Genomic DNA, 180,128 nt, shown 5'->3' with positions numbered 1-180,128 from the left:
CATATCTGACTTCGACCTCATCGGTCCACGCCATGGCTCAAGTGTCGTCCCAACCGACACGAAATCCGGAAACCGACACGGCACCGACACGAAATCTGGAAACCGACACGGAATCGTGGAACCTACAAGAGACGCTGTATCGGGTTCTGTTGCAATAGATAGTGATGTCTAGGACACGCACTAGATCACCGCATATATCCCGATTCTCCTTGTTACCTTCGAGCGCATGGATCCCGTCCGCAACCCGTATGCCCCCGGTGCCGGTCAGCGCCCGCCCGAGTTGGCCGGCCGGACCAAGCAGATCGATGCCTTCGACGTCGTGCTCGAACGCATCGCGCGCGGCCGTCCCGAACGCAGCGTGATGCTGACGGGCCTGCGCGGTGTCGGCAAGACGGTTCTGCTCAATCAGCTGAGGTCGGCAGCCATTTCCCGCAACTGGGGTGCGGGCAAGATCGAGGCTCGTCCCGACCAGGATCTACGCCGTCCGCTGTCGTCCGCCCTGCACATGGCGGTGCGCGAGATCGCTCCTTCGCACCGCGACCCCGAGCGAGTCGAGGAATTCCTCGGTGTCCTCAAGTCGTTCGCGCTGCGGGCCACGGCGGACAAGGGCATGCGTGAGCGCTGGCAGCCGGGGATCGACGCCCCCGCGAAGAAGGGGCGTGCCGATTCGGGTGACATCGAGATCGACCTGGTCGAGTTGCTTCTCGACGCATCTTCGCTGGCCAGGGACGTCGGCGTCGGTATCGCCATCTTCATCGACGAGATGCAGGATCTGGGACCGGCGGACGTCTCTGCGATCTGCGGTGCCTGCCACGAACTGAGTCAGGACGCCGCACCCCTGATCGTCGTCGGTGCCGGTCTGCCGCATCTTCCGGCCGTTCTTTCCGCGTCGAAGAGTTACTCCGAGCGGCTGTTCAGCTATCACCGCATCGACCGACTCGAACGTACGGCTGCCGACCTGGCCCTGATGGCTCCGGCGGAGCGAGAAGACGTGAAGTTCACGGACGAGGCGCTCGACGCGTTGTATTCGGCCGCAGACGGCTATCCGTACTTCGTGCAGGCTTACGGCAAGGCCACGTGGGATGTGGCGGCGGTCAGTCCGATCACCGCGGAGGACGTCCGCGTCGGATCGCCGACCGCGGAAGAGGAGCTGGCGGTGGGCTTCTTCGGCTCCCGCTACGAGCGGGCCACACCCGCCGAGCGCGAGTACATGCGGGCCATGGCGGATCTGTCGGGTGACGACGGGCCGGTGGCTACCTCGTCGATCGCGACCGAGCTCGCGCGTAAGCCCGCATCGTTGTCGCCTGCCCGTGACGGGCTCATCAAGAAGGGCCTCATCTACTCGGCCGAGCGCGGGTCGATCGGATTCACCGTTCCGCATTTCGGCCGGTACCTGCGCAGTCAGCACGACTGACCGAACTCCTAGCGCAATCTAAGCCATTCTATGAATGACTCTAGAGTCTTTTAGATTGAGTAATGGACCGTCCTGGCGCATGCTGGGGTACGGCCCCACACGGGCTGTGAGGCGCCCCCGGAAGGGGCGGGTTTACAGAATCGAGGATGGCCATGCCGCACACGGTTGCCCACAAGCTCATCGAATCGCACCTGCTGTCCGGGCGAATGGAGCCCGGAGAAGAGATCGCGATCCGAATCGACCAGACGCTCACTCAGGACGCCACCGGAACTCTGGTGATGCAAGAGCTGGAAGCGCTGAATCTCGATCGGATCAAAACCGAGCTGAGTGTGCAGTACGTCGATCACAACCTCTTGCAGACGGACGAGAAGAATGCGGAGGATCACGAGTTTCTCCGCACCGCCGCGGAGCGTTACGGGCTGTGGTTCTCGAAGCCGGGTAATGGGGTGTCGCATCCGACTCACATGCAGCGCTTCGGGATTCCGGGTAAGACGATGGTGGGATCCGACTCGCACACCCCGGCATCGGGTTCGCTTGGCATGTTGGCGATCGGAGTCGGTGGCCTCGAGGTGGCCATGGCGATCGCTGGTCAACCGCTCAACCTTCGGATGCCGCAGATATGGGGCGTCGAGCTCACTGGTGAACTGCCCGAGTGGTGTTCGGCGAAGGATGTCATCCTCGAACTACTGCGCAGGCACGGCGTCAAGGGCGGTCTCGATCGCATCATCGAGTATCACGGCCCGGGACTCGCGACGTTGACGGCGATGGATCGCCACGTGATCGCGAACATGGGGGCCGAGCTGGGCGCGACGACGTCTGTGTTCCCGGCCGATGACGCCGTGCGTGAGTTCCTCGAATTCGAGGGACGCGGTGGCGATTACGTCGAGCTGGTGGCTGACGAGGATGCCGTGTACGACGTGCAGGAGACCATCGATCTTTCGACGATCGAGCCGCTCGTCGCCAAACCTTCGTCGCCGGGGAACGTGGTCCCGGTGCGCGAGGTGGCGGGCGAGAGCATCAGTCAGGTCGTCATCGGATCGTCGGCGAATCCCGGGCTCCGCGATTTCGCGATCGCTGCCGCGATGGTGGCCGGCCGGCAGACCGTGCCCGACGTGAGCTTCGACGTCAACCCGACCTCGCGCGAGATCTTCTCCGATCTGACCCGGATGGGGTCGACCCTCGAGCTGATCACGGCAGGGGCCCGTATCCACCAGGCCGGCTGTATGGGATGTATCGGGATGGGTCAGGCTCCGGCGACCGGGCGAAACTCGTTGCGGACCATGCCCCGTAACTTCCCCGGCCGTTCGGGGACGAGGGAGGACTCGGTCTGGTTGTGCTCGCCGGAGACTGCTGCGGCGTCCGCGCTCACCGGCGTGATCACCGACCCCCGAGACTGGGCAGCCGACGTCGGAATGAGTTATCCGACTCTCGATCTCCCCGCGGTGGCGGCGGTCAATACGGCGATGCTCGTCGCGCCGCTTCCCGAGAACGAGGCCCGGGCGGTGGAATTGGTGAAGGGGCCGAACATTTCGTCGCTTCCCGAATTCCCCGAGCTACCGGATCGAATGGAAGCGCCGCTGCTCCTGAAGGTGGGGGACAACATCTCCACCGACGAGATCTCACCCGCCGGTGCACGTGCACTGCCGTTTCGCTCGAACATTCCCAAGCTCGCGCAGTTCACCTTCACGCAGGTGGACGAAACATACCCGGCGCGAGCAGAGGAAACAGTCGACAGCACAGGACATTTCATCATCGGAGGCGACAACTACGGTCAGGGCTCGTCACGTGAACACGCCGCGATCACCCCGCGCTACCTCGGTTTGCGTGCCGTGATCGCGAAGTCGTTCGCCCGCATCCACTGGCAGAATCTGGCGAACTTCGGGGTACTCGCTCTCGAATTCGAGAATCCGGACGACTTCGATCGGGTGGAGCAAGGCGACACATTGCTTCTCGACGGGGTTCGGGAGGGGATTCGGTCCGGCACTCGCCTCACGCTCGTGGATTCGACGCGCGGTGTCGAAATCCCGGTGGTGCACAGATTGTCTTCGCGTCAGGTGGACGACGTTCTGGCGGGCGGGCTGATACCGAAGCTGGCGCAGCGGCAGTGACACCGCGTCCGCGCCGTACACTCGGCGCGGATGAACGAGACGAGCGTGGCAGCAGACGAAATCGCGTCGACGTGGGAGCGCATGAGCGCGATCAGTCCGGCGCCCAGCGCTGCGACGGTGTGGATCGCGGCGCTGGCCGCTCTCGTCGTGGTGCTCGAGCCGCACGTGTGGCGGGTGGCTCGCAATGTCGTGACCATCGTCCACGAGGGCGCGCACCTGCTGGTCGCGTTTTTCGTGGGCCGCCGGTTGCAGAGCGTGCGTCTGCATTCGGACACCTCGGGTGTCGCGGTGTCGTCGGGAAAGCCGACGGGGCTCGGCGTGGTGCTGATGACCTTCGCCGGCTACGTCGGCCCAGCGGTTCTCGGGCTCGGCGCCGCCTGGGTTCTGGGAACGGGTCACGCGGTGGCGGTGCTGTGGATCGGTGTCGTCTCGATCGCCTTGATGCTGCTGTTCGTGCGGAATCTTTACGGCCTGCTGTCGTTGACCGCAGTCGGTGCGCTCCTGTTCGTTCTCGTCTGGTTCGGCACGCAGGAGCAGCAGGTGTTCGCGGCGTACTTCGTCACCCTGTTCATGTTGATCGCGGCACCGCGGCCGGTGATCGAGTTGCAGCGAGCGAGATGGGCGCGACGGGCGCCTGATTCGGACGCCGATCAGCTCGCCCGGTTGACCCGGGTTCCGGCGCTGTTCTGGGTCGCGCTGTCGTTCGCGCTGACGGTGACCTGCCTCGTGCTCGGCGGCTGGTGGATCATCGAACCGGCACTCGTCAGGCATTTCTAATCGTTTCTAGTGTGGAAGCTAGAATCTCGTAGATTTACCTGTCGACCGCATTCTCGCCGGTCACGCCACCTCGTCTTCGCCGCCGGCAGTCACTTTCCGGAGGCCGCGGTACGCGCCCTCTGCGGTCTGCCTGCCCGCGACCACTGCTTCGACCTCGGCTGCGATCGGCATGTCCACGTTGTGATCACGCGCCAACTCCATCACCGTCGGCGCGGTCTTCACCCCCTCGGCGACCTGCCCGAGTTCGGCGACTGCCTGGTCGACGGAAAGTCCACGTGCGAGTGCCTCGCCGACGCGCCGGTTACGCGAGCTGGGGCTGGTGCACGTCGCGATCAGATCGCCCATCCCGGTGAGGCCGGCGAAGGTGCGCGGATTCGCGCCCATCGCTTCACCGAGTCGCGTCATCTCGGCCAGACCGCGCGCCAACACCATCGCGCGCGTGTTGTCGCCGACGCCGAGGCCGTCCGCCATGCCCGAGGCGATGGCCACGATGTTCTTGAGAATCCCGCCCAGTTCGCAGCCGAGTACATCGGTATTGCGATAGACCCGGAACACGGGGGAGGCGAACAGCGGTTGTAGAGCGGCGGCCACCCGGTCGTCCTGCGTTGCGACCACAGAGGCCGCCGCGAGCCCGTCCGCGATCTCCCGTGCGATGTTGGGTCCCGCCAGCAACCCGACCGGGTGCCCGGGCAGGCATTCCGCGATGACCTCGGTCGGTCGGGCCCGGGTTCCGGGCTCGAGGCCCTTCGACAACGAGAGGACGGGTACCCATGCCCGCACCTCGTTGCTGATCTCACCCAACGTGGCCCGTACGGCGTCGGACGGCACCCCCACGACGAGTACGTCGGCTTCGCGTGCCGCTTCGACCAAATCGGAAGTGGCGCGCATGGATTCAGGCAAGGCCCGGTCGCCCAGATACCTCGAGTTGCGGTGCTGGGTATTGATCTCGTCCCTGGTCTCCGAGGTACGCGCCCACAAGAGGGTCGGAGTGTTCCGAGCTGCGAGGCCGGCGACGGTGGTTCCCCAGGAACCCGCGCCGAGTACCACGACCCGCACCGGGCGGGACATTACCGATCACCTCTGTTGCTGTGATCCTGTCGCGAAGTCATGCTCCGACTCTGGCACTGATTGCCCCGGTGCGGGGCCGAAACGGACACGCGAGACCGCAGGGATCACCAGCGATACCCGAGCAGGCCGAGAACGTACTCGAGCCAATCGGGAAGTCCGGGATCTACGAACACGACGACGCCTCCTTCGTAGGTGTGGAGGTGGGCTGGCCTCCTGTACCGACAACACCCGATGTCATAGTGTCCAACAGGCAGGTCTCCGGTGGCGAGTCTCTCGCCCAAGACGAGTGGAGGAAGTTGCACGATGCGTTCCCATGATTCGGTGGTGTGGCACTGGAACGTCAGCTTTCGGGCGCGGGCGATCTTTCGGTTCGTACGCCTGTTCGTGAAACCGCTGTTCACGGTGTGGCCGGTGACGACGAAGGGCATCGAACTGCTGGCGTGGCTCGACCGGATCGTCGGTCGACTCCCAGTCCCCAAGGGCCTGGACGTCGACAAATTCACGCTGGGTGGCGTGCCGAGTGAGCGGATCACGCATCCACACGTGGCGAGCGGCTCCCTCGCGGGGGCGACGGTGCTCTACCTCCACGGCGGCGGATTCGTGTTCTGCGGCTTGGCGACGCACCGGCCGATGTGTGGACTGTTGGCAGCTCAGGCGGGTGTTCCGGTCGTCTCCGTCGAGTACCGGCAGCTGCCAGAGGGGCCGATCGGGGTCTCGCTGTCGGATGCGATGGCGGCATACAAGGAGTTGCTCGAGACGTGTGAGAACCCCGAGAAGATCATCGTCGCGGGGGATTCGGCCGGTGGCTACCTTGCGATGAAGATCGCGGAGATCACGGCGCTGACCGGAATGACGCCGCCTGCTGCGGTGATCGGCTTCTCGCCGCTGCTCAACCTCGACATGGAAGACCACGACCCCGATTTCATGAAGCTCGACGCGTATCTCCCGATGTCGCAGGTAGCCAAGCTGAAGGATCGCTGGCTGGAAGGCGCCGAGTCGATCGTCGGAGCGCAGTCGCCGGTTCGTGCGGACCCGAAACTTTTCCCGCCCGTGTTCCTCTCCGCCGCCGAGTACGAGATCATGCGCCCGGATGTCGAGATCACCACGGAGAATTTCGACAGGGTGGGTCAGCCGATCGAAACGCACATCTGGAGCGGTCAGATCCATGCCTTCCCCGTGATCGGAAAGTCGCTGCGGGAGAGTCGCGAGATCATCCGAGCGGCGATCGACTTCGCGGAGCGTTCCCTCGATACCCAGATGCGTCGTTCGGCCTGAACACGAGACACAGAACGGTGCCCCGCACGCATCTCGCGTGCGGGGCACCGTTCTGTGAAACGTAGACCTCAGGGCCTGCGGACCAACGGAGACGCTGTGATGGCCAAGCCCACCAAGGCCACACCGGTGACCAGGGCGAGTCCGGAATGGAACTGGTGGAACCCGGTCGTGATCGCTCCTTCCGCGGAATGCGAGCCCGCCGTGACGAGCGCCGTGGTCAATGCCAGCACCAGTGCGGCGCCGACCTGCGCCGACGTCTGCACCAGTCCGGAGGCGAGACCCTGTTCCGAGTCGTCGACGCCGGCTGTCGCCTGGGCCATGATCGACGTGAACCCGAGTGCAAATCCCACGCCGAGCAGGATCACGCTCGGCAGGATCGCCGTCGTGTACGAGGGTGTGTCGCTGCCGACGAACAGGAACCACAGGTAGCCGATGCTCAGCGAGGTGAGGGCCGCGATGATGATTCGAGAGGTGCCGAAGCGGTCGATGAGACGTCCGACGAACGGGGACCCGATCGCAACGATCAGTCCGGCGGGCAACAGTGCCATCGCCATCTTCAGCGGTGACCAGCCGAGTACGGACTGCAGGAAAATCGTCATCATGAACTGGAAGCTCAGGTAGCTGCCGAACAGGGCGACGATGCTGAGATTGGCGCGCACGATCGAGCCGACGCGGAGCAGGCCGAGACGGACGAGTGGGTGCGCGATCCGTTGTTCGGTGAAGAAGAAAGCGACGAGCAGGGCGGCTGCCACCGCGAACGATACGAGAGTGACCGGGTCGGTCCACCCGCGAGCCGGTGCAGACACCACCGTGTAGACCGTCAGCATCATTCCGCCGACGAGAGTGACGCCGCCGACGAGATCGTGTCCGCCGGAATCTGCCGGGCGGTCGCGCGGGATCAAGAAGACGCCGGCGATCAGTGCGAGCACCGCGAAGGGCACCGGCATCAGGAACGTCCAGCGCCATCCTGCGCTTGTGAGCAGTCCGCCCAGAATCAGACCGGACGAGTACCCGCTGGCCCCGAACACCGAGAAGATGGACAGCGCTCGGTTGCGCGCCGGTCCTTCCCGGAAGGTCGTGGTCAGGATGGACATTGCAGTGGGCGCGGTGAAGGCGGCCGCGAGGCCCTTCACGAAACGGCTGGCAATGAGCAGAGTGCTGTTGTCGACCAACCCTCCGACCAGCGAGGCGAGCGCGAACACGCTGAGGGCGATGAGGAAGACACGTCTGCGGCCGAGTAGGTCGGCGGTGCGTCCACCGAGCAGAAGCAGTCCGCCGAAGCCGAGGACGTAGCCGTTGATGATCCATTGCAGCGAGGTGGTGGACAGGCCGAGTTCGGAACCGATCGAGGGGAGCGCTACGCCCACCATCGAGACGTCGAGTCCGTCGAGAAACATCACGAGGCAGAGCACGGCAAGGAGACCCCAGAGTCGGGGCGTCCAGACCTGAACGGTGGGTGGGGTGAGTTCCGGTGTGGTGGCGAGCTTCGGTGCGCTCTCACTGATAGTCACAAGGATGAATGTAAGTGCATGTGCAATCAATGCGCAAGCACTAATTCCGTTTGCATTTAATTCGCTTGCATGTATCGCCGGTCGAGGCTAAGGTGCGGGTCATGAGCTCAGAGGCGGAACTTCGTGCCGAGTGGCGGGGGCTGCTGGTCCGCTACAACACCGTCGCCTGTGAGTTGGACCGTGAGATGCAACACGCACACGGGTTGAGCATGAGCGACTTCGAGGCGCTCGATCGGCTGATCGACGCGACCTGCGAGCGTGCCCGGATGCAGGACTTGGCCTCCGAGATGTACTTGAGTCCGAGCGCGCTGTCACGCACGGTGGCCCGCCTCGAGAAGGCGGGGCTGGTGGTGCGCGCGATGTGCGAGGCCGACCGGCGAGGTGTGTTCGTGGACGTCACCGAGCGCGGGCATGCGGTGCACGCAGAAGCCAAGAAAATTCAGATCGAGGTGCTCGCCGAGCACCTCGCGTCCGAGCCCCCAGTGTCGGTCGACTGACTCAGTCGCCGATGCGAGGGCCCAGCCAGTCGACGAGATCGTCGAGGACGCGCTGCTGCTCCGGCTCGTTGAAGATCTCGTGGAAGAAGCCCTCGTAGATCTTCACGGTCAGGTCCGATGAACCCGCCATCTCGGCAATCATCCTGGTGCCGTTCACGTTCGCGAGTGCGTCGTCACTGCCGTGCTGGAGCAGAAGAGGAAGGGTCAACGACGGCAGCCGCTTCGGCAAGCTCTCCGCGTTGACGATGATCCCGCGTGCGATTCCCGCGGGGACCTTGCCGTGATGAACCAGTGGATCGTTCTGATATCTGGCCACCACTTCGGGGTCCCGCGAAATATTGGTCGAGTCGAGGGTTTCCACCGGAACGTCCGGCAGGAACCGGCCCACGAGCTTGCCCAACTCGACCACGACCTTCGGCGTGCCCGAGGTGACGTCCACCGCCGGCCCGGACAGCATCAGCGCCTTCAAATCCTGTTGGTGGTCGATCGCATACGACAACGCGATGGCGCCACCCATACTGTGCCCCAGCAGGAACTTGTCGAGCCCGGGCCGCTCCTGAGACACGAGACCGAACAGCTGATGCAGGTCGTCCGTGAACTCGTTCCACTCGCGCAGGTGAACTCGCTTGCCCCCGGACCGGCCGTGGCCACGATGATCCGGCGTGTACACGGCCAGTCCGAGATCGACCAACCGAGACACGACGTGGTCGTAGCGGCGGGCGTGCTCGCCCAAGCCGTGGCACAGCACAAGCACCCCACGAGGACACTCGTCCGGCGTCCACACGTCGTACACGATGCGGGTGCCGGCGACGCCGGAGAAGCTCGACTCTTCGTGCTGCATGGCAGGCCACCTCTGATCCGGTTGCAGTGCGCCCAGATCATTGCACGCGGCAGGGACTCACGCCGAAGGTTCGCCGATCACGTTCGGCCCCGCCGCTGCGCGTATTGAAGGGGGCTATCCCACGACGTTGACGTCGAGGTCCAGATTGAAGATGAGACCACCGAGAGTGATGATCGTGTTCGCGAGGCCCAGCGTGACTCCGCTGTTCAAAGCGCTGTTCAGACCGAAAAGCACACTTTCCATGACTGTCCCCTTGTAAAGGCTGGAATCCCGACTATGGACCCTGAACTCATGGGCGGCTTACACCGTCACACCGATAGATTAGGTCAAGTTCGACCAATCCGATGCTGATACAACAAATCTCGGGCAGACTGATCTCGACGTCCCTCTTCGAGGTCACGTAGGGTCCGTGATGTGAAAGCACCAGAGGTCGTAGAGGTCGCATCGGGTACCTACCTGGTGACGGGTCGAGACACGAACTGGACCCTCGTCGAGGACTCCGGATCCGTCACTCTGATCGACGCGGGGTATCCGGGAAGCCGCGCGGCACTGGAACACTCACTGGCCGAGATCGGTCGTCGCCCGGAGGACATCGCCGCCGCCCTGGTCACCCATGCCCACGTCGACCACATCGGAACGTTGCCCGAACTGTGCGCACAGTACGGCTTTCCGGTCTACACCTCCGAAGAAGAGACCCGCCACGCCCACCGCGACTACCTCCAACAGGTGTCGATACCGGAGGTCACCGCCAATTCGTGGCGCCCGGGCGTGCTGCCGTGGAGCCTGCGGATAATGCGATTGGGTGGGACCAAGCACGTGTCCGTTCCCCAAGCCCAGCCGTTCCCGGTCGACGGTCCGCTCGACCTTCCGGGTGGTCCGGTCCCCGTGCCGCTGCCCGGTCACACCAGTGGCCACTGCGGCTACTACCTGCCCTCGGTCGGCGCCGTCCTCACGGGTGACGCGCTCGTCACCGGGCACGGCACTTCGACGATCACCGGGCCGCACGTACTGTTGTCGATGTACCACCACGACCGGGCCGAAACACTGAGATCGCTCGATGCAATCGCCGGTCTGGATGCAGACCTGGTGCTCCCAGGTCACGGCCCCCTGCACCGTGGTGACGTGGGCGCGGCGGTGGACCTGGCCCGCGAGCGCACCCACCTATGATTCTGCTGTGTCGAAGAAACCTGCCATGTCACCGTCCGGCGAGTCCGTCGACGATCTGATCGAGGCCCTGCCCGAGTCGCGGCGCGGCGACGCGCAACAGCTCCGCGCGATGATGCAGGAGCTCACCGGCGAGGAGGCCGTCGTGTGGGCATCCCGGATCATCGGGTTCGGCGAGTATCGGTACCGCTACGCGACCGGCTGGGAAGGCACGGCGCCGCTGATCGGGTTCGCAACCAGCGGCCGTCAACACACCATCTACATGGTTGCGGACTTCGGCGAACAGCACGAGGAGCTCCTCGGCCGGCTCGGCAAAGTGAAGCTCGGCAAGGGCTGTGTGTACGTGAACAAGCTCGCCGACATCGATCTCGGCGTCCTGCGCGAACTGGCCGACCGCAGCGTCCAGGTGTACCGGGGTGTGGACGCACAGTACGAGCGTGGGGAGTCCGCTCAGTAGCGGCTGCGGGCGAGGACTTCCGTCAACTGCGTGGTCGCACGCCTGCGAAGCCACCCCAACGGTCCGCGCTGCCGAAGTGCGGCCCGCGCCGCGTTCAATCCGCAGACGCCGTGAACACCGCCGCCGGGGTGCGCCGATGCGCTGCCGAGGAACAACCCGTCGATCGGGGTCTCACTGCGTCCCAGTCCCGGGCCCGGACGAAACACGAGCTGCTGATGAAGTTGGGCAGTGCCGCCGTTGACCGCGCCGCCCACCAAGTTCGCATTGGCAGCTTCGAGATCGGACGGCCGCTGCACCTGACGTCCGACAACCGAGTCGGTGAAGCCCGGCGCATGCGCCTCCAACAGTTGGTCCACCCGCTCGGCGACGATTCGAGCCGAGTCGTCGTCGGTGACACCGCGCGGTAGATGGGTGTACGCCCAAGCACTTTCGGTTCCCTCGGGCGATCGTGTCGGATCGGCGGTGGTCATCTGTCCGAACAGTAGAAACGGTGAGGCGGGCAATCGTCCGGTCGTCAGGTCGGCCATCCAGTGGACCAGGCCGTCGTCGTCCGCTCCCAAATGAACCGTTCCCGCTCCGGACAGGCTCGTGGAGCGCCATGGAATCTTGTGCTCCAGTGCGTAATTGACCTTCACGACAGGTGTGTCCCACTCGAACCTGTCTACATCTCGACGTACGCCCGACGAAACATGTTCCGGTGCAAGGAGATCTTGGAACAGTGATGGGGCCGATACGTCCGCGATCACTGCGTGCCGTGCCTCGAATCGGGCCCCCGACGCGGTGGTGACCCCTCTTGCTCGGCCATGCCTCACGTCTACGGACACCACCGTGTCTCCGCAGTGCAGATGCCCGCCGGCGTCGGTCACCCGGCGAACCATTGCGGCGGAGAGGGCGCCCGAACCGCCCACCGGGACCGGATATCCGCTGGACTGCGCGAGCATGGTCAGAATGAACCCCATGACGCCGCTGCCCGGGGCGTCCGGGGGTGCATCGGCATGCATGGCGTTGCCGAGTAGCAGGACGCGCGCGGCATCGCCCCCGAACAATTCGTGAGCCATTCGGCGAGCCGGTAGGGCCAGAAAGCGGGCCAGTCGCAGGGCGTCACCGGCGCCCAAGGCACGTACCAGGCCGGCTGGGCCCTTGATCGGCGGGAACGGGCCGAAGAGCGACTGCAGGAAAGGCCGCTCGACGGTGCGCCACTGCTCTACGAGATCCAGCCAGGCGCGCCCGTCGCCCCGGTGTCGCGCATCCAGGTCGGCGGCGGTGTCCTCCGGGGCGGGGTGGACCACCGGCGCATCGTCGTCCTGAGGGCTGCGGGCGTGCCCGACTGCGTAGGGTGCGTGGCTCCACTCGAGTCCGTGCTCGTCGAGGTTCATGGCGGCGAGGGCAGGAGAGACAGCGGCAAGGGGGTAGAACGCACTGAAGAGATCGGTGACGAACCCGGGAAATACCTCGGCACTACGGATCGCGCCGCCTGGAGTGGGCTGGGCCTCGACGACGGCCACATCCCAGCCGGCATCGGCCAGTACCGCCGCGGCGACCAGGCCGTTCGGGCCGGAACCGATGACGACTGCGTCGACGGAACTCATGTCTCCAGACTGGCAGAAAAAGCTGTGGCCCGCAGCCGGCGAATCGAATCACCGTGGCTGCGGGCCACTTTCGTAGCGGGGACAGGATTTGAACCTGCGACCTCTGGGTTATGAGCCCAGCGAGCTACCGAGCTGCTCCACCCCGCGTCGTGTTTTCCACTGTACACATCCGGCCGGGGAGAATGAAAACGAGTTGTTGTCTCACTCGTCACAGCAGCTTGAACTGCACCATTTCGATCGCGTTCTCGATGGTCTCCGCCAGAACGCGGATGCGCTCGTCCGCGCCCGGTGCTGCCAGCAATGCGAGGGTGTCGGCGTCCCCCATCGGAACGTGCGCTGCGATGTCGTACAGGCGGTCGCCGAGTGGTCCTTGGAATGCGGCAAGGACAGGTGGCGTGGGCGTCGGGTCGCCTATCTGGGCCGTCAGCTTCCCCAGCAAGCCGTAGAGCAGGTCGATTCGTTCACCAAGGGTGCTGTACTCGTACTCGGTGACCGGTGCGCCCTCGTTCTCGTCGGCCCACTCCCGCACCTTCGCGCGCGGATACGGATCGTCCTCGAGCCAGTCGACTACCTGGATGCGTTCTGTTGTGCGGCAGAGTAGTTCGAATCGACCGTCGCCGATCGCGGCGTGTGTGTCGATGGTCGCGATGGTTCCGACGTCGTGCCGGACGTCGCCGCCGCCCACCTCGTGTCCACGCGCGATCAGTACGACGCCGAAGCGGGGTTCGGGAGCGGCAAGACAATCGTGAACCAGATCCCGGAAGCGGGGTTCGAACACATGCAGTGGGAGCTTCTGGCCGGGTAGAACCGCGGTGCTCAACGGAAACATCGGAAGTTCGAACGTGTCGTCCGCTGCCATCAGGGCATCCTCAACCTGGGGATGGGAACAGCGGAAAGGTCTGTTCCTCTGTCTATTTCGACGATCAGATGGCGTGCCCACATCATGAGTCCGGAGACGTCCAGAAGGTGTGGCGGCTCTTCTTCGTAATGCCGGATTCGGTCGTGCCCACGCTGGAGCAGAGTGGCTGCGCCACTGCTGTTTCCGCGCATCAAGTGTGTGAGGCCGACGGCCAACTGGGCGAGGCCCTGCCACAGCTCGCGTTCGTCCTCGGAAGCGATCTTCCAGGTGCCCTCGAAGATCTCGTGGGCATGAAACGGCATGTTGTGATCGAGAAGTCGTTGAGCCTCGGTGATGGACTCGTCAGGGGGAAGTTGCACGTCGTCAGGGATTCGAGGAACCCCTTCGGCGCCGCGTGGCAACGGCCTGCCCAGTTCGTCGCGTGGGCGAGCGTTGAGTGGTTTGCCCGTGCTGTCCCTCTCCCGTTCGGCCATGGGTTCACACTAGCGGTGACACACGCTCCATTGAAGGACCCGCGGCGAGCTTCTCGAATCGCTCCTCGAACGCGCTGCGGAGATCGGCGAGGGTAACCGCTCGGAGGCGGACCTGGTGGTCGATGGAGTGCAGGTAGCGGCCGTCGTTTGCGACGTCGAACCATGTCATCTCGTCGATCAGTGCTTCGTCGAGGCCGCGGCGCGGTCCCAGCAGACACACGTACCCCTCGGCGGTGTGCGCCCTGGTGAGAAGGCGCCGGATGCGGTCTCCGTCGGGCACCGCGATGTCGTGGAGTACCGCAGTCGATCCGGCCTTCCGGCGCTCCAGGCCCTCCGGCGGACTGGACAGCGACCGGATGCTGCCGGGCGGGGTGTCGGGAATGCCGGTCGTGAGGCGCTTGGCCAACCACCGCCGGTTCTCTGCATCCGTGCCGTGATTGACCGAGACGGAGATACCGCCGCGACCTATGGCGCCTGGTGCTTGCTCGACAACCACGGCGATCCGGCCCCGCACACATCCACGTCGTCGGATCGGGTTCGCTTCGGTCACGTCGGCTTCGTCCGGCACGAACACCGTGACCGAATAGTCGGGGTGGCGCAGAGCCTGGATGCAGGCGCTCAGCTTCCGGTCGTCGAGAGACTCATGCCAGTCACGGAGATGGCGGTCGACGATGGCACGCTCGTCCATGGTGGTGGCAGACGAGCGATGCCGCAGCGGGTAGGGCAACCGATCGAGATCGGTTGCCTCCCACAGTGTCATGAACTGGTCGGAGCTGAGCTCCCAGGTCATGCGCCGATCACCGGCGGGGCCACTGGGTCGATGGGGCCGATCAGGTCGTTGCCGTTGTCGACATTGACGAGGTAGCTGGGGGTCTTGTGTTCCTTGTCGTCATCGCCGCCTGCACCGGCTCCGCGCGGCGCCATCATCCCGCCGCCGCCCATGCCCATACCGGGGCGAGCGAGGCTGGTCTGGGATGCGGCGCCGACGGCTGCACCTGCGCCGGCCCCGGCTCCTGCGCCGAGTGCTGCGGCTCCGGGTGGGACACCGGGCATCATGCCTACCGCGCCACCGGACTGGCTTTCGTCTCGCTTGCGGTCGCTGCCGCGGCGAGAGCCTGCGCCACCACCGGCGCCGAAAGCACCGGCTGCGCCACCATGGGCGGCGCCACTTGCGCCCGATCCGCTGCCTGATCCCGATCCCGTTCCGGGGCCGACCAATCCGTCACGGCCCTGGCCGTTTCCGAGATGTCCCTGCGTTCCGCTGGCATTGGGATTCATGGTTGCGGCCGCGCCCGTGTTGGCCGGGCCGCTCGTGCCAGGCTGTCCGTTGGCGGGCTGCTGCGCGGCGGGGTCGGTGCCTGCCGGGTTCTCCGCTCCGGGCTGGCCGCCTGGTGCGTTCTCGCCGCTACCGGGCGCGCCGCCACCGCCACCGGAACCGTCGCCCTGACCACCGAACGAGCCCGGTCCTCCGGTGGGACCGAAGCCGCCGCCACCGGAACCGTCGTCGCCCTGAACCACGCGCGGTGCCGGCAGGACGGGCACTCCGGTTCCTGCGTTCGTGTAGCCGGGGGAGTAGATGGTCTGGAGTGCCGCAATCGCTTCGCGGCGGGCGTTCTCTTCTTCGATCTCGGCTTTTGCCAGGTCTGCCGCGCCGGTGCCCATGGAGAGCATCGTGAGCGGTGTTCCGAACTGGCGGTTCGGAATCTTCACGCGGATCAGACTTGCCGTGCTGGAGACGGATTCGAGCCGCGTACCGATGTCGGTGATTCCCGTGCACAGTTCGGTGGTGGAGCCGGTCAGTGCGGTTACAGCGCCCGCCGCAGCGGTCGCGGCCGTGCCGGTCCACTTGGTGCCGATCACGTTGTGCAGGTCTTGGAAGTCCGCATCGAGACCCATGTCTGCGATGCCCTTGCAGGCTTCGGCAGGAATCGAGATACCGGCCGGCAACATTTCCTGGACTTTGGCCGCCAGCGCGTTGTACGAGGCAGCGCCCTCGAAGTCTTCGTGGCCGTTGATGTACACGGGGTCGACGATCTCGTTGTGCGCGATCGAGTCGCTGACCTTTTCGGTGAGCTCGCTCGCCTTCTGCTTGATTGACTCAAGGTCTGGTGTCAGGCCGAGGAGAGTTTCGAACGGGTTGTCCGACTGGGCTTGCGAATTGGAAGTGGAGGGAATCGCCGCTGTCGTCACGGGAGAAGTCGTGCTCGTGAACGGGAAGGGGAGTGACGGAGCCGAGCTTTCATCCGCCGGGTGCGTCTGAACCCCGAATGGCAGCGTCACCGACTGGTCGGCGGACGGTTGCGGTGGTGTCGGTCCCATATCTATTTCCCCCTCGGTGTCGAACGTGGTGCTTCAACTGAACTTTCGCGCGGCCCCACCACTAGCCCTTCGGGAGGAGCGGTTCGATCTGGCGGACAGTGTCTTCCAGGCCGGCGCACCATTCTTCCTGTGGTGCCCGCCCTATGTAATCGTGGTTGAGGCTGCGGAGAACGATCAGAATTCCGTACTTGGTTTCAAGGGAGTACGAGCATGCGTCAGGAACGTCGTCCTCCCGCGTCAGCAATCCGTTTCGCCCGTTGATTTGGAGGGGTTTCGCGTCGGGGGCGGTCTTCGCGGCTTCTTCCGCGAAGGTGACATTGCCGGACAGAAGAGTCAGCGTGTACTGCCGCACGGGTGTCTTGAAGCTGCAGCCCAAGAAGGTGTAGTCGCCGGCGCTCGGGATGTCTTCGGTAACTTTGGTGGTCGGATCGTATCCAGCTTTTTCCGCGGTGGCGTCGGGCACGTCCAAGCAAGGGTCGAATGCCACTAGCGGACGGTCCGAGGTGTCTGTCTGACGAGGTGCTCTGGTTGGTGTGGCATCGGCACCTTCGCCAGCGGCGGGAGAGCTGTCGGTAGATCCACACCCAGCAAGTACCGCGGCAAAAATTGCCGCCGCGCAGAGCGCTGTCAGGCGCCTCATAGTTGCTGTGCCGTTGTAATCGACTGCAACGCCCGGTAGAAATCGCTTTCGGTGTCTTCGAAGCCCCTGCCGTTTGCGGCAAACGTTGCTTTCATCGACTTTACCGCGTCCTGGTGCTGCAACAGTCGGTTACGGACCGATGCGGGGGAGTGGACCAGTTTGTCTTCGAAGGCCTTCTGTAGCTGCTGCGCTGAATCGAATCCGCCGAAGCCGGAGGTCCGTTCGAAGATGACGCACTTTTTGATTGCCTCGTCGAACTTCTCGATGATGCGGTCGCAGATTGCGACGCACTGCGCGGCGGCATCGTCGTCCAAGTACAACGGTTCCGTCATGAATCCCCCCGAGTCGGTGCTGTTGGCGCCATTCGTGGCGCGATGTTACCGCACCGCGACTATGGGGCCTGGTGTGCGCCGACCATCCGGGCAGCGAGGTCTGCGTACAGGTCGCCGACGGCTTGCGGGTCGGTGTAGGCGCCGGCGGGGAACCACCTGCACACGTCCACGCACAGTGACATCAAGGCCAGGGTGACGCCTTCGGCGTCCGGAACGGTGAATGTTCCCGATTCGATTCCGGCGTCCACGACGGACCGGACGATCGCCGTGGTTTCGCGTCGCATCCGCACCAAGGTGCGGTAGTGATCGCGGGTGAGGGCCGTGAGTTCGTACTGAATCACTCGGGCCTGCGCGTGGTGCAGCGCCTGCCAACCGGCGAACGCGGACACCACGGCGCGGAGCCGTTCGAGGGGGGTCGCGTTTTCGGGGTCTGCGGTCGCGACGAACTCGTGTGCCAGCTGGTGGCCTTCGTAGCTGATCGCGAAGAGCAGGTCTTCCTTCGATCGATAGTGCGGGTACATCGCGGCCGGGCTGAGGTCCAACCGCGCCGCGATGTCGCGCGTGGTGGTGCCGCCATAACCGCCTGCAGCGAACGCGTCGATTGCGGCAGCGCGAATCCGGGCGGCGGCCTTGGACGCAGTGATGACGACGTCCGACGTCTCGCTCATCAAGTCACCGCCTTCCCTTGCATCGGATGTTGACATTATCGGCTGCGCCTACGAGTATAAGCGGGCGCTTAGAAAATAAGCGAACGCTTAGAATCTGAAATGGAGCGGTGATGCGACGCACCCTGTACGGACCCGACCACGAGGCTTTCCGCGATTCGGTTCGCGAGTTCGTCAATCGCAACATCACGCCTGTCGCGGACAAGCTCATCGAGCAGCGGTTCATCGATCGTGAGATCTGGCTCGAGGCGGGACGCAACGGCTACCTCGGACTCGAGGTGCCCGAGCAGTACGGCGGTAGCGAAGCCGGCGACTACCGGTTCAACGCGATCCTCGGCGAGGAACTGTCACGGGCAAGTGCCGCGGTCGCTTCGAGCTTCGGAATTCACGCGGACATCGTTGCGCCCTACATGGTTCAGCTGACCACCGACGAGCAGAAGGAGCGCTGGCTCCCCAAGTTCTGCACCGGTGAACTTCTCACGGGCATCGGAATGACCGAGCCCTCCGGTGGATCGGACCTCGCCGCTCTCAAGACGACTGCGGTGCGCGACGGTGACGACTGGATCATCAACGGCTCCAAGACGTTCATCACGAACGGCTACAACGCGGACCTCATCATCGTCGCGGCACGGACCAGCCCCGAGAAGAAGGCGAAGGGCATCACGCTGTTCGCCGTCGAGACCGGGATGGAAGGGTTCGAGCGCGGGCGCAAGCTCGACAAGGTGGGCCAGCACGAGTCGGACACCGCCGAACTGTTCTTCGAGAACGTTCGGGTGCCGTCGACCAACATGATCGGCGAACTAGACCGCGGGTTCATCCACATGATGGAGATGCTGCCGCAGGAGCGAGTCGGCGCGGCGGTTTCCAACCTCGCGCACGTTGCCGCCATTCTCGAAGAGACACTGCAGTATGCGAAGGACCGCAAGGCTTTCGGGCAGCCGATCGGCTCACTGCAGTGGAACAAATTCTTGCTTGCAGATCTCGTGACCCGAGTGGAGGTCACGCAGGCCTACGTCGACAATTGTGTTGCGGCGCATGCTGCCGGTGAGCTCACTGCCATCGACGCGGCCAAGGCCAAGTGGTGGACCGCGCAGGTTCAGAACGAGGTTCTCGATCATTGCGTGCAGTTGCACGGTGGCTACGGTTTCATGACCGAGTACCGCGCTGCGCGTGCTTGGATGGACGCGCGTGTCACCAAGATCTGGGCAGGGTCCAACGAGATCATGAAGGAACTCATCGGCCGCGACCTGGGCCTCTAGCGACTCGGCCGATCGAGTCTCGACGACGAAAAAGGAGTGCACATGTCCGTTCTCGACAAGTTCACGTTGAAGGACAAGGTTGTGGTTGTGACCGGCGCGTCGTCGGGGTTGGGAGTCGCCTTCGCCAAGGGCGCTGCCGAGGCCGGCGCCGACGTGGTGCTGGCCGCCAGGCGCACCGACAAGCTCGAGAACACCGCCGAGCTGGTCCGCGCAGCAGGACGGGAGGCGCTGACGGTAGCCACCGACATCGCCGATCCGGATCAGGCTCAGCGCATGATCGATGCCGCCATGGAGAAGTTCGGCAAGGTCGACGTGTTGATCAACAATGCCGGCATCGGCACTGCCTTTCCTGCCACCAGAGAAAGCCCCGACCAGTTCCGTCAGGTGATCGACGTCAACCTGAACGGTTCGTACTGGGCAGCGCAAGCTGCGGGCCGGGTGATGAAGCCGGGCAGCGCCATCGTGAACATCTCGAGCGTGCTCGGGTTGACCACCGCGGGACTTCCGCAGGCGGCGTACGCGGCGAGCAAGGCCGGCATCATCGGCCTCACGCGCGATCTCGCGCAGCAGTGGGGAACGCGAAAGGGTATCCGCGTCAATGCGATTGCGCCCGGATTCTTCGCTACCGAGATGACCGAGCAGTACCACGAGGGCTACCTGGAGAGCATGAAGCCGCGCCTTCTGCTGGGACGGCTGGGCGATCCGGACGAACTGGCTGCGACCGTGGTCTGGCTGGCTTCGGATGCCGCGGCCTACGTGACCGGCCAGACCATTCCGGTCGACGGCGGCATCACGGTCACCTAGAGCTGCTCGAGGTTTCTCCGCAGTCTGTTCTCGGTGCCGGTGATGGCCGACTCGATGATCGGCTCGACGAGGTGGCCGAGTGCGCGGCCTGCCAGTCCGCCGGGAAGTGAGTAGGCGAAGTCGACGTCGAGTTCGGTGTGCTCGTCGTCCCTCGCGGTGAATCGCCACGTGGACGAGTTGGCGATCCCGTCGAGGGAGGAGATCGTGATGACGTCGTTTTCGACCCATTCGGTGATCTCGACCCGTGATCGCAGGTTCTTGGGGCCGATTTGCATGATCGTGTCGAAAGTGGCGCCCAGACCCTGGGTGAACTCGCTGGTGGGTGTGAACTGCGAGATGCCGAACATCCACTTGGGGACGTTCTCGTAGTTGTCGAGGTAGGCGAACGCGACGTCGATCGGTACCCGAGCAATCCCGGCGTGCCGTATGTGAATCATGGTCGGTGACCCGCCTTCGTCTCGGAGACCGTTCCGGGACGACTGTAATGGACAGCGTGAAATGGGCTCGTCCGCCGTGGCGTGCAGTTATACGGTGAACGCCATGAAGATGGAGCACGGAGGCTGGCGACACTACCCGGACCAGGGGCTGTCGAAAGTGCTGTCCGCTGCCCTTTCGGCTTTCGTCGAACGCGGCTACGACGGTGCGTCGATCCGGGAGATCGCGGCTCGTGCCGAACTGTCGGTGCCGGGCGTGTATCACCACTACCCGTCGAAGCAGGCGTTGCTAGTGGGGCTGACCAACGCGGTCATGGTCGAACTGCTCGAACGCAGCGGTGCGGCCCTTGCCGATGCGGGGCCGACGGCAGGCGAGCGTTTCGATGCCGTCGTCGAGTCGTTGCTGCTGTTCCATATGCACAGGCGTGAGCAAGCTTTCGTCGCCTCGAGGGAGACGCGGAGTATGGAACCGGACGCGCGCAGTGCGTATATCGGTTTGCGGGACGAGCAGCAGAAGATGCTCGACGACATAGTTCGTGACGGCGTCGAGTCCGGGGAGTTCGGCACCAGGTTTCCGGAGGATGCCAGTCGGGCGGTGACCACCATGTGCGTGGCGGTATCGACGTGGTACCGCGCGGACGGACCGCTGACTCCGCAGGAACTGGTCGAACGGTATCTCTCCATCGCGCGGAGCGCGGTCGACGCCTGACTCCTGACCTCTCTGCGATCAAGGGCCGGAAATGCGCGGTGTGACCTCAGTCCTCGTCGTCGTCCTTCGCCTCGCCGCGCTTCCTGAAGAACTTGAAACCGGGCACGCCCTGGATCGCCTGCCGTACGTCCTTGACGACCTCGAGTAGTTCGTGAATCTCGGGCGACACGGTGTCGAGAGTTGCCAGGACCGGCATGAGCGAGGTCAAGCGATCGGCGAGCTCGGGGAGGTTGTTCACCAGCCGGATCGCGGCGTGGATCTCCTCGCCGCTCAGTTCGTCCAGGAACGTGCGCGCGAGCGGGGCTGCGTGCAATGCCATCGGCTCGTATACGGCGAGGAGGTTCTGTGCGGCCTCCGAAGTCTGTCCGGCAGCGGCGACCACGGTTCCGGCGCCGTCCGCCACCGCATCGGCCTTGGCTGCGGCGAGAGCGGCACCTTCGGTGACCTGCTCTACGCGGGCTATCAACAGCTCGGCCCGAACGAGAAGAGCGTCCAGTCTCGCAGGTAGACCGACCACGAACACGGCAGTGCCTACCGACCAGCGTGCGACACCCGCGGTGGTGCGGACGATGTCGCGTGGCGCGATGGGCAAGAGTTCCATGCGTTCCATCATTACGGAATTTCCCCTGCCGAGCGCGATTCTCCCGTGGGGACGTGAGGAGGCTCATGGACTGGATGGAGTGGGACCTCACATTGTCGCGACCCTCGGCGTCTACTTCACAGCGAGGCAACGTGCCTGGCTTCTCGAGTGGAAGGATGGGAACAGTGAACGTCGAGACAGTTACCCACCGGGTGATCGACTCTCCGATCGGCCCGTTGACCCTGGTCGATCGAGACGGGGCTCTCGGTGGCATCTACATGGCGGAGCACCGACACCGCCCCGATCCGGCTACCTTCGGAACTCGATCGACGCAGGGCTCGGAGGCTGTGGTCGCGCAGCTCGACGAATACTTCTGTGGCTCGCGAACCGAGTTCTCGGTTTCGCTGGCCCCACTGGGAACGCCGTTTCAGATCCGCGTGTGGAAAATGCTGCGGACCATTCCGTACGGGCAGACCTGGACTTATCGTGAGTTGGCGGAAGCGGTGGGACAGCCGACGGCCGTGCGGGCGGTGGCTGCGGCCAACGGCAAGAATCCGCTCAGCATCATCGTCCCGTGTCACCGCGTGGTCGGTTCGGACGGCTCACTCACCGGTTACGCGGGTGGGCTGGAGCGTAAGCAGTTCCTCCTCGACCGGGAGCGGCTGCCTGCATGATCGTCCGGTTGCCGTACCGCCCGCCCTTCACGCACGCGCCATTGTGGAATTCGCTGGCAGCCCACGCAGTTCCAGGGCTGGAAGAGCGGGATCCGGACTCCGGGGGCCATACCCGCGTGGTACCCGGGCGGAGTGGTCCGGCAATGGTCACCGTGCGGGTACGGCCGGATGGTGACCATGTCGAGGCCGACATCGATCCGGCGGCCGAGGAAGACACGGACGACGTGATCGAGACGATCAGGCGGTGGCTCGACCTCGACGCCGATCCGGTAGTGGTCGATACCGCACTGAGCCAGGACCCGACTCTGGCGCCGCTCGTGGCCGAGCGGCCCGGTTTGCGCCGACTCGGCTCGGTGGACGGATTCGAGACGGCGGTTCTCACCGTGCTGGGGCAGCAAGTGTCCGTTGCCGCCGCTCGCACTTTCGGGTCGCGTCTCGTCACGGCATACGGTGTCGATCACGGCCGTATGCGACTGTTCCCGAACCCTGCCGTTCTCGCGACCGAGCCCACCGAACGCCTTCGTTCCACCATCGGTCTGACGAATGCTCGCGCCCGCACCGTCACCGCGTTGGCAGCGGCAGCGTGCGACGGACTGTCCCTCTCTCATGATGCGGATCCGGCCGCCTTTCGTGCCGATCTCCTGGCATTGCCGGGGATCGGGCCGTGGACGGTCGACTACCTCGCTGTCAGGGTTCTGAGCGACCCCGATGCGTTCACTCCAAGCGATCTGGTTCTCCAACGCGCTTTGAAGGTCGACGATGCCCGGCAGGCCGCCGAAGTCGCGGAGGCCTGGCGACCCTGGCGCGCCTACGCGCTGTTTCACCTCTGGACGGACGAGGTCTACGGGTAGCTGCGGTAGTTGTTGTCTCCCCCTTCACCAGCGTGCAATGGTGTCCTGGGCCACGATGCGTGGTCGTGGACACCGGAGGGTACGGATGAAGCTGGTCGCAGGGGTGCTGGGTGCGGTTGTTCTGGCGGGAGTGACGTTGGTGCCGGTGGCTTCGGCCGCACCGGCTGCACCGGCCGGCCAGGAGTGCGCCCCGCCCGCCGCGGGCGAAGATTTCGATCGCGCTGCTCCCGAAAGCGTCGGCGTGAATCCCGAGGCTCTGCACGAAGCCATCGAGTACGCGAGCGGACGGTCGCGATTGTCGGTCCAGGTTCATCGCGACAATTGCCTGATCGGGGAGGGCCCCTACAACGCGACGACGGCCGGCCAGCCGTGGGAGCTGTTCAGCGCCACGAAGAGCATCGTGTCGCTCGTTGCCGGGGTCGCACGAGATCAGGGAAAGCTCGACCTGGACGCGCCTATCGGCACCTACCTTCCGGAGGGCTTGGGCGACGACGCGCATCGTGCGATCACGGTGAACCAACTACTGACCCAGACGTCCGGCCTCCTCGAATCGCTACCCATGGAGGGCGTCACCGCGGGGAACGATCCTGACGTGGCGCGTCAGGCCATGTCGCTACCCATCGTCCGCGAGCCCGGAACCGACTTCCAGTACAGCCAGCGCACACCGGACCTGCTGGCGTACGTCGTCGGTCAGGCAGTGGGTGAGGACATCCAGTCGTTTGCCCAGCGCGAGCTGTTCGATCCGATAGGTATCGCGTCCGGCTCGTACAACTGGCTGCGAGATCGTGCCGGAAACACCTACGGCTACGCCCACATGTTCATGCGCCCCAACGATTTCGCGAAGCTCGGAACACTTCTGGTCGATGACGGTGAGTGGAACGGGCAGCGCGTCCTGTCGTCCGACTACATCGCGAAACTGCGCGAACCGTCTCCGCAGAACCCCTGCTACAGCCTGCTGTTCTGGACGAACGAGGGTGAAACCTGCGTCGGCCCGGCGTATCCGAGCGAGGACGTGGTCGGGCATCGGATGATTCCCAGTGCGCCAACCGATCTGTTTTCGATAAACGGTGCCCTGAACCAGAACGTCTTCGTGATCCCGAGCTTGGGAATGACGGTGACGTGGACGGGTGTCGAAGCTTCCCAGGCCGGCGGATCGAACCCCGCCGACTCGGAGCTCTACCACGAGTTCTTCCGCATTCTCATGCGTGGTGTCGAGGGCGCGGACGTGGCCGATCCCGGGGCGTTCGAGAAGGGCCCGATTCTCTCCAGCGAGCGTGGAGACGCGTTGGACCGGCGAGTGCTCGAGAGTGGTCTGGCTCCTCGATAGATCGGTCAGTCGTTCGCCCTTGCGAGGGCGGACGGCCACCAGATCTTCTTGCCGATGTCGTGTGACAGGGCAGGAACCAGGATGCTGCGCACGATGATCGTGTCGAGGAGAACGCCGAACGACACGGCGAATCCGACCTCGGCGAGGAACACCAGTGGCAGCACGCCGAGCACCGCGAAGGTTGCGGCGAGGACGATGCCCGCAGAGGTGATGACTCCACCGGTCACGGCGAGGCCGCGGAGCACCCCCGACCTCGTCCCGTGTTCTTCGGTCTCCTCACGCACTCGCGTCATGAGGAAGATGTTGTAGTCGATACCCAACGCGACGAGGAACACGAACGCGTACAGGGGGAATGCCGGATCGGCGTTCGCGAAGTGGAACACGTGTGTGAAGAACAGCCCGCACACCCCGAGTGTCGCGGCGAACGACAACACCACGGTGGCGATCAGGATGATCGGTGCGAGGAGCGCGCGTAGCAGTACTGCGAGCACGATGAAGATGACCACGAGAACGATGGGGATGATGAGGTTTCGGTCGTGCACCGATGCCTGCTGCACGTCGAGAGTCGTGGCCGTGGTTCCGCCGACGAGGGCGTCGGCGCCGGGAACCGCGTGAGCGGTGTCGCGCAGTCTTTGCACGGTATCGAGGGCCGCGGGGGAGTCGTAGGAATCCGCGAGGGTGACGTTCAGGACGGTGCGACCGTCGATAGGTGCAACGTCGAGAGAATCTGGTGCACAGCCGGATCCGGACGCGGCAGCGACCGCCTCGGGATTGGACTTGACCAGCTCGGCGAGCTTCGCGACATCGACCTGGGGGCAGACGGCTCCGGCATCCGGTGAGACACCCTCGACACCCTTGACCGCTTCCGTGACCGCATCGAGTGAATCTGCGTTGGTGACGATCACCGCCGGCGCACCGGCGCCGGGGTCGAACTTCGAGTCGTACAGTTCCTGGCCTGCAACGGCATCGGGCTTGTTGGTGAAGTTCTCGGTGGACGACAACCCGTCCGTCTTCAGGCTGCCGAAACCGACCAGGAAGAGCGCCGCGAGCAGCACGGTCGCGCCGATCCAGAACGGGCGGTCCTTGTTGCCGACGGCCGACGCGATCTTGCCCCACATTCCGTGGGTGACCAGGTCTGCTTCGTGATCCACCTTCGGCTTACGCGGCCAGAACACCCAACGGCCGGCGACGGCCAGCGCCACCGGCAGGAACGTCATCATCACGAGATAGGTGCAGGCGATGCCGATGGCGGCGACCGGGCCGAGGCTCTTGTTCGAGTTGAGTTCGGAGAACATCAGGCACAGCAGGCCGAGGATCACGGTGACTGCCGATGCGGTGATCGCGGGCGCGGATTCGCGCCAGGCCGTGATCATCGCGTCGAATCGGTTCTCGTGGAAGTGGAGTTCTTCCCGATATCGGGCGATCAACAACAGCGCATAGTCCGTCCCGGCGCCGATCACGAGAACGAACAGGATGCCCTGACTCTGTCCGGTCAGGGTGAGCAGTTCCGCCTTCGCGAGTAGATAGATCACCATCGAGGCGAGGCCCAGTGCGAGAAGCGCAGAGAACAGCGGGAAGAACCACAGCACGGGTGAGCGGTAGACGACGAGCAGGATCAGCACGACTACCAGCAGCGCCGCACCCAGCAGCGCGCCGTCGAGACCCGCGAACGCGTCGATGAAAGCGACGAGCAATCCGCCCGGACCGGCAGGGAGCACCTCGAGATCGGTGACGGCACCTTTCGCCGCGTCGAGAACGTTCTCTTCTGTCTTTGCCATCACATCGCCGGCAACGGCCTCGCCGTCGGTCTGCGATACGAGGGGCACGTAGATCGAGGCGGTGGTGCCGTCTGTGGAGAACTCAGGGGCAGTCACGGCCGTGGCGTCGACGCCCGACACTCCCGCGATGGCCTCACGTGCGCCGCCGATCGAGGCCTTGTCCTCGTCGGTGAGGGGCGTGTCGCGGTGGAAGAGAACGAAACCCGGGATGGTTTCGACCTGGATGAACTGCGCGGATTCGTTGGTGACCACCGTCGATTCTGCGGAATCCGAGAGGTACGCGGCGTTGTCGTTCTTCTGAACCTCGGTGAGCTTGCCCTGGAAGGTTCCGCCCACGCCACCTGCGAAGAAGGCGATTATCGCCACCGCGACGATCGTGAAGACGGGCCAACCGCGGCGCGCACGGGTGGGGGGTTCGTTCTTTTCGGGCGACACCACCGTGCTCATGGGTTCTCCTTCGACGTGCGACGCCGAACCCATCTCGGTCGCCGATGGGCCCACCAACGGCGTCCAGTACATCACGGTGGGGTAGCTACGACACCCTGATTCCGGCAGGTTCGATCGGCCCGTAAGACCTGGAGTACGAGGTCGGCGTTGATGTTGCCGAGTTCTTCTGCCGTGAATTCGCCGTCGGGGCTGTACCAGCGGCAGATGTCGATTCCCAGCGACATGATGGTGAGCACGCCGATGCGAGGGTCGTCGATGGTGAAGGCTCCCAGTTCGATGCCGTTGTCGATCTCTGCGCGGACGGTGCTGCGAATCCGGCTGCGGATCTCGCCGACTTCACTGCGGTGTTCGGTGGTGAGGTGCCGACTCTCGTACTGCGCGATTCTGGCCAGGCGGTAACTCGTGGCGTGCACAGTGCTGAAGGCGTAGACGAGTGCGCGTACCCGCGTGACCGGGTCGGTATGTGGAGCAACGGAATCCGCGAGCAGTCGAAGCGTGGACTCGTGGGCGTCCCGAACCAGCCGGAACAGCAGATCCTCCTTGGAGGGGAAGTGCACGTACATCGCGGCGGGGCTCAGACCGGCGATGCGGGAGATCTCACGTGTCTTGGTGGCTTGAAAGCCGAGGTCGGAGAAGAGCTCGACGGCAGCGTCCAAGAGGCGACGTTCGGAGGTGATTGACATCACATCTACATCGTCGCACACTAAGCGGGCGCTCACTCACTTGAAGTTGGCGTCAAGTTCTGAAACGAGTGATTCCCCCAGGTCCGTGAACGAACGCAAGGAGCAGTCCATGACGACATCGGCAGTGGAGCCGAACGGGAACGTCGCTGAGGACACCATGTCCCGAGGCAAGAAACGTGCGCACCGCAAGCTGCTCGCGGCAGGTCTGATCGGCAGCTCGATCGAGTGGTACGACTTCTTCCTCTACGGCACGGCCGCGGCGCTGGTATTCCCGCACGTGTTCTTCCCCGATGCGTCGGCGCTCATGGGGACGCTGCTCTCGTTCAGCACGTTCTGGGCCGGTTTCGTGGCCCGCCCGCTCGGCGGGCTGATCGCCGGTCACTACGGCGACAAGTACGGGCGTAAGCCGGCCGTGGTCACGTGCCTCATGCTGATGGGTGCGGCGACGTTCCTGATCGGCTGCCTGCCCAGTACGGCGTCGATAGGTGTGGCGGCGCCGATCCTGCTCGTGACGTTGCGGTTCCTGCAGGGTGCGGCGTGCGGCGGCCAGTGGGGCGGCATCGTCTTGTTGCTGACCGAATCGGCGGGCCCGAAGAAACGCGGGTTGTCCGGCACCTTCGGGCAGATGGGCGTGCCGTTCGGTGTTCTGCTCGGAAACATCGTGTTCCTCGGGGCGACCGCGGCGATCTCGAACGATGCGTTTCTGACCTGGGGCTGGCGCATCCCCTTCTTTGCCAGCGCGCTGCTGTTCCCCGTCGTCTACTACATCCAGACCAAGGTCGAGGACACCCCGGAGTTCCGCGACCTGCAGGCCGAGGCCGCAAAGAAGTCGCCGTCGGAGAAGGTCGTTCAGGCCCCGCTCGCGCAGGCACTGAAAGAGCATTGGCGGAAGATCCTGCTGGGGTGCGGCCTTCTCGCGGCAACCAACAGCCTCTTCTACATCTCGATCGCCGGCGTGCTGAGTTACGGCACCGCGGAGCTCGGTATGAATCGCAACGACCTGCTGATCATGTCGATGATCAGCTCGTTCTTCGGTATCGGAGTGATCCTGTGGTCCGGAAAGATGTCCGACAAGTGGGGACGTCGACCGCTGATCCTGATCGGCGGCGCGATGATCGTCCTCTGGGCCTTCCCGTACTTCTGGCTCGTGAACACCGCCAACCTCGCGCTGTTCTTCATCGCTGTGGTGGTGGGCAGCGTGTTCCAGTCGATGACCTATGGTCCGCTCGCGGCATACCTCGGCGAATTGTTCGCGCCGAACGTGCGCTACTCGGGTGCTTCGCTGGCATACCAACTGGCAGCGATCACGGTGAGCGGCGGCACCCCGTTCATCATGACCGCGCTGATCGCGAAGACGGGAAGCACCACGCTGGTGTCCGGGTTCGTGGCCTTGATGGGTCTGATCACCTTCCTGTCCGCGTGGAAGCTGCGTGAGACCAATCCCGAATGGGTTCGCCGAGATCCGAAGGCTGTTCCGGGTGCGCACCTGCACTGATTCTCGCTGGTGGCAGCGCGGCGATTCTCGTGGTGGACGACGGGTCACGTATAAATAGCCCATGTCTGCTTCTGTCCCACGAGAGGCGAGCGAGGATCCGCCGTCGATGGCGGATACCTCGCTGCTGCGCGATCTGCCGACCACCGGCCGCGGTCTGCGGACCAGGTCTGCGCTGGTCTCGGCGGCCCGCACCGTGTTCGAGAAGTCCGGCTACCTCGACTCCCGACTGATCGACATCACCACGGAAGCGCACTGCTCGGCCGGCACGTTCTACACGTACTTCGCGAGCAAGGAAGAGATCTTCGCGGCGGTGCTCGAAACCGCTCAAGAGGACATGATGCATCCAGGGATGCCGCACGTCGCCGCGGACGATGATCCGGTGGCCGTCATCGAAGCGAGCAACCGCGCCTACTTTGCGGCATACCAGCGCAACGCCAAGTTGATGGGCCTGCTCGAGCAGGTCGCGAACATCGATCCCCAGTTCCGGCGGCTGCGCCAGAATCGCGGAGACGCGTTCGTCCGACGGAACGCGCGCAGTATCGCGGAGCTGCAACGCAGCGGTCTCGCGGATGAGCAGCTCGATCCGCTCCTTGCGTCGAGAGCGCTGTCCGGCATGATCAGCCGTCTCGGATTCTCGTACTTCGTCACCGAGCCGAGCGTTCGAGACGGCGATGAGCCCAGTTCGTTCGACGATCTGGTATTCACTGCCACCCGCCTGTGGGCCAACGCCCTCCGCCTCCCCCTGTGAGTGGCTAGCGAGTCCAGAGACTCCTCAGCCGAACACGGGGTATTGACGTTGAATTCAAGTTCAGGTTTGATCGGAAGTATGACGTCGACAGCCGTTCTTGTGGACTTCGGTGGTGTGCTGACCAGCAGCGTGCACACCGCCTTCGAGGCATTCGCCGTGTCGATCGGTGCGGATCCGGGGCTACCGATCCGGCTGTTGCGCGAGGACGAACTCGCCAAGAGGCTTCTCTCCGACCACGAATCGGGACGCATCGACGAAGACGAGTTCTCGCACGGGTTCGCCGAGCGACTCGGGATTCACGGCGCGACCGCCACACCGGAGGGGCTGGTGTCACGCATGATGGCCGGGTTGACTCCGGACCAGGACTCCCTCGACCTCATTGCCGACGTACGCGCACAGGGTGTTCCGGTGGCGTTGGTGTCCAACGCATTCGGACGCGATTGCTACTCGGGGTTCGACCTACCGTCACTTGCGGACGTAGTCGTGATCTCCTCCGAGGTGAAGGTGCGCAAGCCTTCCCGGAAGATCTACCAGATTGCTTGCGATCTGCTGGAGGTCCCCACCGGGCAGGCGGTGATGATCGACGACCTGCAACAGAATCTGGACGGCGCCGCACGCCTCGGCATCGGTGGGATTCTGCACACCGATGCCGAGAACACGCGTCGTCAGTTGGCGGAGCGGTACGGAATCGGCGCGGCGATCCGTAAGTGATTCAGGCCGACTCGTCGTTCATCTGCAGTACGAGCTTGCCCGTGTTGGCTCCGTCGAACAGCATCGTCAACGTCTCTCCGAAGGCTTCGACGCCACCGGTCTCGACCTGTTCGCGTGCCACGATCAATCCGCGGCGAATCCACTCCGACATGGCGGCCATGCCCTCGGGGAAGCGGTCGAGGTAGTCGAATACGATGAAGCCGTTCATCGACGAACGGGTGACGAGCAGTGACAGGTAGCGTGACGGCCCCGGCTGTGGGTCGGTGGCGTTGTATCCAGAGATCGCGCCGCACAGCACGACCCGCGCTCCCTTGCGCAGGAAGGCCAAGGCGGAGTTGAGGATCTCGCCGCCGACGTTGTCGAAGTAGATGTCGATGCCATCCGGGGCGGCTTGACGCAACGAGCGTCCCACCGATTCCGATTTGTAGTCGATCGCTACGTCGAATCCGAGCTCGGTGAGCCAGGCGCACTTCTCGGGCCCACCGGCGATGCCGATGACGCGGCAGCCGTGCAGTTTGGCGATCTGCCCGACGAGGCTGCCGACCGCGCCGGCCGCACCCGATACGACCACGGTGTCACCCGCGCGCATCCGGCCGACGTCGAGAAGACCGAAGTATGCGGTCATCCCGGGAAAGCCGAGGGCACCGAGCCAAGTGGGCGCCGGGGCAACGGTTTCGTCGACTTCGAGCACTCCGCGTCCGTCGGACACTGCGTAGTCGGTGATGCCGAACTGACCGGACACCACCTGGCCGACAGGATGTTTCGGATTGTTCGATGCGTGTACCCGACCGACTCCGTGCGAGCGCATCACCTCGCCGATCTGGACGGGCGGGACATACGACTTCACGTCGTTCAGCCACCCGCGCATCGCGGGATCGAGCGAGGTGTAGTCGACTCGCACCACGAACTCGTTGTCGCCGGGTTCGGGGATCGCTTCGCTGGTGATCTCCCAGGTGTTCTCGTCCGGTCGCCCCACGGGGCGCTGCGCCAGCCGGACCTGTCGATTCTCCGATGTCATGTGTGTACCTTTCCTGATTTCGTGTTCTCGGCAAGGAGTTCTCGGCGATCGATCGAGCGCTTCAGAATCTTGCCGGTAGAGCCTTTGGGAAGTGCATCGACGAACTTGACGATGCGGGGAATCTTGTATGCGGACAGACGGTCTCGGGCCCAGAATTCGACGTCGGCGGCGGTGACGCTCGCGCCGGGCCGGATCGATACCACGGCGGCGACTTCCTCGCCGTAGTGATCGTCGGGCACGCCCACGACCGCGGCTTCGACGATGTCGGGGTGGGCGTAGAGCACCTCCTCGACCTCGCCGGGATACACGTTGTACCCGCCTCGGATGATGAGGTCCTTCAGCCGGTCGACGATGCGAAGATCGCCGTCTTCGTCCACCGTGCCGAGATCTCCGGTCCGGAACCAGCCGTCATGTGCGAGGACAGCCGAGGTATCGGTCGGACGCTTCCAGTAGCCCTTCATCACGGTGTCGCCCTTGATGTGGATCTCGCCGACTTCGCCGACCCCGCACTTGTTGCCGTCCGGATCTCTCACCTCGACGTGTGTGCGGCTCACCGCCTTCCCGGTGTACCCGATCTTGCCGCCTCGGTCGAGATCGTTGAAGGTTCCGAATGCCGTGGTCTCGGTGAGCCCGTATCCCTCCAGAATGGTGCAGCCGAAGCGGGCTTCGAATTCTCGGGCAATCTCACCCGGCAGTGAGGCGCCGCCGGAGATGGCTACCCGGAGGTCGGCGAAGTCGGCCGGTGACGCGTCACCGGCCGCGTGGAGCATCGCATTCCACATGGTCGGCACACCGGCCATGACGGTGAGGCGGTCGCGGCGGAGCATCTCGAGCATGGCGACCGGATCGAATCTGGCGAGCAGCGACAACGAGCCTCCCCCGGTGAACGTTGCCATCATCACCGCCGCCTGTCCGAACACGTGGAACAGCGGCAGACCCGTGCCCGTTCGATCGGACTTCGTGCCGCGACTGCTGTTCACGCCGATCTCGCCGCCCGCGAGGAGGTTTCCGACGGTGAGTTGCGCGCCCTTCGGCCTGCCGGTGGTTCCGGAGGTGTAGAGAATGGCGGCGGTCTCTTCGGGTGCGATGTCCAGAACAGGAGCCGAGGCCGTATGGGAGCCGGGCTCCTGCACTCCAAGATTCCAGAACGGAATGCCTGCGCCGGCTGCGGCTTCGTCTACTGCCGAGCATGATTCGTGCCACCCGAGCGCAATCGAGCATTCGGCGTCGGCGAGGACGTACTCGATCTCCACCCGGGTCGACATCGTGTTCACGGGTACGACCACGGCCCCGATGGATTGAGTACCGAGGTACGCGACGACGAACTCGGGCACCGACGGTGCAAGGAGAAGCACCCTGTCTCCCCGCGAAATACACGCTCTGGTCAGAGCTTCCGCGAATTCCGATGCGGCACGTCGGAGTTGATCGTAGGTCCAGGCGGAGCGCTCGCCGCGGAGGGCGATGCTGTCGGGGTCGGATTCAGCGTGTCGACAGACCGGATCGAGAACATTTGGCATGAGGTGGTCCTCCGGGGTGAAAACGTGTGTTCCGGGTCTCGTTCGACAGTACACTTGAATCCGGCGTCAACATTGAAAACGGGCGAGAGTCCGCTGTCGAAAGGGTGGTGTACGTGCAGAAGGAGACGTGGGTCGCCGAGACCGCAACGCAGCCCGCAACCGAACGCGGCGCGCGAACGAGGGCCGCGTTGATCGCGGCAGCCCGGGTCGTGTTCGAGCGCGATGGCTACCTCGACGCGCGGCTCGTGGACATAGCCCGCGAAGCCGGTTGTGCGACAGGGTCGTTCTACACGTACTTCGACGGCAAGGAGCAGGTGTTCGCGGCCGTCCTCGAGGGCGCGCAAGAGGACATGATGCACCCGGGGGTGGGGCGAGTGGAGAGTACGGACGATCCGTATGCGGTGCTCGAGGCGAGCAATCGGGCGTACCTCGAATCGTATCGGCGCAATGCCGAGTTGATGGGGCTCATGGAGCAGGTGGCGCACATCGACCCCGACTTTCGGAAGTTCCGCAATCGGAGGGCCGAAGCGTTCGTTCAGCGCAACGCTCGTGGCATCGCCGAATTGCAGAAGAGTGGTGTCGCGGACACGGATCTCGACCCGCTGCTGGCATCGCGTGCGTTGTCGTCGATGGTGTCCAGGCTCGCCTACGGTGCGTTCACTCTCCATGACGCCGGCGAGTCGGAAGACTTCGAAGCGTTGGTGGCTATTGCCACCGACCTCTGGGCGAATGCCCTGAGGTTTCCGGGCCGGCGGTGAGCGCCGGCCCGGAAAATGCTCGAGGTCAGGAGGGTTCGACCACCCGCGCCAACGACTCGGCCACCATCACGGGCTTCTCCGCGCCTTCGCATTCGATCACCTGCGACATCGTCACCTGAATGCCGCCGGGCAACTTTTCGGCCGAGACGAGGGTCGACCGCAGGCGAATGCGCGAGCCGACCGGGACGGGCGCGGGAAAGCGGACCTTCCCGTATCCGTAGTTGAGGCTGTGGGCGAATCCGTCGAATCGGAGAAGTTGGGCGGACAACGCAGGTGTGAGCGACAGGCTGTAGAGCCCGTGGGCGATGGTTCCGCCGAGATCGGTGGTCGCCGCTCGCTCCGGATCGACGTGAATCCACTGGTGGTCGCCGGTTGCATCGGCAAATGCGTCCACGCGCTGCTGGGTCACGTCGTGCCATTCGGTGGGGCCGAGTTCCTCGCCGATCAGTGCTTGGAGGTCGTCGTACGTCGCGGGGGCGACGGGGCTGTTGTCGGTCATGGTTCTCCTCTGGAGGGGAGCGGATGAGACGATGTATTGAATCTGACGCCGGATTCAACTATACATAGTGTGAGACCTGGATCACCACCGAGAGGAACTTCGTGAAGGTTGAAGGAAAGGTCGCCGTGGTCACCGGCGGGGGCGGCGGAATCGGCGGGGCGATTGCCCAGCGTCTCGCGGAGAACGGTGCCAAGGTCGTGGTCACGGACCTCGACGCGGAGACGGTCGAAGCAGTCGCGGCCCGAATCGAGGCCGCGCATCCAGGTTCTGCGGTGGCGGCGAGCGGGGACGCTTCGAGTTCCGAACACATCCGGGCAGCGGTCGAACTGGCCGAGTCGAAATTCGGACCCGTCGACCTGTACTTCGCGAACGCCGGAATTGGTGGGAAGCCAGGACTCGATGCAGACGAGGCCGCGTGGGATCTGTCGATCGACGTGAATCTGCGCGCCCATATCCGAGCTGCGCAGCTACTGGTGCCGCAGTGGGAAGAACGCGGCGAGGGCTACTTCGTGAGCACCGCATCGGCCGCCGGCCTCCTCACTCAGATCGGCTCGGCAACGTATGCCACCACCAAGCATGCCGCCGTGGGCTTCGCAGAATGGCTGTCCGTCACATACGGCGATCGGGGTATCCGGGTCAGTTGCCTGTGTCCCATGGGCGTCGAGACCAAGCTCCTGTACGAAGGTCGTGACTCGGGTGATGCCCTCGGTGCCGCGGCCACGCGAGCGGTGACCTCCGCAGGTGACGTACTCCAACCGGAAGAGGTCGCCGAAGTCGTGTTGGCGGCGATGGATGCGGAAGAGTTCTTGATCCTGCCGCACCCACACGTGCTGGAGATGTACCGGCAGAAGGGTTCCGACTACGACCGCTGGATCAGAGGCATGCGGCGATACCAGGCGTCGTTGATGGCCGGCGCCTGACGCCCACCACCCTTTTCACCACTACTCACCAGGAGTAACGATGTCTCAGTTCGAATTCTCCGATCGTGCATTGCAGTACCAGGAAGACCTGTTGGATTTCATGGACGCGCACGTCTACCCGGCCGAGTCCGTGTACGACGAGCAGATGCGTGAATCCGGGGACCCGCACTTTCAGCCTCCGATCCTCGAGGAGCTCAAGACCGAGGCACGCCGACGTGGACTGTGGAATCTCTTTCACCCCCACAAGGAATGGGGGCCGGGCCTGAGCAACCTCGACTACGCGCCGCTTGCCGAGATCATGGGTCGCAGCTTCATTGCGCCCGAGGCCTGCAACTGCAATGCCCCGGACACCGGAAACATGGAGGTGCTGACACTGTTCGGCACCGACGAACACAAGAAGAAGTACCTCGAACCACTACTCGACGGCACCATGGCCTCCGCGTTCGCGATGACCGAACCAGCAGTGGCCAGCTCGGATGCCACGAACATCGAACTCCGTATGGTCCCTGACGGCGACGACTACGTGCTCAACGGCCGCAAGTGGTTCGCCTCCAACGCTTTGCACAAGAACTGCAAGGTCCTCATCGTTATGGGCAAGACCGATCCGGAGGCCGCACCACACCGACAGCAGTCGATGATGGTGGTGCCGATCGACGCTCCCGGCGTCACGATCATTCGCAACCTCCCGGTCTTCGGGTACGCCGATCGCGAGGGCCACGCCGAGATCACCTTCGAGGACGTACGCGTTCCTTCCAAGGATGTGCTGGCAGGCGAGGGCGAAGGCTTCGCGATCAGTCAGGCGCGTCTCGGACCCGGCCGAATTCACCATTGCATGCGCATCATCGGCATGGCGGAGCGGGCGCTCGAACTGATGTGTCGTCGGGCGAGCTCACGTGTGACCTTCGGTCAGCCACTCAGCGAGCGTGCGAACATCCAGGATTGGATTGCAGAGGCGCGCATCGACATCGAGATGGTCCGTCTGCTGACGCTGAAGGCTGCGCACATGATGGACACCGTCGGAAACAAGGAAGCGCGCGCCGAGATCGCGGCCATCAAGATTGCCGCTCCGAACATCGCGCTGAAGATCATCGACCGGGCCATCCAGGTACACGGGGCCGCCGGCGTCACCGACGACTTCCCGTTGGCGATGGCTTATGCACACATCCGGACGCTGCGGCTGGCCGACGGACCTGACGAGGTGCACAAGCGCGCCCTAGCTCGTCAGGAGTTGCGCAAGTACCGAGACGATTCGAAGGCGCGGAGCAACGGGCAGAAAGCTGCGGTGAAGTGAGATGACTGCTTCCGATCTCACCGGCCGGACCGCCGTCGTCACGGGGGCTTCGCGCGGCATCGGACTCGCGACCGCTAAGGCGCTGTCCGCTGCGGGTGCGAACGTCGTGCTCACATCGCGCTCGGCCGAGTCTGCTGAGGCCGCAGCGGCCGAAGTGGGCGGTACTGCAGTCGGTTACGGCGCCCATGCCGTCGACGAGGACGCCGCGAAGGCGTGCGTGGAGTTCGCGATCGACAAGTTCGGCGGGCTGGACATCCTCGTGAACAACGCCGGCACCAACCCGGCCTACGGACCCGTCACCGAGCAGGATCACAGTCGGTTCGCCAAGACGTTCGACGTCAACGTATGGGCCCCGATCCTGTGGTCGGGCCTGGCAGCGCGCGCGTGGATGAGCGAGCACGGCGGCGCGATCGTCAACACGGCGTCGATCGGTGGCATGGGCTTCGAGGCCGGCCTCGGCGTGTACAACGCATCGAAGGCGGCGATCATCCACCTCACCAAGCAGCTTGCTCTGGAACTCTCACCGAATATCCGAGTCAACGCGGTTGCGCCCGGCGTCGTCCGCACGAAGCTGGCCGAGGCGCTGTGGAAGGACCACGAGAAGGCGGTCGCTTCCGCAACTGCGCTGGCTCGAATCGGGGAACCCGACGACGTGGCTGGCGCCATCGCCTTCCTCGTGTCCGACGCGGCGAAGTGGATGACCGGCGAGGTCATGGTCGTGGACGGTGGCCAGCGCCTCGGTGACGCACAAGGTTTCAGGCAGGGAGTCGGCGGTGGTGTCTGACGCTGGCCTGGCCACCCCGGTAGGCCTCGACCCCACCGCTGTCACGACGTGGATTCGAGGGCTCGGGGTGCCTGTCGTAGGCGAGCTGACTTTCGAGCGCATCGGCCTCGGGCAGTCGAACCTGACCTATCGGGTGGCGGACGAGAACGGGAACGCATGGGTGCTCCGTCGCCCACCCCTCGGGCATCTGCTGGCGTCCGCACACGACGTGGTTCGGGAGGCACGCATCCTTTCTGCACTGGCGGACACCGCTGTGCCGGTGCCCCGAATCTTCGGCGTGTGCCAAGACGAATCGGTGTCGGATGTTCCTCTGGTCCTGATGGAGCATGTGGATGGTCAGGTCGTGGACCGGATGTCCGTCGCAGAAGCGCTGACACCGGACCGCCGTCGCAGGATCGGTGTGTCGCTGGTGCACACGCTCACGAAGGTTCACGCCGTCGACCTCGAATCGGTGGGTCTCGAGGATCTGGCGTCCCACAAGCCGTATGCCCAGCGTCAGCTCAAGCGGTGGGGCGGGCAGTGGGAACTCTCGAAGACACGGGAACTTCCGGAGCTCGACGACCTCACCGAACGTCTTTCGACGTCCGTACCGCAGCAGTGCGAGGTCACCCTCGTGCACGGCGACTTTCATCTCCGAAACGTGATCACGTCGTACGAGGACGGGTCGGTGATCGCGGCGCTCGACTGGGAGCTGTCCACTCTCGGTGACCCCTTGGCCGACATGGGAAGCACGCTCGCCTACTGGACCGAGCCCGGTGAGGATGCCGGCAACGACTTCACGGCGTCCGCGCTGCCCGGTTCCCCGGATCGGGCTGAACTCGCCGACATCTACCTGCACGAGACGGGGCGCGACGCGCAGGCCTTGAAGTACTGGCACGCGTTGGGCCTGTGGAAGATCGCCGTGATCGCCGAAGGCGTGATGCGCCGGGCCATGGACGAGCCGCAGAACAAGGCGGCAGCGGGAACGCCGACCGTAGACCGGATCGATGCGCTCGTTCGCAAGGCACGAGAGATAGCCGACGAAGCCGGCATCTAGACCTACCACCGCACATCATTCATCTCAGGAGGACATGTGAGTCAGGAACGTAGAACCGCAATCGTGACCGGATCGGCCCGTGGCATCGGTGCGGCAGTCGCGAAACGCTTTGCCGCCGACGGATACGCCGTCGCCGTACTGGACCTCGACGAGGGTGCGTGCGCTGCAACCGTGGACGCGATCACCTCGGCCGGTGGCGCGGCCATCGCGGTCGGCGCCGACGTCGCCGACGAAGCGTCGGTCAGCGCAGCGGTCGAACGTGTCGCGGCGGAGCTCGGCGGCCCGACGATTCTGGTCAACAATGCCGGAATCCTGCGCGACAACCTGTTGTTCAAGATGTCTGTCGACGACTGGGATCAGGTGCTCGGTGTGCATCTGCGCGGCGCGTTCCTCATGTCTCGAGCAGTGCAAAAATACATGGTGGAAGCGAAGTTCGGGCGCATCGTCAACATGTCGAGCACCTCCGCGCTCGGCAACCGCGGACAGGTCAACTACGCGGCTGCGAAAGCCGGAATGCAGGGATTCACCAAGACCCTGGCATTCGAGCTCGGCAAGTTCGGCGTGACCGCGAATGCCATCGCACCGGGTTTCATCGAGACCGAGATGACCGCGGCAACAGCCGAGCGCGTCGGAGCGAAATTCGAAGACTTCAAGGCGATGGCCGCTTCCCAGATTCCGGTGAACCGAATCGGACAGCCCGAGGACATCGCGCACACCGCGTCGTTCTTCGCGAGTGAAGGAGCGGGCTTCGTGTCCGGTCAGGTCGTGTATGTCGCAGGCGGACCGAAGGACTGATGACGGTGACCGAAGACAGCGCCGTGGCGGATGTGGAAGGGCGAGTGCAGGCTCTCCTGTCGGACCACGATCCGAAAACTACCGAGCCAGAGCGGTTTCTGGGGGCACGATTCGATGCCGGTCTCGCCTGGGTGCACTTCCCGGAAGGGCATGGCGGACTCGGGCTGCCGCAGACGATGCAACCCGTGGTGGACGGGGCGCTCGCAGCGGCCGGTGCTCCCGGCCCGGCGACCGACCGAAACGGTATCGGTCTCGGGATGGCGGCACCGACGATCGCTGCCTTCGGGACGCAGGAACAGAAGACGCAGCACCTCCGCTCGATCTACACAGGTGACTACATCTATTGCCAGCTGTTCAGTGAGCCCGGCGCCGGATCGGACCTCGCTGCCGTGGCAACGCGTGCTGTGCGAGACGGTGACGACTGGGTGGTCAACGGCCAGAAGGTGTGGACATCGGGAGCGCAGAACGCGCACTGGGCGATCCTGGTGGCGCGTACCGATCCGTCGGCGTTCAAACATGCCGGCCTCACCTACTTCCTGTGTGACATGAGCGACCCCGGGATCGAGGTCCGTCCGTTGCGTCAGATCACGGGAGAAGCAGAGTTCAACGAAGTCTTCCTCACCGACGTCCGGATTCCGGATTCCGACCGACTCGGCGCCGAAGGCGAGGGGTGGAAGGTCGCGACCACCACGCTCAACAACGAGCGGGTTGCCATCGGGTCCGGTGCGCCTCGCGAAGGCGGAATGATCGGCAAGGTGGCGGCTGCGTGGCGGGCGAACCCCGAACTGCGCACGCCCGCGATGCACGATGAACTGATGCGCTTGTGGGTCGAGTCCGAAGTCGCACGCCTCACCGGTGAACGTCTTCGTCAACAGCTGGCGTCCGGGCAGCCGGGCCCCGAGGGCTCCGGTATGAAGCTGGCGTTCGCGCGGCTGGCGCAAGAGATTTCGGGGTTCGACATCGAACTGCACGGTGAACAGGGGCTGCGATACGACGACTGGACCATGCGCAGGCCGGATCATGTCGACTTCACGGGACGCGAACCTGGGTACCGGTATCTGCGGGCCAAGGGCAACTCGATCGAAGGTGGCACCTCCGAGGTTCTGCGCAACGTCATCGCCGAACGGGTTCTGGGTCTGCCGCCCGAGCATCGGGTGGACAAAGGCATCGCTTGGAAGGATCTGGTCCGATGAGTTCCAAGAATCTGCAGTACACCGACACCGAGGAAGCGCTGCGTTCCGGCGTCCGTCGGCTGTTCACCGAACGCTGCCCCGCGGAATCGGTGGTTGCGCTCTACGATTCGGGCGCGCCGGACTTCGGCCCTGTGTGGAAGACGTTGGGGGCCGAGCTGGGTCTCGCCGGTCTGCTGGTGCCCGAGGAGTTCGGTGGCGCCGGCGCCACCGCCCGTGAGGCCGCCGTGGTGATGGAAGAGATCGGTCGTGCGGTCGCGCCGGTCCCGTTCCTGTCCAGCGCGGTGCTTGCCACTGTCGCACTGAGTACGGCGGGGGACACGAATACCGTGCGGGCATTGGCGGAGGCCACGTCCACGGCAGTGCTCACGGTGCCGCTGTCGACGATGCCCGGTTCGTTCGGCTCCGCCGTGTGGACGGACGGAACCAGCATCAGTGGGCGCGTCACGAGCGTGGCAGACGCCGCGCTTGCCGATGTTCTGATCGTTCCGGTCGTCGGCGCGGACGGGCCCGAGTTGCACACGGTCGATGCGCACGCCACGGGCGTGACGGTGACGCCGGTTCTGTCCCTGGACATGACACGTCAACTCGCCGATGTGGAGTTTTCCGGTGCGGCGTCGAATCGAGTCGACCACGGCAACGCGGAGGATGCCGTCCGCGACGCGCTGCTCTGTGGTGCAGCGCTGTTGTCCTCGGAGCAATTCGGTGTCGCTCAGTGGTGTTTCGACACGACCCTCGCCTACGTCAAGGAGCGTAAGCAGTTCGGGCGTGCGATCGGCTCGTTCCAGGCGATCAAGCATCGGCTGGCCGATCTTTGGCTGGACGTGAGTGCCGCGGGCGCCGCGGGCGCCGCGGCCAGGTACGCAGCGGACACGTGGGCACGTGGCGACGACGATGCCGAGCTCGCAGCGACGGTGGCCCAGGCGTACTGCAGTGATGTCGCGGTGCGAGCAGCCGAGGAATGCGTGCAGTTGCACGGCGGCCTCGGCATGACGTGGGAGTACCCCGCGCATCTCTACTTGAAGAGGGCGAAGGCCGACCAGTTGGCGTTCGGTACCGCCTACGGGCACCGTTCGCATCTGGCCGATCTGGTCGACCTTCCGGTCGCATGACCGGTACCGAGCAACGAAGTCAGGAGATTCAGTGAAAGCATGGCGCGTCAACGAACTCGGTGAACCTCGCACCGTTCTGAGTGTGGAGGAGATTCCGGATCCGACTCCCGCAGCAGGCCAGATCTTGGTGAAGGTGTTGGCTACCCCAGCGAACTTCCCGGACGTTCTGCTCTGCAGGGGTGAATACCAGATCAAGCCGCCGCTGCCGTTCACTCCGGGGGTGGAGCTGTGCGGCGAAGTGGTCGAGGTCGGTGAAGGAATCACCCGATTCACGTTGGGCGACAGAGTGATCGGCAACCCGAATCTCCCACTGGGAGGATTCGCCGAAATGACGGTGATGGACGAGGAGAACGCCTTCCATGCGCCCACGTCGCTGGACGACGCGGAGGCCTCGACGCTGAGTATCGGATATCAGACGAGCTGGTTCGCGCTGCACCGTCGGACGAAACTGCTGCCGGGTGAGACTTTGCTGGTCCATGCCGCTGCGGGCGGGGTGGGAAGCTCGGCAGTTCAGCTCGGCAAGGCTGCCGGCGCGAAGGTGATCGGTGTGGTCGGTGGCCCGGAGAAGGTCGAGTACTGCAAGCGGCTCGGTGCGGATCTGGTGATCGATCGTCACAGCGAGGACTTCGTTCCGATCGTCAAGGAGTTCACCGACGGTCGCGGTGCCGACGTGATCTACGACCCGGTGGGCGGCGACGCCTACGCGAAGTCGACCAAGTGCGTCGCTTTCGAGGGCCGCATCCTGGTGATCGGCTTCGCCGGCGGCACCATTCCGACACCCGGGCTCAACCACGCGCTGATCAAGAACTATTCGATCATCGGTCTCCACTGGGGTCTGTACAAGCAGTACAACCAGCAGGCCATTCACGACTGCCACGCCGAGTTGACCAGGCTCGCCGATGCCGGAGCGCTGAAGCCGCTGGTGAGCGAGCGGTTGGCCTTCTCGGATCTGGCAGACGGTGTGGGCCGACTTGGCGACGGTTCGACGGTGGGTCGCGTGGTTTTCCAACCCTGAGCGCACGTCGCGGCCAGAATGGGCCGAGATCGGCGACAATCCGACATTCGCGAAAACAGCAAGGCAACCAGGAGGAAGACCGTGGGAGATTCGAGCGAGAACGACGTGACCTTCGTGGAGCGCCGAGGCAACATCGCCATCATCACGCTCAACCGGCCCCAGGCGATGAACGCGATGAACTCGGACCTGGCGACAGCTCTCGGCACTCGTCTGGACGAATGCGACCAGGACCCGGAGGTACGCGCCATCGTCCTCACCGGTAGCGGTCGCGGATTCTGCGCGGGTGCCGATCTCAAGGCGATCGCCTCGGGGCAGGACATCAACCCGGTGGGGCATCCGGAATGGGGCTTCGGCGGGATGGTGCGCCACTACATCGACACCCCGGTCATCGCCGCTGTCAACGGATTCGCGCTCGGCGGCGGGACCGAATTGGTGCTCGCCAGCGACCTCGTGGTGATCGACGAGAACGCCAAGCTCGGGCTTCCCGAAGTCAAGCGTGGATTGTTCGCGGCGGCGGGCGGAGTCATGCGCCTGCCACGCCAGATCCCGCTCAAGATCGCATTGGAGGTGGCGCTCACCGGCGAACACATGTCGGCCGAGACCGCGTTGCAGTGGGGCTTGGTCAACCGCGTCGCACCCTCCGGAACGTCCGTGGACGTCGCTGTCGCGCTGGCGGAGACCATCGCTGCGAATGCGCCGCTGTCGGTGCAGCAGAGCAAGCGGGTGATTCACCGCTCGGCCGCCTACGGATCCGAGTGGGACGCACCGATCTGGGAAGAGCTCAACAAGTCCGCTCTCGGCATCGTGTTCGGCAGCCAGGACGCAATCGAAGGACCCACCGCATTCGCGGAGAAGCGAGAACCGAAATGGACCGGTCGCTGAATCTGGAACAGACCATCAAGGAGACCGCGCTGGCCGATGTCCGGCGCAGGCACGATGCGGCCTGGCCACCGCAGGTCCCGCGGGAGGTTGCCTACCCGATCGATTCGTTCGGGCTCGTCGACCACCTGCGGCACTGGGCGCAGGTGCGCGCCGATACGGCCGCAATCGTCTTCTACGGACGAGTGGTCACCTACGCCGAGTTGGACGAACTCTCGGACCGATTCGCCGGCTGGCTCGTCGAATCGGGTGCGGTCGCCGGTGACCGAATCGGCGTCCATCTTGCGAACTGTCCGCAGTTCCACATCGCCCTTCTCGGGATTCTGAAGATCGGCGCCGTGCACGTGCCGATCAATCCGCTGTTCAGGGAACACGAACTGCGCCACGAACTTCTCGACGCCGGCGTCTCGATCGTCCTCACTCAGGATACGTTCGTGCCTCTCGTCGAATCGGTCGCGGGCGACACCGGTGTTCGCCGCATCGCCGTGACGGCATTGTCCGACATGCTGACCGACGGTGCGGTGTCCACTCCATTCGAGATCACGACGACCGAGACGGACTGGCCCGCGATTCTTCGCTCGGATCGTGCGCCGTCGATCCCCACCGACCCGGATGCGCTCGCAGCACTCAACTACACGGGCGGCACCACGGGAATGCCGAAGGGCTGTGAGCACACACAGCGCCACATGGTCTACACCGCCGCAACGGCCACTGTCGCCAACGGGCTGAAGGTCGGGGCGGACGGGATGGTGGTTCTGAACTTCCTCCCCGTGTTCTGGATAGCGGGTGAAGATTTCGGGATTCTCCTGCCACTCGTGAACGGTGGCACCGTCGTGCTGTGTACCAGGTGGGACGCAGGAGTAGTGCTGTCCTCGATCGAGCGGCACCGCGTCATGTCGATGGTGGGCACGGTGGACAACTACATCGAGCTCATGGACCACCCGGGCTTCGCCGACGCGGACCTGTCCGCACTCGAGAACCCGACCGCGGTCTCCTTCGTGACGAAGCTCAACCCTGCTATTCGTGGGCGGTGGCGCGCGGCAAAGGGATCGACGTTGCGCGAGGCCAGCTACGGAATGACCGAGACACACACGGCAGACACCATCACTCTCGGATTTCAGGACGACGACTACGACCTGAAGAGTGACCCGGTGTTCTGTGGTCTCCCGGTGCCGGGAACGGACATCTTGATCGTGGACGATTCGGGTGCCCCGATGGCAATCGGTGAACCCGGCGAGATCATCGTGCGTAGTCCCTCGCTTCTCACCGCGTACTTCCGGAACGAGGAAGCCACCGTCGAGGCATTGAGGGACGGTTGGTTGTACACCGGGGATGTCGGCAAGCTCGACGACCGTGGGGCGCTTCAGTATCTGGCGCGCAACAAAGAAATGATCAAAACGAACGGTATGAGTGTCTTTCCATCCGAGGTGGAATCTCTACTGTTGTTGCACCCCGAGATTCGTTCGGCTGCCGTCGTGCCCAAATCTGATCGAGCCAAGGGTCAGGTCCCGTTCGCATTCGTTGTGACCACCGATGGCAGCACCCTTTCCGGTGCCGAGATCGGCAGGTGGGCGGGCGAGAACATGGCCGTGTACAAGGTGCCGGTCGTCGAGATCTTGGACGAGTTGCCGATGACCGCAACCGGAAAGGTGCGCAAAGGTGACCTGTTCCGACTCACCGAGGAGAGCAAGTGAAGCTGTTGGTGGCCAACAGAGGCGAAATCGCGCTGCGGGTCGTTCGGGCGGCTCGGGACCTGTCGATACCGACGACTGCGGTGTACGCCGAGGACGACGTCGACAGTCCGCACGTCGACGCTGCCGATCGCGCCGTGGCATTGGCAGGCCGCGGCCCGGCCGCCTATCTGGACGGTACGGCGATCGTGAAAGCGGCCTTGGGATCCGGCGCCGACATGATTCATCCAGGGTACGGCTTTCTCAGCGAGAATGCGCAGTTCGCACGCGAATGCGCCGATATGGGACTGACTTTCGTCGGGCCGCCGCCGTCGGTGCTCGAGGTACTCGGTGACAAGACGACTGCTCGCGCGGCCGCCGTGGCGGCGGAGGTTCCTGTCCTACCCGCAACAGAAGGCGCGGCGACACGGGAGGAAGTGCATCAGTTCTTCGCCCAGGAGCCGCACGGAATCATGATCAAGGCACTGTCGGGTGGCGGTGGCCGAGGCATTCGTACGGTGCGTGATGCGGGTTCCGTCGACGAGGCCTACACGCAGTGTGCTGCGGAGGCGCTGAACGGTTTCGGCGATTCGAAGGTATTCGCAGAGGCCCTGTTCGAAGGTGCTCGGCACATCGAGGTGCAGGTGGTCTGTGCCCTCGACGGCGAAGCGGTTCGCGCAGTTGCGGTCGGTGACCGTGACTGCAGTGTGCAACGTCGACATCAGAAGTTGATCGAGATTGCGCCGGCACAGAATCTGAGCGCGAGTGTGCGTCGCAATCTGCATCTGTGCGCAGTGAAGCTGTGTGTCGATATCGGCTACCTCGGGCTCGCGACGGTCGAATTTCTGGTTCGCGGCGACGAATTCGTCTTTCTGGAAGTGAATCCCCGCATTCAGGTCGAGCACACCGTGACCGAGGAGGTCGTCGGCCTCGACCTGGTCGCTACTCAGATCGCCATTGCGGGCGGCAGCGGTGTCGACGCACTCGAGCTTCCCGACGGAATCGGCTACCGGGACGGGCAATTCACCGGTGAGCCGCTGAGTGGCCGAGGTATCGCAATCCAGGCGCGGGTGAACATGGAAACCATGGACTCCACCGGCGGGGTGGTTCCGGAGTCCGGGACACTGTCCGCATTCACGGTGCCTTCCGGTCCGGGTGTGCGTGTGGACACCCACGGCCGACCGGGCTTCTCGCCCAGCCCGCTCTACGATTCACTTCTCGCGAAGGTGATCGTGCATTCTCGGAGCGGCGATCTCGCGGTAGCGGCGCGCAAGGCCGGCGTGGCATTGGATGATCTCGTCGTGCAGGGCGTACCCACCAACACGGAGTTTCTGCGTGCCGTGCTGGCGGACGAAGAGTTCGTGCACGGCGTGGTGACAACCTCGTACGTCGGCGACCGGATTGCAGCGTTGGCTGCGGCAGCGGGCCTCACCGCGCCCGCGGAGTCGCTTGGCCTGGCAGAGGTGGACGAACACGCTCTCCGGGCGCAGCTGACCGGAGTCGTTGTCGAGGTTCCGCCGGTCGGCACCGTGGTCGCGGCCGGTCAGCCCGTTGTCGTTCTGGAAGCGATGAAGATGCAGCACGTGGTCGCTGCGCAGGGACCGGTGGAAGTTGTTCGTACTCTGGTGACCCAGGGCCAAGCGGTCCGTGTCGGCCAGACCCTCGCACTCGTCGAACCGTTGGACGACGACGGACGGCAGACGAGTATCGCTGTCGCCGACCTCGATCGAGTCCGCGAGGACCTGGCCGAAGTCCGCTCACGACACGAAGTGACGAGCGATGCTGCCCGCCCGGACGCGGTGAACAGACGTCACCGTGGCGGTAGGCGTACCGCCCGCGAGAACATCGACGATCTGGTGGACGGCGAGAGCTTCGTCGAGTACGGCGCGCTGACGATCGCAGCGCAGCGCAGTCGACGCTCGGAAGAAGACTTGATCGCGAACACTCCGGCCGATGGTCTGGTCGGCGGGGTTGCCACAGTGAACAGCGGAGTTGCGGCCAGGAATGCCGAGGTGGTCGTGATCTCCTACGACTACACGGTGCTGGCGGGTACGCAGGGAATGCGGAACCACGCCAAGACGGACCGGCTCATCGAACTCGCCGAGCGTCGACTGCTCCCCCTCGTCCTGTTCGCGGAAGGGGGTGGAGGCCGGCCCGGTGACACGGATGCGGCCACCGTCGCCGGCCTGGACGTGCCCACTTTTCGATCACTGGCAAGACTGAACGGGCAGGTTCCGCTCGTCTCGATCGTGTCCGGCCGGTGCTTTGCCGGAAACGCAGCACTCGCGGGGGTGTGCGACGTTCTGATCGCCACCCCGGAGGCGAACATCGGGATGGGCGGACCCGCGATGGTCGAAGGCGGTGGTCTCGGCACGTTCCGCCCAGAGGAAATCGGCCCGATCGACATCCAACGCAGCAACGGAGTGGTCGATCTCGTGGCCGACGACGAGGCTCACGCGGTGTCGTTGGCGAGGCGCTATCTGTCGTACTTCCAGGGTGACGCCGAGCACTGGACGGCTCCGGATACTCGGGCTTCGCGACACGTCGTGCCCGAGAATCGATTGCGCGCCTACGACGTGCGTACCGCGATCGAGTCCATCGCGGACGTCGATTCCGTATTGGAACTGCGGCCGGATTACGGCGCCGGAGTCGTCACCGCACTCGTTCGTGTCGAAGGGGTCGCCTACGGGATGTTGGCGAACAGCAGCCACCACCTGGGCGGGGCGATCGACGCGGTGGCATCGGACAAGGCTGCGCGCTTCCTGGAACTGTGTCAGTCCTTCGCTCTACCGGTGGTATCGCTGTGTGACACACCAGGGTTCATGGTCGGCCCGGATTCGGAGACAGAGGCGACCGTGCGCAGGTTCGGGAACCTCTTCGTTGCAGGCGCCCGCCTCACCGTACCCTTCGGGACGATCATCCTGCGGAAGGGGTACGGCCTCGGTGCCATGGCGATGGCAGGTGGTTCGATGCGTGCTCCCGATTTCACCGTAGCGTGGCCGACCGGGGAGATCGGGGCGATGGGTCTGGAAGGTGCTGTGCGGTTGGGCTTTCGGAAGGAACTCGAGGCGATCCAAGATCCGGTGGAACGTGATCGGGTGTTCGGACAGTTCGTCGACGCGGCCTACCGCCACGGCAAGGCGATCAACGCAGCCACCGCGTTCGAGCTGGACGACGTCATCGACCCGGCTGAATCCCGTTCGTGGATCAGGACGTTGGCGTCGCAGCGTCAGCGGTGACCGGTTCGGCGTAGCACTCACGGATTGCAGTCTCCATCGGAAAGTGAACCCGCGTGTCTCCGAACAACAACCGCGTCGCAGACTCGGCGGCGTGGGCAATGTGCGCGGCGGCCGTATCCGGTGTCCGGGTATGAACAACCACCTCGTCGTGCTGGAAGAAGACGAGTTCACTGTCTTCCTCGGTTGCGAGCCTGCGGCGTAGGTCGGCAAGGAGACAACCGGCCCACTCGGACGCGGTCGCCTGTACGACGAAGTTTCGAGTGAAGCGGCCGCGTGCCCGCGTATCGCCGTGAGACGACCACGAATCATCGACCGGCGGACAGGCTCGGCCCAGCCACGAGTGGACCACCTCGCCCTGCTCGCCGGCCGTCGCTGCCTGCTCTACGTACTGCACTGCTTGCGGGAACCTGCGTCGCAGCAGAGTCAGGAGCTGTCGGGCATCACCGGAGGTGGCCCCGTACAGCACACCGAGAATGGCTACCTTGGCCTTCGCTCTGTCACCGCCGAACGCCTCGGCCGCGACCGGCGCATACAGATCTTCGCCGCCCGCGGCAGCCACCATGCGCGGGTCACCGGACATCGCGGCAAGAATGCGTGGCTCGAGCTGACCGGCATCCGCGATCACGAACGTATGGCCCGGGTCGGCAACCACGCTCTTACGTAGCGACTTCGGGATCTGCAGAGCCCCGCCCCCGCGGCTCGCCCACCGTCCGGACACGACACCACCCGGTACGTAGACGGGCCGAAATCGGTTGTCGTGTACCCAATCGTCCAGCCAGTTCCAGCCGTTGGTGCTGTACAGCTTCGACAGGTCTCGGTGTTCGAGCAGCAAAGGAACTGCAGGATGGTCGATCTCGCGAAGAACGTGAGCGCGAGTCGACTCGAGTTCGATACCTGCCCGCCGGAAGGCGTCGATGATTTCCGGGTGAGACGACGGGTTGATGGGACGCCCGAACGCCGCGCCGATCTTGGCGACGACGCTTTGGATCCGAGTGGGGAGTTCGTACCCGGCGGGGCGGTTACCCAACGTCTCCGCGAGGAAGGTGAGGTGCGCTGCCGACGAGAACGGGAGACCGTCGTGACTCATCTCTGCGGCAGCCAGGCTTCCCGCAGATTCTGCGGCGACCAGCAGTTCGAGACGGCGTCGTTCGGAATCGGGGAGGGCGTTCATCGTTCGGCGTTGCGCCGCGAACTCGGACACCACATCCTCGGGCCGCTCGGCGGGAGTGGTGTCGAACAGGCCCGGTCGGTGGTCGACGTGCTCGGTGACGGCTTCGGTGATGACACCGTTGCGCATGTTCAGGATCGCGCGGGTCGAGGCGAGATCGTGACACCGCAGAACGCGAACGCCCTGTTGCAGCAGCTTCGGGTAGACCGATCCGGTCGACGACCACACCCAGCGCGGGCTCTCTGCGGATTCCCACTCTCGTACGGTGGCGGCCAGGTCGGGATGGCCCATCGGAGGTTCGACCGGGGTGCCGTCGTCGTCGCAGCGGATGGTCACCGCCTCGGCGGCATCTCCGTGGGCGGACGACGGCACCACGACGATTCTCACGTGTCGGCAGGTTCCTTGGTCATGATCCGGCGATGCAGGCCGCGACGGTCGTACACCCAGGTGGTGATGCCGCCGAAGAGCAGGCCGATCAACAAGCCCGCCAGCGTCACCCACACAGCATGGAGCAGACCGGCGTCACCCTGTGCGCCGAAGAACAGGATCGCGCGGGCACCGATGTAGACCTGATGCATCGGCTCGAACTCCGCGAGGAAGCCGAACAGGGGTGGTGACGCCTCGATGGGAATGGTTCCACCGGACGACGGCAGACCCAGGACGATGAATATCAACAGGTTTATGAGCAGGCCGAGATTGCCGAACACTGCCATCACGGAGATCGAGGTGACGCCCACGGCCGTGATCGCGAGAGCACCGAACTCCCACAGGGCGAGCGGATTGCTCACCGGCATACCGAGAGCTGTGCCGATCCAGAGGTATAGCGCGGACACGACATGCGCCATTATGGCGATGATGGCCCACTTGATCAGCAGGGTCTGGAACCGCGAGTAGTCGGCGCGCTCCCGGTGAATATAGAGCGGCCCCACTTCCGTGGGCAGGAACCCGAGCATCCCGTCCACCAGCACGTTGACGATCGTCGCGCCGGTGAACCCGGCGAGAATGATGAGAAGTGCGTAGTAGAAGGCGGACAGTCCGAATCCGGTCCCGTCCGGTAAGGGCGCGTACTGCACTGTGCGCACGTCGATCGGGTTCTCGAACAGGATGCTTGTCGCACCCGAGAGCTTCAAATCGGGCGCTGTGGCCGCAAGTTCGTCCGTCACCATCTTGGTGAGCTTCTCGCCCATAGTCGTGTTGACCTGGCCGAGCGCTCGCTCGCCGACTTGATCGACGATGTTGGCTGCCACGGTGCCGGCACGCGGATTGGTCTGCACGGTGATGATGGGTTGCTCGATGTCGCCGGGGATCACGCCGCCCTGAGCGAGGATCATCGTGCGTTTGGTGAAGTCGCTGGGGATGACGATCGACCCGTACAGCGTGCCTTTGCCGAGCTCCGACTGGGCCTCGGCGATGCCGATCTGCCTGACGTCGAACTGCTCTGGGTCCAGCCCCTCGAGCAGGCCCGCCTCGATCTCGTCGCCGAAGTTCTGGTGTTCGGGAGGATCCGAGTTGGGAAGGGTGTCGCCGACGTCCTGATTGATCAGCGCGATCGGGAACTTGTTCAGGTTCTTGACCGGATCGAGCATTCCGCCCAGGTACAGGCCGGCCAGGAGCGACATGATGAAGCCGACCGCGATGATCGGGGCTATCCAGAAGAGCGGACTGCGCAGTGAATACCGCCGAGGTAGTTGTGCGTCGGCCATGCGCGGCGACCGCCTTTCAGTCGAGGTGTCGAGAACCCGGTGTCGACACAGGGACAGCGTAGGCGGTCGCCGGCGTGTGGAACTGTCAACCGGGCACGATAGTGGTGCCCGTCATGACATTGCGTTCATTCCTGGGGGGAGATCAGTCCTGCGGGACGTTGTTCGCCGCCTCGGACAGCTGCGGGGTGAGCTGCTCGAGCATCCACGGGATGTTCAGAACGTTCGGCGAGCTCGATGCGAACACCAGCGGGGGATCGGTCAGTCCGATGTAGGAATTGGACCGCACGGCCTTCATCTCCTTGAACAGTGGGCTGCCCTCCACATCGCGCTGCATGTCCGGGGAGAGGTACCAGGCGAGGAGCACGTCGGGTTGGTAGGTCGGCAGGAGTTCCATGCTGACCGGCCCCGCGAACTTCGTGGGGTCACCGGCTTCACGCAACTGCTGCGCGAGCGGGTCCATGGTGAAACCGAGGCTGGCGAGCAGCTTCATGCGCGGGTCGGTGTCGAAGTAGAAGTTGAACGAACCGGCCTCGGTCGCACTGCCGAAGGCGACGGTCTTGCCCGCGAACTCGGGGTGCTCTTCCTTCGTCTTCGCGATCGTCGCGTTGGTCGAGGCGATGAGCTCCTCGGCCTTCTCCGAGCGGCCGAGCGCCTCGCCGGCGACCGTGATCTGGTCTTCCCAGCTCGTTGCCCAGCGGCGCTCGGGGTACGCCACGGTGGGCGCGATCTCGTCGAGCTTGTCGTACTGCTCCTGTGTCAGCCCCGAGTGCGTGGCCAAGACGAGGTCCGGCGCCAGCTCGGCGATCTGCTCGAACGGGATCTCTTTGCTCGATGCCTTCAGGAGAGTCGGCTCGGCCTCGGGATCGATCTTTTCGAGGGTCTCGCGGCTCCACGGCAGCAGGCCGTCGTCGCTTCCGGAGTCCGAGGACATGTCCTGAACGGCGATCGGAACCACGCCCAGGGCGAGTGCTGCATCCTCCGCACCCCACCCGAGAGTCACCACGCGCTGCGGTTCCTCCGGGATCTCCGCCGTGCCCAGGGCTGACGGAATGCTGACCGGAAAGGCGCCGTTCTCGGAAGCGGAGCCGGCGGCGGTGTCCGCATTCTCTGTTCCGCTGTCACTGCTGCACGCACCGGCGACCAGGGCCGTAGCCGTGATCAGTGCCAATCCTGCAGTTCGCAAGTAGGCCGTCCTGGACACTTTCATTCGCGCTCCTGTGGTGAACTTCGACGTGACGAATCGGACATTAGGGGTCAGGGTAGCCTAACTAGTGGGGGGTCGGGGAAGGCAGGTCGGCCCGCGGAAAGGTCGAGCTGGGCCAGTAGAGTACGTGGTGCGGTGCACCCCGCGAACCCCATCGACCAGGAGTGACTCTTGACCGAGCTGTTGTTGGTGCTTTTGATCATCGTCGTCGTCGCGGGAATCGTGGTGTATGCCCTCAAGGGGCGCTCTACGGACAAGAAGAAGAGGCCCGCGCGAGTCGATCCCCTCGCCGACTACCCCGAGGTGTACGACCCGCACAAGATCGGAGTGGGCGACATCATCACCTACGCCGGCATCGACCACGTCGTGCGCGGCACCATCAAGCTCGACGAAGAGGGTTACGTCTGGCACGAACATCTGCTGGACGGATCCACCGGGCGCCGCTGGCTCACCGTCGAAGACGACGAGGGTGAACTGGAGATGACGCTCTGGATGCGTCGCGAGGGCACCGGCCTCGAGCCCGGCGGCGACGTGATTCTCGACGACAAGGTCCACCGTCAGATCGAGCGGGGCACTGCCAAGTTCACCGCAGAGGGTACGACGGGTACCGCGCCGACGGGAACAGTCGACTATGCGGACTACGCAACGGCCGACAAGACGGGCCTGTTGGCCTTCGAGCGCTGGGCGCGCACCCAGTCGTGGGAGGTCTCGACCGGGCGAGCCGTGACACGAGGTGAGTTGTCGGTCATTCATTCCGGGCCGCCCGAATGAGTGTCCACGTACTCGATGTCTCCCCGCGAGACGTCGAGGCCGGATCGCTCGGACTCGTGATCGATGCCGAGGTTCCGCCCGCTCTCGTCGAGCTGTGCATCGAAGACGGCACTGCCGGTGTACGTCTCGGTGTCTTGGGTGCGTCGCACGTCGTGAGCGCGTACGCCGAGGGCGGATCAGTTTCCGAACAGGTGTCCTGTGACGCAATAGGTTTCGGTGGCTGCCCGCTCCCAGCGCAGGAGAGCGTCGGAAACTACCGATTCGAGTCCGAGACCGTCCGTGCCGGACGCCTGGAGTTCGACCGGTGTGCAGAGTGGCTCCGTTCGAGCTCAACCGACGACGACGCCTGGATCTGCGGCGAATTTCCCGGAATGCGAACAGCACTGACCGCATTGACCGCAGAGCGCAGTTCTCGCGGGTGGGCCTGGCGGACCTGGCATCTGTATCCGAACGACGACGGCGGGGAAATCGTGACTACACGAAGCAGGTGGCAGCCGTGATCCGTCGACCGGCCCGGGCACTGGCAGTAGGTCTACTGGCCACACTCGTCCTCGCCTTCTCCGCCGCGTGCGGAAATGCGGTGCGTGACTACATCGGTGACAACTACCACCTCGAGCGAACCGAGGGAAACACCAAGATCTACAAATCCAAAGATCCGGTAGGAACCACGGCGACGAACATCGCGGCAGCGAAGTCGCCGGCCGCACGACAGGCCGACGGTGGCAGCGAGTATCTGCGCTACAACGACGACATCGTCATCGTCTCTGCGGCCTCCGGCGGCGGAAGCACGGTTCGAGTCGAGGATATCGACGGCGGCTACCGCGGCGGTGCCTTCGTCTTCCTCGGGCCCGGATTCAATCCCGGATCTCCGGCCGGCGGCGCCGGCGGCAGCGGCGGATCCGGGAGCGCCAAATGACAATCGACCTGACGCCACCCGGCCGACCTCGAACGGAGAACGACTCGTGAGCATCATCGTTTCGGCAGCAGACACCGAGATCGGGAGGATCGATCCGGCCCTTCTCGTCGGCGGGGTCCTCGGCACACTCGCCTACTTCGTCGTCGGCGCAGCGGTGTTGGGGATCGGATTCCTGGCCCTCGACGCGCTCACGCCCGGAAATCTGCGTCACCAGGTGTACGTCGACAAGAACCCGAATGCCGCCATCCTGGCTGGTGCGAACCACATTTCGCTTGCCATCATCGTTGTCACTGCGATCCTGACCAGTGCCGACGGTGTCGCTCAGGGGCTTGCCGATTCTGCGGTACACGGACTGTTCGGTGTCCTGCTGCAGGCGGCGGCGCTGAGTCTCATGAATCTCGTTCTCCCCGGTCATCTCGTCGCGCTCGTGAAGGAGCCGAAGATGTGCGGTGCGGGCTGGGCGCTCGGCGCCAGCCTGTTCGCGATCGGCCTCGTCAACGCGGCCGCACTCTCCTGACGTTCGTGAGTACTGCTGTCGGAGAAACGCCCTCGATTTCGGCGTCGCCGCTGGGAAGCCGCGCCCGTACTCTGCTGCTCGTAGCTGTCGCTGCGTGTGCCGCGTGCGGTCTGATCTACGAACTGGCGCTGCTCACGCTGTCCGTGAGTCTCACCGGCGGCGGAATCACACAGACGTCGCTGATCGTCGCGGGCTTCGTTGCCGCGCTGGGTGTGGGCGCTCTGGCAGCGAAGCCACTGCTCTCCCATGCCGCCGTGTCGTTCGTCGTCGTGGAGATCCTGCTCGGGTTGATCGGCGGTTTCAGCGCCGTGACCCTGTACGTCTCCTTCACCTTTCTCGGCTCGAGCGGTGCCATCCTGGTGGCCGCGACTGCCCTGATCGGCATCCTCGTGGGCGCAGAAGTGCCGCTGCTGATGACGCTGTTGCAGTCGGGACGATCCGACAACGATGCGCAGCACACCGGCAAGGTGCTGGCCAACCTGAACGCAGCCGACTATGCGGGCGCCCTCATCGGAGGTCTGCTGTGGCCGTTCGTGCTGCTCCCCGCGGTCGGCATGATCCGGGGTGCGGCTGTGACGGGCATGATCAATCTTGTCGCCGCGGCCGTCGTGGCGCTCGTGTTGCTGAGATTCCAATTGACACTGCGTGTTCGGCTCGTCGCGGTGGTGGCGCTTCTTCTGGCAGCTGCCCTCATCGGGGTCCTGCTGGTGCGGGCATCCGATATCGAGACCACGGCGAGGCAGCGCCTCTACACGGACCCGGTCGTCGCAGCCGAGCGCTCGCAGTATCAAGAAATCGTGGTCACCGAGCGTAAAGGTGACACCAGGCTCTTTCTGGACGGCGACCTGCAGTTCTCCAGTATCGACGAACATCGCTACACCGAATCGCTCGTGTATCCGGCGGTTGCCGACGATCCCGAACGTGTGCTGATTCTCGGCGGCGGCGACGGACTGGCCGCGCGAGAGGTGCTTCGTCTGCCCAGCGTTCGTGACGTGGTTCAGGTCGAGCTCGATCCGGCTGTTGTCGACCTGGCGAATTCGCGGTTGGTCGGGCTCAACCAGGGCGCTCTGATGGACTCGCGGGTCCACGTCGTACTCGACGACGCCTTCAAGTGGATGCGTGAGCACCGCGGCGAAGCGTTCGACTCCGTGATCGTCGATCTGCCCGACCCCGACACACCTGCCCTCGGCCGGCTGTACTCCAGTGAGTTCTACGGGCTCGCCAACTCACTGCTCGACGAGGACGGAAAGATCGTCGTCCAGGCGGGGAGTCCCTATTCGACACCGGACGCCTTCTGGCGGACGGTGTCCACCGTGGATGCCTCGGGTCTGAGCGTGACGCCGTATCACGTGTTGGTGCCCAGTTTCGGGGACTGGGGTTACGTCCTCGGGCAGAAGAGCGAAACCCCGCCCGAGTTGCGGCTACCGCGAGATGTTCCACCGCTGCGTTTTCTGGACGAGCCGACCTTGGCTGCGGCCGGTCATTTTCCGAGAGATCGACCCCGTCTGTGGCTCGAGCCCTCTACCCTCGACCGCCCGCACATAGTCGACGACATGCGAAAAGGCTACGAACGCTGACCTCACGCGCAGTTCGGTGACTAGGCTGGATGTGCAGTCGGCGCCCGAGTCCGGCGTCGGATCGTCCACCTTCGAGGAGGCCGGTCGTGGCCTATTACCGGCGTTGTGGATCGGTGCCGCCCAAGCGGCACACCCAGCATCGTGACGATGACGGGCGGCTGTACTACGAGGAATTGATGGGCGAAGAGGGCTTCTCGTCCGATTCGTCGCTCCTCTATCACCGCACTGTTCCCTCGGCGATCGTCGATTCGACGGAGTGGGTTCTGCCCGATCAGCGGACCCAGCCCAATCACCCACTCCGGCCCCGGCATCTGCGGTTGTACGACCAGTTTTCCGGCGACGATGCGCAGAACACCGATGTTGTGACGGGACGTCGGCTTCTGCTCGGAAATACCGACGTCCGAATCTCGTATGCGGCTGCGTCGCTGCCCTCTCCGCTGTACCGCAATTCGACGGGAGACGAGATCGTCTACATCGAGTCGGGATCGGCCACCGTGGAAACCGTTTTCGGGCCCCTCGAGGTCGGACCGGGTGATTATGTCTACCTACCGACTTCGGCGACACACAGGTGGCTGCCGGCGGGCGACGAACCGTTGCGGGCGTATGTGATCGAGGCCGAAGGGCACATACGTACGCCGCGGCGGTATCTCTCGCAGTTCGGTCAGTTCCTCGAAACCTCGCCGTACTGCGAGCGCGACCTCCGCGCACCCACCGAGCCCCGCGATTGCAACGGCACCGACGTGCCGGTCCTTGTGAAGCACAGAACGTCCCACGGCCCGGTCGGAACACAACTTGTGTATGCGCACCACCCGTTCGACGTCGTCGGCTGGGACGGTTGCGTGTATCCGTACGTCCTGAACATCGCGGATTTCGAGCCAGTCACCGGCCGCATTCACCAGCCGCCACCCGTCCACCAGGTCTTCGAAGGGGACAAGTTCGTGGTGTGCAACTTCGTTCCGCGCAAGGTCGACTATCACCCACTGTCGATACCTGTTCCGTACTACCACTCCAACGTCGATTCGGACGAAGTCATGTTCTACTGCGGCGGAGACTACGAGGGACGCAAGGGCTCCGGTATCGGGATCGGGTCGGTGTCGGTTCATCCCGGCGGATTCGCGCACGGTCCGCAGCCCGACGCCTACGAGGCGGCCATCGGAGTGGAGCGGTTCGACGAACTGGCGGTCATGGTGGATACGTTCCGTCCGCTCGGTCTGGGTGAAGGTGCTGTGGCAGTGGATGATCCAGGGTACGCGTGGACCTGGTCAGGGAGAGGACCCCGAACATGACTGCAATCCCGCTACTGTTCCGAGAATTCTGTGACGACGCGTCGATGTTTCCGCCGCGCGGAGCGCAGCCGAGAGCAGCTCTGTCCGCGTACGTCGAGCGACGCAACACCCCGGGATCGGATCTTGTAGGCCCGCTGGTCGTACCGGCTGATCGGTACAGCGACGTCGCGCAGTCGGCGGCACGGCAGGCTTCGTCCGAAAGCGTTCCGGTGGCCGTCACGTTTCCGAACGGTCCGGGTGAGGCGGCCGGGCTTCCGGCGAAGTTCTCGAAGTCGGCGCATACCGAGGTGGTGGCTGTGGAGTTCGCCCATCCAGACGACCTGTCCGTGCCCGAGTTCTTCGGCGCTCTCGAGAAGCTGGACCTTCCTCCGGGAGCGGACGTCTACGTCGAAATTCCTCGAGCAACACACCATGTCGAGTTTCTGGCCGCGGTGACCGGGACCGACTACCGCGCGAAGATCCGTACGGGCGGCCCGTCTGCGGATGCCTGGCCTTCCGATCGCGAGCTGGCGGAAACCATTCTTGCCCTGGTCGCCTCGGGCGTGCAGTTCAAGGCGACAGGTGGATTGCACGGCGTGATTCGGCACACTGATCCGAAAGTGGAGCGGCACGGGTTCCTCAACATTCTCGCCGCCACTCATCGCGCGCTCGACGGCGCGACGGCAAGACCGATCGCCGAAGCCCTGGGGGAGCGCGAAGCGGATCCCGTGGTAGCAGAACTGCGCGAGCTGAACCCGGACCACATCGCGCGGCTACGTGGAACGTTCCACTCGTTCGGCACGTGCAGCGTCGACGAACCGCTCGAGGATCTGCTCGATCTCGGACTGGTGCCGAGTGCGGTGAAGCCCAGGTGACGGGGTTCGGGATCGGCAACCTCCCGTACGGAATCTTCTCGACTGACGACGCCCCACCGAGGGTCGGGATGCGGTGGGGCGACCGGGTGCTCGACCTGCATGCAGTTCTGCACGACGACGTCTTCTCGGAGCCGAGCCTCAATGCGTTCATGGAACAGGGGCGAGGCCGGTGGGACGAGGTTCGCGAGAAACTCGTATCGATACTCGCGGACGGCGAGGTTCCGGAGTCCGTGTCTCGCCCCGTCGAAACGGTGCAGATGCATCTACCGTTCGAGGTTGCGGACTTCGTCGACTTCTATGCCTCCGAACACCACGCGTCCAACCTCGGCAGGCTCTTCCGCCCTGATGCACCGCCACTCCTGCCCAATTGGAAGTGCCTCCCCGTGGGATATCACGGGAGGTCGAGCACAGTGGTGGTGTCGGGGACCGACATCGTGCGTCCGTGTGGCCAGCGAAAGCGGGTCGAAGACCAGGCTCCCTCCTTCGGGCCCACCCGCACGCTCGACATCGAGGCCGAGTTGGGTTTCGTGGTCGGCGTCCCCACCGAGCAGGGGCAACGAGTCGCACCGGACGACTTCGCGGACCACGTGTTCGGTGCCGTCGTTCTGAACGACTGGTCGGCGCGCGATATTCAGGCATGGGAGTACGTTCCGCTCGGCCCCTTCCTCGGGAAGTCGTTCGCCACGTCGATTTCTCCGTGGGTGGTGCCGCTCGCCGCGCTCGAGCCGGCTCGAAGGAAGGGGCCCGTGCAGGCCCCGGAACCACTTCCTTACCTGTGTGGGGCCCAGGAATGGGGTCTGAACGTGGAGATGAAGGTGTCGTGGAACGGGCAGGAAGTGTCGAGGCCCAGCTACTCGGACATGTATTGGAGTCCGGCGCAGATGCTCGCGCACCTGACTGCGAACGGAGCGTCTCTGCGCGTGGGGGATCTGTTCGGATCGGGGACGGTGTCCGGTCCGAACCGCGACACCTGGGGCGCCCTCGTAGAGATCAGCGACGGAGGTACTCGAACTATCGAGATCGGCGGGAGCGCAAGGACTTTCCTGGAGGATGGCGACGAGGTGACTATTTCGGCGGTGGCGCGGGGGCCGAGCGGGACCGATATCGATTTCGGAGAGGTTCGTGGTCGCATAGTGCCGGCTCGACTCTGACGACATAGTGCCGTCCCGGCTCTGACGAGAGAGTCGGGACGGGCTGGTGGAGCGGCTCAGGGTGTTGCGAAGAACTGTTCGACGGCAGGCTGTGCGTTGGGATTGCCGTAGCCGATTCCGGCGACGGCACCGACACCCGCACCGATCACCGAGCCCAGAATGCAGCCGGCGATGAAGTTGGGGAAGATCGAGACGCATCCGATGGCCATGCCCACATTGGAGCCGATCATGACGCCCTGAACGCCTGCGGCGTTCCAGCCCGTGTTGATCTCGTTGGTCATCGTGTCGAACGCGGCTTGTTTGGGAGTGTTCTCGGGGAACATGTTCTGCGCCACCTGACTACTGCTTCCGTCCGGTAGTGGCGTGAGCAGTGGAGCCGTCAGGTCCACCGGCTGTGGTCCGGGGTCGGCGTATGCGGTACCGGACGTCACGGCCATCGCAGTAACTACGAGCAACGACAGTGTCAACGCTTTGATCACCTTCATGGGACTTCCCGCCGAGTAGTTGGGGGAACGGGCCCCGTTTTCGCCGCTGGGGCCCGATCTGTATCGAATGGCTACCCGGGGGGAGGTGGGCGTAAACGCGTGGCGGCTCGAAGTCGCCACGCGTTCGAGACGTGCCGTGCACCAGGGATATATCGATCTAGGGGGATCCGATGAACTCGAAGATCGCCGGTGTCACCGCCGGGTTGGCGTTGTTGATTCCGACAACCGCACCGATAGCTCCGCCGATTCCGGCTCCCGGGATGCAGCCGACGAACAGGAAGAAGATGCAGCCCACCACGGCACCGATGCCCGCCCCGACTCCGGCCGATGTCGCGCCGCCATTGACCCAGCCGATCTCGATCTGATTGATCATGTTGGTGTACGCGGAATTTCGATCGACGTTCTGCAGGTTCAGCGCCCCTGCCACCGGGGTGGCGGTAGGAGTCAGGGTGAGTTGCTTACCGTTGTCGGTGATCAGCGAGTCGATCGAGAACTCCGCACCCGCCAGCGAGTAGCGAAGGGGAACGGAACCGACCCACGCGCCCGCGTCGTTCATGATGTCGACGGCCTGCCCGTTCACGGCGAAAGTGCCCGAGTCGAGGGCGGTGTTCACAGATCGACCGTCGGCACCGACCGACGTCGTCGATACGACCGTCTGGTTCACGGTCTGCGTCGGGGCGGCGTACGCGGTGCCGAATCCGACGCACAATGTTGCGATCAGTAGCGCGGCTAGCGCTGTCACTCTGTTCAATTTCATTGCGATTCCTGTGCGTAGAAGTTGGACAACGATCAACGGGTTCGACCTGGCGCCCCACAGTGACCCCCGTACCGAAAAAGCGTCCGTAACCTGCCTACTTCTCTCAATCATCCTCCACCGCGCATCAGCAATTTCGTCGTTTGCTCGAGAATGTGTGAAGTCTGCGCGACAATGAACGGTTGGGCTGGTTACAGAAGAGGGCGGAAGTTGCCTCAGTGATTCCTGTGATCGGCGATCGCCGTCCGCGGCCCGAATCGCGGCTTCGTCGCGGCTCCGCTGACCATGAGGAGTTGCACGGCGCGGTAGCGGTGTGGCCGCAACGGTTCGAGGTACGCGACCATCTCTTCGTCGTCGATGGGACGGCCGAGGAGCGTCCACCCGACCATGCCCGCGAGGTGATAGTCGCCGACGGAGAGCGCGTCGGCGTCGCCCAGCGCTCGCTGCGCGACTTCCGCTGCGGTCCACACACCCACTCCCGGTATCGACGTGAGACGCCGGATCGCGGCCGCCGGGTCGAGGTCCACGACCTTCTCCAGGCGGTCCGCGACTTGGGCGCTGCGGACGATCGTTCGGGACCTGTTCGGATCCACACCTGCGCGGTGGTACTCCCAAGACGGAATGGTGCGCCACACGTCTGCCGGCGGCGGCACGCGCATGCCTGCGGGTGCCGGGCCGGGAGCGGATGTCCCGTATCGGAGGACGAGTCGACGCCACGAAGCGAATGCGGCGACGCCGTGAACCCGTTGTTCGAGGACGGCCGGCACGAGCGCTTCGAACACCCGGTCCGTTCGTCCGATGCGGAGATTCGGGAACCGCCTGTGGGCCTCCACGAGAACCGGGTGAGTGGGCGCGAACCCGGATGCGTCGTCGTGGTCACCGACCAGCGCTGGTAGATGTTGCGCCCACTCCGATGCGCCCGGACCCCAGGCCTGTCCGTCGGCGGTGAACCTGTCCGGTTGGGTGAGGCGCCACGTGACGGGGCCGCTCGGCATGAACGACGTACGCCAGATCGCGCCGTCGGGAGTCTGGCGATGGCACGGGTCGCCGCGGCCACGGCGAAGTGGGGCGAGCGTCGTACCGATGTTCAGGGGACGCTCCGACTTCACCGTGGCCGCGACTGTTTCGAGTGCGCCGGTCATCGTGACCAGCGTATCCGTCAGATCCTGGCGGCGGTGGCCCGGCCGAGACCGTCCAGGGCCTCGGCCCATCCGTCGTACACGTGATCGTCGCCGGGGTGGGCGTCGATGCCCGTGCAGGTGAACGTCATGTGAGTTCCGCCGCCGAGCGGTTCCAGCCGAACGGCCAGGCGCGCGGCCGACTCCACCGGGTCCTCGGGCACACCCCAGGTGCACACGAGGAGTGACGGTGGGTCCAGTTCGAGGTACTGCCCGCCGGTCGGGTATTCCGTTTCGGTCTCGTCGTGGACCATCGTGTAGGCGTACTTCCCGCCGACCCGGACGTCGGAAGTCACCGACTCACCGGCAGTACGGACTCCCTCGGGATGCATCCACTCGGCCATCAGTTCCGGCCTGGTCCAGGCATCCCACACCTGTTCCGGAGTGGCATCGAGGTCACGGACGATCGTGAATTGCTTGTCTGACATCACGTTTCCTTTCGTAGCAGCTGTTCCAGAAGGTCGAAGCGCTCGTTCCACGCGCCCCGATGTTCGGCGATCCAGGCCGCGGCATCGGACATACCACCGGGTCGAAGGGTGCAGACACGCCATTGCGCGTTGACCGTCCGCTCGATGAGGCCGGCGTCCTCCAGTACTCGAAGATGCTGAGACACGGCCGGTCTGCTGATGGGGTAACCGTCCGCCAGTTCACCGACGGTGATGGGTCCGCCGTCCAGGCGCGCCAGGATGTCTCGGCGAGTCGGGTCGGCGAGAGCCGCGAAGATGCGGCTCAGTGGATCGTCCGGTGTACGCATGACTCCTCGGTTCGTGTAAGTAGTGCCTTACGTAAGCTAATGGTTACATACATGAGGACGAGTGGCAAGAGCTGTATGCCCTCGATTGGGACTCGCGCCACAGTGCTGCGTCGGTGCCACGCCTTGTCGGAAGTCGCACGTATGGTGCCAGCATGATCATCGTGAGCACCGACGGATCCTGTCTTCGCAACCCAGGTGGGGCGATCGGCTGGGCCTGGGTGAATCACGAGGGCCCGAGTCGATCGGGCGGCGAGGCTTCGGGCACAAACCAGGTCGCGGAGCTTCGGGCGCTGCTCGAGGCGGTTCTCGCGCATTCCGGACCGGAGCCGCTACTGATCGAATCCGACTCGCAGTACGCCATCAAATGCGCCTCCGAGTGGTTGCCCGGATGGAAGCGCAAGGGCTGGAAGACGGCCGGCGGCGGTGCGGTCAAGAACCTCGAATTGGTGCAGGCGATCGACGAGGCCATCACCGGACGAAGCGGGCCCGTTCGTTTTCGGTGGGTTCGTGGGCACGTCGGCAATCACTTCAACGAAATGGCGGACACCCTCGCGGGTGAAGCTGCTCGCGCGGTGGCGTCCGGTGACCTGACGCCTCAGCCTGTGTCCGTTCCGGTGTCTGCGCCTGCTCCTGTGCCTGCTCCTGTCGCGGCAACTCCCGTGGTGGCATCCGCACCGGAGTCCATGACACTCTTCTGACATGGCGAGCTCCGACGTGGACACGACGTACGACGACGCACCCGAGGTGAGGCGGTTCTGGCAGGAGCTGGGGTTGCCAGGGATCGTCGACGTACACACCCATTTCATGCCGAACAACGTCATGAAGAAGGTGTGGGAATACTTCGATTCGGCAGGCCCGCTTCTCGGCCGGCCGTGGCCGATCACGTATCGCTACGACGAAGACGTGCGCGTACAGCAGTTGCGCGAGTTCGGTGTTCGCAGATTCACGTCGATGATCTACCCGCACAAGCCGGACATGGCCGAATGGTTGGGGCAGTGGTCCGCCGAGTTCGCGCAGCGAACACCGGATTGCCTGTACACGGGAACGTTCTATCCCGAAGAAAAGGCCGGTGCCTACGTCGTCGATATGCTGGATGCGGGCGTGCAGGTTTTCAAGTCCCACATTCAGGTGGGTGAATACTCACCCAACGATCCGCTGCTCGATCCGGTCTGGAAAGCGATCGAAGACGCAGGGACTCCGGTGGTGATCCACTGTGGATCGGGCCCCGCCCCGGGCACCTATACCGGCCCGGCACCCGTCGCGGACCTGCTGCGCCGATTCCCCCGGTTGTACTTGGTGATCGCCCACATGGGGTTGCCGGAGTACGCAGAATTTCTCGATCTCGTCGAGGCGTATCCCAACGTCCACCTCGATACGACGATGGCCTTCACCGACTTCACGGAGGAAACGGCGCCGTTCCCGCCGGCCGAGGTGCCCAGGCTCGCGGCGCTCGGGGACCGAATTCTCTTCGGCAGCGACTACCCGAACATCCCCTATACCTACTCGAGCGCGCTCGAAAGTCTCACGCGATTCGATCTCGGAGACGCCTGGTTGCGGGCCGTGTGCCACGACAACGCTGCTGCGCTGTTCGGCATCGACTGACTAGGCCGGGCCGTCGTGATCGGTGGCATCGGCGATGCCGAGCATGGCGAGAAACATCCGAGCTTCCTCGATATCGTGAGCTTGGGCGGCGACAAGGCGTTGAGCTCGGTGTATCTGGTCGGTAGCGAGCATGGAATCTGCGTCGTCGTCGACGAGCGCCTCCAGACTCTTCTTCGGTTCGGGCATTGATCCCTCACTCCCAACGAGGTGATGGTCGATGACTTCGCCCGAATATAGCTACTTCACCCGCGAACGTGAACCGATTCTCGAGGGGAAACTCTCGATAGACGAACGAGACGGAGGTGCACCGTGAACGGACGAAAGCTGCAGAGCCTGGCCCGTGAGGTCGCGGAGGAGCTGCCGGGGTCCAAGGCAGGCCATCCTTTCGGCCCCGAGTACGAGGTCTTCAAGGTTCAGGGCAAGGTCTTCACGCTGTTGACCGAGGTCCCCGGTGATCCCATCGTGGTCCTCAAAGCCGACCCGCAGGACTCCGAGGCGCTGCGCCAGGAGCACAGCGCCATCACGCCGGGATATCACATGAACAAGCGGCATTGGATCACGCTCGCGCCGGGGCAGACCGTCGACGCGGGCCTGGTCCGGGAGTTGGTGACAGAGTCGTACCGGCTCGTCGTAGCCGGGCTGCCCAGGGCTGATCGCCCCGTCGATCCTGAGCGTTTCGGCATGACGGAGGACGACAGGTGACCCTCTCTGGTGAGCAAGTCCAGGAGGTCGCCCGCAAAACGGCCGACCTCCTGCCCCAGGTGTCGAGCGGGCGCCCTTTCACCGAACGCTTGGACGTGTACAAGGTCGCGAACAAGGTGTTCTTGATCGTCACCGACGACCCGGAAGAACTGATCATCACGGTCAAGGCCGAGCCTGACCGCGGCATTTCCCTCCGGCGGGAGTACCCGACCATCATCCGCGGTCGCTATCTGGACAAGAAGCATTGGGTGAGTGTCGGAGCCGGCAGTGGGATCAGCGAGCAGCTGATCAAGGACCTGGTCGAAGGTTCATACGAACTCGTCCGGCCCCGATAGTTCAGGTACGAACGTGAAGTGCTTTCACTGCCCGATGCGCCGCATCCAGCGCGCTGCTGATGGCGATCTCACCCCGCATACCGGGCGCGGCGACCATGTCTCCGGCGAGGTAGACGTCCGATCCGCGGTCCACCGCAGGACGATCCCGCCACGTCTGTCCCGGCAGATCGAGAGCACCTGTGCGCCCGCGAGCCATGGCCGAGCGTTGCCAGGTCGCCCGCGATTGCCATCCGGGTAGGACCTTGTCGGCGAACACACCCAACCTGGCCCTGGCCTGCGCCGTCGTTTCGTCCGGGCGGACGGGCATGTCCATCTGGTACAGCGATTCTCCACGAGGTGCTGTCGATCGGTCCTGCATGGAGTAGCTCTCGTGGAAGCCGCCGCCCTCGAGGTCGGTCACCATGCGGAAGTCCCGCTTCTCAGTGGGGAGCGCGACGTCGAGCATCACGCAATGGCCACTCGTCCACGTCAGCGAATCGTCGTTCAGCAGGGAGCGCGCCGAGCTCAGCTCGGTGGCGATGATCGTCGGTGCGGTCGGCAGTTCGCTCACGCGCGATTCGGTGTGGATCTCGACTCCGAGTTCCTCGGCGCGGGCCGACATCCGGTCGATCACGGTCTGCCAGCCGCCACGTACCCACCGAACTCCGGGCACCCGGGGTCCGTAGATGCGGTGGAACAGATTCCAGACGTAGGCCGCGGAAAGGCGTCCGGTGTTCGAGTCGTACGTGACGACGCCTATCGCGTTCGCCATGTGCGTAGCCGCCTCGGGGCCGAAAATTCCCGACGCCCAGCTGTGAAAGTCCGTGTCCACCGGCGCGGTCGACCACGGACGTGCCTGTGCTTTCAGCATCCCGCGAGGTGGCAGATGCCGTATCCGGCCGTCGAGGAGAAATCCGAATCGGGCCGCCGCCGAAGGGTTCGGATACCCGAGCCCGGCCACGAATCCCTGACTCTTCAGCCAGCGATAGTGCGGCCCGTCCGCGTAGAAGACATGTGGACCTTCGTGGGCGACGTATGGTGACGTCGTGGCCCTGCCGCGCCCACCGAGCGTGGAATGAGCCTCGTGCAAAGTCACTTTCGCCCCTGAGTGCGCGCACTCGATGGCTGCTGCGAGACCGGCGATACCGCCGCCGATCACGGTTACGGGTGTGTTCATCGTCCGCTCCAGCTGTAGAAGAAGTTGCGACCTGGTTTCAGTGCGAAATTCACGGTGGACGAGACGATCTGTTCCTTGACGACCGTTCCGGTTCGTCCGCCGACCGACCACCGGCGCAGGCGATCGTGCCGGTCGGTGGGCTGCACGACCCCCTCGTTCCGGCCGAGGCTCAGTGCCCGGCCCACGAACTTCGGTGACACCCGTTTCGGCGCCCGCCCCCGTATGAGCGCCACTACGGTTTCGGCTGCGTGTGTGCCCAACGGAATGGCTGCCTGACAGCTCATACGCAAGGGCGAACCATCCACGACCATCGCATCGCCACCGCCGACTATGTGCGGAGAAGAGCTGCTGACGAGGCGGGAGTCCACGACGAGTCGATCGTCCGCATCGGTGTCGAGGCCGCTTCGTCGTCCGAGGTCGGGTGCCACGAACGAAGCTGTGACGATCGGACAGTCGGTCTGCAGGTGTCGACCGTCGGCGAGGACGATCTTTCCGTCTTCGATGGCAGTCACCGCAGAATTCGGGACCACGGTGATCCCCAGAGCGGCAACGACTCGCAGAATCTTCGTGCGCGCGCTGTCGGACAAGGTGCCGGCGATCGAATCCCGTGACACCAACACCACTTCGAGATCGCGGCGCTGATCGGCGATCTCGGTTGCGGTCTCGATTCCGGTCAGCCCGCCCCCGATCACGGTCACCGTGGACGCGGCGGGTAGGGCGAAGACCTGATCCCGTAGGCGCTCGGCGTCCTCGTACTCGGCGACCGAGGCCCCGTGCGGATCCGCGCCGTCGATGAGACCACGCCTCGAGTGCGAACCCACGGCGTAGATCAACCGGTCGTACTCCAGGTGTGTGCCGTCGCGTAGGACGGCACGTTGGAGGGCTGGGTCGATTCGGTCGACGGTCCCGATCTTCAGATGCGTTGCGGGGTGGAGTAGTTCGCGTAGCGGGTGGACGGCGGCAGCTGTGCCGGCAACGAGTTGATGGAGACGAACCCGCTCGACGAACACATCTCGCGGATTCACCACGGTCACGTGCATGTCCGGGGCGAGATTCAGAAGTCGCTTCGTGGCCGCGACACCTGCGTAGCCTGCCCCGACGACGACGATTCTGGAGGATTTGTCCCTGTATCGAGCCATGTGGTGGACGCTATGCCCGCCCGCTCGATAACTCCAATGCATTGTTCGAGTCATCTTGATGCGTTTAGGCTATCGAAATGACGTTGGACCAGCTCGAGTGCTTCTTGGCGGTGGCACGTACCGGCCACTTCACCCGAGCGGCCAAGGAAGTTCACCTCGCGCAGCCCAGCCTGAGTCGGCAGATAGCCGCACTCGAGCGTGATCTAGGTGCGGCGCTGTTCGACCGAGTACGCGGGAACATTTCGTTGTCCGCGGCCGGTGAAGCGCTGCTGCCGGTGGCCACGCGGATGATCGAGGATGCAGACAGGGCAAGGCGCGCCGTCGCGGACATCACGGGCTTGCGGACGGGACGACTGCGGTTGGGGGCCACCCCGAGTCTGTGTATCAGCGTCGTGGCCGACTTGCTCTCGCGTTATCACTCGTCGTATCCGGGAATCGAGCTACAAGTGACGGAGAACGGCTCGAGGGTCCTGGTGGACAAACTCGCACGAGGCGAGCTGGATATGGCACTGGTGATCGATGGAGCCGAAGGACGGGCGACTGCCGGGTTGGGCCTGAGACCGCTGTATCACGAAGAACTGGTGGTGGTTTCGGCTTCTGACCGCCCGCCGCTCACGCGCAGCCCAGCACTTCCCTTGGCGCGACTGGCCCAGCATCCGCTTGTCGTCTTCGACGAGAACTACGACTTGCGCACCACGACGGACACGGCGTTCAAATCGGCAGGCCTGCGACAGATCGTGGCTGTCGAAGGCGGTGAGCTCGATGCCGTTCTTCGATTCGTGGAGCGGGGGATCGGAGCTGCGGTCGTGCCGTCGACCACGGTATTCACCCGGCCCGGCCTGAGGGCTGTGCGACTGAAGGATCCCGTGTTGCGCAGAACCGTATGTCTGGCTCACCGAAGTGACGTTCAGCCCACGCGGGCCGCGATGATGCTGGACGCCCTGTTGGCGGACGTGGTGGAAGACCTGACTGCGGGTGACTATCAGGGTATCGCGCTCGCCGAGCAGTAGAGGGCCGGTGTTCTATCCGGCGCCGGTGACGGTGAGCCACAGCAGCGCGATGTTGAGTACGACGATCAGACCTGCTGCCAGCCAGGCCGCTGCGGTGATCGTCGTGGAATTCGCCTGTTCGCCCATCAGATCGGCATCGGACGTCATCCGGACCAGCGGAACGATCGCGAACGGAATGCACAGGCTGAGCACCACCTGGCTCAGGACCAGGGCGAGGGTGGGGTCGACACCCGCGCCCAGGACGATCAGCGCGGGGATCAACGTCACGATGCGCCGGGCAACGAGCGGGATGCGTTTGCGCAGTAGGCCGTGCATGATCTCCGAGCCGGCCGCGCAACCGATCGAGGTGGACGCGAGGCCGGAGGCGAGAAGTCCGACTGCGAACACGATGGCGACTACGGGGCCGAGAGACCCTTCGATGGCGGCGTGCGCGCCCTCGATGCTGTCGGTTCCGGGAGTGCCACGTAGCGCCGATGCGGCGAGTAGGAGCATGCCGATATTGACGCCGCCGGCCACGACGAGTGCGCCGACGACGTCCCATCGGGTGGCTCGTAGCAGTCGGTCGAGCTTCGGCCCGGGTTCTGCGTACCCGTGGCGGTCGCGGGCAAGGGCGGAATGCAGATAGATGGCGTGCGGCATGACCGTCGCGCCCAGCATGCTCGCCGCGAGAAGTACGGTTTCGGCGCCGTCGAAACGGGGAACGAGACCGCTCAGCGCGTCTGGTCCGGAGACGTCCGTGAACGCGAGACCGGTGAGGAATCCGACTGTGATGACTGCCAGCATGCCGATGACCACGAACTCGAATGTCCTTTGCCCGCGCCGATTCTGGATCGACAGGATGATCATCGAGATGACACCCGTGATCAGTCCGCCGACGAACAGGGGGACTCCGAAAAGGAGATTGAGGGCGATCGCACCGCCTATCACCTCGGCGACATCGGTGGCGATCGCCATTGTCTCGGCCTGAAGCCAGAAGGCGCGGCGAGTACCGGGCCGGAGCCGCTCCCCGAGCATCTCGGGTAGTGAGCGCCCGGTGACGAGTCCGAGCTTCGCCGACAGGAACTGGACAAGCACGGCCATGGCGTTCGCGAGGACGAGCACCCAGATCAGGAGGTAGCCGTATTTGGCGCCGGCGGTGAGATTGGCAGCAACATTTCCGGGATCCACGTACGCGATCGCGGCAACGAACGCCGGACCCAGGAGCGCGAGCGATCGACCGCTGCCCGATCGGGGCTTGCGGGCAGGGCGTGTGCGCCCCCTCATCGCAATGCTCATCACTCGCCTGTCAGGGTAGATTTGGCTTTTCCACACTATAGAGTTCGGGAACCCGAACTTTCAAGACCGGCCCTCGTGATTGAGCCGGGCGGCTTGACGAGTGAGGTGGTCGCGTTCGGCCAGATTGGATGCATCGACGGCCGCCTCGGAGTAGAGCCGGGCCGCAGTTGCCGGGTCGCCGTCCTTCTCGTGCAGGTAGGCGGCAGCAGCGGCGTACCGAGGAAGCGCGGGATCGAGCCCGGCGAGAGCCGCCAGACCGGCCCGCGCGCCGTCGGCCTCGCCGACCGCGACGGCACGGTTCAATCGCGCGACAGGACTGTCCCCGATCTCGAGAAGTACGTCGTACCACTCGACGATCTGTACCCAGTCGGTTTCCTCGACCGTGGGGGCATCGGCGTGCAGGGCGGCGACCGCGGCCTGAGCTTGAAACTCGCCGAGCCGGTCCTGGTTCAGAGCCGTCTGCAGAATCGCGATCCCTTCGGCAATCAGACGGGTGTCCCACAAAGTTCGGTCCTGATCTGCCAGGGTCACGAGACTGCCGTCCGCGCGGGTGCGTGCCGGGCGTCTCGCGTGGTGCAGCAGCATGAGTGCGAGCAGGCCGGCCACCTCTTCGTCTCTGGTCTTCGCCGTGAGTTGCCGCGTGAGACGGATCGCCTCGGCAGCAAGATCCACATCGCCGGAGTAGCCCTCGTTGAAGACCAGGTAGAGCACCCGGAGAACAGTGCCCACGTTGCCCGGCCGATCGAAGCGGGTATCCGAGACAGTCCGCTTGGCTCGGCTGATGCGCTGGGCCATCGTGGCCTCGGGAACGAGGTACGCCTGCGCGATCTGCCTGGTGGTCAACCCGCCGACGGCGCGAAGCGTCAGTGCCACCGCCGACGAGGAAGTGAGGGAGGGGTGCGCACACAGGAAGTACAACTGGAGTGTGTCGTCCACGGCCGCGCCGGGCTCCGGCGACGGTTCGACGTCCACGACCCCCTCCCGTCGTCGCCGGGAGGTATCCGCTCGCGCGACGTCCAGGAACTTTCGCCATGCAACAGCGACCAACCACCCCTTCGGATCACGGGGAGGATCGTCCGGCCACACCCGCAGCGCTTCGATCAGCGCTTCCTGAACGGCGTCCTCGGCCGTCGCGAAGTCCGCTCCGCGACGACCGAGGATCCCGATGACGGTGGGTGTGAGGGACCGCAGTAGCGCCTCGTCCACCGTCGATCACTCCGTGACAGTCGGCGGCTCGGCCATGAAAGGGCGTAGCTCGAGCCATTCGTGGATCGGCGTTCCTCCCGCACCCGGGGCGGCGGACAGCTCACCCGCGAGTTCGACCGCACGATCGTAGGAGTCGACGTCGATGACCATCCAGCCGGCAATGAGGTCCTTGGTCTCTGCGAAGGGCCCGTCGGTGACGGGCGGGCGACCCTCGCCGTCGTACCTGACGAACGTGCCCTCGGGTGCCAGCGCTTGACCGTCGACGAACTCTCCCGTGCCTTCGAGCTTGTTCGCGAAGTCGTGCATGTACTGCATGTGCGCCGAGATCTCCTCCGGAGTCCACTGGTCCATCGGGATGCAGTTGACGGCCTCGGGAGCGCCTCGGTAGTGCTTGAGGAGCAGGTACTTCGCCATGTCGGTCTCCTTGGTTCTGTGCGGCCACGGTGGCGGCATCTGTCCCTGGGACGGAGCGCTCTGCCCCTTCTCGACATCCTTGCCGAAATTGCTCGAAAATCTTTCCACGAGGGCGGAATCGGTCAAGGATTTCGCGGTGCCGCCGGTCCGTCGAGGTAGGCATCGAGTGCGGCCGCGCCGGCGAGCATGGCCCGGCCGCGTGCGGAGACTCTGGTGTGCCAGTCGCGGAGCATCGATTCGAGTGGAGCGATTCCGCCGGCGGAGCGGACCTGGGACATCAGCGGCGCGATCTGCTCGAGCAGGTATCCGCCGCGTCTGAGTTGATGGACGAGGAAGGCGTCGCGAACATCGTTCGGACCGTAGATCCGGTAGCCGGTCTTCGGGTCGCGGCGCGACCGCACCAGGCCGGCGCGTTCCCATTTACGCAGGGTGGCAGGGTGAACACCGAGTCTGTCCGCCAGCGGGCCGACCAACGAATCGTCCGCGTTCTCGGGGAGAGGCTTCAGGTCGCGAAGGGCGGACTCGACGGCGGCAAGAGTTCGGCGATCGACTCGTAGTCGGACGTGGCTGTCGTCGACCAGTGCAAGAGCTTCGTCGATGTCGTTCCGATTCGTTGCCTGCATGATCGACGTAGCGGTCCCGTGGCCGTGACCGGGCACGAGCGCCAGGAAGGCTCGGAGGGCAAGAGCGTGCCGTGGGGTGTAGGTGCGGTGTCCGGTCGGAGTTCGCACTGCATCCGGCAAGATCCCGGCAGCTTCGTAGTTTCGGACCGCTTGCGCGGAAAGGCCGTGCTCGCGCGCCAGATCGATCGGGCGCAGCCGAGTCTTGGTTTGAGGGTTTTGTGCCATCTTCCTGCCGAAATCGATGCAAACTTTCAATGGAGAGTTCAACGATACCGTTGAAGGAATGAATGCATCCATCGAAAACACTGCTCGAGTCCCTGACGCGGCGGCCGTCGTCGAGTTGGTCGGACGTCGTCCGCAACTTCTCGCCGTGGGCGAACCCACGCACGGCGAAGCGGCCCTGCTCGACCTGCGCAACGACCTCTTCGAGCAACTCACCTCGCAGGAGGGGTGCCGCACCATCGCAGTCGAGAGCGATTGTCTGATGGGGAAGATTGTGAACGACTACGTCGTATCGGGTGTCGGGGATCTCGACGAGGTCATGGAACGCGGGTTCGGTCACGGATGGGGCGATCGCGAGTGGGGTGGATTCGCTGCCAATCGCCGATTGGTGGCGTGGATGCGTGAGTACAACGTCGACCGCCCGGCATCCAAGCAAGTGCATTTCGCCGGATTCGACGGACCGCTCGAGATATCCGAGGCGGCGAGCCCCCGGCAGGCTCTCGTCGCGTTGTACGACTACCTCGAGGCCTCGGGTGACGCGAGCCTGTTGCCCTGTACGGCAGAAGAACTCGACCGGCTGATCGGCGCTGACAGCCGGTGGACGGAACCCGCCGCGATGATGGACCACTCTCGGTCGGTGGGGCGGACGGCGGAGGCCAAGGAGTTGCGGTTGATCGCTGACGATCTGGCCGCTCTGCTCGATGCTCTCGCGCCGCAGTTGATTTCGGCGACCTCACGGAACGACTGGGACGATGCCCGTCTGTGGGGACGTACCGCTACCGGGCTATTGCGCTACCACTTCGCGATGGCCGACCCGTCTGCGAATCGCCTGTCGCGAATGCTCGCCATACGAGATTCGATGATGGCCGCGAACCTGTTGGACCTGGCAGAGCGCGGTCCGACGTTGGTCAGCGCACACAACGCGCACCTGCAACGACGCAAGAGTTCGATGCAGATGGGTGAACATCGGGTGGAATGGTGGAGTGCCGGCGCCATCCTGAGTGCCCGACTCGGCGCGGAGTACGCCTTCCTCGCGTCGGGTATCGGCGCGATCGGAGAACACGGGGTGGGCGCTCCGCCGTCGGGCACTGTCGAGGGGGTGCTGTACGCACTCGACCAGGATCGGTGCCTTGTCGACGCACACGAGTTGTCGGTCGCGGTGGAGGCGACGGTGATTCCGCGAGTATCACCCTGGTTCGGCTATGCGCCGCTGGACCCCGCCCACCTGACAGACACCGACGGGATCCTGTTCGTCAAAGGAACAGAACCCCGTCGGTGATCGACCGTGTGGTCAGCCGGCAGCGTGCTCCTGTGGTGCGAGGGAATTGCCGGGAGCGATACTTCCGCAGTTCGACGGCGCCGGGGCTCCGCTGAATCGATCGTTCACCCACAGCAGCGCGCCGGGCAGCCACAGCATTGCTCCGGGTACGTGGCTGATGGTGTCGTACTGGTCGTACTGAATGGGAAGGCCTGCGTCGCAGTACCGTTGCATGAGAGTGCGGACGTCGCCGGCGACCATGACGCCGTCTCCCGCTCCGACGTCGGGGCCGCCTGGCAGAGTGCCCTCGAGAATGCCGTTGGCCGCCTGCGCGACGAACATGGGGATGGTCGGTGTCGGCGCGGTTCCCATGTTCACCTTGTTGACCAGGTCGACGAACTCGGGGACGGAATTGGGGTCGGCGTACTCCGGTTTGACGAGGTCTTTCCATGTCAGGAGCGGGTACTGGCCGAACACGTTTCCGATGGACGCGTCTTCCAGATGCGCCATGACGTCTCGCCCACGGTCGTTGAGGTACTTGTCGAAGTCGACATCGTGGGACCGAGCCAGACCGAGCACTGCCATCCCGACGACACCGCTCCAAGCGAGGCTGCCGGTCGCATACTTGAGGTTGTTACCCGGGTTGACCAGCAGGCCGCCCTGGGCCGCACCGATCAGGTCTTCGTTGATCTCGGGGGCGTAACCGGGCGCGAGAATCGAGGCCCAGTTGGTGGCGATCGCACCACCGGAGTAGCCCATCAACGCGATCTGGGCAGCATCGGTGATGCCCGTCTCGGGGACCTCCCGGGCCGCACGCAGAGAGTCGAGCGTGAGCATGCCGTACTCGGGTCCAGACGCGAAGTCTGCGTCCGGGCCCTGGGTGTCGGGGACGACGATGGTGTATCCGGCCGCGAACAACGGGCCGAAAAGGGCTGCTTCGACCGACGGGATCATTCCACCGATGTTGAAATTTCGACCGCTGGGAGTGAAGGAGCCGATCGGCGCATTGCCGGCAATGGCCCGTGACGGGCTGTCGTCGGGGTTCAACGTGTCGTAGAACGACTGATACGACACGACCTTGTCGGGCTGTGCGTTGCCCGGTCGCAGGATCGAGGTGACGTTCGCGGACGGCTTCCCCAGGGAGTCGGTCGATCGATACAGCACCTGGGTGGCCTGAATCGGTGTCGGCACATTCACCAGGCTGTACTGCACTTCACGCGTCTCGAGGACGTCACCAGGTTCGTACGAGGAGAGCGAAGTCGCGCCGTCGTAATGGTAGAAGGGGTCGGCCGCCGGCTGTGCCAGTGCGATCGGTGCCGCGGCTCCCGTCATGGCAACAGCGAGCGCAACCACCGTGGTGCGCAACAAAGCTCTCGGCGTCATTCGAATCCCCGTCCTTCTACGCAACGCGCCCCCGATGGCCCACGTTGTGACGCTCACCATATACCGAGGTCGAGGAGACCTGATCCGCAGACTGCCAGGACACGCGGAAGGCCGGAACCGACGTGCCGCCGGTTCCGGCCTTCGGTCTCGCGATCAGACTGCCGCGGCGAACCCACGGCCCAGATCGGCCAGGATGTCGTCGATGCCTTCGACTCCCACGGCGAGGCGGACGAGTCCGGGGGTGACGCCTGCACCGAGCTGTTCTTCCGGGGTGAGCTGCGAGTGCGTCGTGGACGCGGGGTGGATCACGAGCGAGCGGACGTCGCCGATGTTGGCGACGTGGCTGTGCAGTGTGAGTGCGTTGACGAACTTCTTGCCCGCATCGACGCCGCCTGCCAACTCGAACGTGACGATCGCGCCGGCACCCTTCGGGGTGAGCTGCTGCGCCCGCTCGTACCACGGCGAGGACTTCAGTCCGGCGTACGAAACCGAGGTGACTTCGCTTCGGCCTTCGAGGAATTCGGCCACCTTCTGAGTATTCGCCACATGGCGCTCGAGGCGGAGGCTCAAGGTTTCGATGCCCTGTGCGATGAGGAATGCGTTGAACGGCGACACGGCCGAACCGAGGTCGCGCAGCAGTTGGACGCGGGCCTTGAGGGCATAGGCGGGTGCGCCGAGGTCGGCGTAGACGACGCCGTGGTAGCTCGGGTCGGCCGTGGTGAAGCCCGAGTGGCGGCCCTGGGTCCAGTCGAAGGTGCCGCTGTCGACGATCACACCGGCAATCGCAGTTCCGTGTCCACCGAGGTACTTGGTGGCGGAGTGGACGACGATGTCGGCGCCGTGCTCGAACGGACGCAGGAGGTACGGGGTTGCGACGGTGTTGTCGACGATCAGCGGAATTCCGTTGTCGTGACCCACCTTCGACACGCCGGGGATGTCGAGCACGTGGTTCTTGGGGTTGGAGATGGTTTCCGCGAAGAACGCCTTGGTGTTGTCGCGGACGGCGCTGCGCCACTGCTCGAGGTCGTCGGGGTCGTCGACGAACGAGACCTCGATACCGAGCTTGGGGAGCGTGTAGTGGAAGAGGTTGTAGGTGCCGCCGTACAGGTACGGGCTCGAGACGATGTGATCGCCGGCTTCGGCGAGGTTGAGGATCGCGAGGGTTTCTGCGGCCTGGCCGGAGGCGACGAGCAGTGCGGCGACTCCACCTTCGAGGGCGGCGATGCGTTGTTCGACCGCGTCCTGGGTGGGGTTCATGATGCGGGTGTAGATGTTGCCGGGCTCGGCGAGGCCGAACAGCGCTGCGGCGTGGTCGGTGCTGTCGAAGGTGTAGCTGGTGGTCTGGTAGATCGGCAGGGCGCGGGCGTTGGTGGTGGCGTCCGATGTCTGTCCGGCGTGGATCTGCTTGGTCTCGAACGACCAGTTCGCGGTGGGATCCTCGGTGTTGTTCTCGCTCATGGTGTTTCTGCTCCGATTCGATGTGAATTGCTGTTGTTTCCCCACCCCCTTCCCCCGACCAATGTCACACAGGTTCAGCTCACGCGAACCGGTGTGACATTGGTCAGACGAGTCAGGAGGGGGGTTCGGTTGTTTCTACGGTGGTGTGAACGGGGGTCGTGTTTCGCGTCAGGTCGAGCACGGGGCAGTGTGCGTCCACCGCTTCCTGTAGTTGGAGATAGCGCTCGCGAGATTCGGGGCCGTCGAGTGTGACGACGACTCGCACTTCGCCGAATCCGGGACGAACGGAGTCGTCGAAACCGAAGAAACCGTGGACGTCCAAGTCGCCTTCGGCTCGTGCGGAGATGTTGTCGAGTGCGATGCCCAACTTCTCCGCCCAGAATCGGTACGTCACCACTTGGCACGACAGCAGGGATGCCAGGTAGTACTCCACCGGATTGGCTGCCTTGTTCTCGCCGCCGAGGGCTGGTGGTTCATCGACCTCGACCGAGTACTTGCCCAGTTCGACGGTGCTTGCTACAGCGTCGTGTGCCTGGGCAGAGGCGCGGAAGACGACCTGGGCATTGGCCCGGTCCTCGGCGACGGCGTCCTGGGTGGTTTCGATGACGGATGCGAGGTGTGAAACAGATGTGGTCATGGTGTCCTCGGGTATGCACAAGAAGGGTAGGCAGAGGTTCGGCGTGAGCATGGGCTCACGCCGGGTCCGGTCCGATCAGGACGTCGGACAACCCGAGGTGCACACCAATGCGAAATCGACATGGCGGCGCTGCGTCAGCAGCGCGCCGGAGTCGAGCGCACGGTGGACAGTCATGATCGCGACCTTAACCGGGAAGGCGCGCCGCGGCTACCCTTTCGTTCACTGCGAGGCGATCCGCTCGCGCTTCGTCCGTCCAGGTGCCCACAACGCGAGAATCGCCGCAGAGACGAAGAGAACGCACGCGAGGGCGATGCACGCCTGAGTCATTCCTTCCAGGAACGATTCTTTGGCGAGCGCCGCCAGTTCGGGCCCGCGCGGGCCGGCCAGGTCCGCGACGTGCAGCGCGGCCGCCAACGACCCCGAGACCGGCTCCTTCGCCGGCTCCGGGAGTTGATCCACTGCCGGCTGAATATGTTGCGAATAGGTGGCAGCGAGAATGCTGCCCGCGAGTGCAACACCGATCGCGGAGCCGATTTCGCGGGCCGCGTCGTTGACCGCCGACGCCACACCCTGCTTCTCGTCCGGGGTGTTCTGCACGATGGCCGCGGTTGCCGGGGCGGTGCACAGGCCGAGGCCGACGGCGGCGACGATCAGCGGAACACATACCTCGCCGTAGCTCGAATCGATGCCGAGTCGGCCCATCAACAAGATGCCCAACCCCAGAATGGCAGCGCCGCCCCCACACAGCGTTCGGAGGCCGACATGGGGAAGCAACATCGGCATGAAGATCGAGAGCACCACGACCGGAGCGGCGATCGGCGCCAACGCCAACGCGGATTGCAGTGGTGAGTAGTCGAGCACCATCTGCAGATACTGAACGGCCAGGAAGAAGAAGCCGAGGGTGGCAAGGAACTGGAGCAGGAGCGACAGCGAACCGGAACCGAATGCTCTGTTGGTGAAGAGTCGAACGTCCAGAAGTGGGTGCTCGGTGCGCAATTCGACGAACGCAAACAGCGCCGCTGCGGCGAGTCCGCCCACCAGGAGGCCGAGAACGGCGGGGTCGAGCCAACCGCGTTGTGGCGCTTCGATGGTCCCGAGGACGAACAAGCCGATGGCCGCGGCGATCAGCGCCGCACCGGGTAGATCGAGAGGCGCGGTGTTCTCGTCACGCGACGACGAGAGGGTGAGACTGGCGGCGAGGATCAGAACCGACACCACCGCGAGGCCGATGAAAATGGAATGCCACGACCACTTTTCGAGGAGAGCGCCGGAAACGAGAAGGCCTGCGATGGCGCCGCTGCCGGCCACTCCCGACCAGATGCCCACTGCCTGTGAACGTTGTGTCGTGGGGAATCCCGCTGTCAAAAGCGACAGTGTCGCCGGCATGACGAAAGCGGCACCGATTCCCGAGAGGATACGTCCGCCGATGATCCAAGTCGGTTCGTCGACGACGACGGGGACGGCGGAACCGACCGAGAAGACGAGAAGGCCGAAGATCAGCAGCCCGCGTCGTCCGTAGCGGTCGCCGAGGGCGCCGGCCGGAAGCAGAAGGCAGGCAAGTGTGAGCGTGTAGCCGTCCACGATCCAGGTGAGTTGGCTCTGTGTTGCCCCTGTATCGCGGGCCAAGTCGCCGAGTGCGGTATTGAGCGCCGCCATTGCGGCCACGACGAGGGCGACAGCGCAGCAGGACACGGTGAGCATCCAGATCTGGCGCGCGGTCCACCCGGACGTGACCTCGTCCGGCGTCTCCAGCACTTCTTGGTTCACGACTCGCCTTCCGGGAAGAAATGAGACTGTCAGTATCGTTGGTAGACTGTCAGTTCACAAGTGGCCGGGCAAGAGAGGGTGCGATGTCCGAACAGGATCCGCGTAAGGCGCGTTCGAGGACCCGCCTGCTCGACGCCGCCACCGCGCTGCTCGCCAAGGGCGGTACCGACGCCGTCACGATCGATGCCGTGACCAAAGCCGCGAGCGTTGCTCGTGCGACGTTGTACCGCCATTTCGGAAGTGGAAACGAACTGCTCGCGGCGGCATTCGGTCGGCTCATTCCGCCGGCGCCCGAGGTTCCGGACGAGGGAGATCTGCGGACCCGGCTCGTCGAGTTGCTCGCCAGTCAGGCCGCGCTCATCGAGAACGCACCGATCAAGATGTCGGCGATGTGCTGGGTCGGTATGGGCCCCGGGCTCGACGGGTTCTCGCTCGAGACCACGCCGCCGGAGTTCGGGACGCTGCGCGAGACCATCGCAGAGCAGTATCGAGTGGCCTTCGACAAGGTGCTCCGGACGCCGGAGGCGCGTGCCGAATGGGGCGACTTCGACTACGACATCGCCGTGGCCCAGTTGATCGGTCCGATCGTCTTCACACGTCTCGCGACCCTCACCCCGTTGGGCCGTTCTGCATGCGAACGGATAGTGGACGACTTCATCGCCGCACGGAAATCGTCACGTGTTTCGCTCGGTGACGACACGGCCCGAAGTGCCGGTTGACCTCGACAACCCACTTTGCCCTCGCTAACGTGGCGAGAGATTCGGCGAACGGTCCGGATTTCGGGATTCGCGAAAGGCTACTGATGCTCACCATTGCGCTGAACTGGATTCTGGACGTCGTCGGAAATGTTGCAGCGGGCAGCAGCGGCTACGAGATCCCGCCCGGCACCCTGCCCTTCGGGAGCTGATCCCCCCGATTCACGCGCGGCGGAGTACGTACGGCTCGAGTTTTCGAATGCCGCGTACCCGCCGCGGGCGCAATTGACGGAGCCGCCAGCCGGGTGTTCCCGCGAGCTGATCGGCGAAATTGTCACCGACCAACACAGTCCCCGGACGGGCCGTGCTGGTCAGTCTGGCTGCGGTGTTGACGACGGAGCCGTACAGGTCGCCGAACCGCACCAGTACCGGGCCGTACGCGAGTCCCACCCGCAACTGTGGGTCGTCGTGGTCCGAGAGAACGACCTCTTGCAGGCGTATTCCTATCTCGGCTGCGTCGGCAACGCTCTCGGCGGCGAACATCACCTCGTCGCCGACGGTCTTGACCACCCAACCGCGACTGCGCGTGATGACCTCGGTCGAGGTGTATTCGAATCGCTCCAGCAGGTCACTCAGTTCGCGGGTTCCGATTCGGCGGGTGAGTGACGTGTAGCCGACGATGTCGGCGAATCCGACCACCAGATTCCGACTCGACAGCTCGCTTCCCGGATTGCCGACGTTGCGGCCCGTGGTCGAAGCGATGTGCCGCTTCCACACGTAGCTCTGCAGTGATTCGACGGTAGGAATGATCTGGGTGAAGATTCCCGCCACCTGCTCGCGTATCTGCGCTTCACTCTTCCCGTCCGCGTCGGTCAACTGCTCCACGATGTGAGTGCTGATCATCGACACCTGCCATTCGGCGAGACGTGCCATCGTCTGACCGAGCGCTCTGGCGGACGCGACTTCGTGCGCCGGGTCGATCGCACCGCTGTCGACCAGACGGATGATCGAACGCAGCGCATCGACGTCCGCATCGGTGAACATCACGGCGTTCGGGTCCGGGTCCAACGCGAATCCCATCGCGACCCACAGCCGGTCGGCGCGCTCGGCGTCGACACCTACGGCAGTGGCCACCTGTTCCTGCGTGTACTTACGGGGGCCGCCGAGGAGAAACGCTTCGAGGTCACCCTGGATGCGGGTGAGAGCGTGTGAGTCCACGGCAGTTTCGGAAGCCGGGGCGTCTTCTACCGGAACCCCTGGTTCGTGCGGGTCGGTGCCGAAGTCGTTCACGTGTCTCCTTTGCGCGAGCAGGTGTGCTCCCCAGTTTCTCCACATCCGGTGCCTTCGCACCGACGAATGTGAGAAGTCGGTGGGCTGTGCAAGAGTTGCGGTGCCCACCGGGCAGTTCAGTCGTATTCAGGAAGGACCGCAGCATGCCGCCCCGTCGCCGCACTGGCGAAACGACCACGTCCAACCCTCTCACGCCCGAGAACCTCGAGGCCCTCGCGGCGGCGCTCGCCGCCGGGAAGCGGGCCACCGTCTATCTGCGAGAAGCCGTCCCGGGTCTGGGTCTGCCCGCCGGAACATCCGCGAAAGTTATTTCGGTTCAGGGAAATACGGTGATGATTTCTCCGAAGGGTGTGAACGACGAGCTTCCGTACGAGGCCGAGGAACTCCAGATGACGCGGCCTTCCGCGCCGAAGGCGGCTGCGCCGAAACCTGCTGCGTCGAAGACCCAGCCCGCCACCTCAGACGTGCCGGCAGTGCACCAGGGGATCGAGCCGGGCCCGCCTCCTGCCCCCAAAGCGCCCTCGCGGGCACCGAAAGCAGCAGTCGCTCCGGTGACAAGTGACGCCCCGAAGGCTGCACCAGCTCGGCGGACCCCGTCGAAGAAGACCCCGGCCGGTGTCAGCGTGACCATCCACGCCGGCGCGGACAACGACTGGAGCGTCACCGTCGCGCACGGTGCGAAGCGGCCGGGAAAGGCCGTACCGGTCACCCCGGATTCGGTGGAACGAGCCGTCCGCGAGTTGGGCGAGGCGACCGCGATCGAGGCGGTCGAGAACATTATCGTTGCTGCTCGCGACAAGGCCGCGGCCCGGGTGAACGAACTGAGCCAGCAACTCGAGGAAGCGCGCAAGCTGCTCGAAGCGCTCGGTGACGCCGAGTAGCGGTTCCAGTCGAACAACTACCTGCGCAATTCCCCACGGAAGGCCACGCCGAAGTGGAAGTCTGATAGGGAGAATACGACAGCGGGGTACTTCCGGGAGGCTAGAAGAATGTTCAAGAGGTTCGCGGCAGTATTCGCGGCAACAGCAGCAATCATGTGTACGTTCGCCGTCGGCACGGGCTCTGCGGCTCCGGGTCCTGCGGTCTTGGGCGGCGGCTCCGGCATCATCGTGAACGACGAACTACTGTGCTCGATCACGACGATCGGTCACGACAATTCCGGAGGCCTCGTCGGTCTCACCGCAGGACACTGCGGAGACGAAGGCGCGACCGTGGTCCCCGAGTATCAGCCGGACAGCGGTGTGGTCGGACGTATCGTGAAGTCGAATCCGGATTACGACTACGCGGTCATCGCGTTCGATCCGGCCAAGGTCACGCCGGTCAACCGAGTCGGCAACGTGTCGATCGCGAAAATCGGTGACCCGGCATGGTTCCCGCAGATCGCGTGCAAGGAAGGTCGCACCACCGGCAATACCTGCGGCATCGTCTACGGCGACATCCTGCAGTCACAGGAGACATGGACGCAGGCGTGCGTTGTCGAAGGTGACTCCGGTGCACCACTGGTTGTCGGCGACACCCTGGTCGCGATGGTGAACGCTTACCTGGGGTTTGCCTGCTTCGGCCCGGAGATCGGCACCAACATCTCGTCGATCATGCACGACATGAACGTCAGTGGCGGACCGGGAGCCGGCTTCAGACCCATCTGATCTCGCACTCGTCAGCCAGAGGCTCTGCCGGAAATCGATCCGGCAGAGCCTCCGGCGTTTCTGCCCAGTACCGAAGCGGCGGATACCGCTGCGGCCGGCCGACAGACCGTGGTACTACGAGAATGTGACCAGGGGATTGTGGGCATGGATATGCGTTGCCTGTGGCAACGAGTACCCGCCCTTGGAATCTGCGCCCCGTGAGTGCCCGATCTGCGTCGACCAGCGCCAGTTCGTCCCCGAGCGTGGCCAACGATGGGTGCGTCTCGACGATCCGGAGCACAACGACCGCAGACTGACGGTGGACGAGATTGCGCCCGGTCTGTACTCGTTGCAACTGACGCCCGCCGTCGGGATCGGGCAGCGTGCGCTGTTCGTGCGCACACCGGCAGGAAACGTGTTGTGGGAGCCGCCGGGCTTCGTGGGTGAATCTTTCGTTCGGTGGCTCGAAGCGAACGGCGGCGTCGACGCGATCTCGTCGAGTCATCCACACCTGGTGGGTGCGAGTGTGTCTCTGAGTCATCTGCTCGGCGACGTGCCGGTGTGGTTCAACAGCCTGGACGCGAGCTGGGTCACGCGCCCCGATCCGGTGATCGAGTGGTGGTCGAATCGTCGCGGGGTGATCGATGGCGTCGAACTCGCGCAGTGCGGAGGCCACTTTCCGGGCAGTGCAGTGCTCCTCGTCAAAGGCGAGGACGGGGCCGGTTCGATCCTCACCGGCGACACCGTGATGGTCGGTGCCGACCGGCGAAGCGTGTCGTTCATGCGCAGCTACCCGAACCTGATTCCGCTCTCACCGCGCCTGGTGCGCGGCATCGCAGACACCCTCGAGTCGCTGCCGTTCGAGAGCATCCACGGCGGATTTCCCGGGCACGACATCATGGAGAACGGCCCACACGTCGTGCGGTACTCCGCCGACCGCTATATCGGCTGGATCACCGATACGATCCGCGATCCGGACGACCCCGACGACGACTGATTCTCAGCCGCACACAGCCCCGTTCGATGCGGAACCCACCAGTTTCGAGTACTTGGCCAGCACGCCGCGGGTGTAGCGCGGCGGCAACGGCTCCCAGCCTTCGCGGCGGCCGGCCAACTCGGCTTCGTCGACGAGAAGGTCGAGTGTTCCATTGCCGACGTCGAGCCTGATCTGGTCGCCGTCGCGGACGTAGGCGATCGGCCCGCCGTCCACGGCCTCGGGTGCGACGTGGCCGACGCACAGGCCGGTGGTTCCGCCGGAGAACCGGCCGTCGGTCAGGAGCAGCACGTCCTTGCCGAGCCCGGCGCCCTTGATGGCTGCGGTGATGGCCAACATCTCGCGCATGCCGGGACCACCCTTCGGTCCCTCGTATCGGATGACGACGACGTCACCTGCGGCGATGGTCCCGTCCTCCAGCGCGTCCATGGCCGCGCGCTCGCGGTCGAAGATGCGGGCGGTCCCGACGAACACGTCCGAGTCGAAGCCGGCGGACTTGACCACGGCACCGCCCGGAGCGAGCGAGCCCTTCAAGATCGTGATTCCGCCGGTGGGGTGGATCGGCTCGCCGAGAGCGCGCAGCACCTTGCCGTCCGGGTCGGGCGGAGCGATGTCGGCGAGGTTCTCGGCCAGGGTCTTGCCGGTGACGGTCATGCAGTCGCCGTGCAGCAGTCCGGCATCGAGCAGGGCGCGCATCACGACGGGGACACCACCGATTCGGTCCACGTCCGTCATCACGAAGCTGCCGAACGGCTTGACGTCCGCGAGGTGGGGGACGCGCGACCCGACGCGAGCGAAGTCGTCGAGGTCCAGATCCACGCCGGCCTCGTTGGCGATGGCGAGGAGGTGCAGAACCGCGTTGGTCGACCCGCCGAACGCCATGACCACTGCGATGGCGTTCTCGAATGCTTCCTTCACGAGGATGTCGCTCGCGCGGATTCCGCGTCGGAGCAGTTCGACGACGGCCTCGCCGCTGGCGCGTGCGAAACCGTCACGGCGGCGATCGGGTGCGGGCGGAGATGCGCTGCCGGGCAGTGACATTCCGAGTGCCTCGGCGGCGCTTGCCATGGTGTTCGCGGTGTACATGCCGCCACACGCGCCTTCACCCGGACAGATGGAGCGCTCGATGGTGTCGACGTCGCCCTGGCTCATCAGGCCGCGCGAGCACGCGCCGACGGCCTCGAAGGCGTCGATGATCGTGACCTGACGTTCGCTGCCGTCGGAGAGTTTCGCGACACCCGGGAGGGTCGAACCTGCGTAGAGGAACACGCTGGCCAGGTCGAGTCGGGCTGCGGCCATGAGCATGCCGGGCAGAGACTTGTCACATCCTGCGAGCAACACGGAACCGTCCAGCCGTTCGGCCTGCATGACGGTTTCGACGCTGTCTGCGATCACCTCTCGCGAGACCAGCGAGAAGTGCATGCCCTCGTGGCCCATCGAGATGCCGTCCGACACCGAGATGGTGCCGAACTCGAGGGGGAACCCGCCTGCCGCGTGAACCCCTTCCTTGACGGCCTTCGCGAGCCGGTCCAAAGACAGGTTGCACGGGGTGATCTCGTTCCAAGACGAGCCGACCCCGATCTGTGGCTTCACCCAGTCGTCGTCGCCCATGCCGACCGCGCGCAACATGCCGCGTGCGGCGGTCTTCTCGAGGCCGTCGGTGACGTCGCGGCTGCGGGGCTTGATGTCAGGTGCGTCTGGACTCATGTGTCCCAGAGTAGGCGCGAACGCAAACAGGTACCGGGCTATCGGGGTGGTCGAGGGTCTCGTCCGGTCAGGGCGATCAGCTTGTCCTGGAGGGGAGCATCGTCCGGCACGTCGACCGAAGGTGCGAACAGTCCACTCTCGGCGAGCATGTCGCGCTGGTCGTCCATGTCCGCCCACACGGCTTCGACGAGTGTGGCGTCGAGGGTTTCGCCGGAACCGGAGGCCCGGGCGAGATCCCAGGTGTGGATGGCGACGTCGGCTGTCTGCTGCCGCAGGTAGAACTCCACCTCGACGGTGCCGAACGACAGGTGTACCGGCGCCTCGGGATCGGCGACGGCCCACGCTTTCGATGCGGATTCCGAGTACCGCCGCCATTCGGCGCGCAGGTCGCCGTGGAGGGGCACGACGGCGGCTTCTGCGTCCGCCAACGACTTCCCGGCGAGAAGTGACGGAATCCATTGCTGTTCCACGATGACGTGCCGGATCAGATCGGTGACGTCCCATTCCGTGTCCGGAGTGGGCGCCGACCAATCGGTGACCGCCTCGACGCGCTCGCCGAACTCGTGGTGTGCGGTGCGTTGGAGTTCGAGCCAATCGAATGCCATATGCCCAGGGTAGGGACCTCAGCGCCGGGCGTGAAGGCGTTCGGTGAGTTCTTCACGGTCTTTCACGAACCACACATGCTTGCCCTGATTCGATTCGTGGACGTAACTCGCCAGCGCGGAACTGCGCGCGACGTGGGCCGAAATGTCGCCTACCAGCGCTACCCGGAGGCCGTACGTCACGAACTTCTGCGTGATGTCGCCGGCCACCCGGGTGTCCAGATGGAAGAACTCGTCCGAAAGCCGTTCCACCGGAATCGCGGCGATATCGGGCCAGTCCAGCCACACCTCGCCGATCACGTCTGTCGCTGCCCGTTCGGAGTCGATCGAGTAACCGTCGGACGAGAAGTGGAACACCTTCGTTCCGTGGATGTGGTCAGTCATGTCGTTCCTCGTGTGACTGAAAGTCGAGTTCTCGCTCTGGTCCGGTGGGCATCAGATGACCCACATCGGGTAGCACCTGCACGTCCGCGTGCGGCGTGGTCGCGGCCAGCCGTGACACGGTCTCGGTCGAGTCCACGGCCGCGTCCTCCGCGCCCACCACCACCTGCATCGGCATGGTCAACGTGCGAAGGTCCGCGTCGGTGAAGACCGGAAACTCGAGTCGGTATCGGAAATGCTTGTTGATCAGGCGTAGTTGGTCGCGCAGTTCGGTGTATCGCTCCTCGGGCATCCTCGACAGTTCCGGTCCGAGCATTCTCGAGAGACTTTTCCGCTGACCCCATTCGCCGAACGGGCCCAGCAGGATTGCCGCCAGCACGAAGCCCTTCTTCTGCTTACCGATCCCCATCGGGCAGTACAGCGACATCCGGTTCACACGCTCGGGGCGCCTCATGGCGTAGTCCAAGGTGAGCCAGCCTCCGAAGGACATCCCCACGAAGCGTGCGTCACCGATTCCGAAGTGATCCAGCACCGCGTCGAGCCATGCGGCGTGCGCATCGCCGACGAGGGCCGGACGTGTGGGGGCGCTGAGGCCGGGTTCGCCGATCACGTCGACGGCATACACCCGAAAGTGCTCCGCCAAGAACGGCATCAGGTCCCTCCATTGCGCCGAGCTGCTTCCCGAGCCGTGGATCAGCACCAACGGTGGACCGTTGGCTATGCCCGAGACGACGACGAACGTGTCGCCTTCCGGGGTGGGAACGTAATGCTGCTCGTTCGCCACCGGCCACTGCTCGTGCGACCTCGCGCTCGCCTCGCGAATCAGGCGTGAGCCTTCGTCGGATCGGAATGCGCTCATCGGTCACCGTCCGCGACGATGGCGTCGATCATCTCGAAGATATTGGCACTCGTGATGAGGCTGCCGAACACGACGACCTTCAGATGTGCGCGTTCCTCGTCGTAGATCGCCTGGATGCGGAGGCGGTCGTCGCCCTCGCGCTGGTGTGCGTTCGCGGAGGTCAACAACGTACTGATGCGGTCGACGATGTGCCTGTCGACGGCGCTGATCTCCACTGCGCTCGATACCTCGACCGTGCGATGCCGACGTACCGATGCACTCGTGGACGGCGGAGCGTCCCGCCCGATGAAGGCCTCGAAATCCTCGCGGGCGATGCGGTACTGCTTTCCGATCCGGACAGCCGTGAGCCGGCCGTCACGCAGGTAGCCACGCACCGTGCGGACATGGAGGCCGAGTCGTTCGGCGACCTCGTCGGCGGTGAACCAATCCTGCGTCATGGAAACTACCTTATCATTCCCTATTTAGGGAATGATAGGGAGTGATAAGGGAGGTCTCGTCAGTCTCGGGTTTTCGATACTTGCATGTGAGCCACAGCAGGTAACCAAGCCCGACGCTCACGTACAACGTCCCGAGAAGGTGCTGCCACAGCATCCAGTCGAGTTCGTGGTCATCCCTGCTCGGCAGGAGGTGATGCGGGCCGATCAGGAAGATCGCGCCGATACCGGTGGCAGTGAAAGCGGTGGCGCGACCGAGCGGGCGCGACAGGCCGAGCACCAGCGCCAGCAGCGTCGGCGCGGCCCACACCCAGTGATGCGACCACGACACAGGTGAGGCCAACAGGATCGCCGTCGCGTTCGCCGTCAACGCGAGCACGAGGTCGCCATGAGAGAGCGCGCGCCGAATGGCGAGCACCGCAACGGCCAACGCTAATGCGGCGGCGACCAGCCAGAACACCGATCCGAGGTGCTCGGGCGGATCGAATCGTGAGATGACGGCCTTGAGCGACAGATTGTTGGCGAAGTAGGCGGCACCGATTCGGTCTGTATTCGGGAGGATCTCCGACCAGTACTTCGTGGAGGTTCCTGGCATGAAGACGTAGGCCAGCGCGGTCAGGCCGAGCGCCCCACCGACGATGTGACCGCTGGTCCGCCAGTCTCGCCTGAGTAGGAACAGCAGCAGAAAACCGATGGGGGTGAGCTTCACTGCTGCGGCGAGTCCGATCAGCACTCCACGTGGCCATTTCGGCTTGCGTGCCAGTACATCGACGGCCACCAACGCCATGAGCACGATGTTGATCTGCCCGAAGCTGATGGTTTCGCGGACAGGCTCGAGCAGCAGCGCCGCGGCGACCGCGGCGACAGTCGCCGTCCACGCCGTCCGAGTGCTCCACTGCGGGCGCACCCGACCGAGGACCATCCGCAGTGTCACCGCCAGCGCTGCAACCGTCACCAGCGAGAAAGCAAATTTTCCGAGCCCGACGGGGATCAGTGCCAGGGGGACGAAAAGAATCGCCGCGAGCGGCGGGTACGTGAACGGCAAGCCGAAGTCCTCGACCACCGCGGGAAGGGCGCCGTAGATGCCGCCGTCGTCGAGCAGCACCGTCGCGCCCAGTCGGTATACGAGTAGATCGATGAAGTCGGTGCCGACGATCAAGACCGTGGTCAGGCCAACGGACAACACGCAGGCGGATGCAGCAACGACAGCGCCCGCACGGCTGCCGAAGAACTGTTCGAATGAAGTCGGGCGGGTTCGGTTTTGCCCTGAATGTCGCACTTGGTCACCTTAGTGGGGCGAGATGACCACGGCTGCGTCGATATCGCCCGGACGGCGGCGAATCACGCTCCGAGCCCTGAACGCTGCATCTTTATGGTCGCCCCGATCCCAACAGGTGCGCGGAGCGCTCGCGGGGGACAGGATGGGGGACGACAGATCCACGGAAGTATTGGAGAACGCATGCCCATCCCCACCGTCGAACTTGCATCAGGGCTGACCGTCAGCGCTCAGGGCTACGGAGCGATGTCCGTTGCGCCCGTATACGGCCCGGTGGATGCGAAAGAGGCGCTGTCGACTCTCAATCACGCCATCGACATCGGCGTCACGTTCATCGACACTGCCAACGTCTACGGCGAAGGTGCGAGCGAACTTGCGGTGGGGCAGGTTCTCAAGGATCGGCGTGACGAGGTTCAGTTGGCGACCAAGTTCGGACTGGTCGGCAACCTCGCGACCGGGCAGCGTTCGATCAACGGCAAGCCGGAGTACGTGGCACAGGCACTCGATGAGTCGTTGGCCCGACTGGGTGTCGACGAAGTCGACCTCTACTACCTGCACCGGGTGGACCCCGAGGTTCCGATCGAGGACACCGTGGGCGCCATCGCCGAACAGGTCAAGGCCGGTAAGGTCCGCAACATCGGGCTGTCAGAGGCCACGGGCGACGAACTGCGCCGTGCGTACGGCGTGCACCCCATCGCTGCGATCCAGAGCGAGTGGAGCATCTGGTCGCGCGATGTGGAAAAGAAGGTCGTTCCTGCGGCCGCCGAACTCGGTATCGGTTTCGTCCCGTACTCGCCCGTCGGGCGCGGATTCCTCACTGGCACCTACGACCCGGAGGTGTTGGGCGACAAGGATCTACGCCGCCGCTTCCCGCGCTTCGCCGACGACGCGCTGCCTGCGAACCAGAAGGTGATCGACGTGATTCGTGAGGTCGCCCAGGAAGCCGAAGCGACGCCGGCTCAGGTGTCGTTGGCCTGGCTCGACGCGAAGGCTCGCGTGTTCGGCCTTCCCTCGGTGTCGATTCCCGGTACCCGCTACGCCTCACGGGTCACCGAGAACGCCGGCGCGCTGGACATCACCCTCACCGCCGAGCAGGTCGCACGCCTCGACGAATTGGCCGACATCACGGTCGGTGCCCGCTCCGCCGATCAGAACTGGGTGTCACAGGGCCGGGAGTAGAAGACAACCGCTCCGCGTCGGTGCGTCGGTATATAAAGTTCTGTCGGAGTTCATTCGCAGCAGAACAGGTTGGTAGCAGCACTCGTGATTACCGGTGAGATCAAGGGCCAGATCGACCGAATTTGGGACGTCATCTGGTCGGGTGGCATGTCGAATCCGCTCGAGGTGGTCGAGCAGCTCACCTACCTGTTGTTCATCAAGCGTCTGGATGATCAGCAGACGACGGCGCTCAAGCGGGCGAACTTGCTGGGCGACCCGATCGAGGGCAACCCGTTCCCGGTAGGCACCGACGAGCAGGGCCGCGACTACGACGACCTGCGTTGGTCCCGCATCAAGCACATGCATGCCGACGAGGCGTACGAGGTGGTCGCGCAGCGAGTGTTCCCCTTCATCCGGGAACTGGGCGGCGACGAGTCCACGTATGCGCAGCATATGAAGGAGGCGCGCCTCACCATTCCCAGTGCGGGATTGTTGTCGCGGGTGATCGACCTGCTCGACGGTGTGCCGATGGACAACCTCGACACCAAGGGTGACGTCTACGAGTACCTGCTCTCGGAGATCTCGTCGGCGGGCAAGAACGGGCAGTTCCGTACGCCGCGGCACATCATTTCGCTGATCGTGGAGATGATGGCGCCCGAGCCTGGCGACACCATCGTCGACCCAGCGTCCGGCACATGCGGCTTCTTGGTCGCCGCAACGGAGTACATGCGGAGCAACCATGCGGACGGGATCAGCTCCGGCAAGGGTCGCGACCAGTTTCACCGCGAGATGTTCCACGGGTTCGACTTCGACAACACCATGCTGCGTATCGGGTCGATGAACATGCTCCTGCACGGTGTCGAGCAGCCCGATGTGCGGTATCGGGATTCGTTGGCCGAGACAAGTACCAGTGATGCTGACGCATATTCGATGGTGCTGGCCAATCCGCCGTTCGCGGGGTCGCTGGACTACGAGAACACAGCAAAAGATCTGCAGAGGATCGTCAAGACCAAGAAGACCGAGCTATTATTCCTCGCACTCTTCCTGCGGCTACTCAAGCCCGGTGGGCGCGCCGCGGTGATCGTTCCGGACGGGGTTCTGTTCGGTTCCTCGAAGGCACACAAGGAACTTCGCAGGATGCTAGTGGAGGACCACAAGTTGGATGCGGTGGTGAAGCTGCCGTCCGGTGTGTTCAAGCCGTACGCCGGGGTGTCGACTGCGATCCTGTTCTTCACGCGCACCGATTCAGGTGGTACCGACAACGTGTGGTTCTACGACGTGCAGGCGGATGGTCGGTCTCTGGACGACAAGCGCACCGCGCTGCTCGACGACGACAAGCTGGGTGTGCTCGCGAAACTGACCGAGGACGAGCACGCGAAGAACAATTTGCCGGATGTGCTGCGGCGCTGGAAGTTGCGGGACTCGGACGAGCTGTCGCGCGAGCGTACGGAGCAGTCGTTCTGTGTTCCGAAGGTGGACATCGCCGCGCAGGGATACGACCTGTCGCTGAATCGGTACAAGGAGATCGTTCACGAAGAAGTGGAGCATCGCGCTCCGGCGGTGATCCTCGACGAACTGGATCGCCTCGAAAACGAGATCACCGAAGGTATGTCGAAGCTTCGCAAGATGCTCGCCGGCGGCGCGGAGTGAGCGCGTGGCCGATAGAGCCGCTGGGGGAAATCTGCGACATTACGATCGGACGAACCCCCTCCCGCTCCCGCTCTGAGTACTGGGGCGCGGGCGCTCCTTGGCTCTCTATTGCCGATATGAACCAAGGGCGCGACATCACCGCGACCAAGGAGCAAATTACGCGGGTCGGCGCGGACGAATCAGGTGCGCGTCTTATCGCGCCAGGAACGGTGCTTCTCAGCTTCAAGCTCAGTATCGGCAAGGTCAGCATCAATCAGATTCCGGTCTATACAAATGAAGCTATCGCTGCACTGGCTATCAAAGATGACAATCAGTTGACTGCTGGTTGGCTGTACTGGGCGCTACGTTCGATGGACTTGCACTCGGGCCATGACCGCGCAGCGATGGGCGCGACTCTCAACAAGGCGAAACTGCTCAGAATACCGGTTCCCCTCCCTACGCCCACTGAGCAGCGCCGGATCGCGGCGATCCTCGACCACGCTGACGCGCTCCGCACCAAGCGCCGCGAAGCCCTCGCCCACCTCGACGAGCTGACCCAGTCGATCTTTATCGACATGTTCTCGGGACATGCGGACGCGGAATCGGGCATACCTGTAAAGTCACTGAGTGACGCCGTGGCAGAAGGAACGATCGTCACATACGGCATAGTTCAAGCGGGTGATGAGTTTCCTGGGGGTGTGCCGTACATCCGTACCGGAGACATCGTGAACGGTGAGGTAGTTTCTTCCGCGTTGCGTCATACTGATCCCGCGATCGCCGCCAAATTCACGAGGTCACGAGTCGAGTGCGGTGATCTGATCATGAGCATTAGGGCTACGGTCGGAACAACCGCGATGATCGGCGAGGATCTTGATGGTGCCAATCTGACTCAGGGTACGGCGCGAATTTCGCCAGGTGATGAGTTCAATGGACGTTTTCTCTTGGCTTTCTTACGCGCCCCTCGAACTCAGCATTGGATCTCACGGCAGGTCAAAGGTGCAACCTTTCGAGAGATCACTTTGAGCCGATTGAGAGAGCTTGAAGTTCCTGTGTTTCCGCTGAGCCTGCAGCGCGAGTTCGCCACGCGGATTCGAGAAGTTGATCTGGTCAAGGCCCACCACCGCTCAGCCCTCGCAGCCCTCGATGATCTCTTTGCCTCCCTGCAATCCCAAGCCTTTAGAGGTGAGGTGTGACCGACTTCGTCCCAGGGGCTGTTCACGATCGTCGAGGTCGACAAAGACCTATTTCGAGTAGCGCTAGAGACCAGGCTAGGGGGAGAGCGGAAGGGGAGCGGAGCATCACTGTCCGTACTGCCTAGTCACATGCGGATGGGCAAGCCGGTGCTGAGTCGTCTCGCATGTGACCGATACGCTTATGGTGGCGGCACCAGCCGCCCGACGCTTGCGGACGGGAGGCTGCATCGATGTTGATGACCCCCAACTGGCGTGAGTGGTATCACTTTCGCCACCAGCAAGGGTGTTTGGTGTCCGGCGCGTTGTTTGAGGATTACGTCACCCGCATCCTCGGACGCTTCCATGACGATTACACCAACCCGTCGCCAGCGGGCACGCTTGGAGACGGTGGATGTGACGGACTGGCAGAGGCAGGTGAGATCTTGTACGCCTGTTATGGACAGCGGCCTTTACGGAACGCTGAGCGTGAACTTCAAGCCAAGCTCGCTTCCGACTTCGCTCGAGGGCACGACTGCTGGCCCAGCTTCTCGACGTGGCGCTTCATTACCAACGCACCTGTTGGCCCTGAGACGCTTAAGTCCTTCACATTGCTTCAACAACAGCACCGTGTGGGAACGCAGCGGCCACTCACTATGCGGATTTGGCGACCAGAGGAATTGTGGGTCGAGATCGTCTGCACCTTCACGCTCCCGGTCCTGAACGAGCTCTACCCGGGTGCCCCGGGGATCGACAACATTGAGCTAGCCGACCTGCTGCCTCTACTTGACACGCTTGGGCGGCCGGACGATGGTGAAATTCTTGACGATTCGATCCTCCCGGTGCCGCCCGACAAGATGGATTTCAATAACTTGCCTGCCGCTTCGCGGTTCGAGTTCAACAGCGGCCGCCTCATGGCGCCACGGATCGACAAGTGGTATGCAGAAGCCTCTGATCCGGCTCTGGCCGACGCTCACGGTGAACGCTTCAGAGAGATCTATCTGAACACTCGCGACGTGACGACCGAACCCGCCGAGGTTCTTGAGCGAGTTTATGTTGCCGTCGCGGGGCAGAATTTCCGGATGGATTCGAAGCGGGCGAATGCTGCCTACGCCGTTGTGTCGTACTTCTTCGACTCGTGTCACATTTTTGAGACGCCGCCAGCAAACCTCGGGGGCAGTGATGCTGCTGCCGACTAAAGGTGTTTCTGCTGAACGCGCCATCCTCACGGTCGGGGCCGACGTGCTGCAACACCTGCAAACACCTAGGTCCGTTACGGGGCTTTGGGAGAGATACACCACAGGTCAGCGCGCGGCGGGCAATGCGAATCAAATCACCTTTGACTGGTTCTCGCTTGCATTGGCCTACCTGTACGCCATCAACCTGGTGGAGTGGACGCCATCGGGCTATCTGAGGCGAGCCCGTGTTCATTAGCTCACTCGGTTCATCCGACGACCGATTTAAGTCCCTTCGGTTTACGAACGGTCTCAACATCCTCATCGCGGACCGAACTGAGTCATCAGCCCAAGGTGAGAGCCGAAACAGCGTCGGTAAGACCAGCTTCGTGAAGATCCTCAGATACGTCATGGGCGGTGACCTGCCGACCGAATTCAAAACGCCCGAGTTGGCGAAGCACTCTTACTACGTCACGCTCTCGCTACCTTCGGTCGACGGGATCGGCGAAGAAGAAGTCACTGTAACGCGAGCGGTCTCACCAACGACTCGGGTCAAAATTAGTGGCTGGTCAGCCGTCACCGAGCACGAATCTATTCCAGTGGAGGAGTGGCGAGTCCTACAGCGGCAACACCTGTTTCATATTCCAGATGACGTTGCCCGGCCGACTCCTGGACAGCTCTGGGGGCAGCTGGTACGGACATACTTCGGAGCGCCAACCAAGGTGTATCAGGTGGAGGCGGACTGGGAATCCGCTGTCCGAATCGGTCACCTGCTGGGCTTTTCATCCGAGATTCTCGCTAGGTCGGGTGAATTGGATCAATTGACCAAACAGAGCAGGGTGATCCGTAAGGCAGTCAAGGAGGGCGCAATCACGCATCTGGCTCTCGATGAGTCGAAGCTACGTGCTCAGCTCGCGAACGCACGGCGGCAGCGAGATCGGGCGCAGGAGTCGCTCCGGGCTTTCAGGGTGGACAAGCAGTATGGCGAGCATCAGCGTCAGGCAGATGATCTCACCGCATCGATCGAACTACTGAATGACGAAGGGCTCGCTCTCCAACGCCGACACCGGCAACTGGAGACAGCGCTCCATGACGAGGTCGACCCGGCTGAGGACGTGGCACTCAAGGACAAGCTCGGTCGTGTCTACAACGAGCTCGGTGTCGTCCTCCCCGAGCGGGTCGGGCGACGATACGACGAGGTAGCTGCTTTTCATAGGTCGATTGTCCGTAACCGCCGTAGTTTCCTCCAGCAGGAGCTTGACGCGGTTACGACGCGGCTGACAACTGTTGACGCTCAACGACGTTCCCGCGATGAGGAACGCTCCAAGATTCTCCGTTTGTTAGCCGATACTGTTGCACTCGATACCTTCTTTGCCGTTCAGCGAGATTTGGCTGAGCTGGAAGCAGAGGTCGCCGATCTCGAGCGCCGTCTCGAAACGGCCGCATCGATCAGTCAGATGGACGACACCGTGAAGTTAAGGACCGCGGAGCTGGTAACCACGATTCGTGCCGAAATGCGCGAACGGTCCGGTTCGCTCGATGAGTCCATCGCGTTGTTCGATGAACTCGGCTCGGAGATCTACACAGATCGGGACGCAATTCTGTTGGTCGCTCCCACCGACAAGGGGATCCTCAGGGTCACACCGCAGGTCTCGGGCGACGCGAGCACCGGAGTGCGCAGCGTCGAGACCTTCATGTTCGACACCACCTGCCTAATCTCCGCCATCAGAAGCGGCCGTGCGCCTCGAATCTTGGTCCACGATAGCCATCTGTTCGATGCGATCGATGGTCGGCAGATTGCCTCATGCCTCAACATCGGGGCCCGTCTGGCTGAGCAGAACGACTTCCAGTACATCGTGACGCTGAACTCGGATTTTATCGATCTGGTGGAGGCGCAAAGCGACGGTGCGTTTGATGCGCAACCATATGTAGTGCCGACCCGGCTGACCGACGAAACAGATGACGGTGGCCTTTTTGGGTTCCGCTTCAGCTGAGTCAGGAGCGGCCACCTGTGGATTCAGCGGGAGCGTGACCTGAGCGGATCACCAACGATCGTGCAGTATCGAGCCGCGATTCCGAAAGTATTCGTCGTCGTCGACTTCCGCATTTGCTGTCGGTGGCTGCGGCGGCTCGTATTGGAGTTGGTATTCGCCTTCCTCGACCATTCGCGCAACTTCGTCTTCCGGTAGCTGATCGACTACTTCAGCAAACCGCTCCGTCAGGGGATTCAAGACCCGACTGAACGCCGACGAATCGTACAGATCGCGAAGGCTGGCGCGGCCGCTCAGCACCGAGTCGAGTTGCTCGACGAATTCCGTATCGCCGCTATCTGATTCGCGGAGAGTCTGCAGAGCACGGCGCAGGTGCTGTGAGGCGCCGGCATCGTCACGGGCAATGTCGATCAGAGGTTCTTCGCTGTTTTCGCTCACGATTACACGCCCTTGTGATCGTAGGCATTGCCCGGCAATGCAGGCAGCTCAATCGCGCGGGCGCCACCGGCGTACCCGGCAATGAGCCCGATTGCCGCTTGGGTCGCGTTCCAAGCCGCATCGTGGAACGCCACGATTTCCTTCCAGATTGTGAATGCGCGAGCGATGAGTGCAAGCGTTGCACTGCCCGCGATCACGCCGCCTATTCCAGTGATCCATCCCGCAGCTGTTGCTGATGCGGATACCGCCGCCATGATCAACGTGTCGGTCAACATGCCAAACAGCCCAGATACGGCCTTCGAGGTCTCGTACATGCCGTCGGCCATGGTCTTGACCTGCTCGCCGATCTGACGCAGCGGGCCTCCGCCCTTAGAGACCGCGGCAGAAAGCTCTGTGAAGTAGTCGCCAGCGGATTCTGCCGCGTTTCCGGTCCACTTGCTACGCATGACAGCGAGCTCATCATCTATCGAGCTTCCGAAATCTGTCGAGAACTCGGACAGTTTGACCAGAGCATCGCCGGCCTTCATAACGGCCTCCCAGTCCCCGGTGAAGTTTCGTGCCACCTCTTGCCAGGGGTCGGTACCAAGCGCCTTCTGTGCAACCCATCCCAACCAATAGGAAGGCGAAACGTACTGCGAGTGTCCCAGGACGTTCTCGACGAGATCGGGTACCGGGTCGGCTGCGCTTGGGGCGACCAATGCAGCGGTGGGTTGGTCTGTACTCATGTCTGTGCCGATCTGGTCAGGCTGGCGGGTACGAGGAGTCGAGGGCTGCGGCATGTTGTTGATCCGTCGTCTCGTAGTTCGAGGCCGCTGCAACCAATTCCTGGGCCGCAGCGGCCGTCAAGCTCCCCAAGCGCCGTAGGTTGGCGTCTATGTCTTCCCTCATATCTGAGATCTTCTCGACCGCGGGGACGAACATGCGCCCTTCGAAGTACCCGATGGACAGCCACTCGTTGAGGTACGAAATTCCACGATCTGCCTGCCCGGACAGATCGTTGAGATGGTCTGCGAAGCGCCTCAAGCTGTCGGGATCGACGTCGAACTCTGCCATGGATTCCTCCCCCTAGATTTCCGGGGTGGAGGTTACCGCACCGAGCCGTGGCCTCCATGAGCAGATTGCACTCCGGCAGCGACTACGCCACTATTGCGCAGTGCCGACACCTGAGGACTCGACAGTGCGCCTGGCTACGAGGCCATCTGGAGCAGATGGCTCACGAAACCACGATCTGGTCGATCAGCTTCCCGACGTCTGCGTTACTCATGGTCGGACCGCTTCTCGCCGTATCAAGATCAATGTCACGTCGCGACCAACGATCCCGCACGACTACCAGAATGACCTGGAACGACTGACAACGCTGGGGGACGGACCGTTCTCTCGTTGGCTCCAACGAACCGCAAAAACTCACTTCGTCGCTACTTCGTGGCCGGTCTGCAATGACTGTGACGCGACGCTGCGATGGCCGCGACGCAAAGCCTGGCTTACGGCCGCGTTCGGCGTCGGAGCACTTGTGTTCGTCGTCGTCGCACTTATCGTCGGCGGTCAGCAGACATGGCTCGGAATCCCGATGTTCGGTGGTCTCGCTGCATTGCTCTACGCGCCCCTGAACATAGTGGATCCCGTCGAGGTCACCCATGCTGTTGCTTCGCTCGACGGTACTGAGGTGTCGATACTCGAACCCCACGAGAACTTTGTCGCAGCGTTGGGAACGGACGCGTAAGACAAACCAGTGCGCATGACGCCGATACGGCAGACAATGACGTGCCGTCACTGTCTGCTGTATCGCGGCCCCTTCACCGATGTGGTTGTGCACCAACGAATGATGCTCGCGCTTCGGCTTGTTGGTCGATGTTCTAACGGTTTGGTTCTCGGTTCACCGGCGCGCCGCCGGTCACCTCGCGCGTCCAGGTTTGGACTCGCCTGGTCCTGGTGCTCTTCGGTTGATCGGGTGTTCGGACCTGCTCGTGGCGCGTTCGCAAGGTCTCCGCCCGTTTGGCCGCGAACCGGTGCAGGTGTGCCCCCGCCGTCCGGGCGGAGAACCGCCTGTCGGGGCTGCTGCGCTTGAGTCCACGGGAGACCATGATGACCGGAATGAAGAGGACGCTGATAGCGATAACCGTGATGCGGAAAGCCGCCCCTATGCTCGCTGTCTCGAGAATCCCCAAGACGATGCTCAGAGTCATAATGAGGTAAGTGAGGACTGCTACCAACGTCAGGATTACAGCTAGGTCGTAGTCGCGAAAGGCGAAACTTCGGGCCGTCCCAAAGACGGCGAAAATCGCAATAGCAGCAGAGACCGCACTCACCGCCAGCAGTCTCGAGGACATGGCAAGGGCGTTGAAGTTGTCAGTGTCGAAAGCCCAGGTCACCCCGATCAGAATGAGTCCCGGCAGAGCGGCGGTGGATACGATCGCCGCGAGGTCCTGCGCGGTCTTCCGGCCCAGTGTGGCCACCAGTACGGGATCTTCCGGATCCCATTGCCGTGAAACGTTTTCCAATGCCAGGATCTGTTCTTCAGCGTCTACTTCGGGCACTCTACGCTGCACGGGAGTCTCCTTCCCGAGGACGAACCCGGCGTCAGTAGCGATGGCAGCGATGACGATCGCACAGAACAGCAGCGCGATCGAATCGATACCGACGTGCGTTGGTACACCCCTGAGCAGGATAGCGGCGCCGACGAGAATCGATCCGAAACCGAGGGCGGTCCCGAGAAATGCGAGGTTTCGCTGCCTCGCATGAGCGAGAACGTCGTCTGATCCAGCTGTTGGCGCTGCCCACACCGCCAAGTTCAGAGCGATAACCAATGCGGCCAGTATGCCCAAGATGGCGGCGCCACTACCGGGGTCCAGCGTAAGAACCACGCTGATGTGTTCTGTCGCAGGGCCCTTCGACCATGTGCTGCTCCACTCCAGGAAGCGCACCGAACACGCGATTCCCCCATAGGCAACCAGGCCGACAACGACTTGTCGGCGCAGATCGCGCCAGAATCGCTTGCTGCGTTCCGCTACTTTCCTTGCAACCTCGAGCTCATTTTCCTGGTCTTTCACAGATTCCCCCGAACGGAGAGTGACGCCGTACGTCACGCGTGCGAACCTCTCGGCTCACGCTTCCTTTTTGGCAGCTGTACAGACTGGCACAAGGCGCCGACAAGTTTCGGCTCAGCAACTCTGTGTGGGTGAAGGATATGAGCGTATGACCGCGCTTGGGGCGAAGCGCAATCGCTGGTAGTGCGTGCCGTCCCCTTGCGCGTGTCCAGCTAAAGCTGAGCGTTGACGCGGCCCATGGCCTGCGAGGTTGCCTCGTCCGTGGTCAGCGTTTCCGCGACCTGGGCGCCCACCATGTCGTGAATGGCTTTGAGGCATTCGATGTGCTCGTCGAGACGATCGACGAACTGCTGGGTGGTATCAGAAAGAATCCCCGCAAGCTGGTGCCCGCAGTCGAAGTTCCCCAGGGGGAGCAGTTCCCTCTGGTTGCGCATTCGTTGACGGGTTTCCCGCAAGGAAGTGATTGCCTCGGTGCAGGCGTCCGCACAGTCCTGAGCCACATCGGGATCCAGGACCAGCTCACCGGCTTTCGCTTGGCCGGCCAGCGATAACAATCCGTCCAGCCCTGACACTTCATTACTCATCTCAGAATCCCCCTGTTATCTGGTATGCGGATGAACGATAGCCGATCAATCAGGCATTTCGGAGACCAGTGCCTCGCCGACTCGCAGTGCCCAGTCACACATTGGCGTGGTGTCCTTGGTGAACGGCGACCTGTCGACTTGCATGTTCATCACTCCGCCGTTCTCGAACGGCACCACGAGCCAGCAGAAAGTACCGGGTTCGTCACCGTCGTCGCGGTAGGTGAAACCCTGCCGACCAGCGACTGCGACATCGCGAAAATCGATGTTGCCGTATCCGTTACGAAACTGATCGACTGTCGCAGTTGCGGACGAATTGACGATCACTCCAAGATCTTCGCCCGACCATTCGCAACTCTTCCACCCCGGCTGCCCTGGACCGTTCGCTCCCGTGCCGCTGGGTACCGGGTTCACGGCTGCCTTCTGCAATGCGTCGGCGGGCAACGAACACGGATCCCATGGCTGAGCCTCAGGTGCAGCCGGCACGTCAGGGTTGTCGCCAGTGCAGCCGGCGGCACCGAGGGTGACCGCCACAAGCACAGTTGCCGCACCCGCGGCATTCCGGATCGTCATGTGGCCATCTTTTCATCACATCGCTGCAAGGCGGACGGTGGCCCGAAGGCACCGCCCGCCTTCGATCACGGCTGATGCTTCGGTGGATTACCGAAGATCCCATACGGGTCGCCCGCCAGGAATGCTTGGTTCTGTGTTTCTGCGCGGGCAGCCACTTGCGCCCGTTCCTGCGCGGCAAGCTGCTGATGGTGCTGCCACTTCTGGAACCCTTTCACTCCCAGCCACACGGCTAGCACCGTCAGAACCACCCACCAGAGCTTGATGAGCAGCCCGATCGCAAACAAAATCGCGATTCCTTTGAGGATCGGATGGTTGTTCCGGCGTGGCGGGCGGCCGTACCCCTGATAGACGTTGTTCTGGTACACGTTGATCTGCCCGTGATTCGGGCCGTAATTCATGTTGCCCATGATGATTCCTTCTCTGGTCGCGATCGAGATCAGTTGACGAGTTCCCAAGCGCCGCAGCGCTTCGTCGTGAAAGCGACGTCCGAGGGCGCGATCGTGACGATCGCTTGCCCGGACTCATTGCCGTTGGCGAGAATCTCGCCGAAATCACCCGAGGTACCGCTCGCGCGCTGCCAGTAGCAGCTGCTGCTGCCTGCTGTGCGGTAGGTGCCCGGCGCGATGTCCTTCCCTACCAAGTAGATTCCGTCCCTGGTGATCCTGGATTTGGCAGCCGCCTGTTCCTTCGGAAGCAGCGCCTGCTCCCGCTTCGCCAGATCCGCCGAAATCCGATCGAGCTCGGCTTGGCGAGTATCGAGGCCGGTTGCGCGAGACTTGAGCGAATCCCGCTTCTGTACTGCCTCTGCCTCCCGTTGCGCGGCAGTCACTTCACGCTCCTCGGCCCTAGCCGTCTGCTCCGCCAAGTGCTGCGCGCGCTGGTCGCCCTTCACGTCTTTGCCTGCGCTGCCGACAGCAAGGCCCGCGGCCAACGCCACAATCAGTGCCGCAATCCACGGCCACCGTCGCGGCTTCCCGGTCTTTACGGGGGCAGGCTGTGGTGCGGGCTGGTTCGTGTCAGTCATCGATGTTCCTCGGTACTCAGTACGAGACTGCGAGCCATATGGCTCGTTCGTCGCTCCAACGAGGAGCCCAACAGAATGACAGAGGGGTCCGACAAGTTTGCGCCGCCAGACCAGGGAGCGTCACTTGTCGGAGTGTTGCTCTAACGTCTTGCGGCTGTCACCGATACAGCCCCGGAACCCGGGTGGAGACGACTTTCGTAAGTGAGAGAGCAATGCCCCGAATCACTCTCAGTCTGTGTTGCGCGTTGATGCTTGGTGTTGCGCTGTACAGCGGTGCAACCGCAAGGACCGCGGACTCGCCCATCGAGGTGCCGACTGCATCGACGGCCGATCCCAGCTTCATCGGCACGCTTGCCAAGAAGGAGATGTCCTTCGAAAGCCCTGAGGCGGCGGTCGAGGTCGGCCGCAGCGTGTGTTCCGCACTCGAGCGGAATGTGAGCCCCTCGGACGTGGCGAACATCCTGGTTGGGACGTTGCCGATCACGCCTGCAAAGTCAAAGGTGTTCGTCCTGGTAGCTGTCGACGAGTTCTGCCCAGAATTGGTGGGGAGCCACCCGTGACAAGGGCCATTCGTGTGCCAAGATCAGCTGACAGAGCACCGTGCGTTACCGGAGCATCGCATTCCGAAGGAGGACGGCCGTGAAGGGCAACTTCGAGTTCCTGAAGGTCGAGTGGCCCCATCTTCATACAGAGGCCCGTTTCACCGAACGTGACGCTTTGTTCGATGCCCGCACCACCTGCTTCTACGCGCGCCGCACTGTCGAGCACACTGTCGCCTGGCTATACCGGGTGGAAGGCATCGCCGAGCCCTACAAGAGTGACCTGTCGGCGCGCCTTCACGAACCAGCATTCATCGATCTGGTGGGCCACGGGCTCCAGCAGAAGATGAACCTCATTCGCAAGCTCGGCAATGCAGCTGTGCACGAGAACAAGCCCGTACTCAAGGAGAAGAGTCAGGTCGCGCTTCGCGAGCTGTTCCACATTCTCTCCTGGGTGGCCCGCACTTACGGCAAGGACCCGAGCAGCCGCCCGAATCCCAGTCAACAATTCGATCCGGCGCTGCTTCCGAAGCCGGCGGGGCAGATGGTCGCCAAATCGGTCGCGCAAATCACGAAGCTCAGCGGTGAACTCGAAGCCAAAGATGCTGCGCTGAAGGCTTCCGAGGCCCGCAGCCTTACTCTCGAGGAAGAGCTCGAAGCTTTGCGCGCCGAGCTCGCGGCAGTGAAGGCCGCCAACTTGGCGAAGCCGGACACCCACGACTACAACGAGGCGCAGACGCGTCTCGAGTTCATCGACGCAGATCTCCTCGAATCCGGGTGGACACTCGACCAGACCCGCGACCGCGAGTTCCCCGTCGACGGGATGCCCGGCGGCAAGAAAGGGTGTGTCGACTACGTGCTGTGGGGTCCCGAAGGCAAACCCCTCGGCCTGGTCGAAGCGAAGCGCACCAGTCGAGATGCTCGCGCTGGTGCGCAGCAAGCAAAGCTGTACGCCGATTGTTTAGAGAAGGCGTACGGACAGCGCCCGATCATTTACTACAGCAACGGGTTCGAGCACCACATCTGGGACGACACCAGCTACCCGCCCAGGCCGATTCAGGGATTCCACACCAGGGATCAGCTGGAGTTGCTCATTCAGCGGCGGACGACGCGGCGCACACTCGCGGACTTCGAGGTCCCGAAAGGAATCGTCGACCGTCCGTATCAGGAGCGTGCCATCAGGCACGTTATGAATCGGTTCGAGGTCGAGAATCAGCGTGAGGCCCTGCTCGTCATGGCCACAGGAGCGGGCAAGACTCGAACCGTCATCGCGCTCACCGATATTCTCACCCGCGCAAACTGGGCCAAACGCGTGCTGTTCCTGGCCGACCGCGTCGCCCTGGTCAATCAGGCTGTCAACACCTTCAAGGCCGTCCTACCTGAATCGGCGCCAGTGAACCTACTCACCGAGAAGAACACCGACGGTCGTGTCTACGTGGCCACCTACCCGACGATGATGGGCCTGATCAACCAGGTCGATGATCGTGCACGGCGTTTCGGCCCCGGCTACTTCGATCTGATCATCATCGACGAGGCTCACCGCTCCGTTTACCAGAAGTATCGGCACATCTTTCACCACTTCGATTCGATGCTTCTCGGTCTGACCGCCACACCCAAGGATGAGGTCGACCGAAACACCTATCAACTGTTCAATCTCGAAGATGGCGTTCCGACAGACAATTACAGCCTCAACGAGGCGATTGCCGACGAGTACCTGGTTCCACCCCGTGCTGTCACGGTTCCTCTGAAGTTTCCACGCGAAGGGGTCCGATACGACGACCTCAGCGAGGAAGAAAAGAACGATTGGGACGCCGCTGAGTGGGGCGTCGAGGACGGCGACAGCCCCGACCGCGTCGAGGCCGAAGCCGTCAACAAGTGGTTGTTCAATATCGATACGGTCGACAAGGCGCTCGAGGTGCTGATGACGCGAGGCCATCGCGTGGCCGGGGGTGACCGCTTGGCCAAAACGATCGTCTTCGCCAAGAACAACGCTCATGCCCACTTTATCGCGGACCGTTTCAATGCCAACTACCCGGAGTTCAAAGGCCAGTTCGCCAAGGTCATCACGTACTCCGTCGACTACAGCCAGACTTTGATCGACGACTTCTCCCGAGTCGAAAAGTCACCGCACATCGCAATCTCTGTCGACATGCTCGACACCGGTATCGATGTGCCAGAGGTTGCCAACCTCATGTTCTTCAAGCCGGTCCGTTCGAAGTCGAAGTTCTGGCAGATGGTCGGCCGCGGGACACGCTTGTGCCCAGACTTGTTCGGACCAGGTCGAGACAAAAAGGACTTCTTCATCTTCGACCTCTGTGCCAACATCGAATTCTTCAACGAGACTTACAAGACCCCGGAGGGGTCACTGTCGACTCCGCTCTCGGAGAGAATCTTCGTCACGCGGGCAGAGCTCATTGCCGGACTGGACAAGGCAGGTGCTCACGCTGACCTGCGCAACGACACTGCCAATACGCTGATCACTCACGTGCAGGGTATGCGCCTGGACAATTTCATCGTCAAGCCCAAGCGGCGCGTTGTCGAAAAGTATGTGGAGCGCCAAGCGTGGGACTCGCTCGCAGAACAGCAGCTCGCTGAAATTGTCGAGCATCTCGCTCCGCTGCCTACGACTGTTCGTGACAGTGACGAGGCCGCCAAGCGCTTCGACCTGATGATCATTCGAAGTCAGCTCGCGGTTCTCTACGACGATCAGACCCTCGAGCGATACCGCACTCCCATCCGCGACATTGCAGACGGACTGCTCGAGCAGTTGCGCATCCCCGACATCAAGAAGCGGGAACAGTTGTTGCGCGAGGTGGCGGGCGATGAGTGGTGGCAGGACGTCACCTTGCCCATGCTCGAGGACGCTCGTCGCAAGCTGCGTTCCATCATCGGACTGTTGGAGAAGAAGAAGCGCCCAATCATCTACTCCAACTTCGAAGACACGCTCGGCGAGATCACAGAGACTGCGATGCCGAATATGGCGATCGGCACCGACGTCGATCGATTCAATGCCAAGGTTCAGGCGTTCCTGGCCGAGCAACCGAACAACCTCGCACTGCAGAAGCTCCAGAAAGCGCTCCCTCTTACCGACTCGGATCTGGAATCGCTCGAGGAACTGCTCGTCCGCAGCGGCGTTGCGGAACCAGATGATCTGAAGCGCGCAATCGAAAATGCGGACGGACTCGGCAAGTTCATCCGGTCATTGGTAGGCCTCGACAGGGCCTCCGCGACGGCGGCATTCGCCGAGTTCCTCGAGGGCCGCACCGCCAGCGCCAACCAGATCGAGTTCATCAACCTGATCATTCGACACCTCACCCGTCACGGCGTCATGGCGCCGAAGTTGCTGTTCGAAGCCCCGTTCACCGATAAGGCGCCTCAAGGACTGAGCCAGGTTTTCGACGCCAACCAAGCCGGACGAATCGTGACGGTGCTCAAGCAGATCAACGACTCTGCGGGCGTTGCATAGTGGTCGGAGGCGGATAGGGCGATGAACCGATGAAGCGGGCGTGGTTGGTCTGGGGGGGTCGGGGTATTCGCGTATCTCGTTGCCGTGCTCCAGCGGACGTCCTTCGGTGTGTCCGGCCTGGCCGCGACGGACCGGTTCTCGATCAGCCCGAGCGTCCTGTCGTCGTTCGTCGTCCTGCAGATCGTGGTCTATGCGGGGATGCAGATTCCTGCGGGCGTACTGCTGGACCGGTTCGGGTCGCGGCGAATGATCGCTGCCGGGGCGCTGATCTTGTCTGTCGGCCAGTTGTCGCTCGCGCTCACGGAGGCGCTGCCCGTGGCGATCGCCGCTCGCGTCCTTGTCGGAGTCGGCGACGCACTGACCTTCATCTCCGTTCTGCGTCTGGTTCCGCAATGGTTCGCGCCTCGGCGGGTGCCATTGGTGTCCCAGCTGACGGGCATCTTCGGGCAGGTCGGTCAGATCCTTTCCGCGCTGCCGTTCCTGTTGATCCTCAACGGCCCGGGCTGGAACTACGCGTTCGGATCCGCAGCGGCAATGGCGCTGTTGTCGTTCGTGCTCGCGCTGGCAGTCATCCGCAACTCACCGCCCGGCCAGGAAGTGGTGGCCGCGCCCGCGGGAATCAAAGAGGTGGGCAGGCAGATTCGTGCGGTGGCAACCCGTCACGGCACGCGGCTCGGCTTCTTCACCCACATGGGCACCCAGTTCTCGATGACGACGTTCGCGCTGCTGTGGGGTGTGCCGTACCTGCGCTCGGCGCAAGGGCTCTCCGCAGGCGCTGCCGGTGGACTGCTCACGCTCTCGGTGATCTCCGCGATCGTCGCCGGCCCTGTCATCGGCATCCTCAGCGGACGATTCCCCATGCGGCGGTCGTATCTCGTCCTGTCGATCATGATCAGCAACGCGCTGGTGTGGACGGCGGTGCTTGCCTTGCCCGGTCCGGCGCCGATGTGGTTGTTGGTTCTGCTCGTGGTCGTGATCTCGGTGGGTGGCCCGGGTTCCATGATCGGGTTCGACTACGCACGCATGTTCAATCCAAGTACTTCGATGGGCACCGCCCAAGGCATGGTGAACATCGGCGGATTCCTGGCATCGCTGATCGTGATCCAGTCGATCGGACTGATCCTCGACGCACTGGGTGGCTACACGTTCGATGCGTTCCGCGTGGCGTGGCTTGTTCAGTACCCGATCTGGGTCATCGCGATCATCGGGGTGCTCGTCAATCGTGGGCGGGCGCGGCGCGAACTCGGCGTCGACCTACGTCCGGTTCGTCAGGTGCTGCGCGAGAGGCGACAAAGGAAGTAGTCGCGGATACCTCTGTTACAGAGTTACATAATGTGTAACACTATAAAGTATGACTGATTCGATGGAAGGCCGTCCTCCGATGCAGTGGGACCGGTGGGGCGATCCCGACAAGCGTAAGGTCCTCTCGGACGGCGTGAAGGCACTTTTGGAGCAGGCGTTGGGAGTCGCTCCCAACGGCGGCGAGAACCTCCAGGCCGACGCCGTGGTCCTCACACCGTCTGCGCTGTCCGACCAGCAAGTTCAGGGTCTTGCCGCGATCGTGGGCGACGGGAACGTCAGTACATCGCACGACGATCGTCTGCTGCGCGCCGGCGGCAAGAGTACCCTCGACCTCCTGCGTCGTCGCAGCACCGACCCGCAGAATGCGCCCGACGCCGTCGTGGTGCCGGGTACCGACGACGAGGTCGCCCAGGTCCTTTCCTACGCGAGCGAGAATGCGATCGCAGTCGTTCCTTTCGGCGGCGGCACCAGCGTCGTAGGCGGTCTCGACCCGGTACGGGATCGATTCGACGCCGTCATCTCGCTCGATCTTCGCCGTTTCGACGCGCTGGTCGACCTCGACACCGAATCGGGTATCGCGGTGCTGGGTGCAGGGCTGACAGGCCCTCGTGCCGAAGAGCTGCTCGGGGAGCAGGGGTACTCGCTCGGCCACTTCCCGCAGAGCTTCCTGTTCGCCACTATCGGCGGCTTCGCTGCCACCCGATCCTCGGGTCAGGCCTCGGCCGGCTACGGGCGCTTCGAGGACATGGTTCAGGGCCTACGCGTCGTGACTCCTACCGGATCCATCGACACCGGCCGGGCCCCGGCCTCGGCTGCCGGCCCGGACCTCGGTGAGCTGTTCGTCGGTTCGGAAGGCACGCTCGGCGTCATCACCCAGGTCAGAGTTCGGGTACACCCCGTTCCCGAGACCACTGTGCGCGAAGGCTGGCACTTCCCCGACTTCCTCACCGGTGCGGCCGCACTCCGCGCGGTCGTGCAGGCGGGCACCATGCCCACCGTGATGCGGCTGTCGGACGAGGCCGAGACCGGTATCAACCTCGCGACCACCGACAAGATCGGCGAAGACTCCGTCACCGGTGGATGCCTCTCCATCACGACGTTCGAGGGAACGGAAGAGCACACGGCGGAACGGGCAGAGGAAGCCCGGACCATCCTGAAGTCGCACGGCGGTACGTCCCTCGGTGAAGAACCCGGAAACGGTTGGGAACACGGCCGTTTCGACGCCCCGTATCTGCGGGACTCGCTGCTCGACGCGGGCGCGCTGTGCGAAACCCTCGAGACAGCGACCAACTGGGGAAACCTGGAGAATCTCAAGACTGCGGTCACCACGGCGCTGACCTCCGCACTGTCCGAGCAGGGCACACCGCCCTTGGTGATGTGCCACATTTCGCACACCTACCAGACCGGCGCATCGCTGTACTTCACGATCGTCTGCGGACAGGCAGAAGACCCGATCGCGCAGTGGCGCAAGGCGAAAACGGCTGCCTCCGACGCGATCATCGCGGCCGGCGGCACCATCACCCACCACCACGCCGTCGGTGTGGACCATCGCCCGTGGATGAAGGACGAGATCGGTGACCTCGGCGTGCGCGTGTTGCGTGCAGTGAAGGACGCTGTCGATCCGGCGGGGATTCTCAACCCGGGTAAGTTGATTCCATGATCGAGAAGGTAACCGTCGTCATCAATCCGCTCTCCGGGCACGGGCACGGCCCCGAGGCAGGTCGGAAAGCGGTAGCCCGTCTTCGCGAGCGTGGAATCGCGGTTACCGAGATCATCGGTACCGACGCCGACGATGCCAAGGCATCGGCAGCCCGTGCGATCGAAGAGGGAACCGACGCACTCGTAGTAGTGGGTGGCGACGGAGCGATCAGCCTTGCGCTGCAGTCGGCGGCGCAGTCGGGCACCCCGATCGGTCTGATCCCGGCAGGGACCGGAAACGATCACGCCCGTGAGTTCGGCATTCCTGTTGGGGATCCGGCGGCTGCGGCGGACGTCATCGCCGACGGTGAAGTCCAGGACTCGGACCTCGCCAAGATCACGCTGTCGGACGGCAGCGTGGTGTGGGCCGGAACGATTGTCGCCACCGGCTTCGACTCGCTCGTAACCGATCGTGCCAATCGAATGACGTGGCCCAAGGGGCGGATGCGCTACAACCTGGCGATCCTTGCCGAGTTCGCGCAGTTGAAGCCACTCGACTTCACACTCGAGATGGATGACGAAACGGTCCGTACCCCGGCCACGCTCGTCGCGATCGGCAACGGGCGTTCGTACGGCGGCGGCATGCAGATCTGCCCGAAGGCAGACAAGACCGACGGCCTTCTCGACATCACTCTGGTCGAGTACGGCAACCGGTTCCGGCTCATTCGGTTCTTCCCGCGGGTGTTCAAGGGAACCCACGTGGACCTGCCGGAGGTGCGAACGTTCCGCACCAAGAAGGTGGTAGTCCGCTCCGAGGGAATCACCGCCTACGCGGACGGAGACAAGGTGGGGCCGTTGCCGGTCACCATCGAGGCCGTGCCGACGGCACTGCGAATCCTGAGCCACACACCGGCCTAGAGGCACGCCCTCACATACCGCCGAGCCTTGGGCTCACATGCCACTGAGTCTTCGGCTCACAGACCGCGGAGGCGGTCGATCTCCCTGCGTTCGCGCTTGGTGGGTCGGCCGGCTCCGCGGTCTCGTTTCGGGACGACGGCCAGCAGCTCGCGCGGCGGTGGCGGAGGTGTCTCGTCGCGATAGCACTCCGCGGCGATCGGCGCTCCCACGCGCTTGGTGATCGGCCGTACGACCACGACGATGCGCTCGGTGCCGCCGCCGCGGACGCGTACTTCGTCGCCCATTCGCACGGGCTGCGACGCTTTGGCCGGGGCGCCGTTCACACGAACGTGCCCCGAGCGGCAAGACGTCGCAGCCTGCGAGCGGGTCTTGAAAAGGCGCACCGCCCAGGTCCAGCTGTCCACACGGGCGCTGGCTGGGTCATTGGTGAATGCGGGCACCTTCTCAGGATACGAAGCCTTATCTGGCGGAGTTCACGGCCTCCGCAATGGGGGTATCGCCGTTGTTGAACTCGATCGTCTTGCCGGCGCTGCTCGGGGTTGCGAGAACGACCGCGGCGACCTGTGCGACGTCTGCTCGCGAGACCTTGCCCTTGTCGGCATCGGGTCCGAGTTCGATCTTGCCGGTCGGCTCGTCGAGGGTGAGGCCGCTCGGTCCGAGAACAGTCCAGTCCAGGCCCGAGGCGCGCAGGTGCTCGTCGGCCGCAGCCTTGGCCTCGGCGTACGGGTAGAAGCTGTTGTCACTCGGCACGCCGTGGTCCGGTCCGGCCCCGAAGTACGACACGATCACATACCGGTTCACACCGGCCGACTTCGCGGCATCGATGGAACGGATCGCGGCGTCACGATCGACGGCGTACGTGCGATCGGGGTTGCCGCCGCCGGCACCGGCCGAGAAGACGACTGCGTCGTGCCCGCGAATCTTGTCGGCGATGTCGTCCGTGGAGAGGTTCTCGACGTCGGCCAGTACCGGCGTGCCGCCCGCCTCGCGGATATCGGCCTCGTGGTCAGGATTTCGGATGAGCGAACTCACCTCGCTGCCCTGGTCTGCGAGGATGCGCGCCAGATGCAGCGCGATCTTTCCGTGTCCTCCGATGATGGCGATCTTCGACATGAGGTCTCCCTTCGATCGTTCTCTGTGTTTCGGTCGAATCAAGCAGATACGAGATCGGTTGCCTCGGCGAGCAATTGCAGCGACCGTAGGCGGCCTGCTCGACGGGGCGCCGACGACGCGACGATGAGTTCGTCGGCGTCGGCATGCTGTGCGAACTCTTCGACGTAGTCCTTCACCGCAGACGGAGTGCCGACGGCGGTGTACTTCGCCATCTGTAGAACCTGCTGTCCGGCAGGGCTTTCGAGAACCATGTCGGCTTCCTCGTCGGTGAACTTCCGGTCACGCGCCAGCAGCAGATTCACGCGTTGACGCTTCGCCTGCTGGAACGCGTCGAGTGCCTCCTCGGTGGTGTCGGCCGCGATGACGTTGAGTCCGGCGATCACGTGTGGCTCGGCAAGTTGCTCGGACGGTTTGAACTCACGCCGGTAGAGCGCAACGGCGTCCTCGAGCGCGTTCGGCGCGAAGTGCGAGGCGAATGCGTAAGGCAGGCCGAGCATTCCGGCGAGCTTCGCGCCGAAGAGAGACGACCCGAGCATGTACAGCGGCACGTTGGTGCCCTTGCCGGGGATGGCGTCGATGCCCGGGATTCGCGAATTTCCGGCGAGGTACCCCTGAAGTTCGAGCACGTCCTGGGGGAAGCTGTCGGAAGACGACGGATCGCGCCGCAGGGCACGCATGGTCTTCTGGTCGCTGCCGGGGGCACGTCCCAACCCGAGATCGATACGGCCCGGGTGCAGCGTCTCGAGAGTGCCGAACTGCTCGGCGATCGTCAGTGGCGCGTGGTTGGGGAGCATGATGCCGCCCGCGCCCAGCCTGATCTTCTCGGTGTGGGCCGCTACGTGGGCGATCAGAACGCTCGTCGCCGACGACGCGATGGACGACATGTTGTGGTGCTCCGCGTACCAAATTCGCTGGTACCCCCACTCCTCGGCATGCTGTGCGGTCTCGACCGAGGCGTCGAAACTCTCTCGAGCGGTTTCGCCGGGTCCGATGAGGGCGAGGTCGAGAATGGAGAGCGGAACAGCCACGGTGACGCCAGCCTTTCGTTGTGAGCAGACGTCGTGGACAACAGTCGGGGGTGGCTTTTGATTCCCGAAGAGTCTTTAGGTTGAAGGTTCAAGTTCAAGCTTGTACTCTTCTGCTGTCTCGGTAATTGCAATCGCAACTACTTTCAGGTCCGCGAAAGGCACACATGAACACCAGTAATCCCACGGTTCGGAACGTCGGGCTCCTGATCGGCCGTGTCGGCATCGGCGCCATCTTCCTCGCGCACGGACTGCAAAAGGTTCAGAACGGGCATTCGGCGACGAAGGCCGGCTTCGACAGCATGGGTGTTCCCGTGCCCGGCGTGTCTGCGTTTCTCGCGACCTGGCTCGAGGTGCTCGGCGGTATCGCCCTGATCGCAGGCGTCCTCGTGCCCGTAGTCGGTGCGCTCTTCGTACTCGACATGATCGGTGCGTACTTCTTCGCACACGCCGATTCCGGCATCTGGGTCTCGGACGGCGGCTACGAACTGGTGCTCGCACTGGGTGCGGCGTCGCTGATCCTCGCCGTGGTCGGCGCAGGGCGATTCAGCGTCGACGGACTTCTCGGCGGGAAACTGCCGTTCACCTCTCGCACCTAGCGACGAACGGGACGCCCGTCCGGTCTGACTGGACGGGCGTCCCGTTCGTACGTGCGTGGGTCGGGGCTAGCTGTAGCTGTAGAAGCCCTGCCCGGACTTCTTGCCCATGTGCCCGGCCTCGACCTTGCGGCGGAGCAGCGGCGGCGGGATCAGGTGCGGCTCACCGAACTCTTCGTACAGCGACTGCGCTGCCGCGAGAGTGATGTCCAGGCCGACCGTGTCGATCAGCGTCAGCGGCCCCATCGGGTAACCGCAGCCACCCTTCATCGCCGCATCGATGTCTTCGGCCGTGGCGTAGCCCGATTCGAGCATGCGCACGGCAGAGGTCAGGTACGGGATGAGCAGCGCGTTGACGATGAAGCCGGCGCGGTCGCCTGCTCGCACGGCCTTCTTGCCGAGAGTGTTCGCGGCGTAATCCGTGACAGCCTTGACGGTTTCCTCGGAAGTGGTGAGTGCGACCACGATCTCGACGAGCGGCATCACCGGCACCGGGTTGAAGAAGTGAACGCCCACGACCTGGCCGGGTCGCTCGGTGGCGCCGGCCATCTTGATGACGGGGATGGACGACGTGTTGGTCGCCAGAATGCCCGACGGCTTCACGATCTTGTCGAGCTTGCCGAACAGCTCGAGCTTGAGCGACTCGATCTCGGGCGCAGCCTCGACGACGAGATCGCGGTCTGCGAAATCCTCGATGTCGAGCGTCACGTCGACGCGCTTACGTGCGGCGTCGGCGTCTTCCTGCGTGAGCTTGCCCGACTTCACTCCACGGGCCAGCGACTTCTCGATACGTCCCAGGGCCGCCTCGGCGAACTCCTGCTTCGTTTCCAGAATCAGGACCGAACTTCCGGCCTTGATGCATACCTCGGCGATGCCGGCACCCATGGTGCCGCCGCCGATTACTCCTACGAGTTCCATATCTCTCCTTGAAAAGCGCCTGTGAGTGGTTGGCGAGTCCCGGGACTCGCCAACCACTCACAGGCGGCGAAGCCGCTTTTTACTTGAGCAGTGCGCGGGACATGACCACACGCTGAATCTGGTTGGTGCCCTCGTAGATCTGAGTGATCTTGGCATCGCGCATCATGCGCTCGACCGGGAAGTCGGTGGTGTAGCCGGCGCCGCCGAAGAGCTGCACGGCGTCTGTGGTGACCTCCATAGCGGTATCCGATGCGAAGCACTTGGCCGCGGCCGAGATGAATCCGAGGTTCTTCTCGCCACGCTCGGCGCGAGCAGCCGAGGTGTAGACCATGAGACGCGCAGCCTCGACCTTCATCGCCATGTCGGCGAGCATGAACTGCACCGCCTGGTTGTCGGCGATCGCGCGGCCGAACTGCTTGCGGTCCTTGGTGTATTCGATCGCAGCGTCGAGAGCGCCCTGCGCCAGGCCGACGGCCTGTGCACCGATGGTCGGACGGGTGTGGTCGAGCGTCTGCAGTGCCGTCTTGAAGCCGGTGCCGGGCTCGCCGATGATGCGGTCACCGGGGATCTTGCAGTTCTCGAAGTACAGCTCTGCAGTGGGGGAGCCCTTGATGCCCAGCTTGTGCTCGAGCGGTCCGACGGTGAAGCCCTCGTCGTCCTTGTGCACCATGAACGAGGAGATGCCGCTGGCGCCCTTGTCCGGGTCGGTCACAGCCATGACGGTGTACCAGCTGGACTTGCCGCCGTTGGTGATCCAGCACTTCGAACCGTTGAGGATCCAGTCGTCGCCGTCCGCCTTGGCGCGCGTACGCATGGCGGCAGCGTCAGATCCGGCCTCACGCTCGGACAGTGCGTAGGACGCCATGGCCTCGCCGGATGCGAGCTGGGGCAGAACCTGCTGCTTCAGCTCGTCCGAACCGTTGAGGATCAGACCCATGGTGCCGAGCTTGTTCACGGCGGGGATCAGCGAGGACGAACCGCAGACGCGGGCAACTTCCTCGATGACGATGCAGGTGGCAACCGAGTCGGCGCCCTGGCCGTCGTAGGCATCGGGAACGTGGATCGCGTTGAAGCCGGAGTTGACGAGGGCGGTGAGCGCCTCCTCGGGGAAACGGGCGTTCTCGTCGACGTCCTTGGCGTGCGGTGCGATCTCCTTCTCGGAGAGTGCGCGAATCGCGGAACGCAGTTCGTCGTGCTCCTCGCCGAGCTTGAAGAGATCGAAGTCCGGGTTTCCGGCCATGTGGTTGCTCCTCTTATGGGTTGCGTTACGGGTTGTTGCCATTGGGACACCGGGCACTCGGTGCCGTTTCGTCGTAGTCGGTCGGCGATGTGTGGGCATACGTCGACCACTCTGAGCGCAGTCAACCACGGCACTGAGTGCCAGTCAAGGGCTGGGAAGCGAAGAGTGGGTGTCAGTCCGTCTCGGCCGGTGCCGGCGCGGAGAGTCGAGCGCGGACCCGGGCGGTGACGTCGTCCACCGGAGTGCCGGGCGGGTAGGTCACTACCAGCACTGATTCACGAGTATGCGGGGTTGCGGCAGGTGCGACACCGAAGGTTCGCCGCACCTCGAGCAGCGCCTCGTCGAGCGCTTCGGCTGTCGCGGATTCGTCACCGCGGGTCATGTTGCGGAGCAAGTAGTTGTGGCACGCAGTGACAGCAGCGGCGAACCCGATGACTTTCAGGACCGGTTCGACCGGGAGCGCCGCGCGCAAGTAGTCGACGAACAGTCGTTCGTAGCGAAAGCCCGTGACGATTTCCCGGTCACGCAGGGCAGGAACCTGCTGGACCAGCAGGAACCTGCGAGCCGACAGCTCGCGATTCTCACGAAAGCGGTCGAACACCAGGTTCGCGGTATCGCACACCGCCGCCCACGGATCCGCGGCGTCGGTGGACAGGTGCTCGTCGGCCTGTTCGAGCAGCGACTCGTGATCGGCGAAGATCACGTCTTCCTTGGAGCGGAACTGACGGAAGAAGGTGCGCCGAGACACCCCCGCCGCCGACGCGATCTGCTCGACGGTGGTCGCCTCGTATCCGTTCTCGGAGAACAGCCGAATGGCCTGGGCGACGACGTGAACGCGGAATTCTGCAGGGTCGCCTGCGGTATCGACGCGTTCGGTCATGCTCGCAAGTATCACATCGAGGGCAAATCGGTACCGCTCACGCGATTCCTCGGATGGGCCACTCACCGTTGACGTCCGAGGCGTCCCTGCCCATCCGAACCAGGTACTCGGCGAAATCCGCCTGACGTTCGGCGTGCCAGTTCGTTTGGTGCGTCATGACGTCCGGACCGCAGATTTCCGGAAAGGCGATGGCGAGGCTGCGCGCCAGTTCGGCGGCAGCGACCGCATCCGCCTGCGCTTCGTGAGCGGCGTCCAGTGCGATCCCGTAGTGCTCGCACATCGCACCGAGGGTGCGCTTGCCCTTTCGATACTTGTCCATCTCCCGATCGATGACGTAGGGATCGACGACGACGCCTGTCACGAGCTCGGAATACCCCAATCGAAGGCCCTCGTGGTGCATGAGAGTGAGGTCGTAGGAGGCGTTGAACGCGACGACCGCGTGGTCGCGGGCCCACGCCTCGTCCAGTGCTTGCCTGATCTCGAGGTACCCCTCGCCGTACGGCAGTCCGAACTCGCGGGCGTGCTCGGAGGAGATTCCGTGCACTTGGGACGCGCCTTCCGGGATCGCCATGCCGGGGTCGAGCAACCAGTTGCGTGATTCGGTGTGCACGCCGTCGGTGACGACGACCGATGCGGACACGATACGGGCGGTACGCGGATCTCGGCCCGTCGTCTCGAGATCGAATGCGCAGACGGGGCGGTCGGACCAACCGTTCATGTGTTCGCCTCTCGTGACTCTGGACGTGCTGGGCTCTGGGCGTGCTGCGAACAGCTAACACCGTGCCCCCGACATGGTTGGCGGTCCGGCTGCCGCGCGGGTAGCGTGTCCTGCGATGTGAGACTGCCGTACGTGCGGCGTCGTGGACAGAATGGAGGTGTGGCTTGCGATGAGTGGCCAACCTCCCAGTAATTACTGACTCCCGACCCAGGTGTTGTCCGTCAGCGCTTCGAATGCGCCGGACAGGCACGTCCCGTTCTGCCCGAAAGCAGTAGCTCATGCGTGAATTGCGAACCGTCCGTTCCCTCATCCCCCGCCGTTCTGCCGGCGTGTCCGATTCCGAGACCGCACACAGCGCGCCGAGGTCCCCCGTACCGGCGTCGGTCGAGCACACAGTGGTCAACAGCGCCGTCTACCGGGACGGTGCCAAGATCGCCTCGCCGGCAACCCTTGCAGAAGCGCTCACCGCACTGCCCGACGAGACCTCGATGGCGTGGATCGGCATGTACCGGCCGCAGAACGATCAGTTGTACGCCGCCGCAGAGCAGTTCGACCTGCACGAGCTCGCCGTCGAGGACGCGATCGTCGCCCATCAGCGCCCGAAGCTCGAGCGGTACGGCGACACCCTGTTCGCCGTCCTTCGGGCCGCGAGGTACTGCGACGACACCGAACGCGTCGAATTCGGTGAGCTGCACGTGTTCTGCGGTAGGACGTTCGTTCTCACGGTGCGGCACAGCGAGTCTCCGGATCTGTCGGCCGTGCGGACCCGGATGGAGTCGGATCCAGATCTGCTGAGGCTGGGACCCGAGGCCGTTCTGTACGCGATCCTCGACGCGGTCGTGGACGGGTACGCCCCCGTCGTCGCCGGTCTGCAGAACGACATCGACGAGATCGAGACCGAGGTGTTCAGCGGTGATCCCGGTGTCTCGCGCCGCATCTACGAACTCACCCGTGAGGTCATCGAATTCCAGCGGGCCACGAAGCCGCTGATCGGCATGCTGCGCAGTCTGGCCGTGGGCTTCGAGAAGTACAACACGGACGAAGAATTGCGTCGCTACCTTCGTGACGTCACGGATCATGCGACCGTCGTGGTCGAACGGGCCGACGGCTTCCGGCAGTTGCTCGGCAACATCCTCACGGTGAACGCGACTCTCGTGTCGCAGGCTCAGAACGAGGAGATGCGGCACCTGACGCAGGCGAGCTACGTTCAGAACGAAGAAGTGAAGAAGGTGTCGGCCTGGGCGGCAATCCTGTTCGCGCCCACCCTGATCGGCACGGTGTACGGGATGAACTTCGACATCATGCCCGAGACGCATTGGGAGTACGGGTACCCGTTCGCGATCAGTCTGATGGTGCTCACCTGCGCGGGGCTCTACACGGTTTTCAAGCGGCGCGGCTGGCTCTGAGCCGCGCCGCCGTCGGTCACAGGTCGTCGACGCAGACGACGAACTTGCGGTCGGTGTATTCGAATCCGGTTTCGGACTTGGTGCAGTCGTCCACGACTCCACCGCCCTGCACGATCTCGGTGACACGCACGCCGTCCTGAGCAGAGGGGTCGTTGCACTCGATCCGGATCGGGTCGCCGCCCGAAGGCAGGTCCATGCACCCGTCGATCACCCAGTCGATGTCCAGGCAGAGAGCGCCCTGCTCGACGCCGCGCAGCGTCTCGTAGTAGCTCTGGTCGGAGTCGGACACGCACTGGTCGCTCGTGGGCGCCTTTCCGATCACCTTGTAGTTGGAATCGGGGCTACCGCAGGTGGCGTTGTCGATGGTCGCGTCTTCCATCGAGCCGCCCAGTTGCACACACTCACCGATCTCGACCTCGAGGTCGACCTCACCACCGTCGTCGGAGCCTTCCTGCCCGGGCTCGGCGCTCGTGGTGGTGGAGGAGGAAGACGTCGATGTGCTGACCGCCCCGGCATCGTCGGCGGCAACGGCAGTGCCCTCCGTGGTGGACGAACCGCACCCGGCCGACAGGAGCGTCACCGCGGAGAGTGCGACGATCGACGTACAGATGCGTCTCGGCAGACCGGACATCATGGGTTCCCTCCCTGTATGGCGTGCGTCGTCGCGAATGCGCGCCCGACCGCGGTGCCGTTCGTTGATGTCGCGAATCCTATTCGAGGCCATACGTGCTTTGCCGACTGCGCTGACATCGGCTGATCGTGGTGACACTATGTAGCTGTGCACCTTCCCGTGGAGCCCCCGGTTCAGCCGATGCTCGCAAAGGCTGCGCCGTCGGTGCCGAAACAGACCGACAGTCCGCCGACCTGGTCTTACGAGCCGAAATGGGACGGCTTCCGCGCCCTCGTGTTCCGGGACGGCGACGAGGTGGTTCTCGGGTCGAGGGGCGGCAAGGACCTTGCCCGCTACTTCCCCGAGATGGTCGAGGCCGTCCGGGCGGAGCTCCCGGAGAAGTGTGTCGTGGACGGCGAACTCGTCGTTCCACGTTCGATCGACGGACGAGTTCGACTGAGCTGGGAGTCGCTGTCGGAGCGGATTCATCCGGCGGCCAGTCGGGTCGCGAAGCTGTCGGCGGAAACGCCTTCGCAGTTCATCGGTTTCGATCTGCTCGCGTTGGGCGACCGTGATCTGACGTCGGAGCCTTTTCGTGAGCGGCGTTCGTTGTTGCTCGATTCCGTCGGTGGGCGTGGCCCGAGTTGTCACGTCACCGCCGCGACGCAGGACAGTGAACTGGCCACGGAATGGTTCGAGATGTTCGAGGGCGCCGGCCTGGACGGCGTCGTCGCCAAGAAGCTGGACAGGGTCTACCTCCCGAACAAGCGCGAAATGGTGAAGGTCAAGCATGCGCGGACCGCGGACTGTGTGCTGATCGGGTACCGGCCGCACAAGAGCGTCGACGGAGTGGGGTCGTTGCTCCTCGGTCTGTACGACGGCGATCAGCTCGCGATGGTCGGTGGTGCCTCCGCGTTCACGGAGGCGCGCCGCAGAGAACTGCTCGAGGAGCTCCAGCCGCTGCGCGTGGGCGACGACGTCGTGGCAGAGGGTGAGGCCACGAGGTGGCGGTCGGGAACCGACCGCAGCTGGGTTCCGTTGCGGCCCGAACGCGTACTGGAAGTGGCCTACGACCAGATGGAAGGCCGCCGTTTTCGGCACGCGGTCAAGTTTCTGCGCTGGCGTCCGGATCGCGTTCCGGACGAGTGCACGTACGACCAATTGGAGGTTCCGGTGCGATACGACCTCACCGATGTTCTGAGCGGAGGGTCGTGATGGCAAGCGTTGCAGAACAACTCGACGTCGACGGAGTGTCCGTCCGGATGTCGAGCCCCGACAAGATCTACTACCCGCAACTGGGCGTGGACGGCGGCACCAAGCGTCACCTCGTCGAGTACTACCGGACCATGGCGACTCATGGTGCGCTGCTCGGCGCTCTCCGTGACCGGCCCACGCACCTGCAACGATTCCCGGACGGGGTCGAGGGTGAGGAGATCTACCAGAAGCGAGTCCCCGCGAAGCGACCGGAACACGTGGCTTCATGTGAGGTCACGTTCCCGTCCGGGCGTACTGCCGACGTTCTGCGAGTGCGCAGCGCCGCCGACATCGTGTGGGCCGCCAACCTGGGCAACATCACGTTCCATCCCTGGGCGGTGCGGTGCCCGGACGTCGACCATCCCGACGAACTGCGTATCGACCTCGATCCGCAGCCCGGGACCGGATTCGACGATGCGAGGGTCATCGCACTGGAGGTGATGAGGCCGCTGCTCGACGAACTGGGACTGATCGGCTTCCCGAAGACCTCCGGCGGGCGCGGGCTGCACGTCTACGTGCGGATCGAGCCTCGCTGGGACTTCATCGAGGTGAGGCGTGCGGGTATCGCGCTGGCCCGTGAGATCGAGCGCCGAAGTGGGGACCGGGCGACCACATCGTGGTGGAAGGAAGAGCGGGGCGAACGCATCTTCCTCGATTTCAATCAGAACGCGCGAGACAAGACGATCGCCTCCGCCTACTCGGCGCGCAAGACGCCGATTGCGACCGTGTCCACGCCGCTCACCTGGGAAGAGCTGGTGGATGCTTCGCCCGACGACTTCACGATCGCGACCGTGCCCGGGTTGGTGGATCGCCGAGGCGACCCGATGGCCGCCCTCGACGACGTAGCGCACTCGCTCGACGGCCTGTTGGAAATGGCCGACCGCGACACTGCGAACGGCCTCGGTGACCTGCCTTATCCGCCCAACTATCCGAAGATGCCGGGGGAGCCCAAGCGGGTGCAGCCGAGCAAGGACAGGGATCGGAAAGCCGAGCGCGAGGCGAAGGGTGCGAGCTGAGGTCAGCAAATCTCAGGTGACACGAGTTCGAATTGTATGAACAATCGTGACATTCGTTGGCTTCTAAGAGGTTACCTGTGTGACGTACTCTCGGCCCCATGAATCGTACGACAGCGCGTGGGGCCGGACTTGCGCTCGGCATCGCAGCAGCAACTTGCGGAGGCCTTTTGCTTTCGCCTGGCACGGCCGCGGCACGACCGCTCACGTGCGTCCAGTCTCCGGGCGGAGAAACGGTGATCGTCGCCGGCGCCGATGCGTGTGGAGCGCGGGCCGATCTCGCCAGCAATGCCGCTGCTCTCGGGAACGCCGGTGTCGGATTCGCGCAGGCCGCAGCATCCGGCGCCGCGCTCGGCGTGGGTCATGCCGGCGGTACGGGCGCAGCCGAGGCGAGTCGCGGAATTGTGGCCGCCTTCGCTCTCGGGCCGCAAAGTGTCGCCATCGGCGCTGTCGACCACCCTGGTCTCTCGGTGGCTGTCAGTGGTCCCCGCGGACAGTCGTTCGTCGGTGCCGCCGACAAGGGGGTCATCTGTGGTGGTGGGCTGTCGGCCGTGGCCAACTTCGGCACCGGCCAGGCCTGCTTCAGCAACGGTGTGCAGACCTGGCACACACCCTGACGTGATACCGGTCACATCTATTCCCTTGTTCTGGTTGACTCGTGGGACCGGAGTTTCGTAACGAAGGGATTGATCATGGCTGATCACGTCTACCGGGTAGTGGAGATCGTCGGATCCTCGACCGAAAGCACCGATGCGGCAGTCCGCAATGCGATTTCGCGAGCGAACGAGACCGTCCGGAACCTCGAGTGGTTCGAGGTCGTCGGGACCCGCGGGCACGTCGAGAACGGCGCCGTCGCGCATTTTCAGGTCACGGTCAAGGTCGGGTTCCGGGTGGAAGCGGGCGACCAGGTGTAGTCGGCGTCCGTTCTTTCTCGCCCCAAACTGGAACACGTTATAGTCTGGTCGTGTCGAGTGACGTAGTGCACAGGTAGGGGAAGAACCGTGACTTATGTGATCACGCAGCCGTGCTGCAACGATGCGTCGTGCGTGGACGTGTGTCCCGTCAACTGCATCCACCCCACGCCGGACGAGAAACCGTTCGCGACCACGGAGATGCTCTACATCGATCCCGAAACGTGCATCGACTGTGGAGCCTGTGTCGAAGAGTGCCCGGTCGAGGCCATCTACGCGGACAACGAGCTGCCGGAAGAAGACGAGCCGTACCTCGACATCAATGCCGAGTACTTCACGAAGTACCCCATCGGCCCCGACTGGCCGGACGTGGTCAAGCCGGTCTCGATCCCGGCGGACCTCGGCACCCTGCACGTCGCGATCGTCGGCTCGGGGCCTGCGGCCTGTTACGCGGCCATGGAGCTGACGGCCAAGCCCCGGATCGAGGTCGATATATTCGACCGGCTACCCACCCCGTACGGGCTGGTTCGCGCCGGCGTCGCACCGGACCACCCCGGAACCAAGGGAGTGACCGATCAATTCCGCTCGGCGGTCGGTCGCCGTAATGTTCGGTGCCATTTCAACGTGGAGGTCGGCGGCCAGATCGCGCATGACGAACTCCTGCAGAACCATCACGCGGTGATCTACGCCGTCGGTGCGGCCGGAGATCGCACCCTGGGAATTCCGGGCGAGGAGCTGGACGGCAGCTTCGCGGCGACCGAGTTCGTGGCTTGGTACAACGGTCATCCCGACTACGCCGACCGTGAGTTCGATCTGAGCGGCCCGCGCGCCGTGATCGTCGGTAACGGCAACGTCGCACTCGACGTCGCCCGCATTCTGGTCACCGACCCGGACGAGCTCGCCAAGACGGACCTCGCCGAACACGCGCTCGCGGCCCTACGTAAGAGCAACATCGAGGAAGTGGTCATCCTCGGACGTCGTGGGCCGGCTCAGGCTGCGTACACGAACCCCGAGTTGCTCGCGCTCGGCCGCATGCAGAACGTCGACGTCGTCGTGGACCCCGATGAGGCGGTCCTCGATGCCGAGAGCCGCGCATTCGTCGACAGCGACGAGTCCGAGCCGTCGGTCAAGCTCAAGGTTTCGCAGGTGGAGGGATTCGCGAAGCGCACGGCCGATCCGTCCAGGAAGCGGATCGTGCTGCGCTTTCTCACCTCACCGGTCGAGTATCTGGGTGACGATGATGGGCATGTCGAGAAGATCCGTCTCGCGGCCAACGACATGGTACGTAGTGAATCGGGCCAGCTCACGGCTCATCGAACGGAGAATGTCGAGGAACTCGAGACCGGTCTCGTCCTTCGTTCGATCGGCTACCGAGGCACGCCGGTGGCGGACGTGCCGTTCGACGACCAGCGTGGCGTGATTCCGAACGAGAACGGGCGCGTGATCGACCCCGAGAGCGGTGCACCCGTGTCCGGCGTCTACGTAGCGGGATGGATCAAGCGCGGCCCCACCGGGGTGATCGGCACGAACAAGTACTGCTCGGCCGAGACCGTCACGATGCTGGTCGACGATTTCGTTGCAGGACGGCTCGAGGCGCCGGACAACCGTGAAGCGCTCGACAAGCTGCTCGCCGAGCGGGCGCCCGAGGCCATCGATTTCCAGGGCTGGCAGCGCATCGACAAGGCAGAACGCGCAGAGGGTAAGGCGACCGGACGGCCGCGGCTGAAGCTGATCAGCATCGAAAGCATGCTCGAGGCCGCCCGCGGCGACGCGTGATCCACCTCGCCGGTATGTAACGAGGGAATTGCTAGGACACCGCATCGTGTGTGTTAATGACACGAAGCGGTAACGATCACGTCGGGGGCGCCGCGAAAGACAGACGTCGTCGAGCAAGGGTGAAAAATGCGCAAGTCACACAACGGTGGAACGACGCGTGGACGCTGGACGTCCCGCGTGGCAATTGCCGCCGTCGGATTGGTCGGCTCGGGTCTGGCATTCACTGCCCCCGTGCAGGCTGCTCCTCTCTTTCCAGGTGGACCGGAGATTCCGAGTGTGCCGATGCCGGAGATGCCTTCCGTACCGGGTCTCCCTTCGGTTCCCGGTCTGCCTGCGCCCGAGGCGCCGGCGAACTTCTCGGCACCTTCGCTCAACCCCGGAAACGGTGAGGTCGTGGGTGTTGCACAGCCGATCATCATTTCCTTCAACGAGTCGATCGACGACCGTGCCGCCGCCGAGCGCGCGATCAAGGTCACCACGGAACCCGAGGTCGAAGGCTCCTTCTACTGGACGAGCGACAGTCAGGTGCGATGGAAGCCCACCGAGTTCTGGCCCGCGCACACGCAGGTGACGGTGAAGGCCGGAGACACCACCTCGAGCTTCGCCACCGGTGACTCCGTCATCACCACCGCGGACGATGCGACCAAGACGATCACGGTCACCCGCAACGGCGAGGTCGTGCGCACCATGCCGACCTCCATGGGCAAGCAGGACCACGAGACCCCCAACGGCACGTACATCGTCGGCGAGAAGTTCCGTGACATGTACATGGACTCCTCCACCTACGGGGTGCCGGTCGATTCGCCCGAGGGCTACCGCACCTTCGTCGAGTACGCGACGCGGCTGTCGTACAGCGGCATCTTCGTGCACGCCGCGCCGTGGTCGGTGGGCGATCAGGGCAACAACAACGTCAGCCACGGTTGCTTGAACGTGAGCACGGAGGACGCACAGTGGTTCTTCGACACCTCGCAGAAGGGTGACCCGGTGGTCGTTCAGAACACTGCAGGTGGTGTTCTCGACGGCTCGGACGGTCTCGGAGACTGGAACCGCTGACAACTGAACATCTACCTGTGAGGGGCCGCTCGATCTTCGGATCGGACGGCCCCTCACGGGTTTCATCTTCCGTGTGCGGTGGATTAACCGACTATTCGTAAACAGTGGTCACACTGCCGCAGTGAGATCGAGTCCCGAGCGGGTGCTGCCGCAATCCGGCAAGGGCGGGTTACGGGGGCGACCCTGGCGTGACTACGCGCTGTTCCTCGCGCTGGTGGGACCGAATCTCGTTCTGCTCGTGGTCTTCACGTACCGGCCGTTGATAGACAACATCAGGCTGTCGTTCTTCGACTGGAACATCTCGTCGCCCGTCGCCACGTTCATCGGTCTCGAGAACTATCGAGAGTGGTGGGGGCGTAGCGACACCTGGCAGATCGTCGGCAACACCGTGGTCTTCACGCTGGCCACGGTCGTGGGCTCGATGATCATCGGTCTCGCACTCGCAATGCTGCTCGACAGGAAGCTGGCCGGGCGAAATCTGGTGCGCTCGGCGATCTTCGCTCCGTTCGTCATTTCCGGGGCGGCCGTCGGTGTGGCCTTCCAGTTCGTGTTCGACCCCAACTTCGGCTTGGTGCAGGATCTGATGCATCGGGTGGGGTTCACCAGCGTGCCGGACTTCTACCAGGATCCGGGCTGGGCACTGTTCATGGTGACGGTGACCTACATGTGGAAGAACCTGGGCTATACGTTCGTCATCTATCTCGCTGCGCTGCAGGGACTTCGGAAGGATCTTTCGGAAGCCGCAGAGATCGACGGGGCCGGGTGGTGGGCGCACTTCCGTAGAGTTCTCCTGCCGCAGCTACGCCCGACCACCTTCTTCCTCTCGATCACGGTGATGCTCAATTCACTCCAGGTGTTCGACATCATCAACGTCATGACTCGCGGCGGCCCGCTCGGCACCGGCACGACGACCATGGTCTACCAGGTCTACAACGAATCGTTCCGAAACTTCCGGGCCGGTTACGGCGCCACGGTGGCCACCATCATGTTCCTGATCCTCCTGGCGATCACGGTCTACCAGGTACGGGTCATGGATCGAGGTGACGGCACATGACGAGCACGGTCGACCACAATCGGCGGCAACGGCTGATCACGCTGCTCGGTTACGGCGCCATGATCTGCGCACTGTTGATCGTCGCGGTGCCCCTGTACTGGATCGTCGTGACGTCCTTCAAGGACAGGCCGGACATCTACACCCAGCCAGCGACCTGGTGGCCTCAGGTGATGAAAACCGAGAACTATTCGGAGGCAACCATATCGGTGCCATTCTGGACGTTCTTTCGCAACTCACTGGTGATCACAAGCGTACTGGCGGCAGTGAAGTTCGTTCTCGGAGTGCTCAGTGCCTACGGGCTGGTGTTCCTCCGTTTCCCGGGCAAGAATCTCGTCTTCCTCGGTGTGATCGCGGCGCTGATGGTGCCGAACCAGATCACGGTCATCTCCAACTACGCATTGGTAGCGGAGTGGGGATGGCGCAACACCTTTCAAGGAATCATCGTTCCGCTGGCGGGCGTCGCATTCGGGACGTTCCTGATGCGCAACCACTTCCTGTCGATACCGTCGGAAATCATCGAGGCGGCGCGCATGGACGGTGCCCGTCACCTACGTCTGCTGTGGCGAGTGATTCTGCCGGTGTCCGGGCCGACCATGGTGGCCTTCGCCATCATCACGATCGTCAACGAGTGGAACGAGTATCTGTGGCCGTTCCTGATGTCGGACGACTCCAGCGTGGCTCCGCTGCCGATCGGGCTCACGCAACTCCAGAACAACGACGGAATCACCAACTGGGGCCCCGTCATGGCGGGAACGGTGCTGACCATGCTGCCCGTCCTCGTCGTCTTCCTTGCACTGCAACGGCACATGATCAAGGGCCTCACCTCCGGTGCGGTCAAGGGCTAGTACGGGCGGCAAGCCCGACAGGACATCAGGAGAGAGCATGACCACTTTCGATCGCCGCGCATTCCTCGGCTTGGCAGGCAGTGCGGCTGCCGGCCTGTTTCTGACCGCCTGCGCAGGAACCGGATCGTCGAACACCGAATCCGGGGATGCGAACACCATCGTGTTCTGGTCGAACCACCCGGGCAAGTCGCAGGACGTGGAGCGCGAGCTGATCGCTCGCTTCGAGCAGCAGAACCCGGGTCTGAAGGTCGACCTGGTCGACGCGGGCAAGAACTACGAGGAGGTGTCGCAGAAGTTCAACGCGGCGCTCTCCGGCGGCGGTCTGCCCGATGTGGTCGTGCTCTCCGACGTCTGGTGGTTCAACTATGCGTTGACCGGCGCCATCACGCCGCTCGACGAACTGTTCGGTGAAGTGGGGGTGGACACGAACGACTATGTCGATTCGCTGTTGGCCGACTACCTGTTCCAGGACAACCACTATGCCCTTCCGTACGCGCGGTCGACGCCGCTCTTCTACTACAACAAGCAGGTGTGGCAGCAGGTGGGCCTGCCCGATCGTGGCCCCGCCACCTGGCAGGAGTTCGCGCAGTGGGGGCCCGAGATCCAGCGCGCTGTCGGCGGCGGAAAACTCGCTCACGGCTGGGGTAACGCGGCGGACTACCTGGGTTGGACGTTCGAGGGGCCCATCTGGACATTCGGGGGTGCTTACTCCAACGAGTGGACGCTGACCATGACGGATGAGAAGACGATTGCTGCAGGACAATTCCTCAGCGACATGATTCACCGAGACAAGTACGCTGCGGTCTCCAACGACATTGCAAACGAGTTCGGGGCCGGCATACTCGCATCGACGATCGCATCGACCGGCGACTTGTCCGGCATCACGAAGAGTGCGTCCTTCGACTTCGGTACGGCTTTTCTTCCGGCTACCGACGGTCAGCCCGGATGCCCCACCGGAGGAGCGGGACTCGCTGTCCCGTCCAACATTTCGGACGAGCGTAAGCGCAATGCGCTGAAGTTCATCGACTTCATCACGAACGGCGCGAACACCGCATACTTCTCGCAGAACGTCGGATACATGCCGGTGCGAAAGTCGGCTACCGAGGACTCGGCAATGAAGTCCTACCTCGACGCGAACCCCAATGCGCGAACGGCAGTGGATCAGCTGGCGCACACACGTTCTCAGGACTACGCCCGTGTGTTCGTTCCGGGTGCCGACCAGATCATCGGCACAGGTCTCGAGCAGATCGCGCTTCAGAACGCGCCGGTACCCGAGGCGCTGAGTGGTGTCGGCGATCAGCTGCAGCAGATCATCGACCGTCAGATCACGCCCAAGCTGCCGAAGTAATGGCACAGGTTCGATTCGACGCGGTCACGCACCGGTACGACGGTGCCGATCACCCGGCGGTCGACAACCTCGATCTCGAGGTCGCCGACGGTGAGTTCCTGGTTCTGGTCGGTCCCTCCGGCTGCGGAAAGTCGACGAGTCTGCGCATGGTGGCCGGTCTCGAGAGCGTCGAGCACGGTCGTATCGAGATCGGCGGCCGCGACGTCACGCACTTGCCGCCGCGAGACCGTGACGTGGCGATGGTGTTCCAGAGTTATGCGCTGTATCCGAATATGACGGTCGCCGAGAACATGGGATTCGCGCTGCGGAACGCGGGCGTCGGAAAGGACGAGCGGGAGGTCAAGGTGCTGGAGGCGGCTCGGCTTCTCGAGCTGGAACCCCTGCTCGGTCGTAAACCCGCCAAACTGTCGGGCGGACAACGGCAACGGGTTGCCATGGGGCGCGCCATCGTGCGAGAGCCCGCGGTGTTCTGTATGGACGAGCCGCTGTCCAACCTCGATGCGAAGCTGCGGGTGACGACGCGTTCGCAGATCGCGGGGCTGCAACGGCGCCTGGGTACGACGACCGTGTACGTCACCCATGATCAGGTGGAAGCCATGACGATGGGGGATCGGGTCGCAGTCCTACGTGACGGCAAGTTGCAGCAGGTCGCCGCGCCGCGGGTGCTCTACGACGACCCGGACAACACGTTCGTCGCCGAGTTCATCGGCTCACCCGGAATGAATCTCGTCGACGCGGCGGTGGCGGATCGCGCGGCCGTCGTCGGCGGACTGACGGTGGCTGTGCCGAACGCCGCAGAGGAGTCCGACAGGATCGTGGTGGGTGTGCGCCCCGAATCGTGGGAATTGGTCGGAACGTGGCGAAAGGACTCGCTGGTCGTCACAGCGGACATGGTGGAAGAGCTGGGTTCGGAATCGTTCGTGTACGGCGACAGCGGTGCGGGCAGGATCGTCGCGCGCGTGGAACGGCACCGCAAGGTGGCGGCGGGCGACACCTTGCAGCTGCAGCCCAAACGGTCGGAGCTGGTGTTCTTCTCGGCGTCCACGGGTGAGCGAATCCGCTGAGGGCGCTCCGCGCCCTGTGAGTGGTTGACGAGTCCAGAGGCTCGTCAACCACTCACAGGGGTTACCAGATCTTGACGCGCTGGTCGGGATCCAGGTATAGCGCATCGCCGGGCTTGACATCGAATGCCTCGTGGAAGGTGTCGAGGTTGCGCACCACGCCATTGCACCGGAACTCGGGCGGCGAATGCGGATCGATCGCCAGGCGACGGATGGCCTCGGCTTCACGGGCCTTGGTGCGCCAGACCTGGGCCCAGCCGAAGAACACCCGCTGGATACCGGTGAGCCCGTCGATGACCGGCGGTTCCTGGCCTTCCGTGGCGATTCGGTATGCGGCGATTGCGATCGACAGGCCGCCGAGGTCACCGATGTTCTCGCCGATCGTGAACTCGCCGTTGACCTTGTGGCCGGGTAGGCCCTTCGGTTCGAACTCGTTGTACTGCTCGATGAGTGCCTTCGTGCGCTTGCCGAACTCGGTGCGATCGTCGTCGGTCCACCAGTCGACCATGTTCCCGTCGCCGTCGTACTTGGCGCCCTGGTCGTCGAAGCCGTGGCCGATCTCGTGCCCGATGACGGCGCCGATACCGCCGTAGTTGGCTGCGTCGTCCGCGTCGGGGTCGAAGAACGGTGGTTGCAGAATGGCTGCGGGGAAAACGATTTCGTTCATTCCCGGGTTGTAGTAGGCGTTGACCGTCTGAGGTGTCATGAACCACTCGTCGTGGTCCACGGGCCCACCGAGCTTGTTCATGTCGCGGTCGTAATCGGACGCATGACCGTTGCGGTAGTTGCCGACCAGATCGTCGGTCGAGATCGCGATGTCCGAGTAGTCACGCCACTTGTCGGGGTAGCCGATCTTGGGGGTGAACTTCTCGAGCTTGCGCAGCGCCGCTTCCCTAGTTGCGGGGCTCATCCACTCGAGTTCGGAAATGTTGCGACGGTACGCTTCTCGAAGGTTGGCGACCAACTCCTGCATGCGAGCCTTCGAGTCGGCAGGGAAGTGCCGTTCGACGTAGAGCTTGCCGACTGCTTCACCGAGAAGGTCCTGGACCAGCGAAACGCCTCGCTTCCAACGCTCACGATTCTCTTCGGTACCGGTGAGCGTGGTGCCGTAGAAGGCGAAGGTCTCCTCCACGAGTGCAGCCGTCAGGTACGGCGCACGGGAGTGGACGACGCGCCAGGTGGCCCAGGCCTTCCACGACTCCAACGGCTCCGATTCCCACAACGACGCGAACGTGGTGAGGAAGTCGGGTTGTCCGACGACGACCTCGGCGAACTGCTCCTTGCTCGCTCCCAAGGCGGAAATCCAGCTTTGCCAGTCGAACTCGGAAGGAAGCTCGTCGAGAGCGCGGAGGTTGTAGCCGAGTTCTGCGTCTCTGCGCTTGACCACGTCCCAATGCCCCGCCGCGATCTTCGTCTCCAGCTCGAACACCGTGTTCGCGTCGTAGGAGACGCCGGCGAGGTCGAACATCTTGCCGATGTGTGCCACGTAAGCGGTGCGGATGTCGGCGTAGCCGTCCTCGCGGTAGTACGACTCGTCCGGCAACCCGATCCCGGACTGGGCGAGGTGCACCACATACCGCGAGGAGTCCTTGGCATCGGTGTCCACGTAGTGGCCGATTCCGCCGCCGACACCCGTTCGCTGCAGCCGGCCGAGCGCGCCTGCCAAGGCGGACCTGTCTTCTGCTGACGCCACCGAGGAGAGCTCCTCCGCGATCGGCGCGAGGCCGGCGGACTCCACTGCCTCCTCGTTCATGAAGCTCGAGTAGAGGTCACCGATGCGCTGGGCATCGGTGCCGACCTCGGCCCCGGAGGAGGCGGCCTCGGTGATGATGGTCTGGACGTCGACCTCGGCCTTGTCGTACAGCGTTCGGAAGGCGCCGTCGACGGCCCGGTCGGCGGGAATCGCGTACTCCTCGAGCCAGCCGCCGTTCACGTGAACGAAGAGATCGTCCTGTGCGCGGGTCTGCTCGTCGAGATGGGTGAGGTCTATGCCGGAATGCTCAGCCGTGGTCATGTCTCCTGTCTACCCGACCGTCACGACGCGCTCCACAATTAACTCGGTGCACGGAGAGATCAGACGTCGATCCCCAGGTTGATCACCGCGAGGTAGCCGTCGTCGCGCTTCGCGGTGGTCATGAGACCGGTGTCGTCGTAGATGCCGTCGTTCGAATTGTTGGTGTTGCTCTCGCGCCCGGTGTGCTCGTTGTAAGGCGTCTGGGCGTTGATCTCGTCGATGAGTGCCTCGTCGAAGTACAGCTGAGTGGTGAGGACCGTTTTCTTGTCGACGTGCACCTTCACGTGAATATGAGTGGTCCGACCCTGGTACCAACCTGGGAAGATGGTGGTGAACTGGGCGATGCCGTCGGCGTCGGTGGGTTGGGCGCCGCGTAGATAGGTGCCGTCGTCCGTGGTGGTGGCTTCGGAATCGCCGGAGCTGTACGAACCGTTCGACGTCTCGCCGGACTCGGACATGCCGCCCTGGCCGCCGCCTTCGGGCGGGCCGTTGCCGTCGCCCGGCGGCGGACCGCCCATGCCGCCGGCGGGTGGACCGCCCTCACCGCCGCCGTTGGCACTGGTCGAGCCCGATTCGAAGCCGGAGTACACCCCGCCCGCGTCGCAATGCCAGATCTCGACCACCGCACCCGACACGACGGATGCGCCCGATCCGTCGGCAGGGCATCCGGTGACGTCCTGGACACGCAACGCCAACTGGAGCTTGGTTCCGGGCCGGTCCTCGCGAATGTCGGTCCTGATCGAGTCGACGTCGAACCAGTACGGTCCCTGAGTTTCCTCGACGGTCATCACACAGTTCGGGGCCTGCGCCAGTAGGTCGGCAACGCTGGAACCGGCCGATCCGGTGGTCGTCGCGGCTGCCGCAGAAGCGCTCGATGCCGTGGTCGTCGAGTTTCCACCGCTGCACGCCGCGATGAGACCGCCGAGACCTACGGTTCCGCCTAGCGCGAGTGCGCGGCGACGACTGACCCGTGTGCGGCTGTCCTGCACGTCCTTGTTCACCATGTACCTCCATGATCGTGGCTGATGATTCGATCGTGGTCGGTGAAACTCCGGCGTACCTGGACGCAGGCTGTGAACTTCCTGTGGGCCGAACCGGCGGTCAGCCGCCGATGCGTGAGTGCATTTCCCACACGATCAGCTCTGCGCCCTCACGGGACGTGACTTCCTGACCGCCCGAATTGGTCAGCCGGACCGCGTCACCTTCGTACAGTTCCCCGATACCTTCCATGTCCGCAGTGCCCTGTGCGACGAATACGTGCAGGTAGGGGGCCTCCGGCAAGGTGATGGGCTGATTCGGAAGCACGCGGGCCACGTGCATGGCCGCGTTCTTGTTGTTGATGCGGATCGCGGCGTGGTCCTTGTAGGCGCTCATTCCGGACGCGATGGGAACGAGGCCGCCTGAGAGCAGTTCGTGATCGACTTCCAGCTGCTCGTAGCCGGGTGTCAGACCCGCTTCGTCGGGAACGATCCACATCTGCACGAAACGCACCGGTTCGTGCTTCTGATCGTCGTCACGAATCCGCCAGCTGTCGTTCTTCTCGGAGTGCATGATGCCTTTGCCTGCACTCATGCGCTGCGCGAGTCCGGGGTAGATGATCCCGGAATGCCCGATCGAGTCCTGGTGCACGAGCGAACCCCTGAGTACCCAAGTGACGATTTCCATGTCCTTGTGCGGGTGGGTTTCGAAACCGGCATCCGGCAGCACGGTGTCGTCGTTGTTCACCAACAGCAGGCCGTGGTGGGTGTTGTCGGGGTCGTAGTGGTGCCCGAACGAGAACGAATGCTTCGAATCCAACCAGGAGACCCGGGTTTTCAACCGATCACCGGCGCGATGAACGTAGACGTGCGGGGTGGTGACTGTCGGCATGTCGGTCCTCCTTCGGGTGGTACCTGTCCCAGGATACGAGTTCGGTGCGGTCGATTTCGAGGTGCTGGTACCGATTCAGTATCGGTCAGCGCCGGGCCAAGCCCGCATGCATCTCCCAGATCAAGACCTCGGCGTCCGCTGTCGCCGAGACGCGCTGTCCACCAGACGATGTCATTCGTACAGCGTCACCCTGGTCAAGCGGCCCGACGCCCTCCATGTCGACAGCACCTTTCGCGACGAACACGTGAACGTACGGCGCGTCCGGGACCACGACCGATTGTCCGGACCCGAGGCGAGCCGCGTAGAACGCGGTGTCGCGGTTGCGGATACCGATTGCCGCGTCGCCCGCGTGACGTTTCAATCCGGAGGCGACCGGAACGAGACGGCCGGTTGCCAACTCGTCCTCGACGTCGAGTTCCTGGTACTCCGGCACCAGACCCGGCTCGTCCGGTGGCACCCACATCTGCACGAGGTGCACAGGTTCCGTGACCAGGTCTCCGCGCGGCCGCACGCGATCGTTGCGTTCGGAGTGCTCGATCCCGGTGCCCGCGCCCATGCGCTGCGCGAGCCCGGGCCGAACGATTCCGGAATGGCCTTCGGAATCCTGATGGACCAAGGATCCGCTCAGGACCCAGGTCACGATCTCGACGTCCCGATGGTGGTGGGTGTCGAAGCCCTCGCCGGCGAAGACGATGTCCTCGTTGTGCACCATCAGTTCGCCGTGCGCGTTGGCGGCGAAGTCGAAGTTGCCGGCGACGGGGAAGCTGTGACGGGAGTCCAGCCACCCGTAGTTCAGGCGTCGCCGGTCTCCGCTCCGGTGAACCTGCACCTGTGCGTGGTCGACGAGTCCAGGGACTCTCCGGCCGCTCACAGGGTCTGGTGGGCCGCAGGGATCGAACCGAGTCGCCCTGCCTGGAAGTCCTCGAATGCCTCGATGACCTCGGCGCGGGTGTTCATGACGAACGGTCCGGCCATGGCGACGGGCTCACGCAGGGGCTTGCCGCCCATGATGAACACCTCGAGCGATTCGGAACGTGAGTCCGGCGCGTCGGACGCAGCGACAGTGAGCGTGTCGCCCCTGCCGAACACAACGGTCTGGCCGCTGTGGACCGGGCGGCGTTCGACGCCGACGGTGCCGTGACCTGCGAGAACGTATACGAGTGCGTTGTAGTCGGGGTTCCAGGGCAATGTCAGAGAGGCGCCAGGAGCGACGGTCGCATGAGACAGCGCGATGGGTGTGTATGTGGAACCGGGACCCTGCTGTCCGGCCACCTCGCCGGCGATGACCCGAACCAGTGCGCCACCGTCCTGCGACGAGATCAGGCCCACCTTGTTACCGGTGATGTCCTGGTAGCGCGGAGCGGTCATCTTGTCGCTGCGCGGCAGGTTGACCCACAACTGGACGCCGTGGAAGAGGCCACCGCTCATGACGAGGTGCTCGGGCGGGGTCTCGATGTGAAGAATGCCGCCACCAGCGGTCATCCACTGCGTGTCGCCACCGCTGATGGTGCCGCCGCCGCCGTTGGAGTCGTTGTGCTCCATGATTCCGTCGATCATGTAGGTGACGGTTTCGAAGCCGCGGTGCGGGTGCCAGGGCGTGCCCTTCGGTTCGCCGGGTGCGTAGTTCACTTCGCCCATCTGGTCCATGTGGATGAACGGGTCGAGAGCGCTCATGTCGATGCCCGCGAAGGCGCGGTGGACGGGGAAGCCCTCGCCTTCGTAGCCGGTCGGCGCGGTGGTCACCGTGCGGACGGGTCGATCGACGGCGGTCAACGCCGGTGTCTCGACGCGGGGGAGCGTGAGGATGTTGTCGACTGTCACTGCAGGCATCGGAGCCTCCGTCATGTAGTTAATGATTCAACTAGTTCATTATGACTCAACGCTCTGATCGACGAAGTATTCCCGCCGCTACCCGGCGTCCTCGAGGGCGGCATCTCGTGAGGTGCACACGGCTGCGAGATCTTGCAGCGACACCGGCAAAACCGCAGACAGGGCAGCTACCGTCGCGAAGGCGGGGGTTGCCATCCGGCCGGTCTCGATTTTCCGAAGTGTCTCGGGGGAGATGGACGCCGCCGTCGCCACTTCGGTGAGTGTCCGCTCGCCCCGCGCCTCCCGTAGGAGTGCGCCGAGGCGCCGTCCGCCTTCGCGTTGCTGGGGAGTCAGGGGAAGTCGCACCATGCTCGAAGTCTACCTGGATCGGTATTTTAATACCCCAACGTGCGCTACGGTGGTATTTATATACCGCTATTGAAGGAGTTGCCGATGCTGGAACTGAAGACCCCGGGTGAGATCGACAAGATGAACGTCACCGGAACGTTCATCGCCCAACTGCTCGACGACCTGAGTGGTCTCGCCGACGTCGGTGTGAATCTTCTCGACCTCGAGAACCGCGCGCGTGAACTCATCCGCGACCGCGGCGCCGTTTCCTGCTACTGGGACTACTCGCCCTCTTTCGGCAGTGGCCCGTTCCGCAATGTCATCTGCCTTTCGGTGAACGATGCAGTTCTGCACGGCCTGCCCTTCGACTACCGACTCGGGGACGGCGACCTGCTCACCATGGATATTGCCGTCTCCGTCGACGGATGGGTCGCCGATTCGGCGAGAAGCATCATCGTCGGCACTCCGCGTGACGAGGACGAGCGGCTGATCGAATCCACTCGGCGTGCCCTCGAAGCCGGGATCGACGCCGCACAGGCGGGAAACAAGTTGGGTGACATCTCCGCTGCGATCGGGAAGGTGGCGGCCGACTACGGCTATCCGGTCAACACCGAGTTCGGCGGACATGGACTCGGCCGCACGATGCACGAGGACCCGCACGTGTCCAACGCCGGTCGTGCCGGCCGCGGACTCACCTTGCGGCCGGGACTCACCCTGGCACTCGAACCGTGGTTCGCTCGGACCACCGACGAGATCGTCTACGACCAGGACGGGTGGACGATCCGATCCGCCGACGGATCGCGCACGGCGCACAGCGAGCACACGATTGCGATCACCGACGACGGCCCGAGAATTCTCACGACGATCGACTGAGCGGGTTCGGCCGTTTCGGCTGCTCGGCGACACCGCGAAGTGCAATGCTGAAATTGCCGCGCAGTTCTCTTGCGGCGCCCACTCGCGCCAGCGAAAAGAGGCCGCCATGTCGCAACCCGTGGACGAGAGCGGCGTGGCGGTGACCGGCTCCGGGTTGGTACTCGGCGTGCTGGCGTCGAGTCAGTTCCTGATGACTCTGGACAGCTCCGTGATGAACGTGTCCATGGCGACCGTGGCGGCCGACCTCGGTACGACGATCACGGGTATTCAGACCGCAATCACTCTGTACACGCTGGTCATGGCGACTCTGATGATCACCGGCGGCAAGATCGGCACCATCCTCGGTAGACGGCGGGCATTCGCTCTGGGTCTCGTCGTCTATGGGGTGGGCTCGTTCACCACCTCGGTCGCTCCCAATCTGACGGTGCTGTTGATCGGATGGTCGCTGCTCGAGGGGATGGGCGCCGCGCTGATCATGCCCGCGATCGTGGCGCTCGTGGCCGCGAACTTCGCACCCGACCGGCGCCCCGCCGCCTACGGACTGGTGGCGGCGGCCGGCGCCATGGCCGTCGCAGCCGGGCCACTCATCGGCGGCGCGGTCACCACTCTCGCGTCCTGGCGGTACGTGTTCGCAGGCGAAGTCGTGCTCGTCCTGCTGATCCTGATGGTGTTGCGCCGAATCGCCGACGTCCCCCCGGTCAAGGTGCGACTCGACGTGTTCGGATCGGTGCTGTCGGTGGTGAGCCTGGGCATGATCGTGTTCGGAGTTCTGCGGTCGAGCGAATGGGGCTGGGTTCAGGCGAAACCTGGAGGTATACAGCTGTTGGGTCTGTCGCCGGTCGTGTGGCTGGTGTTGGGCGGACTCGTCGTTCTGTACGGGTTCCTGCGATGGGAAACCCATCTCGTGGACCGGGGTGGCGAACCGTTGATCGACCCCACCTTGTTGCGGAACCGACAGTTGGCCGGTGGTCTCAGCATGTTCTTCGCCCAGTTCACGGTGCAGGCCGGCGTGTTCTTCGCTGTCCCACTGTTTCTCTCGGTGGTGCTCGAACTCGATGCGCTTCAGACGGGTGTGCGTCTCGTCCCGCTGTCGCTCGCGCTGTTGCTGGCGGCGATCGGCATCCCGAAGCTGCGTCCGCAGGCCAACCCGCGCCGGGTCGTGCGACTCGGCTTGGCATCGATGGTCGTCGGGATCCTCTTTCTCGTGGCGGGCATGGACCCCGGCGCGAATGCCGGTGTCGTGGCAATTCCGATGGTGCTGATGGGGATCGGACTGGGGGCGCTGGCCTCCCAGCTGGGTGCGGTGACGGTGTCGGCTGTGCCGGATTCGCAGAGTGCGGAGGTCGGCGGGTTGCAGAACACGGCTACCAACCTCGGTGCGTCGTTGGGCACGGCCTTGATCGGATCGGTGCTCATCGCGACCTTGAGCAGTTCGATCGTCACGGGCATTCAGGCGGACCCCAGCATTCCGCAGTCCGTGCAACAGCAGGCGACCACCGAGCTGGTGAGCGGGGTGCCCTTCCTCTCCGACACTCAACTGGAGACAGCTCTGTCGAATGCTTCGGTTCCGGAATCCGAGGCCCAGGACGCCATGACGATCAACTCCGACGCGCGCCTCGAGGCCCTGCGGGTTGCCTTCTCGGTCGCAGCTCTCCTCGCGATCGTGGCACTGTTCTTCACCGGGAAGATCCCACGCGCACCGGCAGCGAAGTCGGATCCCGATCCCGCATCGGAGCCGCTTGTCTAGCGTGGGGGTATGGCAGAAGTTCTGGATCTCGGCGACGTCCGTGGTGTGCTTCATCGGCCCGCCGGAGACGTGATCGGGGGGATCGCGTTGACGCACGGCGCCGGGAGCAATCGCGACACGGTGCTCTTGAAGTCCCTTGCCGAGGAATTCGCGGAGCATGGGCTACTGGTATTTCGCTTCGACCTGCCGTTTCGGGTGCGAAGGGCGAGTGGCCCACCCCATCCGTCGCGAGCGGCCGAAGACCGTACCGGCGTCGGCTCCGCGGTCGCGCACCTGCGCGAACTCACCGACGGGCCCGTGGTGGCGGGTGGACATTCCTACGGTGGGCGCCAGGCCAGCATGTCGGCGACCGAATCCCCGGGTGTGATCGATGGTCTGCTGCTCCTGTCGTACCCACTGCACCCGCCGAAGAAGCCCGAGAAGCTGAGGACGGATCACTTGCCGGATCTGCGCACACCGGCGGTGATCGTGCACGGTTCCAAGGATCCTTTCGCGACCACCGAAGAGATACGGTCGGCGCTCGAGTTGATCCCCGCGCCGACCACACTCGTGGAACTCGACGGCGCCCGCCACGACCTGGACATTGCCAAGTATCCGGTGGTGGAGCGCGCGGTGACGGCCACGATGTCGGATATGTTCGGAAGATGAGCTACGCGTACGAGCCCGAGCGCACGACGACAGGTACCGAGCCGGCGTGGTTCACGTCCGCGCTGAATGCGGACGTGGATCGAGGTGCGATCGACGTGGCCGGCGCCGATGTGCACTTCAGGGCTTGGGGGCCCAGCGGCTCACCCGGAATCGTGTTGATCCACGGGGGCGCGGCGCACAGTCGGTGGTGGGATCACATCGCTCCGTTCCTCGCGCAGGATCGAAGAGTGGTGGCGCTCGACCTCAGCGGGCACGGTGACAGCGGTCGTCGTGAGAAGTACGGGCTCGAACAGTGGGCAGAGGAGTCCCTGGCGGTCGCGAGACCCGCCGGGATTACCGGAACCCCGATCTTCGTTGGGCACAGTATGGGTGGATTGGTGTCGTTCGCAGCGGCCAGGCTGTTCGGCGAGGACCTCGGCGGCGTTCAGCTCGTGGACTCGCCGGTTCGCGCGCGAACGCCGGAAGAAGAAGAGGCCCGCGCGAAGCAGCACTTCGCGCCGAGCAAACCGTACTCGAGTGCCGACAGTGCGCTTGCCCACTTTCGTCTCGTTCCGCCGCAGGAATCGGCTCTGCCGTACGTGTTCGACCACATCGCACGACATTCGATGCGTGAAGAGGAAGGTGCCTGGACCTGGAAGTTCGATCCCGCGTTCTCCAGGCGGGGTGGCAGCGAGCATCTGGGCGCCGATGATCCACGTTGCCGCATAGCGTATTTCAGAGCTGAAAACGGAATCGTCTCGGACGAGATGGTCGACGACATGCGTCGGCGGTTCGGTCCGACCGCCGTGTTCGCGGAGATTCCGGATGCCGGACACCACGCGATGATCGACCAGCCCCTGGCCCTCGTGACCGGCATTCGCACCGTGCTCGGTGCGTGGGACTCCGAGGACCGGGTTGCAGGACTGACCTGAATGACCACCGTCCTTTCGCTGCTCGATCGCTCACGTACCCGGGCCGGTCATCCTGACGCCGAGGCGCTGACGGGCTCGATCGAACGGGCGGTGAACGCGGAAGCGTTGGGATACCACCGCTTCTGGGTAGCCGAGCATCATGCGGTGCCGGGAATCGCCAGCGGTTCCCCGCCCGTTCTGCTCGCGGCGATCGGCGAACGTACCGACACGATCCGGTTGGGGTCCGGCGGCGTGATGCTTCCCAATCATCAGCCGTTCATCGTCGCCGAGCAGTTTCTGATGCTCGAGGCGCTTCAGCCAGGGCGTATCGACCTCGGGCTGGGGCGTTCTCGCGGATTCACGGCTCCCGTGCGGCGGGCGCTACGGGAGGACGAACATGGCGCCGGCGACTTCGCGAGCGATATTTCGGAGTTGCGAGACTATCTGGACGGTCGAGGATCGGTCACGGCCAGACCGGCATCGTCGTCTACGATCCCCATGTTCGTGTTGGCAACGGGCGCAGGGGTTTCGATGGCAGCCGAACTCGGACTCCCGGTCGTGATCGGCGGTCCGGTCCTGCAGCGCGAGGAGCTGGGCGAGGTGCTGGCGCAGTACCGCCGGAAGTATCGTCCGAGCGAACGCGCCCCCGAGCCGTACGTGATCGTCTCGCTGGACGTAACCGTAAGCCGAAGTGTCGACGATGCAAGGGAATTGGCTCTACCCGAGGCGTGGGCGATGGCGACGGCCCGCCGTACCGGCGAGTTCCCGCCTCTCGAATCACCATCCGATATTCGACGGCAGGAGTGGACGACTCAGGTGTGCGAACGGGTGGAGGCGTCGCTGTCCCGTGCATTTCTGGGTGATCCGGCAACTGTGCGAACTCAATTGGAAGAACTTCTCGGGCGTACCGGCGCGGACGAAATTCTCGTCTCGACATCGACTCACGAGCGGGGAGCCCTACTGGAGTCGGATGCGCTCCTCGCGGACCTGGTCGGCACGCTTTCCTGACGTGGGTCTCAGACGCCGCCGCGTACCGCCGCAACGAATCGTGCCATCAGATCGTGGTCCTTCACGCCCCGCGACGACTCGATTCCGCTGGAGACGTCGACGCCCGTGGCTCCGGTGGCCTTCAATGCGGCCGTGACGTTGCTCGGGTCGAGGCCGCCAGCCAGGATCCAGGGCCCGGCGGGTACAGCCGAGCGTGCGGACCAGTCCCAGGGAATGCCGGCGCCGGCGGTCGCGCCGTCGAGAAGAAGGCGGTCCTCCCCGAAGTCGAGGTCGTAGCCGTCACGTATGCGGCCGGCCACCGCGGCACGGATTACCTCGAGTTCCGCGTCGTGCAACGTCTGCACGTCGTCGGCGGACGCCAGGTCGTGGACCTGGACGATCTTCAGGCCGGCCGTACGGGCGACAGTGATGATGTCTGCGACGGCGACGTCCTTGAACACTCCGACGGCCAGTGTGGCGTCGGGTACGAGCCGCACGAGCGGTGCGGCGTCCTCGGGTAGCACCTTGCGGGCGCTGTCGGCGAAGACGAAACCGACGGCGTCGACGTTCAGACGCCCGGCCAGTTCGACGCTCGCCTCGTCTCGCAGGCCGCAGACCTTGATGAATGTCACCGCTCCACGATACGGCCCCGACGAATGTCACACCGGTTCGCGTGAGCTGAACGTGTGTGACATTGGTCGGGGTAAGGGGGAGGGGAAAGTGGGGCCCTCCTGTGCAAAAACGAGAACGTGTTCTATATTTGCGGTGAATGTTTCCCTCTCACCGACTTGGAGCTCACGGCATGTACGAGTGGTCCGACACCGACCTGATGCTTCGCGACGCGGTTCGCGGATTCATCGACAAGGAGATCCGGCCGAATGTCGACAAGCTCGAGAGTGGTGAGCTGCCACCGTTCGACGTCATTCGCAAGCTGTACGCCACCTTCGGTCTCGACGAGATGGCACGCGATTCGCTGAAGAAGTCACTGGCAAAGGAGCGCGGCGAGACGGTCGAGTCCGAAGGCGAGAAGTCTGCGTTCAGTGGCGCCGGAAGCATGGGCGTCATCCTCAACGCGGAGCTGGCCGGTGTCAGCCTCGGTCTGGTCGCCTCGATGGGCGTGAGCCTCGGATTGACCGTCGGCACCATTCGCAGCCGGGGAACCCTCGCCCAGAAGGAGCGGTGGCTTCCGGAACTCGTCACCTTCGAGAAGGTGGGTGCCTGGGCGATCACGGAACCCGAATCGGGCTCCGACGCCTTCGGCGGCATGAAGTCGTACGTGCGTCGTGACGGGGACGACTACATCCTCAACGGTCACAAGACGTTCATCACCAACGGTCCCTATGCCGACGTGATTGTCGTGTACGCGAAGGTCGACGAGGGCGACGCGTCCGTCGACCGCCGCGATCGCAAGGTGCTGACCTTCGTCCTCGATGCGGGCATGGAGGGGCTCACCTTGAGCCCGCCGTTCAAGAAGATGGGAATGAACAGCTCGCCCACCGGAGAGCTGTTCTTCGACAACGTTCGCATATCCAAGGACCGACTGCTCGGCGAAACAGAAGACGGCGGCAAATCCGACGGAAAGTCCAGTGCCAAAGAAAGTTTCGCGGCAGAGCGGATCGGAATCGCCTCGCTCGCTCTCGGAATCATCAACGAATGCCACCGATTGAGCGTCGAGTACGCCAAGTCGAGGACGCTGTGGGGCAAGGAGATCGGGCAGTTCCAACTGATCCAGTTGAAGCTGGCCGAGATGGAGATTGCTCGTATCAACGTGCAGAACATGGTGTTCAACGCGATCGAGCGGACCGCTGCGGGCAACAAGGTCACCTTGGCGGAAGCATCCGCGATGAAGCTGTACTCCTCCCGGGCTGCCACCGAGGTGGCTATGGAAGCAGTGCAGTTGTTCGGCGGTAACGGCTACATGGCCGAATACAAGGTGGAGCAGCTCGCACGCGACGCGAAGTCGCTGATGATCTACGCGGGTAGCAACGAAATTCAGGTCACCCACATCGCCAAGGGGCTACTCAGCTCCTGATCGGGACATGGATCACCCGGGTGCGTCCAGGCGGTAGAAGCGCCAGAATCCGAAGTCGTCGATCGGGAGAACGGACATACCGCAGAAGCCCGCAGCCTCCGCATATCCGCGCAGGGTGCCGGGTCTCATGACTGTCCCGGTGGCAACGCTGGGATGACTGCTCATCCCGTCCGGAAGACACAGTGTCAGGCTGAAGCCGTACATGAGTCTCTCGGTGTCGTCACCCGGCGCGGCGAAGGTAGCTCCCACGGCTTCGTCCATCACGATCAATGTCCCGCCGGGAACCAGGGCACGGCGCACCGAGGCAAGGACCTCGACGGGGCGGGGCATGTCGTGAACACATTCGAATGCGAAAGCAGCATCGAACGTGGAATCGGGGAGCTCGGCGGCATCGGTCTCGGTGAAGGTGACGTGGTCCGCCAGTTCGGGATTCGCGCCGAGGTTCACCCGCGCGAGCGCCACCGATTCGTGATCGATGTCGAATCCGTGAAGTGCCGCACCCGGGTAGGCGCGGGCCAGTGAGATCGTCGACCATCCGCCCCCGCATCCGATGTCGGCGATCGTGGTATTCGGTCGGCCCAGCACAGAGTCCAGTTCGGGAACGGACGCGAGCGCACCTGCCAGCGCGTTCTCGTACCAGGGCCTGTTCATGTCCGCCTGGGATTCTCGCGCGTCACGGCCGTACTGTGCCCACCCCACGCCACCGCCTGTTCGGTAGGCGTTCAGCAATGCGGGGAGCTGTACCGAGGCGGAACAGAACATCCGTGCCAGCGGCGACGTGAACAGCAGACTGTTGGAATCTGTCAGTGCTTCGGCCGTGCCGTCAGGGATGGTGAATCGGGGAGGCGACGCGGAATCGACCGTCAACAGATCGGTGACGGCCTGCTGCTCGAGCCATTCACGCGCGTAGCGAGGATCCGTTCCAGTTCGCTCGGCGAGTTCCACCGCTGTTGCCGGCCCGTCGTTCGCGAGGCTCCGATACCAGCCGAGCCGGTCGCCCAGGTAGATCGCCATGAGGTCGACGGTGCCGAGCGATGCTGCGACGACACGGTTCGCTACGGCCTCTGCTGATCGATCCACACCAGGCATGGTGGCGCTCCCGAACAGGTGGTCGGCGAAGTTGCCGACCTATTCATCGTCCTCCGTCGGGCGACGGCTGTCACGCGTCAGGAGAACTGGCCGGCGAAGTCCAGAAACGGCTCGACGACGCGAAGAACCTCGGCGCTGGCGGCCACCGTGGTCGAGTGATCGAAGCCCTGGATGACTGCCGTCTGCGCTCCGGGGATCAGCCCCGCCAGTTCTTCGGTGTCGGCGAGCCGGTCCGAATCGTCCGACCCCACGAATGCCAGGGTGGGGACTCGGAACCGGCGAAGCGCATCCGCGGGGATGCCAGGCTCGACATCGCATCGGCGCATGTAGGCGGCAAGTGCTGCGGAGTCGTTCGCCTGGAAGGCCGCACGGGTGCCTGGGTCGATGGGCCATGCCCGCACCGCACCCCACTGTTCGAGGAACGCGTCCATCCCCTCCTGCTCGAGAACGTCCACACAGCCTGGGAAGAACAGTCGGTCGAAGGCACCCGCCTGAGGTCTCCTGCTCCCGCCACCGACGACGAGGGCGCTGACGCGACTCGGTGCGCGCTCGGTCAGGGACAGCGCGGCGCGTCCACCGAACGAGTACCCGAGAACCATGGCGGTCTCGATGCCGAGATCGTCCAGCACGGCCAGAACGTCGCCCGTTACGAGGTTCATCGCGTACGAGTCCACGTCGTGTGGCTTGCCGCTCCGGCCGTGTCCGCGCATGTCCACCAATATCAGCCGGTACCGATCACGCAAAGCCTTGACGTAGCCGAAACCCCGCCAGATGCTGTGTGACAGAGCAGATCCGTGCAAAAGCACCAATGGCGGGCCGGAGCCGATCGTCTCGTAAGCGACAGCGGTTCCGTCGGTCGGGTTCTCGGCGTACTCCACGTGATCAGTGTGCCCTACTCCGCCACCAGCTCCTCGGCTGTCAGTGCGAGGCTTCGCGTGACACCGATATCTTGCAGGAACTGCTTGTCGTGACTGACCACGACCAGCGCACCCTGGTAGCTGTTCACCGCCTGCGTCAGATGAGCGAGACTCGGCAGATCGAGATTGTTGGTCGGCTCGTCCAGAAGCAACAGTTTCGGGGCGGGTTCGGCCAACAAGATCGTGGCGAGTGCGGCCCGCAGCCGTTCACCACCCGACAACGCGGCCACCGCTTTGTCGGAATCGTTGCCGCGAAACAGGAATCGGGCCAACTGGGCCCGTACCTGCTCCGGTGTCGCGTGGGGCGCGGCAGCGGCAACGTTCTCGGCCACCGAAGATTCCTCGTCGAAGACGTCGAGTCGTTGCGGCAGCGCCTTGAACGGCACCTTGGGTGTGGAAGCGACCACGGCGTCGAGAAGGGTTGTCTTGCCGACACCGTTACGGCCGGTCAGAGCAATGCGCTCCGGCCCGACGACGTCGAGGGATACGTGCTGGCCCGTCCGCAGACGTGTCTCGGCCATCTCGACGACCACCTGACCGGGATGGACCTCCGTCGCGGGCAGATCCACCCGTACCTCACGGTCGTCTCGCAGCGTTGCCTCCGCCTCGGTGAGAGACTGCTTGGCTTCGTCGACCTTGGCTATGTGATTGTTGCGCAGCTTGCCGGCCGATACCTCGGCCTGCCGTTTGCGCATGTTCATGATGATCTTGGGCTCACGCTTGGTGTCGAACATCTTCTGCCCGTACCGCTTACGCCTGTCCAGTTTGATTCTCGCGTCGACCAACTCACGCTTCTGCTTCTGCATGTCGGTGCGGGCATCACGCACCGCAGCCTCGGCAGAAGCCTGCTCGGCAGCGACGATCTCCTCGTAGGTCGTGTAGTTGCCGCCGAAGATGCGCAGTAGCCCGCCACGAAGCTCGGCGATGGAATCCATGCGATCGAGTAATGCACGGTCGTGGCTGACCACCACGACCGTGCCGGAGAACTGGTCGACCACCGAGTAGAGGCGTTCCCTCGCGTCGTCGTCCAGGTTGTTGGTCGGTTCGTCCAGCAGAAGCACCGTCGGATCTCGCAGGAGTTGGGCCGTGAGCCCGAGCAGAATCGTCTCGCCACCCGACAGGGCACCGACCGTGCGATCCAGATCGCCCACCTCGGCCACGATGGAGCTCAAGCCGAGTCGGTGCAGTAGGGAGAGCGCGACCTCCTCGATGTCCCAGTTGTCCTGGACGACTTCGAAGTCTGCTGCAGTTCCTTCGCCGGATTCGATGCGGTGCAGTGCATTGCGGGTGCCGTCGATACCGAGGAGCTTGTCGATCTGCACGTCGGTATCGAGCGTGATGTCCTGCGGTAGGTACGCAAGCGTTCCTTCGGCTGTGACAGATCCGCGTTCCGGGCTCGTTTTCCCCGCTATGAGACGCAGCAAGGTGGACTTGCCGGAGCCGTTCAGACCCACCAACCCGGTACGACCGTCTGCGATCACGGCATTGAGTCCGTCGAACAACGGGTCGCCATCGGGCCAGGTGAAGGTGACGTCGGAAAGAGAAAGAGAAGTATTAGGCATATGCACTCCTGAGGTTGCGGCACGTGTGCACGCCGATACAGGGCGTGCGCTGGGCGCGTGAAAACCTCTACTGGAGCAAGTGCCCGTCTCCGTTCGTCGACATCAGGACCGCTCAAGGATACGAGCACACCGGATCGGCTGCAACCGATTTTCGGCAACAAAGCCAAGCGTCACACTCTGAGGCATGATCGAGCAGGTGCGTACTCGAAACTCTCGCCGATCGGCCCGGGATCTGACAGTGCTCGCCGCAGCGTCGGCGCTGATGCTCACCGGCTGTGGACTGTTCGGCCCCGACCAGCCGGACACCGTCGCGCAACAGTTCGCCGACGCGCTCAACAACGACGACGTCGCGACAGCGGCCGCGATGACGACGGATCCGGAAGCCGCGACTGCTGCCATCACCTCGATGTACGAGGGGCTCGGCAAGGACGGCACATTCACGTTCGCGTCGGCCGAGGCGAACGACAAGTCCGATTCCTTCACGCTCGACGTCACCTGGCCGTTCGCGGAAGGGCAGCAGTGGAAGTACTCCACCAGTGGCACGGCAGCGGAGCAGGGCGACGACTGGAAGATCGACTGGAAACCCGACGTGCTCGCACCGGGACTCGCCCCTGACACCACACTGCGCTACACCCCCACCACGGGGAAACCGCCGCAGGTGCAGGATGCCTCGAGCGCGCCGATCCTCGAGCAGCAGGTGGTGACGGTGGTGAACGTGGACGGTACTGCCGACACCGCCGCAGTCGCGTCGCTGCTCTCACCCATCGCGCCGACGATCACCGCCGAATCGTTGGGGGCCGACATCGCCGCAGCGCAGGGCAAACCGGTCAATGCGATCTCGTTGCGCCCCGAGGACATCGCGCCGATTCAGGCACAGCTCGAGCAGACCCCGGGCGTCACGCTCGCGCCGCAGACACGCTTGCTGACGGTGGACAAGAACCTGGCCTCGCCCGTCCTCGGCGGGCTGCGCGAGTTGTGGCAACAGGGTCAGGATGCCTCGGCCGGCTGGGCCGTGCAGTCGACCAGTGCTGACGGCACCACGGACACGGTCGCCGGCGAGGCCGGTACGGATGCGCCGAATATCCCCACCACCATCGAGATGCCGCGCCAGATGGCGGCGGAGAATGCCCTCGCGAGTCTGCCCGGGCAGGCTGCGATCGTCGCGATTCGTCCGTCCACGGGAGCGGTGGTCGCTGCCGCACAGAACGCTCCGGCCGACGCCGAAGGGCCCATTGCTCTGACGGGCCTCTATCCGCCGGGCTCCACGTTCAAGACGGTCACCAGTTCAGCGGCATTGCAGGCCGGCATCGTCACCCCGGACACCGTCCTTCCCTGCCCGGGTACGGAGAACATCGAGGGCCGACAGATTCCGAACGACGACGAGTTCGATCTGGGTGAGGTCCCCTTCCACACCGCATTCGCGAAGTCGTGCAACACGACGATGGGCAGGCTGTCGGTCGGGCTGCCGCCGGACGCGCTCCACCAGGCCGCCCTGCAGTTCGGGCTCGGGGTCGACTACGTGACGCCAGGGCTGACGACGGTCACCGGCAACGTTCCTGTCGCCGACACGCCCGCCGCGCGCGTCGAATCCGGAATAGGCCAGGGGCAGGTGACGGCGTCGCCGTTCGGAATGGCGATGGTCGCGGCGTCGATCGCCAACGGGTCCGCCCCGTCGCCGATGCTGGTCCAGGGGCAACCGGGTACACCGGACCAGACCCCGCCCGCAGTTCCTGTAGCGGTAACCGAACAGTTGCGGACGATGATGAGAGAGACTGTCACGGGCGGCACGGCGACCGACTTGCAGGACATTCCGGGACTTATCGGGAAGACTGGAACCGCTGAGTCCGACGGGGGTCCGGCGCACGGTTGGTTCGTTGGCATTCAGGATGATCTGGCGTTTGCGGTATTTGTAGGGGGAGGTGACAGTTCGGTACCAGCCGTGCAGGCTGCCGGGCGTTTTCTGAGATGAACCGGCCGGTATATTTCTCACCGAGGGTAAGTTGTAGCTCAACCGTAACGTCTTCGTAGGCAAACGGTGCTTGTTACGGATGTGACTGAAAGCAAGATGGTGAACATGGGGATTGGACGATCGCTGAACAACCGTCGACGCTATGTGATCGCCCTGGCTGCTGCTGTCGTGATCGCAATGGTTGTCGCGTTGTACGTCTATACCCGTCCTGAGCCCACCGCGAGCTCCGTGGTGGACGATTTTGCAGCTGCCCTCAACGACCGTGATGCCGCTGCAGCGGCCGCGTTGACGTCGTACCCGAACGCGGCCGAGGACGTCATCCAGCAGATGTTCGATGGCCTGCACCCCGAGGACGCGACCTTCGACATCACCCAGTTCATGGATCTCAACGAGAACTCCGGCTTCTTCACGATGGGAGCCAACTGGAACTTCGGTAAGGGCAAGGACTGGAATTACCAGGTAGAAGGCGGCATCCGCGCGTTGTCGGTCGGCTGGCGCATCCAGTGGGACCCGTCGATCATGGCTCCAGATCTCGGGAACGGGCGCTCTGTCCGATACGACCGGACCGATGCAGCTCCGCCGCTGATCATGGACAACACCAACCAGCTGCTCATGAACGAGCAGACGATCAACGCGATCACCCTCGATCCGGCCATCATGCCGGACCCAGTGGACACCACGCGCCGTCTCGCCAAGGTGATCGAGCCGGTCGCGCCACTCGTCACATCCGAGTACATGCTTGCCGAGCTGGCGAAGAAGCCAGGAGAACGTGTGGTCGCCGTGAAGCTCCGCGACCCGGACTTCGCCTACCTCGAAAACGAATTCGCCATTCCGGGTGTGGTCGTCGACAAACAGCCCACCCTGATCACCGCCGATCGTCGAATCACCACGCCCCTGCTCGAGCCCCTACGCAATGTGTGGCAGGCGAATCGCGACGCGACGGCCGGTTGGGCCGTGCACGTCGTCGATCCGGACGGAACGCTCATCCGCCAGGCAGGCTTCCAAGGCCCGCCCGGACCGAACGTTCCTGCGACCCTCGACTCGAACATTCAGTTGGCCGCAGAGGAAGCGGTGGTCAGTGCCGGAACTCCGTCGGCGATCGTCGCGATGCAACCCTCGACAGGCGCCGTGCTGGCGGCCGCCCAGAACAACCAGGCAATGGAACAGGGGCCGGTGGCATTCGAGCACCTGTACCCCGCAGGAAACGCTCTGGACCTGGTGAAGAAGGCTGCCGGGCTGCAGAAGGGTGTCGATCCCAACTCGTTATCCGCCGAGGATCTCGAGAAGACGGGTAATCAGCTCGGCCTCGGTATGAACTTCCGCATCCCGGGTCTCGATCAGCAGACTGCAGTGTTCACGTCGAGCGGGTCCGGTATGGACCAGGCGATGAACACCGAGGGGGAGTACCCAGCGGTCACCCCGTTCGGAATGGCAATGCTGGCGTCCTCCATCGCGCGCGGAAATGCCCCCGCGCCGATGATCGTTCACGGACAGCCCGGAACCAGTGACGTCGAGACGTCAGCCCTGCCTGCCGACGTCAACGAACAGCTTCGGAACATGATGCGAGACAACATCGCGCGCGGCGGCGGTTCGTTTCTCAAGGGCCACCCGGATCTGATGGGAATGACCGCGGAGAGCGGTGACGACCGGTGGTTCTTCGGCTCGCGTGGTGACTTCGCCTTCGCAGTGCTGGTGGCCGACGCCGATGGCGGCGACCGCGCGGTGAAGATGGCCGACCGACTGCTCGTCGAGATGTCCAAGCCTCCGGAGAAGTAAGCCCCCGGAGCCGATACCGGTAGGTTCCTGTTCGTGGGCTTGCTCGATATCGGCATTCTGGTCGTCGCGGGGTTCTTCGCCGGCCTCGTCGGCTTCGTGACCGGGCTCGCGTCGATCGTGTCGTATCCAGCACTCCTCGCAGTAGGGCTGCCACCGGTGAGCGCCAACGTCACCAATACCGTCGCAATGGTGGCCGTGGGCGTCGGCGCCCTCGCCAACTCCACCAAGGAGGTGGCAGCGACAGGGCCCAAAGTTGTTCGCTGGGCGGTCTATGCGGCTCTTGGTGGGGTTGTCGGTGCCGTGGTTCTGCTTCTGGCACCCGAAGGGTCGTTCGAGGCGGTGGTGCCCGGACTGGTTGCCCTGGCCGCGCTGGCTTTGCTGCTGCAACCGTGGATCCGCACGCTGTCGGGTGGTCGAGAGATGCCCGGCCTGTTCTCGTTTCTACTCTTCGTGATCGGAATCTACGGCGGCTACTTCGGCGCAGGTGCCGGCGTCATCTTTCTCGCGTTGACGCTGATCTGCACGTCGGAGACGATCTGGCGGGCCACCATCCTCAAGAGCTTTCTGCTGGGTATCGCGAATCTGTTCGCCGCGATCGGATTCGCGATCTTCGGCCCCGTGCACTGGGTGGCCGCCGCAGCGATGGCGGTCGGCGCGTTGGCCGGTGGCTGGTGCGGACCACCCGTGGTGAAGCGAATACCGCCGTCCGTGTTGCGGGTGGGTGTGAGTATCGCGGGATTCGGCCTTGCCCTTTGGCTGTGGATCAGGTGATGCGAATTCCTACGAGGGTTTCTCGGGGTCGGGGATCCCTTGGCTCGCCGAGAACTTGGCTTCGTCGCCGCTGACGTTGCCGAACGACACGAGTGAGCGCGGGGCGAACAAGTCTGTCAGGTAAGCCATCCCGACCGCCCATCGATTGACCCCGCGTGGCAGTGAGAGCAGGTGATAGCCGCGCGTGACGACCTTCGCGGGAAAACCGGACAGGCGGGCGCCCAGTGGGTTGGCCACCGCGAACCGTGGACCGAGGTCGACGACGAGCCCCAGGTCCGAGTGCTTGTACGGCTTCGATGTGCCGACGCCGAGCGTGGCGAGCAGGTTTCGTGCCAGCGCCTTTCCCTGGCGAATCGCGTGCTGGGCGGTGGGTGGCGTGTTCTCACCGTCCTTGGTGAGATCGGGAACGGCCGCGGCATCACCGGCCGCGAAGACATCCGGGTGCCCCTCGACGGACAGATCTGCCCGGACCTTCAACCGGCCCTTCTCGATAGGCAGCCCGAGCTCGCCTATCAGCGGACTCGCGGTGACGCCCGCAGCCCAGACGACCGTTCTGGTGGGCACCGTCGTGCCGTCCGTGAGAACCACGTGATCATCGGCGACCGATTCGAGACTCGTCTCCAACCGCACGTCGATATTGCGCTCGCGCAGGACCTCGAGGACTTTGGCGCTCAGCTTGTCTCCGACTTCGGGCATGACCTTTGTCGCCACATCGAGGAGTACGAAGCGCACCTCGGTCGGGTCGAACCCGCGTTGCTTCGCGGTCTCGTCCGCCAGGGCGCGCAGCTGGGAGACCAGTTCTGCACCGGCATACGAAGCGCCGACGATGACGAAGGTGCGCCGCTGCGCAAGGATCTCCTCGTCGTCGGTGCGCGAGGCGAGTTCGAGCTGGATGAGGAGTTGGTCGCGGAGGTAGAGCGCTTCGGTGGTGGTCTTCAGCCCGCGCGCATGCTCGGCCAGGCCGGGTATGTCGAACAAGCGGGTGACCGACCCGGGCGTGAGTACCAGTCGATCCCAGCCCTCGGTCTCGGTGGCGCCGGTCTGATCGGTGAAGTGCAGAGTCTTGGCAGTGAAGTCGACAGAGTTCACCCGGCCGGTGACGACGTCGACGCCGGGCAGCGACTGGCTCAGTGGGACCGCGACGAACCTGGGGTCGAGCAGTCCGCCCGCCACATCCGGCAACAGCGGCGTGTACAGCATGAAGTCGCTGGCCGAGATGAGGGTGACGGATACGTCCACGTTCGCTTTTCGGGCCTGTTTGACGATCCGCCTGGCGCTTTCGAAGCCGGCAAAACCGCCGCCGACCACCACCACACGGGTTCGGGATCTCGAATCGAGTTCTGCGTTCATCGAACTGGAGCCCTTTCTGTTGGGTCCTCGCGACTAGTGCACGCCCTGCATCAACTTCTTGATACGCGGTGTCGCGATGGCAAGCAACACGCCCACGGCAATGGAGCCGAGTCCGATCGACAGGTAGTAGGGGACCTCGTTGGTCTCGTCGTAGTAACCGGCGAGGGTGCCGGCCATTGCCGTGCCGAGGGCGACGGACAGGAAGAACAACGCCACCATCTGAGTGTGGAACGCCTTCGGTGCGAGTTTGGTCGAAATCGACAGGCCCACCGGTGAGAGGAAAAGCTCGGCGAAAGTGAAGAGCAGCAGGATGCCCACCAGACCGAGGATCGGTGCGCTGTTCGGGCCGCCGCCGGCCATCGGGATGAAGGCCAGGAATGCCACGCCCATCAGGATGGTGCCCGCCGCGAACTTCAGTGGCGTGCTGGGCTGGCGGGGACCGAGCTTGGTCCAGGCCGCCGCGAAGACGCCGGCAAAGATGATGATGAACACCGGGTTGATCGACTGAACCCATGCGGCGGGGAAGTCCCAGCCGAACAGGTTGCGATCGAGTCGCTTGTCCGCGAAGACGGCCACCATCGTGAACTGCTGCTGGAACAGCGACCAGAACACGGCGCTGGCGATGAACAGTGGGATGAACGAGACCACACGACTGCGCTCGACGGTGGTGATCTTCTTGCTCGACAGGATCACGCCGAAGTAGACGACTGCGGCGATGACCGTAAGCGTGACGACCAGGTCCGACATGTTGGCCGCGGTGATCACACCGGTGACGGAGAGGACTGCGATCGCGAGGACTGCGGCAGCGCCGATCCCGATCCATTTGGTGCGATCGCTCTTCGGCAGCGGGTTGGGCGCAGTGCTGCCGATGTCGCCCAGTTGCTTGCGACCGAGCGTGTACTGGATCAGTCCGAGGGCCATACCGATAGCGGCAAGAGCGAAACCGGCGTGGAAGCCGATGTGGTCCTGTGCCCAACCGGTGAGGAGCGGGCCGATGAACGCGCCGAGGTTGATGCCCATGTAGAAGAGCGAGAAGCCGGCGTCGCGACGCTCGTCCTTCTCCGAGTACAGATCGCCGACAAGCGATGTGGCGTTGGCTTTCAGGCCACCACTGCCGAATGCCACGAGGACAAGGCCGACACCGACACCCCAGGCTCCCGGGAGAACCGCCAACGCGATATGGCCGAGCATCACGAGGATCGCGCTGTAGAACAGCGTTCGTTCCGAGCCGATGAGTCGGTCGGCAATCCAGGCGGCGAGGACCGTCGAGAGGTAGACCGTGCCGCCGTACGCGCCGACGATGCTGGTCGCAGAGGCTTCGGCGATGCCAAGTCCGCCGTCGCTCACCGAGTAGTACAGGTAGTAGATCAGGATGCCCTGCATCCCGTAGAAGGAGAATCTCTCCCACATCTCCACGCCGAACAGGTTGGCGAGTGCTAGCGGCTGGCCGAAGAAGCGATGGTCTTCGCTCTTGGGCGCCTTGGACTGATCGATCGTGTCGCTCATGCGGGAGACTTTTCCATCTGGTCGAGAAGTTCGTGTGATCTTAGGGACGTCGTTTCCGGATCGCCCCTGCGATGGCACGCCACCCGATCAGAAATACCGCCAGGACAGTACTCGCCACGATAATGAAGCTGAACGCGGTCCCCTGTCCGCTGACCACCCGGAACAGCATCCCGACCACAACCGTGGAGATCCACACGATCACACCGGTGGGGACGAGTAGCCACGGATCGAACTTCTCGCGGTACAGCGCGATCGTCGCACCCCAACCCGCAACGAGGCCGATGAGGAACGGCCAGGCCGTGGTGAGCAGGCCGGTCAGAGCGTTGGCCTCGTCATGACTCCGGCGACCGATCGCGCAGAAGACCAAGACCAGCACGAAGTCGACCAAGAGGGCGGGAGCGTACTTTTTCACAGTGCTCGACTCTACTGCCGCGGACCAGAGCACCTCCTGGCCTCGGCAGAACGAGCCTGAGTGCACACAAATCGCGTTCAGAGACGGGATCCCGCCGGTGAAGTCGATTTGTGTGCAGTTTTACGGGTGAGGAGGGGTGTAGGGAGCCCAGCCCGTGGCCTTGCGCGGAATGGGGAGCGGCGGAGGGAACGGTAGACGCTGGAAAGCGACTTCGGTGCTGCCGTAGACCGTGCCCTTCTCCCCGATGTAGTAGTAGCCGAAGTGATTGGCGATGCCGTTCATCCGTCCGACCTCGATCGTGAAGTTGCGCGGGTCGAGCACCACCAGCGGACGTCCATCGAACATTGCGCTGACGACCTGATCCTGCTGGTGCTCGGACGGGGCGCGAGAGGTCCGGCGTGAAGCGTCCCAGCGCCGATAGACGGGTGGCCCAACGACGAGAAGAATGACCGAACCTGCGATGGAGATGGCGACGATCATTGGATCACCGGCCCTTGCCGTTGTATGTGCGTTGGATCGAACAGTTTGCGAAACACATACGTATGGTTGAAATCTCGATTCGACATGTATGAGCGCGCGAACACGTATCCGCAGTTGTAGGCGGTCACTGCCATCCGGTACGGAGGAATATTGGTTGCAGGAGAGTAGATCTCGACGATCTCCTTGCCGTCGAACTTCTTCTCTAGCCACCGTTGCTGGGTTGCCTGCGAGGAGAGTCGGCGAATCAGGATGATTCCCCAGTTCGCTACTGCGAGCGCGAGAAACAACATTCCCAGGGTGAGGGGAAGCCAATCCCACTGTGTGCTCACGCGTGCAGTCCAGCCGTCAGGGTCCGTAGCCCCATGGGTGCCCGAGATGAGGGACCGGTAGCGGGGGAGGCGTATCCAACTTCGCGAATACGTGTTCGATCTGGTGGTTTCTCCACCGTGAGGGACGGTCGCCGACGTAATAATATCCGTGGTAATTGGCAACCTGCTGCAGTCGTGGGAGTGGCAGTGTCCCTGGCTCTACTCGAGTGAAGACGGTTGCACGACCGTCGAACATTGACGCTGCGGGATGAGTCGCGACATCGACAGGAGGCGAGTTTCCGATCTTGGATTTGGAGTTCTCGATTATTGCCGTCATCTCCGAGTTGGTGCGGGCTATGAGGACCATTGCCCAGACCAACCCTCCGATTATCGGCATGAATGGAATGCACCACGCAAGGTTCCAGGAAACGGAGCCTGGCTGGAGCGCGGCCAATGTGTCAGTACTCAAAAGGTGCCCCGAGGTTTGTGCGCGAACGGTCGGAGTCAGCAGGCCAGTAGACACGGTTGAACCTGTATGCCGGCGTGATGGATCTATTGGGTCGGTATCCGTGGCCGAACACGAACCCGTGTCGGTAGGCGATCAGGGCTAGTTGTTCCGGTTTGAAGCGGGTTTCGTTGGCGCGCAGCGTCACAGTCATGCGGCCGTCGAACTGCTCGGTCAACCACTGCTCTTGGACGGACGTGGATTCAATTCGTCTGCGAAAGTTGCGCAGCTTCCCATAGAAGTAGACGCCAGCCATTACGGCAAGTATGGGAACGAACAGCCACAGCACCCATGGGACAGGCGTCGGCCCACCTGCTTGCGCAACTATCGAATTCATTCGGGGTCCTTGTTCTGGATGCGGGCCAAGTGCACACAAACCGCGTCCAGAAACGGGATCCCGCCGGTGAAGTCGATTTGTGTGCAGTATTACGGGTCTGCCCACTCGAGTCAGGGGCCGTATCCCCATCGTTGCCGGAGTTGCGGAATTGGAAGTGGCGGGGGCGTGCTCGACCGCATGAAGACGTGCTCGACCTTGTACCGTGTCCACCTCGACGGGCGATCTCCGACGTAGTGGTAGCCGTAATGCCAAGCGACCTGCACCAGCTGCGGCAAGGCCACTGGTCCCTGGGTGTCCGGTGTGAACACTATCGGGGCTCCGCTGAACAGCACTGCGGCCGGGTGGTTCGCCACGTCTACCGGTGGCACGTGGGGTGGCCGGACCTTGTTCTCCTCGACGATTGGACCGGCCATCGCGCGGATGCTCTTGACCGAGTAGTAACCGTAGATAAACACGCCCGCGATAGGCGCGAATGGAAGGCACCAAAGCAAGTTCCAGGTAACGGATCCCGGCTGCACCGCGGCAAGGGTGTCAGTGCTCACGATAGGCCTCCGGCGAGGTCACGTACGAAGGGTCGGCTTTCGCTGGCCAGAAGACACGGTTGAACCTGTAGTGCCTTGTGACAGAGTTGCGGAGCAGGTATCCATATCCGAATACGAAACCGTGTTGATACGCAATCGCTGCCAGTTCGACTGGCGTGAAACGGGTTTCGTTAGCGCGTATGCTGACTGATACCTGACCGTCGAAACGTTCGGCCAGCCATTGCGCTTGGAAATCGGCCGGGCGGATTCGTCGGCGAAAGTCTCGCAGCTTCCCGGCGACGTACATGACTCCCATGACGACGATGGCGGGAAAGGTAAACCACAAGATCCACGGCATCGGGTCTGATTCGGTAGCTTGGGCGAGCATCTCACTCATTTGGCCGGCTCACTGACCCGAATGCGGCCGATAACGGGGGTGGACGGGTGTTCTCGAGAGGTCGTCATGGATTGGAATTCGTCTTGAAAAGCGCGGACCACTGTCCGCGGAAGAATGCGAGCTCCCACCGGGAAGCTTTGGGCGGTAGTGGGATCGATGGTGGGATCTCGTGGTGGTCGAAAATGACGCGCGTGGAGATGTGATTGGGGCGCCCACGCTCACCGGCGTAGTAGTAGCGGTTCGAGTTCGCTATGCCGTTCATCTCGGCGACGGACACGGTGAAGTTCCGAGGGTCGAACTGGACACTCGGGTCTCCCGAAGCGAACTTGGAACGAATGTTAGCGAGCTGTACGTCAGGGCTGGGAATACGCCGTTGTCGCCAACTTGTCGCGAGGTGGTTGTAGCTAGCGGACAACACGATGATCGCCAGCACAATCAGTAGGACAACAAAAGCCCCCATTTGGTCAGTTACCGCCCGTCCTGAGCGGGCCGCGGCCCTGGATTCGGAGTTACGTGGCCCGGAAGCCCAGTGGGAGTGTGACCACCGTAAAGACGCCGGAATACGTAGGTCGGCTGAAGTGATCGTGGCCTGTTGAATCTGCGCGCGTAGACGTACCCGCTGGCGTACGCGGTACGAACTATCCTTTCGTCTCGCTCTGGAGAGGGTGGGCCAGTGATGCCGATCTGTGCGCCGCCCACATAGAGACCGTTGACGACGTGATAGCCGAGACTTGAGTCCTGTTCTTTGGCGGCGGCTGTCAGTCGACGAGTCCACAGGTAGAACACGGTGATCGCCAATGCCACTAGTAAGACCACGAAAGGCCAGGGCAGCTGTCCGTGGTCAGAACCGGGCGGTGGAGTGCCGGCGAAGAACCATACATCCGTCGAATTCATTGCTCCGCTACTTCCGTCGAGAATCGGATGGTCTCGATACTGCCGACCGCCAGTTCGATGAAGTAATCCCAGTTCTCCGACTTCCCGCTCCCCACGTCAAGGACTACCAGAGCCTTGCCGTCGGGGGTTGGCACCAGCGCTTGCCACGACTGCACCGGTAGGACCGCTTCCTCCCCACTTGCCGAGACATGCGGTGGGAATCGGTACTCGGCGTTTCGTGTAACAGTCACGGTCGGACCGCAATTCAGGGTCAGAATCCTAACCACAGCAAGCGGTTCCTTGTTGGACAATTCTTGCATCAATGCACTCGCGTACTCAGTTCTCGACCTGGTGTCGGGCAACGATGGACCGTTGAGCGCCAGCCGGTGTTGGGACAGCATCATGAACCCGGTATCGGTCGGAGACCCTCCGGGGAGTGTCAGAACTCCCGCGAGAATCGCACCATACGAATTGAGAAGAGCGCCCGTGCTGGATACGTGGTCCGCGATACTTTCTACGTCAATCCCCGCGGTGTCGTCGGACGCCAGGTCGGCGATCTGCCGCGCTGCACGAAGACGTTCGGAATCTTTGCAGTCCAAAGGGATTCGACCGAAACCGGGTGGAACGCTCATTGATTCGATTACTGCCTGCATGGTCAACCAACACCTTTAGGGACGAGGTACTGCTGAAAGTCTTCATGGAAGACTGACGTCGTTTCAAGTCCAGTTGCGTCAACGGCGTACGGAGCGCCGACGCCAACACCGGCCGAACCGACGCCCAATTTTGTTCCAAATGAACCGTAACTAGTGGCCGCGGCCCTATATCCGTCTGCGGCTGCCGGCGCCACCTCGGCTAACCCTTCTCCCGTCGCTTTCAGCCCCTTAGCGGTCAATCCGATGGTGGTGCCGGCAACCCCCGTCACCACGCCGACACCGTCCATGGCGATAGTTGTCCAGGTGACATCGGCTCCGGCGGCCTTCGCGAGTGAATGGCCGGCAAGTGCAGCTGCAGATAGCCCAAGCGCAATACCGCCCAATGCCAGATTTACGCCAGGTGCCCACGCGAACGCCAAGGCTGCGACGCCGACGACAGTACTGAGGGTCGACATCACGTTCGAGATCTCGTTGATGAGGTCGGCGTTGTCCTTGATGAACTGCCAGATGTCAGCGGCGAGGTCGGTGATGCCGTCGACGAGCGCGTCGAGGGCATTGCCAAGGGCTTCGAAAAAGCCCTCTTCGGGAGCGTTGCTGCAGGCCTTGTTCAGAGCCTCGGCCGTGAGGTTTGCAAGCTCGATGTGCTGCTGCAAGAGCCGCTGTGCGCGCTCGATGATTGCTTCGAGTTCTTTGCGCGCACGATTCAGAGCGTCGGTCGCGGCATCCAATCGTGATTGGGCTGCGGCTAATTGGGCGTCATCGGTGTACGTCCGTCCGGCCTCGTCGAGACCAGGATCCGACTCTGCCCGCGCCACCTGCTGACGCGCGGCGCGGGCCTCGTCTTCGAGTTGTTGGGCGGTCTTCTGAAGGGACTCGAGATCGGCTCCCCAATCGCCGAGTGCCACACCCGCTTGCTGCAGGCCGGAGCTTGCATCGTCCAGATACTTGGGAAGTTCTCCGACTTCACCGCGGAATGCGTCTGCTGCCTCCCCGCGCCAGATTCCGTCGGAATGGCCCACACGAGTGAGCGCGGTCTGTGCGTCTCGAACCTTGTTCGCTATCTCCCGCAGCTCCGTGGCAAGAAGTCCGACCGTGTCCGCATTCCCCGGAGCCGGGTTGAATCCGATGCTCGGGTAGTCGGCGCTCGGCATCGGGCCTCGCGGAAAACCGAAGCCGGGCCGCGTCATCCGAAGTCCAAGGTGGATCTGGGCGCGGGCTCTGGACTCGGTGCAGACGGCTCGGGGAGGGCAGTGCCGACCGCGTCGAGGGTTCCTGCGTTGATGCGCTCCTGCTCGGCATACAGGTCACGGGTGAGTTCGAGGCCGTCCACCATCTTCTCGGTGGCGTCGGCGATCTTCTCGATGCCGTACTTCCACTTGTTCCGGAAGTTCTCTGCCGCGTTGTCGAGTGGAGTCGACCCGAGGTCGCTGCCGTCGGTGTCAGCGAGTCTGTTGTTCGCCGAAGTCATGTCCTCGGCCGCCGTATCGAGTGTGCTGATGAGCCCACTGAAGGCATCGATATCCAGATATAGCTCGTCCGCCACAAATCCCCCCGGCCGCAATTATGTCGGGATCACAGTACAACAGCGTCTTTCGTCACTGCCTCGGCCGCGAAGGGGAGTCGGGTGCACAACGAAAAGCGCACGGCCACTGCGAAAGTGGCCGTGCGCTCGAGAGGACCGAGATCAGGACTGCAGTCCGGCCTCGATCTCGAGGGTGATGGTGATCTTGTCGCCGACGACAGCTCCGCCGCCTTCGAGCGGCATTTCGATGCTGATGCCGAAGTCCCTGCGGTTCAGGACGGTGCTGGCCTCGAAGCCGGCAACCGGTCCGTTGCCCATTCCGGCGTTGACGCCGTTGAACTCGAGCTTCAGCTCGACGGGCTTGGTGACACCGTGGAGGGTGAACTCACCGTCGACGATGTAGTCCTCGCCCTTGGCGCGGACGCCGGTGGACTTGAAGGTCGCGGTGGGGAACTGCTCTGCGTCGAAGAAGTCGGCCGACTTGATGTGCGCGTCACGGTCGTCGTTGTTGGTGTCGATGGACGCGACCTGGATGTCGGCGTTCACGGATGCGGCACCGTCCTCGGCGACGGTGATGGCGCCGGAGAAGTCGTTGAAGGTGCCCCGAACCTTGCTCACCATCAGGTGACGCACCGAGAAGGCGACGGTGGAGTGGGCCTGGTCGATGGCCCAGGTGCCTGCGGTCAGGCCGGGGAGCGTGGTGGTGGTGGCGGAAGTCATCCGAATCTCCTAAGTGGTTGAAGCTTCAAGTTCTTCTGTCCTCAACTATGGACCCATTGGAATGCTTCCGCAACCCTGAGGTGATCCCGGTCACATTTCGAGTAGTGATCGTGCCAGGTTCTGCGCAGTCACGCTGGCCACGCGCAGCGGCTCGGTGTTCCGCATGGCCCTGGCCAGTACAAATGCCCCCTCCAGGCTGGTGATCAGGCCCAGCGTCAGCTGCCTCGCGTCGGCCTCGCTGAGGCCCCTTGTCTGGAAACTTCGGGTGCCGCGCTCGATCCAATCGGCAAAAACGTCTGCAGTGGCTTCCCGGAGCAGTTCGTTCGTGCTCGCGACCTCGAGCGCAATCGTCGCGATGGGGCAAGCATCGGCGTAGTCGGTTGCGACCAGGGAGTCCGCAGCCAGGGTGAAGGCCACATCGATACCTTCGACGATGTCGGGAAATCCGTCGAGGATCGAGAAGACCAGATCCGCGTAGCTCTCGCCGGAAGATCGGATCACCTCATCGCCGAGCTGCTGCTTTCCGCCGGGGAAAAAGTGGTAGATCGAACCGAACGGTGCGCGGGCGGTCGACGCGATCTGTTTGAGGCCGGTTCCGGTGTAACCGTTCCGCCTGAACAGTTCTGTGCCGGCCGCGAGGATTCGCACTTTTGTGTCGTTCAAGGTCTCTCCGCTCTTGTGCAGCCGATGGAAACCATCGTAGCCTTGATTAACTAGAACGATCTATCAAATGGAGATGACCATGAAGAAGATCGAACTGAGTACGGGCACCGTGGAGTACGAGGACACGGGTGGAAGTGGACCCGTAGTGGTGTTTCTGCACGGCGTGACGATCGATCACACGGTGTGGCGGAACGTCGTGAAGGGCTTGGCTCCGGACTACCGCTGCGTGCTGCCATTACTCCCGCTCGGTTCCCACCGAATTCCGATGCGCCCGAACGCGGACCTCTCGCTCTTGGGGCTGGGCCTGTTGATCGGCGAGTTCCTCGACAAGCTCGACCTCGTCGATGTGACTGTCGTGCAGAATGATTGGGGAGGCATCCAAGTCCTGATCGCCAACGGAGACAGTAGCCGGATCAGTAATCTGGTGCTGACGCCTTGCGAGGCCTTCGACAATTATCCCCCCGGACTTCCCGGCGCCGGGCTGACCGCCGCTGCCGCGATTCCGGGAGGCCTCGCTATTCTCATGCAGGGCTTTCGCTCGACCTTGCTCAGGCGAGCGCCGGGTGCGTGGGGATGGATGAGCAAGCGTCCCGTCCCGAAGTCGGTGATGGACGGTTGGTTCGAGCCGGCCACCACCGACAAACGGATTCGTCGAGACCTCCGAAAGTACGGCGGATCGCTGCCTCCCAAGGCCACCCTGCTGGACTGGGCGCAGCGCAATCGCAGTTTCGAAAAGCCAGTCCTGATCCTGTGGGCCACCGAGGACAAAGTGATGCCCCGCGTACATGGACCGCGGCTCGCGGAGGTGTATCCGAACTCCCGTCTGAAGGAGATCGGCGACACCTACACGCTCATGCCCGAGGACCGACCCGACGCGATCATCGAGGCGGTCAGGGAATTGGTCGATGCCGTCGAACCGACATGGCCGGCAGACTAGGTCTCGGCCTCCGGCTCGACGGTCCGTGGCCACGGAGTTCGAGCGCCCTGTGACTTCTCGTCGTAGCCGCGTTCGAGTTCGGGGTTCTCGTGCTGATTGCTGCGGAAGAGGAAGAAGAACGTCACCCAGCCGACCAGCGCGACCATGATGTAGCTGACCACGCGGTATACGAAGACCGCGGCCAGGGCTTGGGGCGCTGTGGCACCCGCCGCAGTGAGGGTGGCGATCAGCGTGCCGTCGACGAAGCCCAGGCCGCCCGGTGCGAGCGGGATGCTGCCCACGGCCTTGGCTGCAGCGAAGGCGATCAGGAGGCCAGGGAGTGACGGTTCGGCACCGACCGCCCAACAGGCGAGGCCGAGGCACGCCACGTCGAACGCACGGTGCACGCCGGACCACCCGAAGGTGGCGAGCATGTCGGTGCGCTTGAGTTCGACGGAGTCGAGCTGCCCGAGGATTTCCTGCCACCGGTCCAGGCCGGTGTCGAGGGGCTTCTTACGGAGCCGGTTGAAGCGAACGAGGATCCAGCGGCCGATGCTCTCGATCGAATCCGGGTTCTTCGCGATATAGCGAAGTAGGTAGAACAGGGCGCCGGCACCCAGCAGTGAGAGGGCGAGGGTGACCGGACTGACCTTGGTGCCGACGGCGAACGCACCGGCAGCTCCGATCAGCGCGAGGCTGCCGGCCGCGATGACGCCGGAAATTGCCAGTTGCCACGACGCGACGACGGGCGTAGCGCCCCACTTGCGGGTCTGTTTGTAGGTGAAGGCCGTGGAGAACACCTGACCGGCAGGCAGGCTGACGGCCATCGCCGTGCTCGCATAGATCACCGACACCGACTTGAGCTGACTGACCACCACGTTGCCGGCCCGAAGCAGGCGCTGCTGGACGGCGCCGAACCCACTCAACGACACTGCCTGCGCGAACACGCACAGGGCGACCCAACCCCAATGGATTTCCGTCAGCGCTCGCCAGGAGTCGTGCAGGGTGGGCCACAGATAGATGCCCTCTACGACGAGGAGCGCGACGAGGGCAACACCGAGCACCCACTTGACCCACCAGAATCGGCTTCGGGACCGACCGGAGTCGGTCGGTCCGGGGGCGGAGCTAGGCGGTACCACCACGTCAGACTAACCAACGCGCACGGATCACTCGGGATAGCGCTCCGGCCACGCCAGGTGGGTCTTGCGGCGACGACCTCGAAGCTTGACCTGTTCACCGAGCACCCACTCGTTCTGCTCGTCGTCGGTCGCGAAGTAAAGTGCGCTGGTCGAGGCCAGAACTCGGCTCGGTTCGAGCTTCGCGAGTTCGGTGAGTCTGGACGCTTCGTTGACCGGATCGCCGATCACGGTGTACTCGAATCTCTCCGACGCGCCGATGTTGCCTGCGACGGCAAGCCCGGCGGATACACCTATCCCGATGTCGAGGCCGGTGATCTCGTTCAACGCGAACCGCAGCTCTCGGGCCGCGGCGAGGGCAGCGGTCGGGGCGTCCGGCCGGTCGAGTGGTGCGCCGAATATCGCGAGCGCCGCATCGCCCATGAACTTGTTGACGAAGCCGTGATGCCGATCGACCACATCCACCACGACCCGGAAGAACTCGTTGAGCAGGTCCACGACCTCTCCTGGGGGACGTTCCGCCGCGGCGCCCGTCGATCCGACCATGTCCACGAACAGCACCGCGACGAATCGCGTCTCACCACCCAGTTCGGTGCCGAACTGCAGTGCGCGGCGCGCCACGTCCTCGCCGACGTGCTGGCCGAACAGTTCGCGAAGGAGGCGGCGTTCGTCCGCCTCGGCCATCATCCGGTTGAACCCGACCTGTAGTCGGCCGACCTCGGAACCGTCGAACACTTCCACGCGGACGTCTGTGGCGCCGCGTTGTACCCGCTCGATGGCACGCCGGAGCTGCTTGATGGGGTCTGAGATCTGGCTGGCCGTCAGCATCGAGAGCGCAAAGGCCTGAACTATCGCGACAAGGGCGATCAGGGTGATCGCCCAGGCGAGGGCATCCGGCGAGAACACCAGGTCGGTGGTGAGCTGTGTGACGCACAGCAGGATGATGCCGATCACGGGCATCAGGGTGCCGAGTCCCCATGTCATCGCCATCCGGGTACCGACGCCGGGAGCCATGGTGCGGTCGAACTGGCCCTCGCTCAGCGCCCGCGCCGCTACCGGACGGAGAATGCGTTCGCCGAGCATGTAAGTGAACCCGAAGGTCGTCGTGGCGGCCATGCAGACCGTGATGATGACGGCGACGGCGAGTTCCGGCATCTCGGCTGCGGTGAGAATCACGAAGATGAGGCCGCCGATAATCCACAGCACCAGATGGACGATCGCCTGCCGAAGCGGCGCGTGCAGCGCCGACATCTGTTCACTGCGCCGCGGCGGGCCACCGCGCAACTGCCATCTGATCACCGATCGCAGCATCATCGCGGCCGCCGTGAGGCTCACCGCGCCCGCAAACAGCAGGTATCCGCCGAAGATCACCGCATTGCGGAAGCGGTCGTCGATGATTCCCGCAGACTCGGGAATCGGCATTCCGTACCGGACGAAGGCGAACACCGTCACGGCACCGAACATGTTGGCGATCAACATGGAGAACATATAGAGCGGCCATCTGCTGCGGATGGTCACCGCAATCGCTCTATATGATCTGCGCACGGTGTTCAATTTAGCGGCTGACACCTGGTGTGTCGGACAGTCGCCGGTCAGGCGGGGGTTTTACGTCTCGGAAGTCGCCGTGAACACCGAATAGCAATGAGCTGAACACCCTTTCTCGATAAGCTCCTCGAGTGAGCGAGATCGAGCCGCGCCGCGATTACGCCGCCGCCGTTCATCCGATCGTGCGGGTGACCGCCGAGTGGACGTGGCGGCTGCTGCTGATCTTCGCCGGCCTGCTGACCCTCGGTTACCTGGTGACGAAGCTCGACACCGTGATCATTCCGGTGGCGATCGCCTTGTTGTCCTCGGCGCTGCTCGTCCCGTTCGTCAACTGGCTGAACGTGCGCGGCGTGCCACGGTCGGTTGCGGTGATGGTGGTTCTCCTGGCCGCCCTCGGGGTACTCGCGGCAATCGTGGCCTTCGTGGTCGAACAGTTCATCAGGGGATTTCCGGGGCTGGCGGATCAGTTCACCGCCAGCGTGACCCAGATTCAGGCCTGGCTGATCGACGGGCCGTTCCACATCAGCGAGGATCAGATCAGGCAGGCCGGCGACTCCGTGGTGCGGGCGGTGCAGTCGAACCGTGAGGTTCTCACGAGTGGCGCGCTCACCACGGCAACCGTCATTGCCGAGATCTTCGCCGGGGCCTTCCTGACGCTCTTCACGCTGATCTTCTTTCTCTACGGCGGCCGCGAGGTCTGGCAGTTCGTGACGCGACTGGTGCCGACGCCCTCACGGGCACGGGTACGCCTCGCGGGCGAACAGGGTTATCACTCGCTGGTCGGCTACGTGCGTGCCACGGTGGCGGTCGCTGCGGCCGATGCGGTGGGCATCGGCGCCGGACTCGCCATCCTGGGTGTACCTCTGGCACTACCGCTCGCATCGATCGTCTTCGTGGGCGCGTTCATTCCGATCGTGGGTGCATTCCTCGCCGGATTCCTGGCGGTTCTGGTGGCTTGGGTGACAAAAGGCCTGATCACCGCACTCATCGTGTTGGCCATCATCATCGCGATCATGCAACTGGAGGGGCATGTTCTGCAGCCCCTACTGTTGGGGCGGGCCGTGCGACTGCACCCACTCGCGGTGGTCCTCGCGATCACCACGGGCATCGTGTTGGCCGGAATCGTCGGGGGCCTCGTGGCGGTACCTATCGTCGCAGTGCTCAACACGGCGGTCAGATCGTTGTTGGCCGATGACCCCGAGAAGATTCCCGAAGGTGTGGAAGTGAACAACCCGCTGGTGCCTCTCTACCCGGCGACTCCGAACGACGCTTCGGCACAGGAGGACCCTCCTGTGAAGCCTGAGGACGAACGCGACGAATGACCGACACCCGAGACCACCGGACCCGCCTGCACTATCGGCCCGGACTTCGTTCCGATGCGGGATCGAACACGCAACCGGACGCGCCGTTGTGGCGGGCAGCGCAGGCATTTCGGCTCATCACGCTGCTGTACGCGATCAGCTATCAGATCGCGTCGGTGCAGTACTACAGCAACCAGCGCCTGAGCTGGGTGTTCGTTGCCTTGATGGCGGTGTGGTCGGGTTTGTCGGCGATCCTGTTGTCTCATGGCAAGGTTCCGCGCTATCAGATCGTGATTGCGGACCAGGTGGTCGTCGTCGCGCTCATGGCATCGACAAGACTTGTGTCCGAACATGACTGGTACAGCCACCATCAGACGTTGCCGACCACGCTGTGGGCCACCAACGCCGTGATCTCGGCCGCCGTGCTGGGCGGGCCCTGGTTGGGTATGGCGTCCGGTGTCGGAATCTCGATGGTGAGCGCTGTGGTTCGGGATCAGATCAACCTCGATCTGTGGCAGGACGCGACGGCGCCGGTTCTGATCTCGGTGGGACTGGCGCTCGGCCTCGCCACCACCACAGCACGCCGTGCGCAGGCACAACTCGAGCGGGCCGTGCGTTTGACCGCTGCTACCGAGGAGCGTGAACGCCTGGCCCGTGAAGTGCACGACGGCGTGTTGCAGGTCCTCGCCCTCGTCGGTCGCCGCGGAAATGAAATAGGTGGACCGGCAAAGGAACTCGCCTCGATGGCGGCGGAACAGGAGGTGGCTCTCCGAACGCTGATCTCGGAACAGGGCACAGGTGCCGATTCGGATTCGGGTGGGTCGGAAGTCGATGTTCGGCTGTTGCTGCGGACGCGCTCGAGTACCACGGTTTCGGTTTCCACTCCCGCAGACCCGGTTGTCGTCGGACGCAATGTGGCCGACGAAGTGGCCGCCATCGTGGACACGACCTTGTCGAACGTCGATCGTCACGCCGGGGCGGGCGCCAAAGCCTATGTGCTGCTGGAGGACCTCGGCGACGAGCTGATCGTGAGTGTGCGTGACGACGGGGTCGGTATCGGCGACGGGCGCCTGGAAGAGGCGGAGGCCGAAGGCCGTATGGGGGTGTCGAAGTCCATCCTCGGGCGAGCCCGAGCACTCGGTGGTACCGCCGAGATCGACACGGACCCAGGATTGGGCACCGAGTGGGAGATACGTATTCCGAAGGGGAGGAAACATGGCTGACGACCAACTCACCATCATGGTGGTCGACGACCATCCGATGTGGCGCGACGCGGTGGCCCGCGATCTCGAGGGTGCGGGTTTCTCCGTCGTGGCCACGGCAGACGGTGTCGAATCGGCGCGACGCAGAGCCGCCGCGGTGCAACCTCAGGTCGTACTCATGGACATGCAGCTTCCGGACGGAAACGGTGCGGACGCCACCGCCGCCGTGCTCGAGGTGTCACGCGAAAGTCGGGTGCTGGTGCTCTCGGCCTCTTCCGAGCGCGACGACGTGCTGGACGCGGTCAAAGCGGGCGCGTCCGGCTACCTGGTGAAGAGCGCGTCCGTGGAAGAACTGCTCGACGCAGTCCGGGCCACCGCGGACGGGCAAGCCGTGTTCACGCCCGGGCTCGCGGGACTCGTTCTCGGGGAATACCGGCGCATGTCGAATGCTCCGAGAGACGACGGCCCCGAACTCCCCAAGCTGACCGAGCGCGAGACCGAGGTGCTGCGCTTCGTCGCAAAGGGCCTGAGTGCAAAGCAGATCGCCACCAAGCTGTCCCTCAGTCACCGCACTGTCGAGAATCACGTGCAGGCAACACTGCGCAAGCTTCAACTGGCGAACCGGGTCGAGCTTGCCAGGTATGCGATCGAGCAGGGCCTCGAATAGGTACGGCTCCGATTGAGCACGACCCTGAAATGGGGGCTGTCCCGTAGGGGAAATCCCTGTGGGCATCACCCGCCCGAACGCCTATCCTTGTGCGCATGGAGGACAGGAACCTGCGCGTGTCCGACGCCGAGCGGGAGCACGTCGGTGAGCTGCTGCAGAGGGCGGTCGGGCAGGGGATGCTGTCGCTGGGTGAGTTCACCGAGCGGATGGACACGGTCCTGGCCTCGAAGACCCGCGGCGATCTCAACGCGGTGATCGTGGATCTCCCCGGAATCACGCTCAACGGCGACCTGGTGGCGCAGACGACGACGGCGGCGCAACCAATTGCCAATCCGGCTACTCACCAGGTGCACTCGTACGGCGGGCCCGACAATCTGATCCGCGGGCGTATGTCGGGTGTGACACGGTCAGGTGCGTGGAACGTTCCGCCGGTGATCAACGTCGATACCCGCATGTGCTCGGTGACGCTCGACTTCACGAAGGCGATCATGTCGACGCAGGTCGTGCACATCGACGTGGACGACTACGCCAGCTCGATCTCCTTGGTGGTTCCGGACGAAGCGACGGTCGATCTCAACGGCATCGAGACGATCGGATCGAACGCCACGAGCCGCGTGAAGTCCGGCCCGCCCTACGGCCGGCTGCACGTGGTGGTGCGGGGCAAGATGCGTTTCGGCAACGTCACCGCCAAGTACCCCTTCGGTTCCTCCATCAGGAAAATGCTCGGGCAGTAGTCCCCACGCCGCTCGAGTAGCACTACTCATGTTCGCGAGCCTTCTTGCCGCGAATATCGACGTATGACCGCTCCGCAAGCATCTCCCGTAGATCCTCGACTCGTGGCGCACCTGGCCGGCCAACTCGACTCGCTCGGCCGCCAGATGAGTGATGCCACCCGCAATTTCGCCCTGTTGCAGGGGCAACTGGCCGGTGCTCAGCGCCGGCCTGTGCCGCAAGCTCCTGTGCAACCTGCGCCGCATCCGGCATATTCGGCACCGCGACCTCCTTACCCGGCCCCGCAACCTCCCTACGCGGCACGTCCGCAGCCGCCGCGTACCCCGTGGTGGCAGCGGGACGGTGTCGTCAGCCGCATCCTGGCCCTCGCCGGTGTCGGCGTCACCCTGGTTGGAGTGGTGATGCTGCTGGTTCTGGCTGCCCAGGCGGGCTTCTTCGGTCCGGTTCCTCGCGTGTCGGCCGGAGCGGTTCTGTCGATAAGCTTGGTGTTCGCGGGAGTCCGGGTGTACGCCCGGTCCGGAGGACGGGTCGGCGGGATAGCGCTGGCTGCAACGGGTATTGCCGGCGCCTACCTCGACACCGTTGCGGTCACCGCGGTCTACGGTTGGCTGCATCCGGCCCTGGGCATGGCGGTCGCGCTCGGCATCACGGCCGCCGGAGTCGGTCTCGCCGTCACCTGGGACTCGCAACCCTTCGCTGTGACAGTGGTTCTCGGCGGCGCGTTGCTCGCGCCCTTCGTGACCGACGGGCTGACGACGACGTTGATCGGCTTCCTCTTCGTCGTGCAGATCGCGACGTTCGCTGCGCAGATCGGCCGCGACTGGCCGTATCTGTCGTTGGTCAGGACGCTGCCTGTCGTCGTTGCGTTGCTGGCCGCCATCATGGGGACGGACGAAGCGACCGCGGTGTGGATCGCGGTTGCCGCATTCTCGGTCTGCGCATTCGGGCTCGGGTCTTCGATCGCTCTGTTGTACAAGAACTCTCGCGACGTCACCGCGACGGTCCTCATCGTCATCGCGACGCTGCCCGTGCTCTTCGTCGGTGAGCTGTTCACTCGCACCACATCGATCGTCTTCGCCGGTGTCGTCGCCGCAACGATGCTCGGAACCAGCGCTGCCGCAAGACGGTTGCCGGCACATGCGCGATACGCGATTGCCGGCACGGGTGCACTCGAGCTCCTGGTGTTCTGCATGCTGTGGTCGACGACTGCCATCGGCCCGGTCGTCGTTGCCGGTCTGGGCGTGGTCTTCCTCGTCGTAGCCGGGCAGTCTCGGTCGCGTATCTGCTACGGAATCGGTGTGGCTTACACGGTCTTTGCCTGCATCGTCCACCTCGATGCGGCGACCCTGCCGGCCCTCGTAGACGAGCAATTCGCCCTCGACGAGCTCGGATTCCCCGTGGTGCTCTCCGGGGTTCTGCTGGCTGCAGGCTTCGTGGCGACAGCCGTGCAGGCCCACCGGCTCGAACTGGTGAGTGGCGCCAACCTCCGGCTGCTCTGGCTGGCATCGGGCGTCGGGGTTCTCTACGCGACCACCAGCGTCTTCGTGGCAGCGGGTACGGCGATCACGAAGACCGAGGCGGGTTTCGTTGCCGGCCATTGTGTCGCGACCGTCGTCTGGATGCTGGCCGCCACTGCGGCCCTGCTGTTCGGTCTGGCACATCGTGACCACGCACGGATGGCGCTGGGCGTCGGCCTCGCACTTACAGCTGCAGCCGTCGCGAAGCTCTTCCTGTTCGACCTCGCCACGCTGAGCGGCATCGCCCGCGTATTCGCGTTCATCGCGGTCGGCCTGCTCCTCCTCGGGGCAGGAACCCGCTATGCGCGCGAATTCGCAGAACGAGGTCCGATCAGTGGCGCTTCTGACGGGCGATGAGCTCACTGACGCTCACCGCGTTGCCCTCGTCTCCACGATGCCGGCCGCTGTTGTCGACGGCCTCGTCGTGAGCGGACGAACCGTTGGCTTCGCCGTTAGTGGTGCCGTTGGTGGTGCCGTTCGTGTAGGACCCGTTCGCGTAGCTCGAATCGGAATCCGAGGTTTCGATGAGGCGGCGTCGGCGAGTTGGCATCACCGGCGTCGGCCGCATGCGGGGCGATGCCGGCGCCTCCTGGGTGTACGGGGCCGGCACGGATTGACGCGACCGGGTGGGTAGCGCCGGTGCACCTGATGTGGGACCCGAACGGCGCGGTTCGGATGCGGATGTCGAACGCAGGTCGGCCAGCCAACTTTCGATCGGTCGGGATTCGACAGCAGGACCGCTCGAAGGCTGCTGCTGGGGCGGGGCGGCCGAGGCAGGCCCGCCCTGGTTCGGCGAGCTCAGCGGGCTGGACCCACCCTGCGGAGTCGGGCGTTGGCGGGTCGGCAGCGGGGGGATCCCGGCGCTCGGTGCCTGCTGCTGCGGAGCTTCCTGGCGTGGAGCCTGCTGCTGCGGTGCCTGCGACTCCGTGTCCTCGGTCTCCTGCGGCGCACGAGCCGGACGTCCCGTCGCAGAGCGTCGGTTGTCCTGCTCCGCACGCCTGGCCTTGCGCTGCTCCGAGGACAGCTTCTTGGTGGCAGCGGACACGATCGGGATCGGTTGGGTGAGTGGCTCGTTCAGCAGTGGAACGTAGTCGCCTCGCGCAGGTCGCCTGGACGGTGGCGGGGCAGAAGCGACACCGATCGGAGTGAGTTCCGGAACGTCCTTCGGCATCAATTCGTTGTCGAGGATCGGCTCACCCAGGCCGACCTTCTCCTGGATTCGCTTCATCCACGCGGGAGCCCACCAGCAGTCGTCGCCGAGCAACTTCATGGTCGCCGGCACGAGGAACATACGGATGAGCGTGGCGTCGATGACGAGGGCCGCGATCATGCCGTACGAGATGTATTTCATCATCACGAGTTCGGAGAAGCCGAACGCACCGGTGACGACGATGAGGATCAGCGCTGCGGCGGTGATGATGCGCCCGGTATGAGAGGTGCCGACCCGAATCGACTCGGTGGTGCTCGCGCCCTGGGCTCGGGCCTCCACCATGCGAGAGAGCAGGAACACCTCGTAGTCGGTGGACAGGCCGTAGACGATCGCGATGATCAAGACCAGCACTGGGGACATGATCGGCCCCGGGGTGAAGTTGAGGAGTCCGGCGCCGTTGCCGTCGATGAAGATCCACGTCAGGATGCCCAGCGTGGACCCGAGGCCCAGTGCACTCATCAACGCTGCCTTGATCGGAAGCACGAGGGATCCGAAGGTCAGGAACATGAGCAGGGTGGTGGCCACGAGAACGAGGATCACCATCAGCGGCAAGTTGTCGAGCAGCGCGTTGATGCTGTCGTACTCGAGCGCCGGTGTACCGCCGATCAGGACGTTCACACCGTCCGGAGTCTCCATGGACCGCAGATAGTCCATGGTGGCGGTGGATTCGTTGCGGTTCTCCAGGCCGGCCTGGAGAACGACCACGCCGTCCTTGGTGGCCGTTGACGGTGCGAAGTTGCTGACCAGGCCCGGAGCGTCGCTGGCCTCCTTGATGAGGGGGCTCACCGCCTTGTTGACCGCGGCCGCGTCGTCGCCCTGGATGACCAACTTGACGGGCTCGGTGCGGCGGTCCGGGAACAACTCGTCGAACTGTTCCTGTGCCGCACGAGTGTCGCTGCCGGGCGGCAGATACGTCTCGTTGATGCCGCCGAACTTGATGCCGGTCAGCGGAACGATCAGCAGCAGCAGGCCGATCACGATCGGAATGGTGACCTTGAGCGGGTTCTGCATCACCCAGCGGGTGAGCCGGCCCCAGATGCTGTTTTCGATCTCCTCCGCGTTCTTCGTCTGGCGGAAGCGCTTGAGGCTCAGCATGTCGATCCGCTTGCCGAGGATGCCGAGGATGGCGGGCAGGATCGTGATGGAGGTGGCGGCTGCGAGCATGACCGTCGCGATGGCGCCGTAGGCCACCGACTTGAGGAAGCCCTGCGGGAAGAGCAGTAGGCCGCCGAGGCTGGCGACGATCATGGTTGCCGAGAACACGACGGTGCGACCCGCGGTCATCACCGTTCTGCGTACGGCGGGCCCGGTGTCGTAGCCCTCCGCCATTTCCTCGCGGAATCTACTGACTATGAACAAGCCGTAGTCGATCGCGAGACCTAGCCCGACGAGTGAGACCACGGGCACGACGAATGCGTTGACCTCGGTGAAGTTGGTGATGAGACGGACGATGCCGTTGGCACTGACCACGGTGAGGCCACCGATGATCAGTGGCAGGGCCGCCGCGACGACACCGCCGAACACGAAGAACAACAGCACACCCACGGCAGGGATGGCGAGCATCTCCATGCGCTTGATGTCCTGCGCCATCGTGTCGTTCAGAGCGCCCGCGACGGGCTGCAGGCCGGCAAGCTGCACATCGACACCGTCGATGTAGAACGCGTCCTTCACGTCACGGAAATTATTGGTGATTTCCGTGTCGTTGGCGCCGACGATGCCGATGCTGGCGATCGCGTGCTTCTTGTCGGCGTCCGCAAGGATGGGCTGGCCTGCGCCGATGACGCCATCGGCCTCGAAATAGCTGCCGTTGATCTTGAGGATCTGGTCTTTGTGCTCGGTCTGCAGGGAGTTCAGATTCTCGCTGACCTTCGCCTGGAACGCCGGATCGTCGACCGTCTTACCCTCGGGTGCCGTGTACAAAGCCACCACGTCGGCCATCGTGTCGCGCCCGAACGTGTCGTCAGCCAGCTTGGAGGCGGTGACCGACTCGGACCCGGGATCGTCCCAGCCGCTCTGACTCAGTTTGTCTTCGAGACTGAGGCCGTAGCCGGCCAGACCCAACAGTCCGGCCACCATGACGGCGATGACGGTGAAGCGGGCTCGGTAGACAAAGCTTCCCCAGCTGGCGAACACTGATCAACTCCTACTCGGCAGCACTTTTTCGCCCGACGAGCAGGGCGGAAAGCGGTCGGAACGGCTGCAACCAGGCACCTTCGTCGGGCAAGGTTTCCAGGCTCACCCGAGGCAGCGGCTCCCGGAACACGCCCTGAATGTCTTCGAGGTCGACGAAGTCCAGAACTTCGGACGCCACCGCCCAACTGGCGTGCTCACGGAATCCGAGTACCTGGACCGGGATACCGGTTGCAGCGATGTCCTCCAACGGCTCACGGAAAGCTTGACCGTCGGCGGAGGCGACCATGACGCCGGCCAACCCCTCACCGCGCCGAAGTGCGATGTGTTCGAGCATGTCGGAATCGACATCGCTGTCCTCATCGACCTTCGGCTTGGCGAACACCGCGAAACCCACGTTACGCAACGCTTCGACCCACGGACGGACAACATCGGCGCTACCTGCGGCGATGTTGGTGAAAACGGTCGCTTCAGGCTCGAGGGTGCCCTCGGTGGTGGCCGAAAGGGTCGCTGTGCGGGACAGAAGCCAACGGCCCAGTGCGTCGAATCGAGGGCGGTACGCGGCGGTCGGACGGCCACCGAGGATGGCGCCGAGCCCCATGTCGAGGTTGGGGGCATCCCAGACGAGAAGGACGCGCTTGGGGCCGCCGATGTCCCCGCCGGAGCCGGCGACTCCAGCCGACTCGGAGGACACACCGCCCACCTGGGGAAGCTGTTCGCTGACACTCATGACTTGATCTTCCCCCAAATCAGTTCTGTGATCGGTCTTCCGACTTGATGGGCTTTGTCTTCGAACTTGGTGACCGGACGTTCGTGCGTCATCGGCGATTCCCAATCGAGGGCGGTCAGAAGCGGTTCTGCGGCGCCTACCTCGGCAATGAACTCGGCATACTCGGCGTGGTCGGTTGCCACGTGGAGGACGCCACCGGGCATCAGTCTGTTCGCGATGAGCGCAAAGGTCGGGGCCTGCAGGAGCCGACGTTTGTGGTGGCGGGCCTTCGGCCACGGGTCCGGAAAGAACACTCGCACTCCGGTGAGGGACGCCGGCGCGATCATGTTTTCGAGGACGTCCATCGCATCACCGCGGAGAACACGAATGTTCGGGATCGATTCCCGCTCGACCTGCTGCAACAGCTGTGCCAGCCCGGGCCGGTAGACCTCGACGGCGAGCAAGTTGTTCTCCGGCTCGGCCTTGGCCATGGCAGAAGTCGCAGTGCCGGTGCCGGACCCGATCTCGAGGATCAGTGGCGCGGAGCGGCCGAACCAGGCCTCGGCGTCCAGTGGATCGTCCGATACGTCGGCGCCGATCAGAGGCCACTGGCGGTCCCAAGCAGCCTGCTGAGCCTCGGTCAGAGAACCTCTGCGTGAGCGGAAGCTGGTGACTCGCGGATACAGACGGGACCCTCGTGATTCCTTCGTCTGCCCGTCGTTTGCTGTCACGGGAGCTTCTTGATCGGCGTCGTTCACCGGACCATTGTCACGCATGATCGGTGTTTCCGGCACACGGGTCTGAAGTTTTGGTTGAGACTTGGGCAGAAAACCCCAGTACGACAAGCATGGTTGGGCGCGCTGCACGTGTTCTCATCTGACAGAATCGGCGCGGAAACAGGGGCGGGTGCAATGTTCTACACACAGGGGGAGAGCACATGGAGATCACGAGAGAGTCGGGCGTCCATGCCCCGGCGGTCGGGGCGACCGGGGGCCTGACCATGGGATCGAGTGGCAGCCCGGCCGTCGCGTCGGATGATCTTGTGCACCGTGTCGCCTCGTTCGATCGGGTCGCGGCCGATGCTCTGCGGACCGCGTTCGACATCCATTCGGCGCCGGTTCGAGTCCAGATTGCCGGGCGGGCAGGTGTCGGGCGGACCACTGTGGCCACAATGCTGAGAAATGTCACACCGGAGCGGCTACAGGCCGACTTCGTGGAGACCGCAGCTTTCGACGTTCCGGGGGCAACGGACCCTGTGCTGGACGCAGAAGTCCTCGTCTACGTCGTGGTGGATGCGGTGCGGGCTGCCGATCGGCAGGCGTTGGACGCGACCGACGCCGACACCGTGGTGGTCGTGCTGAACAAGGCGGACACGCTGGGTGCGGATGTGCCGGACCTCGCTGCGCGGATCGACGACTGCTCGCGAACGTGCGGAGCGCAGGTCCATCCACTGAACGCCCCCACTGCGGAGGGAGCCGAAGGGATCGTCGATGCGGTGACGGCGGGTATTCGTTCGGTGGAAACCGTGCGGGGAGGTGTTCTGGTGCGTGAACTGCGTCGGCAGGCGGCTCGAAGTTTCGCCGCGCGCGACGTCATCGAGCAGTACGTGACGAGCGATGGGGCGGTCGCGCTGGAGGCTGCGGCGGCCAAGGCCGAACTGCCGGAACTGTCCGCCCGCGCGCCCGGCACTCCACGCACCGCCGACGAGGCCCTTCGAAACGCGCAGTGGTGGAAGGAGCAGGCCACCGCTGGACTGCCCGCCCGTCAGCGACGTCAGGTGCTCACGGTGCACCGCGACTACGTCCGCCGATGGGCTCGTTTGTCCGGCCAAGCCAGAGCGCGCGGGGCCTGATGGGCGATTCGGATCTGACAGACGAGGCCACCTCGGTGGTTGCTCGCTGGAATCCTGCGGGAGCCAGGCACCTGCTCAGGCCGGCCGGAGATGTCGTCCCCGATTCGGTTCGAGTGGTCGGACCACCCCGGTCCGGCAAGACCACCCTCATCGAGGCGCTCCGGCGCCATGCATCGGCCGAGACGGTCGAGTTCGCGGAAGGAGACGCAGGTTCGGCCCCTAGAGCGGTTGTCGCGCTCGTGCTCTTCGACGCGGCCGCAGCCATAGGTCGCGAGGAGTTGTCCATTCTTCGACAGGCCGGCGACAGTGCAGACCGGGTCGTCCTCGCACTCACCAAGACGGATCTGCACCGGGATTGGTCGTCCGTACTGGGCCGCGACCGACGCCTGCTCGCCGACCACGCCCCGAACTTCGTCGATGCGCCCGTTCATCCGGTGTCGGCGTCCGCAGGCGCGTCGGGGGTGGAAGATCTTCTCGAAGCGATCCTCACCGCCACGAAGGGTGTGCCGAAGCGCAGTTTCGCCGCCGTCGACATCGTCGAACAGACCCGGCAGATGATCGTGACCACGGCCGAGTCCGTCCGCGAGAACGACCCGGCGACGTTGCTGCGCGGTGAGCGGACCGAGTTACTGGCCGGGCGCGACGGACGTCGCGCCGAGCGCGTTGCTCGGATGCGAAGCGAAGCGCAATTGGCAAAGGTCGAACTACTGCACGAGGTTGCCTCCTCGAGCCGTGCAGTCGGGGCAACCACGCGTACCGAGATCGCCCGCGCCGACCCGAAGGCGCTCGCCGAGTACCCGCAACGGCTGGCGATGCTCGTCGCCGACAGCGGTCGCGGAATCGGCGGGATCACCGACACCCGGATCGACGTCATGCATTCGAGGTTGGGCGTGGACAGCGGAGCGGAGCCGAAAATTGGTCCGACCGTCGAAATGCCGGACGATCCGGAACCGCGGCACCGTGGGCTCGAGGACCGAATGACGATCTTGATCGGAGCGTCGGCGGGGTTGGGTCTCGGTCGACTCGTCGTCTCGCCCCTCGCGATGGTGCCCGCCCTCGACATCGCCACCATTCCGATCACTCTGCTGCTGGGCGCTCTGGCCGCCTGGTGGTTGACACGGGCCCGCGGGCACGTCGCCGAACGCGCTCACATGCGGCAGTGGGCAGCCGACGCACTCGTTCACGTCAGGGCTCAACTGGATCAGTTCGTGCTGGCCAGACTGGTGGACGCGGAGGCCCGCGCGGGCGAGGCGATCATGCAACAGAGCCGCTCACATGCGGTCGACGTCGACGAGAAGGTGGCGGCGCTGGATTCCGAGATCCGCCGCACCGGACGAAGGCGATCGGGACAACTCGCCGCGTGCGACCGCGACCTCGCTGCTCTGGGTCGTACTGGCCTGACGGCCAGGCTCGGCCATACTGATTCGGCCGATGCGGAACCGAACGGCGGTCCGGCGCGTCTGATCACGTGAGTGCATTGATCGAGCGGCGACGGGGGCCAGGCGTAATGTCCGTATCTTCTTGTGTTTGTCACGCAATGCAGGCGGCATCCACCACTGGTGTCGCACTGCACGGATCCGAAGGCGAGGGAATGTCGATGGCGACTGCCGACAGCTTCATGATGAACGACCTCCCCGATATCGACCCCGAGCATTTCGGGCACGATTCCGACGCCGTCGCGCTCACCGATCCCACCCACGACATCGACGGTGACGGAGTTCTGGACTCGGTCAGCTTCCACACCGGGGATGCCCTCGTCGTGGCCACCGATCTGGACGGTGACGGCACTGCCGACAACGTGACGATGGTGCACGAGGACGGCGAGTACGAGGCCTGGGAATTTCACCGTGGTGAGGACGGCGAACCGCACTGGGAGCAGACCGATCAGGGCGCGCTCGGCCAGGACTGACATACGTCGCCCGGGTACTGAATCGGTCCTGTGACAGATCCGACCGCACCCGATTGCCAATGTGGGGACTCCCGGCGTTAACCTCTAGGTATAGGACACCCGGCGCCCGCGTCGTCCATTCGTTTGGACAGCGCGGCTGTTCCCCGGCCGAGAGGGGGAAAGTCGGGTTCGGCGCTCGACTGCTGCACGGCTCTTGCATCGGCGATTGCCCGGATCCGGTTCCGGCTCACCCCAGGAGAGTTTGATGACCTCAGCGACCATTCCCGGTCTGAACGGAACTGACGGCACGCCCCCCACCGAGCACAGCGAGCTGCTCGCTTGGGTGAAGGAAATTGCCGAACTCACTCAGCCCGACCGTGTCGTATTCGCGGACGGTTCGGACGCCGAATGGGATCGACTGACCTCTCAACTCGTCGATGCGGGCACGTTCACGAAGCTCAACGAGGACAAGAAGCCGAACTCTTTCGTCGGCAACTCCGACCCGTCGGACGTCGCACGCGTCGAATCGCGCACATACATCTGCTCGCGTGAAGAGATCGACGCAGGTCCGACCAACAACTGGATGGACCCGACCGAGATGCGGTCCATCATGACCGAGCTGTACCGCGGCAGCATGCGCGGACGCACCATGTACGTGGTGCCGTTCTGCATGGGCCCGCTCGGTGCGGACGACCCGAAGCTCGGTGTCGAGATCACCGACTCCGAGTACGTGGTCGTGTCCATGCGCATCATGACCCGTATGGGTGCAGCCGCCATGGAGAAGCTCGGCACCGACAAGCCGTTCGTGAAGGCGCTGCACTCGGTAGGCGCGCCTCTCGAAGAAGGCCAGGCGGACGTGCCGTGGCCCTGCAACGACACCAAGTACATCACGCACTTCCCCGAAGACCGCGAGATCTGGAGCTACGGATCCGGCTACGGCGGAAACGCGCTGCTCGGCAAGAAGTGCTACTCGCTGCGCATCGCATCGGCGATGGCACGCGACGAGGGCTGGCTCGCCGAGCACATGCTGATCCTCAAGCTGATCTCGCCGGAGGACAAGGCGTACTACGTCGCCGCTGCCTTCCCGAGCGCGTGTGGCAAGACCAACCTCGCGATGATCCAGCCGACCATCCCCGGATGGCGTGCCGAGACCCTCGGTGACGACATCGCATGGATGCGCTTCGGCGAGGACGGCCGTCTCTACGCGGTCAACCCCGAGTTCGGTTTCTTCGGCGTCGCACCCGGCACCAACTGGTCGTCGAACCCCAACGCGATGAAGACGATCGAGGCCGGCAACACGCTGTTCACCAACGTCGCGCAGACCGACGACGGCGACGTGTGGTGGGAAGGCCTCGAAGGCGAGCCCGATCACCTCACCGACTGGAAGGGCCGCGACTGGGTCCTGCGCGAGTCGGAGGAGAAGGCCGCGCACCCGAACTCGCGCTACTGCACCCCGATGTCGCAGTGCCCGACCCTCGCACCCGAGTGGGACGACCCGCAGGGCGTGCCGATCTCCGCGATCCTGTTCGGTGGACGTCGCAAGTCGACCATCCCGCTGGTGACCGAATCGCTCAGCTGGCAGCACGGCGTGTTCATGGGCGCCACGATGAGCTCCGAGCAGACCGCCGCAGCAGAGGGCAAGGTCGGCTCCGTTCGACGCGACCCGATGGCCATGCTCCCCTTCATCGGCTACAACGTGGGCGACTACATCGCGCACTGGGGCAACCTCGGCAAGAACGCCGATGCGGAGAAGCTCCCCAAGATCTTCTACGTGAACTGGTTCCGTCGCGGCGACGACGGCCGCTTCCTGTGGCCAGGCTTCGGCGAGAACTCGCGCGTCCTCGAGTGGATCGCGGGCCGCATCGACGGCAAGGCCGCTGCGGAATCGACACCGGTCGGCAACGTCCCGACCGCCTCGCAGATCAACCTCGAGGGCCTCGACGTCGAGCCTGCGGATGTCGACGAGTCGCTGAAGGTCGATGTCGACGAGTGGAAGGCAGAGCTTCCCCAAATCGAGGAGTGGTTCGAGTTCCTCGGCGAGAAGGTGCCGTCCAGCGTGCGTGACGAGTTCGAGGCTCTGAAGCAGCGCCTCGGCTAGTCAGTCCCTCCCTCTTTTTTCGACGAATGTCACACAGGTTCAGCTCACGCGAACCGGTGTGACATTCGTCGTTTCGGGATCATGCGACGGCGCGGCCGCCGTCGGGGTCATGCGACGGCGTAGCTGCCGAGGGCCGGTTCGATCAGGTCGAACGCCCGGACGCCTTCCGCGCTGACGATTTTTGCGATCTCGTCGTCCGGCCTGCTCACGATGGTGAGGTCCTGGATGCGTTGAAACAACACGCGGTGGACGGCGCCGAGCACGCCGGCGGACGCGCGAACCTCGATGTCGTCCGGTGAGGTGTCGGTGGCCTCGGCGAGAGCGTTGGCCAGGTGGAGTTCGCGCTGGTCGTGCAGTCCGTGGACGCAGGCTGTGAGCGTCGGGCTGTCGGCAACCATGCGCGCGAAGTCCGCGCCGGAGAAGCCGGACACCGGATCGTGGGCGGCGACGGAATTCTCGAAGGCGCGGCGCAGAGCCTGCAGTGCCGACTCGCCCGCGGCCCTCTTCTCGACGGTGGAGGCCAGGGACGCCGTGAACTCGTCCTGGTGGTCGAGTGCCAGGTCTTCTTTGTGTGCGAAGTAGTTGGTGACGGTCTTCTTCGCGATGCGGGCAGCCGCGGCAATCTCGGCGATGGTCGTCTGCTCGAAACCTTGGGCGATGAACAGGCGTGTTGCGTGATCCGAGATGAGTTGTCGGGTTTCTTTCTTCTTGGATTCGCGCAGGCCCGAGGGCGCGGTGTCGATGGTCATGGATAAATTATACCCCGATACGAAGTTTATGTTGACAGCATCGAGGTGTGTCAGGCTATAATTACGTCGGTCGTAAAAATACGACGAGAGAACAACGAGGGAGGGTTTCATGTTCGAACTCGGTGCCACCTCCAATTCGAATGCTCGATCAGGGCGTAAGCCGGTCGGCCCGGCCGTTCGCTACGGGAACCGCCGGCACATCTCGGCGGCAGGGCGCGGCGGGAACCGCAACCCAGTTCCTCGTAACCTCCCGCGCCGTCGCGGGTACTGATCGCTTCCGCGTTCGCCGACCCGATGAATCCAACCCTCGTAGGGAGTCTCTCGTGAAATTTGTTGCATCCACCGTTTCGCTCACCGTCGACGACATAGCAGCGTCGCAGGAATTCTTGGTCGACCACCTGGATTTCTCGGTTCAGGCGTCGGCCGAAGGGTTCTCCTCGCTCACTCGGGCGGACGCTCTGGACATCGTCCTGCTGGCTCGTGGCACCGAAGTGCTCCCGCCGGGATTTCGGGATCAGCACGCAGGCGGCCTGATTCTGGCGTTCACCGTGACGGAGGGGATCGCGGACTACGAGAAGCGGCTGCGCGATGCCGGAGTCGAGATCACGCTGCCACTGCGCGAGGAGCCCTGGGGTGAGCGCCTGTTTCAGGTGACCGATCCCAACGGCGTGATCTTCCAGATCGTCGAATGGGCCACTCCGAACGAATCCTGACCGCCCACCGCTGCCTGACCAATGTCACACACGTTCAGTTGGGGCGGGGTCAACCGGTCGATGCACCACGGCTCCTGATCAGGTGTGGGTGATGTGCGATGACGGGATGTGCGTCGAAGCTGGACGAGGCGCGCGATAGTTTCTTCGCCATGGTCGATTCCGGTGTGTC

General features: G+C 64.0%; 181 protein-coding genes, 1 tRNA gene and 1 pseudogene. 91 read left to right on the top strand and 92 right to left on the bottom strand.

The window, feature by feature from the left end:
* The first annotated feature begins 226 nt into the window (after nt 1-226).
* From ACZI8R_RS17010 to ACZI8R_RS17000, 3 genes are all read left to right on the top strand, one after another.
* Complete coding sequence (locus tag ACZI8R_RS17010; protein WP_463380821.1) at nt 227-1,414, top strand: AAA family ATPase; 1,188 nt, start codon at nt 227-229, stop codon at nt 1,412-1,414.
* 152 nt (nt 1,415-1,566) lie between these two features.
* Complete coding sequence (locus ACZI8R_RS17005) at nt 1,567-3,522, top strand: aconitate hydratase (protein ID WP_463380836.1); 1,956 nt, start codon at nt 1,567-1,569, stop codon at nt 3,520-3,522.
* An 81-nt stretch (nt 3,523-3,603) separates the two neighbouring features.
* Nucleotides 3,604-4,299 carry a M50 family metallopeptidase gene (locus tag ACZI8R_RS17000; RefSeq protein ID WP_463380835.1) on the top strand — a complete coding sequence of 232 codons (696 nt, stop codon included), beginning with the start codon at nt 3,604-3,606 and terminating at the stop codon, nt 4,297-4,299.
* A 60-nt stretch (nt 4,300-4,359) separates the two neighbouring features.
* On the opposite strand, the gene ACZI8R_RS16995 is transcribed toward ACZI8R_RS17000, so the two are convergent.
* Nucleotides 4,360-5,367 (bottom strand): NAD(P)H-dependent glycerol-3-phosphate dehydrogenase, encoded by a 1,008-nt coding sequence (locus ACZI8R_RS16995; protein WP_463380820.1) that lies wholly within the window; start codon nt 5,365-5,367, stop codon nt 4,360-4,362.
* Nucleotides 5,368-5,670: 303 nt separating this feature from the next.
* Here ACZI8R_RS16995 and ACZI8R_RS16990 point away from each other — a divergent pair, with 303 nt between their 5' ends.
* The gene (locus ACZI8R_RS16990; RefSeq protein WP_463380819.1) at nt 5,671-6,642 is read left to right on the top strand and encodes an alpha/beta hydrolase; all 972 of its coding nucleotides are present in this window, start codon (nt 5,671-5,673) and stop codon (nt 6,640-6,642) included.
* A 68-nt stretch (nt 6,643-6,710) separates the two neighbouring features.
* On the opposite strand, the gene ACZI8R_RS16985 is transcribed toward ACZI8R_RS16990, so the two are convergent.
* Nucleotides 6,711-8,153 (bottom strand): MFS transporter, encoded by a 1,443-nt coding sequence (locus tag ACZI8R_RS16985; protein ID WP_463380818.1) that lies wholly within the window; start codon nt 8,151-8,153, stop codon nt 6,711-6,713.
* Between the two features lie 101 nt (nt 8,154-8,254).
* On the opposite strand from ACZI8R_RS16985, the gene ACZI8R_RS16980 reads away from it, so the two are divergent.
* On the top strand, nt 8,255-8,650 hold the full coding sequence (locus ACZI8R_RS16980) for a MarR family transcriptional regulator (protein ID WP_463380817.1): 396 nt from the start codon (nt 8,255-8,257) through the stop codon (nt 8,648-8,650).
* Nucleotide 8,651: 1 nt separating this feature from the next.
* Here the strand turns inward: ACZI8R_RS16980 and ACZI8R_RS16975 are convergent, their stop codons facing one another.
* Both ACZI8R_RS16975 and ACZI8R_RS16970 read right to left on the bottom strand, forming a co-directional pair.
* A complete protein-coding gene (locus ACZI8R_RS16975) occupies nt 8,652-9,491 on the bottom strand; it encodes an alpha/beta hydrolase (RefSeq protein WP_463380816.1) in 840 nt (279 codons plus the stop codon).
* Between the two features lie 114 nt (nt 9,492-9,605).
* The gene (locus ACZI8R_RS16970; protein WP_463380815.1) at nt 9,606-9,734 is read right to left on the bottom strand and encodes a hypothetical protein; all 129 of its coding nucleotides are present in this window, start codon (nt 9,732-9,734) and stop codon (nt 9,606-9,608) included.
* A 171-nt stretch (nt 9,735-9,905) separates the two neighbouring features.
* On the opposite strand from ACZI8R_RS16970, the gene ACZI8R_RS16965 reads away from it, so the two are divergent.
* The gene (locus ACZI8R_RS16965; protein WP_463380814.1) at nt 9,906-10,658 is read left to right on the top strand and encodes an MBL fold metallo-hydrolase; all 753 of its coding nucleotides are present in this window, start codon (nt 9,906-9,908) and stop codon (nt 10,656-10,658) included.
* 7 nt (nt 10,659-10,665) lie between these two features.
* Nucleotides 10,666-11,112: a DUF1801 domain-containing protein gene (locus tag ACZI8R_RS16960; protein WP_463380813.1), complete on the top strand. Its 447-nt coding sequence runs from the start codon at nt 10,666-10,668 to the stop codon at nt 11,110-11,112.
* Here the strand turns inward: ACZI8R_RS16960 and ACZI8R_RS16955 are convergent.
* From ACZI8R_RS16955 to ACZI8R_RS16915, 9 genes are all read right to left on the bottom strand, one after another.
* A complete protein-coding gene (locus tag ACZI8R_RS16955) occupies nt 11,106-12,701 on the bottom strand; it encodes a phytoene desaturase family protein (RefSeq protein ID WP_463380812.1) in 1,596 nt (531 codons plus the stop codon). The genes ACZI8R_RS16960 and ACZI8R_RS16955 overlap by 7 nt on opposite strands.
* 73 nt (nt 12,702-12,774) lie before the next feature.
* Nucleotides 12,775-12,848, bottom strand: a tRNA-Met gene (locus ACZI8R_RS16950).
* Between the two features lie 61 nt (nt 12,849-12,909).
* The gene (locus tag ACZI8R_RS16945) at nt 12,910-13,560 is read right to left on the bottom strand and encodes an LON peptidase substrate-binding domain-containing protein (RefSeq protein WP_463380811.1); all 651 of its coding nucleotides are present in this window, start codon (nt 13,558-13,560) and stop codon (nt 12,910-12,912) included.
* Nucleotides 13,560-14,033, bottom strand: a complete 474-nt coding sequence (locus tag ACZI8R_RS16940) for a DUF309 domain-containing protein (protein ID WP_463380810.1) — start codon at nt 14,031-14,033, stop codon at nt 13,560-13,562. Before ACZI8R_RS16940 ends, ACZI8R_RS16945 begins: the two co-directional genes overlap by 1 nt.
* A 4-nt stretch (nt 14,034-14,037) precedes the next feature.
* Nucleotides 14,038-14,823 carry an ESX secretion-associated protein EspG gene (locus tag ACZI8R_RS16935; RefSeq protein WP_463380809.1) on the bottom strand — a complete coding sequence of 262 codons (786 nt, stop codon included), beginning with the start codon at nt 14,821-14,823 and terminating at the stop codon, nt 14,038-14,040.
* Nucleotides 14,820-16,352 (bottom strand): hypothetical protein, encoded by a 1,533-nt coding sequence (locus ACZI8R_RS16930; RefSeq protein ID WP_463380808.1) that lies wholly within the window; start codon nt 16,350-16,352, stop codon nt 14,820-14,822. The genes ACZI8R_RS16935 and ACZI8R_RS16930 overlap by 4 nt, the downstream gene beginning before the upstream one ends.
* A gap of 61 nt (nt 16,353-16,413) precedes the next feature.
* Nucleotides 16,414-16,992 carry a DUF3558 domain-containing protein gene (locus ACZI8R_RS16925; protein WP_463380807.1) on the bottom strand — a complete coding sequence of 193 codons (579 nt, stop codon included), beginning with the start codon at nt 16,990-16,992 and terminating at the stop codon, nt 16,414-16,416.
* Nucleotides 16,989-17,306: a hypothetical protein gene (locus ACZI8R_RS16920; RefSeq protein WP_463380806.1), complete on the bottom strand. Its 318-nt coding sequence runs from the start codon at nt 17,304-17,306 to the stop codon at nt 16,989-16,991. The genes ACZI8R_RS16925 and ACZI8R_RS16920 overlap by 4 nt, the downstream gene beginning before the upstream one ends.
* A 77-nt stretch (nt 17,307-17,383) precedes the next feature.
* Nucleotides 17,384-17,992: a TetR/AcrR family transcriptional regulator gene (locus ACZI8R_RS16915; protein WP_463380805.1), complete on the bottom strand. Its 609-nt coding sequence runs from the start codon at nt 17,990-17,992 to the stop codon at nt 17,384-17,386.
* A 110-nt stretch (nt 17,993-18,102) separates the two neighbouring features.
* On the opposite strand from ACZI8R_RS16915, the gene ACZI8R_RS16910 reads away from it, so the two are divergent.
* Together ACZI8R_RS16910 and ACZI8R_RS16905 are read left to right on the top strand one after the other, a co-directional pair.
* Nucleotides 18,103-19,248 (top strand): acyl-CoA dehydrogenase family protein, encoded by a 1,146-nt coding sequence (locus ACZI8R_RS16910; protein ID WP_463380804.1) that lies wholly within the window; start codon nt 18,103-18,105, stop codon nt 19,246-19,248.
* Between the two features lie 42 nt (nt 19,249-19,290).
* Nucleotides 19,291-20,052 (top strand): SDR family NAD(P)-dependent oxidoreductase, encoded by a 762-nt coding sequence (locus ACZI8R_RS16905; protein ID WP_463380803.1) that lies wholly within the window; start codon nt 19,291-19,293, stop codon nt 20,050-20,052.
* Here ACZI8R_RS16905 and ACZI8R_RS16900 read toward each other — a convergent pair.
* Complete coding sequence (locus ACZI8R_RS16900) at nt 20,049-20,489, bottom strand: SRPBCC family protein (protein ID WP_463380802.1); 441 nt, start codon at nt 20,487-20,489, stop codon at nt 20,049-20,051. The genes ACZI8R_RS16905 and ACZI8R_RS16900 overlap by 4 nt on opposite strands.
* Nucleotides 20,490-20,592: 103 nt before the next feature.
* Between ACZI8R_RS16900 and ACZI8R_RS16895 the strand changes: the two genes are divergently transcribed.
* A complete protein-coding gene (locus tag ACZI8R_RS16895) occupies nt 20,593-21,195 on the top strand; it encodes a TetR/AcrR family transcriptional regulator (protein ID WP_463380801.1) in 603 nt (200 codons plus the stop codon).
* A gap of 46 nt (nt 21,196-21,241) precedes the next feature.
* Here the strand turns inward: ACZI8R_RS16895 and ACZI8R_RS16890 are convergent, their stop codons facing one another.
* A complete protein-coding gene (locus ACZI8R_RS16890; RefSeq protein ID WP_463380800.1) occupies nt 21,242-21,796 on the bottom strand; it encodes a ribulose 1,5-bisphosphate carboxylase large subunit in 555 nt (184 codons plus the stop codon).
* A gap of 164 nt (nt 21,797-21,960) precedes the next feature.
* Here ACZI8R_RS16890 and ACZI8R_RS16885 point away from each other — a divergent pair, with 164 nt between their 5' ends.
* The 3 genes from ACZI8R_RS16885 to ACZI8R_RS16875 all read left to right on the top strand — a co-directional run bounded on the left by ACZI8R_RS16885 (nt 21,961) and on the right by ACZI8R_RS16875 (nt 24,627).
* Nucleotides 21,961-22,449 (top strand): methylated-DNA--[protein]-cysteine S-methyltransferase, encoded by a 489-nt coding sequence (locus ACZI8R_RS16885; RefSeq protein ID WP_463380799.1) that lies wholly within the window; start codon nt 21,961-21,963, stop codon nt 22,447-22,449.
* On the top strand, nt 22,446-23,300 hold the full coding sequence (locus tag ACZI8R_RS16880) for a DNA-3-methyladenine glycosylase family protein (RefSeq protein ID WP_463380798.1): 855 nt from the start codon (nt 22,446-22,448) through the stop codon (nt 23,298-23,300). Before ACZI8R_RS16885 ends, ACZI8R_RS16880 begins: the two co-directional genes overlap by 4 nt.
* Before the next feature lie 85 nt (nt 23,301-23,385).
* Nucleotides 23,386-24,627 (top strand): serine hydrolase domain-containing protein, encoded by a 1,242-nt coding sequence (locus tag ACZI8R_RS16875; protein ID WP_463380797.1) that lies wholly within the window; start codon nt 23,386-23,388, stop codon nt 24,625-24,627.
* Between the two features lie 5 nt (nt 24,628-24,632).
* On the opposite strand, the gene ACZI8R_RS16870 is transcribed toward ACZI8R_RS16875, so the two are convergent.
* Entirely contained in the window at nt 24,633-26,852 is a 2,220-nt protein-coding gene (locus tag ACZI8R_RS16870; protein ID WP_463380796.1) for an MMPL family transporter, read from the bottom strand.
* A 71-nt stretch (nt 26,853-26,923) separates the two neighbouring features.
* The gene (locus ACZI8R_RS16865; protein ID WP_463380795.1) at nt 26,924-27,535 is read right to left on the bottom strand and encodes a TetR/AcrR family transcriptional regulator; all 612 of its coding nucleotides are present in this window, start codon (nt 27,533-27,535) and stop codon (nt 26,924-26,926) included.
* A 109-nt stretch (nt 27,536-27,644) separates the two neighbouring features.
* Between ACZI8R_RS16865 and ACZI8R_RS16860 the strand changes: the two genes are divergently transcribed.
* The 3 genes from ACZI8R_RS16860 to ACZI8R_RS16850 all read left to right on the top strand — a co-directional run bounded on the left by ACZI8R_RS16860 (nt 27,645) and on the right by ACZI8R_RS16850 (nt 30,489).
* Nucleotides 27,645-29,030: an MFS transporter gene (locus tag ACZI8R_RS16860; protein WP_463380794.1), complete on the top strand. Its 1,386-nt coding sequence runs from the start codon at nt 27,645-27,647 to the stop codon at nt 29,028-29,030.
* Nucleotides 29,031-29,091: 61 nt separating this feature from the next.
* Nucleotides 29,092-29,778 carry a TetR/AcrR family transcriptional regulator gene (locus ACZI8R_RS16855; RefSeq protein ID WP_463380793.1) on the top strand — a complete coding sequence of 229 codons (687 nt, stop codon included), beginning with the start codon at nt 29,092-29,094 and terminating at the stop codon, nt 29,776-29,778.
* A 78-nt stretch (nt 29,779-29,856) separates the two neighbouring features.
* Nucleotides 29,857-30,489 (top strand): HAD family hydrolase, encoded by a 633-nt coding sequence (locus ACZI8R_RS16850; RefSeq protein ID WP_463380792.1) that lies wholly within the window; start codon nt 29,857-29,859, stop codon nt 30,487-30,489.
* Between the two features lies 1 nt (nt 30,490).
* Here ACZI8R_RS16850 and ACZI8R_RS16845 read toward each other — a convergent pair whose 3' ends face one another.
* Both ACZI8R_RS16845 and ACZI8R_RS16840 read right to left on the bottom strand, forming a co-directional pair.
* A complete protein-coding gene (locus ACZI8R_RS16845; RefSeq protein ID WP_463380791.1) occupies nt 30,491-31,507 on the bottom strand; it encodes an NADP-dependent oxidoreductase in 1,017 nt (338 codons plus the stop codon).
* A complete protein-coding gene (locus ACZI8R_RS16840; RefSeq protein WP_463380790.1) occupies nt 31,504-33,024 on the bottom strand; it encodes a class I adenylate-forming enzyme family protein in 1,521 nt (506 codons plus the stop codon). The genes ACZI8R_RS16845 and ACZI8R_RS16840 overlap by 4 nt, the downstream gene beginning before the upstream one ends.
* A gap of 113 nt (nt 33,025-33,137) precedes the next feature.
* On the opposite strand from ACZI8R_RS16840, the gene ACZI8R_RS16835 reads away from it, so the two are divergent.
* Nucleotides 33,138-33,782, top strand: a complete 645-nt coding sequence (locus tag ACZI8R_RS16835) for a TetR/AcrR family transcriptional regulator (RefSeq protein WP_463380789.1) — start codon at nt 33,138-33,140, stop codon at nt 33,780-33,782.
* 25 nt (nt 33,783-33,807) lie between these two features.
* On the opposite strand, the gene ACZI8R_RS16830 is transcribed toward ACZI8R_RS16835, so the two are convergent.
* Complete coding sequence (locus tag ACZI8R_RS16830) at nt 33,808-34,281, bottom strand: MaoC family dehydratase (RefSeq protein ID WP_463380788.1); 474 nt, start codon at nt 34,279-34,281, stop codon at nt 33,808-33,810.
* A 101-nt stretch (nt 34,282-34,382) separates the two neighbouring features.
* Between ACZI8R_RS16830 and ACZI8R_RS16825 the strand changes: the two genes are divergently transcribed.
* The 11 genes from ACZI8R_RS16825 (at nt 34,383) to ACZI8R_RS16775 (ending at nt 48,212) form a co-directional block, all read left to right on the top strand.
* Nucleotides 34,383-35,201, top strand: coding sequence for an SDR family oxidoreductase (locus ACZI8R_RS16825; protein WP_463380787.1), 819 nt, complete (start codon nt 34,383-34,385; stop codon nt 35,199-35,201).
* Between the two features lie 40 nt (nt 35,202-35,241).
* The gene (locus ACZI8R_RS16820; protein WP_463380786.1) at nt 35,242-36,492 is read left to right on the top strand and encodes an acyl-CoA dehydrogenase family protein; all 1,251 of its coding nucleotides are present in this window, start codon (nt 35,242-35,244) and stop codon (nt 36,490-36,492) included.
* A 1-nt stretch (nt 36,493) separates the two neighbouring features.
* Complete coding sequence (locus ACZI8R_RS16815) at nt 36,494-37,276, top strand: SDR family oxidoreductase (RefSeq protein ID WP_463380785.1); 783 nt, start codon at nt 36,494-36,496, stop codon at nt 37,274-37,276.
* On the top strand, nt 37,269-38,312 hold the full coding sequence (locus ACZI8R_RS16810; RefSeq protein WP_463380784.1) for a phosphotransferase family protein: 1,044 nt from the start codon (nt 37,269-37,271) through the stop codon (nt 38,310-38,312). The genes ACZI8R_RS16815 and ACZI8R_RS16810 overlap by 8 nt, the downstream gene beginning before the upstream one ends.
* Before the next feature lie 36 nt (nt 38,313-38,348).
* Entirely contained in the window at nt 38,349-39,107 is a 759-nt protein-coding gene (gene fabG / locus ACZI8R_RS16805; protein ID WP_463380783.1) for a 3-oxoacyl-ACP reductase FabG, read from the top strand.
* Nucleotides 39,107-40,300, top strand: a complete 1,194-nt coding sequence (locus ACZI8R_RS16800) for an acyl-CoA dehydrogenase family protein (RefSeq protein ID WP_463380782.1) — start codon at nt 39,107-39,109, stop codon at nt 40,298-40,300. The genes fabG and ACZI8R_RS16800 overlap by 1 nt, the downstream gene beginning before the upstream one ends.
* Nucleotides 40,297-41,409 (top strand): acyl-CoA dehydrogenase family protein, encoded by a 1,113-nt coding sequence (locus ACZI8R_RS16795; protein WP_463380781.1) that lies wholly within the window; start codon nt 40,297-40,299, stop codon nt 41,407-41,409. The genes ACZI8R_RS16800 and ACZI8R_RS16795 overlap by 4 nt, the downstream gene beginning before the upstream one ends.
* Before the next feature lie 31 nt (nt 41,410-41,440).
* On the top strand, nt 41,441-42,424 hold the full coding sequence (locus tag ACZI8R_RS16790) for an NADPH:quinone oxidoreductase family protein (RefSeq protein ID WP_463380780.1): 984 nt from the start codon (nt 41,441-41,443) through the stop codon (nt 42,422-42,424).
* 81 nt (nt 42,425-42,505) lie between these two features.
* On the top strand, nt 42,506-43,306 hold the full coding sequence (locus tag ACZI8R_RS16785; protein ID WP_463380779.1) for a crotonase/enoyl-CoA hydratase family protein: 801 nt from the start codon (nt 42,506-42,508) through the stop codon (nt 43,304-43,306).
* Nucleotides 43,291-44,997: an AMP-binding protein gene (locus ACZI8R_RS16780; RefSeq protein WP_463380778.1), complete on the top strand. Its 1,707-nt coding sequence runs from the start codon at nt 43,291-43,293 to the stop codon at nt 44,995-44,997. Before ACZI8R_RS16785 ends, ACZI8R_RS16780 begins: the two co-directional genes overlap by 16 nt.
* Nucleotides 44,994-48,212, top strand: a complete 3,219-nt coding sequence (locus tag ACZI8R_RS16775) for an acetyl-CoA carboxylase family protein (protein WP_463380777.1) — start codon at nt 44,994-44,996, stop codon at nt 48,210-48,212. Before ACZI8R_RS16780 ends, ACZI8R_RS16775 begins: the two co-directional genes overlap by 4 nt.
* On the opposite strand, the gene ACZI8R_RS16770 is transcribed toward ACZI8R_RS16775, so the two are convergent.
* The 3 genes from ACZI8R_RS16770 to ACZI8R_RS16760 all read right to left on the bottom strand — a co-directional run bounded on the left by ACZI8R_RS16770 (nt 48,181) and on the right by ACZI8R_RS16760 (nt 52,290).
* Nucleotides 48,181-49,767: a bifunctional 3'-5' exonuclease/DNA polymerase gene (locus tag ACZI8R_RS16770; protein ID WP_463380776.1), complete on the bottom strand. Its 1,587-nt coding sequence runs from the start codon at nt 49,765-49,767 to the stop codon at nt 48,181-48,183. The two genes, ACZI8R_RS16775 and ACZI8R_RS16770, sit on opposite strands and share 32 nt — an antisense overlap.
* Nucleotides 49,764-51,083 (bottom strand): YhgE/Pip domain-containing protein, encoded by a 1,320-nt coding sequence (locus ACZI8R_RS16765; protein ID WP_463380775.1) that lies wholly within the window; start codon nt 51,081-51,083, stop codon nt 49,764-49,766. The genes ACZI8R_RS16770 and ACZI8R_RS16765 overlap by 4 nt, the downstream gene beginning before the upstream one ends.
* A gap of 142 nt (nt 51,084-51,225) precedes the next feature.
* Entirely contained in the window at nt 51,226-52,290 is a 1,065-nt protein-coding gene (locus tag ACZI8R_RS16760; RefSeq protein WP_463380774.1) for an iron-siderophore ABC transporter substrate-binding protein, read from the bottom strand.
* Nucleotides 52,291-52,458: 168 nt separating this feature from the next.
* Between ACZI8R_RS16760 and ACZI8R_RS16755 the strand changes: the two genes are divergently transcribed.
* The 8 genes from ACZI8R_RS16755 to fahA all read left to right on the top strand — a co-directional run bounded on the left by ACZI8R_RS16755 (nt 52,459) and on the right by fahA (nt 59,359).
* The gene (locus tag ACZI8R_RS16755) at nt 52,459-53,058 is read left to right on the top strand and encodes a DUF4178 domain-containing protein (protein WP_463380773.1); all 600 of its coding nucleotides are present in this window, start codon (nt 52,459-52,461) and stop codon (nt 53,056-53,058) included.
* On the top strand, nt 53,055-53,558 hold the full coding sequence (locus ACZI8R_RS16750) for a DUF2617 family protein (RefSeq protein WP_463380772.1): 504 nt from the start codon (nt 53,055-53,057) through the stop codon (nt 53,556-53,558). The genes ACZI8R_RS16755 and ACZI8R_RS16750 overlap by 4 nt, the downstream gene beginning before the upstream one ends.
* Nucleotides 53,546-53,974, top strand: coding sequence for a DUF4247 domain-containing protein (locus ACZI8R_RS16745; RefSeq protein WP_463380771.1), 429 nt, complete (start codon nt 53,546-53,548; stop codon nt 53,972-53,974). The genes ACZI8R_RS16750 and ACZI8R_RS16745 overlap by 13 nt, the downstream gene beginning before the upstream one ends.
* Nucleotides 53,975-54,020: 46 nt before the next feature.
* The gene (locus tag ACZI8R_RS16740; RefSeq protein WP_463380770.1) at nt 54,021-54,491 is read left to right on the top strand and encodes a DUF350 domain-containing protein; all 471 of its coding nucleotides are present in this window, start codon (nt 54,021-54,023) and stop codon (nt 54,489-54,491) included.
* A gap of 5 nt (nt 54,492-54,496) precedes the next feature.
* A complete protein-coding gene (locus ACZI8R_RS16735) occupies nt 54,497-56,068 on the top strand; it encodes a polyamine aminopropyltransferase (protein WP_463380769.1) in 1,572 nt (523 codons plus the stop codon).
* 86 nt (nt 56,069-56,154) lie between these two features.
* Nucleotides 56,155-57,354 carry a homogentisate 1,2-dioxygenase gene (locus tag ACZI8R_RS16730; protein ID WP_463380768.1) on the top strand — a complete coding sequence of 400 codons (1,200 nt, stop codon included), beginning with the start codon at nt 56,155-56,157 and terminating at the stop codon, nt 57,352-57,354.
* Complete coding sequence (locus ACZI8R_RS16725; protein ID WP_463380767.1) at nt 57,351-58,208, top strand: hypothetical protein; 858 nt, start codon at nt 57,351-57,353, stop codon at nt 58,206-58,208. Before ACZI8R_RS16730 ends, ACZI8R_RS16725 begins: the two co-directional genes overlap by 4 nt.
* Nucleotides 58,205-59,359, top strand: coding sequence for a fumarylacetoacetase (gene fahA, locus ACZI8R_RS16720; protein WP_463380766.1), 1,155 nt, complete (start codon nt 58,205-58,207; stop codon nt 59,357-59,359). The genes ACZI8R_RS16725 and fahA overlap by 4 nt, the downstream gene beginning before the upstream one ends.
* A 56-nt stretch (nt 59,360-59,415) precedes the next feature.
* Here fahA and ACZI8R_RS16715 read toward each other — a convergent pair whose 3' ends face one another.
* The 5 genes from ACZI8R_RS16715 to ACZI8R_RS16695 form a co-directional block, all read right to left on the bottom strand.
* Nucleotides 59,416-59,844 carry a hypothetical protein gene (locus tag ACZI8R_RS16715; protein ID WP_463380765.1) on the bottom strand — a complete coding sequence of 143 codons (429 nt, stop codon included), beginning with the start codon at nt 59,842-59,844 and terminating at the stop codon, nt 59,416-59,418.
* 157 nt (nt 59,845-60,001) lie between these two features.
* Nucleotides 60,002-60,601, bottom strand: coding sequence for a DUF8020 domain-containing protein (locus tag ACZI8R_RS16710; RefSeq protein WP_463380764.1), 600 nt, complete (start codon nt 60,599-60,601; stop codon nt 60,002-60,004).
* A 212-nt stretch (nt 60,602-60,813) separates the two neighbouring features.
* Nucleotides 60,814-61,740 carry a DNA-3-methyladenine glycosylase family protein gene (locus ACZI8R_RS16705; protein ID WP_463380763.1) on the bottom strand — a complete coding sequence of 309 codons (927 nt, stop codon included), beginning with the start codon at nt 61,738-61,740 and terminating at the stop codon, nt 60,814-60,816.
* Nucleotides 61,741-61,757: 17 nt separating this feature from the next.
* Nucleotides 61,758-62,204, bottom strand: a complete 447-nt coding sequence (locus ACZI8R_RS16700) for an SRPBCC family protein (RefSeq protein WP_463380762.1) — start codon at nt 62,202-62,204, stop codon at nt 61,758-61,760.
* Nucleotides 62,204-62,530: an ArsR/SmtB family transcription factor gene (locus ACZI8R_RS16695; protein ID WP_463380761.1), complete on the bottom strand. Its 327-nt coding sequence runs from the start codon at nt 62,528-62,530 to the stop codon at nt 62,204-62,206. Before ACZI8R_RS16695 ends, ACZI8R_RS16700 begins: the two co-directional genes overlap by 1 nt.
* A gap of 152 nt (nt 62,531-62,682) precedes the next feature.
* Here ACZI8R_RS16695 and ACZI8R_RS16690 point away from each other — a divergent pair, with 152 nt between their 5' ends.
* Both ACZI8R_RS16690 and ACZI8R_RS16685 read left to right on the top strand, forming a co-directional pair.
* Complete coding sequence (locus ACZI8R_RS16690) at nt 62,683-63,228, top strand: ribonuclease H family protein (RefSeq protein WP_463380760.1); 546 nt, start codon at nt 62,683-62,685, stop codon at nt 63,226-63,228.
* Between the two features lies 1 nt (nt 63,229).
* Nucleotides 63,230-64,132, top strand: coding sequence for an amidohydrolase family protein (locus ACZI8R_RS16685; protein ID WP_463380759.1), 903 nt, complete (start codon nt 63,230-63,232; stop codon nt 64,130-64,132).
* Here the strand turns inward: ACZI8R_RS16685 and ACZI8R_RS16680 are convergent, their stop codons facing one another.
* Entirely contained in the window at nt 64,133-64,318 is a 186-nt protein-coding gene (locus tag ACZI8R_RS16680; RefSeq protein ID WP_463380758.1) for a hypothetical protein, read from the bottom strand. It abuts the gene before it with no gap.
* A gap of 123 nt (nt 64,319-64,441) precedes the next feature.
* On the opposite strand from ACZI8R_RS16680, the gene ACZI8R_RS16675 reads away from it, so the two are divergent.
* Together ACZI8R_RS16675 and ACZI8R_RS16670 are read left to right on the top strand one after the other, a co-directional pair.
* Nucleotides 64,442-64,834 carry an MmcQ/YjbR family DNA-binding protein gene (locus tag ACZI8R_RS16675; protein WP_463380757.1) on the top strand — a complete coding sequence of 131 codons (393 nt, stop codon included), beginning with the start codon at nt 64,442-64,444 and terminating at the stop codon, nt 64,832-64,834.
* Nucleotides 64,831-65,169, top strand: coding sequence for an MmcQ/YjbR family DNA-binding protein (locus ACZI8R_RS16670; protein ID WP_463380756.1), 339 nt, complete (start codon nt 64,831-64,833; stop codon nt 65,167-65,169). Before ACZI8R_RS16675 ends, ACZI8R_RS16670 begins: the two co-directional genes overlap by 4 nt.
* Nucleotide 65,170: 1 nt before the next feature.
* Here ACZI8R_RS16670 and ACZI8R_RS16665 read toward each other — a convergent pair whose 3' ends face one another.
* Together ACZI8R_RS16665 and ACZI8R_RS16660 are read right to left on the bottom strand one after the other, a co-directional pair.
* Nucleotides 65,171-66,325 carry an FAD-dependent oxidoreductase gene (locus tag ACZI8R_RS16665; protein ID WP_463380755.1) on the bottom strand — a complete coding sequence of 385 codons (1,155 nt, stop codon included), beginning with the start codon at nt 66,323-66,325 and terminating at the stop codon, nt 65,171-65,173.
* Entirely contained in the window at nt 66,322-67,464 is a 1,143-nt protein-coding gene (locus tag ACZI8R_RS16660) for an NAD(P)/FAD-dependent oxidoreductase (RefSeq protein WP_463380754.1), read from the bottom strand. Before ACZI8R_RS16660 ends, ACZI8R_RS16665 begins: the two co-directional genes overlap by 4 nt.
* 77 nt (nt 67,465-67,541) lie before the next feature.
* Between ACZI8R_RS16660 and ACZI8R_RS16655 the strand changes: the two genes are divergently transcribed.
* Nucleotides 67,542-68,474 carry a LysR family transcriptional regulator gene (locus ACZI8R_RS16655; RefSeq protein ID WP_463380753.1) on the top strand — a complete coding sequence of 311 codons (933 nt, stop codon included), beginning with the start codon at nt 67,542-67,544 and terminating at the stop codon, nt 68,472-68,474.
* 12 nt (nt 68,475-68,486) lie between these two features.
* Here ACZI8R_RS16655 and ACZI8R_RS16650 read toward each other — a convergent pair whose 3' ends face one another.
* The 4 genes from ACZI8R_RS16650 to ACZI8R_RS16635 form a co-directional block, all read right to left on the bottom strand.
* The gene (locus ACZI8R_RS16650; RefSeq protein ID WP_463380752.1) at nt 68,487-69,737 is read right to left on the bottom strand and encodes an Nramp family divalent metal transporter; all 1,251 of its coding nucleotides are present in this window, start codon (nt 69,735-69,737) and stop codon (nt 68,487-68,489) included.
* Between the two features lie 72 nt (nt 69,738-69,809).
* Nucleotides 69,810-70,955 (bottom strand): RNA polymerase sigma factor, encoded by a 1,146-nt coding sequence (locus ACZI8R_RS16645; RefSeq protein WP_463380751.1) that lies wholly within the window; start codon nt 70,953-70,955, stop codon nt 69,810-69,812.
* A gap of 6 nt (nt 70,956-70,961) precedes the next feature.
* Complete coding sequence (locus ACZI8R_RS16640; protein WP_463380834.1) at nt 70,962-71,369, bottom strand: YciI family protein; 408 nt, start codon at nt 71,367-71,369, stop codon at nt 70,962-70,964.
* 122 nt (nt 71,370-71,491) lie between these two features.
* Nucleotides 71,492-72,217, bottom strand: coding sequence for a TioE family transcriptional regulator (locus ACZI8R_RS16635; protein WP_463380750.1), 726 nt, complete (start codon nt 72,215-72,217; stop codon nt 71,492-71,494).
* 58 nt (nt 72,218-72,275) lie between these two features.
* On the opposite strand from ACZI8R_RS16635, the gene ACZI8R_RS16630 reads away from it, so the two are divergent.
* Nucleotides 72,276-73,493, top strand: a complete 1,218-nt coding sequence (locus ACZI8R_RS16630) for an erythromycin esterase family protein (protein ID WP_463380749.1) — start codon at nt 72,276-72,278, stop codon at nt 73,491-73,493.
* Between the two features lie 12 nt (nt 73,494-73,505).
* On the opposite strand, the gene ACZI8R_RS16625 is transcribed toward ACZI8R_RS16630, so the two are convergent.
* From ACZI8R_RS16625 to ACZI8R_RS16610, 4 genes are all read right to left on the bottom strand, one after another.
* The gene (locus ACZI8R_RS16625) at nt 73,506-74,855 is read right to left on the bottom strand and encodes a lipase family protein (protein ID WP_463380748.1); all 1,350 of its coding nucleotides are present in this window, start codon (nt 74,853-74,855) and stop codon (nt 73,506-73,508) included.
* A 153-nt stretch (nt 74,856-75,008) separates the two neighbouring features.
* Nucleotides 75,009-76,313 carry a bifunctional o-acetylhomoserine/o-acetylserine sulfhydrylase gene (locus ACZI8R_RS16620; RefSeq protein WP_463380747.1) on the bottom strand — a complete coding sequence of 435 codons (1,305 nt, stop codon included), beginning with the start codon at nt 76,311-76,313 and terminating at the stop codon, nt 75,009-75,011.
* A 112-nt stretch (nt 76,314-76,425) separates the two neighbouring features.
* Nucleotides 76,426-76,950: an OsmC family protein gene (locus ACZI8R_RS16615; RefSeq protein WP_463380746.1), complete on the bottom strand. Its 525-nt coding sequence runs from the start codon at nt 76,948-76,950 to the stop codon at nt 76,426-76,428.
* Between the two features lie 219 nt (nt 76,951-77,169).
* Nucleotides 77,170-78,651, bottom strand: coding sequence for an MFS transporter (locus ACZI8R_RS16610; RefSeq protein WP_463380833.1), 1,482 nt, complete (start codon nt 78,649-78,651; stop codon nt 77,170-77,172).
* 149 nt (nt 78,652-78,800) lie between these two features.
* On the opposite strand from ACZI8R_RS16610, the gene ACZI8R_RS16605 reads away from it, so the two are divergent.
* Together ACZI8R_RS16605 and ACZI8R_RS16600 are read left to right on the top strand one after the other, a co-directional pair.
* Nucleotides 78,801-79,436: a TetR/AcrR family transcriptional regulator gene (locus tag ACZI8R_RS16605; RefSeq protein ID WP_463380745.1), complete on the top strand. Its 636-nt coding sequence runs from the start codon at nt 78,801-78,803 to the stop codon at nt 79,434-79,436.
* A gap of 29 nt (nt 79,437-79,465) precedes the next feature.
* On the top strand, nt 79,466-79,624 hold the full coding sequence (locus ACZI8R_RS16600; protein ID WP_463380744.1) for a hypothetical protein: 159 nt from the start codon (nt 79,466-79,468) through the stop codon (nt 79,622-79,624).
* A 10-nt stretch (nt 79,625-79,634) separates the two neighbouring features.
* Here the strand turns inward: ACZI8R_RS16600 and ACZI8R_RS16595 are convergent, their stop codons facing one another.
* Entirely contained in the window at nt 79,635-80,723 is a 1,089-nt protein-coding gene (locus ACZI8R_RS16595; RefSeq protein WP_463380832.1) for an adenylate/guanylate cyclase domain-containing protein, read from the bottom strand.
* A gap of 122 nt (nt 80,724-80,845) precedes the next feature.
* Here ACZI8R_RS16595 and ACZI8R_RS16590 point away from each other — a divergent pair, with 122 nt between their 5' ends.
* The 3 genes from ACZI8R_RS16590 to ACZI8R_RS16580 all read left to right on the top strand — a co-directional run bounded on the left by ACZI8R_RS16590 (nt 80,846) and on the right by ACZI8R_RS16580 (nt 83,324).
* Entirely contained in the window at nt 80,846-81,583 is a 738-nt protein-coding gene (locus ACZI8R_RS16590) for a DUF6319 family protein (protein ID WP_463380743.1), read from the top strand.
* Between the two features lie 108 nt (nt 81,584-81,691).
* On the top strand, nt 81,692-82,348 hold the full coding sequence (locus ACZI8R_RS16585) for a S1 family peptidase (protein WP_463380742.1): 657 nt from the start codon (nt 81,692-81,694) through the stop codon (nt 82,346-82,348).
* 136 nt (nt 82,349-82,484) lie between these two features.
* Nucleotides 82,485-83,324: a hydrolase gene (locus ACZI8R_RS16580; RefSeq protein WP_463380831.1), complete on the top strand. Its 840-nt coding sequence runs from the start codon at nt 82,485-82,487 to the stop codon at nt 83,322-83,324.
* A gap of 3 nt (nt 83,325-83,327) precedes the next feature.
* Here the strand turns inward: ACZI8R_RS16580 and ilvD are convergent, their stop codons facing one another.
* Genes ilvD through ACZI8R_RS16550 form a run of 6 tightly spaced genes read right to left on the bottom strand, consistent with a single transcriptional unit; the run spans nt 83,328 to nt 88,490 of the window.
* Nucleotides 83,328-85,028, bottom strand: a complete 1,701-nt coding sequence (ilvD, locus tag ACZI8R_RS16575) for a dihydroxy-acid dehydratase (RefSeq protein WP_463380741.1) — start codon at nt 85,026-85,028, stop codon at nt 83,328-83,330.
* Between the two features lie 38 nt (nt 85,029-85,066).
* Complete coding sequence (locus ACZI8R_RS16570; RefSeq protein WP_463380740.1) at nt 85,067-85,633, bottom strand: TIGR03086 family metal-binding protein; 567 nt, start codon at nt 85,631-85,633, stop codon at nt 85,067-85,069.
* An 18-nt stretch (nt 85,634-85,651) separates the two neighbouring features.
* Nucleotides 85,652-86,014 carry a DUF4180 domain-containing protein gene (locus ACZI8R_RS16565; protein WP_463380739.1) on the bottom strand — a complete coding sequence of 121 codons (363 nt, stop codon included), beginning with the start codon at nt 86,012-86,014 and terminating at the stop codon, nt 85,652-85,654.
* The gene (locus tag ACZI8R_RS16560) at nt 86,007-86,870 is read right to left on the bottom strand and encodes an alpha/beta fold hydrolase (RefSeq protein WP_463380738.1); all 864 of its coding nucleotides are present in this window, start codon (nt 86,868-86,870) and stop codon (nt 86,007-86,009) included. Before ACZI8R_RS16560 ends, ACZI8R_RS16565 begins: the two co-directional genes overlap by 8 nt.
* Nucleotides 86,867-87,331, bottom strand: coding sequence for a helix-turn-helix domain-containing protein (locus ACZI8R_RS16555; RefSeq protein ID WP_463380830.1), 465 nt, complete (start codon nt 87,329-87,331; stop codon nt 86,867-86,869). The genes ACZI8R_RS16560 and ACZI8R_RS16555 overlap by 4 nt, the downstream gene beginning before the upstream one ends.
* On the bottom strand, nt 87,321-88,490 hold the full coding sequence (locus ACZI8R_RS16550) for a glycosyltransferase 87 family protein (RefSeq protein WP_463380737.1): 1,170 nt from the start codon (nt 88,488-88,490) through the stop codon (nt 87,321-87,323). The genes ACZI8R_RS16555 and ACZI8R_RS16550 overlap by 11 nt, the downstream gene beginning before the upstream one ends.
* Before the next feature lie 273 nt (nt 88,491-88,763).
* Here ACZI8R_RS16550 and ACZI8R_RS16545 point away from each other — a divergent pair, with 273 nt between their 5' ends.
* From ACZI8R_RS16545 to ACZI8R_RS16520, 6 genes are all read left to right on the top strand, one after another.
* On the top strand, nt 88,764-89,759 hold the full coding sequence (locus tag ACZI8R_RS16545; RefSeq protein WP_463380736.1) for an aldo/keto reductase: 996 nt from the start codon (nt 88,764-88,766) through the stop codon (nt 89,757-89,759).
* Nucleotides 89,760-89,843: 84 nt separating this feature from the next.
* On the top strand, nt 89,844-91,388 hold the full coding sequence (locus tag ACZI8R_RS16540) for a type I restriction-modification system subunit M (protein WP_463380735.1): 1,545 nt from the start codon (nt 89,844-89,846) through the stop codon (nt 91,386-91,388).
* Nucleotides 91,385-92,560 (top strand): restriction endonuclease subunit S, encoded by a 1,176-nt coding sequence (locus ACZI8R_RS16535; RefSeq protein ID WP_463380734.1) that lies wholly within the window; start codon nt 91,385-91,387, stop codon nt 92,558-92,560. Before ACZI8R_RS16540 ends, ACZI8R_RS16535 begins: the two co-directional genes overlap by 4 nt.
* A gap of 230 nt (nt 92,561-92,790) precedes the next feature.
* On the top strand, nt 92,791-93,735 hold the full coding sequence (locus ACZI8R_RS16530) for an ABC-three component system protein (protein ID WP_463380733.1): 945 nt from the start codon (nt 92,791-92,793) through the stop codon (nt 93,733-93,735).
* Nucleotides 93,719-93,970: an ABC-three component system middle component 6 gene (locus ACZI8R_RS16525; RefSeq protein WP_463380829.1), complete on the top strand. Its 252-nt coding sequence runs from the start codon at nt 93,719-93,721 to the stop codon at nt 93,968-93,970. Before ACZI8R_RS16530 ends, ACZI8R_RS16525 begins: the two co-directional genes overlap by 17 nt.
* A gap of 130 nt (nt 93,971-94,100) precedes the next feature.
* Nucleotides 94,101-95,705 carry an ABC-three component system protein gene (locus ACZI8R_RS16520; RefSeq protein ID WP_463380732.1) on the top strand — a complete coding sequence of 535 codons (1,605 nt, stop codon included), beginning with the start codon at nt 94,101-94,103 and terminating at the stop codon, nt 95,703-95,705.
* Nucleotides 95,706-95,753: 48 nt separating this feature from the next.
* Here the strand turns inward: ACZI8R_RS16520 and ACZI8R_RS16515 are convergent, their stop codons facing one another.
* From ACZI8R_RS16515 to ACZI8R_RS16505, 3 genes are read right to left on the bottom strand one after another with little or no spacing between them, the layout of a single operon-like run.
* Nucleotides 95,754-96,140 carry a hypothetical protein gene (locus tag ACZI8R_RS16515; protein ID WP_463380731.1) on the bottom strand — a complete coding sequence of 129 codons (387 nt, stop codon included), beginning with the start codon at nt 96,138-96,140 and terminating at the stop codon, nt 95,754-95,756.
* A gap of 2 nt (nt 96,141-96,142) precedes the next feature.
* Complete coding sequence (locus ACZI8R_RS16510) at nt 96,143-96,919, bottom strand: WXG100 family type VII secretion target (protein ID WP_463380730.1); 777 nt, start codon at nt 96,917-96,919, stop codon at nt 96,143-96,145.
* Nucleotides 96,882-97,193: a type VII secretion target gene (locus ACZI8R_RS16505; protein WP_463380729.1), complete on the bottom strand. Its 312-nt coding sequence runs from the start codon at nt 97,191-97,193 to the stop codon at nt 96,882-96,884. The genes ACZI8R_RS16510 and ACZI8R_RS16505 overlap by 38 nt, the downstream gene beginning before the upstream one ends.
* A gap of 457 nt (nt 97,194-97,650) precedes the next feature.
* Here ACZI8R_RS16505 and ACZI8R_RS16500 point away from each other — a divergent pair, with 457 nt between their 5' ends.
* Nucleotides 97,651-97,860 carry a hypothetical protein gene (locus ACZI8R_RS16500; RefSeq protein WP_463380728.1) on the top strand — a complete coding sequence of 70 codons (210 nt, stop codon included), beginning with the start codon at nt 97,651-97,653 and terminating at the stop codon, nt 97,858-97,860.
* 133 nt (nt 97,861-97,993) lie between these two features.
* Here ACZI8R_RS16500 and ACZI8R_RS16495 read toward each other — a convergent pair whose 3' ends face one another.
* The 5 genes from ACZI8R_RS16495 to ACZI8R_RS16475 form a co-directional block, all read right to left on the bottom strand.
* Complete coding sequence (locus ACZI8R_RS16495; RefSeq protein WP_463380727.1) at nt 97,994-99,223, bottom strand: hypothetical protein; 1,230 nt, start codon at nt 99,221-99,223, stop codon at nt 97,994-97,996.
* 173 nt (nt 99,224-99,396) lie between these two features.
* Nucleotides 99,397-99,768 (bottom strand): hypothetical protein, encoded by a 372-nt coding sequence (locus ACZI8R_RS16490; RefSeq protein WP_463380726.1) that lies wholly within the window; start codon nt 99,766-99,768, stop codon nt 99,397-99,399.
* Nucleotides 99,769-99,813: 45 nt separating this feature from the next.
* Nucleotides 99,814-100,338, bottom strand: coding sequence for a DUF3558 domain-containing protein (locus tag ACZI8R_RS16485; RefSeq protein WP_463380725.1), 525 nt, complete (start codon nt 100,336-100,338; stop codon nt 99,814-99,816).
* 65 nt (nt 100,339-100,403) lie between these two features.
* On the bottom strand, nt 100,404-100,745 hold the full coding sequence (locus ACZI8R_RS16480; protein ID WP_463380724.1) for a hypothetical protein: 342 nt from the start codon (nt 100,743-100,745) through the stop codon (nt 100,404-100,406).
* 29 nt (nt 100,746-100,774) lie between these two features.
* Complete coding sequence (locus ACZI8R_RS16475) at nt 100,775-101,362, bottom strand: Rv1352/Rv1906c domain-containing protein (RefSeq protein ID WP_463380723.1); 588 nt, start codon at nt 101,360-101,362, stop codon at nt 100,775-100,777.
* A 212-nt stretch (nt 101,363-101,574) separates the two neighbouring features.
* Between ACZI8R_RS16475 and ACZI8R_RS16470 the strand changes: the two genes are divergently transcribed.
* From ACZI8R_RS16470 to ACZI8R_RS16450, 5 genes and pseudogenes are all read left to right on the top strand, one after another.
* Complete coding sequence (locus ACZI8R_RS16470; protein WP_463380722.1) at nt 101,575-101,922, top strand: DUF732 domain-containing protein; 348 nt, start codon at nt 101,575-101,577, stop codon at nt 101,920-101,922.
* A gap of 79 nt (nt 101,923-102,001) precedes the next feature.
* Nucleotides 102,002-105,367, top strand: coding sequence for a DEAD/DEAH box helicase family protein (locus ACZI8R_RS16465; protein ID WP_463380721.1), 3,366 nt, complete (start codon nt 102,002-102,004; stop codon nt 105,365-105,367).
* 29 nt (nt 105,368-105,396) lie between these two features.
* Nucleotides 105,397-106,669: pseudogene (locus ACZI8R_RS16460) on the top strand (MFS transporter).
* A 79-nt stretch (nt 106,670-106,748) separates the two neighbouring features.
* Nucleotides 106,749-108,329 carry an FAD-binding oxidoreductase gene (locus ACZI8R_RS16455; protein WP_463380828.1) on the top strand — a complete coding sequence of 527 codons (1,581 nt, stop codon included), beginning with the start codon at nt 106,749-106,751 and terminating at the stop codon, nt 108,327-108,329.
* Nucleotides 108,326-109,225 carry a diacylglycerol kinase gene (locus ACZI8R_RS16450; RefSeq protein WP_463380720.1) on the top strand — a complete coding sequence of 300 codons (900 nt, stop codon included), beginning with the start codon at nt 108,326-108,328 and terminating at the stop codon, nt 109,223-109,225. The genes ACZI8R_RS16455 and ACZI8R_RS16450 overlap by 4 nt, the downstream gene beginning before the upstream one ends.
* 56 nt (nt 109,226-109,281) lie before the next feature.
* On the opposite strand, the gene ACZI8R_RS16445 is transcribed toward ACZI8R_RS16450, so the two are convergent.
* The 3 genes from ACZI8R_RS16445 to ACZI8R_RS16435 are packed head-to-tail and all read right to left on the bottom strand — an operon-like array spanning nt 109,282 to nt 111,366.
* The gene (locus ACZI8R_RS16445) at nt 109,282-109,665 is read right to left on the bottom strand and encodes an RNA-binding S4 domain-containing protein (RefSeq protein ID WP_463380719.1); all 384 of its coding nucleotides are present in this window, start codon (nt 109,663-109,665) and stop codon (nt 109,282-109,284) included.
* A 19-nt stretch (nt 109,666-109,684) separates the two neighbouring features.
* The gene (locus ACZI8R_RS16440; protein WP_463380718.1) at nt 109,685-110,338 is read right to left on the bottom strand and encodes an SDR family oxidoreductase; all 654 of its coding nucleotides are present in this window, start codon (nt 110,336-110,338) and stop codon (nt 109,685-109,687) included.
* Nucleotides 110,339-110,376: 38 nt separating this feature from the next.
* On the bottom strand, nt 110,377-111,366 hold the full coding sequence (locus tag ACZI8R_RS16435; protein ID WP_463380717.1) for an LLM class flavin-dependent oxidoreductase: 990 nt from the start codon (nt 111,364-111,366) through the stop codon (nt 110,377-110,379).
* A gap of 164 nt (nt 111,367-111,530) precedes the next feature.
* Between ACZI8R_RS16435 and ACZI8R_RS16430 the strand changes: the two genes are divergently transcribed.
* Complete coding sequence (locus tag ACZI8R_RS16430; RefSeq protein WP_463380716.1) at nt 111,531-111,962, top strand: DoxX family protein; 432 nt, start codon at nt 111,531-111,533, stop codon at nt 111,960-111,962.
* Nucleotides 111,963-112,028: 66 nt separating this feature from the next.
* On the opposite strand, the gene ACZI8R_RS16425 is transcribed toward ACZI8R_RS16430, so the two are convergent.
* From ACZI8R_RS16425 to ACZI8R_RS16410, 4 genes are all read right to left on the bottom strand, one after another.
* Nucleotides 112,029-112,877 carry a 3-hydroxybutyryl-CoA dehydrogenase gene (locus tag ACZI8R_RS16425; protein ID WP_463380715.1) on the bottom strand — a complete coding sequence of 283 codons (849 nt, stop codon included), beginning with the start codon at nt 112,875-112,877 and terminating at the stop codon, nt 112,029-112,031.
* A gap of 79 nt (nt 112,878-112,956) precedes the next feature.
* Complete coding sequence (locus ACZI8R_RS16420) at nt 112,957-114,117, bottom strand: acyl-CoA dehydrogenase (protein WP_463380714.1); 1,161 nt, start codon at nt 114,115-114,117, stop codon at nt 112,957-112,959.
* 172 nt (nt 114,118-114,289) lie between these two features.
* Nucleotides 114,290-114,997 carry a TetR family transcriptional regulator gene (locus ACZI8R_RS16415; RefSeq protein ID WP_463380713.1) on the bottom strand — a complete coding sequence of 236 codons (708 nt, stop codon included), beginning with the start codon at nt 114,995-114,997 and terminating at the stop codon, nt 114,290-114,292.
* A 37-nt stretch (nt 114,998-115,034) separates the two neighbouring features.
* Nucleotides 115,035-115,715, bottom strand: a complete 681-nt coding sequence (locus ACZI8R_RS16410; protein WP_463380712.1) for a 3'-5' exonuclease — start codon at nt 115,713-115,715, stop codon at nt 115,035-115,037.
* Nucleotides 115,716-115,993: 278 nt separating this feature from the next.
* On the opposite strand from ACZI8R_RS16410, the gene ACZI8R_RS16405 reads away from it, so the two are divergent.
* Nucleotides 115,994-117,121: a magnesium and cobalt transport protein CorA gene (locus ACZI8R_RS16405; protein ID WP_463380711.1), complete on the top strand. Its 1,128-nt coding sequence runs from the start codon at nt 115,994-115,996 to the stop codon at nt 117,119-117,121.
* 16 nt (nt 117,122-117,137) lie between these two features.
* Here ACZI8R_RS16405 and lppU read toward each other — a convergent pair whose 3' ends face one another.
* A complete protein-coding gene (gene lppU, locus ACZI8R_RS16400) occupies nt 117,138-117,752 on the bottom strand; it encodes an LppU family putative lipoprotein (protein WP_463380827.1) in 615 nt (204 codons plus the stop codon).
* Nucleotides 117,753-117,899: 147 nt separating this feature from the next.
* Here lppU and ACZI8R_RS16395 point away from each other — a divergent pair, with 147 nt between their 5' ends.
* From ACZI8R_RS16395 to ACZI8R_RS16350, 10 genes are all read left to right on the top strand, one after another.
* Nucleotides 117,900-118,946, top strand: coding sequence for an ATP-dependent DNA ligase (locus ACZI8R_RS16395; protein ID WP_463380710.1), 1,047 nt, complete (start codon nt 117,900-117,902; stop codon nt 118,944-118,946).
* Nucleotides 118,946-120,001: a DNA polymerase domain-containing protein gene (locus tag ACZI8R_RS16390; protein ID WP_463380709.1), complete on the top strand. Its 1,056-nt coding sequence runs from the start codon at nt 118,946-118,948 to the stop codon at nt 119,999-120,001. The genes ACZI8R_RS16395 and ACZI8R_RS16390 overlap by 1 nt, the downstream gene beginning before the upstream one ends.
* 98 nt (nt 120,002-120,099) lie before the next feature.
* Nucleotides 120,100-120,615: a DUF6764 family protein gene (locus tag ACZI8R_RS16385; protein ID WP_463380708.1), complete on the top strand. Its 516-nt coding sequence runs from the start codon at nt 120,100-120,102 to the stop codon at nt 120,613-120,615.
* 75 nt (nt 120,616-120,690) lie between these two features.
* Nucleotides 120,691-120,912, top strand: coding sequence for a dodecin (locus tag ACZI8R_RS16380; RefSeq protein ID WP_463380707.1), 222 nt, complete (start codon nt 120,691-120,693; stop codon nt 120,910-120,912).
* Nucleotides 120,913-120,999: 87 nt separating this feature from the next.
* Complete coding sequence (locus tag ACZI8R_RS16375; RefSeq protein ID WP_463380706.1) at nt 121,000-122,685, top strand: FAD-dependent oxidoreductase; 1,686 nt, start codon at nt 121,000-121,002, stop codon at nt 122,683-122,685.
* Between the two features lie 126 nt (nt 122,686-122,811).
* Complete coding sequence (locus ACZI8R_RS16370) at nt 122,812-123,738, top strand: L,D-transpeptidase (RefSeq protein WP_463380705.1); 927 nt, start codon at nt 122,812-122,814, stop codon at nt 123,736-123,738.
* Nucleotides 123,739-123,820: 82 nt separating this feature from the next.
* The gene (locus ACZI8R_RS16365; protein ID WP_463380826.1) at nt 123,821-124,792 is read left to right on the top strand and encodes a carbohydrate ABC transporter permease; all 972 of its coding nucleotides are present in this window, start codon (nt 123,821-123,823) and stop codon (nt 124,790-124,792) included.
* A complete protein-coding gene (locus ACZI8R_RS16360) occupies nt 124,789-125,637 on the top strand; it encodes a carbohydrate ABC transporter permease (RefSeq protein WP_463380704.1) in 849 nt (282 codons plus the stop codon). The genes ACZI8R_RS16365 and ACZI8R_RS16360 overlap by 4 nt, the downstream gene beginning before the upstream one ends.
* Before the next feature lie 37 nt (nt 125,638-125,674).
* On the top strand, nt 125,675-126,985 hold the full coding sequence (locus tag ACZI8R_RS16355; RefSeq protein ID WP_463380703.1) for an ABC transporter substrate-binding protein: 1,311 nt from the start codon (nt 125,675-125,677) through the stop codon (nt 126,983-126,985).
* Nucleotides 126,985-128,049 (top strand): ABC transporter ATP-binding protein, encoded by a 1,065-nt coding sequence (locus tag ACZI8R_RS16350; RefSeq protein ID WP_463380702.1) that lies wholly within the window; start codon nt 126,985-126,987, stop codon nt 128,047-128,049. Before ACZI8R_RS16355 ends, ACZI8R_RS16350 begins: the two co-directional genes overlap by 1 nt.
* Before the next feature lie 61 nt (nt 128,050-128,110).
* On the opposite strand, the gene ACZI8R_RS16345 is transcribed toward ACZI8R_RS16350, so the two are convergent.
* The 6 genes from ACZI8R_RS16345 to ACZI8R_RS16320 all read right to left on the bottom strand — a co-directional run bounded on the left by ACZI8R_RS16345 (nt 128,111) and on the right by ACZI8R_RS16320 (nt 134,107).
* Complete coding sequence (locus ACZI8R_RS16345) at nt 128,111-130,060, bottom strand: M13 family metallopeptidase (protein WP_463380701.1); 1,950 nt, start codon at nt 130,058-130,060, stop codon at nt 128,111-128,113.
* A 59-nt stretch (nt 130,061-130,119) separates the two neighbouring features.
* Nucleotides 130,120-131,061: an intradiol ring-cleavage dioxygenase gene (locus ACZI8R_RS16340; RefSeq protein ID WP_463380825.1), complete on the bottom strand. Its 942-nt coding sequence runs from the start codon at nt 131,059-131,061 to the stop codon at nt 130,120-130,122.
* Between the two features lie 100 nt (nt 131,062-131,161).
* A complete protein-coding gene (locus ACZI8R_RS16335; RefSeq protein WP_463380700.1) occupies nt 131,162-131,929 on the bottom strand; it encodes a pirin family protein in 768 nt (255 codons plus the stop codon).
* Between the two features lie 85 nt (nt 131,930-132,014).
* A complete protein-coding gene (locus ACZI8R_RS16330) occupies nt 132,015-132,800 on the bottom strand; it encodes a pirin family protein (protein ID WP_463380699.1) in 786 nt (261 codons plus the stop codon).
* Nucleotides 132,797-133,759: a pirin family protein gene (locus ACZI8R_RS16325; protein ID WP_463380698.1), complete on the bottom strand. Its 963-nt coding sequence runs from the start codon at nt 133,757-133,759 to the stop codon at nt 132,797-132,799. Before ACZI8R_RS16325 ends, ACZI8R_RS16330 begins: the two co-directional genes overlap by 4 nt.
* A 78-nt stretch (nt 133,760-133,837) precedes the next feature.
* A complete protein-coding gene (locus tag ACZI8R_RS16320; RefSeq protein WP_463380697.1) occupies nt 133,838-134,107 on the bottom strand; it encodes a helix-turn-helix domain-containing protein in 270 nt (89 codons plus the stop codon).
* Nucleotides 134,108-134,191: 84 nt separating this feature from the next.
* Between ACZI8R_RS16320 and map the strand changes: the two genes are divergently transcribed.
* The 5 genes from map to ACZI8R_RS16295 all read left to right on the top strand — a co-directional run bounded on the left by map (nt 134,192) and on the right by ACZI8R_RS16295 (nt 139,252).
* Nucleotides 134,192-134,959 (top strand): type I methionyl aminopeptidase, encoded by a 768-nt coding sequence (gene map, locus ACZI8R_RS16315; protein ID WP_463380696.1) that lies wholly within the window; start codon nt 134,192-134,194, stop codon nt 134,957-134,959.
* Nucleotides 134,960-135,065: 106 nt separating this feature from the next.
* The gene (locus ACZI8R_RS16310; RefSeq protein WP_463380695.1) at nt 135,066-136,706 is read left to right on the top strand and encodes an MFS transporter; all 1,641 of its coding nucleotides are present in this window, start codon (nt 135,066-135,068) and stop codon (nt 136,704-136,706) included.
* A gap of 9 nt (nt 136,707-136,715) precedes the next feature.
* Nucleotides 136,716-137,354, top strand: a complete 639-nt coding sequence (locus ACZI8R_RS16305; protein WP_463380694.1) for an alpha/beta hydrolase family protein — start codon at nt 136,716-136,718, stop codon at nt 137,352-137,354.
* Nucleotides 137,351-138,265, top strand: a complete 915-nt coding sequence (locus ACZI8R_RS16300; protein ID WP_463380693.1) for an alpha/beta fold hydrolase — start codon at nt 137,351-137,353, stop codon at nt 138,263-138,265. Before ACZI8R_RS16305 ends, ACZI8R_RS16300 begins: the two co-directional genes overlap by 4 nt.
* Nucleotides 138,266-139,252 carry an LLM class flavin-dependent oxidoreductase gene (locus ACZI8R_RS16295; protein WP_463380692.1) on the top strand — a complete coding sequence of 329 codons (987 nt, stop codon included), beginning with the start codon at nt 138,266-138,268 and terminating at the stop codon, nt 139,250-139,252.
* Nucleotides 139,253-139,260: 8 nt separating this feature from the next.
* Here ACZI8R_RS16295 and ACZI8R_RS16290 read toward each other — a convergent pair whose 3' ends face one another.
* The gene (locus ACZI8R_RS16290) at nt 139,261-139,863 is read right to left on the bottom strand and encodes a phosphoribosylanthranilate isomerase (RefSeq protein ID WP_463380691.1); all 603 of its coding nucleotides are present in this window, start codon (nt 139,861-139,863) and stop codon (nt 139,261-139,263) included.
* Nucleotides 139,864-140,033: 170 nt separating this feature from the next.
* On the opposite strand from ACZI8R_RS16290, the gene ACZI8R_RS16285 reads away from it, so the two are divergent.
* Nucleotides 140,034-141,263, top strand: coding sequence for an acyl-CoA dehydrogenase family protein (locus ACZI8R_RS16285; RefSeq protein ID WP_463380690.1), 1,230 nt, complete (start codon nt 140,034-140,036; stop codon nt 141,261-141,263).
* 12 nt (nt 141,264-141,275) lie between these two features.
* Here the strand turns inward: ACZI8R_RS16285 and ACZI8R_RS16280 are convergent, their stop codons facing one another.
* The 3 genes from ACZI8R_RS16280 to ACZI8R_RS16270 form a co-directional block, all read right to left on the bottom strand.
* The gene (locus ACZI8R_RS16280; protein ID WP_463380689.1) at nt 141,276-142,352 is read right to left on the bottom strand and encodes a class I SAM-dependent methyltransferase; all 1,077 of its coding nucleotides are present in this window, start codon (nt 142,350-142,352) and stop codon (nt 141,276-141,278) included.
* A gap of 77 nt (nt 142,353-142,429) precedes the next feature.
* Nucleotides 142,430-143,230 (bottom strand): alpha/beta fold hydrolase, encoded by an 801-nt coding sequence (locus tag ACZI8R_RS16275; protein WP_463380688.1) that lies wholly within the window; start codon nt 143,228-143,230, stop codon nt 142,430-142,432.
* A gap of 14 nt (nt 143,231-143,244) precedes the next feature.
* Nucleotides 143,245-144,831, bottom strand: coding sequence for an ABC-F family ATP-binding cassette domain-containing protein (locus ACZI8R_RS16270; RefSeq protein WP_463380687.1), 1,587 nt, complete (start codon nt 144,829-144,831; stop codon nt 143,245-143,247).
* 262 nt (nt 144,832-145,093) lie between these two features.
* Here ACZI8R_RS16270 and ACZI8R_RS16265 point away from each other — a divergent pair, with 262 nt between their 5' ends.
* The 3 genes from ACZI8R_RS16265 (at nt 145,094) to ACZI8R_RS16255 (ending at nt 149,347) form a co-directional block, all read left to right on the top strand.
* Nucleotides 145,094-146,800 carry a penicillin-binding transpeptidase domain-containing protein gene (locus tag ACZI8R_RS16265; RefSeq protein WP_463380824.1) on the top strand — a complete coding sequence of 569 codons (1,707 nt, stop codon included), beginning with the start codon at nt 145,094-145,096 and terminating at the stop codon, nt 146,798-146,800.
* Nucleotides 146,801-146,896: 96 nt separating this feature from the next.
* A complete protein-coding gene (locus ACZI8R_RS16260) occupies nt 146,897-148,576 on the top strand; it encodes an NTF2-like N-terminal transpeptidase domain-containing protein (protein WP_463380823.1) in 1,680 nt (559 codons plus the stop codon).
* A gap of 33 nt (nt 148,577-148,609) precedes the next feature.
* Nucleotides 148,610-149,347, top strand: a complete 738-nt coding sequence (locus tag ACZI8R_RS16255) for a sulfite exporter TauE/SafE family protein (protein ID WP_463380686.1) — start codon at nt 148,610-148,612, stop codon at nt 149,345-149,347.
* Nucleotides 149,348-149,356: 9 nt separating this feature from the next.
* On the opposite strand, the gene ACZI8R_RS16250 is transcribed toward ACZI8R_RS16255, so the two are convergent.
* From ACZI8R_RS16250 to ACZI8R_RS16185, 14 genes are all read right to left on the bottom strand, one after another.
* Entirely contained in the window at nt 149,357-150,697 is a 1,341-nt protein-coding gene (locus ACZI8R_RS16250; protein ID WP_463380685.1) for an NAD(P)/FAD-dependent oxidoreductase, read from the bottom strand.
* Between the two features lie 33 nt (nt 150,698-150,730).
* Nucleotides 150,731-152,203, bottom strand: a complete 1,473-nt coding sequence (locus ACZI8R_RS16245) for a peptide MFS transporter (RefSeq protein WP_463380684.1) — start codon at nt 152,201-152,203, stop codon at nt 150,731-150,733.
* A gap of 40 nt (nt 152,204-152,243) precedes the next feature.
* A complete protein-coding gene (locus ACZI8R_RS16240) occupies nt 152,244-152,615 on the bottom strand; it encodes a DUF3054 domain-containing protein (RefSeq protein ID WP_463380683.1) in 372 nt (123 codons plus the stop codon).
* A 120-nt stretch (nt 152,616-152,735) separates the two neighbouring features.
* Nucleotides 152,736-153,095 carry a hypothetical protein gene (locus ACZI8R_RS16235; protein WP_463380682.1) on the bottom strand — a complete coding sequence of 120 codons (360 nt, stop codon included), beginning with the start codon at nt 153,093-153,095 and terminating at the stop codon, nt 152,736-152,738.
* Entirely contained in the window at nt 153,092-153,424 is a 333-nt protein-coding gene (locus ACZI8R_RS16230) for a hypothetical protein (protein ID WP_463380681.1), read from the bottom strand. Before ACZI8R_RS16230 ends, ACZI8R_RS16235 begins: the two co-directional genes overlap by 4 nt.
* Nucleotides 153,425-153,861: 437 nt before the next feature.
* Nucleotides 153,862-154,164 carry a hypothetical protein gene (locus tag ACZI8R_RS16225; RefSeq protein WP_463380680.1) on the bottom strand — a complete coding sequence of 101 codons (303 nt, stop codon included), beginning with the start codon at nt 154,162-154,164 and terminating at the stop codon, nt 153,862-153,864.
* 191 nt (nt 154,165-154,355) lie between these two features.
* Nucleotides 154,356-154,658: a hypothetical protein gene (locus tag ACZI8R_RS16220; RefSeq protein ID WP_463380679.1), complete on the bottom strand. Its 303-nt coding sequence runs from the start codon at nt 154,656-154,658 to the stop codon at nt 154,356-154,358.
* Nucleotides 154,659-154,776: 118 nt separating this feature from the next.
* Nucleotides 154,777-155,163 (bottom strand): hypothetical protein, encoded by a 387-nt coding sequence (locus tag ACZI8R_RS16215; protein WP_463380678.1) that lies wholly within the window; start codon nt 155,161-155,163, stop codon nt 154,777-154,779.
* A gap of 64 nt (nt 155,164-155,227) precedes the next feature.
* Nucleotides 155,228-155,440, bottom strand: coding sequence for a hypothetical protein (locus tag ACZI8R_RS16210; RefSeq protein WP_463380677.1), 213 nt, complete (start codon nt 155,438-155,440; stop codon nt 155,228-155,230).
* 613 nt (nt 155,441-156,053) lie between these two features.
* Entirely contained in the window at nt 156,054-156,287 is a 234-nt protein-coding gene (locus ACZI8R_RS16205; protein ID WP_463380676.1) for a hypothetical protein, read from the bottom strand.
* 404 nt (nt 156,288-156,691) lie between these two features.
* Complete coding sequence (locus ACZI8R_RS16200; protein WP_463380675.1) at nt 156,692-157,840, bottom strand: putative T7SS-secreted protein; 1,149 nt, start codon at nt 157,838-157,840, stop codon at nt 156,692-156,694.
* A 32-nt stretch (nt 157,841-157,872) separates the two neighbouring features.
* On the bottom strand, nt 157,873-158,232 hold the full coding sequence (locus ACZI8R_RS16195) for a hypothetical protein (protein ID WP_463380674.1): 360 nt from the start codon (nt 158,230-158,232) through the stop codon (nt 157,873-157,875).
* 141 nt (nt 158,233-158,373) lie between these two features.
* Nucleotides 158,374-158,931 (bottom strand): YceI family protein, encoded by a 558-nt coding sequence (locus ACZI8R_RS16190; protein ID WP_463380673.1) that lies wholly within the window; start codon nt 158,929-158,931, stop codon nt 158,374-158,376.
* A 90-nt stretch (nt 158,932-159,021) separates the two neighbouring features.
* Nucleotides 159,022-159,594 carry a TetR/AcrR family transcriptional regulator gene (locus tag ACZI8R_RS16185; protein WP_463380672.1) on the bottom strand — a complete coding sequence of 191 codons (573 nt, stop codon included), beginning with the start codon at nt 159,592-159,594 and terminating at the stop codon, nt 159,022-159,024.
* 79 nt (nt 159,595-159,673) lie between these two features.
* Between ACZI8R_RS16185 and ACZI8R_RS16180 the strand changes: the two genes are divergently transcribed.
* Nucleotides 159,674-160,531 (top strand): alpha/beta fold hydrolase, encoded by an 858-nt coding sequence (locus ACZI8R_RS16180; RefSeq protein WP_463380671.1) that lies wholly within the window; start codon nt 159,674-159,676, stop codon nt 160,529-160,531.
* Here the strand turns inward: ACZI8R_RS16180 and ACZI8R_RS16175 are convergent.
* Together ACZI8R_RS16175 and ACZI8R_RS16170 are read right to left on the bottom strand one after the other, a co-directional pair.
* Complete coding sequence (locus ACZI8R_RS16175) at nt 160,528-161,649, bottom strand: lysylphosphatidylglycerol synthase transmembrane domain-containing protein (RefSeq protein ID WP_463380670.1); 1,122 nt, start codon at nt 161,647-161,649, stop codon at nt 160,528-160,530. The two genes, ACZI8R_RS16180 and ACZI8R_RS16175, sit on opposite strands and share 4 nt — an antisense overlap.
* 27 nt (nt 161,650-161,676) lie before the next feature.
* Nucleotides 161,677-163,134 (bottom strand): adenylate/guanylate cyclase domain-containing protein, encoded by a 1,458-nt coding sequence (locus ACZI8R_RS16170; protein ID WP_463380822.1) that lies wholly within the window; start codon nt 163,132-163,134, stop codon nt 161,677-161,679.
* A 188-nt stretch (nt 163,135-163,322) separates the two neighbouring features.
* Here ACZI8R_RS16170 and ACZI8R_RS16165 point away from each other — a divergent pair, with 188 nt between their 5' ends.
* The 5 genes from ACZI8R_RS16165 to ACZI8R_RS16145 all read left to right on the top strand — a co-directional run bounded on the left by ACZI8R_RS16165 (nt 163,323) and on the right by ACZI8R_RS16145 (nt 168,967).
* A complete protein-coding gene (locus ACZI8R_RS16165; RefSeq protein WP_463380669.1) occupies nt 163,323-164,513 on the top strand; it encodes an AI-2E family transporter in 1,191 nt (396 codons plus the stop codon).
* Nucleotides 164,510-165,715: a MacS family sensor histidine kinase gene (gene macS / locus ACZI8R_RS16160; RefSeq protein WP_463380668.1), complete on the top strand. Its 1,206-nt coding sequence runs from the start codon at nt 164,510-164,512 to the stop codon at nt 165,713-165,715. The genes ACZI8R_RS16165 and macS overlap by 4 nt, the downstream gene beginning before the upstream one ends.
* A complete protein-coding gene (locus ACZI8R_RS16155) occupies nt 165,708-166,361 on the top strand; it encodes a response regulator (protein WP_463380667.1) in 654 nt (217 codons plus the stop codon). The genes macS and ACZI8R_RS16155 overlap by 8 nt, the downstream gene beginning before the upstream one ends.
* 95 nt (nt 166,362-166,456) lie before the next feature.
* Nucleotides 166,457-167,095: a DUF1707 SHOCT-like domain-containing protein gene (locus ACZI8R_RS16150; RefSeq protein ID WP_463380666.1), complete on the top strand. Its 639-nt coding sequence runs from the start codon at nt 166,457-166,459 to the stop codon at nt 167,093-167,095.
* Nucleotides 167,096-167,158: 63 nt separating this feature from the next.
* The gene (locus ACZI8R_RS16145; protein WP_463380665.1) at nt 167,159-168,967 is read left to right on the top strand and encodes a DUF2339 domain-containing protein; all 1,809 of its coding nucleotides are present in this window, start codon (nt 167,159-167,161) and stop codon (nt 168,965-168,967) included.
* On the opposite strand, the gene ACZI8R_RS16140 is transcribed toward ACZI8R_RS16145, so the two are convergent.
* The 3 genes from ACZI8R_RS16140 to trmB are packed head-to-tail and all read right to left on the bottom strand — an operon-like array spanning nt 168,942 to nt 173,453.
* On the bottom strand, nt 168,942-171,953 hold the full coding sequence (locus ACZI8R_RS16140) for an MMPL family transporter (protein ID WP_463380664.1): 3,012 nt from the start codon (nt 171,951-171,953) through the stop codon (nt 168,942-168,944). The genes ACZI8R_RS16145 and ACZI8R_RS16140 overlap by 26 nt on opposite strands.
* A gap of 10 nt (nt 171,954-171,963) precedes the next feature.
* Nucleotides 171,964-172,680, bottom strand: coding sequence for an NYN domain-containing protein (locus ACZI8R_RS16135; RefSeq protein ID WP_463380663.1), 717 nt, complete (start codon nt 172,678-172,680; stop codon nt 171,964-171,966).
* Entirely contained in the window at nt 172,677-173,453 is a 777-nt protein-coding gene (trmB, locus tag ACZI8R_RS16130; protein WP_463380662.1) for a tRNA (guanosine(46)-N7)-methyltransferase TrmB, read from the bottom strand. The genes ACZI8R_RS16135 and trmB overlap by 4 nt, the downstream gene beginning before the upstream one ends.
* 143 nt (nt 173,454-173,596) lie before the next feature.
* On the opposite strand from trmB, the gene ACZI8R_RS16125 reads away from it, so the two are divergent.
* The 4 genes from ACZI8R_RS16125 (at nt 173,597) to ACZI8R_RS16110 (ending at nt 178,497) form a co-directional block, all read left to right on the top strand.
* A complete protein-coding gene (locus tag ACZI8R_RS16125) occupies nt 173,597-174,511 on the top strand; it encodes a hypothetical protein (RefSeq protein WP_463380661.1) in 915 nt (304 codons plus the stop codon).
* Nucleotides 174,511-175,983: a P-loop NTPase family protein gene (locus ACZI8R_RS16120; protein WP_463380660.1), complete on the top strand. Its 1,473-nt coding sequence runs from the start codon at nt 174,511-174,513 to the stop codon at nt 175,981-175,983. The genes ACZI8R_RS16125 and ACZI8R_RS16120 overlap by 1 nt, the downstream gene beginning before the upstream one ends.
* Nucleotides 175,984-176,108: 125 nt before the next feature.
* The gene (locus ACZI8R_RS16115) at nt 176,109-176,420 is read left to right on the top strand and encodes a DUF6802 family protein (protein ID WP_463380659.1); all 312 of its coding nucleotides are present in this window, start codon (nt 176,109-176,111) and stop codon (nt 176,418-176,420) included.
* 244 nt (nt 176,421-176,664) lie between these two features.
* The gene (locus ACZI8R_RS16110) at nt 176,665-178,497 is read left to right on the top strand and encodes a phosphoenolpyruvate carboxykinase (GTP) (protein WP_463380658.1); all 1,833 of its coding nucleotides are present in this window, start codon (nt 176,665-176,667) and stop codon (nt 178,495-178,497) included.
* A 107-nt stretch (nt 178,498-178,604) separates the two neighbouring features.
* Here the strand turns inward: ACZI8R_RS16110 and ACZI8R_RS16105 are convergent, their stop codons facing one another.
* Nucleotides 178,605-179,246 carry a TetR/AcrR family transcriptional regulator gene (locus ACZI8R_RS16105; RefSeq protein ID WP_463380657.1) on the bottom strand — a complete coding sequence of 214 codons (642 nt, stop codon included), beginning with the start codon at nt 179,244-179,246 and terminating at the stop codon, nt 178,605-178,607.
* A gap of 323 nt (nt 179,247-179,569) precedes the next feature.
* Between ACZI8R_RS16105 and ACZI8R_RS16100 the strand changes: the two genes are divergently transcribed.
* A complete protein-coding gene (locus tag ACZI8R_RS16100; RefSeq protein WP_463380656.1) occupies nt 179,570-179,959 on the top strand; it encodes a VOC family protein in 390 nt (129 codons plus the stop codon).
* The last annotated feature ends 169 nt before the right edge of the window (nt 179,960-180,128 follow it).

Source organism: Rhodococcus huquni (assembly GCF_055231055.1).
This window is presented reverse-complemented; position numbering and strand designations above follow the sequence as displayed.

Bases quoted from the DNA above. Each gene is read 5' to 3' on its own strand.
- ACZI8R_RS17010 (WP_463380821.1), top strand. From the start codon at position 227: ATGGATCCCGTCCGCAACCCGTATGCCCCCGGTGCCGGTCAGCGCCCG.
- ACZI8R_RS17005 (WP_463380836.1), top strand. From the start codon at position 1,567: ATGCCGCACACGGTTGCCCACAAGCTCATCGAATCGCACCTGCTGTCC.
- ACZI8R_RS17000 (WP_463380835.1), top strand. From the start codon at position 3,604: ATGAGCGCGATCAGTCCGGCGCCCAGCGCTGCGACGGTGTGGATCGCG.
- ACZI8R_RS16995 (WP_463380820.1), bottom strand. From the start codon at position 5,367: ATGTCCCGCCCGGTGCGGGTCGTGGTACTCGGCGCGGGTTCCTGGGGA.
- ACZI8R_RS16990 (WP_463380819.1), top strand. From the start codon at position 5,671: ATGCGTTCCCATGATTCGGTGGTGTGGCACTGGAACGTCAGCTTTCGG.
- ACZI8R_RS16980 (WP_463380817.1), top strand. From the start codon at position 8,255: ATGAGCTCAGAGGCGGAACTTCGTGCCGAGTGGCGGGGGCTGCTGGTC.
- ACZI8R_RS16975 (WP_463380816.1), bottom strand. From the start codon at position 9,491: ATGCAGCACGAAGAGTCGAGCTTCTCCGGCGTCGCCGGCACCCGCATC.
- ACZI8R_RS16970 (WP_463380815.1), bottom strand. From the start codon at position 9,734: ATGGAAAGTGTGCTTTTCGGTCTGAACAGCGCTTTGAACAGCGGAGTC.
- ACZI8R_RS16955 (WP_463380812.1), bottom strand. From the start codon at position 12,701: ATGAGTTCCGTCGACGCAGTCGTCATCGGTTCCGGCCCGAACGGCCTG.
- ACZI8R_RS16945 (WP_463380811.1), bottom strand. From the start codon at position 13,560: ATGGCAGCGGACGACACGTTCGAACTTCCGATGTTTCCGTTGAGCACC.
- ACZI8R_RS16940 (WP_463380810.1), bottom strand. From the start codon at position 14,033: ATGGCCGAACGGGAGAGGGACAGCACGGGCAAACCACTCAACGCTCGC.
- ACZI8R_RS16935 (WP_463380809.1), bottom strand. From the start codon at position 14,823: ATGACCTGGGAGCTCAGCTCCGACCAGTTCATGACACTGTGGGAGGCA.
- ACZI8R_RS16930 (WP_463380808.1), bottom strand. From the start codon at position 16,352: ATGGGACCGACACCACCGCAACCGTCCGCCGACCAGTCGGTGACGCTG.
- ACZI8R_RS16925 (WP_463380807.1), bottom strand. From the start codon at position 16,992: ATGAGGCGCCTGACAGCGCTCTGCGCGGCGGCAATTTTTGCCGCGGTA.
- ACZI8R_RS16915 (WP_463380805.1), bottom strand. From the start codon at position 17,992: ATGAGCGAGACGTCGGACGTCGTCATCACTGCGTCCAAGGCCGCCGCC.
- ACZI8R_RS16910 (WP_463380804.1), top strand. From the start codon at position 18,103: ATGCGACGCACCCTGTACGGACCCGACCACGAGGCTTTCCGCGATTCG.
- ACZI8R_RS16905 (WP_463380803.1), top strand. From the start codon at position 19,291: ATGTCCGTTCTCGACAAGTTCACGTTGAAGGACAAGGTTGTGGTTGTG.
- ACZI8R_RS16900 (WP_463380802.1), bottom strand. From the start codon at position 20,489: ATGATTCACATACGGCACGCCGGGATTGCTCGGGTACCGATCGACGTC.
- ACZI8R_RS16895 (WP_463380801.1), top strand. From the start codon at position 20,593: ATGAAGATGGAGCACGGAGGCTGGCGACACTACCCGGACCAGGGGCTG.
- ACZI8R_RS16890 (WP_463380800.1), bottom strand. From the start codon at position 21,796: ATGGAACTCTTGCCCATCGCGCCACGCGACATCGTCCGCACCACCGCG.
- ACZI8R_RS16880 (WP_463380798.1), top strand. From the start codon at position 22,446: ATGATCGTCCGGTTGCCGTACCGCCCGCCCTTCACGCACGCGCCATTG.
- ACZI8R_RS16875 (WP_463380797.1), top strand. From the start codon at position 23,386: ATGAAGCTGGTCGCAGGGGTGCTGGGTGCGGTTGTTCTGGCGGGAGTG.
- ACZI8R_RS16870 (WP_463380796.1), bottom strand. From the start codon at position 26,852: ATGAGCACGGTGGTGTCGCCCGAAAAGAACGAACCCCCCACCCGTGCG.
- ACZI8R_RS16865 (WP_463380795.1), bottom strand. From the start codon at position 27,535: ATGTCAATCACCTCCGAACGTCGCCTCTTGGACGCTGCCGTCGAGCTC.
- ACZI8R_RS16860 (WP_463380794.1), top strand. From the start codon at position 27,645: ATGACGACATCGGCAGTGGAGCCGAACGGGAACGTCGCTGAGGACACC.
- ACZI8R_RS16855 (WP_463380793.1), top strand. From the start codon at position 29,092: ATGTCTGCTTCTGTCCCACGAGAGGCGAGCGAGGATCCGCCGTCGATG.
- ACZI8R_RS16850 (WP_463380792.1), top strand. From the start codon at position 29,857: ATGACGTCGACAGCCGTTCTTGTGGACTTCGGTGGTGTGCTGACCAGC.
- ACZI8R_RS16845 (WP_463380791.1), bottom strand. From the start codon at position 31,507: ATGACATCGGAGAATCGACAGGTCCGGCTGGCGCAGCGCCCCGTGGGG.
- ACZI8R_RS16840 (WP_463380790.1), bottom strand. From the start codon at position 33,024: ATGCCAAATGTTCTCGATCCGGTCTGTCGACACGCTGAATCCGACCCC.
- ACZI8R_RS16830 (WP_463380788.1), bottom strand. From the start codon at position 34,281: ATGACCGACAACAGCCCCGTCGCCCCCGCGACGTACGACGACCTCCAA.
- ACZI8R_RS16820 (WP_463380786.1), top strand. From the start codon at position 35,242: ATGTCTCAGTTCGAATTCTCCGATCGTGCATTGCAGTACCAGGAAGAC.
- ACZI8R_RS16815 (WP_463380785.1), top strand. From the start codon at position 36,494: ATGACTGCTTCCGATCTCACCGGCCGGACCGCCGTCGTCACGGGGGCT.
- ACZI8R_RS16800 (WP_463380782.1), top strand. From the start codon at position 39,107: ATGACGGTGACCGAAGACAGCGCCGTGGCGGATGTGGAAGGGCGAGTG.
- ACZI8R_RS16795 (WP_463380781.1), top strand. From the start codon at position 40,297: ATGAGTTCCAAGAATCTGCAGTACACCGACACCGAGGAAGCGCTGCGT.
- ACZI8R_RS16780 (WP_463380778.1), top strand. From the start codon at position 43,291: ATGGACCGGTCGCTGAATCTGGAACAGACCATCAAGGAGACCGCGCTG.
- ACZI8R_RS16765 (WP_463380775.1), bottom strand. From the start codon at position 51,083: ATGGCCGACGCACAACTACCTCGGCGGTATTCACTGCGCAGTCCGCTC.
- ACZI8R_RS16760 (WP_463380774.1), bottom strand. From the start codon at position 52,290: ATGAAAGTGTCCAGGACGGCCTACTTGCGAACTGCAGGATTGGCACTG.
- ACZI8R_RS16750 (WP_463380772.1), top strand. From the start codon at position 53,055: ATGAGTGTCCACGTACTCGATGTCTCCCCGCGAGACGTCGAGGCCGGA.
- ACZI8R_RS16725 (WP_463380767.1), top strand. From the start codon at position 57,351: ATGACTGCAATCCCGCTACTGTTCCGAGAATTCTGTGACGACGCGTCG.
- ACZI8R_RS16715 (WP_463380765.1), bottom strand. From the start codon at position 59,844: ATGAAGGTGATCAAAGCGTTGACACTGTCGTTGCTCGTAGTTACTGCG.
- ACZI8R_RS16710 (WP_463380764.1), bottom strand. From the start codon at position 60,601: ATGAAATTGAACAGAGTGACAGCGCTAGCCGCGCTACTGATCGCAACA.
- ACZI8R_RS16705 (WP_463380763.1), bottom strand. From the start codon at position 61,740: ATGACCGGCGCACTCGAAACAGTCGCGGCCACGGTGAAGTCGGAGCGT.
- ACZI8R_RS16700 (WP_463380762.1), bottom strand. From the start codon at position 62,204: ATGTCAGACAAGCAATTCACGATCGTCCGTGACCTCGATGCCACTCCG.
- ACZI8R_RS16695 (WP_463380761.1), bottom strand. From the start codon at position 62,530: ATGCGTACACCGGACGATCCACTGAGCCGCATCTTCGCGGCTCTCGCC.
- ACZI8R_RS16690 (WP_463380760.1), top strand. From the start codon at position 62,683: ATGATCATCGTGAGCACCGACGGATCCTGTCTTCGCAACCCAGGTGGG.
- ACZI8R_RS16685 (WP_463380759.1), top strand. From the start codon at position 63,230: ATGGCGAGCTCCGACGTGGACACGACGTACGACGACGCACCCGAGGTG.
- ACZI8R_RS16680 (WP_463380758.1), bottom strand. From the start codon at position 64,318: ATGCCCGAACCGAAGAAGAGTCTGGAGGCGCTCGTCGACGACGACGCA.
- ACZI8R_RS16665 (WP_463380755.1), bottom strand. From the start codon at position 66,325: ATGAACACACCCGTAACCGTGATCGGCGGCGGTATCGCCGGTCTCGCA.
- ACZI8R_RS16660 (WP_463380754.1), bottom strand. From the start codon at position 67,464: ATGGCTCGATACAGGGACAAATCCTCCAGAATCGTCGTCGTCGGGGCA.
- ACZI8R_RS16655 (WP_463380753.1), top strand. From the start codon at position 67,542: ATGACGTTGGACCAGCTCGAGTGCTTCTTGGCGGTGGCACGTACCGGC.
- ACZI8R_RS16650 (WP_463380752.1), bottom strand. From the start codon at position 69,737: ATGAGGGGGCGCACACGCCCTGCCCGCAAGCCCCGATCGGGCAGCGGT.
- ACZI8R_RS16640 (WP_463380834.1), bottom strand. From the start codon at position 71,369: ATGGCGAAGTACCTGCTCCTCAAGCACTACCGAGGCGCTCCCGAGGCC.
- ACZI8R_RS16635 (WP_463380750.1), bottom strand. From the start codon at position 72,217: ATGGCACAAAACCCTCAAACCAAGACTCGGCTGCGCCCGATCGATCTG.
- ACZI8R_RS16630 (WP_463380749.1), top strand. From the start codon at position 72,276: ATGAATGCATCCATCGAAAACACTGCTCGAGTCCCTGACGCGGCGGCC.
- ACZI8R_RS16625 (WP_463380748.1), bottom strand. From the start codon at position 74,855: ATGACGCCGAGAGCTTTGTTGCGCACCACGGTGGTTGCGCTCGCTGTT.
- ACZI8R_RS16620 (WP_463380747.1), bottom strand. From the start codon at position 76,313: ATGAGCGAGAACAACACCGAGGATCCCACCGCGAACTGGTCGTTCGAG.
- ACZI8R_RS16615 (WP_463380746.1), bottom strand. From the start codon at position 76,950: ATGACCACATCTGTTTCACACCTCGCATCCGTCATCGAAACCACCCAG.
- ACZI8R_RS16610 (WP_463380833.1), bottom strand. From the start codon at position 78,651: ATGCTCACCGTGTCCTGCTGCGCTGTCGCCCTCGTCGTGGCCGCAATG.
- ACZI8R_RS16605 (WP_463380745.1), top strand. From the start codon at position 78,801: ATGTCCGAACAGGATCCGCGTAAGGCGCGTTCGAGGACCCGCCTGCTC.
- ACZI8R_RS16590 (WP_463380743.1), top strand. From the start codon at position 80,846: ATGCCGCCCCGTCGCCGCACTGGCGAAACGACCACGTCCAACCCTCTC.
- ACZI8R_RS16585 (WP_463380742.1), top strand. From the start codon at position 81,692: ATGTTCAAGAGGTTCGCGGCAGTATTCGCGGCAACAGCAGCAATCATG.
- ilvD (WP_463380741.1), bottom strand. From the start codon at position 85,028: ATGAGTCCAGACGCACCTGACATCAAGCCCCGCAGCCGCGACGTCACC.
- ACZI8R_RS16570 (WP_463380740.1), bottom strand. From the start codon at position 85,633: ATGGCATTCGATTGGCTCGAACTCCAACGCACCGCACACCACGAGTTC.
- ACZI8R_RS16565 (WP_463380739.1), bottom strand. From the start codon at position 86,014: ATGACTGACCACATCCACGGAACGAAGGTGTTCCACTTCTCGTCCGAC.
- ACZI8R_RS16560 (WP_463380738.1), bottom strand. From the start codon at position 86,870: ATGAGCGCATTCCGATCCGACGAAGGCTCACGCCTGATTCGCGAGGCG.
- ACZI8R_RS16545 (WP_463380736.1), top strand. From the start codon at position 88,764: ATGCCCATCCCCACCGTCGAACTTGCATCAGGGCTGACCGTCAGCGCT.
- ACZI8R_RS16530 (WP_463380733.1), top strand. From the start codon at position 92,791: ATGTTGATGACCCCCAACTGGCGTGAGTGGTATCACTTTCGCCACCAG.
- ACZI8R_RS16525 (WP_463380829.1), top strand. From the start codon at position 93,719: ATGCTGCTGCCGACTAAAGGTGTTTCTGCTGAACGCGCCATCCTCACG.
- ACZI8R_RS16510 (WP_463380730.1), bottom strand. From the start codon at position 96,919: ATGCCGCAGCCCTCGACTCCTCGTACCCGCCAGCCTGACCAGATCGGC.
- ACZI8R_RS16505 (WP_463380729.1), bottom strand. From the start codon at position 97,193: ATGGCAGAGTTCGACGTCGATCCCGACAGCTTGAGGCGCTTCGCAGAC.
- ACZI8R_RS16490 (WP_463380726.1), bottom strand. From the start codon at position 99,768: ATGAGTAATGAAGTGTCAGGGCTGGACGGATTGTTATCGCTGGCCGGC.
- ACZI8R_RS16485 (WP_463380725.1), bottom strand. From the start codon at position 100,338: ATGACGATCCGGAATGCCGCGGGTGCGGCAACTGTGCTTGTGGCGGTC.
- ACZI8R_RS16480 (WP_463380724.1), bottom strand. From the start codon at position 100,745: ATGGGCAACATGAATTACGGCCCGAATCACGGGCAGATCAACGTGTAC.
- ACZI8R_RS16475 (WP_463380723.1), bottom strand. From the start codon at position 101,362: ATGACTGACACGAACCAGCCCGCACCACAGCCTGCCCCCGTAAAGACC.
- ACZI8R_RS16470 (WP_463380722.1), top strand. From the start codon at position 101,575: ATGCCCCGAATCACTCTCAGTCTGTGTTGCGCGTTGATGCTTGGTGTT.
- ACZI8R_RS16455 (WP_463380828.1), top strand. From the start codon at position 106,749: ATGCAGTGGGACCGGTGGGGCGATCCCGACAAGCGTAAGGTCCTCTCG.
- ACZI8R_RS16450 (WP_463380720.1), top strand. From the start codon at position 108,326: ATGATCGAGAAGGTAACCGTCGTCATCAATCCGCTCTCCGGGCACGGG.
- ACZI8R_RS16440 (WP_463380718.1), bottom strand. From the start codon at position 110,338: ATGTCGAAGATCGCCATCATCGGAGGACACGGAAAGATCGCGCTGCAT.
- ACZI8R_RS16430 (WP_463380716.1), top strand. From the start codon at position 111,531: ATGAACACCAGTAATCCCACGGTTCGGAACGTCGGGCTCCTGATCGGC.
- ACZI8R_RS16425 (WP_463380715.1), bottom strand. From the start codon at position 112,877: ATGGAACTCGTAGGAGTAATCGGCGGCGGCACCATGGGTGCCGGCATC.
- ACZI8R_RS16420 (WP_463380714.1), bottom strand. From the start codon at position 114,117: ATGGCCGGAAACCCGGACTTCGATCTCTTCAAGCTCGGCGAGGAGCAC.
- ACZI8R_RS16415 (WP_463380713.1), bottom strand. From the start codon at position 114,997: ATGACCGAACGCGTCGATACCGCAGGCGACCCTGCAGAATTCCGCGTT.
- ACZI8R_RS16410 (WP_463380712.1), bottom strand. From the start codon at position 115,715: ATGAACGGTTGGTCCGACCGCCCCGTCTGCGCATTCGATCTCGAGACG.
- ACZI8R_RS16405 (WP_463380711.1), top strand. From the start codon at position 115,994: ATGCGTGAATTGCGAACCGTCCGTTCCCTCATCCCCCGCCGTTCTGCC.
- lppU (WP_463380827.1), bottom strand. From the start codon at position 117,752: ATGTCCGGTCTGCCGAGACGCATCTGTACGTCGATCGTCGCACTCTCC.
- ACZI8R_RS16390 (WP_463380709.1), top strand. From the start codon at position 118,946: ATGGCAAGCGTTGCAGAACAACTCGACGTCGACGGAGTGTCCGTCCGG.
- ACZI8R_RS16385 (WP_463380708.1), top strand. From the start codon at position 120,100: ATGAATCGTACGACAGCGCGTGGGGCCGGACTTGCGCTCGGCATCGCA.
- ACZI8R_RS16380 (WP_463380707.1), top strand. From the start codon at position 120,691: ATGGCTGATCACGTCTACCGGGTAGTGGAGATCGTCGGATCCTCGACC.
- ACZI8R_RS16370 (WP_463380705.1), top strand. From the start codon at position 122,812: ATGCGCAAGTCACACAACGGTGGAACGACGCGTGGACGCTGGACGTCC.
- ACZI8R_RS16360 (WP_463380704.1), top strand. From the start codon at position 124,789: ATGACGAGCACGGTCGACCACAATCGGCGGCAACGGCTGATCACGCTG.
- ACZI8R_RS16355 (WP_463380703.1), top strand. From the start codon at position 125,675: ATGACCACTTTCGATCGCCGCGCATTCCTCGGCTTGGCAGGCAGTGCG.
- ACZI8R_RS16350 (WP_463380702.1), top strand. From the start codon at position 126,985: ATGGCACAGGTTCGATTCGACGCGGTCACGCACCGGTACGACGGTGCC.
- ACZI8R_RS16345 (WP_463380701.1), bottom strand. From the start codon at position 130,060: ATGACCACGGCTGAGCATTCCGGCATAGACCTCACCCATCTCGACGAG.
- ACZI8R_RS16335 (WP_463380700.1), bottom strand. From the start codon at position 131,929: ATGCCGACAGTCACCACCCCGCACGTCTACGTTCATCGCGCCGGTGAT.
- ACZI8R_RS16325 (WP_463380698.1), bottom strand. From the start codon at position 133,759: ATGCCTGCAGTGACAGTCGACAACATCCTCACGCTCCCCCGCGTCGAG.
- ACZI8R_RS16320 (WP_463380697.1), bottom strand. From the start codon at position 134,107: ATGGTGCGACTTCCCCTGACTCCCCAGCAACGCGAAGGCGGACGGCGC.
- map (WP_463380696.1), top strand. From the start codon at position 134,192: ATGCTGGAACTGAAGACCCCGGGTGAGATCGACAAGATGAACGTCACC.
- ACZI8R_RS16310 (WP_463380695.1), top strand. From the start codon at position 135,066: ATGTCGCAACCCGTGGACGAGAGCGGCGTGGCGGTGACCGGCTCCGGG.
- ACZI8R_RS16305 (WP_463380694.1), top strand. From the start codon at position 136,716: ATGGCAGAAGTTCTGGATCTCGGCGACGTCCGTGGTGTGCTTCATCGG.
- ACZI8R_RS16300 (WP_463380693.1), top strand. From the start codon at position 137,351: ATGAGCTACGCGTACGAGCCCGAGCGCACGACGACAGGTACCGAGCCG.
- ACZI8R_RS16295 (WP_463380692.1), top strand. From the start codon at position 138,266: ATGACCACCGTCCTTTCGCTGCTCGATCGCTCACGTACCCGGGCCGGT.
- ACZI8R_RS16285 (WP_463380690.1), top strand. From the start codon at position 140,034: ATGTACGAGTGGTCCGACACCGACCTGATGCTTCGCGACGCGGTTCGC.
- ACZI8R_RS16280 (WP_463380689.1), bottom strand. From the start codon at position 142,352: ATGCCTGGTGTGGATCGATCAGCAGAGGCCGTAGCGAACCGTGTCGTC.
- ACZI8R_RS16270 (WP_463380687.1), bottom strand. From the start codon at position 144,831: ATGCCTAATACTTCTCTTTCTCTTTCCGACGTCACCTTCACCTGGCCC.
- ACZI8R_RS16265 (WP_463380824.1), top strand. From the start codon at position 145,094: ATGCTCACCGGCTGTGGACTGTTCGGCCCCGACCAGCCGGACACCGTC.
- ACZI8R_RS16260 (WP_463380823.1), top strand. From the start codon at position 146,897: ATGGTGAACATGGGGATTGGACGATCGCTGAACAACCGTCGACGCTAT.
- ACZI8R_RS16250 (WP_463380685.1), bottom strand. From the start codon at position 150,697: ATGAACGCAGAACTCGATTCGAGATCCCGAACCCGTGTGGTGGTGGTC.
- ACZI8R_RS16245 (WP_463380684.1), bottom strand. From the start codon at position 152,203: ATGAGCGACACGATCGATCAGTCCAAGGCGCCCAAGAGCGAAGACCAT.
- ACZI8R_RS16235 (WP_463380682.1), bottom strand. From the start codon at position 153,095: ATGATCGTCGCCATCTCCATCGCAGGTTCGGTCATTCTTCTCGTCGTT.
- ACZI8R_RS16225 (WP_463380680.1), bottom strand. From the start codon at position 154,164: ATGGCTGGCGTCTACTTCTATGGGAAGCTGCGCAACTTTCGCAGACGA.
- ACZI8R_RS16220 (WP_463380679.1), bottom strand. From the start codon at position 154,658: ATGGCCGGTCCAATCGTCGAGGAGAACAAGGTCCGGCCACCCCACGTG.
- ACZI8R_RS16215 (WP_463380678.1), bottom strand. From the start codon at position 155,163: ATGAGTGAGATGCTCGCCCAAGCTACCGAATCAGACCCGATGCCGTGG.
- ACZI8R_RS16200 (WP_463380675.1), bottom strand. From the start codon at position 157,840: ATGCCGAGCGCCGACTACCCGAGCATCGGATTCAACCCGGCTCCGGGG.
- ACZI8R_RS16190 (WP_463380673.1), bottom strand. From the start codon at position 158,931: ATGACTTCCGCCACCACCACCACGCTCCCCGGCCTGACCGCAGGCACC.
- ACZI8R_RS16180 (WP_463380671.1), top strand. From the start codon at position 159,674: ATGAAGAAGATCGAACTGAGTACGGGCACCGTGGAGTACGAGGACACG.
- ACZI8R_RS16170 (WP_463380822.1), bottom strand. From the start codon at position 163,134: ATGTTCTCCATGTTGATCGCCAACATGTTCGGTGCCGTGACGGTGTTC.
- macS (WP_463380668.1), top strand. From the start codon at position 164,510: ATGACCGACACCCGAGACCACCGGACCCGCCTGCACTATCGGCCCGGA.
- ACZI8R_RS16155 (WP_463380667.1), top strand. From the start codon at position 165,708: ATGGCTGACGACCAACTCACCATCATGGTGGTCGACGACCATCCGATG.
- ACZI8R_RS16150 (WP_463380666.1), top strand. From the start codon at position 166,457: ATGGAGGACAGGAACCTGCGCGTGTCCGACGCCGAGCGGGAGCACGTC.
- ACZI8R_RS16145 (WP_463380665.1), top strand. From the start codon at position 167,159: ATGACCGCTCCGCAAGCATCTCCCGTAGATCCTCGACTCGTGGCGCAC.
- ACZI8R_RS16135 (WP_463380663.1), bottom strand. From the start codon at position 172,680: ATGAGTGTCAGCGAACAGCTTCCCCAGGTGGGCGGTGTGTCCTCCGAG.
- ACZI8R_RS16125 (WP_463380661.1), top strand. From the start codon at position 173,597: ATGGAGATCACGAGAGAGTCGGGCGTCCATGCCCCGGCGGTCGGGGCG.
- ACZI8R_RS16120 (WP_463380660.1), top strand. From the start codon at position 174,511: ATGGGCGATTCGGATCTGACAGACGAGGCCACCTCGGTGGTTGCTCGC.
- ACZI8R_RS16115 (WP_463380659.1), top strand. From the start codon at position 176,109: ATGGCGACTGCCGACAGCTTCATGATGAACGACCTCCCCGATATCGAC.
- ACZI8R_RS16110 (WP_463380658.1), top strand. From the start codon at position 176,665: ATGACCTCAGCGACCATTCCCGGTCTGAACGGAACTGACGGCACGCCC.
- ACZI8R_RS16105 (WP_463380657.1), bottom strand. From the start codon at position 179,246: ATGACCATCGACACCGCGCCCTCGGGCCTGCGCGAATCCAAGAAGAAA.